Origin of the sequence: Serratia sp. NPDC087055 (assembly GCF_044900985.1) — a bacterium.
In the GTDB taxonomy this organism is placed as follows: Bacteria; Pseudomonadota; Gammaproteobacteria; order Enterobacterales; family Enterobacteriaceae; genus Serratia.
On sequence record NZ_JBJDOG010000003.1, the window covers coordinates 230,492 to 438,465 of the forward strand.

Sequence of the window (207,974 nt, forward strand, 5' to 3'; positions counted from 1 at the left end):
CGTGGATTGAAGAGCCAGGTTACTGGGGGATCCGCAACATCCTGCGGATGAACGACGTAAATATCTGCCCGCTAGAGGTTGATGAAGCCGGTATGGTACCGCCGGAAAAACCCACTGTGGCACCACGGCTCATCTTCGTTACGCCGTCGCACCAGTATCCGCTGGGATCCGTGATGAGCCTGGCGCGACGGCAACGGCTGTTGGCTCTCGCACGCAACGGCGGCAGTTGGATTGTGGAAGACGACTACGACAGCGAATTCCGTTTCTCCGGTCAGCCGATACCGGCACTGCAGGGGCTGGAGGCCGACGCGCCGGTAATCTACATCGGCACCTTCAGTAAAACGCTCTATCCAGCGCTGAGGTTGGGTTACGTGGTCTTGCCAAAGCCGCTGATGGCTGCGCTGAAAACGGCGCATGCCGAACTGTATCGTGGGGGCCACTTACTGATCCAAACCGCGTTGGCGCAATTTATTCAGGAAGGCCATTACACGGCGCATATCCGCCGTATGCGGCTACTTTACGCCCGGCGCCGAGCCTTTCTGACCGCGTTGATCGAACAGCATCTGGGTAAGCAAGCGCTGAGCGAATTTAACAACAACGCCGGGTTGCATCTGATCCTTAATCTGCCGGACGAGGCTGACGATGTGGCGATCGCCGCCGCTGCCAACGCACGCGGCGTGCTGGTGCGACCGCTTTCACGTTACTACATGCAGCCCAACCATCGTCGTGGCCTGCTGATGGGCTTCGCTTGCGTGCCGGAAGAACAAATGGCCGCCGCATTTACCCTGCTGTTGGAATGCATTCATCCCTGAAAAAAAAAGCGGCCGCCAAGGCCGCTCTGCAGATTCAACTGGCTTGTATCACCAGGCTTGAAGTTGCCACTCTCCCTCCTGCCACTGTAAACGATGAGTCAATTTCAGCGCCTGCAGAAAGTTTTCATCGTGAGACACCACCAGCATCGCGCCAGGGAAACCGGCCAGCGAGGCCTCGATCGCCAAAGACGACGCCAGATCCAGATGGTTAGTCGGCTCATCCAGCAACAGCAACTGCGCAGGCTCCCGCCGCCACAACATACAGGCAAGTGCCGCCTTTAATCGCTCGCCACCGCTCAGCGCGCCCATCGGCAGCAGCACATGATCGGCATTTAACTGCAGCTGTGCCAGTTGACTGCGTACCACGCCTTCATTAAGCGGTGAGTCCTGTAGCCCCAGGTGCTCAACCACGGATAAGGATAAATCGAGTTGTGAGAGACTTTGATCGAGATAACCCGTTGGCAGCGGGCAGTGACAACTGCCGGCTCTCGCCGCCAACTGGCCCAGGATCACTTTCAGCAACGTCGACTTCCCGCAGCCGTTTGGGCCTGTCAGTGCCACACGCATCGGGCCATCAATGCGTAAATTCAGCGGTGGCATAGTGATAAAAGGCAGTTCCACCTGTTCGAGCACCAGTACCTGTTTGCCCGCCGCCACGGCGCTGCCCGGCAGCGTGAGCATCACCGGGCTGTCCTCTTCCACCCGCTGGTAAGCGTCGCGCACTGCGACATCAAGAGCACTCTTTTGATCCTGATGCTGCTTGCGCAGCGTACCGAGGCTTTCTTTGGCCGCCGCCTTGTAGGCCACCCGCTCAAAAGACGCGATATTCAACGTATCGACGGTTTTAAGTGTCTGTGCAGAGCGTCGCTGGCTGATGTCGTGTTCTTTTTGCTGCCGTGCGCGGGTGCGGCGGCGTTCCTGCCGCGCATGCTCCAACCCGGCACGCGCCGCCTGCTGTTCCAAATCACGCTGTCGGCGATAGTCATGGTAGTTGCCGCCGTAACTGTGCAGAGCACCGGGCGTCAATTCAACGATGCGCTGCATACGCGCCAACAATTGCCGATCGTGGCTGGCCACCAGCAAACCACCGCGCCACTGTTCTAACTGTTGATGCAACCAATCACGCCCTGGGGCATCGAGATGGTTGGTCGGTTCGTCCAACAACAGGAAGTCCGCATCGCTCAACATCGCCCCGCACAATGCAGCACGCATGCGTTCGCCGCCGCTCAAATCATGTGCCGGTCGTTGTGGATCGAACGCTGGCAGCCCAGCGGCGGTAAAGGCGATCTGTAGACGATCGATCAGATCCCACTGCCCTTCAAGACGATCGATATCGTCCGCCAGTGGGCGTCCCTGCTCGATACGGGCCAGTGCGGCGAACGTCTCACCGTAACCCAGCAGTTGCGCTAGCGTGGTGTGCGATGAAATTTCTGGCTGCTGTGCCACATAGGCCAATGAGGCATGAGATTCAACATGCCCGCCGCCAGGTTGATCTAGCCCCGCGATCAGGCGCAGCAGCCGCGTTTTACCGACGCCGTTACGCCCAACCAGGCCGCAGTGTCGTTGATCAAACGTGAGATCCAATGGGCCGAACAGCGTTTCGCCGTCAGCAAACTGGCAGGTCAGTTGGTGTAAAACAAAATGGGGGGACTGCGCAAAATGAGCCATAAGCACTCCTGAATGAAATCAAAACATCCCCACAACGCACGAATATGTGCAGCGCAGGACAAGATATCAGCAGGTGTGTGTGTTCATTTTCGGTAATGGCTCCGCAGAGGGCAGGAATTTCAACGCGCAAATGCTAACCGATTTGCTGTTCACTATGCAAACAACAATAAAGATTCATGACATCTATCACATTCAGCGCAACACAGATTCCCAACGGCAGAGACAACGGCTAGATTTATCTCATCCGACCACTTAGCGTCGCAACATAATAATAACAACTAATCATGCCCAATCATTTGCAAGCGGTAACCCGTTTGAAAGAGGCAGGGGATGAACGATGGAGACTGCAATGAGCAACTACCCGCATCTGCTGGCACCGCTGGATCTCGGCTTCACGACCCTGAAAAACCGGGTGCTGATGGGATCAATGCACACCGGCCTGGAAGAACTGCCTAATGGCCCCGAGCGCATGGCAGCCTTTTATGCCGAACGTGCGGCGGCTGGCGTAGCGCTGATCGTCACTGGCGGTATTGCCCCCAATGAAAAAGGCGTGGTGTACCGCGGTGGTTCCACCCTCAGCCACCCGCAGCAAGTCGATCACCATCGCATCGTTACCGATGCCGTCCATCAGGCCGGTGGCAAAATTGCGCTACAGATCTTGCATGCCGGTCGCTACAGCTATCAACCACAGCCGGTAGCCCCTTCCGCATTGCAAGCGCCGATCAATCCCTTCGCCCCGACAGCGCTCAGCGAAGCGGAGATCGTGCAGACCATCGCCGACTTCGCCCAATGTGCCGCGCTGGCACGACAGGCCGGTTACGACGGCGTTGAAGTCATGGGTTCTGAAGGTTATCTGATCAATCAATTTCTGGTGTCGCGCACCAATCAACGCGATGACCAATGGGGCGGCAGTTTCAGCAACCGTATGCGTTTCGCCGTGGAGATCGTCCGCGCGGTACGCCAGGCGGTCGGCAACGACTTCATTCTGATTTACCGTCTCTCGATGCTCGATCTGGTGGAAGACGGCTCCAGCTGGCAGGAGATAGAGCAGTTGGCGCTGGCGGTTGAACAGGCAGGCGCGACCATTATCAACACCGGTATTGGCTGGCATGAGGCGCGTATTCCAACCATCGCCACCATGGTGCCACGCGCAGGTTTCAGTTGGGTGACCCGTAAGCTGATGGGGAAAGTACGCATCCCACTGATCACCACCAACCGCATCAACGATCCTGCGGTAGCAGAACAGGTATTGGCGGACGGCTGTGCAGACATGGTATCGATGGCCCGCCCGTTCCTGGCGGACGCTGCCTTTGTACAAAAAGCCGCAGAGGGGCGTGCCGACGAGATCAACACCTGTATTGGCTGCAATCAGGCTTGTCTCGACCAGATTTTTGAGGGCAAGCTCACCTCTTGCCTGGTTAATCCGCGCGCCTGCCGCGAAACCGAGATGCCGTTACTCCCGACAGAGAAACCAAAAAAACTGGCGGTCATCGGCGCAGGGCCTGCCGGGCTGGCATTTGCCACCACGGCTGCCAGCCGTGGCCACCGGGTGACGTTATTCGACGCTGCCGATCAGATTGGCGGTCAATTCAATATCGCCAAGCAAATTCCTGGCAAAGAGGAATTCCATGAAACCCTGCGCTACTTCCGCCGCCAACTGACGCTGCTTGAGGTGACGCTGAAACTGGGTACCTGGGTGACGGCAGCCGATCTGGCCGAATTTGACGAAGTGATCCTCGCCTGCGGCATCATACCGCGTACCCCGGACATCCCCGGTATCGATAGCGCCAAAGTACTGACCTATCTGGACGTGCTGCGCGACAAAAAACCGGTCGGCCAACGGGTCGCGATTATCGGTGCCGGCGGTATCGGCTTTGATACCGCCGAGTACCTCAGCCAGCACGGCGTGTCGAGCAGCCTCGATCAGGCTGAGTTTAATCGTGAATGGGGCATCGACGGTCAGCTTAGCCAACGCGGCGGGCTAGCAGCACAGGGGCCGATCGCCGCGCACGCGGCCCGACAAATTTATCTGCTGCAACGCAAGACCAGCAAAGTCGGTGAAGGCTTGGGGAAAACAACGGGCTGGATCCACCGCACCAGCCTGGCGATGCGCGGTGTAAAAATGCTCAACAGTGTGAATTATCAGCGTATTGATGATGAAGGGCTGCATATCTTGCGCGCCGAGCAGGAAAGCTGCTTGCCGGTAGACACGGTGATTATCTGCGCCGGGCAAGAGCCACGTCGCGAGTTGCAGCAACCGCTGTTGGAAATGGGGAAAAGGGTGCATTTGATTGGCGGAGCGGATGTTGCCGCCGAGCTGGATGCGCGCCGCGCTATCGATCAGGGCACGCGGCTGGCGATGGCACTGTAGTGACAATAAGGGGCGCATTCACTGCGCCCCTTGATCGACTCAGTAACGTGCGCCAGATTTCACCGCTTTCAAGATCACGAACTTCTTGTTTGAGGCTATCAAGGTGCAATTACCGAACAAGCGTTTCAGCTTCTGGTGATAATCCAGATGGCGATTACCGACAATGCGCAGCTCGCCGCCCACCTGCAGGCACCGCTTGGCGTCACAGAACATCTGCCAGGCCGTGTGATCGGTGATCGCATGCTGCTGGTGGAACGGTGGATTACACAGCACCGCACGCACACTTTCACGTTCAATCCCCGCCAGCGCGTTGTTCACTTCAAACTGACAACGATCCATATCCTGCGGCAGGTTATGCTCCACGTTGCGCTCACTGGAAGCCACCGCCATATAGGACTCATCAGCAAAGGTCACCTGTGCTTGCGGGTTCTGCATCAAGGCAGCCATGCCGATGATGCCGTTACCACAGCCGAGATCGATGATATGGCCTTCAAGGTCATGCGGCAGATGATCCAGGAACAAACGTGCACCAATATCCAGGTTGCTACGTGAGAACACGTTAGCGTGGTTGTGAATGATCCAATCCGTACCGTCCAGCACCCAATTGGTGGTTTCCGGCGTGGCTGGTGGCACGATGTCTGCAACTTCACAGAAGATTAACCGTGCTTTCTTCCAGGCCAGGCTAGTACGCGTCGGGCCAAGCACCTTTTCAAACAGCTGCATGGTCGAGGTGTGTACGTCACGTGCCTTGGCGCCAGCGATAATCACCGTGTCCGGCGCCACCACATTGCGCAACGCACGCAGTTGCTGTTCCAGCAAGGCCAGCGCCTTAGGAATACGGATCAATACCACCGCCGGTGATGCCGGCAGTTCGGCAAGGCTGTCCAACAGCGTAACCTGCTCTGGATCCAGTTCGTTGAGCTTCAGGTTATGGCGCGTTGCCAACTGGCTCATGTACGAATCGCTGATGCTGTATGGCTGATGACGGTGCAACGCACAGGCCAAAGTGCCAAAGTTGTCGTTGAAAATCAGCACCGGACGACCGTCGATGTTCACATTTTCAAGCTGTTGCAGCAGATATTCGTCCGCCGCTTCCCACGCCTGTAATTGGGTGGATTCTTCCTGTTGGGGATAACGTTCCAGCTCAAGTTGCTGTGTTCCCAGATCGAGTTGGCTCATTGCCCCTCCTGACTGATAAAATTTGGGCTGTTTATCCCCTAAAAACGTCCGGCAGTAAAATGTTTTTTCGGATAAATTGCCCTTTGCGGGATTTGCACGAAAAAACATCATACAATGGCCCGCTCAATTGAGGCCACAACGGGAAGATAATGTCCGAACTGACCTACCTGCAGGGCTACCCTGAACATCTGCAAAGCCAGGTGCAACAGTTGATCGACCAACAACGGTTGGGGGATGTGCTGTTGCAGCGCTATCCGCAGGTGCATGACTGCACCACCGACAAATCGCTTTATCAGTTTACCGTCGATCTGAAAAACCAATACCTGCGCAACGCCCAGCCACTGAGCAAAGTGGCCTATGACGGTAAAATCCAGGTGATGAAACACGCGCTTGGCATGCACACCGCCATTTCTCGCGTACAGGGCGGCAAGCTGAAGGCCAAAGCGGAAATTCGCGTGGCGACGGTATTCAAATTGGCACCGGAGCCGTTTCTACGCATGATCGTCGTGCATGAGCTGGCACACCTGAAAGAGAAGGACCATAACAAAGCTTTCTACAGCCTGTGCTGCCATATGGAACCCAATTACCATCAATTGGAGTTCGATACCCGGCTGTACCTGACTCACCTCTCCGTGTTTGGCGATCTGTATACCTGACGAGCCCCTGTGATACTCTGATTTCTAACGTCTGGGAACTGGAGATATCTATGATTCGCTTTGCTGTTGTTGGCACCAACTGGATTACGGAACGCTTTATCGACGCCGCACACGAAAGTGGCAAACTCACGCTGACCGCTGTCTATTCACGCAAGTTAGAACAGGCCCAGGCGTTTGGTGCCAACTACCACGTCAATGCGTTTTTCGATTCCCTTGAGGCAATGGCCCAGTCAGACGCGATAGATGCAGTTTACATCGCCAGCCCTAACGCCCTGCACTACTCGCAGGCACTGCTGTTCCTTAGCCATAAAAAGCACGTCATTTGCGAAAAGCCGATGGTATCCAACCTGCGCGAAGCCGAAAAGTTGGTGGCCTGCGCCCGCGAGAATCAGGTGGTGCTGTTCGAAGCCTTTAAAAGCGCTCACCTGCCGAATTTCTTGGCGTTACGGCAAGCGCTGCCCAAAATTGGTCGCCTGCGTAAAGCCTATATCAATTACTGCCAATACTCTTCACGCTATCCGCGCTATCTGGCAGGAGAGAACCCGAATACCTTCAATCCGCAGTTTTCCAACGGTTCGATCATGGACATTGGCTATTACTGTTTGGCCAGTGCCGTGGCGCTGTTCGGTGCGCCAAAGTCGGTCATTGCCAGCGCGTGTTTGCTGGACACCGGCGTTGATGCTCTCGGCACAGCTTGCCTCAACTACGGTGATTTCGACGTGACCATCTCTCATTCCAAAGTCAGCAATTCGGACATTCCAAGTGAGATCCAGGGTGAAGATGGCACGTTGGTGATTGAGAAAATCTCGGAGTGCCAGAACGTAGCGCTAACGCCCCGCGGGGGACATCGTCAGGATCTGACCCAGCCACAGCACATTAACACCATGCTGTATGAGGCACAGGTGTTCGCCGATTTGGTGGAGAAACGGCAGGTAGAGCACCCTGGGTTAGAAAATTCGTTGATTATCGCCAACTTGTTGACCGAAATTCGCCGCCAGACTGGCGTCGTGTTTCCTGCCGATGGAGAATGACATGAAGCCATTATTACTGATGCAAACCGGCGATGCCCCAGACATTATTCGCCGGGAGAAAGCCAATTTTGACGGCATGTTCCTGCAACAGGGAAACATTGACGCCGATCGTGTGCAGATCGTGCATCTTCCTGCAGGCGAACAACCTTTGCCCCCGCAAAACTATTCTGGCGTGGTGATTACCGGTTCACCGGCCATGGTCACTGAACAATTACCCTGGAGCGAGCAGGCTGCCGAGTGGCTACGCCAGGCGATGCACATTAAGCTGCCTATTTTTGGCGCCTGTTATGGCCACCAACTGCTGGCCTACGCGCTCGGCGGCGAAGTCGGCTACCACCCGCAAGGCATGGAGGTCGGTACGCTGGACATCGAACTGTTGCCCGCCGCCGCCAATGACCGGCGGATGGCAATGTTGCCACCGCGCTTCAAGGCGAACCTGATCCACTCCCAGAGCGTATTAACGCCCCCTGCCGGCGCCGTAGTGCTGGCACGTTCCCAGCAGGATGCTTATCAGATCCTGAGTTATGGCGATAACGTGCTGACGACTCAGTTCCACCCAGAGTTCAACGGCGCAGTGATGCACCAGTATCTGAGCTGGCTCGGCGAGCTGTACCCAGAACAACATGCGGAGTATCAGCTTAAGCAACAGCAGGTTAGCGATACGCCGTTCAGCCGGCTGCTGTTGCAAGGGTTTGTCGTCAGTTTGGGTGCGCAAAAAGCCTTGGCCGGGTAACGCAATAAACGTTGACCACTGACACATTTTGCATTACTTTCTGCCCTGCAAAGGGGAGTAACTTTTATACCTAATAGATTTCAAGGTGCGGCAAGGCGGCAACCGAAGGAATCCTCAGGAGCTTACTTAAGTAAGTGACTAGGGTGACAGAGGGAAGACAACGCAGCAGCGGCTTGAAAGATGAAGGGTATCTTGCCGGTCAATCGTCATTACGGTGCGTAAGCACCCGGTTACCGGGCAACCTGATGTCAGGGCGCACTTTCGGTGCACCTTCATCAACGTTGTAAGTGAGACCTTGCCGGAAGGCGAGGTTTGCTTGCAGCGTTCATAAGAGCGGCTAGCGTCTTCCGACGTTGGCCGTTTTTGTTTTTGAAGGATACCTCTGATGATGAATACCGTTGGCACACCTTGGTTATGGGGCAGCTTTGCCGCCATCATAGTTGTGATGCTCGCAATCGACTTACTGCTGCAAGGCCGCAAAGGCGCACACACCATGACGCTAAAGCAGGCCGCCAGTTGGTCGCTGGTGTGGGTCAGCCTGTCTCTGCTGTTCAACCTGGGTTTTTGGTACTACCTGAACCAGACCGCAGGGCGCGCTGTTGCCGATACTCAGGCGCTGGCCTTCCTCACCGGTTATCTGATCGAAAAAGCGTTGGCGGTTGATAACGTCTTCGTCTGGCTGATGCTGTTCAGCTACTTTGCCGTACCAGCCAACCTGCAGCGTCGGGTATTGATTTTCGGCGTACTGGGCGCGATTGTGCTGCGTACTATCATGATTTTTGCCGGTAGCTGGCTGGTAACCCAGTTCCAGTGGTTACTGTATTTGTTCGGCGCTTTCCTGCTGTTCACCGGTATCAAGATGGCGCTGGCGAAGGAAGACGATTCGGCGATTGGCGACAAACCCTTGGTGAAGTGGCTGCGCAGCCACCTGCGTATGACCGATAACCTGGAAGGTGAGCGTTTCTTCGTGCGCCGCAACGGCGTGTTGTTTGCGACACCGCTGGTATTGGTACTGATACTGGTGGAGCTGAGTGACGTGATCTTTGCCGTCGACAGCATCCCGGCAATCTTTGCCGTCACTACGGATCCGTTTATCGTTCTGACTTCTAACCTGTTCGCCATCATGGGGCTGCGTGCTATGTACTTCCTGCTGGCTAACGTGGCAGAACGTTTCTCTATGCTGAAGTACGGCCTGTCGATCATTTTGATGTTTATCGGCGTCAAAATGTTGATTATCGACTTCTTCCATATCCCGATCGGCGTTTCGCTCGGTGTCGTGGCCGGTATCCTGACGCTGACCCTGCTGATCAACGCCTGGGTTAACCGCCGTAACGACCGTTTGGCTAATAATAAAGCACCATAATCTGTTATCCGGGGCGCTAGTCGCCCCGTGATTGTTTGGCAATTCATCCCAAACGCCAAATGTTATTGCGATCACACAAATGTAATCAGAATGTTATCAAGAGTTGATCCGCCCTCAGAATTTCACCGCTGACCCTTTCCAACCCCATCCGTTTACTGAATACTGATTAAGCAAACACACTTGGTTACAGATTCAAATAAAGTTGTCCGGTGGCGTTCCCGCCGAGGTGACAAAGTCTGTACGCAACATCATCGGGAAAAGCATCATGCAAAAATTACTACAACGGATCGTACAGGGCAGCCTGGTTAAACAAATCATGATCGGCCTGGTGGCCGGCATCATTGTTGCGTTGGTCTCACCGGCAACGGCTTCAGCCGTTGGGCTGCTGGGCGCGCTGTTCGTCGGGGCATTAAAAGCGGTAGCGCCTGTGCTGGTGCTGGTATTGGTTATGGCGTCAATCGCCAACCATAAACACGGCCAGAAGACGAACATCCGTCCGATCCTGTTCCTTTATCTGTTGGGCACCTTCGCTGCCGCGCTGGTGGCGGTTGTCGTCAGCTTTATGTTCCCGTCCAATCTGGCGCTGGTGGCCGGTAATGCGGATATCAACCCGCCGGGCGGTATTATTGAAGTGCTAAAAGGCCTGTTACTGAGCGTGGTTGCCAACCCGTTCCAGGCACTGATTAGCGCCAACTATATCGGCATTCTGGCTTGGGCCGTGGGCCTGGGCCTGGCACTGCGCCACGCTTCCGAAACCACTAAATCGCTGATTAACGATCTGTCACACGCGGTAACCATGGTGGTGCGCGCGGTGATCCGTTGCGCACCGCTCGGCATCTTCGGTCTGGTGGCCTCGACGCTGGCGGACACCGGTTTCGGTGCGCTGTGGGGTTATGCCCAACTGCTGGTGGTGCTGATCGGCTGTATGTTGCTGGTAGCGCTGGTGCTGAACCCGCTGATCGTTTACTGGAAAATTCGCCGTAACCCTTATCCGCTGGTCTTTGCTTGCCTGCGTGAGAGTGGCGTGACCGCGTTCTTCACCCGCAGCTCAGCCGCCAATATTCCCGTGAATATGGAGCTGTGCAAAAAGCTGAATCTGAACGAAGACACCTACTCGGTTTCTATCCCGCTGGGCGCCACTATCAATATGGCCGGTGCGGCAATCACCATTACCGTGCTCACGCTGGCTGCGGTCCACACTCTGGGAATTCCCGTTGATATTCCGACTGCACTGCTGCTGAGCGTTGTCGCTGCCGTCTGTGCCTGTGGTGCTTCCGGCGTGGCCGGCGGTTCGCTGCTGCTGATTCCATTGGCCTGTAACATGTTCGGTATCCCGAACGATGTGGCCATGCAGGTCGTTGCTGTCGGCTTTATTATCGGTGTACTGCAAGACTCCGCCGAAACGGCACTGAACTCCTCTACCGACGTGCTGTTCACTGCTGCGGCCTGCCAGGCAGAAGACCAGCGTTTGGCGGATGAAGACCCACTGAGAGTGCGTTAATTCCTGATACGATTGTACAAGGCGCCCGTTATCGGGCGCTTTTTTTCGGCGCCAGCAAAGCAGATACCGCAGCTTTACAATGTCACCCCGCTTTTAAAAATCGCTAATTCACGAAAGTCATTCACTTCGTTACACGTCGCCTGACCATTGGCGATCGCCACGATGAGATCGACAAACGCCTCCAGTAGGCTGTCCATTGATGTCCCGTGGATCAACTTGCCGGCATCAAAGTCGATCCAGTGGGGCTTCTTCGCCGCCAGTTCGCTGTTAGTGGCCAACTTAACCGTAGGAACAAAGCCACCATAGGGCGTACCACGCCCGGTACTGAACAACACCATGTGACAGCCCGCCCCCGCCAACGCACTGGTCGCCACCGCATCATTGCCGGGGGCACTCAGCAAGTTTAAGCCAGGTTGCCGCAACCGCTCGCCATACTTGAGTACATCCACGACCTGACTCTGCCCCGCTTTCTGCGTGCAACCGAGGGACTTCTCCTCCAGCGTGGTGATACCACCCGCTTTGTTGCCCGGTGAGGGATTTTCATAAATGGGCTGATTATGAGCGATAAAATACTGTTTAAAATCGTTAACCATGCTGACGGTCTTTTCGAAGGTTGCCCGATCGCGGCACCGGCTCATCAAGATCCGCTCGGCACCAAACATCTCTGGTACTTCTGTCAGCACCGTTGTGCCACCGTTAGCGATCAGGTAATCGGAAAAACGGCCCAGCAACGGATTGGCAGTGATGCCTGATAAACCGTCCGAACCACCGCATTCCAGGCCAAACTTCAACTCACTCAGTTTACCTGGCTGCCGGCGATCATCGCGCATCACCTGATACAACGCATGTAGCTGCTCGAGGCCCGCTTCCACCTCGTCATCCTGTTGTTGGCACACCATAAAGCGCACCCGCGATTCATCGATTGCACCCAGCGTACTGCGAAAAACATCTACCTGATTGTTTTCACACCCGAGTCCAATCACCAACACCGCGCCCGCGTTTGGGTGTCGCACCATATTTTGCAGCATGGTTCGGGTATTGTCGTGATCCTGCCCCAGTTGCGAACAGCCAAACGGGTGGCTGAACAGATGCACGCCATCGATCCCCGCCGCATTTTGGGTTTCCTTTAAAAAACGCTGTTGGATCTGCCGGGCAATACCGTTAACACAGCCAACGGTCGGCACAATCCACAACTCGTTGCGGATCCCGACCTCTCCGCTGCTACGACGATAAAGATGTACCTTTCGGTCTGCTGACTGCGGGGGCAGTGATGGAAAAGCAGGTTGGTACTGATAACTGTCCAGATCGCTCAGATTGGTTTTGGCATTTTGTGAGTGGATATGCTCACCGGGTGCGATAGCGTCCAACGCATGCCCGATCGGCAAACCGTATTTGGTGATCGCCTCACCGGCCGCTATGGGTTTCAGCGCAAACTTGTGTCCGCGAACCACCGCTTGCGACAGCACAATGTCCTGAGCCTCTACACGCAGCGTTTCGCCTGCGGCCAGGTCACGCAGTGCCACCGCGACATTGTCCAGTGAATGAATTTTTACCGTGCTTTGCATAATCCCGCCTTGGGCAACCGCTATGCCAGTTCAATAGCAAAATAGTTTTTGGCATTGTCGAAGCAGATATTTCTCACCATCTGACCCAGCAGCGTGATGTCCGCCGGGGCTTCCCCCTCTTCCACCCAACGACCGATCATTTGGCACAGGATGCGACGGAAGTATTCATGGCGGGTATAAGACAAGAAACTGCGACTGTCGGTCAGCATGCCGACAAAACGGCTCAATAACCCCAGTTGCGCCAACTGTGTCATCTGCCGCTGCATACCGTCTTTCTGATCGTTGAACCACCAACCGGAACCAAACTGCATTTTGCCCGGCGTGCCTTCTCCCTGGAAGTTACCGACCATGGTGCCGATCACCTCGTTGTCGCGCGGATTGAGACAGTACAGGATCGTTTTCGGTAACCCACCTTGACGCGCCTGGGCGTCCAGCAAGCGTGAAAGCGGCTCTGCCAGCGGCCGATCGTTAATCGAGTCGAAGCCGATGTCCGGTCCCCGGCTTGCCAGCATGCGGCTGTTATTATTACGCAAAGCACCAATATGGTACTGCTGCACCCATTCACGACGTTGATATTCAGCCGCCAGGAACACCAGCACGGCGTTTTTAAACTGGGCGCTTTGCTCCGGTGTCGGCAGTTTGCCACTCAGACGTGCCGCTAAAATAGCGTCTAATGTTGCTTCGTCCGCTTCGCCATACACCACCACATCCAGCGCATGGTCAGCCACCTTGCAGCCGTGGGCAGCAAAGTGATCCATACGCTTTTTCAATGCGTCACACAGGGTACTGAAACGACCAATATTGATATCCGCTGCCGCTTCCAGCTTTTGCAGGTAATCATTGAAACCCGGCGCATCAATATTGAACGCCTTATCCGGTCGCCAGCTTGGCAATACTTTGATATCGAAACTGCCGTCGGCGGCAATGGCTTTGTGGTGGCGCAGATCGTCGATGGGATCATCTGTCGTGCCGACCATTTTCACGTTCATTTGCTGCATGATGCCACGCGCCCTGAAATCGTCCTGCGCCAGTAACGCATTACCGCGCTGCCAGATATCGTCCGCCGTCGTCGGGGAAAGTAACGTTCCTGTGATACCGAACGGGCGGCGCAGCTCCAGGTGTGTCCAGTGGTATAGCGGGTTACCGATGGTGTGAGGCACAGTGGCGGCCCAAGCGTCGAATTTCTCACGATCGCTGGCATCCCCAGTACACAACCGTTCCGCCACGCCGTTAGTGCGCATCGCGCGCCATTTGTAGTGATCGCCTTTTAGCCAGATCTCATACAAATTATTGAAACGGGTATTCTCGGCAATCTGTTCCGGGGGTAAATGACAGTGATAGTCAAAGATCGGCTGGTCCGCAGCATAATCATGATACAAACGCCGGGAGAATTCGGTATCTAACAGAAAATCTTCACTTAAAAACGTCGCCATATCTGGCTCCTCACCTTGCTTGTCGTTCTGCGACTCTGTTCAATGCGACAAAGTTATCACACCAATTTAACTGAGCGTCCAGCAAAATATCACTCTGCGTAGCGACTAGGCCCTCTTCAAAAGGCCATTAACCGGCATTTTTGCGGCAAAAAACGGCACAAATCGCATAATTATCCCGCAAACAGTATTGCCCAATTGAAAAACGGCTTTTGTGATATCACTCAACTTTTAAATCTGTATGACAAGTTATTGTCTCGCCACCCAGTCGTTCATGCGGCGGGAATACGTCGGTGACGGACAGGCCGGCGCAGAACAACGAAAAGGGATCACCCCCTACACGCTGCTGCCATCTCGGCACTGCCTATTGAAGACTGGGAGACATTTCGGATGCGTAAAATTAAAGGGTTACGCTGGTACATGATCGGCTTGGTGACCATCGGCACCGTGCTGGGTTACCTGACCCGCAACGCCATTGCCGTCGCAGCACCGACGCTGGAAGGCACCTTACATATCACCACGCAGCAGTACTCATACATCGTCGCGGCCTATTCCGCCTGCTATACCCTGATGCAGCCAGTGGCGGGATACGTACTGGACGTTTTAGGGACCAAAGTGGGATACGCCATGTTCGCTATCCTGTGGGCCCTGTTTTGCATGGGCACCGCGCTCGCCAACAGTTGGGGTGGACTAGCGCTGGCACGCGGCGCCGTGGGTATGGCGGAAGCAGCGATGATCCCCGCCGGGCTGAAAGCCAGCAGCGAATGGTTCCCAGCCAAAGAACGATCCATTGCTGTGGGTTATTTTAACGTAGGTTCGTCGATCGGCGGCATGCTCGCCCCGCCGTTAGTGGTCTGGGCCATCGTTGCGCACAGCTGGGAAATGGCGTTTATCATCACCGGTGTGCTAAGCCTGATCTGGGCCATCTGTTGGCTGATTTTCTACAAACACCCGAAGGATCAGAAGAAACTCAGCAATGAAGAGCGCCATTACATCCTCAATGGCCAGGAGGCTCAACACCAAACCGATAATGCCAAGAAAATGTCTGCCTGGCAGATTGTGCGCAACCGCCAGTTCTGGGGCATCGCGCTCCCGCGATTTTTGGCGGAGCCTGCCTGGGGTACATTCAATGCCTGGATCCCGCTATTCATGTTCAAAGCCTACGGTTTTAACCTGAAAGAGATCGCCATGTTTGCCTGGATGCCGATGCTGTTCGCCGATCTCGGCTGCATCGTTGGCGGATATCTGCCACCGTTTTTCCAAAAGCACTTTAAGGTGAACCTGATCGTGTCGCGCAAACTGGTGGTCACTCTGGGTGCGGTGCTCATGATTGGCCCCGGCATGATCGGTTTGTTCACGAGCCCTTATGCGGCTATCGCGCTGTTATGCGTCGGCGGTTTTGCTCATCAGGCACTGTCCGGTGCACTGATTACCCTGTCTTCTGACGTCTTTGGTCGCAACGAGGTCGCCACCGCCAATGGCCTGACCGGCATGGCTGCCTGGACCGCCAGCACGCTGTTTGCTCTGGTGGTCGGTGCATTGGCAGATACTCTGGGGTTCAGCCCATTGTTTGCAGCGCTGTCGGTATTCGATATTCTCGGCGCCATTGCTATCTGGACCCTCTTGCAAAATCGACCGGCAACCCCGCCGACAGAAGATGCCCTGCAACCGGAACCCGCACGCAGTTAATCCCGCCGCCCGGCCACCGCGCCGGGCGCTCCCTAGCCGTCACTGGTAGCTCCACCGGATAAGTGGTATAACAAATCTATGGTTATGCCCCCTCTCTACCCTAAGAGCATTCACTATGGAATTCACTGAAACCAGACGCCTGTACCAACAACTGGCCGCCGAGCTTAAGCAACGTATTGAAAGTGGCCGATACCCTGTGGGCGATAAACTGCCGGCCGAGCGTTACATTGCCGAAGAAATGAATGTCAGCCGTACCGTAGTGCGGGAGGCCATCATCATGCTGGAAGTGGAAGGCTACGTTGACGTACGCAAAGGCTCCGGGATCCACGTGATGTCCAACCAGCAGAAAAATCTGGTCGTGCCGGGCGACAGCATTGAGTTCGCCACCGCCGGCCCCTTTGAGCTTCTGCAGGCGCGCCAACTGATCGAAAGTAATATTGCGGAATTTGCGGCTACCCAAGTCACCAAGCAAGACATCGTTCAATTGATGGAGATTCAGGAGCAAGCCCGTAAGGAAGATCGCTTTCGTGATTCACAGTGGGATCTGAAATTCCACGTGCAGGTGGCGCTCGCTACCCAAAATACCGCCATGGCCACAATCGTAGAAAAAATGTGGGTGCAACGCGTCAATAACCCTTATTGGATCAAGCTGCATGAACACATCGACGATCGCTCAATTGCCAGTTGGTGTGACGATCACGATCAGATCCTTAAGGCGTTGATTCGCAAAGATCCCCATGCTGCCAAACTGGCCATGTGGCAACACCTGGAAAACACCAAGCAGATGCTGTTCAACGCCACCAGCGACGATTTCGAATATAACGCTGACCGCTATCTGTTCGCCGATAATCCGGTGGTGCATCTGGACAATGCAGCCGCAGAAAATAAATAGCCCAGGCAGTCAAAAATCGTCGGGTTATGTCAGGTATTGTAAAATCCGCTGAATCGATGCCTGAACCGCAGTTTGCCGTGTAGTATTTCACCGATGGCAACGTAGATTTCCCTGTTGCCAATCGTGCTATTTTGTTAGAGTTGAGCCACTTTTTTTACCCTCTGCTACGGGGCGGGACGCGAATAAATGCGCTGGTTGTTTGCCATGCTTATTGCTCTTTTCTGCTGGACCGGTTCGGTCTCCGGCCAAAAGCTATGCGCGACGACTCCCACAGCATTGAACAGTCAGCCATTGTTCGCTGATACAACGCTTTCCTCTTCTGACTTTGACTTGGTTTACCAGTCACCTGCAGAACTGCGGCGCAAACCGCCCGGCAAGGTGCCGCTCCTGTTGCCGCGGGTGCATTCTTACCCCGGTTCATTGACAGCCTCAGCCCAATGGCTGCCGGTCTATACTCAGACCACAACCTTAGGCTACCGCACTCGGCTCCCGCGCCAGACCTCACCTGCGCTAAACCGGCTTGCCCAGGTCAATTGGGCACTGCACGCCCCGCAGCGGCAGAACAGGCTGGGTGGCTGGAAAGAAAGTAATATGCTTTACCGTGGCACGCTGACTTACCACTCTTGACCGGTGTCGCACCGATTAGAACCCACTAAAAAGCAACGCCGTTTCATCGTTACCAGCAGTCAGGATCGCCCGCGCGCTCTTCGCCTACTTCCGATCCGCCGCTGAGACACAAACAAACAATGACGTTTTAGGAACACCGGATGGACATCATTAAAGAACTGTTACATGCCTTATGGCAGCAGGATTTTGAGACGCTGGCGAACCCTTCGCTCGTGTGGACCCTCTACGTCCTGCTGTTTATGATCCTGTTCCTGGAAAATGGCCTGCTGCCCGCGGCGTTTCTGCCGGGCGACAGCTTGCTGATCCTGGTTGGCGTGTTGATCGCCAAAGGCACCATGAATTTCCCGCTCACCATTTTTATCCTGACCGTCGCCGCCAGCCTGGGGTGCTGGGTCAGCTACATACAAGGTAAGTGGCTCGGCAATACGCGAACGGTGCAGGGCTGGCTATCGCATCTGCCGGCGCACTATCACCAACGCGCGCATCAATTGTTCCACCGTCACGGACTTTCCGCCCTGTTGGTTGGTCGTTTCCTGGCGTTTGTCCGTACCCTGCTGCCAACCATTGCCGGCCTCTCCGGTTTGAGCAATGCGCGTTTCCAGTTCTTTAACTGGATGAGTGGCCTGCTGTGGGTGGTGATCCTGACGTCTCTGGGCTTTGCGTTGGGCAAGACTCCTGTGTTTCGCAAATATGAAGACCAGTTAATGTTCTGCCTGATGCTGCTGCCGTTAGTGTTACTGGTTGTCGGGCTGGTCGGCTCGTTGATTGTGCTGTGGCGTAAGAAACGCTCAGACAGCCAAAATCAGGGGAAAGGGGCGTGATGACAAAGCGCCCGCGCTGGCAGTATGTTCTGCTGATTGCGCTCGCTTTGCTGGCGCTCGCCACGCTCTTGGTGCCTTGCATGGTGCGCACTGAAAGCGAACTTCGCATTCGTGCTGGCCAGCAAGGCCTTTCGCTGCCCGACGGTTTTTATGTTTATCAACGCTTGGATCAGCGTGGTATTCGCATCAAAAGCATTACCCCGGAGGGCGATGGTTTGGTGATTCGCTTGGACTCACCCGAACAACAATTGTTGGCACGTGAGGCACTGCAAACCATTCTGCCGCCGGGATACATTATCGCCCTGAGCGAATCCCCTGTTCCTACCCATTGGGTGCGTGAATTTGCGCGCGCCCCACTCAATCTGGGATAATACCCCTTCATATGAAGGGTTTTCCTTTCATATCGTCCGCAGCTCAATTAATCACCAATCAAGACTCAACTGTGGCGGATTCTTTGGGGTCTTCACGATTTATGGCTATGCTAAAGGTTAGCGTCAGTCAGCAGCGTAAGACTCCTGTCGCACTGCCTTTGTGGCAGTCTGGAACGGTGGATGTGTGCCAATGCATCCCATTAACAAGGAACTGATAGCATGAAATTACGCCAATCGATGTTACTGGCTCTCCCATTATTCGCCCTCCCTGCCCTGTCGTTTGCAGCAGAGGACGGCTGTGCCATCAAGGCACAAAATATTCAACAACAGATCGATTACGCTACCCAACACGGCAATACCCAGCGTGTTGCCGGTTTGAAGAAAGCGTTGAATGAGGTGCAAACCCATTGCACACCGGCCAGTCTGCAGGCCGATCGTCAGAAAAAAATTGACGAAAAACAACGCAAAGTGACTGAGCGTCAGCAAGAGCTGAAAGAAGCTCAGCAGACCGGCAATCTGGAAAAAGTCGCCAAGAAACAGAAAAAGCTGGCTGAAGCTCAAGCAGAGCTTAAGCAAGCCCAAGCGGAATAGTTTTTTTACACCAGCGGATTTATCGCTGAGAGCCGCGTCATACGGGATTTTCATTGCATATAAAATGGATGCTTAGTGATATCAGCTACCCATCCGCCCTTTGCTCCGGCGAAAAAATCCGCTATGTTGAAAGTCTGTCGAAGTTAACGTTAAGGAATAATCACATGGCACATGATTCAAATGCAGAGAACTTACGCGCTGAACTTAAATCCTTAGCCGATACGTTGGAAGAAGTGTTGAACTCTTCCACCGATAAGCCAAAAGCAGAACTGGAAAAACTGCGTTCCAAAGCAGAAGGCGCATTGAAAGATACCCGCGCACGCCTGAGCGATGCTGGCGACAAAATTGCCTCTCAGACCAAACAGATCGCAGGTCAGGCCGACGATTACGTGCGTGATAATCCGTGGACCGGCATCGGTATCGGCGCTGCCGTTGGCGTGGTGTTGGGCGTTCTGCTCGCGCGTCGTTAATTATGGCTGAACAACCACAAGGCCGCGAGGGCCCCGCTAAAGGGGTCCTGGACATCGGGCAGCGCATCATCACTATTCTGGTCGGTATGGTGGAAACACGCGTACGACTGGCCGTGGTCGAGCTGGAAGAGGAGAAAGCCAACCTTATTCAGTTATTGATCATGGCCGGTATGACGCTGTTGTTCACGGCATTTGGCCTGATGAGCCTACTGATCCTGATATTCTGGGCTATCGATCCGGTTTACCGCTTGATCGCATTAGGTACCACCACTGGCGTACTGTTGTTCCTGGCCATTGTCGGCACCATTTGGACGCTGGTCAAAGCGCGGCGCTCTACGCTGCTTGGCGCTTCGCGCAAACAATTGGAAATAGACCGTTCCCAGTTGGAGGGTGAACAATGAATCGCCGCCGCTATCTGGAATGGAGGAAAGAGAAGCTGATTAACAAGATCCAGCAGCAAAGGCTGGATCTTGCTGACAACAAAACTCTGTGGCTGGAAAAGACCGAACGTATCGATCGCGGCTGGCAAACCATTTTTGGCCTGCGTAAATATCTGGTGGTCGGTTCAAGTGTGATGGCACTGTACGGTGTACGCCATCCCAGCAAGCTGATTCGCTGGTCTCGTCGCGCCTTTGCCGCAATTAGCACTATCCGATTGATCCAGAAAACCTTTTCCTCGAAATAACCTGTCTCACTTTCTTCAAAACTTCCGTTGTTAAGCCCGCCTTTTCACAGAAACATCACGTTTCTGTCGGTGAAGGTTGGGCAACATTCTGATTACCCTCCATTTGTTAGCAGGCTAAAGATTCAGTTTTTTTGAAAAAATACGACAGTTTTACTTGCTAACAAAGCATCCGCTTCCCGATTAACATTCACTCCATCGATACGAAACGGGCAGGACAGGGTCAGATACCCGGCATACCACCCACTGACATGAAAACGCCAAGACTGGCAAACAAAAATTACTTTGGAGTAGATGATGAAAAAATTAGAAGATACAGGTTTGCTGGTTGCTCGTATTCTGATGCCAATCCTGTTTATCGTGGCAGGCTACGGCAAAATGGGTGATGCCTATGCCGGTACCCAACAGTATATGCAATCGATGGGCGTCCCTGGCTTCTTGCTGCCATTGACCATTCTGCTGGAGTTTGGCGGCGGTCTGGCAATTCTGTTCGGCTTCCTGACCCGTACAGTGGCACTGTTCACCGCCGGTTTTACCATCCTGACTGCGCTGTTGTTCCATACTAACTTTGCAGAAGGCGTAAACCAGCTGATGTTCATGAAAAACCTGACCATCGCCGGCGGCTTCATCGTCCTGGCCGTAGCAGGCCCAGGCGGTTTCAGCATCGACCGCATTCTGAACAAAAAGTGGTAAGATTTTAAGACCGATTCAGGGTCCGGCATGCCGGACCCTTCTGCTTTTTCACTCGGACACGAAGGAGATTCCCATGGGACAACTCGTCGATGGCGTTTGGCAAGACATCTGGTATGACACCTCATCTACCGGAGGCCGTTTCAAACGCTCAACCTCTCAGTTCCGCAATTGGGTGACCGCTGACGGTCAACCGGGCGAACACGGAGTCGGAGGTTTTAAAGCGGAGAAAGATCGTTATCACCTGTACGTTTCCCTCGCCTGCCCTTGGGCACACCGCACTCTGCTGATGCGCAAATTGAAAGGGCTCGAGCACATCATTCCCGTTTCCGTGGTGCATCCGCTGATGTTGCAAAACGGCTGGACCTTCGGCACCGACTTCCCGGAGGCGACAGGCGACAGCCTGTACCACTCGGATTTCCTCTACCAGCTTTACTTGCGCGCCGACAAACACTATACCGGCCGCGTGACGGTACCGGTGCTGTGGGATAAACAACAGCAAACCATCGTCAGTAACGAATCCGCCGATATCATCCGGATGTTCAACAGCGCATTTGATGGCGTAGGCGCACGTGCTGGCGATTACTACCCGGCAGAGCTACGCGGAAAAATCGATGAGTTAAACGGTTGGATTTACGATCAGGTCAATAACGGGGTGTACAAAGCGGGTTTCGCCACCAGCCAGGCAGCCTATGATGAAGCGGTAAACGGGGTATTTGATGGGCTCGCACGGTTGGAGCAAATCTTGGGGCAACAACGCTATCTGACCGGTGAACGCCTTACCGAGGCTGACCTGCGCCTGTGGACCACGCTAGTGCGTTTCGATCCGGTGTATGTCACCCACTTTAAATGCGACAAACACCGCATCAGCGATTATCTCAACCTCTATGGCTTCCTGCGGGACATTTATCAGATGCCCGGCATTGCCGAAACGGTCAGTTTGCCGCACATCCGTAATCATTATTACCGCAGTCACGCCACCATCAATCCGCACGGTATTATTTCCATCGGCCCGGCACAGGATTTGGACGAACCCCATGGTCGGGACACGCGTTTCGGCTAAAACCTTCCCCCTCGCCTTACCGCCGAGGGGGAATGAACTACTGTCGTTCCAACTGCGCAAACAGCCGCGGAATTTCGCGCAGGAACCAGGCTTTTGCCTCTCCCATGCTGTCACGCCGCCAGGCCATGATGATATCAGCCTCACGGCTGTATTCCGGCCCCACAACGCGCAGGCGCCCCTCTTCAATGTCCTTTTCGACCATCGGGTAAGGCATGGTCGCCACACCCAAGCCAGCCAGCAGGGCCAGACGCTTGTCTTCAATGGTGCTGACCGTCAGCCGCTGCTGTTTATCCAACAGTTGCACCGTCAATACCGGCCGTTCCCGGGCGGTATCCGCTACCGCAATACCGCGGTACTTCACTCGCGTCAATTCGGATAACGGCTCAGGCTCAAGGTGGATCGGGTGGTTCGGCGCGGCAACATATACGCTCATCACTTTGTACAGCTTACGGGTGTTGATTTCTGACGAGGCGCGGAAATGCATGTCCGGGGCGATAACGATATCGGCACGCCCCTGCTCCAGCCTTTCCCAGGCACCTGCCAGCACCTCGGTGAAAATTGACACCTGGGTATTCGCCTTTAGGGCTAATTTGTCGACCAGCGGAAATAACTTGCTCGGCGGCGACAGCGCTTCGCTGACGATCGTCAGATGGGTTTCCCAACCGCGCGCCAAGGCTTCGGCATCCGTAGTCAGCTTGTCTGCGGCTTCCAACAGTACCCGACCACGCTCCAGCAACATGCGCCCAACATTGGTGAACTTGGTACGGTGACCGGAACGGTCGAACAGCACCACGTCCAATTCTTCTTCCAATTTTTGCATGGTGTAGCTGAGTGCCGACGGCACGCGCCCCAGCTCATCAGCTGCCGCAGCGAAGCTACCACGTCGGTCGATCGCATCCATAACCCTTAACGCTTCTAGCGTTAACGCCCGATCTCTGGCCATCGAATCTCTCTGTCAGGAAATTTGAATATGCCGACCAGATTAACTGGCTAACAATCCGGCGTCCAGATGCTTACCATCTTAATATACCCAATAGGTTTCTGGCGGCAGCGAGACAGTGGTCGAGATAAGCCAACGCAGCAGCAACCAGAACGATGAAGGGAAGAATAAATTTAGAGAGCCGATTGCCATGATTACATGCAGAACAGCACAACAATGCGGGCAAGCTGACTTTGGTTGGCTGCAGGCTCGCTACACCTTTTCTTTTGGACATTATTTCGATCCCAAGCTGATGGGCTACGCCTCGCTACGGGTGCTGAATCAGGAGGTGCTGGCGCCAGGTGCGTCATTCCAGCCACGCACCTATCCCAATGTGGATATCCTGAATCTGATCTTGCAGGGGAAGGCCGAATACCGCGACAGCGACGGCAACACGGTGAATGCTCAGGCTGGTGAAGCCTTACTGTTGTCCACGCAGCCTGGTCTGAGTTACAGCGAGCAGAACATCAGCAACGATACGCCACTGACCCGTTTGCAACTCTGGCTGGACGCCTGCCCAGAGCGCAGCAACGAGCGTGTACAGCGCCTGATGCTGCCAGAGGCCGGTCTGACGCTGCTGGCTTCGCCTGATGGCGCACAGGGCAGTCTGCAACTGCGCCAACAAGTGTGGATCCATCATTTGGATTTACAACCCGGCGAGCAGCAGACACTGGCGCTGAACGGACCGCGTGCCTATTTGCAGTCGATCCACGGCACCATTGAAGCCCATGGTGAACGTCACGACGGCCAACGGCTAACCTGCGGTGATGGAGCGTTTATCCATGAGGAAAACCGACTGACTATCCGCGCTAAAACGCCACTGCGCGCACTGTTGATCGATTTGCCGGTGTGAATGATCTTCTGAATGGAAAAAACCCCGCGTAACTTGCGTTACGCGGGGTTTTCTTTATAGAGGGAGTTGACCGGTAAGCCGGGTTCTGTCGTGGACAGTCATTCCTCTAGGCCAGCAATCGCTCACTGGCTCAAGCAGCCTACCCGGGTTCAGTACGGGCCGTACCATGTGAACCCCTATTTGGCCTTGCTCCGGGTGGAGTTTACCGTGCCACGAACTGTTGCCAGTCGCGCGGTGCGCTCTTACCGCACCCTTTCACCCTTACCTGATCCCGCTTGCGCGGGCCATCGGCGGTTTGCTCTCTGTTGCACTAGTCGTAGGCTTGCGCCTCCCAGGCGTTACCTGGCACCCTGCCCTATGGAGCCCGGACTTTCCTCCCCTCCACCTGTCTCCCCCGAAAGGGACGGCAGTGAAGCGGCGACTGTCTGGTCAACTCCGGCGCGGATAGTAGCGTCGTGCTCACGGCAGGTCAACCGCTTTACTGTTCTTGTTGCTCTAACGCGTACTTATACAACGCATTTTTCTTCACGCCGTGGATTTCTGCCGCCAGCGCTGCCGCTTTTTTCAATGGCAGTTCTTTTTGCAGCAATGCCAGCGTACGTAGCGCCTCCAGCGGTAATGCATCTTCCTGCACCTTGTGGCCTTCTACGATAAGCACCATTTCGCCGCGGCGACGGACTTCATCTTCCTGCACCCAGGCCAGTAGCTCGCCAACCGGTGCGCCGGTGATCGATTCCCAGGTTTTGGTCAATTCACGCGCCAATACCACATAGCGTTGTGGCCCCCACACGGTCACCATGTCCTGCAAACTTTCCAACAACCGGTGAGTTGATTCGTAGAAAATCAACGTGCGCGGTTCCTCTGCCAGCGCCATCAGCGTATCCTTACGCCCCTTGGTTTTCGCCGGCAGGAACCCTTCGTAACAGAAACGGTCTGAAGCAAGGCCTGCGGCGCAGAGTGCGGTGGTTGCCGCGCAAGCTCCTGGCAAGGGGACGACCCGAATGCCGGCTTCACGACAACGGCGTACCAGGTGGTAGCCGGGATCGTTGATCAAGGGGGTACCTGCGTCGGAAACCAGCGCGATGCTCTGGCCTTCCTGCAATTTCGCCAGCAGTTGATCGGCTTTTTGCTGTTCGTTATGGTCGTGCAGCGCAAACAACCGCGCGCTAATCGCAAAGTGTTGCAGCAGCAACCCGGTATGGCGCGTGTCCTCGGCCGCAATCAGATCAACGCTTTTCAGTACCTCTAACGCACGATGGGTTATATCCCCTAAATTGCCGATTGGGGTGGGCACCACATACAGTGTTGATGCAGAAATGACTGATTGTTGGTGTTGATTCATTGTTTCATCCGAGTTGCCGATTTAATATTAAGCATCTTGAAAAAAACATCACTGGATACAGTATGCTTTCCTCAACATTCGTTCGTACCAAAGCAGGGCGTTCAAAGCCTGTCCGACTTACCGCAGTTATCGCGGCAGCTCTTTTCCTCGCAGGCTGCCCGAGTCAGGCCCCGCAGACGCCGCCCGCTAATATACAGGACGAAGCGAGCGCCAGTTCCGATTACTATCTGCAGCAGTTGCAGCAAAGCAGTAATGATAACAAGGCTGACTGGCAATTACTTGCTATTCGCGCGCTGTTACGCGAAGGGAAACTGCCGCAAGCCAGTGAACAACTGAACCAGCTGCCAAAAAACCTGAGCAACGTGCAGCAGACAGAACGCCAACTGCTGAGTGCTGAGCTCCAAGTGGCGAACAAAAGCTATGTCAGTGCCCGCAGTACATTAGGCCATCTGGATACCGGCTCGTTGTCAGCCAACCAGTTGGTGCGCTTCTATCAGGCGCAGATCGCCGCCAATCAGGGCAAACCTTCCCTGCCGCTCATCCGTGCTTATATTGCACAAGAGCCCTTGCTGACCGGCAAAGCACACCAAACTAACCTGGATCAAACCTGGCAGGCATTGTTGCAGCTGACACCCCAGGATATGAACAGCCTGGTGATCAACGCCAATGAGAATGTGCTGCAAGGCTGGCTTGATCTGTTGCGTGTTTATCAGGACAACAAACAGGATCCTGATCTACTGAAGGCAGGCATTAAAGACTGGCAAAACCGTTACCCGCAGAATCCGGCGGCAAAAACGTTGCCGACCCAATTAAACCAGGTGCTTAACTTTACCCAGGCGTCTACGTCAAAAATTGCGCTGCTGTTGCCGCTGAACGGCCAGGCTAAAGTGTTCGCCGACGCGATCCAAAAAGGTTTTGAAGCGGCGAAGAATGGCGTGACGTATTCGGCACCGGTGCAACAGCAGCAACAACCTGTCAGCGCCCCCGATCAGGCACCTGCCCCAACGGACCAAAACGCCAATGGTGCGGTAAGCACCTCTGCACCGTCAGCTGAAGCTGCTCCGGTCACCGCCGCACAACCGTCTACAGCGTCCACTGCGCCTATTACGCCGCCACAAGCCGCTAATGCACAGATTAAGGTCTATGACACCACCAGCCAGCCACTGGCCGCGTTGCTGACGCAGGCACAGCAGGATGGCGCAACCCTGGTGGTCGGTCCGCTGCTGAAAGAAAATGTCGATCAGCTGGCCAGCAGCACGACGACGTTGAACGTACTGGCGCTCAATCAGCCGGAAACACCGAAAGACAACCCAAATATTTGCTACTTCGCACTTTCACCGGAAGACGAAGCCCGTGATGCCGCACGCCACATCTGGGAACAGCAGAAACGGCAACCGCTGTTGCTGATCCCGCGCGGTGCCTTCGGCGATCGCGTTGCTAAAGCCTTTAATCAGGAGTGGCAGAAACTGGGTGGTCAGACCGTGTTGCAACAAAGCATCGGGTCACCGGGTGAATTGCGTCAGATGGTGAACAGCGGCGGCATTCGCATGTCCGGCACCCCCATCTCTGCGGCACCTGCGCCACAGGCGGTAACCATTGCCGGGCTGACCATTCCTGCACCGCCAAGCGACACGCCTGCAACCAGCGGTGGCGGCGTGGACGCGGTCTATATCGTAGCGACGCAGTCTCAGCTGACACTGATCAAACCGATGATCGACATGGCTACCACCTCGCGCAGTAAGCCGGCCATGTACGCCAGCTCACGCAGCTACCAGGCCGGTGCCGGCCCGGACTTCCGTCTGGAAATGGAAGGTCTGCAGTTCAGCGACATTCCGTTGTTGGCCGGTTCCAACCCGCAATTGTTGCAGCAGGCAAGCAGCCAGTTCCGTAGTGATTATTCGCTGGTACGTCTGTACGCCATGGGGATGGATGCCTGGACATTGTCCAACCACTTTGCTGAAATGCGCCAACTGCCTGGCTTCCAGGTCTCAGGCACGACGGGTGTGCTCACATCCTCACAGGGTTGTGTGATCAACCGAAAACTGCCTTGGCTGCAATACCGTCAGGGTATGGTCGTTCCGGTCTCTTGAGTCAACGCGCCACAGGGGCGGGCTATGAGTTACAAGCCCGCCATTATCTGGAACGCGCCGGGCTCACCTTCTTCGCCGCCAACGTGGCGGTGCGTGGCGGTGAGCTCGATCTTATCATGCGCGAGGGTAAAACCTGGGTGTTCGTAGAAGTCCGCTACCGCCGCAACGACACTTTTGGTGGTGCGGCAGCCAGCGTCACTTATCGTAAGCAACAACGGTTGTTGCATGCCGCCGCCGTTTGGTTGGCGGGGCGCGGAGCCAGTTTTGACACATCATCTTGCCGTTTTGATGTTTTGGCCATCACCGGTAGCCAGTTAGAATGGATACCCAACGCCTTCAATGCGGATTAAACATTATTTATACCCTATGGATTTCACGTTGCAGTTAGGCAACCTGCGCACTCATCCCAAGCGCTTACAAAGGGTGAGTGAATGCAGAGAACAACGCTACAGCTTGAAAAACGACGGGTATACCGGTGCCAAGTGGCCCTTTGACTGAGTGGATTAATACAACGTGCTGGATAGAATTAAAGCCTGTTTTACCGAAAGCATCCAAACCCAGATTGCGGCGGCGGAGGCTTTACCCGACGCCATTTCGCGAGCAGCGATGACGCTGGTCCAATCTTTACTTAACGGTAATAAAATTCTTTGTTGCGGTAATGGCACCTCGGCAGCCAACGCACAGCATTTCGCCGCCAGCATGATCAACCGCTTTGAAACCGAGCGCCCAAGCCTGCCGGCAATTGCTCTCAATGCCGATAACGTGGTGCTGACGGCGATCACTAACGATCGCCTGCACGATGAAGTTTATGCCAAGCAAGTCCGCGCGCTCGGCCATGCCGGCGACGTGTTGTTGGCAATTTCCACCCGCGGCAACAGCCGTGATATTGTAAAAGCAGTCGAAGCCGCAGTGACGCGTGATATGACCATTGTCGCGCTGACCGGTTACGACGGCGGTGAACTGGCCGGCTTGCTCGGTCAGCAGGATGTCGAAATCCGCATCCCCTCGCACCGCAGTGCACGCATTCAGGAAATGCATATGCTCACCGTAAATTGCCTATGCGACCTGATAGATAGTACGTTGTTTCCCCACCAGGACGATTAAGGAACTGAGATGAAGCTGAAAGCCACATTTGCAGTGCTGTCCAGCGCCCTGCTGTTACAAGGTTGTATTGCAGGCGTTGTCGTTGGCAGCGCCGCTGTTGCCACCAAAACCGCCACCGACCCACGTAGCGTGGGTACTCAGGTAGACGACGGCACGCTGGAAGCCCGGGTTGAGAACGCCCTAAGTAAAGATCAGCAGTTGAAAAAAGATGCCCGCGTCGTCGCAACGGCTTACCAGGGTAAAGTGTTATTGACGGGTCAGGCGCCAAGCACCGATCTGGCCGCACGCGCCAAACAAATCGCGATGGGTGTTGAAGGTACGACCGAAGTGTATAACGAGATCCGCCAAGGTACCCCGGTCAGCCTGAGCACGGCCTCTTCCGATACCTGGATCACCACCAAGGTACGTTCACAGCTGCTCACCAGCGATACGGTGAAGTCATCGAATGTGAAAGTCACCACAGAAAACGGTGAAGTGTTCCTGCTGGGCCTGGTGACACCACAAGAAGGGCAGTCAGCGGCACAAATCGCCAGCCAGGTGAGCGGTGTGAAACACGTCACCACGGCCTTTACTTCAGTGAAATAACCCGCGGCGCCGGATAAGGCACTTGCCTTCATCCGGCGCGTTAATCCAGATTATTCTCTTTCAAAAACGCGTCCCCGCCCAGTTGGCGCATCTGGCGCATAATCCATTGCTGCCGTTGTATCACGTAACCCGAAGGGGCATTCGCCTTGAAACGGTGCGGGTTCGGCAATACCGCTGCCAGCAATGCAGCCTCTGATGCGGTCAGCCGCTTGGCCGGTTTATTGAAGAAACGTTGTGATGCCTCCTCCACACCGAAAATACCGTCGCCGAACTCGACGATATTCAGGTACACCGTCAAGATACGCCGTTTGGTCCATACCAGCTCAATACCCGATGTCAGCCCGGCCTCAAGCCCTTTGCGCAACCAACTGCGGCCATCCCACAGAAACAGGTTCTTGGCAGTTTGCTGCGACAGCGTAGAGGCACCGCGGATGCGCGTCGGGCGTTTCTCGTTGTGGCTGAACGCCTTTTCTATCGCCGCCACGTCAAAACCCCAGTGGTCAGGGAATTTCTGATCTTCGGCTGCCATCACCGCCAGCGCCATCTGCGGGGAAATATCGTCCATCGACACCCAGTCGGAATGTGCCACGTAGCTAAAGTCCCCCCTCAACCAGGCCCCCACCTGCCGTTCCACCATGACGGAAGAAAAAGGCACTGGCAGAAAAGCAAAGGCGACAATCCCTAATAGCCACACCCCGACCAGGACAAGAAGTCCACGTTTCAGCCAAAACCCCAGCCGGGATAAAATCGATTTTCCCGCAGACTTTCTCATTCAGCCAAATCCAGCACCCGTGAAACCAGCTTATCAATCCCGCTGGCTGCTTCACCGATAGATTTCGCCAGCATATAGGCCGGTGTCGTTACCACTTTGTTTTCACTGTCCACCACGATGTCATCGACTGGGCAAATCACCGGTTCACCGCCCATGGCATCAATCACTTCACCCAGGTCTGGATCGTTGCCAATGGTCAGCCGCACTTGTTGATCCAGCAACTTTGGCAGCAACGCAGGGGCAATGCACATAAAACCGATTGGTTTATTTGCCTTATGCATTTGCTGCGTTAACTTAACCAAATCCTTATCAATCCAGCATCCCGCGCCTTCGCTTGCAAAACTGCTGAGGTTCTTCGCGGCACCAAATCCACCTGGGACGATCAGGGCGTCCAACTGACTGGCATCGGCGTGTGAAAGCGGACGGACCTCGCCTCGGGCAATGCGTGCTGACTCCACTAAAACATTGCGCTGCTCTGGTGCTTCATCGCCAGATAAGTGATTAATAACATGAAGTTGAGGTTTATCAGGCGCAAAGCACACTGCTTTCGCCCCCGCGCGGTCCAACGCCAACAGTGTCAGAACGGCTTCATGGATCTCCGTACCGTCATAAACCCCGCAGCCACTTAGCACTACACCCACGTTTTTCATCACCCTTCCTCCTGTCGATACTGTCAACTGGTTAGTGCTCGGAGTAGACAAACACTAATCTACATCACACATTTTAATGAATCTTCTAACAAGAGCGCTTACATTTGCTATGTTGTTGGCTGTATGATGTTTAGGAATTCTCTACAACCTGCTCGACCAGAACATGAAATCCAATACGCAGGTTCACAATTTCCCTGGTGTTGGCGCAATATTCGCGCACCCCGGCTTAGGTCGGGGTCATTTTTTTTCAGCGTTCGCTACCCATTCCCGCAGCACTTGCACATCGTTACGCCATTCCTGTTTCAGTTCATCAACCCAGTCCTGCACGTTATCCCACCATGCCGGCAGCGTTGGCGTTTGGATTTGCTGGGCAAGCTGTTGCAGATGACGTAAACCCACCGAACCTGCCGCACCTTTAATTTTATGCGCCTCTTCTGTGATGCCTTTCTGATCGCGCGCCGTCATATTGGAGTCCAGCACCGCCAGATAACCTGGCATCATCTGCTCAAACATCTCCAGGCTTTGATGAATCAACTGCGGCCCCACCAGGTCCATATACTGTTCCAGCACGGTGGTATCCAGTAACGACTCATTAATCTGCATCGTCTTTTGCTCCGTTTTCTTTGTGGTGTGAGAGGATTGGTGATCCCAGTAATGTTTAATGACTTTGGTCAACGCCGGTACCGACAATGGCTTACTCAGCACGTCGTCCATTCCTGCGTCGAGGTACTCTTTTTTGTCTTTCAGCACGTTGGCCGTCAACGCCACCAAGGGGGGTAGTGCCTGCCCGGCATAGCGCTCACGCAGTATCCGAGCGATATCCAGCCCGGTCATGTCCGGCAGTTGGATATCCAGTAACACCAGATCGAACTCGTCCGGATCAAACATCGCCAGCGCATCCTGGCCATTCATCGCGACTTCTACGCTGTTACCCAGTTTCTCCAGCACTGAACGTGCCACAATCACATTCAGTTCAATATCCTCCACCAGCAGGATATGCAGAGCCGGCAATGGCAGTGCTTCTTCGGCCGGTGTTTCGTTTTCCGCTTCCTGTACCCCTGGCGCCTTAATGGACAACGTGAAGCAAGAACCGTGCCCCTGTACGCTGCTGACGGTAATATCACCGCCCATGCTCTGCGCCAGCCGCTTGGAAACCGCCAGTCCAATGCCGGTACCGGTCGCCGGGCGACCGCCATGCTGATCCTTCACCTGATAATACATAGCGAAAATCTTGTCTTGTTCGTCCTGAGGAATCCCCATACCGGAGTCTTCAACCTCAAACACCAACCGATCCTGTTCCTCGCGCCGCACGCGCACCACGATCCGCCCTTGCGGGGTGAATTTGACCGCATTGCCGATCAGGTTCCACAAGATTTGCCGCAGGCGGGTACCGTCAGTGATGATTTGTTGCGGCAGCGGTTGCTGCGGCTCCATCACAAATTGCAGCCCTTTCGGTTGTGCCAGCAGGCCAGAGAGGTTTTCCAGGTCGGCGAGGAAACCGGTGAAATCTACCGGTTGGTTGTCGAGCTGCACTTTGCGCCGCTCAAGCTTGTCCATCTCGATAATGTCATTGAAGATATTGCCCAGCGTAATGGCACTGACATGGATGGTTTTGAGGTACTTCAGCTGTTCGTCGTTTAAATCGGTATCGAGCAGAATGCGGCTTAAGCCAACAATGCCATTAAGCGGCGTACGAAGCTCGTGGCTGATTGTTGAGATGAAGGTGGTCTTGTCCCTACTGGCGTTCTCCAGCGCGTCCTGGTAGCGCTTACGCTCGGTTATATCGCGGCCAAAGCCCATAAGCCCGTGACGTTTACCCACTCGGTCGTAAAACGGGACCTTACGCAATTCAAAACAGGCCTTGCGCCCGTCCGGATAAACCAGCCACTGTTCATAAGTCAGGGAGACGTTGTGACGGAATACTTTTTCGTCGGTTTCTATCACTTTCTCGGCAATTTCCTGGCCGTAAACATCAAACGGCGTTAGCCCAATCAGCTGTTTTTCGCTTTTGCCGGTCAACAGCTCCATTGCCCGGTTACAGCCGGAGAACTCTTTGTCTTCGTTGCGGTAATACACCAGGTCCGGTGAAGCATCGAGGAATGAACGTAACAGTGCCGACTGCTGGCCCAGTTCGATCTGCGCTAACTCACGCTGTTCCATCTCTTCGGTCAGCTTGTCCATCACCTGCTGGCGTTCTTCTTCTGCCTTGATACGGTCGGCGATTTCCTGATTCAGTTGGCTGATGTTGTCCTTAAGCTGTTGATTAAGCTCGAGGTCGCGGTGGCGCATTTCTTCCAGCTTATCAACCAGCCGCGCCAGACGCTGGCGTGACTCCTCAAGCTGTTCGACCACCACAGACAGAAAGTAAACCGCCCACGGCGTAATCAATAGACCGAAGAAAATTGAGCGCACCACGTCAATGCTTTCTACTTCGCCACGCAGCAGCATGGTCACCGCCATCTGCACCACCATCGCCAGCACCACCAATGCCGACGCCAGCAGCAGCGAAAAACGCACTAGCCCCAGTTTTACCATTAAATCAACGTAGTACTGGGCTAACACCCTGATTTGCTTCATAGCGGCTCCCATCAGACATAATCTTTTGAATCATACCGCAAATTTTTCCGCCGTGTCTGAGAGTCAAGTCCTGCTAACGGAAAATAGCGGCGTCTGGCGTGCAAAAGGCAGTTCATCGCCCTGCCGCAGTCCAAAACCACATTAATCAACCCGCTCATACTTAGGGATTAATCACTTGTAGCGAAAAGATTTTTTCTGTGACCCACCCCACACCTCAGCCGCTTGAGAGCGCCTTTCCGTTAATATATTAATGATGCACCGTGCATGCGCTTGCTTTCGCAGACACGGATAGCGAAGCCTTGAGGCTTGAAGTAAGGGAAAGGATTTCATCCCGCGGTTTACTTTCACCGGCAGCAGCGCTGTGGCCGGCCCCGGCAGGCTTCCTCATTTCCCTGATGTGAGGATTGACCATGTTAACCATCTATCGCACCACCCTGCTCGCCCTGTTTCTGACCGTTATTTTTCCCCTGAAGGCCGCAGCCGCCGTTACCGGCTATCTGAGTGCGGAACAGCGGCAAATCGCCCCGTTGTTGCCACCGCCCCCCTCAATGGATACGCCGCTGAACCGGGCGGATCTGCAGGCGGTGTTGGCCCTACAGGCTAGCCGCACCACGGAACAAATCGCCAAAGCCAAGCGGGATGATCATCTGGCGGACGCCGCATTTCCCTTCGCCCGCGATATCTTCGGCCCGACGTTCACCGCCGATCGTCATCCGATCACCGTGGCCCTGTTCCGCCGGGTCTATCAAGATTTTGAACAAAGCCTGATGCCCGCCAAAGCCTTCTATGGTCGCCCGCGCCCTTATGAGGCCGACAACCGCGTGAAGCCGCTGTTGCCGCCGCCAGAAGGCGACTCTTACCCCAGCGGACACGCGATGGACAGCTACCTGACGGCGATCCTGCTGGCGCAGATGGTGCCGGAAAAACGCAGCGCGCTGTTTGAACAGGCGGCGAGTAATGCGCAAAGCAGAGTGATTGCCGGCGTTCACTACCCGAGCGATTTGGAAGGCGGCAAATTGGCGGCGACGGCGCTCGCCGCTCGGCTGCTGGCGAACCCGCAGCTGCAGGCCGACTTGCAACGCGCACGATCAGAAGTTCGCGCCAGCCTGCAGTTATAGCGTCGGTGAATAACACAGGGCGGCGTCCAGCGCGCTGCCCTGCCCGCCGTGACGTTGCAAGTAGCCACCCACTGCCTGCATACCGTTCCAACGGTTTTCGCACCATAATGGTGCCAATAACGTCGGCCTGCGTGCGCTGGCAGAAATACGGTGATACACCACGTCTTTCGGCGTATGGCGGATCATCTCACCCGCACTGGTGGCATACTCATCAAGCGCTAACTCGGGCAGCCTGCCAGCTCGCCAGGCCCGCGCCAGCGTGCTCCCCGTAACAATATGCAGCGGATGCAGTTTGATGCCATCCACACCGCAGTCCACCACCTGTTCCAGTGAAGCCAAGTGGTCGGCGGCGCTTTCCCCAGGCAACCCGACGATCAGGTGACTGCACACCTTCAGCCCGCGCTCGCGTGCCAACCGGGCCGTATGTTGATAACAGGAGAAATCATGGCCTCGGTTGATGCGTTTTAGCGTTTTATCGTGCGCCGTCTGCAACCCAAGCTCCAACCAGACTTCGTAGCCCTGCTCGAGGTAACTCGCCAGCAAATCCAGTGCGGCGGGTGGCACACAGTCCGGGCGCGTGCCGACGCAGATACCCACCATATCCGCCTGTGCCAGCGCCTGTTGGTACATCTGCGCCAACAGGCTCACTTCTGCATAAGTACTGGTATAAGCCTGAAAATAGGCGAGGTAGCGCTTTGCGCGATTCACTCTGACGGCCTGCTGTGCCAGCTGTTCAGCTATGCTCTGTTGTTGCATCTGCTCATCGGCAAAAGAGGCAACATGACAAAAGGTGCAGCCACCGCGCCCCAGCGTGCCGTCGCGGTTAGGGCAACTAAAACCGCCGTGTAGCGTGAGTTTATGGATCTTTTCACCGTGTCGGCGCTGAAGATCGGCGCCAAACATATTGACTAATTGCGGCAACTGCATAATCTTGATTGTCTCTGTGCTCAAAGCCCGTGATGCTAATAAGAAACGGCTTTTCCCGCGATGACAGAGATCAACGCTTTCCCCGCAAGGCTTCACCAGGCATAACTATTCATTATAAATGCAAATAAAATCATCTTGGCTGAGATGAATTTTTCTTATTTGCACGCAACCGTTAACGCCAGTGTGACAAAGCGATGAAAAATAGTTTCAAACAACAAAAAATAATAAATTACTAGAATAAAACTCTGACATTCCCGCCCGCACTAGCATGGTGCAGAGATTCAGGCGTTGCACTATAGTGAGACAGCTCACATTTCTCTGGGACCTTGCGCGCCGTCACACAACCTCAAAAATTGAAATAAATCATTATATATCAAACTATTAAACACCATTAATTCAATAAAAAACCCCCTTAGGCCTATATTTGACCTGCGTATTCTTTCTCGCTAAGTTGGAAGTCCGCTGGAAGCTTTCTGGACGGGCAAACGTCTCGTCATATTTATGCAGTAATTTAAGACTCCCTCTTAAAACAAGTCATGTACCACTTGTGAGAACCGTCACGAGAGGCCATTAACGGAGGGCGGAAAAGCAGATCGGCGAATATCAAGCTTGCTGATTGGACTTCTGCCAACGTTGGGAAGCCCGCTCGTGAGTCGGTTGTGAGAGTCACGCAGAGCCTGGGGAGGTTCACTGATATGTTGTACGATAAATCCCAAGAGCGGGACAACTGTGGTTTCGGCCTGATCGCCCACATAGAAGGCGAACCTAGCCATAAGGTCGTGCGTACCGCGATTCACGCATTGGCCCGTATGCAGCACCGTGGCGCAATCCTTGCTGACGGCAAGACTGGCGACGGTTGCGGCCTGTTATTGCAAAAGCCCGACCGCTTTTTCCGCATGGTGGCGGAAGAGCGCGGCTGGCGTTTAGCCAAGAACTACGCCGTTGGCATGATGTTCCTCAGCCAGAATGAAGAGGAAGCCCGTGCCAGCCGCCGCATTGTCGAAGAAGAACTGCAAAATGAAACGCTGTCCGTTGTCGGCTGGCGTGAAGTGCCGACCAACCCGGACGTGCTGGGCGAGATTGCCCTCTCTTCTCTGCCGCGTATTGAGCAAATCTTTGTTAACGCCCCGGCTGGTTGGCGCCCGCGTGATATGGAACGTCGCCTGTTTATCGCGCGCCGCCGTATAGAGAAACGCGTTCAGGACGACAGTTTCTATGTGTGCAGCTTCTCGAATCTGGTTACGATCTATAAAGGCCTGTGCATGCCTGCTGATCTGCCACGCTTCTATCTTGATCTGGCGGATCTGCGTTTGGAATCGGCTATTTGCCTGTTCCACCAGCGTTTCTCCACCAACACCGTGCCGCGCTGGCCGCTGGCACAGCCGTTCCGCTACCTGGCGCACAACGGCGAGATCAACACCATCACCGGCAACCGCCAGTGGGCTCGCGCACGTACTTATAAATTCCAGACGCCGCTGATTCCGGACCTGCAAACGGCAGCGCCGTTCGTTAACGAAACCGGCTCCGATTCCAGCTCGCTGGATAACATGTTGGAGCTGCTGCTGGCAGGTGGTATGGATTTGATCCGCGCCATGCGTCTGCTGGTACCGCCTGCCTGGCAGAATAACCCGGACATGGATACCGATCTGCGTGCCTTCTTCGACTTCAACTCGATGCACATGGAACCGTGGGACGGCCCTGCCGGTATCGTGATGTCCGATGGTCGCTACGCTGCCTGTAACCTGGACCGTAACGGTCTGCGTCCGGCGCGCTACGTCATCACCAAAGACAAACTGATTACCTGCGCTTCGGAAGTCGGCATTTGGGATTACCAGCCAGATGAAGTGGTAGAGAAAGGCCGTGTTGGCCCAGGCGAACTGATGGTGATCGACACCCGCAGCGGTAAGATCCTGCATTCCGCCGAGACCGATGACGATCTGAAAAGCCGCCATCCGTATAAAGAATGGATGGAAAAGAACGTTAAGCGCCTGGTGCCGTTTGAAGACTTGCCGGCCGATCAGGTTGGCAGCCGTGAACTGGACGACTCGCAGCTTGAAACTTACCAGAAGCAGTTTGGCTACAGCAGCGAAGAGCTGGATCAGGTGATCCGCGTGCTGGGCGAGATTGGTCAGGAAGCCACCGGCTCAATGGGTGACGATACCCCGTTCGCCGTGCTCTCCAGCCGCCCGCGTATTATTTACGACTATTTCCGCCAGCAGTTCGCCCAGGTGACCAACCCGCCTATCGATCCACTGCGCGAAGCACATGTGATGTCGCTGGCGACCAGCATCGGCCGGGAAATGAACGTGTTCTGCGAGGCCGAAGGCCAGGCGCACCGTTTAAGTTTTAAATCGCCGATCCTGCTGTACTCCGATTTCAAACAGCTCACCACGCTGGAAGGCGAATACTATCGCGCCGACACGCTTGATCTGACCTTCGATCCGGCCGAGCAGGATCTGGAGCAGACCATCCGCGCCCTGTGCGACGAGGCGGAACGTAAAGTCCGTGACGGCGCCGTGCTGCTGGTGCTGTCCGACCGCGCTATTTCCACCAGCCGTTTGCCGGTGCCTGCGCCTATGGCCGTCGGTGCAATCCAGACCCGTTTGGTCGAAAAGAGCCTGCGCTGTGACGCCAACATTATCGTTGAAACCGCCAGCGCCCGCGATCCACACCATTTCGCCGTGCTGTTGGGCTTCGGCGCGACGGCCGTCTACCCCTATCTGGCCTACGAAACGTTGGCCAAGCTGGTAGATACCCAAGCGATCGATAAGAAATACCGTGATGTGATGCTGAACTACCGCAACGGCATCAACAAAGGCTTGTACAAGATCATGTCCAAAATGGGCATCTCGACTATCGCGTCTTATCGCTGCGCCAAGCTGTTCGAGGCTGTCGGCCTGCATCGCGATCTGTCCGATTTGTGCTTCCAGGGCGTGGTCAGCCGCATCGGTGGCGCCAGCTTCAGCGACATCCAACAGGATCTGCAAAACCTGTCCAAACGCGCATGGCTGAAACGCAAACCGCTAGAACAAGGCGGCCTGCTGAAGTTCGTTCACGACGGGGAGTACCATGCGTACAACCCAGACGTAGTGAGCACGTTGCAAACCGCGGTTCACAGTGGCAAATACAGCGACTATCAGACATATGCCAAGCTGGTGAACGAACGCCCGGTCGCTATGCTGCGCGATCTGTTGGCCATTACGCCGAAAGGCACGCCAATTCCGGTTGATCAGGTTGAGCCCGCCGAATCGTTGTTCAAACGCTTCGATACCGCAGCCATGTCCATCGGTGCTCTAAGCCCGGAAGCGCATGAATCACTGGCGATCGCGATGAACAGCCTCGGCGGTTTCTCCAACTCCGGTGAAGGCGGCGAAGACCCGGCACGTTACGGCACCAATAAGGTGTCACGCATCAAACAGGTAGCGTCAGGCCGCTTCGGTGTGACTCCGGCCTATCTGGTGAATGCCGATGTGATCCAAATTAAAGTCGCGCAAGGGGCCAAGCCGGGTGAAGGCGGCCAGTTGCCGGGGGATAAAGTAACCCCTTATATCGCCAAGCTGCGTTATTCAGTGCCGGGCGTGACCTTGATTTCGCCACCACCGCACCATGACATCTATTCGATCGAGGATTTGGCACAGCTGATCTTCGACCTGAAACAGGTCAACCCAAAGGCCATGATCTCGGTGAAACTGGTTTCTGAGCCGGGCGTGGGTACCATCGCGACCGGTGTGGCAAAAGCCTATGCCGATCTGATCACCATTGCCGGTTACGACGGCGGCACCGGTGCCAGCCCGTTATCCTCAGTGAAATACGCCGGCTGCCCGTGGGAACTGGGTCTGGTGGAAACCCAGCAGGCTCTGGTGGCTAACGGCCTGCGCCATAAAATCCGCCTGCAGGTGGACGGCGGCCTGAAAACCGGCGTGGACATCGTTAAAGCGGCGATCCTGGGTGCGGAAAGCTTCGGTTTCGGCACTGGCCCAATGGTGGCGCTGGGTTGTAAGTACCTGCGTATCTGTCACCTGAACAACTGCGCTACAGGCGTGGCGACTCAAGATGAAAAACTGCGCCGCGATCACTACCACGGCCTGCCGGAGCGTGTGACCAATTACTTCCAGTTTATCGCACGTGAAACCCGCGAGATCATGGCGCAATTGGGGGTCAGCCAACTGGTGGATCTGATTGGTCGTACCGATTTCCTGACCGAGCTGGACGGCATCTCTGCCAAGCAGAACAAACTGGATCTGTCGCCGTTGCTGAAAACCGCCACGCCACATCCGGGCAAAGCGCTATATTGCACCGAAAGCAGCAACCCGCCGTTCGACCAAGGGTTGATGAACAAAGATCTGCTGGCGCAGGCGGAACCGCATATTGAAGCAAAAAGCAGCAAAGCCTTCTACTTCGATATCCGCAACACCGATCGTTCCGTGGGCGCAACCCTGTCCGGGGCCATCGCCACCGTGCATGGTGACCAGGGCATGGCAGCCGATCCGATCAAGGCGTACTTCTCCGGTACCGCGGGCCAGAGCTTTGGCGTATGGAATGCTGGCGGCGTCGAACTGACACTGACCGGCGACGCCAACGACTATGTCGGCAAAGGCATGGCCGGCGGTCGTATCGCCGTACGTCCGCCGATCGGTTCTGCGTTCCGCAGCCACGAAGCCAGCATCATCGGCAATACCTGCCTGTACGGTGCTACCGGCGGCAAGCTGTTTGCAGCAGGCCGGGCGGGTGAACGCTTCGCCGTACGTAACTCTGGCGCCATCACCGTGGTAGAAGGCATCGGTGACAACGGTTGTGAATACATGACCGGCGGCATCGTCTGCGTCCTGGGCAAAACCGGCATCAACTTTGGTGCAGGTATGACCGGCGGCTTCGCCTACGTCATGGATGAAGACGGCGAATTCCGTAAGCGTGTGAACCCAGAGCTGGTGGAAGTGTTGGATGTCGACCAGTTGGCAATTCATGAAGAGCACTTGCGCGGGCTGATTACCGAGCACGTGCAGGCGACCGGTTCATCGCGTGCGGAAGAGATTCTGGCTAACTGGCCGGAATGGGCGCCGAAGTTCGCTCTGGTCAAGCCGAAGTCCAGTGATGTCAAAGCATTGTTGGGTCACCGTAGTCGTTCCGCAGCAGAGCTGCGGGTTCAGGCGCAGTAAGAGGTCATTAATGAGTCAGAATGTTTATCAATTTATCGACCTGCAGCGCGTTGATCCGCCCAAGAAGCCGCTCAAGATCCGTAAAATTGAGTTTGTAGAGATTTACGAGCCGTTTTCGGAAACTCAGGCGAAGGCGCAGGCGGACCGTTGTCTGTCCTGTGGTAACCCTTATTGCGAATGGAAATGCCCGGTTCACAACTACATTCCGAACTGGCTGAAACTGGCAAACGAAGGCCGCATCATGGAAGCTGCAGATCTGGCACACCAGACCAACAGCCTGCCGGAAGTATGCGGTCGTGTCTGCCCCCAGGATCGTCTGTGTGAGGGCTCCTGTACCCTGAACGATGAGTTCGGTGCGGTGACTATCGGTAACATCGAGCGCTATATCAGTGATAAAGCGATCGAAATGGGCTGGAAGCCGGACATGTCTCATGTGCTGCCAACCGGCAAGCGCGTGGCGATCATCGGTGCCGGCCCTGCCGGTCTGGCCTGTGCCGACGTCCTGACCCGCAACGGCGTGAAAGCGGTGGTTTACGATCGTCATCCCGAGATCGGCGGTCTACTGACCTTCGGTATTCCCGCCTTCAAGCTGGAAAAAGAAGTGATGGTGAAACGTCGCGGCATTTTCAGCGAGATGGGCATTGAGTTCCAACTCAATACTGAAGTGGGCAAAGACATCGCGATGGAGACGCTGCTCAGTGAGTTTGATGCCGTATTCCTCGGTGTCGGGACTTATCAGTCGATGCGTGGCGGCCTGGAAAACGAAGACGCGCCGGGTGTCTACGACGCACTGCCGTTCTTGATCGCCAACACCAAACAGCTGATGGGTTACCAAGCTGAACAACACGAACCGTATGTCAGCATGGAAGGCAAACGTGTGGTGGTGCTTGGCGGCGGCGATACCGCGATGGACTGTGTACGCACCTCTATCCGTCAGGGGGCAACCGACGTTATCTGTGCTTACCGCCGTGATGAAGCCAATATGCCGGGCTCCAAACGTGAAGTGAAAAACGCCCGTGAAGAAGGGGTCGATTTCAAATTCAACCTGCAACCATTGAGCATCGAACTGAATAGCGCAGGCCGCGTAGCCGGCGTGAAAATGGTTCGTACTCAGTTGGGTGCACCGGATGCCAATGGCCGCCAGGTTGCAGAGCAGGTACCGGGATCTGAGCACATCATCGATGCCGATGCGGTGGTCATGGCCTTTGGTTTCCGCCCGCACCAAATGAACTGGCTGGCAGCTCACGACGTTGAGCTCGACAAACAGGGGCGTATTGTCGCACCGGAAAGCACCGAGAATGCCTTCCAGACCAGCAACCCGAAAATCTTCGCCGGTGGTGATGCGGTACGCGGTTCGGACTTGGTCGTTACCGCGATTGCCGAAGGCCGTAAGGCTGCTGATGGCATCATGAACTACCTGGAAGTTTAATCCTCTCCCGCTTTACCGCTAAGGGCCCGCAGTTCAGACTGGCGGGCCCTTTGTTTTCACTTCGCTCCCCACACGCTTTGTAACAACCTTACCCGCAGCCCAGCGCCTGGCGCGCTATAGTATTCTATTAATATCACTCAGGGCGCAGTTGCGCCTGGTATCTTGATAAGGATAGCTAACCATGAAATTGCCCGTTCCCCTATTAGCCAGCGCTTTGCTGGTTGTCAGCTTCAACTCGCTGGCAATGTCATTAGATTCACAGGAGGTGGGGTACAACATTGAGGCGCGCGGCGCGGCATCGGTAGTCGCTCAGTTGGCGAAAGCAGGCCAACTGGCGGCGGTAGAAAACAGCATTAAACTGGGTGATGACAGTTGGATCGCATTGGCGCCCAAGCTGGCCAACGGCGGTAACGCCGCCTTTACCGCAGGCGTCAAATCCGCGCTGTCTTCTGCATTGGTCTACAACCCTGCGGCGGTATTGCATGCCCTCGACAAAGGCAATAATTTACCGATCAACGATATCTGTACCGCCCCCCCGGAAGTGCAAGGTGACACCGCCATCACCTCGTTTAAGCAGCGCGCGACTCACGCACTCACTACCGTGCGTATCGGCGATCTCAGCGCACCGCGTGACGCCTGCATTGCGTCACTGAAAAGCTGAAAACGCCCGATTTAGAGACAAAAAAAAGGTCGCCGAGGCGACCTTTAGTGTTCACTGCTACGGGATTATTTCACCACGCGCAATGCTGGGCGGCCACCACGTGGCGGCGGTGGCTCATCATCCGGATCGTGATCTTCACTCAGATCCGGGCGGTCGCCATCAATCACCGACATCAGGCTTTCCGATGGAATCGTCTCATTGTCCATGCCTTCAAACGTGCCTTCCGCTTCATAAGCGGCTTCAGGTTCGAACATGGTGCCTGCGCCGTTTTCACGCGCATAGATTGCCAGCACGGCAGCCATGGGTACCGAGACCTGACGTGGCACACCACCGAAACGCGCATTAAAGTGCACTTCTTCGTTGCCTAACTCCAGATTACCTACTGCACGCGGTGCGATATTCAGAACGATCTGACCATCACGCGCGAACTCCATAGGCACCAAAACGTCAGGACGCGTCACATCTACCACCAGGTGCGGTGTGAGCTGATTATCCAGCAACCACTCATAGAACGCCCGCAACAAGTACGGACGGCGTGGAGTCATCTGAGACATATCCATAATGCTTAGCCCCGAGTCTGCAGGCGCATTTCGCGCTCCGCTTCGGTCAGAGAGGCCAGGAAGGCGTCACGCTCGAATACACGGGTCATGTAACCTTTCAGCTCTTTGGAACCCGCGCCGATCAGATCGATGCCCAGCTGCGGCAAACGCCATAACAGCGGTGCCAGGTAGCAATCCACCAGGCTGAACTCTTCGCTCATGAAATACGGGGTCTGGCCAAAGATAGGGGCAATCGCCAGTAATTCTTCGCGCAGCTGGCGGCGAGCTGATTCAGCTTCCTGACCGTTGCTCTGCTCGATTTTGTACATCAGCGAATACCAGTTTTTCTCGATACGCAGCATCATCAGGCGGCTCTCACCACGGGCAACCGGATAAACCGGCATCAATGGTGGATGCGGGAAACGCTCATCAAGGTATTCCATGATGATACGGGATTCATACAAGGTCAGCTCGCGATCGACCAGCGTAGGCACCGTCTGGTACGGGTTGAGGTCAATCAGGTCCTGCGGCAGGTTATCCAACTCAACCTGCTCAATCTCAACGCTGACACCTTTCTCCGCCAGTACGATACGTACTTGATGGCTAAAAATGTCGGTCGGGCCAGAGAACAGCGTCATTACCGAACGTTTGTTGGCAGCGACAGCCATGAAAACCTCCAAGTTATCTAGAAAATACTGCGAATAGCCAACTTCCCTTCATTTTTCATACCACAACAGCGCGGATTTACCTGTCTCACCCCAATGACTTAGCACACTAAGTTCCAGGGACGAGTCCGGTTACCGCCTTGCTGCACCACGAAATATATCGGGTATACCAGGCTGCTATCCTGAATGATCTTGACCGCAGGCCAGCAACGCGCAGCTAAACCCGAGGTCTAAAAACCGGCCTTGGAAGTAAACTGATAACTGCTGCATGGCGAACAGGCGCAAAAGTGGGTGATAGTTTACCAGATTTTGCTTGTTTTGTGGGGGCTGTACGGCTAATTCGTATTGAATTGTCTGATATACCAAAGATTTTAGTAACGACAACTTGATTTTCAGGCATAAAAAAACCCGGTGAAGCACCGGGTTTTTTGCGTAAATTCCACTGCCAAGGCAGTAAAAAATTAACGCTTGGAGAACTGCGGACGACGACGTGCTTTACGCAGGCCGACTTTCTTACGTTCAACCTGACGGGCGTCACGAGTAACGAAGCCAGCTTTACGCAATTCTGCACGCAGAGTCTCGTCGTACTCCATCAGTGCACGGGTGATACCGTGACGGATAGCGCCAGCTTGACCAGAGATACCACCACCTTTAACGGTGATGTACAGGTCAAATTTACCAACCATGTCGGTCAGTTCCAACGGTTGACGAACTACCATGCGGGCAGTTTCGCGACCGAAGTACTGTTCCAGGCTGCGCTGGTTAATTACGATGTTACCACTGCCCGGCTTGATAAAAACGCGAGCGGCGGAGCTTTTGCGGCGACCAGTGCCGTAGTATTGATTTTCAGCCATTGCCTATAATCCCGATTAGATGTCAAGAACTTGCGGTTGCTGTGCCGCATGAGTGTGCTCGTTGCCCGCGTAAACTTTCAGTTTACGGAACATCGCACGACCCAACGGACCCTTTGGCAGCATGCCTTTAACCGCGATTTCAATCACGCGCTCAGGACTGCGGGCAATCATCTCTTCAAAGGTCGCTTGCTTGATACCACCGATGTGGCCAGTGTGGCGGTAATACACCTTGTCTGTACGCTTGTTGCCGGTTACAGCAACTTTTTCTGCGTTCAGAACGATGATGTAGTCACCGGTATCAACGTGCGGGGTGTATTCCGCTTTATGCTTGCCGCGCAGACGACGAGCCAGTTCAGTAGCGAGACGGCCTAAAGTTTTACCATCTGCATCAACAACGTACCAGTCGCGTTGAACGCTCTCTGGTTTAGCTGTAAAAGTTTTCATTAGAAAGCTTACCCAATAATTAGTTACACGTTGGTGAACACCCAAACGCTCGAAAACAGTTGAGGCTCACACGACCATACAAGTCCAGCAAACCTACCCCTTCGAATAGCCATTGCCGGCACTATAAAGTTTTTGGGAAAAAAAACTTTGTTGTAACGTGGGGTCGCAAGATTATAGAGAAGTCGCTCACAAAGATCGAACGCTTTTTGAATGGAAATACAATTTATCGCTAGCAGAGGAAAACCGGGGACTCCCATGACTGAATCCCCGCGAACCTTATGGCAGGTGCGGCAGTTTCAAATACTCCTCACTCTGCATCTCTTGCAGGCGCGACAAGCAACGTTGGTATTCAAACTTCAGCCGCTCGCCCTGGTAGATTTCAAACATCGAGGTTTCGGCGGAAATAACCAGCTTAACGTGCCGTTCGTAAAATTCGTCCACCAATGCCAGAAAACGACGCGCGGTATTTTCCTTCAGCGACCCCATCACCCGCACATTATACAGGATGACGCTGTGATACAGGCGCGATAATGCAATGTAGTCTAACTGGCTGCGCGCATCCTCACACAGGGTGTGGAAATCCACCGCCAGCACGCCATCTACTGCACGGATCGCTTGCAACGGCCGGTGATTGATCTGCAAGACCGGAGCAAACTCACCGTCTTTGCCCGCTAACTTCACAAACATCCGGTCCATGGTCTGCCGAGTCTGCTCATCAAGCGGCGTCAGGTAAAGATGCGCCTGTGTCAACGTGCGCAGGCGGTAGTCAATACCCGCATCGACGTTCATAACATCACAATATTCATTAATCAGATCTATTGCCGGCAGGAAGCGTGCACGCTGCAAGCCATTGCGATACAGATCGTTCGGCGGAATATTGGAGGTGGCCACCAGCGTGATACCACGGGCAAACAACGCCTGCAACAGCGTTGCCAGCAGCATGGCATCCGTGATGTCGGAGACAAAGAATTCGTCGAAACACAGCACATCGGTCTGCGCCTTGAAACCATCGGCAATAATTTCAAGCGGGTTTTCCTGCCCTTGCAGCTCCGTCAGCTCTTCGTGCACGCGCAGCATAAAGCGATGGAAATGCAGCCGCAGCTTGCGATCCCCCGGCAGGCTGTGGAAAAACATATCCATCAACCAGGTTTTGCCGCGCCCAACACCGCCCCACATATATAGACCCTGTACCGGACGCTGCTTTGCCACTTCGTTACTCTTGCCCAGCAAACGACTGAGCTTGCCTCGCAACCCACCGGTTGGCGCACTGACAGTGGGTGTCTGCTGCAGTGCCTGATAGATGTGATCCAGTTGAGTCACGGCCTGACGTTGAACCGTATCGGCCTGGTATTCCCCCGCGTCCAGCGCCTGCTGGTAGCGAGATAGCGGTGATTGTGCCTGCATCTGTTCGATGTTCCCTAAGAACGCTATCCCCTTCATCTTCAAGCTGCCGCAGCGTTACCTTCTTTCTTATCTCAACAGCTTAGAAAGCTAAACGTTGGAAATCCGCACGGTTGCTGCCTTGTCGTAGCTTGAAACCTATTGGGCATAATAAATTATTTAGCCAATTTTGGCGGCAAGTTGATGCTGCTTCGCACCGTTATCGCCACAAATACCTACTCCGGGCAATGCTGAAAAACCCTGTAAACATTAGGTAAAAGCTCATCAGGATTCCACTCGGACAAGGTTAACGGTTATAGTGGATATTATTAAGTGAAAAATCCCTGCGGAACAACGAAGTCAAAATAGGAGTCATCATGACCTGGGAGTATGCGCTGATTGGTTTGGTGGTCGGTATCGCCATTGGTGCGGTAGCGATGCGTTTTGGTAACCGTAAATTACGCCAACAACAAGTTTTGCAGAACGAGTTGGACAAAAGCAAAACCGAGCTGGAAGAATATCGTCAGGAGCTGGTCGGCCATTTTGCCCGCAGCGCTGAGCTGCTGGACAATATGGCACGTGACTATCGTCAGCTGTACCAACATATGGCGAAAAGCTCTAACAACCTGCTGCCAGACCTGCCGATGCAGGAAAACCCGTTCCGCTATCGCCTGACCGAAGCCGAAGCGGACAACGATCAGGCGCCGGTAGAAATGCCGCGTGACTACTCTGAAGGCGCATCTGGCCTGTTGCGTGGCGAACGTCCACGTCGCGACTAAACGCTTTTCTTGACCCGTGGGCCAACCCCACGGGTTTTTACCCTTCTCCTACTGCTTATCCCACTCTGAACTATCCTTAACGCTGGCGACAGAGTGAACTTTTCACGCAAATTCACGGTCTTACCCTTCACTATGGTATTGCTGCGGCTTTATCATCACTATTTCACCGGCAGGTATTGAGAGAGTTATTATCAATGAAGAAAAAGTCGTTAATTCTTAGTGCATTGGCAATGAGCATTGGCCTCACACTGACCTCCGTACCGGCAGCCACCGCGGCGATGCCCGTCGCCGTTCAGGGGCAGCCGCTGCCAAGCCTGGCGCCGATGCTGGAAAAAGTTTTGCCTGCAGTCGTCAGCGTGCATGTTGAAGGGACTCAGGTGCAGCGCCAACAAGTACCGGAGGAGTTTAAACGCTTCTTCGGCCCAGGCGGTCCTGGACAGCAACAAAGCTCACGTCCATTTGAAGGGCTAGGGTCTGGCGTCATTATCGATGCCGCCAAGGGCTATGTGCTGACCAACAACCACGTGATCAACAACGCCGACAAAATCAGCGTGCAGTTGAATGATGGCCGTGAAGTGGACGCCAAGCTGGTTGGTCGTGACGAACAGTCCGATATCGCCTTACTGCAACTGAGCGACGTGAAAAACCTGACTGCGATTAAAATAGCGGACTCAGATCAACTGCGGGTCGGCGATTTCGCTGTGGCCGTCGGTAACCCATTCGGCCTCGGCCAAACCGCCACTTCCGGTATTATTTCTGCGTTGGGTCGTAGCGGCCTGAACCTGGAAGGGCTGGAGAACTTCATCCAGACCGATGCCTCCATCAACCGTGGTAACTCAGGCGGCGCATTGGTTAACCTCAATGGCGAGCTGATCGGTATCAATACCGCCATTTTGGCACCCAGCGGCGGTAACGTCGGCATCGGCTTCGCCATTCCGAGCAACATGGCGCAAAACCTCAGCCAGCAGCTGATCGAGTTTGGTGAAGTGAAACGCGGCTTGCTGGGCATTAAAGGCAGTGAAATGACGGCCGATATGGCCAAAGCATTTAATACCGATGCCCAACGCGGTGCCTTCGTCAGTGAAGTGCTCCCGAAATCAGCCGCCGCCAAAGCGGGGATCAAAGCCGGCGACATTCTGGTTTCTGTTGACGGCAAACCGGTCAGCAGCTTCGCCGAGCTGCGTGCCAAAGTAGGGACTACCGCACCGGGTAAAACCATCAAGGTTGGATTGCTGCGTGACGGCAAGCCGCAGGAAGTTTCCGTTACGCTGGATAACAGCGAAAGTGCTTCCACCAATGCCGAAACGCTGTCACCGGCCTTGCAGGGTGTTTCACTCAGCAACAGTGCCCTTCCTGGCGGCGATAAGGGCGTGAAGATCGACCGGGTAGATAAAGGCTCTGCGGCCGCGCAGATTGGTCTACAAAAAGACGATGTGATCATTGGCGTCAACCGCCAGCGCATTGAGAACATCACGGCGCTGCGTAAGGTCCTCGAAGCCAAACCGCCGGTGATGGCGCTGAACATCGTACGTGGCGGTGAAACCCTTTATTTGCTGCTGCGTTAATCAGTAATTTGTTTAAAAACCGGGCTCAGTGACATACTGCGCCCGGTATTCTCATGTTATCCTCCGTGTATCTTTCATCTCACGTACTAAAACTCCATGTTTGCTAAGCTCTTGCGCTCCGTCGTTATTGGTCTAATCGTTGCCGGTTTGTTGCTGGTTGCTCTGCCTGCGCTACGTTCTTCCAATACTCTGTTCGCAGAAAAACATGACAATACCCGTGATGAAACGCCGGTTAGCTACAACAAGGCGGTACGCCGTGCCGCGCCTGCCGTAGTGAATATCTATAACCGTAATATGAGTGGCGCCGCCAGCGTGCTGTCGCTAGGTTCTGGCGTGATCATGAACGATCGCGGTTATATCCTGACGAATCGCCACGTGATTAAAGATGCACAGCAAATTACGGTAGTACTCCAGGATGGCCGCCGCTATGAAGCGCTGCTGGTCGGCTCTGACAGTCTGACCGATCTGGCGGTACTGAAAATAGACCCAGGCAATCTCCCGGTAATCCCATTTAATAACGCCCGCACGGCACACGTCGGTGACGTCGTCTTGGCGATCGGCAACCCTTATAATCTCGGTCAGACCGTTACCCAGGGGATCCTTAGCGCCACCGGGCGTATCAGTATGAGCACAACCGGCCGCCAGACCTTTTTGCAGACGGATGCTTCGATTAACCGTGGCAACTCAGGGGGGGCACTGGTCAACTCACTGGGTGAACTCATCGGTATAAACACGCTGACCTACGACAAAATCACCGACGGTGAAACCCCGGAAGGTTTAGGGTTCGCTATTCCTATCGAACTGGCGACCAAAATCATGGATAAACTGATCCGCGACGGTCGCGTCATCCGTGGCTATTTTGGTATTCAGGGTAAAGAGATTATTCCCCTGCGTTCGTCCAATTCTGGCATTGATCGCCTGCAGGGTATTATCGTGACAGAAATTACGCCGAACGGCCCCGCAGGCAATGCGGGTTTCCATATCAACGACGTCATTATCAATGTGGATAACAAGCCAGCAATCTCGGTGCTGGAAACCATGGACCAAGTGGCAGAAATCCGCCCAGGGACTGAGATTCCGGTAGTCGTGCTGCGAGAAGGAAAACGTATCACGCTGAAGATGACGGTCGGTGAGTTCCCGGAAGACAGCAATTAAAAAGGGCCCGGCAATGCCGAGCCCCCATACTGCATTTCCGCCGGAGGCAACACCCCGGCGTTTAACGAATTACTCGCCTTTCACGCGCTCGATATTGGCACCCAGCGCACGCAGCTTGTCTTCAATACGCTCATAACCACGGTCAATGTGATAGATACGATCGACAACGGTCACGCCGTCGGCGATGCAACCGGCCAACACCAGGCTAGCAGAAGCACGCAGATCGGTTGCCATCACTTGAGCGCCTGACAGTTGCTCAACGCCATGACAAATCACCGTGTTGCTCTCAATTTCTGCGTGTGCACCCATACGGATCAATTCAGGCACGTGCATGAAACGGTTTTCAAAGATGGTTTCGGTGATCACACCGGTTCCTTCCGCGACCAGGTTCAGCAAGCTGAACTGGGCCTGCATGTCGGTCGGAAAGCCCGGATGCGGCGCGGTACGCACGGTGACCGCTTTCGGACGTTTGCCATGCATGTCCAGGCTGATCCAGTCTTCACCCACTTCAATATCTGCACCGGCTTCACGCAGTTTGGCTAACACGGCATCCAATGTATCTGGACGGGTGTCGCGGCACAGCACTTTACCGCCAGAAACTGCCGCGGCAATCAGGAAGGTACCGGTCTCAATACGGTCAGGCAGAACGCGATAAACACCGCCACCCAGGCGCTCAACACCTTCGATGGTGATGCGGTCACTGCCCGCGCCGGTAATTTTCGCACCCAGCGTGTTGAGGAAGTTGGCAGTATCAACAATTTCCGGCTCACGTGCGGCGTTTTCAATCACGGTGGTGCCCGTCGCCAGAGTGGCTGCACTCATGATGGTCACGGTAGCGCCGACGCTCACCTTGTCCATCACGATGTGTGCGCCCTTCAGACGGCCATCGACGGAAGCTTTAACATAGCCTTCTTCCAGTTTGATCTCTGCACCTAGCTGTTCCAGGCCGGTGATATGCAGGTCAACCGGACGTGCACCGATCGCACAACCACCCGGCAGTGAAACCTGACCACGACCAAAACGAGCAACCAATGGCCCCAGCGCCCAAATGGAAGCGCGCATGGTTTTCACCAAATCGTACGGCGCACAAAATTCGTCCACGCCGCTGGCGTCAACAAACACGGAACCGTTGCGCTCAATCTTGGTGCCTAACTGGCTGAGTAGCTTAATGGTGGTATCGATGTCCTTCAGCTTCGGGACATTCTGCAGCTCGACCGGTTCTTCCGCTAACAGTGCGGCGAACAAGATCGGCAGGGCGGCGTTTTTAGCCCCGGAAATAGCAACTTCACCGCTGAGGCGGGTCCGGCCCTGCACACGAAATTTATCCATTTGACTACTCTCTATTATCTAAACTGACGCTGCCCGCCCTGCTGGGCAAACAGCCTTAAAATCCGTTGAGTTTGCGGTCTCGCTGCCACTCTTCAGGGGTGTATGCCTTGATCGACAAAGCATGAATACGGTTGTCCGCAATGTATTCCATCAGAGGCGCATAGACCGCCTGCTGTTTCTTAACGCGGCTCATAGCAGCAAATAACTCGCCGACCACGATCACCTGAAAATGGCTGCCGTCGCCGGTAACATGTGCTTCATCCAGTGCCAATGCTCGCATCAACACGTCTTTTATCTCGTTATTTTCCATAGTATCCAGTTCTGCATCAAAAGGATCATAATCAGCCTGACATCTTAGTGGAATACGACGTTTTCTTAAACTAAAGAAAAAGCCCCTGCATGACAGGGGCTTTTTGAAAGATAACCTTCTTTAGACAGCCTAAAATAGGGCTAACCAGCGGTATCGACAGGCATTATTGCTTGCAGGTTGTACAGCGCGATCAGCGTTTTCAAACGATCGCTGGCACCAGAAATTTTTAATTCCACACCACGCTGACGCTGCTGTTCGCGCAGATGCACCAGCAGTGCCAACCCGGAAGAGTCCACGCGCTGCAGTTGCGTAACGTCGAGGGCGGTTTTATCCGCCAGCAACGTTTCCCGCTGTTCCCACAGCGGCAACAGCGTTTCCCTATCCAGTTCACCGCGCAGGATCAGGGTTTGTTGTTGCGATTCGAAGCTAAGTGCTGCGGACATCAGTTTTTCTGATCCAGCGTGATTGGACGCTGCGCCGCTGCCTGCAGCTGTTTCGTCAGGCCATCAATACCTTGGGTACGTAACGTAGATGCCCACTCGTTCTGTTTAGTGGTGATCATGCTGACACCTTCGGCAATCATGTCATACGCCTGCCAATAACCGGTTTTGCTGTTTTTACGCCACTGGAAATCCAGACGCACCGGCGGACGACCACCTTGATCAATGATGGTTACGCGGATGGCCACGATATCGGCAGTGCCGAGCGGCTGTTCAGGTTCAATCTGATATGTCTGGCCGTGGTACATTGCCAGCGCCTGGCCGTAAGCTTGTTCCAGATAAGCCTGGAATGCGGTGAAGTAGGCTTCACGCTGTGCCGGTGTCGCTTCTTTGTAATAACGTCCCAGCACCAGTGCGCCAGCGTATTTGACCTGTACAAACGGCATCAACTCCTGGTGCACGACGCTACGCAGGTAGTTAGGGTCTTGCTTGATTTTTGGCTGCTCTGTTTTCAGACGGTTGAAGGTCTTTTGAGCCGCATCTTGCATCAGGCTGTAAGGATTGGTTTGATCGACCGCATTCGCCAGCGGCGCAACCACCAGCAGGGCAACCATAAGTAAACGTTTAAACATGCAGGCTTCCTCTCTTAATGAATGTGGGCAGCAGATTGCGGCGCAGCACCGGCAGCCGGCGCAGAAGCCGCGTCTCCCGCTTTATCTGCGTTATCCTGACCGCCGCTCTTATACAAGAACTGGCCGATCAAATCTTCCAGAACCATGGCTGATTTGGTGTCCTGAATAGTGCCGCCGTCTTTCAAAATGGCAGTCCCCATATCCGGATCTTCAAAACCGACGTTCAGCGCCAGATATTGCTCTCCCAGCAGGCCGGAAGTACGGATCGCCAATGAACTGGTATCCGGGATCTGGTCGAATTTATCCTGGATATCCAGGGCGACACGCGGTGTATATGTTTTTGGATCAAGGGAGATATCAGCCACACGCCCGATAACCACACCACCGATTTTCACCGGCGAACGTGCTTTCAAACCGCCGATGTTATCGAAGGTCGCGTAAATACGGTATGTCGGCTCGTTACCGATCGACTTAATGTTCGCCACTTGCAGGCACAAGAATACGATGGCGCACAGCGCAATCAGCATAAATGCCCCAACCCAGATTTCACTCTTCTTCGTTTGCATCGAATCAATTCCCAAACATCAGTGCTGTCAGCACGAAATCCAATCCCAACACCGCCAGTGACGAATGTACCACGGTACGGGTCGTTGCCCGGCTAATCCCTTCAGAGGTCGGTACCGCATCATACCCGTTGAAAATGGCAATCCAGGTCACGGTGATGGCAAATACCACGCTCTTTATCAGGCAGTTGAGTAAGTCTTTTTTCCACTCCACGGCGCCCTGCATTGCTGACCAGAAGAAGCCACTGTCAATGCCTTTCCAGTCTACGCCAACCACCGAACCGCCCCAGATGCCAATCGCGACAAAGATAAGCGTCAATAGCGGCATGCTGATCAATCCAGCCCAAAAGCGTGGTGCAACAATACGCCGTAACGGATCAACCGCCATCATTTCCAGGCTGGAGATTTGTTCGGTTGCCTTCATCAGGCCAATTTCGGCCGTCAACGCAGAACCGGCGCGGCCGGCAAACAGCAGTGCGGTCACCACGGGCCCCAACTCGCGCAACAATGACAGCGCCACCATCATGCCCAGACTGGCCTCGGCACTGTAGGTGGTGAGCACAATATAGCCCTGCAGCCCCAGCACCATGCCGATAAACAACCCGGAAACCATGATGATCAACAGTGACTGTACGCCAACGCTGTGCATCTGCTTGAGCAACAGCGGCCACTGTTTGCGCGGCTCAGGCCGCCCGACCAGCGCGCCCCACAGCATCAACCCTGCACGCCCAAAGCTGGCGCTGGTGTTGATGCCACGGCGTCCTAACGACGCTAACGCCTGTAATAACATCAGCTTATTTACTCCCTAAACCTAACAGCTCGGCCTGATAGTCGCCGGCCGGATAACGGAAGGGTACTGGCCCATCGGCAATACCATCCAGGAACTGGCGCACGCGCGCATCAGGATTGTTCTGTAATTCTTGCGCCGTGCCTTCGGCTATCACCCGATGATCGGCAACAATGTACGCGTAGTCGGCGATGCTCAGGACTTCTGGCACATCGTGCGAAACCACGATGCAGGTGATACCCAACGCGTGATTCAGCTCATCGATCAGCTTGACCAATACACCCATGGTGATCGGATCCTGGCCGACAAAAGGCTCATCGAACATGATCATTTCCGGATCGAGCGCGATAGCCCTCGCCAGTGCGGCACGCCTTGCCATACCGCCAGACAACTCATTGGGCATCAGGTCAGCTGCACCACGCAATCCAACCGCTTCCAGCTTCATCATCACCGTGCTGCGCAGGAGAGGTTCCGGTAAACGGCTATGTTCGCGTAGCGGGTAAGCCACGTTCTCAAACACCGTCAAATCGGTGAACAGCGCCCCTGACTGGAACAACATGCTCATTTTCTTGCGCGCATCATACAGTTGATGGCGGGACAACGCAGGAATGTTGTCGCCATCGAACCAAATCTCGCCACAGTCCGGCGTCAACTGACCGCCGATCAGACGCAAAAGCGTCGTTTTGCCAATGCCGGACGGCCCCATGATCGCCGTCACCTTGCCACGGGGAACCGTCAGGTTGATATCTTCGAATATCAGTCGATCGCCACGCGAGAAACTCATGTCACGAACTTCGACCAGGTTCTCTGCCTTCTGGTGCATGTTAATTGATCCTTTACGGCTCATTTTTGCTAAATCTACCCGTGATGTTAAAGCAACGGGCGCAATGCGTCTTATCTTTACAAAAACTTACCGGCATTGCGTTACCAATGGTGCGCTGAGGCCGAGCCGCTGACTCGACTCACCAATCTCACGTCTCGCGCCTTGCTGCGCACTCAAATTGCCACCAGCGCTGCTCACGCACAAGGAGAAGCACAGCCTAATTTTACTTTTACGCGCCACCCGGTCAAAATTGGCACCATAACGAAAAAAAACGAAAGTGTTCATATATTAGCCGGGAAAACCCGTTGCTGCGGCTTTAGCGTGCACAACGGAGGGCAAAGCAAGATAGCCGAATTACGGCTTTTAACCAACGAACCGGGATAATACCCAACAAAGGACCCTGCATGTTTCTCGCGATAGCGTTATTAATCGTTGGTTTATTTTTACTGGTGTATGGCGCAGACCGCTTAGTTTACGGTGCTGCAGTCATTTCTCGTTCACTTGGCGTGCCGCCGCTGATCATCGGCATGACCATCGTAGGTATCGGCACGTCCTTACCGGAGCTGTTCGTATCAACGACAGCAGCGCTGAACGGGCAAATAGATATGGCCGTTGGGAACGTATTAGGTTCCAATATTACAAATATTTTGCTGATACTGGGGGTCGCCGCGCTGATACACCCTCTGGCGGCACGTTCCGAAGTGTTGCGGCGCGAACTGCCGCTGATGTTGGCGGTCACAGTACTGTGCGGTTTCGTGTTGATGGATGGCACCTTGAGCCGGTTGGATGGCGTGGTGCTGTTGGCCGCCGCCGCGGTCTTTATTCTATTGATGTTAAAAATTGCCCGACTGGCGCAGCGTGAAGGCAATGACAGCCTGACCGTAGAGCAAATGGCCGAGCTGCCACAGGACAGCAGCAATACCGTCGCGGTGCTGTGGTTGGTGTTGGCGTTTATCATTCTGCCACTGTCTTCCAGAATGGTGGTCGATAACGCCACGGTGATTGCGCACTATTTCGGTATGAGTGAACTGGTTGTCGGTTTGACCATTATTGCTATTGGAACCAGCCTGCCTGAACTGGCTACCTCCATTGCCGGGGCACTAAAGGGTGAGGATGATATGGCGATTGGTAATATCATCGGCTCCAATATTTTCAATACCGTAATCGTACTGGGGGTTCCCGCCCTGCTGTCCCCGGGCAGCGTCGACGCTGCCGCCTTCCATCGCGATTACTGGGTGATGCTGGCAGTCAGCATTGTGCTGAGTGCCCTGTGCATTGGGCGGAAACATCGCATCGGCCATCTGGCGGGCGCTCTGTTATTATGTGGTTTTATTGCGTATCTTGCGGTGCTGTTCTTTAACCCTTTCAGTACTTTCGGCTAAACCGACGGGAATGAGTATGTCAAACATTCAGTTGCAACCGGGCTTTGATTTCCAGCAGGCAGGCAAAGAAGTGCTGCAGATTGAACGTGACGGGCTGGCTCAGCTCAGTCAATACATCAATGCAGACTTCACCCGCGCCTGCGAGCTGATTGCCGGTTGCAGTGGCAAAGTGGTCGTGATGGGCATGGGTAAATCCGGGCATATCGGCTGCAAAATTGCTGCAACCTTTGCCAGCACAGGCACACCTGCGTTCTTTGTTCATCCCGCCGAAGCCAGCCACGGCGACCTTGGAATGGTTACTACGCAAGATATCGTGCTCGCCATATCAAACTCGGGGGAGTCTAACGAAATCCAGGCGCTGATCCCGGTGTTGAAGCGCCAGCAAATCCCATTGATCTGCATGACCAACAACCCAGACAGCTCGATGGGCAAAGCGGCCGATATTCACCTGTGCATCAAGGTGCCACAGGAAGCCTGCCCGCTGGGTCTGGCTCCTACCACCAGCACCACGGCGACGCTGGTGATGGGTGACGCCTTGGCCGTCGCACTGCTGAAAGCCCGTGGTTTCACACCGGAAGATTTTGCCCTTTCGCACCCAGGCGGTGCTCTGGGCCGTCGTCTGTTGCTGCGTGTATGCGACATTATGCACAGCGGCGACGAAATTCCCCATGTCAGTGCCGACGCCTCTTTGCGCGACGCGCTGCTGGAAATCACCCGTAAAAATCTGGGCATGACGGTCATCTGTGACGATCTGATGAAGATCGCCGGTATCTTTACCGACGGTGACCTGCGCCGGATATTTGATATGGGCATTAACCTCAACGACGCCAGGATTGTCGATGTCATGACGCTGGGCGGCATCCGCGTACGCCCAAACCTGTTGGCCGTCGACGCGTTAAATCTGATGCAACAACGTCATATCACCGCGGTGCTGGTTGCCGATGGCGACCAATTGCTGGGTGTGGTACATATGCATGACATGCTGCGCGCCGGTGTCGTTTAATTATGGAAGAGAACTCAATGAGTCTGGTTGAAACCTGCTACGGGCCTGTAGAACAAGATGTCATGGCGCGTGCCGGGAAAATCCGCCTGCTGATTTGTGATGTCGATGGCGTGCTGTCAGACGGCCTGATTTTCATGGGCAACAATGGCGAAGAATTAAAAGCATTCAACGTCCGTGACGGTTACGGTATCCGCTGCCTGAAAACCTCAGATATCGAGGTGGCGATCATCACCGGTCGTTCCGCCAAGCTGCTGGAAGACCGGGCAAATACCCTCGGTATCACCCACCTTTATCAGGGGCAATCCGATAAGCTTTTGGCCTTCCGTGAACTGTTGGATACACTGTCGCTTACGGCAGATCAGGTCGCCTATATTGGTGACGATCTGATCGACTGGCCGGTGATGGCGCAAGTTGGCCTGGCCGTTGCGGTCGCAGATGCACATCCGTTGCTGCTGCCACGCGCCCACTACGTTACCCGCATTGCCGGCGGCCGCGGCGCGGTGCGCGAGCTGTGCGACATTATTCTTTTGGCTCAGAACAAGCTGGAGGACGCCAAAGGGCTGTCGATATGAGTAAAACCAAACTTTGGATCACCCTTTTGCTGGCGGTGATCGCATTGGCGCTGATTGGCTGGAACATGGCTGATTTCAATAATGACGCGGTCCCAGGGCCGGTGAACAGTCAGGACCCGACTTACCAGAGCCAGCACACGGTCACCATAGTGTACAATCCGACCGGCAAGCTGAGTTACAAGCTGGTAGCGGAAGATGTGAAGTATTATACCGCCGATGATTTAAGCTGGTTTACCCAGCCAGTGATGACGCTGTTTGATGAAAACGCGGTGGCTACCTGGTCAGTTCGCGCCGATCGCGCCAAACTGACTAAAGATCGGATGCTGTATCTTTACGGCCATGTCGAGGTGAATAGCCTGACCACCACCTCACAGCTGGAAAAAATTAAAACAGATAATGCTCAGGTGAACCTGGTGACCCAGGATGTGTCTTCGGATGACGAAGTGACACTCTACGGGACGAACTTCACCTCTAACGGCATGAAAATGCGTGGGAACCTGCGGACCAAAACCGCTGAGCTGATTGATAAGGTTAAGACCAACTATGAAATTCAGAACCAAAAAACAACGCCGTAATCTGTTGATCGGCAGCTTGATTTTGGCCGCCAGCGCCCCCGCTTGGGCGCTGAAGTCCGACTCCAATCAACCGGTGAGCATTGATTCACTGAAACAGTCACTGGATATGCAGAGCAACGTCAGCACCTTTACTGATAACGTGGTGATTAAGCAAGGCACCATCGATATCAAGGCGGACAAGGTCGTGGTGACTCGGCCGGGCGGCGATCAGAACAAAACCTACATTGAAGCCTTTGGTAACCCAGTGACTTTTTACCAGATGCAAGACAGTGGCAAGCCGGTGAAAGGCCATGCCCAAAAGGTCCGTTACGATGTCGCCTCGCAGTTAGTGACCCTGACCGGGAATGCCTATCTGGAACAGCTCGACAGCAACGTAAAAGGCGATCGCATCACCTACCTGGTGCAACAGCAGCAAATGCAGGCGTTTAGCGATAAAGGCAAACGCGTGACTACGGTTCTGGTACCGTCGCAGTTGCAAGACAAAAACGGGCAAAAGAAGAGTAACTAATCACTTATGGCTACACTCATCGCAGAAAACTTGGCGAAAGCCTACAAGGGCCGCAAAGTTGTTGAAGACGTCAGTCTGAACGTGAAATCCGGCGAAATCGTCGGCCTTCTGGGGCCGAACGGTGCCGGTAAGACCACCACCTTCTACATGGTGGTGGGTATCGTTCAACGTGATGCCGGGCGTATCGTGATTGACGAAGAAGACATCAGCCTGTTGCCACTGCATGCGCGCGCGCGTCGTGGTATCGGCTATCTACCGCAAGAAGCGTCAATCTTCCGCCGCCTGAGCGTGTATGACAACCTGATGGCCGTTCTTGAGATCCGTGATGACCTCAGCAGCGAACAGCGAGCAGACCGTGCGGTAGAGCTGATGGAAGAGTTCCATATCTCCCATCTGCGCGACAACCTGGGCCAGGCCTTGTCCGGTGGCGAACGCCGCCGCGTGGAGATCGCCCGAGCCCTGGCGGCCAACCCGAAATTCATCCTGCTGGATGAACCCTTCGCCGGGGTCGACCCCATCTCCGTTATCGACATTAAAAAGATTATCGAGCACTTGCGTGATAGCGGCCTGGGCGTGCTGATCACCGACCACAACGTGCGCGAAACGCTGGACGTATGTGAACGCGCCTACATTGTCAGCCAGGGCAAACTGATTGCTCACGGCACGCCGGATGCTATTCTGGCCGATGAGCAGGTGAAACGCGTTTATCTGGGCGAAGAATTCCGCCTCTGAGTACCAGCGCGCCCATTGGGCGACGGTTAACGGAAGTAAACAGAAGATTATGAAGCAAGGTTTGCAACTCAGGTTTAGCCAACAATTGGCTATGACCCCCCAACTCCAGCAGGCTATCCGCCTGTTGCAGTTGTCCACGCTTGAACTCCAGCAGGAGATACAGCTGGCATTAGAGAGCAACCCATTGCTTGAACAGACTGACCTGCACGAAGAAATCGAAACCAAAGAAACCCTCGAAACCGAAGGTTTGGACACCCGCGAAGCGCTAGAACAGAAAGACATGCCGGAAGAGCTGCCGTTGGACGCTACCTGGGATGAAATCTATACGGCGGGTACCCCCTCCGGTACCCGTACTGATTACAGCGATGATGAACTCCCGGTTTATCAAGGTGAAACCACCCAGACCCTGCAGGACTATCTGATGTGGCAGGTGGATCTCACACCGTTTTCCGATACGGATGCCGCCATCGCCACCTCAATCGTTGACGCTGTCGACGACACCGGTTATCTCACCGTGCCGCTGGAAGACATTCTGGAGAGCATCGGTGACGAAAATGTGACAATGGACGAAGTCGAAGCCGTATTGAAACGCGTACAGCGTTTTGATCCGGTTGGCGTTGCCGCGCGCGATCTGCGTGATTGCCTGTTGGTTCAGCTTTCCCAGTATGCCGAAGACACGCCCTATCTGGCTGAAGCACGCCTGATCATCAGTGAACACCTGGACTTGCTGGCCAACCACGACTTTCGCAGCCTAATGCGAACAACGCGCTCAAAAGAAGATACACTGAAAGAAGCGATGCAGCTGATTCAGTCACTCGATCCGCGTCCGGGCCAGTCGATCAATACCGGCGAGTCTGAGTACGTGATCCCAGACGTGCTGGTACGCAAAGTGCAAGATGTTTGGACGGTTGAGCTCAACAGTGACAGTATTCCACGGCTGAAGATCAACCAGCAATACGCCGCCATGGGCAACAGCGCGCGTAACGACAGCGACGGACAGTACATCCGCAGTAATCTGCAGGAAGCCAAATGGCTGATCAAAAGTCTGGAAAGCAGGAACGACACTTTACTGAAAGTCTCACGCTGCATTGTCGAGCAGCAACAGGCCTTCTTTGAGCAAGGTGCAGAATTTATGAAACCCATGGTACTGGCGGACATCGCTCAGGCCGTGGAGATGCATGAATCGACAATCTCACGCGTGACTACGCAAAAGTTTTTGCACAGTCCGCGCGGCATTTTCGAATTGAAATATTTCTTCTCAAGCCATGTGAATACCGACAGCGGAGGCGAGGCTTCCTCTACGGCGATCCGGGCAGTCGTGAAGAAAATGATCGCGGCGGAAAACCCCGCCAAACCGCTCAGCGACAGCAAGCTGGCCACCCTGCTCTCCGATCAGGGGATCATCGTGGCGCGGCGTACCGTCGCCAAGTACCGAGAGTCTTTGTCCATCCCGCCGTCCAACCAGCGTAAACAGTTGGTTTGACCTCTATTGAGAAGGAAGACACTATGCAGCTCAACATTACCGGACACCACATCGAAATCACCGAACCATTGCGTGAGTTCGTGAACACCAAGTTCGCTAAACTCGAACAGTATTTTGACCGCATAAATCAGGTGTATGTCGTTCTTAGTGTGGAAAAAGTGCAACAGATTGCGGAAGCAACGGTGCACGTGAATGGAGGCGAGTTGCACGCCACCTCGGAAGACGAGAACATGTATGCTGCAATTGATACCCTGATCGACAAACTGGCACGTCAATTGAACAAACATAAAGACAAACTGAAGCAACACTGACATTCTGGGCCGTTTCCGTCCGCGGATTCGGCTCAAACGTAGATTCGGCCATCGGCGCGTTACCTGTTTGTCTATGGGTACCGCGCCGATAAGCCAACAGGCGAAAAATCACCTCACAAGCCTGCTTGCTGGTGTGGTTTTAAGTGAAGATGAGATGAACAACGAAACAATGCAATTAAGCTCGGTCTTAAACATCGAGTGCACCAGAAGCGCCGTCCATTGCACTAGCAAGAAACGCGCTTTGGAAATTATCAGCGAACTGGCCGCCAAGCAGCTAAACCTGTCACCACAGGTGGTGTTTGACGCGGTTCTCACCCGCGAGCGTATGGGCAGCACCGGTATCGGCAACGGTATCGCCATTCCCCATGGCAAACTGGAAGAGGACACATTGCGGGCTGTTGGCGTGTTTATCCGTCTCGACCAACCTATCGCCTTTGATGCCATTGATAACCAGCCGGTCGATCTGCTATTCGCCTTACTGGTACCGGCAGATCAATGTAAAACCCATTTGCATACCCTGTCCCTGGTCGCCAAGCGCCTGGCCGACAAAACCGTATGCCGTCGCCTGCGTGCCGCGCAAAGTGACGAAGAGCTTTACCAAATCATCACCGAGTAACGCCCGGCTGGCGTGACTTCCAGCCCGGATAACGATACTGTTTAGCCATGATGGATTCCGGTTCAGGCCGGAATAATAAAGTTTCTAAAGGTGGCGATAGACGCCACTGAGATGCCAGGGGAGTTTCCACATGGTGCTGATGATTGTCAGCGGCCGTTCCGGTTCAGGGAAATCCGTCGCCTTGCGGGCGTTGGAAGACATGGGTTTTTACTGCGTTGATAACCTGCCCGTGGTACTGCTACCGCAGCTTGCCAATACGCTGGCGGAACGCAACAGCTCCGCAGCGGTAAGCATCGACGTACGTAACATGCCGGAATCGCCGGAAGTGTTTGAATATGCGATGACTCAGCTGCCTGACAGCTTCTCGCCGCAGTTGCTGTTCCTCGACGCCGATCGCAATACGCTGATTCGCCGCTACAGTGATACACGCCGTCTGCATCCGCTCTCTAGCAAGAACCTGTCACTGGAAAGCGCTATCGATGAAGAGAGTGATCTGCTCGAACCCCTGCGTTCCAGAGCCGACCTGATCATCGACACGTCAGAAATGTCAGTGCATGAGCTGGCCGAAATGCTGCGTACACGCCTGTTGGGCAAACGCGAGCGTGAGCTAACCATGGTGTTTGAATCCTTCGGCTTTAAACACGGTATCCCGATCGATGCCGATTACGTGTTCGACGTACGATTCTTGCCGAACCCACACTGGGATCCAAAACTGCGCCCAATGACCGGTTTGGATAAACCCGTTGCCTCATTCCTCGATCGCCACACTGAAGTGCACAACTTCATCTACCAGACGCGCAGTTATCTGGAACAGTGGCTGCCGATGCTGGAAACCAACAACCGCAGCTACCTGACGGTGGCCATTGGCTGTACCGGCGGTAAACACCGTTCAGTGTACGTGGCGGAACAATTGGCCGACTACTTCCGCTCGCGCGGCAAGAACGTGCAATCACGCCATCGTACGTTGGAAAAACGCAAACAATGACGGTCAAGCAAACGGTTGAAATCAAAAACAAACTTGGTATGCATGCACGCCCAGCGATGAAGCTGTTCGAGCTGGTGCAGAGTTTTGACGCCGAAGTGATGCTGCGTAACGACAGCGGCACAGAAGCCGAGGCCAGCAGCGTGATTGCGCTGCTGATGCTGGACTCCGCACAGGGGCGCCATATCGAAGTGGAAGCCACAGGCCCGGATGAAGTAAAAGCGTTGGCCGCCGTGATTGAGTTGATTAATTCCGGTTTTGACGAAGATTAAAGAGTAAGGTGCGCTGCATGATGCGCACCGATTTTACAACACCTCATTCCTGCAGCTAGATCCGGCTCAAACAGTCCAGCGCCACCGCCTTAAAGCTATCAAAATTGTCACTGCCCAGCAGGCGACTCATCGATCGTTCACGCACGAAGGTGACGAACAGATCATAGATCGCCATCGCTTCTTCGTAATCGCTTTTACTGATTGCCAGCAGGAAGATCACGTGAGCGATCTCACCTTCGCCCCAGACGATGCCCTGTGGTGCCAGCAGCGTCACCACCACGGTTTTTTTCGCCAGTAACCCGAGTGAGTGTGGCAGTGCGATACCTTCACCCAACATCGTGGAAACAATGGCTTCGCGCTCAACTACCGACGGATAAAAATCATCACCAACATAGCCTTCACGTTCAAGCTGACTACAGACTTGCTGGAACAATTGCGCCTGGGTCAGCGATTCGTTGACCACCATAAAGTGGTCGGCATCGAAGAACTTCTCCAGCATGTAGGGTTTGGTGCGATCCACCAGAACCAGTTTGCCAAGCTGCTCTAGCTGATATTCAGTCGGGAACGGTGACATCACAACCACAGGCTTGTTCTTTTCGCTGACCCGCGCGTTGGAAATAACAAAATCTTCGTCAATATGGTTGAGCACCTCGTAATCACGTAGCGAAACGATCCTCGTCATGACCAGTTGTGGGTACTTACGCGCAATCTGTGCCTGGATCATCCGCACCGTCGAGTTGCCGGTATCACAGACCAACATCACCTGCGGGTGCCGCTCATAGCCGATGTTGTAATGCCGTTCCAGCCCAACACCAATGTGCAGTACCAGATACCCAATTTCGTTCTCACTCAGGGTATAAGGCGTGTATTTCCCCCAGCTAGACACTGCCGCCAGCGTCACATCATAGGCCATCGGGTAATGCTGCTTGATATTCGCCAACAGTGGATTGGGGATATTAATCTGGTACTTCACCCGAGTGATCATGGTTTTGATATGGGTGAGCAGATCGGCTCGCAGCTGTTTATCACCCTGCAGATTGTAGTTATAGTGCGCGTTGATGTAGGACAGAATGTAATCCACCAGCGCTTCTTCATCGTCTGCGTTGATCTCGGTCGGCTGCACCTCTTGCACCCGCCGCGCAGCAATATTCACCCGCAGGTAAGCCTCTTCCGCCATCGACACGTCTTTCCCGCTGGCTTTGCGCAGCTCCCCTGCCAACCAGGTAGATACCTTGCGTACCGCGTCATCGCCATCCTCAACGTCAAAGTCCGGTAACGGGTAGCCGTCGGTAATGCGCCGCAACGCCACCGCACAGTAGAAGATAAGGTACTGCTCGCCCTCATCGGTCAAACGAATGGCGTATTGCGACAACAGCGGATGCAGCAGCCCGGCGAAAGTAGACACCTGTGGTTGCAGCAGGATCTCATTGTTGAGTAGCGGGTTCTCCGCGTCGGCCAGATGCAGTTGGAATAAAAGATCGGTCAGACAAGCACGGATCGCCATCTCAGAGCCAAACAGCTTCATACCGTAACGCGGTTTGGTTTCGATGGTTAACTGGTAGTGCGCCAAGCGCTCTCTCACCTCAGCCATGTCGTTTTGCAGCGTACCGCGGCTGACAAACCATTCATCGGCTAAATCTTCAAGCTTTAGAGAAAAAGCTGAGGTCAAAAAACGAATCAGCAGATAGTGCACGCGTTCCTGTGCACTACGCGGCGTCGCGTGCTTTTTGCGTTCTTGATGCTGCAAGGCGCTGAACAGCGCAGCGTCATCAACCTGTAAGTGGTAGCCCGCACCACGGCTATGTACAAAGTGGGCCCCGTATTTTTCCAGAATATCGTTCAGTGCGGTGATATCAGCACGTACGGTTCGGGTAGACACGGCGAAACGCTTCGCCAGCTCATCCTGTGGCAAAGTCTCAGACTGTAAAGCATCAAACAGATAGGCTAAACGCGGGTAGGGAAATCGCACCATTCTCTTTCCGTCAATGTAAGGTGCCCGCCTGGGGAGTCAGACGGGCAGCGGGTTACTTCGCGAGCGGCAAAAACACCATTTGCGATGGGCTGCCTACCGGCGTGTAGCCTTCAGCAAAGCTGAGTTTGCCACTGGCCTTATCCACGCTGAATCGGGTGACATTATCGCTGCGCTGGTTCATCGCATACAGATAGTGCCCGTCCGGGCTCAGCGTCAGTGACCGTGGGTAATCACCGCGCGTCCAGATCTCAGCCACCGAGTGCAGCTCGCCATCAGGCCCAACGCTGAATTGCCCAATGCTGTTGTGCAGCCGGTTAGCAACATAAAGATGTTTACCGTCCTCGCTCAGGACCAGGCCTGCAGCAAAGTTGGTGCCCTTATAATCAGCGGGCAGCGAAGACACAACATGCTGCTGTTTCAGAGTACCTTTTTGGTTATCAAAACGGTAGCTGGTCAGCGTCGAGGCTTCTTCGTTCACCAACAGCAACGTTTTGCCGTTCGGGTGAAACACAAAGTGACGTGGGCCTGCGCCGGCAGAAGATGCCGTGATCCACGGCGGATCGTTTGGCGTCAGTTGACCGCTGGCATCATCAAAGCGCCATTGATAGATACGATCCAGCCCCAGATCGGTTGAAAACACATATTTACCGCCAGGATCGCTGGCGATCATATGCGCATGCGGACCATTGTGATCGCTGATGGCGAAGCTACCTTCCACCGCCGCTTCTGGCTTGCCGGCGCCTGCCGGCCCTTGCTGTTGCTGCACTGAGCTGGCGTTGCCGAGCTTGCCATCACTCTGAATCGGGAATACCGCCACGGTACCACTGACGTAGTTCGCCACCAGCAGATGGCGACCGTTTGGCGTAGGAGAAAGGTAAACGGGCCCTGCCCCCTGTGAGTCAACCTGATTGAGCTGAGTCAGGCTACCGTCAGTTGGGTTGATACGGTAAGCAATAATGCCGCCATGCTTAGTGCCGTTAAAGTCTGCCACTTCGCTGGCAACATACAGCGTCTGCCCTTTGGCATCCACGGCGAGCTGTGCTGGGTTCGCCTGGCTGCTGACCAATGTCCTGGCGCTCAGCGCGCCGCTGGCCGGATCAACCTGCACCCGATAAACACCTTCACCATTGGGATTGTAAGTACCGATATAAGCAAAATGAGATGACGTGGATTTCATTGCATCCTCAGCGTGCAGCACCGGGCTGGCCATCGCCAGTAGCGCCAAGGTTAACGCGGTGCGTAGGGGTGGAGACTGCCAGTTTCGCATAGTTATCCTTATGAGAGATAGCGGCGCGGTGTGACCGCGCCTGTGGATACAGAACCTGTCGCCTCCCTGCCTTACGTCATCCGATATGCCCTGCTTACATGCAGCTGCAGCGTTGTTGGCTGCCGCTCCACGTAATTTGGGTAAGTGATTAACCCACCAGTTTTTTGGTCATCGCCAGCAAGGTTTTAACGTCCTGCGGGCGCGTGTTGCCTGTGGCCGCATCAATGATTGAGCTGTAGATATGCGGGATCACACGTTTCACGCCGGCAGCCAGTGCGATCTCGACGATCGGCTCGAAGTTTTCCAGATCGATACCGCCAGTCGGCTCCAGCATAAAGTCATGTTCAGCACAGGCCTGGGCCACATACTGATATTCTTCTTTGCATGCCAGCCCGCCCATCGGGAAATACTTGATCGAACTGCCACCCATGTCTTTTAACAGGGCAATCGCGGTTTCCACCGGTACAATACCGTCCGGCGCAGACGCACTCAGTGGACCGGTGGAGATCTTCACCCAGCCGACGCGGCCGGTCGGTGAAACCAGACCGTTCACCACGCTGTCGTGTTGCCCCAACAATGCGCGGCTGGCACCGACACCGGTAAACACCTGGTTTACGTGCTGCGGCTGCACCCGTTGAGAGATCAAACTCACCATCGTCGATTGTTTCGGATCGCCCGCGCCCAGCCCCACCGACAGCGCATTCTCGATTAATCGCGCATAACGCTGCATGTCAGCAACCGCGCTATCAACGTCCGGATAATTCTTGGACAGAACGCCCACCAGTACATGCCCTTCCGCCGCCGCATAAATGTCCTGCGCATTGTCTTTCGAGCCGGCCAATACGTTTAGGCACACACGGTCACGATAGTAGTTAGGTTGCAGCTTCATGCTTGTTTCTCCGTAAACAGATTTTTAATACAGGTGAAGACAGTCATCAGTTGTTGCTGGTCAACGCTGCGCACATCCACTTCAATCTTGCCTTCGTTTGCCTTATAACCACGGAAGTAGATAGCGATATCGCCAGTTTTCAGCGCCTGTACGATGTCGTAGGTCGAACGCCCGAGCACAGCCTCATCAAAGGTGATTTCCGCTCGTGCGATATCGCGACCGGCACTGTCCCAAACGGTTTTGGCACTGATACCGCTCAGGGTGTTCAGGCTGTCGATAAACGGCGTCATTCTTTCGACCATTTGCTGACCGGTAGTTTTCTCCAGCGTCAGGTAGCTTTCTATCGCCTGAGTCAGACCGAGAATGCCCTCTTTGCCGACCTTCATCGCTCGGCCGATGCCGCCGGATTGCAGCTTCACCCATTCAACGTACTGTTTCTTACCGATCACCAGACCGCTGGTTGGGCCTTCGATGGCTTTGGCGCCGCTGTAAATCACCAGATCGGCTCCCATTTGGGAGTAACACAGCAGATCTTCTTCCGCTGCGGCATCAACGATAAGCGGCAGGTTATGTTTGCGTGCCACCACAACCGCCTGCTCAACGGAAAGAATGCTTTTTTGCACACAGTGATGTGATTTGATGTAGAGAATGGCCGCGGTTTGCGGCGTGATGCAGGCTTCAAGCTGCTCAGCAGAGCATTCATTGGCGTAGCCCGCCTCCACGACTTTACCGCCGCCCAGCGCCACCATGGTGTCGACCGGCGCACCAAAGTTAACGTTATGGCCGCGCGGTAGCACAACCTCACGTGGGACGGTAATAGGTGCTGAGTGCAGGTTCACCAGCAGGTTGGCGTTGTCTTTGACGATCAGCGCCGCCACCGACTGGGCGATGCCCGCGGAAGCGCAGGAAACGATCACCGCAGCGTCAACATTCAGCAGGTTGGCGATGTAAGCACCGGTCTTGTCGACCAGATCCTTGATTTCGAAATAGTGATTCAGGCCATAGTCAACGGCGTCAACGACATCCTGGCGCGGCGTGGACACACCGAGCATAGTCATGCGGCCGGAAGTGTTAATTACCTGTTTTAAATTATATTTTTCATAGATTGAAGACATGAGCGGCTTTCCCTTCATCGGTTAATAGGATTTCCCCGGCCACCACCGCGGCCAGCGGAACCAGCAATTGTTGGCCCGTGGCCGATTGCCCGTCTGAATCGGCAAACACCTGTGGCTCTTGGCGGAGTTCAAACAGGGTGAAATCAGCGTCATAGCCCGGTTCCAGCCGCCCTTTGTGGGCCAGATGCAGCGCCGAGGCGGCGTTTTCCGTAACGCAGGCGATCACCTGCGGTAGGGACAGCCCGACGCTGAAGAATTTGGACATCACCATCGCCAGGCTATGTACCGGGCCGGCGATACGGTTGCGGCAGTAGATATCGGAGCTGATGGTGTGCGGCAAAATGCCAAGCGCAATCGCCTGCCTCGCCACATCAAAGCTAAAGCTGGCCGTACCGTGGCCGACGTCGAGCAACACGCCACGTTTCAACGCGCGCTGAATGGACTCTCGCAACGTACCAGCAGGCGTCAGAATACGGTTCGGCTTGCCGTTGTAGCAGTGGGTGATAATGTCTCCACGCGTCAACAAATCGGCTATTTCATCCAGATCCGGCGGGTTATTACCGATATGTACCATCAACGGTAATTGGTTATTTTCCTGTTGGATCTCTTTGGCAAGCACCAATGGCCGCGTGCCATTTTGACCGACGACGCTGCTGCTCATGCGCGCCTTTATGCCAATGATAAAACCCGGGTGCTTACCGATCGCCTGACTGACTTTTTGCTTATCGATATCGGCCAAATCGGCCAGTTCGTTTTGCCGTAACAAGCCGATGCGTGAAATATTCAGAAAGGCGAAAACGTTGGTTTTAGCATTGCGCGTCAGCGCATAGAACGCCTCGACATCATCGGTACCGGTACTACCAGCATCGATCACTGTCGTGACGCCGCAGGCTGTGCCAACCAGATCCGGTTCGTCATGGTAGATCGGAGAAGAAGGGTAACAATGGACATGAGAGTCGATCCAGCCGGCGCTCAAGCGACAGTTGCCCGCCAGATCCAGTAGCTGATGGCCACGGACGTCATCGGCTAACTGTCCAACCTCGGCAATCTTGCCGCCCTGAACCGCTATATCGACCAGCTGGTCATCCGCCAGTCTGGCACGTCTGATGACTAAGTCATACATACTGCATTACTCCTTTTCAAGCAGGGGAGCGGTGTGCCGCTCCCCGACAATCACACGGGTGATCAAGCGATGGCGACCGGGAAAATCGCCCCTAACAACATCGCGCCGAGGATCGCCCCGCCGGTGATTGGCTTGTTCCAGATATAGAACAACAGTGCGCCTAGCAGTGAACCTATGCCAATAGGAATAGAGGCCGTCATTGCAGACAGGATGATCAATGGCCCCAGGAAACGCCCAGAGGAGTTACCGGCCCCCATCATCACATCTGCCCCGTAGGTGGAGTTGCTCTGGTTGATGGTAAATTTACGCGCCAGGATGATCAGGTAGCCAATTGCCAAACCAATCACCAAACCGGTTATCAGCGACGCAGCAAAGTTGGCGACCGGGAAGATGATCCCCGCACCGAGTAACAGGGCCGGAACCCCCAACCCGACACCGGTTTGGATCGCACCACCGATGTCCAGGATCCCCACCAGCGAGCCTTCGATAATGCGCGCAAACAGGAAGCTGGCACCGAATGCCGCTACAGCACCATAAACACCGGTATCCATGCCGGCACGCAGCATGGAAACGAAGGCGACTTCGTTAAATGCGCCTATGCCATACAGGTAGTACATGTGCGTCCCGGCGAACACGCCGGAAGAGAGCAGGCCAACAAAAATCGGGAATGACCAGTCGGCATACCAGAAGCCTTTTTGGGTTTGTTCTTCCATTTTCCAGCTCCTTATTTACCGCTCAGGGTATTGTGAATGGCGTCAAGCCAGCCCGGTACACCAAGGCTGAAGGACTCGAGGACTTTCATGTCGAAGCCGCGGAAGAAGCCGCTAAGCACGAACAACAGCACAATTACCGCCATCATGATCTTGGTGATTTTGTTCCAGCCGCTTTCTTCGACCCCTTTACCGATCAGGATACCCAGCACCAGACCCGGTACGGCGTTACCCATGATCAACTGCGCCAGACCACCAAAGATGGTGCCCCAGAAACCGGAGCGACGCCCAGCGTCGATCGCCGCCAGCCAGAAGATCACCGGCATCACGGTATTCACCAGCAGGTTAGCGGCCGGCACCAACACTTTAATCGCCGTGACCTGCAGTGCAGCAGGCACTGCAGAGGCCGTGGTATTGAGGAATGCCACCACCAGCATGCCGATAATGCCGCAGGCGATAGCCATTTTTTTCGGGTCGTGCAGCGTTTGCGCCAGATTGCGGTTCTTGACCATCAGCGCAGCAGCCCCCCAGTGCGGGATGATGCGGTGGTCAACGTCCTGCGTGAAGGCCCCCGCCGCCACAGAAGACGCCCAGGCGTTGAAGAAGAAGCCCAGACCGAATGAGAAATGGGAAGCCGGGTCACCCTCACACGAGTTCAGCTCGCCCAGAGTACGGAAAGCGCCCATGCCCTGTGTTGTTGGTGCATGGAACATTCGTGCGGCGCCGGCCCCTACGCCAACCCCCACCAGTCCGCCGATAATAAGCGACTTAAATAAGATGATTAAAAACATCAGTATACCCTTTGATTTATGCTAACGTTTTTATTTCGTGACGAAGACAACTTTTTCTGTATTGATTATTGTCACGTTCACGGTTATTTCCAGAGTAACGGAATAATGCTTTCTTTCGCGCGGTAGAAAGAAGAATAGAAACTTTTCTTTTGTTATTTTCTCTTCCGCTTTTAATACGCTGACATCCTGCGGTTCAATACGCAGCAGAATATTACTGGTGGATTTTAATACCGCGCCCTGCACATTGGCCAAGGCGGAAGCAAAAGCTTTCGCTTTGCTGTCGCCTTTACCCTCCACCTTCACCGACGTTGTATATTGCTCTTTCATTACGGATTGCCGTGTTTTTTAACGTAGGCTTCAACCAGTTTTTGCCCCAGCTCTTCTTTATCCATAAAACCAAAACCTAGCACCGTGCACCCTTCATTGATTGCCGTCACGCCTTCATCAATGGAACGCATACCGTATTTGGCTTTGTAACCGTATTTCGTTTGCGCGGTAATCGCGCCGGCACCGCCACTGCCACAGAAAGAAATCCCCAGCTGTGCGCCTTCTGCTTTCATCACGTCGCCCAGCTTCATGTCTGCCGCTACGCCTGGGATAACAATGGCTTTTCCGCCTGCGTTTTCAATACCCTGACCTACTTTCTGGCCTTTGCCTAAACGATCGCCGATCACTACTGTAATTTGACCCATGGTATTTTCTCCTGATTAATGTAATTCGCTAATAGCTATTGGTTATTATCTTTTGCCACTTCAAAATGCACGGAAAGCAAATAAGCTTCTTCGATCGGCAGAGTGGTAAACTGATCGACCACTCTTTCAGCCATTTTCATTGACTCCGCTGAGATCTCATCAAACAGTGATTTATCAACTTCCGGTAGTGGCTCGCCGGTTATTGAACGCAACACCATAGCGCGAATATGCGACTCCAACATCTGTTGCTGTACCGCATTGGTATAAATACCGTCCTCATTCAGCATGGCGGTAATATCTGACAATACCTGTTCAGTTATCGCCCCGGCCATACTGACATCAGGCTGTTCATTATTTTCTCTCGCAGCAGATCCATCATTCACTTTTCAGTACCCCTAGATCCCAACATGATTCTGTCAATCTCACAGCGCATCACTTGAATAACCCGCCTTCTCTGATGCCTTTACCCTAACCCCGGGACGATTTTCTGTGTAGCGTGTTTTTTTCCAGTTGGAAGTGGAAATTCAGTGAGCATCAGGGATCCATTTCGCAAAATAAGGATTTATTAGATAATTCAATTAAATTACAAAAAGATAACGCCACAAGCTGTTTCCAGTTAGCCCAGCGGCGGTGAAAAGCTTCGTGATCGGGATCTCTTTCTTTTCCCCGCTTAACCGCCTACTATCGGTAAGACAATTCGACATCAACAACACCCCCGCTCCTCTGGCGCGGGGGTGTTGCTTTTGTGTTGTTTTTCCGAATTTATGGGCGCGTGACCCGACGCCTTTTGATTTGACTGGAGAGTGGAATGACCAAGCCAACCATTACTATTAATGAGCTGGATGCGGAACGCCTGGATGCGCTATTGGAACAACCGGCCTTTGCCAACACCGACGTCGCCGCCGCGCTGAACGTCGAACTGGATCGCGCCGAAATCCTGCCGCCGTCCCAGATCCCGGCCAACGTGGTGACCATGAACAGCCGCGTGCGTTTCCGCGATCTGCATACTGCAGAAGAACATGTGCGTACTCTGGTTTACCCGGCGTCGCTGAAAGATAGCCACGAGCAGCTTTCGGTGATGGCGCCCTTGGGCGCAGCACTGTTGGGTATGCATATCGGCAACCAGATTACCTGGCAGTTACCGAATGGCGAAGAAGCACGAATCGAAGTGCTGGAACTGTTGTACCAGCCAGAAGCGGCAGGTGAATACCACCGCTAAGCGGTTATCAGGGCGGTGACGATACCGCCCTTTCTGCGTTTATAGGCTGATGGCGATCAATACCAGGATCAACAACAGCACGTAAATTCTGGCATGCAGCCTGTCATTAACCTTCGGCAACCATTTTTTGGCGAACACAATTCCCATGATACCCGCCGCGACAAGCAACCCCAGAATGGTCAAATTGACATAGCCCAAATATTGGGGCCCAGCCATTTCCTTCCAGCCCAAACCGATATACATCAGTGCGCCAATGATGGCGACCGGGATCGACAGTGGATTGGCCGCGCTCACGCAATGTTTCATCTCGTAGCCATGCCGGCGTAATAAAGGCACCGTTAGTACGCTCCCTCCCACACCGAGCATAGTGGCAATCACCCCGATGAGTGGACCACCGACAAATAGCGTCACCTTAGACAAGGTTGCTCGGGTCGGTTTGACCAAAAACCCCTGCCTGAACAAACAGTCCGCAATCGTTACCAGCATATAAATCACAAACAGGAGCCTGACCACGCCGTCTTCCAACAGGCTTGAGGCGAAGGCCCCCAATGCAGCTCCAATAGCGATAAAGTAAATCAGCGGAACAATGGTTTCACGCAGCAGATTACCACTGCGCCAGTTGGTGAAGGTGGCGTAACCCGCGTTCAGGATCATCACCGCCGTTGAGGTTGCCACGGCAACATGCATCGCCTGACCCGACTGTTCGCCCGAAGAGGCAACCAGGTGATACACAAAAGGCACCACGACGAATCCGCCACCGAAGCCGAATAAAATGGTGGTAATGCCGGTAATAAAACCGGCACCAAGAATGATCAACATCTCAATCATGGCTATGCGCCCGAATGAAATCGTCGAAACCAGCAGCGAACTGACCAGCCAGCTCATGGAACTCATCGCCCACAAACAGCGACAGGTAATGGTGGCAAATGGCATCATGGTCGATCAGTTCAATCCCAAGCGCCTCCGCCTGCGCCAGAGCTGGCGCGTCAGGAAATCCCCAGTAACGGTAGTCGCCCTGTAGCTCAACGGCCACCGCTTCCCGCTCGCCCGCCTGCATCAACTGATGCGCCAAAAATGCCCCAGAACGGCACCCCAGCAGCAACATGTTTTCCAAAAATGAAAGGTCATAGCGCAGCTCAGCCGGCTGTCGGGCGATCACCGGACCGGCATCCCATTGCTCGTCCATTTCATGCAGCGTCAATGCACAATTTTTCTCGCCGTTGACCATCGCGCGGAACAGTGTCATGACACCGCGATAATGTGGCAAATCCCCTGGATGCAGATTCCACAGCAATTTACCGCGCTGGCTGAAGGCCCGCACATAATCTGCAGAGAATTTCTGATAACAACGTAACGAAATGACCGCATCCATATTGCCCAAACTGCTGATGAAGGTTGCATCATTAATGTCGGCAATACGGTGGGCCCTGACTGCTGCTCCGGCCAGGAAAATCTGCGGAGCCTGATAAGCACCCTGACAAATATCTGCATGTCGAGTGACGAACGGAAAGACAAAGTCATTCAATACCTGACGTTCATAGAGACCCAACTGCCGCACTGCCGGTTCTTGCAAACGGCCTGAGGCTTTCACCAGTGGAAAATAAACCGTAAAGGCACATTCCTTGTTTAAGGCGCTAATAACATCCTGGCATGCCAACCAAGAAAAAATATCGTTGCCAACAAATAGCGCTACGTTTTTCATACTGTCGCCTTCTTTGTATTAAATATGCTGTTATTAAAAACTATTTTGCTGATATCTCGGGTAATGGACTCCATTGCCGAGGTATAAAAAAGATCCCCTTTGGCTGGGGCGCCAAGAGAGTACAGGTTTTGTTCATTGCCCTGTTCATCCGGGACTTTTAACGTGATGGGATTACACTTCACACCACCGAATCTATTTTCCTGCACCAGTCCCCCCTGAAGAAGCGTGTCATTTAACCGGTTTGGCTTCATTTGATATGAAGGGGCAGTACAATTGAGTAAATATTGAGTATGTACCGTTGCATTGTGGCAGAAAACTTTGAACCCGTGATTATCCTTGTCGATATTTACCACACCGCCAAAGACCCGTAAGCGTTGACACTCTAATCCAGTAATAATTTTATAGGCATTCTTTAAGGGCATAGCGTGCCGATTACGCATCCAGGAAGAATTATAAAAACGCATAAATACTTGTCGGTTATTTTCATCCATTTTAACCCAGGCTTCACACACTGCCGGGTGGATCGCGGCCAGGTAGCTGCAGATATGCTCACGCGCAAAACGTGCCCGATCCAGGCTTTCGGCCAGGTCACGATAACAATCTCTGCCAGCCCCCATAGAGGACAATACCGTCAATCGTTCCGGCCCAGGGTAGTATTGTTCCAGCGCCGCATTAATCATGTGAACTAACTGATGCGCATCGATAGAGTTATTGTTGGCGACAAAACGGATCAATTGCTGCCTGAATCCTGGCGGCGGTGCACGCATCAGCGCGGGTTGAACACTGGGAAACAATCCGGATCGCGACAAAGCCGAGATATCGCTAGCCCCAACGCGCTCAATCAGTTCAATAATGGCATCGATCGCCGTTAGGCTGCAGCCAATCACGCCGATGGCTGAAACAGGGTTGATAGCGGGAAGATCTCGATTCGCCTGATAAGAAATCACGCCATCAATGGGATACAGGCTTTCCGCTTCATTATGCCCTGAGCACAGCACCAGCGCATTCATCTGCTCCGCAACACCATCCGCCGTGGTCAGCAAATATCCCGCAGGATGCGTGCCTATTTCCTCAACTTCTGCGGTAATGAAATTCAGGGTGACGTTACTGTCGGCAGCCATAAAGACCGACATGTCACGGATAAAATCGAGATACTCTTTATAAAGCCAACGCGGCGGGTAACGGTCTTTACTGTAGCGAGGAAAATGCATCGTGATCCAATCTGAAAAATGCGCACGATCAAAAATATCTGCCGACATGTTCTCCGGCGTCATATTTAAAATATGGCTATCGAAATCGCTGCTGTAAGCCATGCCACCGTTAAAACCTTGCTTGTCAAAAACCTTCAGAGAAAGATGTTTACTGCAATTATTAACTGACTTATTCTTAATAAAGTTGTAAACAAAGGAAATGCCAGCCGCCCCACCACCAATCACACCGATCTTACACATGAAATATCACCTTATAGTCACAGCATTAAAAGAAGAACTATTGCTTCAGGTGTGGAATAAAAAAGATAACTTATTCCTTATTAACTTCTTGTATTGTGCAGACGAGAGACCTCGCCCTGCCCCGGCGTTTAAAATAATAGGGTTCAATCAACAATAAAAATATCTCACTGCCAAGGCAGCGTTATTTCTCTTCCCTGATAGTAAAGTGATGGCGATTGGCTTGCTTTATATGAAGGGCCAACTATCATTGCATTTCGGTCAAAATACTCAACGATGGGGCTTATGCGCAACGTACGTATAGATGACCTCGATCACGTGTCCAGATCCGTGATCGCCATTGGCACCGATTATCCGTCAGGCCATCTGCTGCCCATGCACTGTCACCGTCGCGCCCAGCTCCTGTATGGCGCGACCGGTGTAATGCACGTGTTTACCCGTCAGGGGAATTGGATTGTGCCGCCGCAGCGCGCGGTATGGTTACCACCGCAGATGCCGCATGAGGTCAGAATGGTCGGTGTCACTACGCGGAGCCTATACATTGAGCCGACGGCTCTACTGCCCAATCAACCACAGGTTTGCCAAGTGGTTAGCGTGACGCCACTGATGCGCCAACTGTTGATGGCAGCCGTCGATATGCCTCTGGAATACGATCCACAAGGCCGGGATGGCGCGCTGGTCAGCCTGTTATTGCATGAACTTGCTCATCTGCAGGCCTTGCCGTTGCATATCCCGCTGCCCACGGACTCACGCTTGGGTGAACTGTGCCAACGTTTCCTGCAACAACCTGACGCCCATGACTCACCGCAGGAATGGGCCGCACGCCTGTACATGAGTATCCGCAGCTTCAGCCGTCTGTTTCGCGCTCAGACCGGCATGTCATTTTCGCAGTGGCGCCAGCGAGCCTGCGTGGTGTTGGCATTGGCCAGGCTGACCGAAGGCAGCAGCGTGACACAGGTCGCTCTGGACTTGGGTTATGAAAGCAGCGCGGCATTTGCAACGATGTTTCGACGCGTGCTGGGACAAGCGCCGTCCTGCTATCTGGCGTCAGAACGGCGCGAAAAGGCTTAGCGGAATTTCTTGTGATTGGCGTCGCGGGTTTGCTTGAAGCCCTGAGCGACTTGCTTGGCTTCAGCCAATTTGCCTTGATTAGCCAGCGCCAGCGATTGATCGATCTGGTCGATCAACGTGTCCAGGCCATGATGGAAATCTTTTATTTCCGGGCTATTGGCCGCTTTATCTTCCAGTTTAGGTGGCTTACTTTGCTTCGCATCCACTGCAGCAGCACGCATATTCTGCAAGCTTTGCTTCATGGTGTCCGTGGAGTCGGTGCTCAGCACCGTTTTGTAATTGCCTGCGATGGTATCCATATCGTCGGCCAGATCGGCTGCGACGGCCAGTGAACTGGCACCCAGCAGCGTCAATGCCATAAGCGCTTTCAGTTTGTTCGACATGCTTGCTCACCTTCCAGTTGTACCAAAAAATAATTGGAGTTGCATCAAGGCGGCAAGAACGTGAATCCTCAGAAACTTACTCAAGTAAGTGACTGGGGTGAACGCTCGCAGCCAACACAGATGCGGCTTCAAGTATGACGGGTATATTGTTTTATTTGACCCAGCCTAACCATAGGCAAGGGAGTCGAAAACTGAAACAGAAGATTTGTAAGCAAGGTTAAAAGGGGGAAAGGGGAGTGATACGGCTGGCAACCGGAGCGGCCAGCCGTGGCAGAGATTACTGACCGGCGATTTTCATGTCCGGCAACAACACGGAACCGCACTGGATGTTGCTGCGGGTTTCGATATCGCTGCCCACGCTGACGATGTTACGCAACATATCCTTCAGGTTGCCCGCAATGGTGATCTCGCTGACCGGATATTGGATCTCGCCGTTTTCCACCCAGAACCCCGCAGCACCGCGCGAATAGTCGCCGGTAATACCGCTGACACCCTGGCCCATCAGTTCGGTCACCACCAGACCGGTACCCAACTGCTTCAACATGCCGGCAAAGTCATCGCCCTGCCCCTTGATTCGCCAGTTGTGGATACCGCCCGCATGGCCGGTGCTGTGCATACCAAGCTTACGTGCCGAATAGCTGGTCATCAGCCAGGTTTGCAGCACGCCATCTTTGACAATGTCGCGGCGTTGGGTACGGACCCCCTCGCTGTCGAACGGCGTGGAGGCCAGCCCTTTCAGCAGATGCGGGTGCTCTTCGATGGTCAGCCAGTCCGGCAGGATTTGCTTACCCAGAGAATCCAACAGATACGTGGATTTACGGTAAACGCTGCTCCCACTGATGGCGCCGACCAAATGCCCGAACAACCCTGTTGCCACTTCAGAAGCAAACAAAACCGGGGCGGTCATGGTCGACAGCTTACGCGGTGCCAAGCGCGACAGCGTACGGCGGGCACATTCCTGACCGACCCATTCAGGGCTTTCCAGATCGCCCATCGCGCGGCCAATGGTGTAGGCGTAATCACGCTCCATGTCACCATTGTGTTCCGCAATCACGCAGCTCGACAGTGAATGCCGGCTGGAACAGTAACTTTGCAACATGCCGTGGCTGTTGCCGAAGACCTTGATACCGTAGTGGCTGTTAAAACTGCCCCCTTCGGTATTGGTAATACGTTTGTCTGCTGCCAGTGACGCCTGCTCTGCTCGTGCAGCCAGCTCGATACCGCGCTCGGCGTCCAGCTCTTCCGGGTGGAACAGGTCCAGATCCGGTGCGTCAAACGCCAGCAGGTCTTTTTCTGCCGGGCCAGCGTTAGGATCTACCGAGGTATAACGGGCAATATCCAGTGCCGCCTGCACGGTACGGGCAATCGCATCCGGGCTGAGATCGGTAGAAGACGCACTGCCTTTACGCTGCTGGTGATAAACGGTAATGCCCAACGCGCCATCGCTGTTGAACTCAACGTTCTCCACCTCTCCAAAGCGGGTGCTGACGCTGATACCGGTAGATTTGGTCACGGCAACTTCTGCCGCATCGGAGCCGGCGCGTGCCAGTTCCAAAGCCTGTGAAACGGCCTGTTCCAGCGCCTTGCGCTGTTCTGCAACTTGAGTGACTACTTTCATCAATCTGCCATACTTAATCAGAAAATCGTTGAGAAAAGTGCCGTGGCGGCGTGGTTGCGCGTGGAGTCACGCGCAAAAATCATGTGATTTATACTTTTGAGTCTAACAGGAACCGCGCGGAATTTCGCATAAAGCCGGCAACCTGTTAGGATTAGCCTCTTTTTAACGGAGCCTACTATGAACAAACAGCCTGAAGACTGGCTCGACGATGTCCCGGAGAACATTGACGAGGAAGATGACGAGATTATCTGGGTCAGTAAAAGTGAAATTAAACGTGATGCCGAAGCGCTGAAAGACCTGGGTGTAGAACTGGTCGAACTGGGTAAAAATGCGCTGGACCGCATCCCACTGGACGAAGATTTACGCACGGCGATTGAACTGGCGCAGAAGATCAAGAAAGAAGGCCGCCGCCGTCAGCTGCAACTGATTGGCAAGATGCTGCGTGCCCGCGATGTAGAGCCAATCCAGACCGCGCTCGACAAGCTGAAGAACCGCCATAACCAGCAGGTTTCGCTGTTCCATAAGCTGGAAGTACTGCGCGACCGCCTGGTAGAAGAAGGCGATGATGCGATCCCACCTATCCTGGCGCTGTATCCAGAGGCCGATCGCCAACAGTTGCGTTCACTGGTGCGTAACGCGCAGAAAGAGAAAGCCGCTAACAAGCCGCCGAAAGCTTACCGTCAAATATTCCAGTACCTGCGCGATTTGGCCGAGACAGCCGAATGATCGCCGCCGTCACCACGGGATGAACCCAGTTCATCCCCGGTGATGTGCAGGTTCACCGCTGCTTTCACGAATATTGAAACGCAAACTGCCTTCCAGTTCTTCTTCCGCTTCTTCAAACAGCAGGATAATCGCGCCAAAACGACGTTTGCTGCGGGCATTGAGATGGGTAAATTCAATCTCGACCGGCAAGCTGATGTCTGCGGTTACCACGTCCCAGAGCGCATCCAGATTGGCGCCAAACGCCTCATCCAGCGCAAACTTATCTGCAAAGTCGCGGTAGAACGCCGGTAAATCGTTAATCTGATTAAAATCGAACTCTACTTTTGCCATCAAGCTCACTCCACCCGAATGAAGTTTTTATAATGGTCACGCGTGACAAAAATCAGGCCGTCGCTGGAATACAGTAAGCGATCGGCACCGCGCCGGCCGCATTGATAATTGATATCCGCTTCGCGCCATACCCGGCTGCGGGCGGTAGGCAGTTGCCCTTCACGGTTTGAGAAACGGTCGCCACCAATGGCTTTACCCGGCAACACCGAACACAAATTCCCGTTGCGTGCATCCCACCCCTGTTCCCGCGCCTGCTTCTTGGTGATGTAATAGTCCGGTAACCGCTGATGCTGCTGCAGATAACTCACTACCCTTTTCTGCTGCGTCAGCTGGTCAATACTCTGACCTTCGGCCACCGCCGGCACGTTGGCAATCACCCGATCGGTGCCGCGCAGTGCATTAAAACCGGCCAACACAACGGCGATGACTATCGCCACGAGGATCCGCTTATTCATTGCTGTCCCTGAATTATGGCAGACAGGGGTGCATCAGCACCCATGCTAGTTGGATTTATAGATGAAAAGGATGAAACAGAGATGACTGGCATATAACGTTTTCGCTTCAGGGGAAACCGCGCCGAACCACTTGCATCACCCATCCATGCTAATCATGCCATTTTGCAGCGCGTCTGGCACTCAGTGCAACTCCGAAACAGGCTCTTCTTTGGCAAGTATAGCCCCCGCAGGGGCATTTGGCGTGTCAGTCGATCAACGCATGGCGATAGCGATGCAGCATGTCAGCCAGACGTTTTACTGGCCCAGTGACGCTAAGTGGTGCCTGATAATCCACCAGCTTTTGCTGATAGTCATTCATTTCGCCCAATAACCGATCGTAATAGTACGCACGCTTCACATCGTTTTTAGCCGAAACGACATGGTCGGCGGTATTGCGGATCTGCTTATGGAATGCTGAAAGCTCCTCGCTGGCTGGGATCTCCGCTCGCTGCATACGCTGGTGAGCGATGATCAGGTTGAGCGCCAGACGGTACTTCGCGATATCGTTCGGGAACATCATCAGCAGTTGATTGAGTTGTTGGTACAGTGCCGGCAGATGGTTTTGTCGACGACGCGACGCCTTGGTGGTCAACGCCGATACCGCACTGCTGACAAACTGGTTCAGCAACGTACGCCCCGTACGTTCACGTGAGTTATCCCGAATCAGTAACAGCACCATCAGCCCCACGCAGCTGCCGAGGAACTGACCGAGCGCCCCGTCGAGGAACTGCGTCACGTTGAACTCCATCGGATTGCTCAGCACCAGTATGTTGATGGTCCCGGCTAACAGGCCGAGCGATCCCAGCCGCCGTTTCTGCACTTCGATACCGATGAAGAAGGCCAACAGGCCCAGGCTGAGACACAGCAGTAAAATACTTTGCTGGGTCGCGGGCAGGATCACCATAAAGAACAGTGAACCAACCGGGATCGCCGCCAGCATACCCAGTACAAAGTCCATCGCCACCATACGCGGCGCGGGAGTACGCATTGCCAATGAAGTGATCACCGCGATGATCACCATAAAACCACTGCCGGACGTCCAGCCAGTCCATAGCCACAATAAGCTACCAAACGCCGTTGCCACAAAGGTGCGCAGGCCGTTAATCATCGCGTGGTGTCTTTCCGCCGAGGTGGGTTTGACCACAACCTCACTGCTTAACACCCCTTCCTCCACCACACTAATGCTGCTGTTGGTGTGTACACCTTTGGCCAGCAGCAGATAGCGGGTGGCTGCGCCAACCCAACTGGTGATGGTCACTAAAGTCTCGTCGGTACGGTTGGTCGTCAGCACCTGCCGTAGCAACTTCATGCGTTTATGGATTTCCTGCGGCGTTTCCGCCGGTACCATCAATAACTCGCGGATGTTCTCTTTCAGCGCATCCGGGTGGTTCAGCAGGATTAAATAGGTCTCACACGCCTGGGTGATCAGCGTCAGCGACAAGGTATGCAGCGCCAGAACGCGGCGGTTCACTTTCTGCCAGCGTGATGACTCCATCATCAAATTGCTGCGCATACCGTTCAGCGCCGTGGTGCTTTTCACCAGGTTGCTCCAGGCGCGGTCAATGTCTTCTTTCTCGCCGTTGCTAATACACATCTGCATCAATCGGTACTGATCCACCAACAGTTGATCCACCGCGCGATCGATGTCCTGCTTGATTGAACGCGGTGAAAACAGCAGATCCGCCAGTACAGCGCTGACGATCCCCAGCACGATCTCGCTACAGCGCTCAATGGCAAACTGCGGCGCTTCTAACAGATGGGATTCACTGCTGGCGACGGTCACAATGATGATCAACGCCGTGTAGCCCGCCAACCCCCAGGCATAGGAGTTTTCGACTTTAATCAGCGAAGACAGCCAGGTACAGAAACCAGCCCAGATACAGCACAGCAATAGCATCACCACCGGCGCACGCGCTGTCGTGACGATAATCACCAGGCCGACAAAGCAACCGATGAAGGTACCGATAATGCGCAGCCAACCGCGATGACGAATCGCGCCGGAGAAGGGTTCGCCGCCCGCCGCAAAGGCCGGGCCGGCAGCCACGATGGCGGCCGTCATCGCCGACCAGCGTGGGGTTTCCAGGTTGAGATGGAAACCGACAAACAGCGCAAACACAATCGCAAAGCTGAGCTTGAAGGCAAATCTCAGCCGGATAAAGGTTGGGTTATTCATTAACCGAACTCACGCAGCCGATGCATCAAACGCACAAAAGGCGAGCCGCTATCGACAGCGCGATCGTTCTTACCGGTGATCACCACCGTGGCGGTGGTCCCAGCCGGATAAGGATGTAACTGGTCTTTGTCGTCCAACAGAATTTTCACCGGTACGCGCTGCGCCAGACGCACCCATTCAAGGTTGCTGTCGATCGACGCCAAGCCTTTGCTGTTCATAGTGCTGCTGCTGTTGTTGACGGCAGCGGCCACGCTATCGACAGTACCATGCATAATCCGGTTACTGCCCAACGGAGTGATTTCTGCACGGTCGCCTTTATTCAGGCCATTGAGCTTGGTTTCTTCCAGATAGGCCAGAATGTAGAAACTGTTTTTCTTCACCAACGCCACAGCAACCGAGCCACGTGTAATGTATTCGCCTGCGTGTACGTTCAGGTTAGTGATCCAACCGTCAGCCGGTGCACGTACCGTGGTACGTTCCAGATCCAACTGCGCCAGTTCGCGTGTCGCGACGGCCTTGGCTAACTGATGCTCGACCGTCTGCAGTACGTTATTCGCCTGGTCTATCTCTTCTTGCGACATCGCCTGCACACCTAAACGTACGCGGCGGCCAGCCTCACGTCTTTTTTCCGCTGCCAACGTCTGGTAATAGGCAACATCGGCGCTGGCTTGCGCCAATGCCTGCTGATAACGCGGCTGATCGATCACCAACAGCACCTGCCCTTTCTTCACCAGTTGGTTATCTACCAAAGGCACGTCGGTGAGCAGACCGCTGACATCTGGGGCTATCGCGACCACGTCAGCAGTAAACTTGGCGTCTCGCGTCCAGGGGGACTCGGTGTAGAACACCCACGCTTTGAAGATGGCGATTATCCCCAGCAGGACCAGGATCAGTGTGATCGCGATTCGGGCTATTTTTATTGAAAAATTTTTCACAGCGACCTCAAACGAAAAGACATGAAATCAGATAGAACAAACAGCAATACAGCGCGGTATTAAACAACGCTGGATGCCAGACAAAATCGTAAATCCCGGTGGGCTGCAGCAACCGGCGCAGCAAAAAAAACAGCGCCAGCGAAACCAGCAACTCAAAAAAGACCGGGGGAAACGACAGTCCGAAAATGACCATAACCGGAAGCAAACTCATCAATTTTTCCTTATTACTCACTGCACCGGGCATTAACCTTTATACCCGTCATCTTTCAAGTTGCAGCGTTGTTACCTGCACGCTATCACCCCAGTGACTTACTAAAGTAAGTGCCTGAGGATGAGCAAGTTGGGCGCCTGGCTGCAACTTGAAAGCTATAGGGTATATTCCCATTCACATTCTCTTTACATTTTAGCGTGCGCGCACCACAAATTCCGGCCCAGACAGGTCAGGAACCTGAAAAAAGAGTAAACTCTGGAACGTACATCCGCGATAGGAATTGCGAGGATACCTGAGGGTTCGGCCCCAATGACGCTGCCGATCACACTCACGCGTTGGTAAGGTCTTTCCACCCGACTACGTTATATTAGCTTGCTTACTATCAACTCATCAACAATCTGTGATCTAAATCACTTTTAAGCCAGAGTGAATAATGGAAAGACTAAAACGGATGTCAGTATTCGCCAAAGTGGTTGAATGCGGGTCGTTTACGGCGGCTGCACGTCAGCTTGATATGAGCGTTTCATCTATCAGCCAGACCGTCTCCAAACTGGAAAATGAGCTACAGGTTAAGCTGCTTAATCGCAGCACGCGCAGTATTGGCCTGACGGAAGCCGGAAAAATTTACTATCAGGGGTGTCGTCGCATGTTGCTGGAAGTCAGCGAAGTGCACGAACAGCTGTACGCCTTTAACAATACGCCGACCGGCACGCTACGAATTGGCAGCTCATCCACCATGGCGCAAAACGTGTTGGCTACCATGACCGCCGATATGCTGAAAGAGTATCCCGGTCTGACCGTGAACTTGGTGACCGGCATTCCGGCACCGGATTTGATCGCTGATGGATTGGACGTGGTGATTCGCACGGGTGCGCTGCAGGACTCTAGCTTGTTTTCCAAACGACTGGGTTCAATGCCAATGGTGGTGTGTGCCGCCAAAAGCTATCTCAGCCAGTACGGTACACCACAAAAACCGAGCGATATGGTCAATTTTTCCTGGTTGGAATACAGCGTGCGGCCGGATAGTGAATTCGAACTGATCGCACCGGAAGGCATCAGTACACGTATTGCACCGCAGGGGCGTTTCGTCACCAACGATTCACAGACCATGATCCGCTGGTTAAAAGCCGGGGCAGGCATTGCCTATGCACCGCTGATGTGGGTGATCGAAGAGATCAAACGCGGCGAGATCGAGATCCTTTTCAAAAGTTATCATTCGGATCCTCGCCCGGTGTACGCCGTGTACACCGAGAAAGATAAGCTGCCGCTCAAAGTACAGGTGTGCATCAACTACCTGACCGACTACTTTAAGCGCGTGGGTGAGGTCTATCAGGGTTATCGTTGAGCAGAACACGACGAGCCCAGGCACCCAGTACCAGTAATACCAGCATGCCCAGACCCCAGATTAACCAGACGGCATATCCCGCCCAGGTGAGCAGGCGCGGGAAAGAACCTGCCAACCCGCTCGCCAGCTGCTGCAACAAGGGCAACCCGGTATCCAACAGCGTCTGCGGTACCAGGCTGAGCAAACCGGTAAACGGTGGCGTTAACTGGGCCGCCCCGCTCTGCGCCAGCCCCGTCAGTGCAGGCAGCCAGCCCAAGATACCGGAAGCCCCCCACGCCAACAGCGTCCATAACGCCATGGCAACCAACAGCACTATGGCACTCCCTCCGCGTTTCGTCATGGCTGCCCTCCGCTAGCCGCCTTGCCACATTGCTGGCAAAAACGGCTGCCTGCCGGCAGAGGTGCGGAACACCCGCTGCATTGTGCTGCGGGCGTTTCAAAAGGCTGCCCGCAACGGTGGCAATAGCGCGCACCGGGCTTGTTAGGCGCCTGACATTGCAGGCATTGCGGCCCCTGATCGCCATACTGATTATAACGGTTGCCATGATGCCCACGCCCATGGCCAGAACCTTGATGACCGCCACCGAAACCGCCTTGCCCCAAGAGCCTTTTCAACATGCTCATCACGCTTATCCTCTCTGCGTTACGCCAGGTTTCACCTTAAACCCTGGAGTAAACTCCAGGGTAAAGAGCAATGAAGGCGGATTTACGTTTAATTACATCACTGAATCAGCAACGCTTTGATGTAGTTAACAAAAAGCATTATCGGTCATTACCTGGCCTGCCGTCGGTGCGCTATGCTGCGGGAACCTCTCCCTGCATCAGGAATAAAAATGAAAAAAATCATACTGGACTGCGATCCGGGGCATGACGATGCGATCGCCATGCTGCTGGCCTGGGGTAACCCGCAGATTGATCTGTTGGCTGTGACCACCGTGGTAGGTAATCAAACACTGGATAAGGTCACCCGTAATGCGCTGGCCGTCGCGCGCATCGCTAATATCACCGGTGTCCCCTTTGCCGCCGGCTGTCCGCGCCCGCTAGTGCGCCAGATCGAAGTCGCACCCGATATCCATGGCGAGTCCGGCCTGGATGGCCCCGTGTTGCCATTGCCAACATTGGCACTGGAACCCTGCCATGCAGTCGATCTGATCATCAATACCATCATGGCCCACCCGCCAGGCAGTGTGACGCTTGTCCCGACCGGCGGTCTGACCAATATCGCCATGGCGGTGCGTAAAGAACCCCGTATTGCGGAACGTGTTAAAGAAGTGGTGTTGATGGGCGGTGGCTACCACGTGGGCAACTGGAGCGCGGTGGCAGAATTTAATATCAAGATTGATCCGGAAGCCGCGCACATCGTGTTCAATGAAAAATGGCCGCTGACGATGGTTGGGCTGGATCTGACCCACCAGGCGCTTGCCACGCCGGAGGTGTGCGCACGCATCGCCGCCATCCACACAGGGCCAGCCAGGTTTGTTGGCGAGCTGCTCGAGTTCTTTGGCGAGATGTATCAACAAGCGCAGGGCTTTAGCGCCCCACCGGTACACGATCCTTGCGCGGTGGCCTATGTCATCGATCCTGAAGTCATGACGGTGCGTAAAGTGCCGGTAGATATTGAGTTAACCGGTACCCTGACGCTGGGTATGACGGTGGCCGACTTCCGCGCCCCGCCGCCGCCTGATTGCCATACTCAGGTAGCCGTGACGCTGGATCAGGAAAAATTCTGGGATTTGGTGGTGGACGCATTGGAAAGGATTGGGGAAGTGAAGGTTTAAACCAGGGCTTAAATACAACGCGAGCCGCAAAACGAAAGCTGACAGGGGCCGTAAATCGGCCCCTGGAAAAAAAATTACGCGGTACCACCAACGGTCAGGGTATCCAGCTTCAGGGTCGGTTGACCGACGCCCACTGGCAGGCTTTGCCCTTCTTTGCCGCAAACGCCCACGCCTTTATCCAGCGCCAGATCGTTGCCGACCATCGATATCTGCTGCATCGCCTCAATCCCTGAGCCAATCAACGTCGCCCCCTTCACCGGTTTGGTAATGCGGCCTTTTTCGATCAAATAGGCCTCGGTGGTGGAGAAAACAAATTTGCCGGAGGTGATATCTACCTGACCGCCGCCAAAGTTAGGCGCATACAGGCCGTATTCAACGCTGGCGATGATCTCTTCCGGCGTGGACTTGCCCGCCAACATATAGGTGTTGGTCATGCGCGGCATTGGCAGATGCGCGTAAGACTCACGACGACCGTTGCCCGTCGGCGCAACGCCCATCAGGCGAGCGTTAAGTTTGTCCTGCATGTAGCCTTTCAGGATGCCGTTCTCGATCAGCACGTTGTACTGGCCCGGCACGCCTTCGTCATCGATCGCCAGAGAACCTCGGCGACCTTGCAGGGTACCATCATCCACTACCGTACAAAGTTCAGAAGCCACCAACTGCCCCATCTGACCGCTGAACACCGACGTACCGCGGCGGTTGAAGTCACCTTCCAGGCCGTGACCTACCGCTTCATGCAGCAACACGCCCGGCCAGCCAGCACCCAGCACCACCGGCATATTGCCGGCTGGCGCCGCTACGGCAGAAAGGTTAATCAACGCCATGCGCACCGCCTCTTTGGCGTAAGCATCAGCGCGGACTTCGCCCTCGGCCATCTCCAGGAAATAGTCGTAACCGAAACGGCCGCCGCCGCCACTGGAACCGCGTTCACGCTTACCGTCTTCTTCCACCAGCACGCTGACAGATAAACGGACTAATGGGCGAACATCCGCCGCCAGCGTCCCGTCGGTTGCCGCAACCAGGATCTGCTCATACACGCCGGTAATGCTGGCGCTCACTTCCTGTACCCGTTTGTCGGTAGCACGGGCGACCTTGTCGACGCGATGCAGCAGGGCAATTTTCTCTTCACGCGGCAGGCTTTGCAGCGGATCGAGCAGTGGATACAGGACGTTATGGCTGATTTCGCCCAAGGTATGCACCTTGCCGTTACCTGCGTCACGTACGATGCTGCGCGCTGCCTGAGCGCTTTGCTGTAATGCGTTCAGGGTAATTTGATCGGCATAGGCAAAGCCGGTTTTCTCGCCGCTGACGGCGCGTACCCCGACCCCTTGATCAATATTGTAAGAGCCATCCTTGATAATGCCGTCTTCAATTACCCAGGCTTCGTGGTAGCTGGACTGGAAATAGAGGTCGGCATAGTCGAGGCGGCGTTCGGCCAGTTGCCCCAAGACGGAAAACAGGTCCTGGTGGCTCAGCTTATTGGCAGCAAGTAACTGCTCACTGACAAACGTCAGGCTCATAATTTTTTTACTCTTTAATGGAGGAGTTTTTTTCAAACGGCGCGGTTAGCGACGTCTGGAATCTGTTGTGTTGCAATACCGGCATCTGTTCGCGAATGGTTTTGAGCCCGGTAATGTCGACCCGCACCTTCAATGCCGATACGGCATCCGGGTTTTCGGCCAGCACTTTGCCCCAACCGTCTACGGCCATCGAGTGGCCCCAGGTGCGACGCGTCGGCCCATGGCTGCCAACCTGTGCCGGTGCCAGGATCACACACTGGTTTTCAATCGCTCTTGCGCGCAGCAGGATTTCCCAATGCGCTTCGCCCGTCACGCGGGTAAAGGCAGCAGGAACCGAAATCAGTTCAGCGCCCTGGGCTCGCAACGCCTGATACAGTTCAGGGAAGCGCAAATCGTAGCATATGGTCATCCCTAAACGCCCGACCGGGGTATCGACGACCGTTAGCTGTTGGCCATGTTGGTAAGTGTCTGATTCCCGATAGTGACCATGAGTATCCTTGATGTCCACGTCAAACATATGCAGTTTGTCGTAACGAGCACGAATTTCACCCTGGTCATCAAACAACAGGCTGCTGGTAGTGATAAACGCGGGGTTCTCGCGGCTGATCAACGGCATGGAACCGACCAGCAACCAGACGCCATAACGCCGCGCCATCTCGCGCACCGCATTCTGCAACGGCCCGTCACCCTGATGCTCTGCATGCTCACGATAAGCGGCAGAGTTGGCGAACAACAACGCGTTCTCTGGCGTCATGACCAGCTTCACCCCGGCATTGAGTTGCTTAATCTGCTGTTCAATCTGGGCCAGGTTGTCACGTACCTTATCGCCACTGCACAACTGTAACAACGCAACGTTAGCATTTCTCATGGCGCCTTATCCTCCTTTGGCTTACGCAGAACCTCGTTGATCTTCGGCTGATCCAGATCGCCGCTGATATGGTAGCGAATCAATGAAATCTTGCTCCACAGCGGCCCCAGCACCTGAGATGCGGCAAAAACCGCCGCACCGACAATCGGGTTAATTACGAAAGCCGTAGCGACGCCAACGGTGGCCGAAATGGCCGGCGCGACTACCGCTTCCATATCAATCCGTCGGCGTGCCAGATCAATCTGCCCACTCATGGCGATATCCGCCGCCAGTCCGTCAACCAACAGGTTATCGGTATGCATTATGCCATCTTTCAGCCATGCCGTGCTGCGGATGGAATCAAAGTAGAAGCCTTTACCAAAGGTATCACTGAAATCGAACTGTAGCTTACGTAGCAAGGCATCGAAGCTCACCAAACGCAAGAGTTGCCCAGCGCGTCCACCGCCCATACTCTCGATCTCACCCTTGCCCATGTTGACCTTCAACGCACCACTGAGCGTATTCATCTGTGGCTTCCACGGCTGCCCATGCCAATACAGATCAAAATCGATGTCATAAGGCGAGCCTTTCAGTGGGGTAGTTATCCCAAAGAAAGAGGTGGTTTCGTCAATCTTGCCGCCCAGCAATTTGCCTTTCAATGAGCTGCGCTCTTCCTGCGCATTTTGCTTCCACAGGCCGCTGGCGGTCATACGCCCTTTACCGGTATCGATCAAACCATGCGTAAGCAGGAGAGTATCGCCCTGATTGGCCAGATCCGCCTCGACCTTGCCAAGATTTTGCCCCATGACCCAGCACGACTTGCAGCGCAACATCAGCGAAGGCCAGTCCCGGAAAGACACTTTATCCACCGTCGCCAATGGGTTCGTTGCCGCAGTCGAAGTGCCCTTTGCAGCATCAAACTGCGGATTGTAATAGAGATAATTTATGTCAGCGCGCCATGGCCCGCGTTCAGTTACCCGCAGGCTACCATCAACTTCATCGCTCTTGGCGCTGATCAGCGTCCCCCCCAGCTGTTTCTCGGCAGAAAGCGTCAGCTTGTGCCAAGCCTGACCCCCCAACAGCAATTGTGGTGTTTTCAGCGCCACGGTGGTCGGGAAGTTGAAACCGCCTACCTGGCCTGAACTGCCACCCTGTTTCAGGGCCGGAGCCATTAACCCCAACCATTTCTCACCGTCCAACGCCGGTAAGTTAAGCGTCAGCGATTTTCCCGCGGGCAGTGGCGGAGTTCCGCTGCCTGCTGTTTGCCATGCGGCACGTGCCAACGTCACCTGCTTTTTGGCAAAGGTCCACTCGCTATTAAAATGGTTCTGTTTACCCGCGCTGCCGGTCAGCATGAATCCATTCAAGCCGCCTTTCACTTTTACGCTCAATGGTAATGGCTCACCCGCCGGTTTATCCAACGGAGAAGGTAAGTGACTACTTACTTTTTTAAGGTCCGCCTCTACACCAATGTCATAGCTGGCCGCCCCCTGATGAGGCAAGACGATAGCAACCTGGCCCTTCCAGGGCGCGCTGCCACTCAGCGTGTCGGCCACTTCCTTTGGAATGCCTGGGAATTTACCCGGCTGCCAGTCGGCATTCAGACCCACATTGACCTTGTAGTCGCTTTTACCTTCCTGTGTGTTGAAGTTTACTGCAACCGGCTGCCCGAACCAGTTGGCGGACAAAGTATCACTGCTCAGGTTACCGTTATCAAAACGGAACTTGCCGCTGACCTTTTGCAGTTCACTCTCGATCGGCTTGACCAACAGTGAGTTGTTGTTCAGCGCAACCTCTCCTGTGGCACGGACCAGCTCGCCGTTCAAGGGAATATCAAGATGTAAGCGCCCACTGACATTGCCGCCAATTTGCAGCTCATCCAGCGCGGCACCCAGTGAATCATGCAGTGGTGTCTGTTTGAAATAGTTATGGATCTCCGCACCCTGGCCCGCCACATCGGCATCAACGAACAGGCGTTCTTTCAGATAATCCGGAATAATTGCGGTGACATTCTTACCGTCGACGTTGCCCAACTTAGTCTGCGGCGCATTCATCCACAACCCTTCGTTGGCAAAGTCGAGATCGATAGCCAGATCGGTCAGCGCCGGCCAATCCGGCTGGAACTGGAAGGTTGAATGGCGTAGCGGGACAAACACCTCAAACTGGCCTTCGTTTTTGCGGTACGGGAAATGCTGTGGATCGCCGTTGTAGATCAAGGTGGCGTTATCCACCTGCCCACCCTGGATGGCACCACTGAGGTAATCGACCAAATGCTTGCCCATCAAGGGTTCAGGGAAGTAACGCCAAGCGTCTGCGCCGTCATACAAACGGATACCGGCCAGAATATTCAGCCACGGGTCCCCTTTCGCCGGCTGCTGATAGCGGAAATCACCTTTTACCCACAGTGATTTGGCTTTCACATTCAAATCCTTGCTCGCCAGCGTCCAACCCTGGTCATTGTACTGCCAGGTCAGCGCCCCCGTGGCGCTGCTCACTTCCAATGGCGCACGGAACATATCACCGTACGGCAAGGTACTGTCGGTGAGACCAAGCTGCAGGCGGCCATTTTCTACGCCACCGCTCAGGGCGCCGGAAAAGTGGTTCACCCCTGGCAGCAATTTCCAGTGCTGCCAACTGACATCCTGCCAGCGGGCCTGGAAACGTGTTTTTTCCGGCTGCTTCAGCGGGATATCTAACGCCAGCGCGTTTAGCTTGCCTTGTGGTTGCAGGTCATTCCAGCGTTCCAGCACGTCCGGACTCAGGAAAGAGAAAGTCGGCAGCAGCGCCGCCAGCCGTTCTAGCTGAATATTAGTGGCACGTACCCGCAGTTCTTCAGTCTGCCCCGGCCCCATAAACTCGGTGTTTTCCGGGAGCCACAACGTGGAAAGCCGGCCCTGCGGCCAAGCCTGGCCGTCTGTGGCCAAATTAAGCTGTGGCGCATCCACCTGCCAGCCCGTGCCCTGGCGGCTGAGCGTTAATGCCAGGTTGTCCACGTCCAATCGGTGTTGCTGATCGCCCACGCTCCAATTGGCCGCGCCTTGCTTCAGCAATGCATTACCGCCGGCGATTTCGCCGTTCTGGATCTGTAGCCAGGCAGCCAGGCTAAAGTCGGCGCTTTCCAGACCGGTATTGGCACGCAACCAGCGAGTAAACCAAGGCTTCATGTCGATATTATCGGCCTGCATATAGACCGTGCCGGTATTCAATAACCCCTGATTGTCACGCAGGTCCATACGTAACTGCACCACGCCGTGCTGTCCGTTCAGCGTCGACAGGCTGATCTGCCCTTCGGCACGGTGGCGATCGCGGCTATTAAGCCAGGTAAGCTGCGGGACTTCGAATTCGGCACGGGCACCGGCGGGCGTCAGGAATGAGAGACGGCTGTCACGTAGGTCGAAATGATCTAATTGATGCAGCAGCAGATCGGTAATCTTCCCCGGTTCGATGGTGCTACCCTGATGCTCGTCCCCCCCCAGTGTGGTGTTCAGATCAAACTGGAGTTGGTAAAAGGTGAGATCGCGAAATTGCCAGCGCCAATGCAGCAATGACTGCCACACGTCTAGCGCCAGCGTAACACGTTCAATATGCAGGTTACTTTTAGGCAACGTGGCCCGCACGTTGCGCATTTCAAGCTGTGGGCCGAAGGTTTCCCAGCTCCCCTGCATGAAATCGACCTGCACAGGCACACCGGAAAGGCTTTCGACCTTTGCCAGTATTTGAGGGCGGTAGTTGTTCAGCTCAGGCAGTGCCAAACGTAATCCGCTGATCAGCAACGCCACGACGACAATCAGACTGGCGCCTGTAGCTAACAAAATCCCAGGCAGTCGCCTCACGCAGTTCTCCTTGCTTCCGCTGCCTGGCAACGGGAATATCTATGCACAGTGGGGCTCAGCATGCTGAGCCCCACCGATGCCGGACCTTGGCTACCCACAGGCGGACTACATCATGACAACGTCAAACTGTTCCTGACTGTACAAGGGTTCGATTTGTACCTTCACCTGCTTGCCGACAAAAATTTCTACTTCCGCCAACGCATGAGACTCTTCGCTTTTCAGCGCTTCCCCCACCGCCGCGGACGCGTATACCAGGAAACGATCGGAATCATAAGCATGGTGCACACGCACAATTTCGCGCAAAATTTCGTAGCACACGGTTTCCACTGTTTTCAATGTGCCGCGTCCATGACAAGTAGGACAATCATGACACAGCACATGTTCAATGCTTTCACGCGTACGTTTACGCGTCATTTCAACTAAGCCTAGCTGAGAGAAGCCGTTAATCGTGGTTTTTACCCGATCTTTACTCAGCGCCAGCTCCAGCGAGTGTAGTACCCGACGCCGGTGTTCGTCATTGTTCATGTCAATGAAGTCAATGATGATTATACCGCCCAAATTGCGCAGCCGCAGTTGGCGGGCAATAGCTTGCGTCGCTTCGATATTGGTATTGAAGATGGTTTCGTCGAGGTTACGATGGCCGACAAAAGCGCCGGTGTTGATATCCACGGTGGTCATCGCCTCGGTCTGATCGATAATCAGATAACCGCCGGACTTCAGTTCCACCTTGCGCTCTAACGCGCGCTGTATCTCATTTTCGACATCGTACAAATCAAAGATGGGCTGGCTACCGGTATACAGTTCCAGCTTGGCAGTGATATCCGGGATGTACTCACCGGTAAACTCCACCAACAGATCGTGAGTCAGACGGGAGTCCACGCGGATCCGATCCAGCGCTGCACCCGCGAAATCACGCAGAATGCGCTGCGCCAGCGCCAATTCACCATACAGTTTGTATTTGGTCTGGTTGCGTTTTTTACGCTCCATCACCTTGGTCCACAGGCGTTTAAGGAAGGCGGCATCCTGCGCCAGCTCTTCTTCACCGATGCCTTCCGCCGCGGTGCGGATGATAAAACCACCCAGCTCATCGCAATAGCCGGCAACGGCTTTCTTCAAACGCTCGCGCTCGGCTTCGCTTTCTATACGTTGGGAAACACCAACGTGCGCCGCACCCGGCATAAACACCAGGTAACGCGAAGGCAAGGTAATGTCGGTAGTCAGGCGTGCGCCTTTAGTGCCCAGCGGATCTTTCACTACCTGCACCATCAGATCCTGCCCCTGGCGCACCAGCTCAGCAATATCCCGCACGTGGAAATTCTTCTGCTCATCACCAGCCACACATTCGGTGTGTGGCATGATATCGGAGGCGTGCAGGAAGGCCGCTTTGTCCAGGCCGATATCGACGAATGCTGCCTGCATGCCTGGCAACACGCGACTTACGCGCCCTTTATAAATATTGCCGACGATGCCACGCTTGGATTCGCGCTCGATGTGGATCTCTTGCAGGATGCCGCCATCAATATAGGCAACCCGCGTTTCAGACGGTGTGATATTAACCAGTAGCTCAGCTGTCATGCCCTCTCCTCAGAACCGGTCGATAATGGCAGCACCCATCAACCGGTTCTTACATCACGTAATGCGACAAAATTACTGAGCAGCTCATGTGTTTCGACTAACGGCAAGCCCATCACTGCGTGATAACTGCCGGTTATCGTTCTGACGAAACAACCACCCTTTCCTTGAATTCCGTAGGCGCCCGCTTTATCCATCGGTTCGCCCGTTGCAATATAGTCGCAAATATCCTGCTGTGACAGGTTGCGGAATGTCACGTCTGTCACCACTAGCTGGCACAGAACATCATGGCAATCGGCGACGGCCACTGCGGTCATCACCTGATGCTGTTTACCCGACAGCGCCGCCAGCATTTCTGCCGCATGCGCTTCGTCGCGTGGTTTTTCCAACACCCGGCCATTGAGCACGACAATGGTATCGGCCCCCAGTACCGGCCAATCTTTCTGCGCCATGGCCACGCCCGCTTTGGCCTTGTCCTGCGCCAAACGGCGCACATAGGCTTCGGCGGCTTCCCCTTCACGCCGCTGTTCTTCTGTGTCCGTTAAGATGACTTCAAACGGAACCCCTAGAAGGGTCAGTAATTCACGTCGACGGGGAGAACCAGAGGCCAGATAAAGCGAAGTCATTGATATACCCTTACTGTACGGCGAACTGACGGCGAATTTTGCGCATCAGCAGGAATAACCACGGCCACAGGATGCCGTTTACCACACTACTCCAGAACACCTCTGGGCGGAAAGAGACGTTGATCACTAAGAACTCGGCCCAGAACACCACGACGTCCATCGCCAGTGACAACAGCACGACGATCAACGCCTGTTGCCAGAGCGCCATATTGCGGAACAGTTGGAATTTGAATGCCACCAGATAGGCAATGATCCCCAACGCCAGTGCGCGAACGCCCAACGTGGAACCGAGGATCAGATCCATAATCAAGCCCAGCACAAAACCGGTACCGACATTAACCCGGTGTGGCAGCGCCATCACCCAGTAGATCAGGATCAAGGCCAGCCAGGACGGTCGGAACATATAGATCTGTTCCGGCCACGGCATGATTTGCAGCACCAGTGCCACCAGAAATGACAGCCAGATTATCCAGCGCCCGTTGCTGCGATAGCGGTTCATTGCGCAGCTCCCGTGGCGGGTGCCGCGGTTGGCACAGCCGTGCCGGTGGCCGCTGCCGGCTGCGGCAACTGTGGCCCCACGGCATCTGGCGGCGGCAGAACCTGCGGCATCATCTGCATCAGGCGCTCATTGGCAACGCGATGTACTTCGTCCGGAGGCAACGGCATATCACCGTTGCGGTCAGCGCCCCATAACAACAGCAGATAGCGCAAACGTTGCAGGCCAGCCGTTGGTCGCGCTTGAATCACGGTATAGGCGCGCTGGTTATCCACTTTGACCGAGGACACAACGGCCACCGGGTAGCCTTCAGGGAAGCGTCCACCCAGACCCGATGTGACCAGCACATCACCCACGCGGATATCCGTATTGTTCGGCAGATGCTCAAGCTGTAAATCGTCTGCACACCCACTGCCTGCCGCGATCACCCGGATATCGTTACGCAATACCTGGATTGGCAGCGCGTGTGAAGCATCGCAGATGAGCAATACGCGACTGGTCACCTTCGCCACCGCGACGACTTGGCCAACAACACCTTTATCGCTGATGACAGGTTGGCCTTCATAAACGCCATTGTCCGAACCTTTGTCGATCACCACCTGATCGCTGTAAGGATCGGAGCCGGTCGAGATCACCTGGGTGACCATTTTATGCTCGTCCTGGCGCAACGGTGAGCCTAATAACTCACGCAAGCGGGCGTTTTCCTGCTTGAATTGACCAAGAAGAAGAATATCGCTGTTTTTCAGCAGCAGTTCCTGCCGCAGAGCCCGGTTTTCAAGCTCCAGCTGTTGGCGGGTAGCCAGCGTTTCTGAAACGCTGTCCAAAACTTTACGTGGCCCATTGGCCAGAAAATAGAAAGGGCTAACGGCCGTGTCCATGTAGTTACGTATTTTCACGAACGTACCGAGACGGCTATCGGCAACGATCAGGCAAATCGCCGCAATCACTGCCAAAAAAAGTCGTAGTTGCAGAGAAGGACCCCTGCTAAAAATCGGCTTCATAAATTATGCGTGTTCCTCGACAACAGAAAGAGGAACCGTACCTGATTTTCGCTTTGCGCAGTCATCCGATACGATTCCTCCTTCCTGGGGCTGACTATTCTTCGCTGAACAAATCGCCGCCATGCATGTCGATCATTTCCAACGCCTTGCCGCCGCCGCGGGCTACGCAGGTCAGCGGATCTTCTGCTACGACTACCGGAATACCGGTTTCTTCCATCAGCAGGCGATCCAGGTTGCGCAACAGTGCGCCACCGCCGGTCAACACCATGCCACGTTCGGAAATGTCGGAAGCCAACTCCGGCGGACACTGTTCCAGCGCCACCATCACCGCACTGACGATACCGGTCAACGGCTCTTGCAGCGCTTCAAGGATTTCATTGGAATTCAGGGTAAAGCCGCGTGGCACGCCCTCAGCCAGGTTACGGCCGCGAACTTCGATTTCATGCACTTCATCGCCTGGATAAGCAGAACCGATGCCGTGTTTGATACGTTCGGCAGTGGCTTCACCAATCAGTGAGCCATAGTTACGACGCACATAATTAATGATGGCTTCGTCGAAACGGTCACCACCGATACGCACGGAAGAGGAGTAGACCACACCATTTAGTGAGATCACGGCCACTTCAGTGGTACCGCCACCGATATCAACCACCATCGAACCCGTCGCTTCAGAAACCGGCAGACCTGCACCGATTGCCGCAGCCATAGGTTCTTCAATCAGAAACACTTCACGTGCCCCCGCCCCTTGAGCGGATTCACGGATGGCACGGCGTTCAACCTGAGTTGCGCCGACCGGCACACACACCAGCACGCGCGGACTTGGCCGCATGAAGCTGTTGCTGTGGACCTGTTTGATGAAATGCTGCAGCATTTTTTCTGTCACGAAGAAATCGGCGATAACGCCGTCTTTCATCGGACGAATAGCCGCGATATTGCCGGGTGTACGTCCCAGCATCTGTTTAGCCTCATGACCCACGGCCGCAACGCTCTTGGGTGAACCGGCACGATCCTGGCGAATGGCAACCACCGACGGTTCGTTCAGTACAATGCCTTGCCCTTTAACATAAATCAGGGTATTGGCGGTACCCAAGTCGATGGACAAGTCGTTGGAAAACATGCCACGAAATTTCTTAAACATAACTAAAGGATAATCCTGCAAGCTGGGGGCGGAAAATAAAATCCGCCTACTTTACCAACCACACGAAGCAGCGACAAGGCGCAAAAACGTTCTACTTCGGTGAAAAATAGTCTGTATTGTTTCTGCTCGAATGCACGGAAATTGGATGAGGCCTGAATTCCCTGAACAAAGGCTCAGTTTACCACCCTGTCAGCGCACGAAACGGCGTAACACAGCTCATAAAATCTAACATATTCCCTGATTGCCGCTGGTGGTAAGCACCTACCAACGCTCAACAGAAAAGGACTGACAAGAGCCTATATCAAATAGGCGTCATTGTCGCAGGCAGTTTGGGGAAAATCCCAAAATGACAGATAAAATAGCCCAGATGAATTGGCGCTCATTCTACGTCAATTTTTGCCAGGCTTTCAGGTTAAACTCGATAACGGCGTGAATATTTTTTACGCCCGACGTCTATTGGCTCTGGAGGCGCGAAAAAGTCGCCCTGCCCACCGAGAATCCCGCGTTCTTTCAGCGTTTGCCATTCATTGCGCGTCCGCACACTTGCAGCAAAAACCTGGGTACTGGTGCCTTCACAAGCGCCGGTCAGGCTCTGAACGAACAGCTGATTTTCATCACGCTTATCAATACTCCGCACCAGACCCGCGTGAAGCTTAACCAGCTCCACCGGTAAGGACTTGATATAAGAGGTACTGACTACGGTTAACCCCGCTTGAGAGACCACCAAACGGCACCCCAATCCTGAAAGCAATCTCAGCACAGGGCGCAAACGGTCGATATGTTGACACACATCTGCCTCTGCAAGTTCAATCAGAATTCGCCGACGATGACTTTTTTCACACTGTAGCAGGCTATCACGCAGCCAGCGCTGGAAAGTGCGCTGCAATAATGAATCAACACACAGCGTAAATGCCAACGACTCTTCAGGCCACAATGCCAACAAAGGCAGAATGCGGCTAATAAGCTGACGATCGTAGCTTTCCGCCAACCCCAACTGCTGCACTAATGGCATATATTCAGATGGCAGTAGTTCCTGCGTCCCGTCATAAATCCGACTCATGATCTCACGATGATGGACTTCCCCTTCCACCGTCACCGCCGGTTTCTGATATAACCGTGGGCCTCCCTTCGCAAGCACTTGCTCCAACAACGTTCGCCACTTGACGCTACCGCGGCCTTTTTCAGGCACCTGGCTGTCGTAAACATACCACCCGTTTTCCCCCTGCAACGTGGCATGGCGCGTTGCCTGTTCTGCGAAATCAATCACCTGCTCGGTGGTTTGCCCGCTGCGGTATGCCACGATGCCAATGTGTAAAAACGCTTCGCGATCGATGAGTGCCGTTGAAGGCAAGGCGTCAATTGCGTGAACCAGCTGCGAAGCAATACCGTCCGCTTCTTTCAATGTGCGGTGCGGCAAGAGAACGGTAAAATCGCTGTGGAAATAGCGTGCCAGCAGCGCCGCCGGATAGCGCATCACAAAGGTCGACAACAGGTTAACCAGTGAATACATCAGTTCCTGCACCACGGTGTTACCGTGGATTTCCCGCAGCGTATCGAAATCCGGTAATCGCACCATCATAACAATGCCGTGCGAGCCGGCCTCTTCCAACTGAGTGGTGAGCTGGTTATCGAAGAAGAGTCGGTTGTTTAGCCCGGTTTTGGCATCCTGAGCGGCAAAGGCACGGATCAGCGTATCGACCCGGCTGCGCTCCTCGCGAGCCTCCGCCAGATCCGCCAACAGGCGATCGAGAGCGCCGCTAACGTTCGCAGGCCATTCACGCACGTCACCTTGCATCACGCTTTCACGTTCGCCATTCAAAATGCGGCGCGCACGGCGCTCAAGCCGATCCTCGCCATCGGCCTGTTCCCGTAACCAGCGCAGGCTGAACAGCAGGATCATCACCATCACGACGATGGACAACGTCACAGCGGCGGTGGATTGCAAGGAACGCACGTCGCTGGCGAAAGGATCAACATAAGTAATCGTCAGTGAGGCGCCAGGGTGCTGTAGCAGCGGCTGGGCGACTTGCCGATAACCGCTAAGAGACTCCCAGGGCGCTTTGACCGTCGGTAATTTATAAGAGAGAAGATTACTGCTACTGGTATCTATGCTGACCGCCACAATACCGAGCGGCCGCATCACCAAAGGCAGCCATTGTTTCTGCTCTTCGGGGGATTCACGCAGCATCGCCTGATCGAGCGAGGTCATCAGTGAGTCGAAACGACGCTCCAGACGATCTTGTGTGACGTAGAAGAAACTGTATGAACAGCCCATCAGCATCAAAAACATCGCCAGAGCAACAAGCAGGGTGATCAATGCAGAGAGTTTGGTGGTGAATCGCATCCCTGTGCCTTGTCCGTTATGGTTACGTGAATTTTCACCTTTGGAAGTATAAAGGCCCCGAATCCTCTCAAATGAATCCAACACAATACCTTGATATTTTAATGAGTCACTGGCTCAACCCAAGGGTATCCACCAACCGATCTTGCCGCTCAAGCTATCAAGCATCGCCAACGATGAAAACCTTCAATCATTATTTTTTGTCCTTTATCAGGACATAAATTTCTTATTATGCATATAGTCATTGAAATCTGATTCAGCCATCTTTGGCAAAAATGCAAACGAGAGGAAGAGTGACATGCGCGCACTGTTATTGGAACAACAAGACGATCAAACTCTAGCTCACGTCAAGGATATCGGTAGCGATCAGTTGCCCGACGGCGACGTGACGGTGAACGTCAACTGGTCCAGCCTTAACTATAAAGATGCATTGGCGATCACAGGTAAAGGCAAGATCGTACGTAATTTCCCGATGGTGCCCGGCATCGATTTCGCCGGTACCGTCCATCATAGCCGCGACGATCGCTTTAAAGAAGGCCAAAGCGTGGTGCTTACTGGTTGGGGTGTGGGCGAAAATCATTGGGGCGGCCTGGCGGAACAAGCGCGGGTCTCCGGCGAATGGTTGGTACCACTTCCACACGGGTTAGATGAACGTAAAGCCATGATCCTCGGGACCGCCGGTTTTACCGCCATGCTGTGCGTGATGGCACTGGAAGAAGGCGGCGTGCACCCCGATGATGGCAATATTTTAGTTACCGGTGCCAGTGGCGGCGTAGGCAGTACGGCGATCGCCATTCTTGCGGCACTGGGCTATCACGTCACGGCAATCAGCGGCCGTGAAAGCAATACCGAATATTTAAAAGCGCTCGGCGCCAAAGAAGTGCTATCGCGCAGTGGCTATCTCGAAGCCCCGCGCCCACTTGAGAAACAGCTGTGGGCAGGTGCCGTAGATACCGTGGGTGACACACTGCTAGCGCGCGTGTTGGCGCAAATGAACTATAACGGTACCGTCGCGGCCTGCGGTTTAGCCGGTGGCTATCACCTGCCAACTACGGTTATGCCATTTATTCTGCGCAACGTACGCCTGCAAGGCGTGGACTCGGTACACACGCCGCTGCATCGCCGTCAAACCGCCTGGGAGCGCCTGGCGGGTATCCTGCCGGACAGCTTCTATCAACAAGCTACCCAAGAAATCACGTTGGAACAGGCTCCGGCTACCGCTGCCGCGCTGCTGGAGAACAAAGTCACCGGTCGTACCCTGGTGAAAATCCGCTAATCCCAACGCCCCTCCGGCAACGGGGGGGCATATCCCGCCTGCGAAATTTCATATTTTCCCTCCGCTTCTCGCATATGGCCTGCTTTCACGCCATGCTTATATCCTAAGACGCGGAGAAAATGTCATGAGTAAACAACGAAAATTGACCGAGGCCGATGTCACACCCGAGAGCGTGTTTCATCAGCGCCGCAAAGTGTTGCAGGCATTAGGCATCACCGCCGCTTCACTGGCGTTGCCCACCCCTGCACGGGCTGATTTGCTGTCATGGTTCAAAGGCCACGATCGGCCCAAGGCACCACCGGGCAAACCGCTGACGTTCACCAAGCCTGCGGCCTGGCAATCCCAGCTGGCACTGACGCCGGAAGACAAAGTTTCCGGCTACAACAATTTCTACGAGTTCGGTCTCGATAAGGCCGATCCGGCCGCCAACGCAGGCGGACTGAAGACCGAAGGCTGGAAAGTGCGCATCGACGGCGAAGTGGCTAAGCCCATCACGCTCGACATCGACGATTTAATGAAGCGTTTTCCATTGGAACAGCGTATCTACCGTATGCGCTGCGTGGAAGCCTGGTCGATGGTCGTGCCCTGGATTGGCTTTGAGTTGGGGAAGCTGATCACGCTCGCAGAGCCAAACAGCAATGCACGTTATGTCGCCTTCCAAACGCTGTACGACCCGGAGCAGATGCCGGGCCAGAAAGACCGGTTTATCGGCGGTGGCCTGAAGTATCCCTATGTAGAAGGCTTGCGTCTTGATGAGGCGATGAATCCACTGGCATTGCTGACTGTCGGTGTGTACGGCAAGACACTACCGCCGCAAAACGGTGCGCCACTGCGGCTTATTACCCCGTGGAAATACGGTTTTAAAGGTATTAAGTCGATTGTGCACATCCGTCTGGTACGCGATCAACCGCCGACGACCTGGAATGAGTCTGCGCCAAATGAATACGGTTTCTACGCCAATGTGAATCCGCATGTCGATCACCCGCGCTGGTCTCAGGCCACCGAGCGATTTATCGGCTCCGGCGGTATTTTGGACGTTAAACGCCAGCCGACGCTCCTGTTTAATGGCTATGCCGAACAGGTCGCATCGTTGTATCGCGGTCTCGACCTGCGGGAGAATTTCTAAGTGCGTTTGACCCCAACTCACATCACATGGATCAAGGTCGGCATTTATCTGGCGGCATTTCTACCTTTCCTCTGGCTGGTGCTGTCGGTAGACCAAGGTTGGTTCAGCGCCGATCCTGCCAAAGATATTCAGCATTTTACCGGCAGAATGACGCTAAAATTGCTGCTGGCAACCTTGGCTATCGCTCCGTTGGCACGCTACGCTCGCCAACCCTTGCTGATACGCTGCCGTCGTTTGGTCGGGCTGTGGTGTTTTGCCTGGGGCACACTGCATCTGATAAGCTATTCGACGCTTGAACTGGGGTTAAGCAATATCGGCCTGCTGGGGCGCGAACTTGTCACCCGTCCGTATTTGACACTCGGCATTATCAGTTGGTTGATCCTACTGGCGCTGGCCGCGACCTCAACGCTGTGGGCTATGCGCAAACTGGGCGCCAAATGGCAGACATTGCATAATTTGGTGTATCTGGTCGCGATCCTGGCTCCGATTCACTACCTGTGGTCGGTAAAAACCTTCTCGCCACAGCCCTTTATTTACGCCCTGCTGGCGGTGTTATTACTGGCACTGCGATACAAGAAATTCCGCAATTGGTGGCGTTAACAGGCGGAACTTTTCTGTGTTCTACCCCTCATAATGCGATAACGCCACCGTCAGTTTGCTGATTTAGGGTTGAATATCTTCGCTGATACGACCAGTATTTAGCTGCGAATTGCTACGATATCGTTATAATGCCCGACCTTGTTCCTGTTCTCAGGGTGAATTTTCCCCTTAACAGGTGACAAATCGGTGACGTCGGGTTATTTTCTACGATGATGGTTTTATTGCCGGAGATACCAGCACAATGGCGGATAAGTTTCACATTTTGCTTCTGAACGGCCCCAATCTGAATCTGCTGGGGACGCGTGAGCCGGAGAAGTACGGCAGCACGACGTTAACAGAGATTGTTAACGGATTGGAAAACCAGGCATCCACACTGGATATTACCCTGAGCCATCTGCAGTCTAACGCCGAACATGCGCTGATCGACCGCATACATGAAGCGCGCGGCAACACAGATTTTATTCTGATTAACCCTGCCGCGTTCACGCATACCAGCGTGGCGCTGCGTGATGCATTGCTGGCGGTGCAGATCCCGTTTATCGAGATCCACTTGTCCAACGTGCACGCCCGAGAACCTTTCCGCCATCACTCTTACCTCTCCGATATTGCGGTGGGTGTGATTTGCGGCCTCGGCGCGGATGGCTACACATTTGCTTTACAGGCAGCGGTTAACCGTCTGTCGAAAACCCACTAATTGCTACGCAAAAAGAGTACGGAATCACACTCATGGATATTCGTAAAATCAAGAAACTGATCGAACTGGTTGAAGAATCAGGCATTTCTGAACTGGAAATCTCTGAAGGCGAAGAGTCAGTTCGCATCAGCCGCGCCGCACCGGCGCAGGCTTACCCAATGATGCCACAGGCATACGCAATGCCGGCACAGCCGCAGCCAGCACTGGCTACTGCCGTTGCCAGCGCACCAACCGAAACGCCTGCAGCACCAGCGGCCATGAGTGGCCACGTCGTCCGTTCCCCAATGGTGGGTACTTTCTACCGCACGCCAAGCCCGGATGCGAAAGCCTTCATCGAAGTCGGCCAGAAAGTGAACGCCGGCGACACGCTGTGCATCGTTGAAGCGATGAAAATGATGAACCAGATCGAAGCGGACAAATCCGGCGTAGTGAAAGCTATTCTGGTAGAGAACGGCCAACCGGTAGAATTTGACGAGCCACTGGTCGTCATCGAATAACGAGGCGAACATGCTTGATAAAATTGTTATCGCCAACCGTGGCGAGATCGCACTTCGTATCCTGCGTGCTTGTAAAGAGTTGGGCATCAAAACTGTTGCCGTACACTCCACAGCCGATCGCGATCTGAAACACGTACTGCTGGCTGACGAGACTGTATGTATCGGTCCTGCGCCATCAGTTAAAAGCTATCTGAATATCCCGGCTATCATCTCTGCGGCAGAAATCACCGGCGCAGTGGCGATCCACCCAGGGTATGGCTTTTTGTCTGAAAACGCCGACTTCGCCGAGCAAATCGAGCGTTCTGGCTTTATCTTCATTGGCCCGAAAGCCGAAACTATCCGCCTGATGGGCGACAAGGTTTCTGCTATCAACGCCATGAAGAAAGCCGGTGTACCTTGTGTGCCTGGCTCCGATGGCCCGCTGACCGACGACATGGACAAAAACCGTGCCTTCGCTAAGCGCATCGGCTATCCGGTCATCATCAAGGCATCCGGCGGCGGCGGCGGCCGCGGCATGCGCGTTGTGCGCAGCGACAAAGACCTCGAGCAATCCATCACCATGACCAAAGCGGAAGCCAAAGCGGCTTTCAATAACGACATGGTTTACATGGAAAAATACCTGGAAAACCCACGCCATATCGAAATTCAGATTTTGGCAGACGGTCAGGGTAATGCCATCTATCTGGCCGAGCGCGACTGCTCCATGCAGCGTCGCCACCAGAAAGTGGTTGAAGAGGCTCCGGCACCGGGCATCACCAGCGAAATGCGTCGTTATATCGGCGAGCGTTGTTCGAAGGCCTGTGTGGAAATCGGTTACCGCGGCGCGGGTACTTTCGAGTTCCTGTATGAAAACGGCGAGTTCTATTTCATCGAAATGAACACCCGTATTCAGGTTGAACACCCGGTTACTGAAATGATCACCGGTGTGGATCTGATCAAAGAGCAGCTGCGTATCGCTGCCGGTCAGCCACTGTCGATCAAACAGGACGAAGTGAAGGTTCACGGCCACGCGGTGGAATGCCGTATCAACGCCGAAGACCCGAACACCTTCCTGCCAAGCCCAGGCAAGATCACCCGTTTCCATGCACCAGGTGGTTTCGGCGTGCGTTGGGAATCTCATATTTACGCCGGTTATACCGTACCGCCGTACTATGATTCCATGATCGGCAAACTGATCACGTTCGGTGAAAACCGTGACGTGGCGATTGCCCGCATGAAGAACGCCCTGGCTGAGCTGATCATCGATGGCATCAAAACCAACGTTGAGCTGCAGCAAAAGATCATGAGCGACGAAAACTTCCAGCACGGTGGCACTAACATCCACTATCTGGAGAAGAAGCTGGGTCTGCAGGAAACCTAAGGCAGGCTATTCGCATCGCCTGACAGAAGGCCGGTTAATTGCCGGCCTTTTTCTTTTTTACTCCGGGCGAGGTAACGGCTTGGCAAAATCCGGCCTTGCCGTAGAATTCCCTACCTTTGATAAATCCATCACCGTAAACCTATGGGAGACACTGGTGGAAACTCGCTTTATTCAAGCTCACCGCGAGGCGCGCTGGGCCCTCGGCCTGACGCTGCTTTATCTGTTGGCCTGGTCGCTGGCCGCCTATCTGCCGGACAGCGAATCCGGTATTACCGGCCTGCCACACTGGTTCGAAATGGCCTGCCTGCTGGTGCCGTTGTTGTTTATCGGCCTGTGCTGGCTGATGGTCCGCGGCCTATTCCGCGATATCTCGCTGGAGGACGGTGATGCAAACTGAAGTCATTCTGCCGCTGGTCGCCTATCTGGCGCTGGTGTTCGGGCTGTCAGTTTATGCCTACAGCCGACGCCAAACGGGCAATTTCCTCAGTGAGTACTTCCTTGGCAGCCGCTCAATGGGTGGCTTTGTGCTGGCCATGACGCTGACGGCGACCTATATCAGCGCCAGTTCGTTTATCGGTGGCCCTGGTGCTGCCTATAAATATGGATTGGGCTGGGTGCTACTGGCGATGATCCAACTACCGGCCGTATGGTTATCACTCGGTGTGCTTGGCAAGAAGTTTGCCATTCTGGCGCGGCGCTACAACGCAATCACCCTCAACGACATGCTATACGGCCGTTACCAAAGCCGACTGCTGGTCTGGCTGGCCAGCCTGAGCCTCTTGGTGGCGTTCCTGGGTGCCATGACGGTGCAGTTTATTGGCGGCGCACGTTTGCTGGAAACCGCTGCCGGTATCCCTTACGACACCGGCCTGCTGATCTTTGGCCTCAGCATCGCGCTATACACCGCCTTCGGCGGTTTCCGCGCCAGCGTGCTAAACGACGCCATGCAAGGATTGGTGATGTTGATCGGCACCGTGCTGTTGCTGGTTGCGGTGATCCACGCCGCGGGTGGCCTGCACAGCGCCGTAGATAAACTGCAACAAATTGATCCTGCACTGGTGTCACCGCAAGGCGGTGAACAGATCCTTAGCCTGCCGTTTATGGCCTCGTTCTGGATCCTGGTGTGCTTTGGTGTGATTGGCCTGCCGCATACTGCGGTGCGCTGCATTTCGTATAAAGACAGCAAAGCGGTACACCGCGGCATCATCCTCGGTACCATGGTGGTGGCGGTGCTGATGTTCGGCATGCACCTGGCCGGTGCGCTGGGCCGTGCAGTGCTGCCGGATCTGAAAATCCCGGATCAGGTAATCCCTACGCTGATGATCACCGTGTTGCCGCCGTATGCTGCCGGTATCTTCCTGGCCGCGCCGATGGCGGCAATCATGTCGACCATTAACGCTCAACTGCTGCAATCTTCCGCCACTATTATTAAAGATCTCTATCTTGGCGTGCGTCCTCAGCAAATGCAGAACGAGCGTTTGATCAAGCGCTTCTCCAGCCTGACCACGCTGGTGCTTGGCCTGCTGGTGCTGCTGGCGGCCTGGCGGCCACCGGAAATGATCATCTGGCTGAATCTGCTGGCGTTTGGCGGCCTGGAGGCCGTCTTCCTGTGGCCGCTGGTATTGGGCCTGTACTGGGAACGCGCTAACGCGCAGGGCGCCCTTAGCTCAATGGTGACAGGTGCGGTATGCTATACGCTATTGGCCAGCTTCAAGCTGCAGTTGGCGGGGCTCCATCCTATCGTGCCTTCACTGCTGCTGGGCTTGCTGGCGTTTTATATCGGTAACGTCGTCGGCGAAAAACGCCGAGTGGCGTCATCATTACCCTCTTAAAGAGAATTGTTATGCCTTGGATCCAACTCAAACTGAATACTACCGGCAGCCAGGCAGAAGACCTGAGCGATGCACTGGTTGAAAGCGGTGCGGTATCGGTGACCTTTCAGGACACCCACGACAACCCGGTGTTCGAACCGCTGCCAGGCGAGACCTTGCTGTGGGGCGATACCGATGTGATCGGGCTGTACGATGCTGAAACCGACATGACCGACGTGGTGGCAATGCTGGAACAGCATCCATTGCTGGGTGCCGGCTTCCGCCACAAGATCGAACAACTGGAAGACAAGGACTGGGAACGTGAGTGGATGGATAACTTCCACCCAATGCGCTTCGGCGAGCGTCTGTGGATTTGCCCAAGCTGGCGTGATGTGCCCGATCCTAACGCGGTCAACGTGATGCTGGACCCAGGTCTGGCGTTCGGTACCGGCACCCACCCAACCACCGCGCTGTGTCTGCAATGGCTGGACGGCCTCGATCTGGCCGGTAAAACCATCATCGACTTCGGCTGTGGTTCAGGCATCCTGGCGATTGCTGCCCTGAAGCTCGGTGCAGCACGCGCTATCGGCATCGATATCGATCCCCAAGCCATTCAGGCCAGTCGTGATAACGCACAGCGTAACGGCGTTTCAGAGCGTCTGGAGCTGTATCTGCCAAAAGACCAACCTGCAGACTTGCTGGCTGACGTGGTCGTCGCAAACATCCTGGCTGGCCCATTACGCGAGTTGGCGCCGCTGATCGGTTGCCTGCCAAAGTCGGGCGGCTATCTGGGGCTGTCAGGCGTATTGGCCACGCAGGCAAGCAGCGTGGCGCAAGCCTATGAAGACAAATTCACTCTCGATCCGGTCGCGGAACGTGAAGAATGGTGTCGTATCACGGGCCAGCGTAAGTAATCAGAAAGAGTACTCTGATAAAAAACCACCGGTAACTTAGAGCGTTACGGTGGTTTTTTTATTCTGTCTTATCACGCAATGGCGATGTCCTTATGCGCCAGTGTCACCTGAAACGACAGACTCTTCGCCAGAATGTCCCCCCAGCAATCTCAGCATAATTAGGTCAATTCTCAACGGAATCGCCTGATAGATGCCGTATATTGCGGCCTATCTCTGGCTGAATCGAGACTCATTACAGATAAAATTCTGTTGTATGGGGAATATTTTGCCGCATACAAATTAAGCACTTTTCGTCAACTCATTGTTAAATATATATAATATTTTTATGAATCCTGACAAAGCGCATTTTGATTGCCGAATAACGGCCAATTGGTCAAAGTTTGGCCTTTCATCTCAACGCAAAAATGCGTAATATACGCGCCCTTGCGGACACAGTATGGTTACTCTTTGTCTATGCGCATTGGACACCACCAGCTTACAAATTGCCTGATTGCGGCCCCGATGGCCGGCATTACAGATCGCCCATTTAGAACCCTATGTCATGCAATGGGTGCTGGGATGGCTGTATCCGAAATGCTCTCCTCCAATCCGGAGGTGTGGCGGACGGATAAGTCGCGTCTGCGTATGGTACATAGCGATGAACCCGGGATCCGTTCCGTGCAGATTGCCGGATGCGACCCAGATGATATGGCTGCCGCTGCACGTATTAACGTGGCCAGCGGTGCGCAGATCATCGACATCAATATGGGATGCCCGGCCAAAAAAGTGAACCGGAAGCTTGCAGGGTCTGCATTGCTGCAGTACCCGGATCTGGTTAAACAGATCCTCCACGCAGTGGTTAATGCTGTGGATGTGCCGGTTACGCTTAAGATTCGCACCGGCTGGGCGCCAGAACACCGTAACTGTGTAGAGATTGCCCAACTGGCCGAAGATTGTGGTATACAAGCCCTGACTATTCATGGCCGAACCCGTGCCTGCCTGTTCAACGGCAACGCGGAGTACGACAGCATTCGGGCAGTTAAGCAGAGTGTTTCCATTCCGATTATCGCGAATGGAGACATTACTGACCCGCATAAAGCCAGAGCAGTGCTCGACTACACTGGGGCTGATGCCCTGATGATAGGCCGCGCTGCTCAGGGGAGACCCTGGATCTTCCGGGAAATCCAGCATTATCTGGACACTGGGGAACTGCTGCCCCCTCTGCCGCTTGGCGAGGTTAAGCGTTTGTTGATAGGGCATATTCGGGAATTGCACGGCTTTTATGGCCAAGGCAAGGGATTCCGAATTGCTCGTAAGCACGTATCCTGGTATCTCCAGGAGCACGCCCCGAATGACCAGTTTCGGCGCACATTCAACGCCATAGAGGATGCCAGCGAACAGCTGGAGGCGTTGGAGGCATATTTCGAAAATCTTGCGTAACAAAAAAGAGCTGACAGAACTATGTTCGAACAACGCGTAAATTCTGACGTACTGACCGTTTCTACCGTGAACTCACAGGATCAAGTGACTCAAAAGCCTCTGCGTGACTCGGTTAAACAAGCACTGAAGAACTATTTTGCTCAACTGAATGGTCAAGACGTTAATGACCTGTATGAGCTGGTATTGGCTGAAGTTGAACAGCCACTGTTGGACATGGTGATGCAATACACCCGTGGCAACCAGACCCGTGCCGCCCTGATGATGGGCATCAACCGTGGTACGCTGCGTAAGAAATTGAAAAAATACGGCATGAACTGATACTAGTCAGTTAGCATGTTGAAAAGGCGCAACCTCGCAAGAGGCGGCGCCTTTTTCTTATTCGGCGTTATATCAATCGTCTGTCAATACGAATGAGAATATTCGTATGCCACTCTACCTTTAGAGCTCGTATTCTGTGATAGAATACACATTCCTAGAGCCGCCTTCGCTGGCCTACAGCCATCCTTCCGAAGCCTGATAGCAGCGCGAACCGCCCTTCGAGTGTAAAGATTTAGTCAATTATGGAATCTGGCTAAACGATAGTGATGTCTGGGTGTCTGAGTGGTTGTATCGCAAGTGAGTGGATCCTTATGCGTTACAGGTTGCTGCCCCCTTAATGCATAAATGAGTTTATATGAAGCGTCCGCAAAAATTCAAATTGGCCTTGCTGCACCCGCGCTACTGGTTTACCTGGTTCGGTTTGGCTTGCCTGTTCCTGCTGGTTCAACTCCCCTACCCACTGCTGCATAAACTGGGTGTGTGGATGGGGCGCACCTCGATGCGGTTCCTTAAACGTCGGGTTTCCATTACCCGCCGTAACCTGGAACTGTGTTTCCCAGACATGGAAGAAGCGCAACGCGAGCGCAAAGTGGTCGGCAACTTCGAATCCCTCGGTATGGGCCTGCTGGAAACGGGCATGGCTTGGTTCTGGTCAGATAAACGCGTCAAACGCTGGTTCAACGTTTCCGGTATTAATCACCTGAAAATCGCACAGCAGAATCAGCGTGGCGTTCTCGTCATTGGCGTGCACTTTATGTCACTGGAGCTAGGCGGCCGTGCCATGGGGCTCTGCCAGCCAATGATGGCAATGTACCGCCCACACAACAATAAAGCGATGGAGTGGGCGCAAACCAAAGGCCGCATGCGTTCCAATAAAGCCATGCTCGATCGCAAAGATCTGCGCGGCATGGTTCAGGCTCTCAAACGCGGCGAAGCCGTGTGGTTCGCTCCGGACCAAGATTACGGCCCACGTGGCAGCGTGTTCGCTCCGCTGTTTGCTGTCGATCAAGCCGCCACCACCAGCGGTACCTTTATGCTGGCACGCATGGCCAAACCCGCGCTGGTGCCGGTCGTCTTGATTCGCCGTGAGAAAGGCCGGGGTTATGATTTATTGATCCAACCGGCACTGGAGAATTACCCTATTGGCGATGAGATCGCCGCAGCGGCATACATGAATAAAGTGGTGGAGCAAGAGATTATGCGCGCACCAGAACAGTATATGTGGCTGCACCGCCGCTTCAAAACCCGTCCAGCCGGTGCCCCGTCGCTCTACTGAGCCAACACTCGATTTCCCAAGCCCGGCAAACGCCGGGCTTTTTTGTGCGCAGCGTTTGAAAACCTGAAGATTGACACTCAGCTTTACTGTAATCTCCTTTTTTACCCGCACAGGAAAAGGAAATGATGAAAGCTCAAGTTCGCATTGCTCTAGTCGGTGATTACCTGCCTCAGGCTGTCTCTCACCAAGCCATCCCGATTGCTCTTCAACTCACTGCTGCACACCTTGACGTCGATATTCAATCCCGCTGGCTACCTACAGAGACCATTACCGATACCTCAGTGCTGCAAGATTTTGATGCAATCTGGGTAGTGCCTGGTAGCCCATATAATCATGATGACGGCGCCTTCATGGCAATCCGCTATGCGCGTGAGCAAAACATCCCCTTCCTGGGCTCCTGTGGCGGATTCCAGTATGCCATTGTGGAATACGCCCGTAACGTCATGGGTTGGCACGATGCTGGCCATGCAGAAACTGACAGTGGCGGTCGATTGGTCATCGCGCCTCTGAGCTGTTCGTTGGTCGAAAAGAGCGGCACTATTATTTTCCAACCGGGTACGCTGGCTGCCCGCACTTATGGCAAGCTTGAAACGCACGAAGGCTATCACTGCAATTTTGGTGTTAATCCCGAGTTTGTCGCCGATTTACAGCAACATCCTCTCATTATCAGCGGCCACGACAGCGAAGGTGATGTGCGATCGGTAGAGCTGCCAGGGCACCGCTTTTACGCTGCCACTTTGTTCCAGTCCGAACGGGCCGCATTACGTAACGAACTGTCCCCGCTGGTCGTGGCATTGATCAAAACCGCAGCCAACGTTTAATCAACAAAGATTGAGATATCAGGGGCCATGCCATCATGGCCCCATTAATAATGGCACTTTCTCAGACCAGCAGTAAATTGACTTATTATAAAAACATATTGTTCATTCCAATTTAATTTAATTGTCATTTTTATGCCCCCCGTTAAATGCACAGACATGAAAAACTCATCAATAATTAAATAAGTGGATAAAACTCTTATTTATTACCAAATAATATATCATTAGCAACTCTGATGCTTAAAGTGATTGGAAGATCTATCGACGACATCCTGGCAGTGTTCAAATAGGTAACCTGGTACGCACGTTCACTTTTCACTGCCGAAAAACTCGAGATAAAATCGACATCAGCCATCGATACATTGCAGAATAAACCTCCCCCACCGCCAATGCTTAAGTGAAAATAAAACAATTAAAAACAACCAATTAAACAAAATAACGCAAGCTAGCCATCATTTCAAATCGGCATTATCCAGTTAAAAAACAATTTTTAATTCCCATTAATAACATGACTAATTATTAATAACGGAATAAGAAATATGTAAACAATTAAATGAATTATATGTGCATACTTAATTATTTATTCAGACAATTAAAAATGTTTAATGTAAAATTGGGCGGATTTAATATCACCTCTTATAATGTTCGAGTACTTACCGACTACGCATCTATTTAAGTCGATTCTTTCCTGTATTTTGGAGGTGGTTCCGTGTCCGCTTATTCTCTCACGACGGTACAACAGGCCGTATGGTTAGATCAGACCTTAAACCCTGATATTCCACTGTATAATGTAGGGTGCCTCTGGCGCGTGGATAAAGAGATTTCTTTCCCACTGTTTAAAGAAGCTATCCAGTATATTCAACAGCAGCATGACGCGTTACAAACCGCGCTGAAGGAAACACCACAAGGCGTCATTCAACGCCCACTCAGTCAAAAATCCATTGAACTTCACTACAACGATTTTTCGCACCAGGAAGATGCAGCCAGTCAGGCCCAGAACCATCTGCGAGAAATATTTATCCAACCTTATCAACTCTATGAAGACCTGCTATGGCGTTGTCATTTGACCAAAATAGATGATTCAACAACGCTATGGTTATTGGCGTCTCATCACCTGATTGCGGATGGCACGTCGATCTCGTTATTAAGCCGAATGATTATGGATCGGTATAAGCAGCTAAAACTGGGGCAGAAGAGTGAAATAAGCCACTCACGCTACAGCGATTTCGTGGTTAGCGATCTTGCCTACCTTCAGTCATCACGCTATCAGCGCGATCGGGATTGGTGGCTCGAACGCTTTGCAGCAGCCCCGCCATCCGTATTGGAACGTCGCCCCAATTACACCGAGCAACAAACCTATCCCAGCAGCCAAATCATCAAGCGTTTACCGCGAGAACGCTTCTTGCAGTTGGAGCGCTATGCCGCTCATCACGGTGGCTCGGCAATGCACTTCATGGTGGCTCTGCTTGCCAGTTGGTTCGCGCGCATTTGGCAGGTCGATAATGTCACCATCGGTGTGCCGGTGCATAACCGCAGCACCAGCGATCATAAACAGACGCTGGGCATGTTCTCCTCCATGATCCCGCTTAATATCAACGTGGACGTGCAAGAGCCCTTTTCCCATCTGTTACAGCATATTGGCAGCGAGCTGCGTAAATGCTACCGCCATCAGCGGTTTCCTATCGCCGAACTTAACCGCCAACTGAATTTGCACCAACAGGGAAGACGCCAGCTATTTGACATCAGCTTTTCGTTGGAAGTCTTCCCGACAGACATTGAGCTGGAGGGGAGTCAGTTTAAAGTTGAGAACATGCATCATGGCTATGAACAATTGCCATTGGGCATCTACCTACGTCACTACCACCCAGGCGATGATCCTGTACTGGAGTTTAATCTCAATCAGGCTTGGTTTAGTCATGAAGACGGTGAGCGCATTGCCAATCGCGTCGTGCAAATACTCGATACCTTGTTAGACGGCGATGCTAATCTGCCCTTGGGGCAACTGCCGCTGTTACTGCCTGCTGAACAGCAGCATATTTTTCACGAATGGAATAATACGCAGCAATCCTGGGCCATGCCGCAGGGTATTCACCAATTTCTAGAACAACAGGTATTACGTACACCAAACGCGCCTGCGCTGAGCTATGAGCAGCAGCAGATAAGCTATTTGCAGTTGAACCAGCAGGCAAACCAGTTGGCCAGTTTTCTACGCCAGCAAGGGACGCAGCCTGATGACCGCATCGCCGTTTGCGTCAATCGCAGCCCTGAAATGGTGACAGCGCTGTATGCCATTTTGAAGTCTGGCGCAGCTTATGTCCCTATTGATCCCGATTATCCGCAAGACCGTTTGCGTCATATGCTGCAGGATTGCGGTGCAAAATACATCCTGATCGACCCGGCGGGCGAACAGGCATTGAATCCCATCTGCGATGTCGCTATTCCACGGCTGCACCTGCAACATGATAGCCATCTGTGGCAACAAGAACCCAAGGACAATCTTGCACCGCCAGGGTCTGAGCCACAGCGCAGCCTGGCGTATGTGATCTATACCTCAGGTTCGACCGGGAAACCCAAGGGCGTCATGAATGAACACCGCGGAGTTATCAACCGCCTGCTCTGGATGCAGCACGCCTATCCGCTGACGCACGACGATGTGGTATTGCAAAAAACACCGTTCAGTTTTGACGTCTCCGTCTGGGAGTTCTTCTGGCCGCTCATGGTCGGCGCACAGTTAGCCATTGCCAAACCTGGCGGCCATCAAGACCCCGACTACCTCAGTAGCTGTATCGCACAACACCGCGTAACCACACTGCATTTTGTCCCCTCAATGCTGCAATTGTTTCTGCGTCACGGCGAAATGGCGCAGTGTGATTCCTTGCGCCGTATCATGTGCAGTGGCGAGGCATTGCCACTTGCCACCGTGCACCGCTGCCTGCAACAGTTACCCCAGGCGGAATTGCACAATCTCTACGGACCAACGGAAGCCGCCGTGGATGTATCCAGCTGGCAATGCCACCCCAATGACGAACGGGCATTGGTGCCTATTGGCAAACCGATCGCCAACACGCAACTCCATATTCTGGATGCTCAGTTACAACCCCTTCCGCCTGGTGTTGCTGGCGAATTACATATCGGGGGTATTCAGGTTGCACGCGGTTACCTGAATCGGCCAGAGCTAAACGCCGAACGTTTTATTGCCGATCCTTTCAGCGCTGATCCTCAGGCTCGTCTGTATAAGACGGGTGACCTTGCCCGCTGGTTGCCGGATGGCAACATTGAATACCTGGGCAGAAATGACTTTCAGGTCAAGATCCATGGGGTGCGCATTGAACTGGGTGAAATAGAGCAGCAACTACGCCAATGCGAAGGCGTTGAGGACGCCGCAATACTGGCGAGAGAAGATGGGCATGGAGGAAAACGTCTGGTGGCTTATGTCGTCGCTTCGGATGAGGGCTCGCACTCAGCACAATGGCGCCTTCAGTTACAGCAACACTTGCCCGATTACATGGTGCCTTCCACCTTTGTCAGGCTCAAGGCTCTGCCACTGTCACCCAACGGTAAGTTAGATCGCAAAGCCTTGCCGGCCCCCGCACCGCTCACACAGGTTTCGTTGCAATATGAAGCCCCTAAAACCGCATTAGAACAACAGCTTGCCGCATTGTGGTCGGAATTGCTCGGCGTCACGCAGATTGGTCTGGACGATGATTTCTTTGAACTCGGTGGCCATTCGCTGCATGCCATTCAACTTCTGGTCAAACTGAAGCGCTGTGGGTATCCGGTGGTGATAAAAACCCTGTTTGCTCACCCAACGTTGCGCGCGCAAGCTCGCGCATTGACGGCAGAAACAGTCTCTGATACCACCGCCCCGATTTCTGCTGCGCCTCTGCAGCAGCTGCTTGCGCGGCTAAATCAAACCAACTTTAACTTTAAACAGGTGATGCGCCTTAATCGGACCATTGCCGCCGACGATATCTGGATGGTTCATCCTGCGGTAACCGGGTGCGATATTTACCATGATTTGGCGATCTCGCTCGAGGGGGCTTTCAACGTCTTGGGGATCAACAATCACAATTTGTTTATCCACCCGCATATCACCTCATTGCACGAATTGGCATCCCATTACCTTGGCCATATGAAGCTGTCACCTACCCGCCCCGTGCGCCTATTAGGGTGGTCACTTGGGGGGCTGATTGCTCTGGAAATGGCCGCGCAGCTTGAAAGCCGAGGCTTCCGTGACATCCAGGTATTTTTGCTGGATACCTTCTATCAAACGGCCTTCCAGATCCGCAGCGAGCCAGGGTTGCTGGCGGCTATGCTGGCCATGCTGGGCATTGAGGGTGACGCTGCCGCCAGAGCATTGCGTGCGGAGCCGACCGAGCTATCCCTGAATAAGGAGACGCTCAGCGCCCCCTTACAGCACGCACGCATCACGCTTTTCAAGGCAACGGAAGACGTGAACTTGAGTATGACCGACCAGGGAGATGGGCAGGAACTTTTGGCGATTGCGGACAACGGACTGTCTTCGATTAGTCACCATTTGCACATACAGCCACTGGCCTGTAACCATCATTCCATTATTTTCAGCCATGACGAAATCGGCCGCGTGTTACGTGAGTCCACACGCTCTCCCGCTATACCGACCGACATTCGTTGAACCTAACCAACAGCCTGCGGCGCATCTTGCGCCGCAGGTTTACCACATCCATTGTCCAATCAAGGGGGCGGCAATAACCGTAATAATCCCCGCTAACATCATCACCAGACTGGATACAACCCCCTCTTCTTGCCCCATTTCATACGCCTTTGCCGTGCCTGCACCGTGCGAGGATGCTCCTAACCCAGCCCCCTTCGCAAGGCGACTGCGCACCGCCAGCCGCAAAAACAGGATGTCGCCCACCGCCATGCCAAACACCCCGGTGATCACAACAAACAGGGCTACCAGATCCGGTTGCCCCCCCATTTGCTTGGCAGCCTCCAGCGCAAACGGCGTGGTGATCGAACGCACAGCCAGACTGCGCTGAACCTCTTCCGGCAGCGTCAACAAACGCGCAAGCCATACCGAGCTGTAAACCGCAACCAACACCGCCGTCAGTACCCCAGCACTGAGCGACAACCAGTGACGGCGGATAATATGCACGTTCTCGTACACCGGTACCGCAAAGGCGATAGTGGCGGGGCCTAATAACCACAGCAGCCAGTGCGTTTCGCCAATGTAATCCTGATATGAGGTATGGGTCACCACCAGCAACAACACCAGGATCATTGGCGTCAGGACCAGCGGCATCAACAACAGAGTACGGCGGCGGCGATAAAGCCTTTTATTGGCGAAATACAATACCAATGTCGCCAAAAAACAGAGAACACTGAGGATAAAATCATTCATCGTGCTGCTTCCGGCGACGTAACCAAATCTCCAGACGGTAGACACGATCAACCACCAATCCGGTCGCCCCCAGCGTCAACATGGTGCTGATCGCAATCACCAAAAAAATCTTCCAGCCTTCCACCATCAATAATTGGGCATAGTTGACTACGGCGACCACTGCCGGTACGAAGAACAGCAGCATCTCAGCCAGCAACCAGCGAGAACCAGCCTTAACCCAGTTCAACGGCAAAATGCGCAGCAGGATCAACGCCAACATCATCAACATGCCGACAATATTGGCAGGCAGCGGCAGATGAAACTGTTGCACGAGCCGATCGGCGATCAGAAATAGCCCCGAATACAACGCAACCTGGATCGGCACCTGTAGTCGATTCAATACGCTGGGGGCAGCATGGCGTAACGCCAGTAACATGGAAACCAACCTCAAACAAAAATTCACGGTTTACAGTATACGCAGCCAGGAAACCTGGCCTGAAATGAATTAAAATCATTAATATCATGCCATCAGGGAATAGTTTCCCGCCGGTATTGCCCCTGAGGAGAACCCAACGTGGATGTCCGCACTCTGCGCTACTTCGTGGAAGTCGTGCGCCAGCAAAGCTTTACCCGCGCAGCGGAAAAGCTGTTCGTCACACAACCAACCATCAGCAAAATGCTACGTAATCTGGAAGAGGAACTGGAGTGCACGTTGCTGATCCGTGAGGGGCGTAAACTGCATCTGACCGACAGCGGCCAGGCGGTATACCAGCGTGGGCTGGCAATCCTCGATGAATTTCGCCAGTTGGAGGCGGAGCTGGAAGACATCAGCTCCGTCAAAAAAGGCGTGCTGAGACTGGGTATCCCGCCGATGGTTGGTCGGCAGATCGCCGATTTGATCCGCCAGTTCCGCCAAACCTATCCCGGCATTGAGCTGAAAATTTCCGAGTTGGGTGGGTTATCGGTTGAGCAAGCCGTGATGTCGGGCGAGCTGGATTTGGCAATGACCATATTGCCGGTTGATACGGAACAGCCGCTGACGTTCTTGCCGCTCCTCGACCATCCGATGTGTGTCGTCACACCGCGCACCCCACACTGGCTTAATCGCACCAGTATTAATATCACCGAATTGGCCGAATGGCCGATCCTGATTTATAACGAAGACTTTTCACTGTACAAAATGTTGATGAAGGCTTTCCGTCAGGCGGGTTTTGAGCCACAAATTGCCGTGCGCAGCGGGCAGTGGGATTTCTTGGCTTCAATGGTTCAGGCCGGAGTCGGTATCGCCACCTTACCGGAGCCGGTTTGTCAGTGGCTGGATAAGGAAAACCTGATCTGGCTGCCCCTGGAGCCGCGTATGGAATGGAAGGTAGGATTGATCTGGCGTCAAGGCAATTACCTGTCGCACAGCGCCCAGGCGTGGATCGCCTGCTGCCGCGACTACTGGCCACCCACCAAGTAAAAAGGGCCGCTTCCGCGGCCCGTTGGCGATTACCCTTCGCGCTCGATCAACAGCGCTTCCAGCAGGTCGAGATCGTGCAGCAGTTTTTGCAGCGTCTCATTGCTGATTTTCTGCGTGGCACGCAGATGATACAACTCACCCCGCTCCGCACGCAGCGCCGTCAGGCGGAAGCGTCGTTCGAGGTTTTCCAGCATCAGCGCATTTTCGATATCGTCTTTGGTGGTGATACGCCGCCGCAGCGTTCCCACCACGCGCGAGCTAATCTCTTTCAACACCTGAGGATCAATGTTTTCTTCGGTATCAACGGCCAACCGTTCTTCCATTTTGTTGATACTTTCGATCGCCACTTCAGCCGCCATAGCAATCGCCATCCGTTCTTCACTCTTGCTGACGCTCTTGTCTGCCACCTGCACCCCGCGCAATAACAGCGGTAGCGCCATGACGCCGGCAATCAGCGAAAGCAAGATTACCCCGGCGGCAATAAACACAAGCTGGTAACGTGCCGGGAAGGCCGTACCATCACTCAACAGCAAGGGAATCGACAGCACACCGGCTAACGTAATCGCCCCACGCACTCCGGCGAAGGATGCAACCCAGAGTTCACGGGTACTGAAATCACCAAACTGCAACGGCCGTTTTTTCATAAAGCGGCGGCTGGCGTTTTTCATCAACCATAGCCAGGTGAAACGCAGCACCAGCAACGCGGTGTAGATAATGGCCACATCGGCAAACAGGTACCAGGTCTGAATGGTCGGATCCAGCTCTGCCTGCAAGATAGAGGTTTCCAGGATCCCCGGCAGTTGCAGGCCCAACATGATGAAGACCATGCCGTTAAACACAAACTCCAGCATCGCCCAAACGCTGTTGGCCCGCAGGCGCATCGCCAGCGGGGCGTTGCGGATCACGCCAGACTGGCTGATGGTCATCCCCGCAGCAACGGCGGCCAAGATGCCAGAAACGCCGATGTGTTCGGCAATCAAATACGAGGCGAAGGGTAATAACAGCAGGAACACGATTTGCGTCGCCGGGTCATCCCCACTCCAGCGGCTCATCACACGCAACGATTTACTGTAGAGCCAAGTGACGGCGACCCCAGCCAATAGGCCGCCAATCGCCACTTTGAGGAATTCGAGCGTCGCGCCCCCGACGGTAAACACCATGGTCCCCATCGCCACTGCAATCGCAAATTTGAGTGACACCAGGCCGGACGCATCATTCATCAGCGCCTCGCCTTCCAGCACGCCCATGATCGGCTTCGGTATCCGCCCTTTACCAACAATACCGGACAGCGCCACGGCATCGGTGGGTGACAATACGGCAGCCAGCGCAAACGCCGCCACCAGCGGGATACCCGGTACCATGGCGTAAATCAGGTAACCGACACCAACCACAGTAATCAACACCAGCACCAGCGCCAGGCCCAGGATTTCGCGTCCGTGGTGCAGGAATTCTCGCGTGGGGGTTTTCCAACCATCAGCAAACAGCAAGGGTGGAATAAACAATACCAGGAACAATTCAGGGTCGAAATCGACGTGTAACCCGAAATGCGGCCAGGCCAGCAGGGCCCCGATACCGATTTGCATTAACGGCAGTGGTACCTGGAACGGCAACATGCGCGTCACCACCCCTGACAGGGAGACCACCAAAATTAAAATGAGGATTGTAAAAAAGATTTCCATGCTTTCCTTAGACTCTAGGGTTCAGACTGCATCTCTGAGTATGCCCCGATAGTAGATCACTTTTTTTACAGCGGTTAAAGCTTGTTGTGCCTTTCAAATTGCAGCACAGACAGAAGGAGACTTATCTGAAGCGGAGATAAAACATCCCCCGCCGAATCGACGGGGGAAACGACAATACGATTAAATCGCCCAGCCACCGGCATAGAATGCCACCAGGGCCACCGCGATCACGACAGTGCCAATATTCAGTCGGCGCCATTCGCCCGAGAAAATACGACCGATGACCAATGCGCTAAAGCCCAACATGATGCCGGTAACGATGTTACAGGTCAGTACGATAAATACCGCACACAGAAGGCCTGACATGGCATCAACAAAGTCGTTGAAGTCCAGTTTGGTCACGTTGCTCAACATCAGCAGGCCGACATACATCAGCGCAGGTGCGGTAGCATAAATCGGTACCAGATAAGACAACGGCGACAAGAACAAGATCAGCAGGAACAACAGGCCGACTACGGTCGCCGTCAGGCCGGTTTTGCCCCCCGCCGCAGTACCCGCAGCAGATTCGATATACACTGCCGCCGGGGCTGCACCTACCAAACCGGAAAAAATGCTGCTCAGGGAATCCGACGTCAATGCTTTGCCGCCGTTGATGATTTGCCCGTCTTTATCCAACAGGTTAGCCTGACCAGCCACCGCACGAATGGTCCCGGTCGCATCAAACACCGCGGTCATCACCAATGCCAACACGCTTGGCAATACCACAGGCTGCAATGCCCCCATGATATCAAGACTGAAGATCAATGATTTGCCGTTAGCATCCGTCAGGCTAGGCATCGCGAACAAGCCCTGATATTTCACCGCCGGGTCAAACAGCAGACCAATGATCGAAATGACAATGATCACCAGCAGAATGCCACCGGGCACTCGCAGCTTTTCCAAGCCAAAAATCACCGCCAGCCCGAGCAAGGTCATCACAACCGGGAAGGACGTAAATGCGCCCAGCGCCACAGGCAAACCGTCCAGCGGGTTCTTCACCACCAGGCCCACACCGTTCGCGGCGATCAACAACAGGAACAGGCCAATGCCAATTCCGGTACCATGCGCCACGCCCATCGGCAGATTACGCAGGATCCAGGCACGAATACCGGTTACCGAGATAATGGTAAAGAGTACGCCCATCAGGAATACCGCGCCCAGCGCCACTGGAATGCTGATGTGTTGCCCCAGCACCAGGCTGAAGGCGGTAAACGCGGTCAGTGAAATCGCACAACCGATAGCCATTGGCAAATTCGCCCACAGCCCCATCAGTAACGATCCAAGACCGGCGACCAAACAGGTCGCGACAAACACCGCCGTTGGCGGGAAACCCGCCTTGCCGAGCATGCTCGGTACGACGATCACCGAATAAACCATCGCCAGGAAGGTGGTTAACCCCGCCACCACTTCCTGACGTACGGTGCTGCCACGCGCAGAAATATTAAAATAACCATCAAGCCCGCCTTTTGGTTTAACGGCGTTGTTCGCTTGAGAATTCGACATGTTGCTGTCCCCTGTGTTTCATTGCCAGCCCGTTTCAAAAGGCTTGTTGTTCCGCCCACGCATGTTTATTACGGTATCGTTTCCGTCACGTTCGCGTCCTTGCCCTTTACGCATGCTGCCAACCGGCATCACATATAAGGCAAACGTTTAACTCCCATTGCGTGAAACGGGTGATTTATGGTGGTTTATTCAAGGCAAACGATTATCCAGCCTTCTACACCCTCTGATCAACCAAAGATCGCGGCAATTCATGCAAAAAGCCTGGGGAACTATCATTATCGAAAATACGGTTTTTGTCCCATAGGTAAATCCGATGGGAATGCCCCCCAAAAATGGGGGGCCGAAACAGCTACTGCGCCCGCGCTGCATTTTCATCCATGTACATCAGTTCCCAGATATGCCCGTCAAGATCCTGGAAACCATGCCCATACATAAAGCCGTAATCTTGCGGTTGGTTATAAGTATTACCGCCGGCGGCGATCGCCTTACGCACCACATCGTCTACCGCTGCCCGATTAGGCTGCGACAAACATATCAGCACCTCAGTCGCCTTCCTGGCATCGCTAACCGGATTCGGGGTGAACATTTTGAATTTTTCGTGGGTAAGCAGCATCACATAAATGCTGTCGCTGACCACCATGCAGGCGGCGGTGTCATCGGTAAACTGTTGATTAAAGCCGAAGCCCAGCTGGGTGAAAAAAGCAACAGATGCGGGCAGATCGCCCACCGGCAGGTTAACAAAAATTTGCGTAGCCATGGGCTACCTCCGATGAAGAGTGACCTCATCGAGTATAGCCCATCGTCTTAACTCAGCAGGTCATAAGGTCCCCCCTGATCCAGAGCGCGCTGATAGGCTGGACGTGAATGAATACGCTGCAGATAACCACGCAATTTCGGGCAAGCGTCCAGTGCGCCGCGCGCCGCCATCGCTTCCAGCGGGAAGCTCATCTGGATATCCGCCGCGCTGAACTCATTACCGACAAACCAGGTATTTTTGCTCAGGTGTTGTTCCAGATAGTCGCAATGCGGCGCGATCTGTTTGTCCAGGTACTCACGCTGCACGCCTTTGCCAATCGCCCCCGCGACGGGCCTGAGCAGCCAGGGTATGGGTGGCTGACCCAAGCGGCTGAACACCAATTTCATCACCAGTAATGGCATTAGCGAACCTTCGGCATAATGCAGCCAGTATCGGTACTGCTGACGGGCATGGTAATCGGTGGGAATAAACTGCCCCTGCGCATCGTAGGCTTCCTGCAGGTATTCAATAATGGCACCGGATTCCGCCAGCGTCAGATCGCCATCGACAATCACCGGCGACTTGCCCAACGGATGGATCTTCTTCAAGGCTGGCGGCGCCAACATAGTCTGTGGATCACGCTCATAGCGCTGTACCTGATAGGGCACATCCAACTCTTCCAAAAACCACAGAATACGCTGCGAACGCGAGTTGTTCAGATGGTGAACAATGATCATGAGGACGCTCCTATCCGTTGCCACACCAATTCGCCGATCTGCACGCCGTTGCCAAGCTGCAGCGGTACCGTACGCAGTTGGAGACGATCGCCGGAGAAATGATAAAAGCGCTCCTGCCGGCTACCGATCCAATTGGGGAACGAGCTGCCTTCAACCTGATGCACTACCCGCTGGTCGCTCTCATCCACCTGATAGCGACCAAAATAACAAATCATATTGATAAAGGCGGCGTGGGTTTCCTGGTCGGTGCCCTGCGCCAGATCGTCGGCGACAAAGCATGGCCGGGTAGCGCTATATAGCTGCGCCGCCATGGTGCCATTGGGCTCGTAGTTAATGCGACCCAGCACCTGCTCGCCCAGCGGGTGATTGACCCTGCCGTCCTCCCCTTTGAAGACAGAAGACACCAATGACCAGCTGCCAATAAACGCGTTGACTGACATGCCATTTACTCCTCTAAGGTTCCTGCTTACTCAAAGGGTAGTGGCGATTTTTCCGGTACGCCAGCGCAAGCCGCGCCGCTCAGAAATAAGTCAATTTATTTGATAGAGATTATCAAAACTCTCCGATTTTCTATTCAGCCGCGTCAGCCTATTATCTAACACATCGAGAGACGACAACCTCTCAACCCTAAAATACCCTGAGGAATGAATCATGAAAAACATCAAAATTTTTGCTACTGCTCTACTGCTGACTACCGCTTCTTTCGCTAGCGTTGCCGCTGACCAACTGACCAGTCAACCTGCTGCCGACGCCCAGAAAATCGGTGTCGTATCCGTTAGCGGTGCCTCTAACCTGAGTGCATTGGAAAGCGAATTGGCTAGCAAAGCTGCAGCGTCAGGCGCCAGCTCTTATCGCATCATTGCTGCCGGCGGCCAGAACAAACTTTACGGTACCGCAGAGATTTTCAACTGATCGTCAGACAGTTAACTGACGGAAGAAAGAAGCCCCGAAAGGGGCTTTTCTCGTTTCTAGCGGGCGTCAAAACGGGCGGCCAGCTTCTGCTGTCGGAATTGTTCGGTAATGTAATCGACGAACACTCGGGTTTTGGTTGGCAAGAACTTGGTGGTAGGGAAGTACAGGCACAGGCTACCGCGGTCGACATACCAACCTGGCAACACCCGCATCAAGCGGCCACTTTCCAGAAAGGGCAAGGCATTTGGCATACTGATGAGTGCAATACCCAGCCCCATTTCCGCCGCCCGGGCCGCCGCTTCTGGCTCATTCACCGTCATTTTTATTGCCATAGCCGGTACCCGTTGCTCGTTATCTGCATTTCGCAACGGCAAGTTGCGGATTCGCCCTGTTTGCGGCGAACGGATAAAAATACCCGCATGTTCCGCTAACTGCTCTGGCTGCTGAAGTCTCGGGTGCCGCTGCAGATACTCGGCAGAAGCGACCAGTACGCCGTGTGCGGGCGCCAGTTCACGGGCGATCATCCCCTGTGGCAGCTCGATGCCCCCGCCCATTGCCACATCGAAATGCTCACCGATCAGGTCCACCTGACGATTATCAAAATGCCAGTCTGGAACAATCGACGGATAACGGGCGAGAAAGTCCGGCAACATTGGCAGCACAAAATGCAGACCAAAGGCGGTGCCCATACTGACCTTCAACGTCCCAACGGCGACCCCACCACTGCTGCTCACCCCTTTCAATGCACATTGGATCGACAGTAAACCGCTGCGAACGTCCTGCAAAAAACGCTCACCCTCTTCGGTCAGGGTCAATTTGCGTGTATTACGCTGAAACAGCCGCACGCCCACCAGCGTTTCCAGTTTGGTAACGTTCTTCCCCACCGCGGCAGAGCTGATACCCAGCTTGCGGCCAGCAGCGGAAAAACTGCCACTCTCTGCACTGCTGACAAAACATTCCAGATGACCAAGCATGGTTTTCCCGCTGATTTCAAACCTATGGTTTACTCTGATTATAGCTCTTTTGGGCTAGTTACCGATCCGCGCTTCTCCGATACTGAACCGGTAGATTCTTTAACCTCATCCCCACTTTGGAGAAACATCATGTCCGCAACTCTCTCTTTGAAAGGCAAAGTCGCATTCGTTCAGGGCGGTTCACGTGGCATTGGTGCCGCCATTGCCAAACGTCTGGCGCGCGAAGGCGCCGCCGTCGCATTAACCTACGTAGCCTCTGCTGATAAAGCCGATGCGGTGGTCAATGACATCATTTCCGCCGGAGGCAAAGCCCTGGCCATCAAGGCTGATAGCGCCGACGCTGCCGCACTGCAACAAGCGGTACGCCAGGCCGTAAATAGCTTCGGCAATCTGGATATTCTGGTGAATAACGCCGGCGTGCTGGCGATGGGCAGCACCGAAGAACTGCCGCTGGAAGATCTTGATCGCACTCTGGCAGTTAACGTACGCAGCGTGTTTGTCGCCAGCCAGGAAGCCGCCCGCCATATGAATGACGGCGGCCGCATCATCAATATTGGCAGCACCAATGCTGAACGTATGCCTTTTGCCGGCGGCGCAGTCTATGCCATGAGCAAATCTGCGCTGGTCGGCCTGACCAAAGGTATGGCACGCGATCTCGGCCCGCGCGGTATCACCGTCAATAACGTTCAGCCCGGCCCTGTGGATACTGATATGAACCCGGCCAGCGGGGATTTCGCCGAGCAGTTGAAAGCGATGATGGCGATCAGCCGTTATGGTAAAGATGAAGAGATCGCCAGTTTCGTCGCTTACCTCGCCGGCCCTGAAGCGGGATATATCACCGGCGCCAGCCTGAGCATTGACGGCGGCTTCTCGGCTTAATCTTTCTCAGAAAAGCAAAAAGCCCCTTTCGGGGCTTTTTTATTGGCTTCAGACGGCCTGATATCAGAAAGGTTATAACCACCTCTTATACATCAAAAATATAATAAACCATTATTTATTAAATGGTTAATAATTATCATGATGCTTTTCGTAGAATTTATCGTAAAAAATCCGTCAACTAAGCACGCCAAACTTTACTTTTCTCTTCTTCAGTCGTTGATGGTCCGCATCGAGCGAGGAGTGGACGTTGACTATTCTGTTCAACGTCACCAGATTCAGCCCCTAACATTCAGGTCTTCGCGCGTTGGGCCTTGAAAGTCGATGCTACTTATATGGCAACTACGAGGTTGAGCCAGCACAAAACGAATCGTTTCCCAGACCGATCGCCCATTCATCAGACGCTCCCCCTATCGACAATTGTCTCTAACCCAGTAAGTTCGAAATCCGGTGGGTATAGCCCTGTAACACGTATGTTTTCTTCGAACAACTGCTGGGACAGTTTAGTTGTAAACCCGCTAAACCCATGTTTGCTTGAGAAAAAAGCAGGATGTGCAATTGAATCCGTAAAATTCGGAATCCTACATGGCCTAGTGGGGGCGAAACTGAAAAATGCGACATCTATAACAACTCATTGTTATAACTAAATTTTAGTCATATTTCGTTTGAGACACTTAATTGTCCGAAAATGGTGTACGAATGGGATGATGCGTCCGAAAGTCATTTTGCTTAGTTTCGGACGGTATCATTATGGCTGTCCGATACCGTCCGGTTGCGGACAGAGCTAAAATGTTGCAAATCGCAGCTTAGCTCCCATTGGGCCAATAAGCAGTTCATTGATTGCATCGTACCGGGACTGATCAGGCTGACGACCTATACTTCCCTTCCTTGCTCTAGCTATTCCTTGTTTCTGCTGTTCCCACCGCTGCTCATAGTTTGGACTTCAGACACCTTGTTTCTCACCCTGATAAAGTCTGCAAGAAAGACTCAATAAACCACTGATGCGACAACCTGATTTACGGCGGGAGATTTTGATCTCAATGTCAGGTGATATGAGTTGCTACTGTTCTATCAAAACAAAACCAATAACTGTCACCATAATAATGTCCTAAGGACATTATTATGGTGACAGCACCTTATTGTCAAGCTTAATTTTTTAGCCATCTCAATTCAGTAAGTTATCTACAACCATGCTCAAAAATTTATTGACAATTCACAATTGCCAATGTATAAGTCCTAAGGACTTATACATTGGCATATACATCATGATAAAAACAATTTCTTTACGCGAAGCCATGAGGCTGACGCTGTTAAACCATCATCCTAAACCTGTCATCGCCCTCCATGAGTTCAATGCTTATCTTTATGCGTTGTACCGTGACAAAACATTTGAAGGTAGCAGGATTGGGAAAATACAGTCACCCGAGCCAGATTCCCGTGTGCTTACAGATAATCTGGCGAGTATCATCGAGCAGGGCATCCTCTCACCTGTTATTTCAGGTTACGTTTGGCAGCTGAGTAACCGGGATGCGGCTACCGCGCAGCAGATCGTCTGCAACCTTACTCCGTGGTCACATCTTGCCTATCTTTCAGCAATGGAATGGCATGGGATCACTGACCGTATTCCTCATGTCCTTCACCTTATTCAGGCTCCACTGAGTACGGCCAGAAATCAGCAGCTGACGCAACTGAAGGAAAAGTTTCCCGATCTGCAGAACGAACAACCTTTGATGGTTCGCGGATTCACTTCGCACGAAAAAATTGACGGTAAGGAGTTACATCAGCATACCCGTAGAAATTACCGACTCAGGGCTGATCTCCATGCTTCCGGAGGAATACGAGTTACCACTATTGGGGAGACCTTTCTCGATATGCTTCGTGAGCCAGATATGTGTGGCGGATATGCACACGTACAGGACATTTTTCAGGAATATGCGGCAGAACATTTACCAGTGATTGTCAAAACCGTGGATAAAACAGGAACCAGTATCGATAAGGCACGAACCGGTTATGTACTGGAAGAGATATGCAGCTTGTCGCACCGGACTATTGATAGCTGGAAGGCTGGCGTACAGCGTGGAGGAAGTAGAAAGTTGGTAGCGTCAAATCCTTACAAAAATGAATATTCCGAGGTATGGTGTATCTCAATTAACAACTGACTTTATTAAGTACTATGGAATATTCAATTGAAGACTGGATAGCTGCTGCGCCCAGGGATCGTGTAACGTTTCGTCAAGCAGTACATATCGTGCTACAAGCCATTGCCTCAAGTGAATATCTGAAACCTCGTATGATCATGAAAGGCGGTATGCTGTTAGGCCTACGCTATCAGAGTTCGAGGTTTACTGAAGACATCGATTTTTCGACCAGCATGCGTTATGCCGATATTGATGAAGCTCAATTTCGTCAAGAACTGGAAGAAGCCTTGCAGATTGCTTCTGACGAACTGCCTTACCAAGTAATCTGCGGCGTGCAGAAACTTGCAATACAGCCAAAGGATGTCGAAAACGCCACATTCCCCTCTTTTAAACTAACAATCGGATATGCACGCCGCACTCATGAAGCCGAAATGAACCGTTTCAAAAACGGACAATCACCTAATACGGTCAAGATTGACTATAGCTTCAATGAGAACAGCCACGCAGTTGATCACATCACGCTGACAGACGAGGAAGAAATCCAGGCCTACAGTTTTACAGATCTGGTTGCCGAGAAAATCCGTTCTGTCATCCAGCAGGTTGAGCGTAACCGCGCACGCCGACAGGACGTTTATGATCTCAATCTGCTTCTGAAAACCGTTACCCCGGATGAAAAAGAAAAACTTACCATTTTGACCACTTTACTGGATAAATCAGTAGGTCGTCTTCCTGCTGGCACTGTGAATCCGGACACGTTAAACAATCCTGACATTCGGGAACGGTCGTCGAGAGAATATGAGCTTCTTATAGATGAAATAGAGGGAGAGCTCCCGGATTTCAACCAGGCTTACGATCGACTGCGTACGTTTTATGCTTCACTACCGTGGGATATGGTCTCCGGGTGGCAGAATGTTCAGCACTGATTTTTTCTACTGTAATCAAGGATCACGGGAAGAGCAGCTTGATCGTTATATTGCTGTTGAAACAGGCCGTTGCAGGGTTTTTATGCTTGCAGATGGTTATTCCAGCTGTTCAGCAAAACCACACTATGTAGACTGGCTGACAGAACAGCTTTCACTGCTGAAGGATTCCGGGATTGACTGTGATGATATCTGCGATGAGATCGTCCGGTTATTGCAGCAAACTGACTGCTATCCGGGTAAAGCCAGCCTGGCCTTTGTCGTATCGGATGCGGCGAATTATCGATATACCACACTGGGAGATACGCGAATTTACTGGCCTGCAGAAAATCTCCGTACGGAAGATCACTCTATTGCACAACTTACGGTAGAAAGCGGGCGTTGTATCGCAGAAAAAATTCGCTTCCACCCCTATCGTAATAAACTCACACGGCATGCTGGCCAAGGATTAAAATATTTGCCTGACTGGGAAAGTAAACCTGTGAGCAATAATGAATGCATCCTTGTCTGCTCGGATGGCTTCTGGAGCCAGCTGGACGATAAGGATATCTTCAGGATTACAGACAATGCTGGTCTAACACGCCTGCTCGATCAAGTTATGACTACACCGCTGGCAGATAATCTTTCCGTTGCGCTTTTACGGTCAGCCCCAGCCCTGTAGCAGCTGCAGCGCATCCTGTGTATCGAGTGAGAAACGGGCCTGCTGATGCTAATGTATACGGACATTAGCACAGCACGCTGAACGGGAAAAAATTAACTATTCCTGCGTTTCCACCTTACCCGATGTCTTCCCATTGCCACATTGTTTAAGTTTAACAGCGTTGCTGATCGTCACCCTGCTACAACCAAGAACCCTCTGTACTTGGCTCCAGGAGCTGCCGCTCGCGATTAACCGGTTTATGGCATCATAGCGGTGTAAGTATCCCCTTAAAATAGTCCGTTCACTTTTAGAGCTCTTCCGACATTTGCTCTCCCCTGATCTCCCCCTGAAAACAATGCCAGTCTAAACTGAAGTATCCGGTCTTTCTTTCATCTCACTGAGAGGCATATCAACCATGAAAAAGACCCGTTATACCGAAGAACAGATAGCCTTTGCCCTTAAACAGACAGAAACCGGCACTCGGGTGGAGGAAGTGTGTAGATAGATGGGGATTTCTGAGGCTACTTTTTACAATTGGAAGAAGAAGTTTGGCGGCATGGGCGTGACGGAATTGCATCGGCCGCTACGGTAAAGATGAAGAGATCGCCAGTTTCGTCGCTTACCTCGCCGGCCCTGAAGCGGGATATATCACCGGCGCCAGCCTGAGCATTGACGGCGGCTTCTCGGCTTAATCTTTCTCAGAAAAGCAAAAAGCCCCTTTCGGGGCTTTTTTATTGGCTTCAGGCAACGGATATCAGAAAGGAATATCGTCGTCGAAGTCCATTGGTGGTTCGTTGCTGCTGGCAGCCGGTGCATTGTTCTGCGCTGGACGAGCTTGCTGACCACCGCTGAACTGGTTGCCACCCTGTGGCTGCTGAGGTTGGCCCCAACCGCCCTGGCCACCGGAAGCCTGGCCGCCGCCTGCTGGAGCACCGCCGCCTTGACGGCCGCCCAGCATCTGCATGGTGCCACCAACGTTAACCACAACTTCGGTGGTGTATTTTTCTACGCCAGCCTGATCGGTCCATTTACGGGTCTGCAGAGCGCCCTCGATGTACACCTGGGAACCTTTACGCAGATATTCGCCCGCCACTTCAGCCAGCTTGCCGAACAACACAACACGGTGCCACTCGGTCTTTTCTTTCTGCTCGCCAGTTGCCTTGTCACGCCAGCTTTCGGAGGTTGCCAGGGTAATGTTGGCCACTGCACCGCCATTCGGCATGTAACGGACTTCCGGGTCTTGGCCCAGATTCCCGACCAGAATTACTTTGTTTACGCCTCTGCTGGCCATGAGAACTCTCCTGATGATTGATTTTTACACAGTATAAACGAGTAAGTTTAACACGCTCAGCCTGAAACGACACCCGTGTTGATTACTGCGTCTTGTATTCCAGAATTGTCCTTTCGATCGACTTGCTTGCATTCATGTACTGGATATTCATTCAGGTTTTTTTGTGTCATAATTATGCGTTTCGTACTGGCTGTGCCGGTTTTTTGCGCGTTCGATCACAAAACAACCTGTAAATAACCCAGACAGGCGCGGTGTATCATCAAGACGGGAAGTGTAAATGGATAATATCGAAGTTCGTGGTGCTCGAACCCATAATCTCAAAAACATCAACCTGATTATCCCGCGTGACAAGCTGATCGTCGTCACCGGCTTGTCCGGTTCAGGCAAGTCCTCGCTGGCCTTTGATACTCTGTATGCTGAAGGGCAGCGTCGCTATGTAGAATCGCTCTCCGCCTATGCACGCCAGTTCCTTTCGCTGATGGAAAAACCGGACGTCGACCACATTGAAGGTCTGTCACCGGCGATCTCCATCGAGCAGAAATCGACCTCGCATAACCCACGATCCACGGTCGGTACCATCACCGAGATCCACGATTATCTGCGCCTGTTGTTTGCCCGCGTCGGCGAACCACGCTGTCCGGAACACCATGTACCGCTGGCGGCGCAAACTGTCAGCCAAATGGTGGACAACGTACTCAACCAGCCGGAAGGCAAACGCCTGATGCTGCTGGCGCCGGTCGTGAAAGACCGCAAGGGCGAGCACACCAAAACGTTGGAAAACCTGGCGAGCCAGGGCTACATCCGTGCCCGTATCGACGGTGAGGTGTGCGATCTGTCCGATCCGCCTAAGCTGGAATTACAGAAGAAACACACCATCGAAGTGGTCGTTGATCGCTTTAAAGTGCGTGACGATCTGTCTCAGCGTTTGGCAGAGTCGTTCGAGACGGCGCTGGAGCTGTCCGGCGGTACCGCAGTGGTCGCCGATATGGACGACGAGAAAGCGGATGAGCTGCTGTTCTCCGCCAACTTTGCCTGCCCAATCTGCGGTTACAGCATGCGCGAACTGGAACCCCGTCTGTTCTCGTTCAACAACCCAGCCGGTGCCTGTCCGACCTGTGATGGTCTGGGTGTACAGCAGTTCTTCGACCCGGAACGCGTGGTGCAAAACCCCGAGCTTTCGTTGGCCGGTGGCGCAATCCGCGGCTGGGATCGCCGTAATTTCTATTACTTCCAGATGTTGCGCTCATTGGCAGAACATTACGCGTTCGACGTTGAAGCCCCCTTCAACAGCCTGGACGCCAACGTGCAAAAAGCAGTACTCAGCGGTTCCGGCAAAGAATCGATCGAATTCAAATACATTAACGATCGCGGTGATACCACCGTGCGCCGCCATCCGTTCGAAGGCGTACTGCACAACATGGAACGCCGCTATAAAGAGACCGAGTCGAGCGCAGTGCGTGAAGAGCTGGCGAAGTTCATCAGCAACCGTCCTTGCGCCTCCTGCCACGGCACCCGTTTACGCGAAGAAGCACGTAACGTGTTCGTTGAAGACACGACGCTGCCGGAAATCTCCGATCTCAGCATCGGTCACGCGATGACGTTCTTCCAGAACATGAAGCTCAGCGGCCAACGTGCCCAAATCGCTGAGAAAGTCCTGAAAGAAATTGGCGACCGCCTGAAGTTCCTGGTGAATGTCGGCCTGAATTACCTGTCGCTGTCACGCTCGGCAGAAACATTGTCCGGTGGCGAAGCACAGCGTATCCGTCTGGCCAGCCAGATTGGTGCTGGCCTGGTGGGCGTAATGTACGTACTGGATGAACCCTCGATTGGCCTGCACCAGCGCGACAATGAACGCCTGTTGGAAACCCTGATCCACCTGCGTAACCTCGGCAATACGGTGATCGTGGTAGAACACGATGAAGACGCCATCCGCGCCGCGGATCACGTGATCGATATCGGCCCCGGAGCCGGTGTTCACGGTGGCCAGGTCGTGGCGGAAGGCACCGTCGAGGACATCATGGCACAGCCGGAATCACTGACTGGCCAGTTCCTCAGTGGCAAACGTGAGATTGCCATTCCGGAACAACGCGTCCCCGCCGATCCAACCAAGGTGCTGAAGCTGAGCGGCGCACGGGGTAACAACCTGAAAGACGTGACGTTGACACTGCCGGTGGGACTGTTTACCTGCATTACCGGGGTTTCTGGCTCCGGCAAATCAACGCTGATCAACGACACGCTGTTCCCGATCGCTCAGCGCCAACTCAACGGCGCCACCATTGCCGAACCGGCTCCCTTCCGTGACGTCAACGGTCTGGAGCATTTCGACAAGGTTATCGATATCGATCAAAGCCCGATCGGCCGTACGCCACGTTCCAACCCGGCAACCTACACCGGTATCTTTACCCCGGTACGTGAACTGTTCGCCGGCGTGCCGGAATCACGCAGCCGCGGCTACAACCCTGGCCGTTTCAGCTTTAACGTTAAGGGTGGCCGTTGCGAAGCCTGCCAGGGCGACGGTGTGATCAAGGTCGAAATGCACTTCCTGCCGGATATTTATGTGCCGTGCGACCAGTGCAAAGGCAAACGCTATAACCGTGAAACGCTGGAAGTGAAGTACAAAGGCAAAAGCATCCACGAAGTGCTGGAGATGACCATCGAAGAAGCGCGCGATTTCTTCGATGCCGTACCGGCATTGGCGCGTAAGCTGCAAACCTTGATGGAAGTCGGCCTGTCGTATATTCGTCTTGGTCAGTCAGCGACCACGTTGTCCGGCGGTGAGGCACAGCGCGTCAAACTGGCGCGTGAACTGTCCAAACGCGGCACCGGCCAAACGCTGTATATTCTGGATGAACCTACAACCGGTTTACACTTCGCCGATATTCAGCAACTGCTGGCGGTGCTGCATCAATTGCGCGATCAGGGCAATACCATCGTGGTCATTGAACACAACCTGGACGTGATTAAAACCGCGGACTGGATTGTCGACCTGGGGCCGGAAGGCGGCAGCGGCGGCGGTGAAATCCTGGTTGCCGGTACACCAGAAACCGTGGCCAACTGCGAAGCGTCGCATACCGCGCGTTTCCTCAAGCCATTACTGAAGAAGAAGTAACCCTGCCCGGCGGGCCGTTCCTGTGACGGCCCGCGCTATTACCTGTTTCGGTAAAATTGAACAGAAACAGGCAAGATTTAGACATTTTCAGGCATTTCCCTCCTCGCTCACCGCTTTTATCATCAACGTTCCCTCTGTGGCCCCTTGATATACTCAGGCCGCGTCTCACCGGCATCCGCTGCCGGAAACTGTTCTCCCACTCATTGATGACTGGAGTTACCATGAACATTACGCATGCCTATGCCGCGCACGACGCCAAGTCAGCGCTAGTTCCTTTTGATTACACACCGCGCACCCTGCGCGACCACGATGTGCAAATCAACGTTCTGTTCTGTGGCGTCTGCCATTCTGATTTGCATCAGGCCCGCAACGAATGGAGCAATACGCTTTTCCCGGTAGTGCCCGGCCACGAAATCGTAGGTCGAGTGAGCGCCGTAGGCAGCCACGTTTCACGTTATAAGATCGGCGACTTGGTTGGCGTTGGCTGTATGGTGGATTCCTGCCGCAGTTGTCCGAGCTGTGACGAAGGGCTGGAGCAATACTGTGAGAACGGCTTTACCGGCACCTATAACGGACAGGATCGACAAACCGGCGCCACCACCTACGGCGGCTACTCAACCGATATGGTGGTAGATCAGGACTTCGTGCTGCGCGTACCGGAAAACCTCGATCCTGCCGGAGTGGCCCCGTTGCTGTGTGCGGGTATCACCACCTATTCCCCACTGCGCCAATGGGGCGCCGGGCCGGGTAAAAAGGTGGGGATCGTTGGCCTCGGCGGGCTGGGGCATATGGGCGTCAAATTGGCCCGGGCGATGGGGGCGCATGTGGTGTTGTTCACCACTTCCACATCTAAAGTCGAGGACGCCAAACGCCTTGGCGCGCATGAAGTGGTGATCTCACGCAATCCGGACGAGATGGCCCAACACACCAACAGCTTCGACTTTATACTCAATACGGTCGCAGCCCAGCACGATCTGAACCCGTTCCTTAACCTGCTGCGCCGCGACGGTACCCTGACGCTGGTCGGCGCACCAGAACACGACCATCCGTCACCGCAGGTGTTCAATTTGATCATGAAGCGCCGCCGTATCGCCGGTTCGCTGATCGGCGGCATTGCGGAGACTCAGGAAATGCTGGATTTTTGCGGCCAACATGGCATTACCTCGGATATTGAGCTGATCCCGATGCAGCAAATCAACCAGGCCTTCGAGCGGATGCTGAAAAGCGACGTGAAATACCGTTTCGTGGTGGACATCAATTCACTGCGCGGCTAAGCACTTCGGGCGCCCACTGTGGCGCCCGATTTTTCCTACAGTTGTTTAATGATTCGCGCCGGGTTGCCACCGACCACGCAGTTGGCTGGCACATCTTTAGTCACCACCGCACCGGAAGCCACCACCACGTTATCCCCCAGCGTAACGCCCGGATTTATCACTGCCCGACCACCGATCCACACGTTATCACCAATATGCACCGGTTTGCCAAACTCTGCCCCGCCGATACGGGTTTCTGCGTCCAATGGATGGGTAGCGGTGTAAATATGGACGCCCGGTGCCAACATGCAGTTATCACCGATATGCACTTCGCACACGTCAAGGATCACGCAATCAAAATTAGCGTAGAAGTTTTTGCCCAGATAAATGTTGTAGCCGTAATCACAGCGAAACGTCGGTTCGAGGGTTCCGCCCTGATATTGACCCAGAAGCTCCACCAACCATTGCTTACGCAATGCCCCCTCATCCGGAGATGAGTGGTTATAATGGTGTACCAACTGGCGCGCGCGCTTGCGCTCGCTGCGGAGTAACTCGTCACCAGCGTCATACAATTCACCCGCAATCATCTTGCGTTTTTCTTCACTCATGGCCATGTCATGACATCCTTTCGTCTTTCGGCTTATTGATTAATGAAGCCTAGTCGTTTCAATCAAACATTAAAAAGGGAACGTTCCCATAATCAAGCTGACTTCACAATTTGGAAGATTAACTGAAGGAAGGGTGAAGATCGTAAAAGGCAGGTCTGTACCTGCCCCTTAAGATTCAAGCGCGCAGTTCTTGGCGTACGTGCTCAGGTAATCCCTGCAACACCAACTGATACGAGCTGTCGATCAAGCTATAGAACTGAGAGTTCGGCAGGTTGCCGTCGAGAAACACGGTATTCCAGTGTGCCTTGTTCAACCGCTCGCAGGCCACGATCTCTGGATGGTGTTCCCGCAAGCTCTCCGCCAGCTCCGGGCTGGACTTTACCGCCAGTGCCGGCCGCCCCTGCACCTCGCACACCATGGCAAACATCACGTCACCAACCTTGATCTGACTTGCCTGCCACTGGTTCTGGTCGCTCTGTTCCGCGCCCGGCTTCGCCATGCAGTATTCCAGCAGTGCTGTGTTATTCATTGGGTTATTCCCCCTGTAAAGTGGCCACAACCCGGCGTGAACCGCCGTGGATGCGGTGCTCCCCCAGCCAAATTCCTTGCCATGTGCCCAGCATCAGTCGCCCGTGACCGACAGGCAGCGTCAAGGACGTGCCCAACAGAGAGGATTTGATGTGCGCCGGCATATCGTCCGGCCCTTCATAGTCATGTTGGTAGGGTGCGTTCTCTGGCACCTGACGCAGGAAATGCTGCTCCATATCGGCTCGCACCGTAGGATCACAGTTCTCGTTCAGCGTCAGCGAAGCCGAGGTATGCTGCAACAACAGATGCAGCAGGCCAGTTTGCAGGCGGTGTAAGTGGGTTAGCTGGTCGGTAATTTCTTCAGTAACCAGATGAAAACCACGCGCTTTTGCGCTGAGGATTAGCGTTTGCTGATGCCACATAAGTGAGCGCCCCTCAATCAGTATATTCTCTCTCCAGTTTGCGGCAACTCCGGCGACAAACCGACAACAAAAAAGGGAGCGATATCGCTATCGCTCCCTTCGCATGACGATGAACGTCAGTTCACCCTAACAGCAATCACTGCACCGCGGCAAACGCCTCGGCCACCTGATGCACGTTGTTATGGTTCAAGCCAGCCATACAAACACGGCCGCTGTGGATCAGATACACACCAAACTCTTCACGCAGGCGATCAACCTGTGCCGCGCTGAACCCGGTGTAGCTGAACATACCGCGCTGTTCCAGCAGGTAATCGAAGTTACGCTGCGGTAGAGCAACTTTCAGCGCTTCCACCAGCGTTTTGCGCATCTCAAGGATACGGTTACGCATAGTCTCGACTTCTGCCAGCCACTGGGCTTTCAGTTGCGTATCGTTCAGCACCTTTGCCACCACCTGCGCACCGAAGTTCGGTGGGCTGGAGTAGTTGCGGCGAACCGTCGCTTTCAACTGACCCAGCACGCGCCCGGCAGCTTCTTCGCTTTCGCAGACCACTGACAGGCCGCCGACACGTTCACCGTACAGCGAGAAAATTTTCGAGAACGAATTGCTCACCAGGCACGGCAAGCCCGCGGCAGCAAGGGTGCGAATGGCATAAGCGTCTTCGGTAATCCCGCCGCCAAAGCCCTGGTAGGCGATATCGAGGAACGGGATCAATTCACGTTCGGCGATCACCTTAACCACGTCATCCCACTGGGCGTTTGTCAGATCAGAGCCCGTCGGGTTATGGCAGCATGGGTGCAACAGGGCAATGCTGTGTTTTGGCAGTTGTTTCAACGCGCTGAGCATTGCGTCAAATTTCACACCCAGGCTTTCGTTGTCAAAGTACGGATAGGTGTTCACCTTGAAACCGGCACCGCCAAAGATGGCAATGTGGTTTTCCCAGGTCGGATCGCTGACCCATACCTGCGAATCCGGAAAGTAGCTTTTCAGGAAGTCGGCACCGACCTTCAGCGCACCAGAACCGCCAACGGTCTGAATGGTGGCAACGCGTCCCTGCTGCAACATCGGGTGCTCAGCACCAAACAGCAGGTGTTGAACCGCAGTACGATAAGGGTGCAGGCCTTCCATCGGCAGATAGACCGACGCCCCCTGATCCACCGCGTTCAACTGCGTTTCAGCTGCGGCAACTGCTTTCATCTGCGGGATAATGCCCTGCTCGTCATAGTAAAGGCCGATACTCAGGTTAACCTTGTGCGAACGGGGATCTTTTTTGAATTTTTCCATCAGCGACAGGATCGGGTCACCTGCATAGGCATCAACGTTCTGAAACACGGGGTTGTTCTCCTGGATTATTAGGGTTTGGGGGCACAGCATTAGGCTCTAATATAGACGGAAAACGGCATTCGGTCTGAGCTTTATCTCGCAACGGGCAACAAACCGTTTTCCTTGATACGGTTGAGCACGACCGCCGTTTTGATATGCGCCACACTTTTATGCCGCGACAGCGTCTGACTGATGAAATCGTCCAGCGCCGGCAGATCCGCCACGGCCACTTTCAGCAGGTAGTCAGCGTCGCCTGTGGTTTTATAAGCGTCAAGAATGGCGTCCACTTCTTCCAGCATCTGGTGGAAACTGTCAATTTGCTCCTGCCCATGCTGAGTCAGGCTTACTTCAATCAGCCCTACAAGCCCCAGCCCGACGGCCTCTGGCGCCAAACGCGCGTGATAACCGCGGATCAGCTGTGCCTGCTCCAGGCTGATGCGCCGCCGTGAGCACTGGGAAGCAGACAGCCCAACCAATTCGCTCAGTTCCTGATTGGTCAGACGGCCATTGGTCTGTAACAGCGTCAGGATTTTCATATCAAAATCGTCAATGTTGTACATAGCCACCTGTAAACTGTGTTAATAAATGTTGACGTTACAGCCTATCAGTTTTTTGACTGTGGATACCCTCCCCCCGCCGAGGTTGTGAAGCGCACAGCAGCAATGCCGAACGTTTCCACCAACTCATGGCATAAAAAGTGGGTAACTCGCGCAAGTCAGCAACAATTAACGGCTAAATTGCGCATAAAACCACGAATGTATAAAAAGGACGCCGATGAAAAAGCTATTCCCTCTCGCACTGCTGGTTGCCGCCGGGAGCGCCAGCGCCCAATCGCACCTGGATAAAGTCATTCAGCAGGGCACGCTGGAAGTGTGCACGACTGGCGATTACAAGCCCTATACCTTCCTGAAAGAAGACGGCAGCTATGAAGGTATTGATATCACCATGGCGGAATCGCTGGCCAAGAGCCTGGGAGCCAAAGTGAAATGGGTGAAAACCAGTTGGAAAACCCTGACGCCTGATTTTGTCGCCGGTAAATGCGATATCGCTATGGGTGGGATCTCTGTCACGCTGCAGCGACAGAGGCAGGTGTTCTTTGCCGATAAGCTCGATACCGATGGCAAGATCCCGTTGGTGCGCTGCACCGACGTGAAAAAATACCGCACCATAGACCAGATCAACAAGCCGTCAGTGCGCCTGCTGGAACCGGCTGGCGGTACCAACGAAGCCTTCGTGCACACCTATCTGCCCAAGGCCAAGCTGACATTGACCCATGATAACGTGGGCATTTTCCAACAGTTAGTCGACAAGAAAGCCGATGTGATGATCACTGACGCTTCCGAAGCGTTATATCAGCAAAAGCGTTATCCGAAACTATGTGCGGTAAATCCGAACAAACCGATGCAGTACGGCGAGAAGGCCTACATGCTGCCGCGTGATGATTTGAGTTGGAAACTGTATGTGGACCAGTGGCTGCACCTGGCCAAAGCGACCGGTGAGTATCAGAGCATTATCGATCAGTGGTTGGCGGTAAAGAAGTAACGCGCAAGTGATCGGGGCCAGCACATTGTCGCTGGCCCCCTCGGGAGGCTATTCGCCGATATATTCCATCGCCACGCGCTGCGTCAGCTTGGTGATCAGTTCGTAAGCGCTGATGCCGGTGCAGGCCGCAATGCGTTCAACCGGCAACGCATGACCCCACAGCACCACTTCATCGCCCACCTTATCTGTCGCATCAGGGCCCAGGTCCACCGACATCATGTCCATCGACACACGGCCCACGATTGGCACTTCACGGCCATTAAGCCACACGGGAGTGCCGGAAGGTGCGCTGCGCGGATAACCGTCACCATAGCCCATCGCGACCACGCCCAAACGGGTATCGCCCTCACTCACCCAGGTACCACCGTAGCCGACAGATTCACCGGCCTTGTGCTCGCGCACGGCAATCAGGTTAGATTTGAGCGTCATGGCCGGCTGCAGATCAAACTGACAGCCGTTGGAACCGTCCATCGGCGAAACGCCGTAAAGAATGATCCCCGGACGGACCCATTCGTTGTGCGCGTCCGGCCACAGCAGCGTACCACCGGAAGCCGCGATCGAACGCTGCCCCGGTTTGCCACGGGCAAAGTTCTCAAAACACTGCATTTGCTTGAGCGTCGTGTCGGATTCGGGTTCATCGGCACGGCTGAAGTGGCTCATGATATTGACGGGCTGCACGACGTTGCGGCAGGCACTCAAACGTTGATAGAAGGCCTCAGCCTGCTCCGGGCGTACGCCCAGGCGATGCATGCCGGTGTCCAGCTTCATCCACACGGGCACCGGACGTGATAACGTGGCCTGCTCCAGCGCTTCAAGCTGCTCGATACTGTGCACTGCGGTTTCGATGTTGTTGGCTACCAACACGGGCAAATCTTCGGCGGAGAAGAAGCCTTCCAGCATCAAGATTGGTTTGACGATGCCACCGGAGCGCAACATTAGCGCTTCGCCAATGCGCGCCACGCCGTAGCAGTCGGCATCTTGCAGGGTGTGCGCTGTTTCCAGCAGGCCATGTCCATAAGCGTTTGCTTTCACAACGGCAATCAGGCGACTTTGCGGCGCCTGGCGGCGCACCTGTTGCAGATTATGTCGCAGAGCGCGGCGGTCGATTACAGCGGTTGCCGCTTTCATTTCAGTTCCTTAGCTGATTATTCGTCATCATATTGTGGCCCCGCGTAGTTATCGAAACGCGACCACTGGCCGTTAAAGGTAAGGCGCACGGTACCGATAGGGCCGTTACGCTGCTTACCCAGAATAATTTCAGCAATCCCTTTCAGATCGCTGTTCTCGTGATAAACCTCATCACGGTAGATGAACATAATCAGGTCGGCATCCTGCTCGATGGAACCAGACTCACGCAGGTCTGAGTTGACCGGACGCTTGTCGGCACGCTGCTCCAGGCTTCGGTTCAGCTGCGACAGCGCCACCACCGGCACTTGCAGCTCTTTCGCCAATGCCTTCAACGAGCGGGAAATTTCGGCGATCTCCAGGGTACGGTTATCGGACAGGGCCGGCACGCGCATCAGCTGAAGGTAGTCGATCATGATCAGGCTAAGGCCGTCATGCTCACGGAAAATACGGCGCGCGCGCGAACGCACTTCGGTTGGCGTTAAACCGGAGGAGTCATCAATGTACATATTGCGCTTCTCCAGCAAGATACCCATAGTGCTGGAAATACGCGCCCAATCCTCGTCATCAAGCTGACCGGTACGGATACGCGTTTGGTCAACGCGTGACAGTGACGCCAGCATACGCATCATGATCTGGTTGCCTGGCATCTCGAGACTGAAGATCAGCACCGGTTTTTCCTGCGTCATCGCAGCGTGTTCGCACAAGTTCATGGCGAAAGTGGTTTTACCCATCGAAGGACGAGCGGCAACGATGATCAGATCCGACTTTTGCAAACCGGCGGTTTTCTTGTTGAGATCCTGATAGCCGGTGTCCACACCGGTAACGCCATCATGCGGCTGCTGATACAACTGCTCGATGCGCGCAACGGTATCCTCCAGGATGCGTTCGATACCTTTCGGGCCTTCATCTTTGCTGGCACGGTTTTCCGCAATTTGGAATACGCGTGATTCAGCCAGATCGAGCAGGTCTTCACTGCTGCGCCCTTGCGGATCATAACCGGCGTCGGCGATCTCATTCGCCACCGAGATCATCTCACGCACTACCGCACGTTCACGTACGATATCGGCATAAGCGCCAATGTTGGCAGCACTTGGGGTATTTTTCGATAACTCGGCCAAATAGGCGAAACCACCGACAGAATCCAGCTCGCCCCGCTGTTCCAGCGATTCGGACAGCGTGATCAAATCGATCGGCCGGCTCATTTCCAGCAGGCGCTGCATCTCGGTAAAGATCAGACGGTGCGGGCGACTGAAGAAGTCGTTGGCAACAACACGTTCTGCCACGTTGTCCCAGCGTTCGTTATCCAGCATCAAACCGCCCAACACGGACTGTTCCGCCTCCAGCGAATGTGGCGGCATCTTCAGCCCTTCCATCTGGCGATCTCGTGGACGATCTCTGGCCTCGTCCGCGTTTGTTTTGTTGGTTGGTTTTTTTCCTGCCATGAAGCGTATTCTTTATCCGGTTGCGAATGGAGAATCCTGACGCGAGAGTATACGTGATTTTTATCTGTGATTCCTGCGGCATAACCGATGCAAAAAAGGTATCAATCTGCGCAAGGGCAAACTGGATCACCGATACTAAAACGCGTAGGGTGAAATTAGACACCCACACGAGGTAATGAAATGGCAAAGCGCATTCAATTCTCCGCCACCGGCGGCCCGGAAGTGTTGCAATACGTTGATTTTACACCCGTAGATCCAACTGCCGGCGAGGTGCAGATCGAGAACAAAGCGATCGGCATCAACTATATCGACACTTACGTGCGCAGCGGGTTGTACCCGCCAGCCACCCTGCCCAGCGGATTGGGCACCGAAGCCGCCGGCGTCGTCACTAAGGTCGGTGCGGGTGTCACGGCACTGAAGCCCGGCGACCGGGTGGTTTACGCCCAGTCGTCACTCGGTGCCTACAGCGAAGTCCACAACGTTGCGGCTGAAAAAGTGGCGATATTGCCGCACAACTTAAGCTTTGAGCAGGGCGCAGCCGCTTTCCTTAAAGGGCTGACGGTACACTATCTCTTGCGTCAAACTCATGAAGTTCAACCAGGTGAAATATTCCTGTTCCATGCCGCCGCTGGCGGTGTTGGGCTGATTGCCTGCCAATGGGCCAAAGCGCTTGGGGCAAAATTGATTGGCAGCGTAGGCTCCGATGAAAAAGCAGAGTTGGCGAAACACGCCGGCGCTTGGGCAACCATCAATTACCATAAGGAAGACATCGCCGCGCGCGTGGCTGAGCTGACACAGGGCGAAAAAGTCGGCGTGGTGTATGACTCCGTTGGGCAAAGTACCTGGCAGACCTCGCTCAATAGTCTGAAGCGACGCGGGTTGATGGTCAGCTTCGGCAATGCCTCCGGCCCGGTTACCGGTGTCGATTTGGCGCTGCTGAACCAAAAAGGCTCGCTGTATGTCACCCGCCCTTCCCTAAACGGCTACATTACCAACCGTGCTGAACTGCAGTTTGCCAGTAATGAACTGTTTTCACTGATCGGCAGCGGAGCCATCAAGGTCGACGTGAAGGAAGAGCAGAAGTTTGCGTTGGCCGACGCACAGCGCGCGCATCAGGTGTTGGAAAGCCGCAGCACCAGCGGTTCAAGCCTGCTGATTCCCGGGCGCTGAGATCGTCCAATGTGCCGTTATGACCAATAGAAAGGGCTCCGTAAGGAGCCCTTTCTATTACTGCGTTTGTAGGGGTAGAGCAGAGTCCGCCAGAGACAGGGGTTGCTTGAGCAACACGCATATTTGGTATTACTGCCTCTTGCGGTGATGAAATAGGTCGCATCGCTGCATCGACAAACATCCTAACAGCCCGGAAACGCAAAAAACATGGCTAATGCGGCGCGTTAGCATTTAAAGCACCAACCTGTGACCGCTGCCACATTCAGAGCAGGTCTGTTGCGTATATTTCAGCGTGACCGACTGATTATTCGACAAAAAGTCAGTAACGCCGGATTTGTGGTTTCTGCATCGAACGGTATATCCACACGCCCACAACAGCCAAAATCAGCCACGGTAACAGTTTAATCACCATCGCAAACAGGCCACCAATCAACATAAACGCCGCAGCAACCAGCAACGCGGCGAACACGCCCAACAACGAAATCCCGGTCACCATCAACATGACGATAAAACCGATAAGAAAGAAGAGTTCCAACATGATTTTGCTCCTTCGCAAAACGAGGTATCTGCTGAGGTATTACAAAAAGCATGCCAGAAACGTGAGAAAACTAAGTGATTGAAATTAAAAAAAAAGGCATGTCGCAGCGTGCAACATGCCTGGTCAAAAACACTAATTTTTAGTCAGATTTTTATACCGTTTCCGCTATCTCGGTGCGCGGCAGGCGCACTAAATTCAGCGCCTGTTCAACCACACGCGCATCGGCCCCCGGCTTATGCGCATTTTCGCTCAGGTGGCGGCGCCACTGACGTGCACCTGGGACCCCTTGGAACAAACCAAGGATATGGCGGGTGATGTGGCCCAAATAGGTACCATTTGCTAGCTCGCGCTCGATGTACGGATACAGCGACTCGATAATCGCTATGCTGTCCATAACGTCGGTCTTACGGCCAAACAGTTCACTGTCAACGCGCGCCAGAATGCCCGGGTTCTGATAGGCTTCGCGCCCCATCATTACGCCATCCAAATGCAGCAGGTGTTGTTTTGCTTCTTCCAACGTTTTCACCCCACCGTTGATGGCCAGGGTCAGCGTGGGGAAATCACGTTTTAACTGATACACACGTGGATAGTCCAACGGTGGCACTTCGCGGTTCTCTTTCGGGCTCAGGCCTGACAGCCAGGCTTTGCGCGCATGTATCGTGAACATGTCGCACTCGCCGCGCCCGGCAACGGTGCCGATAAAATCACACAAAAATGCATAGCTGTCCTGATCGTCAATGCCAATACGGGTTTTCACCGTCACAGGAATCGACACCACGTCGCGCATCGCTTTGATGCAATCGGCAACCAGCGTTGCCTGCCCCATCAGACAGGCACCGAACATGCCATTCTGTACCCGATCGGATGGGCAACCGACATTGAGGTTAATTTCGTCATAACCGCGCTGCTCAGCCAGTTTGGCACAGTGCGCTAACGCAGCCGGATCACTACCGCCTAATTGTAGCGCTACCGGGTGTTCCTCTTCGCTGTAAGCCAGGTAGTCACCCTTACCGTGGATAATCGCCCCGGTAGTCACCATCTCGGTGTACAGCAGCGTTTCCTTGGTCAACAGGCGGTGAAAGTAACGGCAATGACGATCGGTCCAGTCGAGCATCGGCGCGATGGAGAAACGATTGGCGGCGTATTTTGAGGCGTTATTGTCTGTCGTCATGCTGGGCTACTGGCTACCTGATTCTGTCTGGGATTCAACGAACGGCGTGCTGCCGCAAACGGCTATTATACCGACAATCGGCGGCATTGGGAAAACTGACGCGCCTTAAGATTAAAAAACAACCGGAAAAAATGAATAAACGGGCGCTTTCAGGTGTTATCTCAGCAAGGGTGCAGCTCCGCGCCCTCTCCCGATGAGGAAACGACCATGAACAATTTCGTTAAACGCCTGCTGCTCCCCGTCATTGCCAGTTCTCTGTTGGTTTCCGGTGCCGCGCTGGCAATGGGAGGAGATGGCAGCGGCCAGACTACGCCAACCTGCCCGAAGGGCCAGATATACGATACAAAAACCAAGACCTGCACGGTGGATAAAAGCAGCATGATCAACGACAACGATCGGGCTAACTATGCTTATGCACTGGCAAAAAGTGGTCGCTACCAAGAAGCTCTCGACGTGCTTAACACGCTGAAGGATCCCAATACCGCCGTAGCCTTGAATTACCGAGGTTATGCCACCCGCAAGCTTGGCCGCACCGACGAAGGGATCAGCTACTATTTAAAATCAGTAGCACTCGATCCGAAATACCCAAAAGTCCGCGAATACTTGGGTGAAGCCTATATGGTGAAAGGGCGCCAAGACTTGGCAAAAGAGCAACTGAAGGTGATTCAGTCACTGTGCGGTACCGGTTGTGAAGAGTACAAAGATCTGGCGGCTGCCATCGATCACCATCCAGAGTCATGATGTAACAGAGCCCGGAGGCGAACATCAGCACAGATGCGATTCGCAACGAAATCGGCCAGTATCTTTCCCGCCTGTGGCGCTATGGCCTGGTGCTTTCCCACCGGCGGGATATTGCCGATGACTTGGTGCAAGCCACCTGCGTACGCGCCCTCGAGCGCGCCGCGCAGTTTGCTGTCGGCACGCGTATGGATCGCTGGTTATTTGCAATCCTTCACTCCATTTGGCTTAACGAGATCCGCGCTCAACATATCCGCCAGGGACAAGGTTTTGTCGACGTCGACGAACTGGCCGGTGCGGAAAACAGCGAGCAGCCTATCTGGGCCAATGAAGTGATGCAGCGGGTCAACCAACTGCCGGAGGCACAGCGCAATACGCTGTTTTTGGTGTACGTCGAAGAGCTTTCTTACCGTGAGGCCGCTGAAGTGTTAGGTGTACCCATTGGTACCATAATGAGTCGCCTGGCGGCAGCGCGACTGAGGTTGGCGAACGACAGCATGCTGCAAACCCGCTCACCGCAGGCAAAAGGAGGACAATCATGAGCTCAACCTATGCTGCGGATGAACTACTGGTCGCCTATCTGGATAATCAGTTAGACCCACAACAACGCCTGCAACTGGAGCAACGCTTGGCTGGAGAACCTGCGTTGGCTGAGCGTTTGACGTTGCTGGCGCGCAGTAACCTGCCCTTTAAGCAAGCATTCGCCCCTTTGCTTGATGAGGCCCCAGTGCAACAGTTAAGTGAGGCATGGCCACTCACCGTCGCTACCCCGCAAACGGGCATCAGCCGTCGCGGTCTCATCGCTGCGGCCGTCGGCTTCTTGGCGCTCGGGATCGCAGGCGATCGCGTCTATCTGCAGTTTAATCAGCCAGAGGACAACTGGCGTGGCTTGGTCGCCCAATATATGGCGCTGTACACGCCGGAAACGCTGGCAGGTGCCGACGAATCGGCCACGCAGATTGTCGCTCAATTACAACAAACCGGCGATCGACTGGGTATTAGCCTTCCGGCACAAAAACTGGTGTTGAAGGGTGCCGAACTGAAAAACGCCCGCGTGTTGGCCTACGACGATCGACGCATCGCGCAATTGACCTGGCTGGATACGCAATATGGCGCACTGGCACTATGCATTATCCAGCAGACGGGCCAACAACAACCGGCCGAAAGCGAACGCCGCCAAGGCATGAACGTCGTCTATTGGGCCGATGGCAACCATGCCTTTATGCTGATTGGCCATAATCCAACGGGTGAAATGACCGCGTTAGCAGCCCACTTGCAACACGCTTTATCAACCTGACCCCCTTGCGCCCTCCCGCCCACTGATGGGTAAGTTGTGAATAGCGTCACATTTCTGGCGCGCAACACGCGGTCAACCGGGCAATTAACGCGCCATATCAGAGGAAAAGGGGCCGACTCTCGGCGATTTGGCTGAACCATGTTAAAATCGGCTTTTTTACGTACCGGGAAATTTGCCATGAACTCAAACACCCAGGAAAAGCTGCTGGCGCAGGCTGAACAACTCTGTCAGCAACGCAATGTGCGACTGACACCGCAGCGGCTGGAAGTGTTACGCCTGATGGCACAACAGCCCGGTGCCATCAGCGCTTATGACCTGCTCGATTTACTGCGCGTTGCCGAACCCCAGGCCAAACCGCCAACGGTTTACCGCGCGCTGGACTTCCTGTTGGAACAAGGCTTCATTCACCGGGTCGAGTCAGCCAACAGCTACGTGCTGTGTCATCACTTCGAACAACCTATGCACACTTCCGCGCTGTTTATCTGTGATCGTTGCGGTCAGGTGACAGAGCGCACAACTGAAGGGGTTGAAGATACGCTGCAAAAACTGGCCAAAGAGTCGGGGTTTGTCCTGCGTCACAGCGTAGTGGAAGCACACGGCCTGTGCGCCGCTTGCGTTGAGGTAGAAGCTTGCGACAGCAAACATGATTGCGGCGAACACGACCATAGCATTGCCATCAAGAAGAAATAGACAGGGTTAGCAGGCACCTCCTTGTGTCTGCAGGCCTGGCACCAAGGGGAAGGCGCCAGACTTTCGGCCGCATCCGCTGCGGCCCATCGCGCTACCAGCGATATTTGTTATGATCTTCCCAAGACTTCACTTCTTTCTCGGCCGCCTCTTTCTGGTAGCCGTAGCGCTCCTGGATTTTACCGACAAGCTGCTCGCGTTTCCCTTCGATGACCGTCAGGTCGTCATCGGTCAGCTTGCCCCATTTTTCTTTCACTTTCCCTTTAAACTGCTTCCAGTTACCGTCGGCTTGATCTTTGTTCATAGTATCTCCGTTAACCTGTGGTGAGTCAGTTTTAACTACTGCTGGCTGAGGATGCGCCCCGTTTATATTGCCAGCCACACGATTAATTATAGATGCAGATAGCGACAAACAAATAAAAACCAGAATTAAAATCCATTTTTAAATTGAAAATAAGAAAAAAACGCCAACAAACAACTTACTACACGACTTGGCTAACCGACGAGAATATGTAACAAAATACAAACAAACACATAATTAAAATTTATGTATTTGCAAGAAAGGCTATCGTCATTGTGCTGCTGAAAACCAGCTGCCACGCAGCCTGTGACGGTGCCAAATCCACCCAAGCGCGATGCCGCGCAGCGCAAGAAAGACCGCCAGCGCCAACCACAATCCATGATTGCCCAAGACAGGCACGGTCAGCAGCGTCAAACCGTAACCCGCAGCCGCCACGGCCATGCTGTTACGCATTTCTGCACCGCGAGTCGCACCAATGAACATGCCATCCAGCAAATAGCACCACACCCCAACCAGCGGTAGCACCACCTGCCAAGGTAAATAGTCATTCGCCATCGCACGCAGTTCTGGCAACGAGGTCAACGCCGCAATGATTTGCTGCCCGGCAAAGGCATAAACCACACCAAAGGCTAGCGCCACTAAACAGGCCTGCCGGCAAGCCGCGCGCCACACCTTACGCAATTGACTGTCATCTCTGGCACCATAAGCATGACCAGAATGCGCTTCTACCGCATAGGCAAAACCATCCAGTGCATAGGCGGTAAAGGTCAGCAAATTCATCAGTACCGCGTTTACTGCCACTACGTCACCGCCAAGCCTGGCGCCGAAGATAGTCAAGGATGCAAAGCACAATTGCAGCAACAATGAACGCAACATGATATCGCGGTTCAACGCAAGCAAACGCCGCAGATTACCGCGCCAGGCATGGCGCAACATCGGAACAGAAATACCGCGTATGCGCATCACTCGCCAGGACAGCCATAAACCCAGCAGCAGCGTAGCGTACTCAGAGACGGCGGTCGCCGTCGCGGCACCTTGCACATTCCAGCCCAGCCCCATGACCAACCAGATATCCAGAACGATATTCAACACATTACCGACTATCAGCAGAATGACCGGCGCCCGCACGTATTGCACGCCAAGCAACCAACCCAAGATCACCATATTTGCCAGCGCTGCCGGTGCGCTCAGCCAACGGATCTCAAGGAACAATCGTGCTTGCTTCAGCACCGCATCGTCACCGCCAACAATCTGCAGCGCCAGATCGATCAACGGATGGCGCAGCAACACGATAACGACGCCGGCCAATACTGCCAGCAACAGCGGCTGCATAAAGGCACGTGCCAATCCCTGTGGGTTTTGTGCGCCCAGCGCCTGTGCCGTCAAACCGGTGGTACTCATGCGCAAAAACAGCAACAACATAAACAGGAAGCTGGTCGCCATCGCCCCGACCGCCACGCCCCCCAAATAAACAGAGCTGTCGAGGTGACCTATCACTGCGGTATCGACCAACCCAAGCAGTGGCACGGTGATATTGGAAAAGATCATCGGTAGCGCGAGGCGCCACAAGGCTTTATCGGTATCGCTGGTGAAGGCGGAAAGCAGGCGCATAGTGGAATGTTCCCGTGTATACCCGTCATCTTTCAAGTTGCAGCGTTGTTATCTGCACTCGCTCTCCCCAGTTACTTACCTGAGTAAGCGCCTGGGGATGAGCGAGTTGGCCGCCTAGCTGCAACTTGAAAGCTATAGGGTATATAGTGAATCAGATATGACATCGCCCCAGAACTGGGGCGACTTAAATCAGAGGACGATGTGTAGGCGTGAGGATTAAACCCAGTCGCCATTGCGGATCACACCGACCGCCAGGCCTTCAATGGTGAAATTCTGCTGGCGCAGATCAACCACAATCGGTTGGAACTCGCTGTTTTCCGGCAATAACTCAACAACATTTCCGTGTTTTTTCAGACGCTTAACTGTAACCTCGTCTTCAATACGCGCCACAACGACCTGGCCGTTACGCACGTCCTGAGTTTTATGTACCGCCAGCAGATCGCCGTCGAGAATACCGATATCACGCATCGACATACCGTTGACCCGCAGCAAGAAATCCGCACTTGGCTTGAACAAGGAAGGATCCACTTTGTAGTGCCCTTCGATATGCTGCTGCGCCAACAGTGGCTCACCGGCGGCAACACGGCCGATCAACGGTAAACCTTCTTCATCTTCCATCAGCAAACGAATGCCGCGCGATGCACCAGAGACGATCTCGATGACGCCTTTACGCGCCAATGCTTTCAGGTGTTCTTCTGCAGCATTTGGCGAGCGGAACCCCAGACGCATGGCGATTTCGGCGCGCGTTGGCGGCATGCCAGTGGACGAAATATGATCGCGAATCAGATCATAGACCTCTTGCTGTCTGGTAGTTAGTGCTTTCATTCCGCCCCCTGTTTGTTTATACAGTCTTGCTGTGAGTATATACAGGTAAGTGCGGCTTGGGAACCGAAGAATGAATAAAAATCAGGGATTAGCGACCCACGTCGCAACAGGGCCACCCCATTCAGGCAAAGTGTTGCCAGAGCACCGAGCCCCAGACAAACAACGCCAAAATAATCGCCAGTGAAACTGCTGCCGACCCCATATCCTTGGACCGGCCCGAAAGCTCATGATGTTCAGTGCCAACCCGATCGACAATCGCTTCTATCGCGCTGTTGAGCATCTCGACGATCATCACCAGCAGCACCGATCCGATCAATAAAATGCGCGCTATCGCACCCACGTCCAGCCAAATCGCCAGTATGATAGCCAGCACGGTGGCGACCAGTTCTTGGCGGAACGCCGCTTCATGCTGCCAGGCAGCGGAAAAGCCTTTATAAGAGTAGCCGGCGGCTTTAATAATACGGGTCAGGCCGGTTGCTTGGTTTGCCATGTTTTTTAGTGCCTTTCACAGAGGTAAGTCATAATTAAAGAGTCTAGGCCAGGAAATGCTTCCGGCTCTCGGTTTTCCAACACCACAGATCTGCTACCCGGTTTCTGGTATGCTTGCGACGCATTGCTAACAAGAGGCTTCACGTTGTTATGTCAGGTTGGCGTAAAATTTATTATAAACTATTGAATTTACCACTTAAATTGTTGGTAAGAAGTAAGGTTATCCCTTCAGATCCGGTCACGGAGTTAGGGTTGGATCCCTCACGGCCGATTTTGTATGTTTTACCTTATAATTCCAAGGCGGATTTACTGACGCTGCGCACCCAGTGCCTGGCGCAGGATCTGCCCGATCCTCTCAATCCGCTGGAGATAGACGGCACCGTGCTGCCTAGCCACGTGTTTATTCACGACGGCCCGCGCGTGTTCCGCTACTACACACCGAAAGAAGAATCAGTAAAACTGTTTCACGACTATCTGGATCTGCACCGCAGTAATCCGGATCTCGATATTCAGATGCTGCCTGTTTCGGTGATGTTTGGTCGCTCCCCAGGCCGCGAAGGCCACGGCACGCCACATCTACGTCTGCTCAATGGCGTACAGAAGTTCTTCGCCGTGTTGTGGCTCGGCCGCGACAGCTTTGTGCGTTTCTCCAACACCGTCTCACTGCGTCGCATGGCGACTGAACACGGCACGGACAAAACCATCGCACAAAAACTGGCGCGCGTGGCGCGAATGCACTTCTCGCGTCAGCGTCTGGCTGCCGTTGGCCCAAGTCTGCCGGCCCGTCAGGACCTGTTCAACAAACTGCTGGCGTCCAAAGCGATCGAAAAAGCGGTCGAAGACGAAGCACGCAGCAAGAAAATTTCCCATGAGAAAGCCCAGCAGAACGCCATTGCACTGATGGAAGAGATCGCCGCCGACTTCTCATATGAAACGGTGCGCCTTTCTGACCGCGTGTTGAGCTGGACCTGGAACCGGCTGTATCAAGGCATCAACGTCACCAACGCTGAACGCGTGCGCCAGTTAGCGCAAGATGGTCATGAGATCGTCTATGTGCCCTGCCACCGCAGCCATATGGACTACCTGTTGCTTTCTTATGTGCTGTACCACCAAGGCTTGGTGCCGCCGCACATTGCCGCCGGTATTAACCTTAACTTCTGGCCGGCTGGCCCCATCTTCCGCCGCCTGGGCGCCTTCTTTATCCGCCGGACGTTCAAAGGCAACAAGCTGTATTCGACGGTGTTCCGCGAATACCTCGGCGAACTCTTTAGCCGCGGTTACTCCGTGGAGTATTTTGTCGAAGGTGGCCGTTCTCGTACCGGACGCCTGCTGGAACCGAAGACCGGCACCCTGTCGATGACCATTCAGGCGATGCTGCGTGGTGGTTCTCGCCCGATCACACTGGTACCGATCTACATCGGTTACGAGCACGTGATGGAGGTGGGCACCTACGCTAAAGAGTTGCGTGGCGCGACCAAAGAAAAAGAGAGCCTGCTGCAGATGCTGCGTGGTCTGCGCAAGCTGCGTAATCTCGGCCAGGGTTATGTCAACTTCGGTGATCCACTGCCGTTGACCACTTACCTGAACCAGAATGTGCCCCAGTGGCGCGACGCGATTGATCCGATCGAATCCCAGCGTCCAAGCTGGTTAACGCCGACGGTCAACGATCTGGCTGCCAAGATCATGGTGCGTATCAACAATGCCGCCGCGGCTAACGCCATGAACCTGTGTTCTACGGCGCTACTGGCTTCACGCCAGCGCTCGCTGACCCGCGAGCAGCTGTTAGAACAGCTGGAATGCTATCTGCAACTGATGCGCAACGTGCCTTATGCCAGCGATGTCACCGTACCGACCCAGACGCCGGATGAGCTGCTGGATCACGCGCTGAACATGAATAAGTTTGAGGTCGAGAAGGATAATATCGGCGATATCATCATTCTGCCGCGCGAGCAGGCAGTGCTGATGACCTATTACCGCAATAATATCCATCATCTGCTGGTATTGCCTTCACTGATCGCCACCATCGTGATGCATCACCGCCGGGTTTCTCGCACCGAACTGCTGCGCCAGATCGGGTTGATTTACCCCATGCTGAAGGCGGAGTTGTTCTTGCACAACGACAAAGAACAACTGGCGGAAGTGCTGCGCCCGCTCATCGACGAAATGATCCGTCAGCAACTGATCTGCGATAAGGGTGACGCTCTGGTACTGAATCCAGCACGCATCCGGCCATTGCAATTGCTGGCAGCCGGTATCCGTGAAACGCTGCAACGCTATGCCATCACCATGTCTATCCTCAGTGCGAATCCAAGCATTAATCGCGGAGCACTGGAGAAAGAGAGTCGGATTATGGCCCAGCGTTTGTCAGTGCTGCACGGCATCAACGCACCGGAGTTCTTCGACAAAGCGGTATTCTCAACCCTGGTCGCAACGCTGCGCGAAGAAGGCTATATCAACGATATTGGCGATGCCGTACGTGAGCACACCATGGAGGTGTATAGCATGCTGAGCGATTTGATCACCCCAGAAATCAAATTGACCATTGAGAGTGTCAGCATGCCAGCGGAAACCAACGCACCGTCGGTTGCGCTCGAAGAAGCAGAAGAAAAAGACGAGTAATCCGTTGATACGGAAACGAAAAAGGCACCCAAGGGTGCCTTTTTTATTACCAGTAGCCCGTTAAGCCTGCCAATAACTCAGCGCGATACCGATAAACAGTACCAGCCCGACGTAGTTATTATCCAGGAACGCCTTGAAGCAGGCCTCGCGTTCGCGACCGGCAATCTGCTTTTGCTGATGGATAAATAGGGCACCCGCCAGCAACAGCGACCAATAAAACGCGCCGCTCAACTGCGCCAGGTACCCCACCCACACCAGCAGTAGCAAGGTGGCAAACTGCAGCAATCCGATGATCAGCTTGTCGTAGCGACCAAACAAAATGGCGGTGGATTTCACGCCAATCTTCAGGTCATCGTCACGATCGACCATGGCATACATTGTATCGTAAGCCACCGTCCAGCAAATATTGGCCAACAGCAATAGCCAACAGCTCAGCGGCAATGATTCGCTCACCGCAGCATAGGCCATTGGGATGCCCCAGCCAAAGGCGATACCCAACACAAACTGCGGCAGATGCGTGACCCGTTTCATAAACGGATAGGCCCATGCCAGCGCGAGCGCCGCCAGCGACAGCCAGATGCTCATCGCATTCAACGTCAGCACCAGCCCAAAGGAGATCAGCACCAGCACCACAAACAGCACTTTGGCCTCTTTCTCGCTTACCCTGCCACTCGGCATCGGTCGCCCGGCGGTACGCTTCACGTGGCCATCGACTGCCCGATCGGCGTAGTCGTTCACCACGCAACCGGCGGCACGCATCAGGAATACCCCAACCACAAACACCAACAGGATAGACAGCGATGGCACACCCTGCCCCGCCAGCCATAGTGCCCACAGCGTCGGCCACAGCAACAACAAAGTGCCAATCGGTTTATCGATGCGCATCAGATGGCTATAAGCCCGCCACTTGCTTTGAATCACGCTTCCCTCCAAGGTATTGTCTCTCCTCATCATTCTGGGTCCGTACTCTCTGCCGTATACAGTGGCGAAGCAGGCAAAAATAGTTCAGTCAGCAACAGCGGTTTGCCCGCCAGCCGCAGGCGGGAACGACGCGCCCACAGGTTCTCTTGCCGGCCAATGTGAATATAATCGCGAGTCAGCTCATTGCTGCTGAACAGATAACGCCCCAGTGGCAGCGTGCCCAAATCCACCAGCGCCAAGTCCGGGCCAGTAAGCGTTTCCTGCGGGATCACCGTTCGCCCCAGCAACCAAGGTTGGTTGTCGCCCAGTAACACGATTTCACGTAGCCAGTAGCGCGGGCTGTCCGGCAAGTGTTCAGCCTCGTCACCCAACTGATCGCGGGTGACAAAACATTCGCGCTGCGGTTCAACGTGCACACGCCCACAGTGACGCTCAAAACGGCGAGTCATGGACCCTAACTCCATCAACCAGTCGCTAACGGCAGCGGGCACGGGAGGATGTTGCGCAGATAACCACGTTAGCGACGGCAGGATGGAATCCCTATTGCCAGACATTGTTCTACTCCATGCCTGACGCCACGCGTGACGGCGGCGACAGGCCATACAAACTGTTAACAGATGCCCATTGTAACGCAGAAATCCAAAAGCGGCAGGCTGATTCGTGATGTAACACACCGCAAAATCACCACCGAAAAAGCACCGCAATGTCATCTTTCTGCCATCTGTTTTCTTTACCTTCGTTCACCGGAGCGATGGGTATTCTGTGATCGTCAGCAAACTTTCACCTCTGCAGCATTGTTTTATCTACGCGCGTAGATACCCTTGCATCGCAGCGTTGAATCGCCATCAGTCCAACACTTTGTCAGCAAACCTTCTTGCCGACACCAGGGAAACCATCTTTACCGCGATCACGCGATCAAGGCGTGGCGCAGACTAAAAGAGGATATCAATGCCATGAGCGAAACAACGCTTGCAACCCCACAGGCCGCCAGTGAGACGCTGGCGGCCGACGAACGTTTGGGTACCAAAGAGGGGCGCGGTCAATTCTGGCGCGCCACGTTCTCCTGTTGGCTCGGCACCGCCATGGAGTATGTCGATTTTGCCCTGTATGGTCTGGCGGCCGGCATGGTGTTCGGCGACGTGTTCTTCCCCGAAGCCACCCCAATGGTCGCATTATTGGCAAGCTTCGCTACCTATTCCGTCGGGTTTATCGCCCGGCCTATCGGCGCGTTAGTGTTCGGCTGGATTGGCGATCGCAAAGGCCGTCGAGTGGTGTTGCTCACCACGGTCGCGCTGATGGGTGTTTCCACCACGCTGATCGGGCTGATCCCCTCCTACGCACAAATTGGCGTCTGGGCACCCACTTGTCTGGTGATCCTGCGTTTTGCTCAGGGCTTCGGTGCGGGGGCCGAGCTTTCCGGTGGCGCGGTGATGCTGGCAGAATACGCACCGGCCAAGCGCCGTGGTCTGGTCGCTTCAATCATTGCCGTCGGCTCCAATAGCGGCACGTTACTGGCCTCGCTGGTGTGGCTGTTGGTGTTGCAACTGGACAAAGCGGATTTGATCGCCTGGGGCTGGCGCATTCCGTTCCTCGCCAGCATCTTGATTGCCGGGGGAGCGTTGTACCTGCGCCGTCACGTGCGTGAAACCCCCGTATTTGAACGCGAGTTGCAGCAAAATCGTCAGCGGATGCTGGATAACACCCCTGTCGCACCGGATAACCGCAGCTACCTGCAACGCACCAAAGCCTTCTGGATCATGCTCGGCCTGCGCATTGGCGAAAACGGCCCGTCCTATATGTGCCAGGGGTTTATCGTGGGTTACGTCGCCAAGGTGCTGATGGTGGATAAGTCAGTGCCGGCACTGGCGGTAATGATTGCTTCACTGTGCGGTTTCCTAGTTATCCCGCTTGCCGGTTGGCTGTCTGACCGTTTCGGTCGCCGCGTCACCTACCGTTGGTTCTGCCTGTTGCTGGTGCTCTATGCTTTCCCGGCATTTTGGTTGCTCGACAGCCGCGAACCGGCGATAGTGATTTCAGTGATTGTGGTCGGTATGTGTATTGCGTCACTCGGTATTTTTGGCGTGCAGGCCGCCTACGGCGTGGAACTGTTCGGTGTCAAAAACCGCTATTCAAAAATGGCGTTCGCCAAGGAACTGGGTTCGATCCTGTCCGGCGGCACCGCACCGCTGATTGCTACCGCGCTGCTGGCGGGTTTCGGTCACTGGTGGCCTGTTGCCTGCTATTTTGTTGTAATGGCGGGCATTGGCTTAATCACCACCTTCTTTGCACCGGAAACCCGCGGCCGCGATCTTAACCTGCCGCAGGACGCAGTGTAATCAGGGCGCACAGGAACCCAACTTGGATAATCAATCCGCGCGGCGTATCACCCGCGCCGACGTCGCCCGCGTTGCGGGCACCTCGGTCGCGGTCGTCAGTTACGTGATCAACAACGGTCCGCGTCCGGTAGCGGAAGCCACCCGTTTGCGGGTACTGGCGGCCATCGAACAAACCGGTTACCGGCCGAACGACATTGCCCGCGCGCTGGCTTCCGGTAATACCCTGACCTACGGTTTAGTGGTGCCTGACATCTCCAACCCGTTTTTCGCCACGCTGGCACGGGCGCTGCAACGCGAGGCATTCAGCCACGGACGCGTGCTGCTGTTGGGTGACGCAGGCGACGACCGGCAGCGCGAACAGGATCTGATTAATCATCTGCTGCGCCGTCAGGTTGATGGGTTGCTCTACACCAGTGTCGATCGCCACCCATGGTTTGATCTGATCCGTGCCTCCGGCACGCCTTGTGTGATGATTGACACTATCGACAGCCATGCAGGCATTTGCGCCATACGCGTCGATGAGCGCGATGCCGCCTGCCAGGCGACACGACATCTGTTACAACACGGCTACCGGGAAATTGGCATTTTCATTGGCCCATTGAGCATGCTTAACGCCCAGGATCGCCTAAACGGCTGGCGTGATGCCTTGGCCGAGGCGGGCATTACCCCGTGTGAGGAATGGATTTTTGAAACCCCCTACACGCGTCAGGGCGGCTATCAGGCCTGCCAGAAAATGCTGCAAGCCCCCCGACCACGGGCCATCTTCACCTCCAACGAACAGCAAGCGCTCGGCTGCCTGTCGGCGTTGGCGGAACATCAGCTGCGCGTGCCGGACGATCTGGCTATCATCTGCTTTAACGGCACCCAGCAATCCGAATTCAGCATTCCGCCCCTCAGCGCGGTCGAACAGCCAATCGATGCCATGGCGAAACGGGCAATCGCCATGCTGGCTGCCGGGGCCGCACAACCGGAGCTGCATGAATTCGCCTTCCAGCTGCATATCCGCCGATCGTGCGGCTGCTAGTTTATTGATTTAGGTAACTGCTATGCGTTTGATTATTGATTGCGATCCCGGCAACGGCATCCCCGGTGCCAACGTGGATGACGGACTGGCTCTGGCATTGGCACTGGCAGCCACGCCGCGACTCTCGCTGGAGTTGATCAGCATTGTGGCGGGCAACACGCCACGCGACGTCGGCTTCGCGGTGGCACACCATCTGTTGCAACAAACCGGCTATCAGGTCCCCGTCGTAGCTGGCGCCGCCTGTGCCTTGAATGAGCCGCCAGAACCCTGGCGTGCTCATCTGGATCGTGCGATTACCGATCCAGATTTAGCCCATCTGTGGCGAGAAACGCCTTATCCGCGCGCCACAACGACAACCACACCGAATGCCGCCGTCGCCATCGGCGAGCTTATCTGCAATAACCCCGGTGAAATCACCCTGGCAGCGATCGGCCCGCTCACCAATGTCGCGCATGCTTTGCAGCTGTATCCTCAAATGGCCCAGGCCGTGAAGGAAATCGTGATTATGGGCGGGGTTTTCAATGTGGAAGGCTATATCAAGGACACCAATTTTGGATTGGATCCTGAAGCCGCGCGACAGGTACTGACGAGCGGTGCCAACATCACACTGGCCCCCTTAGACGTCACGACACAGACGATGTTGACTCAGGCAGATCTGGCGCGCATGACTCAACCAGATACACCACTGTGTCGCTATCTGCGGACGACGACCCAGCCCTGGATCGACTATTCCCGCCATACGCGCCATCTACCGGGCTGCTGGATTCATGATGCGCTGGTGATTGCCTGGCTGTTGGAGCCGGCACTGGTGACGACGGAAGAATATTTTGTGGATGTCGCGCTGGAAGGCGCCATGACACGTGGCAGTTCGCGACGTTGGCGGCCAGACAGTTTGCGCCTGACCGTCGGCATGCCGCAGCCCACGGGCAAACCCGTACGGGTGATGCAACAGGTCGATAATTCCCGTCTGCTGGCGCTGATCGACCAAACGCTGGCCCGCGAATGAAAAAAGGTGCGCCGAGGCGCACCAATCATTGAGCCAGCATCGGCAGCGTCGGGTACTACCCCTTGCCTTTCACGCTGCTAATAAACGTTTTACGTGCTGTGGTGGAACCCAGTTTTTCCGCCTCATTCATCAGCTTCAGCGCTTTATCAATGTCTCCCGCCTTCACGGCCTGTTTGATGCCATTGTTAAAGTAGGTTTCTGTGTCATTCAACATCGGTTCCGCCGGCTTGGTTGGCGCCGGAGCCGGTGCTGCGGCAACTGCAGCAGTAGATCCCACCACCACTGGCGTCGCCGTCGGTGCCGGTTGCAGCATGCCGATCATAATATTGCCGCTGCCCTGTTCTGCGGTGACCTTCAGTTTGATGGTGCCGCCGGTGCTGTGGCTGGCAATAGGATCGGGAATATCCGGCACTGCATTACCCACACCTTGCGCATAGGCTTTCGCCGGGTTGGTCAGTTGCGTGGTTTTTGCCAGATCCTGACGGGTGGTGTACACCAGCAGGTAGATTTGTTTCTGCCCCAGCGCCGGGGTCAGTTTCAGCGTGCCTTCGAGGCGATCCGACGACATCGCGCCGGGCGGCTGATAAGGGAAGTAGCTGCTCGGGTAATACGCCGCCGGGCGCAGGTGCTCATCGAGTACCAGTACGCTTGGTGCATAAATTGCGTTGTTCTTGCTGATGCTGCTCAGCGTAACTTCCAGCGAGCCACGATCGGCTGGCAGCGTATAGGCGGCGATGGCGCCCTGAATATCGCCCTGATTGATTTGCGGGCTGACATTATCCAGTTTCACATCCTGGCTAACCGGTGGTACCAGCGGTTGCCAAGGCAGGCTTTGCAACGTACTGGTGCTAATGGCTGGTGCGACGGAGACATTGGCCGGCGTATCGGCATTGGCCGCCAATGGCGCACCAAGGGTAAGCGCCAGTGACAAGCAGAGTGACAGCAGATTCTTTTTCATTGTTATACCCCATTGTATCCGACGTGCCTCAGGCAAGAGAGTCAGTGTCGGCGAATACAGGTTGGGGAGAGCACGTGGCTCTCCCCGTTATCACATTACCACCAGATTTCCATCTGAGCGCCGAAGGTGACTTCATCGTCATTACCACGGCTGAAAGTGTGCATGCTGGTGTCGTTATAAGCGGTGCCTGAGGTGTAACCGGCGCCGGAGTCGCTGTTAGCGTAGCCCCATTTCTCATCCCACTTGGCGTAGGTAGCAAATACGCGGATAGCCGGACGTGACCAGATGCTGTTGCCTGCCTGCCACTGTTGCGCCAGGGTGACTTTGTATTGGCCGTTGCGATCGCCGGTACGCTGGGATTTGACGTTGTCGTAACCCGCTTCCAACAAGGTGCTCATGATAGGCGTCCACTTGTACATTGGACGCACGCCCACGGTGTACCACGTGGTGCCGTTGTTATTGTCGCGATCGATATCCTGGAACATAGCGACATACATCATTGCCCATTTATCGTTGAAGTCGATAGCACCGTGATCCAGCACGCGGATCATCTTGCCATTGTTGTCGATAGTGGCGCCTTGGCTACGGCCATTGTTCTGTGAGGTCATTGAATCGGTGGCATATTGCAGCACAAACTTGTTATAGCCACTCAGAATGCTTTGGGTATGTTCAGCGGTGAACATCCAACCGTCTTTGCTGGCGCCGTCCGCCAGACGGAAGTTGTCCTGCGCGTTGGCGCGGCCATAATCCACACCCAACTCCAGGGTGCCGCCTGGGTTCAGCTCCAGGCCAGCCAAACGCACGTCAAAGGTGTCGTTGACCGTTGGGCGCTGCTTCCATTCATTATCCAGATAGCCGTAAGAACCACCGGATTCAGAGTTACGGGTAACGGCCGCAGACAGCTTACCGAAGCCCAGATCGATATTTTCCAGACCGGCACCCGGGCCAGAGATATCCCAGTAGTAGAAGTCAATCATGTGAACATCATGACGCTGATAGAAGCGCTTACCGGCCCACATGGTGGAGCCCGGCAGCCAGTCAATCAGGTTTTTACCCTGCACATTCACTTCACGGAAGCCGGGTGTAACGTCTTCCCAGTCAGACCGTTGTGAAACGGAATAGGCCAGATTAGTATCGAAATAGAAGCTTTTATCGCCTTCTTTCCACACTTCCTGACCCAGCTTCAATTCGGCGTAGGTTTCACATTCGTTACCGAGACGGTATTTACTGTCGGCACCGGTGGCTTTGAAGCATTGCTGCTCACCACCGCTACCGGTCCAGCCGATACCAGAACGAGCGTAACCTTTAAAATCGACGGCCATCGCCTGGGTTGTGAGAACACCAGCGGCGATTGCCAGTGCCAGAGGAAGCTTGCGCAAGGTAGTCATCATTATTCTCCTGTTATACAGACTGTGATGCTTTAAACGCCCGGCTCCTGGTGCAGCCGTTTACATGCCGTACCGTCTTCACGGAACAGATGGCAGCGGTGAGGCGGCAGGCCTATAGCGAATGTTGCACCTTCTTCTACCAGCACCACGTCGTTCTGGCGGTAAACCAGGTTTTGACGAATTGCCGGGATTTGGATGTGGATTTGCGTCTCGTTACCGAGTTGCTCCACCACCTGTACGTCGCCCGTCAGGCGAACTTCAGAGGCATCGCCAGGCAACAGATGCTCTGGACGAATACCTAATGACATGTTCGAACCGGCCTGAACCTCTGTACCTTCTACGGGTAACCACACCAGTTGGCGGTTAGGCAGTTCGACCTGGACTTGTTGCGGTTCCACAGCGGTCACTTTGACCGGCAGGAAATTCATTTTCGGCGATCCAATGAAGCCGGCGACAAAGCGGTTTGCCGGGTAGTGATACAGCTCCAGCGGCTTGCCGACCTGGGCGACACGCCCGGCGTCCAGTACCACGATTTTGTCGGCCAGCGTCATCGCTTCGACCTGATCGTGCGTGACGTAAATCATGGTGCGCTGCAGACGCTTGTGGAGACGGGAAATCTCAATGCGCATTTGCACTCGCAGTGCGGCGTCGAGGTTCGACAGCGGTTCGTCGAGCAGGAACACATCCGGTTCCGCCACTAACGTACGGCCAATCGCCACCCGCTGACGTTGCCCACCGGACAACGCTTTAGGCCGTCGATCGAGCAAATGGGCCAATTGCAGCACTTCTGAAACCTGATTAACCCGCTGGTTGATTTCCGCTTTCTTGGCACCCGCCAGTTTTAGACCAAACGACATGTTGTCGGCCACGGACAGGTGTGGATACAGCGCGTAGGACTGGAAGACCATACCGATACCGCGCTCAGACGGCGGCACCTCATTCATGCGTTTATCGCCGATCATCAGGTCACCGGAGGTGATGTCCTCCAGCCCCGCGATCATGCGCAGCAGCGTCGATTTGCCGCAGCCCGATGGCCCGACAAACACCACAAATTCGCCGTCATTGATGGTCAGATTGACGTCTTTGGAAATCACGGCCTCGCCGAAGGCCTTATAAACGCTGCGCAATGTGACACTAGCCATGCGTTACTCCCCTGCTTTCGCAGCTAACATTTCGTGTGAAAATGGCGGACGCAAAACCCGCCAAAACCCATTGATGACCCTCTTGCTGCGCACCGTGCTGCCATGCCAGTGGCAAGGTCGCCTCAGACGGTGCGGCCGCCTGAGTATAAGGCTGCAGGTTAATCAGCGCTTCAAGGCATTGATCCTGATGGGTAATAAGTAAACGCACTACGCCATTACGTTGGCTTACGATGCTCAGTTCACCCTGTTGGATAACCGGCAACCGGCGCAATGCCAGCAGGGACTGGCAGTAACGTAAGGTGGATTGGTTGTCATACTGTTGGCGGCTGATGGCCAGCGCGCGGTGTTCGATCGCCACCTGTTGGTACCAGTGGATTTCGCCAGAGGTCACCTGTTCGGGCGCTTCATGCCATGGCATCGGCGTTTGCGCACCCAGAGGATCCTGCAGCCCGGCCGCGTGCGGCAGTCCCAACTCTTCGCCTTGATACAGGCAAATAGGCGCGGGCAACATCGCCAGCAGCGTCAAAAAAGCATCGGCGGAGCGCAAGTTGCCCTGCCCCCAGTGACTGACCACGCGAGGTTGGTCAGCGTCACCGGTACTCCACAGGCTATCTGCCAAGGTGACGCGGCGAGCATTCAATACCTCAACCAGCTTTTCCACGCTGAAAGGCACGACCTCTAACGCCAATGGGCTAAGGAGATACTGCTGATGCGCAGCAGCGGCACGACGAATATGGTTTGGCCCGTCGCAATACCACAGCGTCAGCCCTTGGGTTGCGACAGCGGCTGCATCTTGTGTCGCCAACGCTTGCGGCAGTACCAAACCGTCAATTGACAACGTGCTCAAGTACGGCAACGCCGCAATCATGCCGTGAGCGTCGCCCACACCGTCCCCGTTTCCATCACGGAAACTGACCGGATGGATCCGGTACAGGGTTGGCTGAGTGGCGGTAGGCATTGGCGACATAAATCCGGTTCCCTGCTTCACGTGGCGATAAAAATCAATGTGGCCGATAGTGCGGTAAACCCCACAAAGGGTAATCATCCGTAACAGAATTTTTCATGGGGGAGGAGATGGGAGGATGAGAGAACGACCGCAACGATGAGAAGTTCAACGCTTGAGACAAATCTGTGATCTACCTGGCAAAAATCGTCCCCCTATTTTGTGTCTGACACCACAGAATAAGGAGCAACGTTAACTGGATCACACTATGCAAGCGTGGGGCGTAGAGGGGGGGAGGATGAGAATGTGCCGCTTTGTGACCCACTATTACCGCGAAACCTCTCTCCTTGATTTACGTGCCCACAAAAAAGAAGGATTGGATTATGACTCGCAGCTTTACCACCGCCCGTACGCTGGTACTTTCGGCTCTGACCACGTTGGTGCTCTCTTCTTCCGCCTTCGCTAAGATCGAGGAAGGGAAACTGGTTATCTGGATCAACGGCGATAAAGGCTATAACGGCCTGGCCGAAGTCGGCAAAAAGTTTGAGAAAGACACCGGTATCAAAGTCACCATCGAACATCCGGACAAGCTGGAAGAGAAATACCCGCAGGTTGCGGCGACCGGCGACGGCCCGGACATCATCTTCTGGGCTCATGACCGTTTTGGTGGTTACGCGCAGTCTGGCCTGCTGGCCGAGATCCACCCGTCCAAAGCTTTCCAGGACAAATTGTTCCCGTTCACCTGGGATGCCGTGCGTTATGACGGCAAGCTGATCGGTTACCCGATCGCCGTTGAAGCCTTGTCACTGATTTACAACAAAGACCTGATCAAGCAAGCCCCTAAAACCTGGGAAGAAATTCCGGCACTGGACAAAGAACTCCGTGCCAAAGGTAAAAGCGCCATCATGTGGAACCTGCAAGAACCCTACTTCACCTGGCCAATTATTGCCGCCGACGGCGGTTACGCCTTCAAATATGAGAATGGCAAGTACAACATCAAGGACGTAGGCGTCGCCAATGCCGGTTCTCAGGCTGGCCTGCAGTTCATCGTCGATTTGGTGAAAAACAAACACATCAACGCCGATACCGATTACTCGATTGCTGAAGCCGCATTCAATAAAGGCCAGACAGCCATGACCATCAATGGCCCTTGGGCATGGTCAAACATCGAGCAAAGCAAAATCAACTACGGCGTAACCTTGCTGCCGACCTTTAAAGGCAAACCATCCAAACCTTTCGTCGGCGTACTGACCGCCGGGATTAACGCCGCTAGCCCGAACAAAGAGCTGGCCACCGAATTCCTGGAGAACTACCTGCTGACCAACGAAGGCCTGGCTGACGTCAACAAGGACAAGCCGTTGGGCGCAGTGGCGCTGAAGTCTTACCAGGAACAACTGGCGAAAGATCCTAAGATTGCCGCCACCATGGAGAACTCCCAAAACGGCGAGATCATGCCTAACATCCCGCAGATGAGCGCCTTCTGGTATACCGAACGCAGTGCGGTGATCAACGCCGTCAGCGGTCGCCAGACGGTGAAAGCCGCGTTGGATGACGTACAGACCCGTATCACCAAGTAACACACAACGTTGTGCGGGATTAACATCCCCGAAGTAATTGGAGTGACACCGCGACGGCAAGTACGCACATCCCGGCAGCACAGAGAGTTATCTGACCGGGGTGAGCGGACGCCGCCAACACAGGTGCCGCTTCAAGTATGAGGGGTGTAGTGTCCCGCTGTTGCTTCACAGAAAGGAACACCCTATGCAATTAGCTCACGCCGGGTCGCCTGCGCGCAAAAAGTCGAAGTGGTGGCAGAGTGACATCCTGAAATGGCTGGTCATCGGCCTGTTCAGTCTGGTGACCTGCTATCTGATTGTGTTGATGTATGCACAGGGTGAATACCTGTTTGCCATTCTGACGCTCATATTAGTCAGCGCCGGGCTGTATGTTTTTGCCAATCGCCGCGCTTACGCCTGGCGCTATGTCTATCCTGGTATCGCCGGAATGGGGCTGTTTGTCCTGTTTCCGCTAATTTGTACCATCGCCATCGCCTTCACCAACTACAGCAGTACCAACCAGCTCACCTTTGAACGAGCTCAGTCGGTACTGATGCAGCGCCAGTTCCAAACCGGCAAAACCTTTACCTTCGGGCTTTATCCGGTGGAAAATCAACGTTGGCGCCTGCAGTTAACCCACCCGGACAGCGACCAACGGCTTATTTCCGATCCCTTCAGCTTTGATACCAATGCACCGCAAACGCTGAAACTGACGGAGGAAAGTGCAGAACCGGCGGGCGAACGCGCCACGCTGCGGGTGATCACGCAAAACCGCCAAGCGTTAAGCCAACTGGTCGCGTTACTGCCGGACGGCGGCGAATTGCGCATGAGTTCCCTGCGCCAATTTTCCGGCACCTCCCCGCTTTATGCGCTGGATAAGGGCAGCAATACGCTGACCGACCAACAAACCCATATTCAATACCGACCGAACCCGGACATTGGCTTCTATCAAGCCATAAATGCTGACGGAAACTGGGCCAAGGAGACGCTCAGCCCAGGGTACACCGTCACCATCGGCTGGAAAAACTTCCTGCGCGTCCTACAGGACGAAGGCATCAAGAAACCCTTCGTGTCGATCTTTATCTGGACCATCGTGTTCTCGGTGATGACCGTAATCCTCACTGTTGCTGTAGGCATGGTTTTGGCCTGTGTGGTGCAGTGGGAGGCGCTGAAAGGCAAAGCGGTGTATCGCGTGATGCTGATACTGCCCTACGCGGTGCCGTCGTTTATTTCGATACTGATTTTCAAGGGGTTGTTTAACCAAAGCTTTGGTGAGATCAACATGATGCTCAGCCATCTGTTTGGTATTAAACCGGCCTGGTTCAGTGACCCCATCACGGCCAAAAGCATGATTTTGATCGTCAATACCTGGTTGGGCTATCCCTACATGATGATCCTGTGTATGGGGCTGCTGAAGGCGATTCCAGACGATTTGTACGAGGCTTCGGCAATGGACGGCGCGACCCCGATGCAGAACTTTTTCCGTATCACGTTGCCTCTGCTGATCAAACCGCTGACCCCACTGATGATCGCCAGCTTTGCCTTCAACTTTAATAACTTTGTCTTGATTCAACTGTTGACCAACGGCGGGCCTGACATGATTGGTACCACCACACCGGCCGGCTATACCGACCTGTTGGTCAGCTATACCTACCGTATCGCCTTCGAAGGCGGCGGCGGGCAGGACTTCGGGCTGGCAGCCGCCATTGCCACACTGATCTTCCTGCTGGTGGGCGCCCTGGCGATCCTGAATCTTAAAGCCAGCAAGATGAACTTCGACTAGGGAGAAAAATAATGGCCATGGTCCAACCCAAATCCCAGCGCTTGCGCCTGTGGATGACCCATACTCTGATGCTGTGTTTTATCGCCCTGATCATGTTCCCGCTACTGATGGTGGTCACTATCTCGCTGCGCTCCGGCAACTTCGCCACCGGCAGCCTGATACCGGAACAGATTTCATGGGACCACTGGCGGTTGGCGCTCGGCATGAGCGTGACCCACGCCGACGGCAGCGTCACCCCGCCACCGTTCCCGGTCCTGCTGTGGTTGTGGAATTCGATCAAGATCGCAGTGATCACCGCCATCGGCATCGTCACGCTGTCCACTACCTGCGCCTACGCGTTTGCCCGCATGCGTTTTCGCGGCAAGAGTACACTGCTGAAAAGCATGCTGATTTTCCAGATGTTCCCGGCGGTACTGTCATTGGTGGCGTTGTATGCCCTGTTCGATCGTCTGGGCCAATACATCCCGTTTATCGGTCTGAACACCCACGGTGGGGTGATCTTCGCCTATATGGGCGGCATTGCGCTGCACGTCTGGACCATCAAGGGCTATTTCGAAACTATCGACAACTCGCTGGAAGAAGCGGCGGCACTGGACGGTGCCAGTCCGTGGCAGGCCTTCCGCCTGGTGCTGTTACCGCTGTCGGTACCGATTCTGGCGGTGGTGTTTATTCTGTCGTTTATCGCTGCGATCACCGAAGTACCGGTCGCCTCGCTGCTGCTGCGTGACGTCAACAGCTACACGCTGGCGGTGGGCATGCAGCAATATCTCAACCCGCAAAACTATTTGTGGGGCGACTTTGCCGCTGCGGCGGTACTGTCGGCCATCCCGATTACCGCCGTATTCCTGCTGGCACAGCGCTGGTTGGTGGGAGGCCTGACGGCCGGTGGGGTGAAAGGTTAAGTTTGTGCCGCTGCAATACGTTTGATGTACTTCAGTTTTTTCCGATCAATACCTGTGTCTTCGGCGGCCCCAACGGGCCGCCATTTTTATGGAACCGCCAAAATAATGGGCGTTGCAACAAGGCAGCAAGCGGATAAATCCCCAGGAGATTACTCTGATAGGTGACGGGGGTACACACCGGTAGCTAACGCTGCTGCTTCAAGTATGAAGAATATTTATTCGCGCTTTAAGCGGTCGGTATTGGCCAGATACAGCGTCACCACCAGCAACAATATCGCGGCGGAATAAATTAACGTATCTATTGGGTTTTCATGATCCACAATGATCAGCCGGATGATGGCAGTGATGCCGATATAAATAAAGTAGCGTAACGGGAAGTGATAGCCCGACTCAAAATACTTCACAATCAAGGCGATAAATTCAAAGTAAAGGAAGTAAATCACAATCCCTTCAATCAGCAGATAGGACGTCGATTCCTCGTTGTTTACAAACAAAACCTTCGCCAAATGAATGGTTTCTTTCACCAGAAAGACGATCAGGATCGCCGCCAGCAGCAGCAGCCCAACGTTCAGCACCCGTTGCAGCCCTTTGGCCACCATTACGGAGCGGGAGGTTTTTGCCATAATTGTTCCCCATAAATACCATTAAAATTATCCGCGGATCCTAACATAGGCATTATCTTAAAAATTAATATCTCTTCAGAATCATAAAAAAATAAATACTATTCAATTAGTTAAAAGAAAATGTTTCATAGGGATATATTTGTAGCAAATTGAAATGTCCACTATCATGGGTCATAGAACTTTACATAAAACAAACAACTTGAATTAACAAGGGAATATTTATGCGCGCTAAACTTAATGGACTGGTCGCGGCGGGCCTGTTTACCTGTGCATTGACCGGTCACGCCGCCGGCTTGGTCACTCCTGATAACGATCTGCGTAACGACCTGGCCTGGTTGTCCGACCGTGGTGTCATTAACGTTAGCTTGTCCACTTGGCCGCTGAGCCAGGAAGAGATCAGCTCGGTTATCTCGCAAGCCAAACCGGTTACCAATACCGAGAAAAATGTCATCGACCGTGTTCAACGCCGGGTTGATGCCCTCAAGGCCAATATTCGTGTCAGTGGTTACGCCTCGACCGACAAACCCGGCACGCCACAGGGCTTTGGTCAAAACGAATATGCCGATGACCGCCTGACTATTGGCGCGGGTGCCAACGGTGAGTTCTGGGACGTACGCGTTCAAGGCTCTGTCGAAGGCGACCAACGCGTCAGTGACGGTTCCAAATTTAACCTGAACGGCTCCTACGGCGCAGTGAAAATCTGGAACCAGTGGTTGTCCTTCGGTGAAGTGTCCCAGTGGTGGGGCCCAGGTTATGACGGCAGCTTGATCCGTTCAGACGCAGCCCGTCCCGTCGCCGGTTTCATGCTGCAACGCGCCGACCAATCGCCGTTTGAAACCCCTTGGCTGTCCTGGATTGGCCGTTGGCAGTACCAGATTACCGCCGGCCAGCTGTCACAGTACTCTTCCGTACCCGATACCAAGTTGATTGGTGGTCGCTTTACCATGATGCCGACCAACTTCCTTGAGTTGGGCGCTTCGCGCATCATGCAATGGGGTGGCAGCGGTCGACCACAGTCCTTTAGCTCTTTCTGGGATGCTTTTACTGGCAAGGACAACGATGACTCAGGCCAAGGCAACGATCCCGGTAACCAGCTTGCGGGCTTTGACTTCAAGCTGAAAATGCAACCGCTGATTGGCCTGCCTGTCAGCCTGTACGGTCAGTTAGTCGGTGAAGATGAAGCAGGCTTCCTGCCTTCACAAAATACCTACCTGCTGGGCTTGGAAGGCCACCCGGAATGGGGCACGACCACCATCAACTGGTCCATCGAAGGGGCTGATACCCGCTCCGACATGAGCCGTAAAAACTATGTATACACCCACTACACCTATAAAGGCGGCTACTACCAGCAAGGTTACCCACTGGGCCATGCAATGGGCGGTGACGGCCAAATGCTGTCAGGCCGGGTAGAGCTGGTACTGGACGACAGCCAACGCTGGAGTACCCGTCTGGTGTACGCCAAGGTGAACCCGAACAGCCAGTCAATTAACCAGGCATTCCCGAAATCTGACACGCTGAAAGGCATTCAGCTCGGCTGGGGCTATACCTTGCCCTCCGAGGTCAAGTTTGATACCAGCCTGTGGTACACCAATAGCCATGCCAGCACCGCCGATGACGTAGGTGCAGGTATCAGTTTCGAAGTACCCATCAATCTGTAATCCTTCAGACGTAAAAAAAACCCGCCGCGGCGGGTTTTTTATTGGCATCAATTCAAATGGTGTTTAACGCCATGCTTTGAAGCGGTTGATCAGCGCATTGGTTGAGCTGTCATGGCTGCTTACCGCTTCGTCACCTGCCAGTTCTGGCAAAATGCGGTTTGCCAATTGTTTGCCCAGCTCAACACCCCACTGGTCGAAGGTGAAGATGTTCAGGATCGCGCCCTGGGTGAAGATCTTGTGCTCATACAGCGCAATCAGGCTCCCCAGGCTGAACGGCGTGATTTCACGCAGCAGGATGGAGTTGGTTGGGCGGTTGCCTTCAAACACCTTGAACGGTGCAACGTGTTTAACCTCTTCCGGCGTTTTGCCTTGGGCCGCGAACTCTTCTTCTACCACGTCCAGCGATTTACCAAACGCCAGGGCTTCGGTCTGTGCGAAGAAATTCGACAGCAGTTTGGCGTGGTGGTCGCTCAGCGGGTTGTGGCTGATGGCCGGCGCGATAAAGTCGCAAGGCACCAGTTTTGTCCCCTGATGAATCAGCTGATAAAACGCATGTTGGCCATTGGTGCCTGGCTCGCCCCAGATGATAGGACCGGTCTGGTAATCCACTGGGTTGCCATTACGATCGACATATTTACCGTTAGACTCCATATTGCCCTGCTGGAAATAAGCAGAAAAACGGTGCATGTACTGGTCATACGGCAGAATGGCTTCGGTTTCTGCACCGAAGAAATTGTTGTACCAGATACCAATCAGCGCCAGCAGCACCGGCAGGTTTTTCTCTGCCGGGGTTTGTGCAAAGTGTTTGTCCATCGCATGCGCGCCGCTCAGCAGCTGTTCGAAGTTCTCGTAACCCACTGACAGTGCAATCGACAGACCAATTGCCGACCACAGGGAATAACGGCCACCGACCCAGTCCCAGAATTCGAACATGTTGGCAGTATCGATACCGAACTCACCGACGGCCTTGCCGTTGGTGGACAGCGCCGCGAAATGCTTCGCCACGTGTTTTTGATCGCCCGCAGTGCTCAGGAACCAGTCGCGCGCGCTGTGGGCGTTGGTCATGGTTTCTTGCGTGGTGAAGGTTTTGGATGCCACCAGGAACAGCGTCGTTTCCGGATTCAGCGCCTTGAGCGTTTCGGCGATATGAGTCCCGTCAACGTTAGAAACAAAGTGCATATTCAGGTGGTTTTTGTACGGGCGCAGTGCCTCGGTCACCATATAAGGGCCGAGATCAGAACCACCGATACCGATGTTCACCACGTCGGTAATGGCTTTGCCGGTGTAACCTTTCCAGTCACCGCCAATCACGCGGTCGCAGAACTGTTTCATTTTAGCCAGCACCGCGTTCACTTCCGGCATCACATCTTTGCCGTCAACGATAATCGGGCTGTTGCTACGGTTGCGCAAGGCAACATGCAGCACCGCACGGTCTTCGGTGCGGTTAATTTTCTCACCGGCAAACATGGACGCGATCGCACTTTGCAGATCGGTCTCTTTCGCCAGTGCCTGCAGCTTCTCCAGGGTTTCCGCGGTCATGCGGTTTTTAGAGTAATCCACCAGCATCTGATCGTCGAAGGTAGCGGAAAACTTGGAGAAACGCTCACTGTCCTGAGCAAACAGATCGCCGATCTGTACGTCTTTCATCTGTTCAAAATGTTGCTGCAGGGCTTGCCAAGCAGCGGTTTGACTAGGATTGATATTTTTCATAGCAACACTCTTAGGCTTGAGAATAAATGTGACGTGGTTGTCCGATTGTAGCCTGTTCGACTGTGATTATGATCTCTTTTCTTGCGATAGGTGCTAACTGTTAAACCCAGCCGCATCGTTTCAGCTCTTCCCCTATACTTTTGGATAATAGCCTGTTATCAGGGTTACTTAACTGTCACTAAACTGTGGCAGATTATCACCACGTCATTGACGTAATTAGGCTAAGGATGCGCGGCCAACCAGGCTGTAGTTTGAAAGACGAAGGACATGATTATGGAATTATCTGCCCCATTGATGTTGGTGGTTATTGGATTGAGCTCGCTGCTGGCGCAGTGGGTCGCCTGGGTGTTGCGCCTGCCGGCTATTTTGCCACTGTTGGTATTTGGCATTGTGTTAGGCCCCGTGGTCCATCTGGTTCAACCGGATGCATTGTTCGGCGATCTTCTGTTCCCGCTGGTGTCGCTGTCGGTCGCCATTATTCTGTTTGAAGGCGCGCTGACGCTACGCGTCGAGGAGATACGCGGTCTCGGCGGCGTGGTGCGCAATTTGGTCACCATCGGTATGCTGATGACCTTCCTGGTGATCGGCGTAGCCTGCTGGTGGCTGCTCGACTTTCCGCCGGAGCTGGCGGCGCTGATCGGCGCAGTCACCGTCGTCACCGGTCCAACCGTCATTGCCCCGCTGATGCGCGTCGTGCGGCCAAATGCCAATATCAATCAGGTGCTGCGCTGGGAAGGCATCGTGATCGACCCGGTCGGCGCCATCTTTACGCTGCTGGTGTTTGAATTTATCGTGCTGAAGCAGCATTCGGAATCCTATACCCACCTGTTCTACACGCTGGGCATTACCGCCGCTGTCGGCATGGTCGCTGGCGCATTGTTCGGTTACCTGTTGGGCCTTGCACTCCGCCGTGTTTGGCTGCCACGCTACCTGCAAAACCTTGCAGTATTGGCCATTATGCTTACCGCTTTTGGCGTGTCTAACGCCATCGCTGACGAATCCGGTCTGCTGACCGTTACGGTGATGGGCATCTGGCTGGCCAATATGCGCGATGTGGATACCAGTGACATATTGGCCTTCAAAGAAGAACTGTCGGCAATCCTGATTTCGGCGCTGTTTATCATTTTGGCCGCGCGGCTTGATATCCAGGCACTGTGGAATATGGGCTGGCCGCTGCTGGGTCTGCTTCTGGTGGTGCAGTTTATCGCGCGCCCACTGTGTATTGCGGTATCAACCTGGCGCTCGTCCTTGCACTGGCGCGATCGTCTTCTGCTGTGCTGGATCGCCCCACGCGGCATCGTCGCCGCAGCGGTAAGTTCATTGTTCGCCCTGACATTGCAACGCAGCGGCTACCCCGGCGCCGATCGTCTGGTCACGGTGGTGTTCGCCGTTATCATTGGTACCGTGGTGTTGCAAAGCCTGACCAGCGGCATGATGGCGCGCTGGTTGCGGGTACAGCAACAAAAACCCCGTGGGGTGCTGATCGTCGGAGCCAATAGCGTGGCACGCATGCTGGCGCAGGCGCTGATGAAAATGAATATCCCGGTCATTGTCACCGACAGTAGCTGGGAATATTACCGCCAGGCACGAATGGACGGCATTCCCGCGTATTATGGACATGCTTACTCCGAACACGCCGAAAACTTCCTTGATCTCAGCGATACCGCGCAGGTGTTGGCACTGTCGCCCAACCGCCATCAGAATGCACTGGCGGTCTATCACTTCGGCCATATTTTTGGCGACGGGCAGGTGTTTGCTATCCGCTCCGGCGCCCCGCTGAAAGGCCGCGGCAACAGTGGCGAAAGCTCACGCTTCCGTCGGCATGAAGTTTTGTTTAACCAAGAGGCCACTTACGGCCGGTTAAGCAGTCTGATCGCCCAGGGTGCCACCATCAAGGCCACCAAGCTGAACGAGAACTTTGGCTGGTTGGAATATCTTGAAAAACATCAGGGTGTTATTCCGTTATTCAGTCAGCGGGAAGACGGCACGTTGCAGCCGATAGGCACCGGTTTCGTCCCGGCGATACCCTGTACGCTGATTGCGCTGGTACAAGATGAAAATCCCTCAACGTCTGGACGTTGACAGCAGCGCGATTACCGGCTATTCCTAACAGCCTACTTGCACATCCCGTGTGCAAGCCAGAAGAGGTGCGTCGCCCAGGTAGAGTGTCAGAGGAGCCGTTCTCCAATGACGACGCTTGAGGGGGAGCGACGCCGAGGTAAGGTGATGCGCGGCATTCATCATATCGGCTACAGGGGCTGAATCCCCTGAGTTGTCACCAGGGATTGTCCGTAAGGGCAGTCAGCAAGGTGGGGCGCTTCTGGGTGTATCGTAGCGTTAACCTCTACGCCTGCCCCCTGTTTATCGCTCCTCCCTTGTGCCAAGGCTACGAAAAAAGCGCTCTCTGAATAGAGCCACCCTGACACGAGGTTTTTACATGAACCAAGCAGCACCCCAGAATTCCACCGTTGTCGCCAAATTCGGCGGCACCAGCGTTGCTGATTATGAAGCCATGAATCGCAGCGCCGACGTCGTGCTATCCAATCCGGCCGTGCGTCTGGTGGTCTTGTCCGCGTCCGCGGGCGTCACCAATCTGTTGGTGGCTCTGGCCGAAGGCAGTGATGCCGACAAGCGCAACTATCAGCTCGATGAAATTCGCCGAATTCAATACGCCATTCTTGATCGCCTCGACAATCCGGACGTGATCCGCGATGAAATCGACCGCATGCTGGAGAACATCGCCATGCTGTCTGAGGCCGCGGCGCTGGCGACCTCAACGGCACTGACCGACGAACTGGTCAGCCACGGCGAATTAATGTCTACCCTGCTCTTCGTTGAGATCCTTCGCGCTCGCAACGTACAGGCGGAATGGTTTGACGTCCGTAAAGTCATGCACACCGATGACCATTTCGGGCGTGCCACACCGGATAGCGCAGCGCTGAGTCAATTAGCCCAAACGTTACTCAAGCCACGCCTGCAGGAAGCTTTAGTGGTTACTCAAGGCTTTATCGGCAGTGAGCCCAAAGGCCGCACAACGACGCTGGGCCGTGGCGGCAGCGATTACACTGCAGCACTGTTGGGTGAAGCGCTGAGCGTCAGTCGCGTGGATATCTGGACCGACGTACCGGGCATCTACACCACCGATCCACGCGTAGTACCCGCAGCGAAGCGTATTGATAAAATCGGTTTCGAAGAAGCGGCAGAAATGGCGACCTTTGGTGCAAAAGTTTTGCACCCAGCCACCCTATTGCCTGCGGTACGCAGCGATATCCCCGTGTTTGTCGGCTCGAGTAAAGACCCTTCCGCCGGGGGTACCCTGGTGTGCAACACCACCGAGAACCCACCGCTCTTTCGTGCATTGGCGCTGCGCCGTAAACAAACCCTGCTGACGCTGCACAGCCTTAACATGCTGCACGCACGCGGCTTTCTGGCCGAAGTGTTCAACATTCTGGCACGCCACAATATCTCGGTAGACTTGATTACCACTTCCGAAGTCAGCGTCGCGCTGACCATGGATACAACGGGTTCAACCTCCACGGGCGGCAGCCTGTTAACGACCTCACTGCTGACAGAGCTATCGTCGCTGTGCCGGGTGGAAGTGGAAGAGAATCTGGCTCTGGTGGCGTTGATCGGCAATAAGCTTTCCCAGGCTTGCGGCGTGGGTAAAGAGGTGTTCGGCGTGCTCGACCCGTTCAATATCCGCATGATTTGCTACGGTGCCAGCAGCTATAACCTGTGCTTCCTGGTGCCGGGTAACGACGCTGAGCAAGTCGTACGCACCCTGCATCACAATCTGTTCGAATAATTTTAATAATATCTGCGCCAATAGGCGTATATCGTCGTAGCCAGTTTGGGTTCGGCCAGCGCACGGGAACCGGAACGTACACAAAGTACGTAAGGATTCCGAGCACTGCCCGGACTCAAAATGGCAAGTAAGATAGCCTATTGAAGGAAAAGCGCATTCATGCTGGCAAAATTTACCCGATTATTCCCCCTGTGGGCGGTGCTGCTCGCCGTCGCGGCCTACTTCACACCCACCACCTTTACCGGGATCGGCCCCTACGTCAGCCCATTGCTGATGCTGATCATGTTCGCCATGGGCGTCACGCTGCGGCTGGATGACTTTAAGCGCGTATTATCTCGTCCTGGTCCCGTGGCGGCGGGGATCTTCCTGCATTACCTGATCATGCCGCTGGCGGCCTGGTTACTGGCAATGCTGTTTCATATGCCACCGGATCTTTCCGCCGGCATGGTGCTGGTCGGCAGCGTCGCCAGCGGGACCGCCTCCAACGTGATGATCTATCTTGCAAAAGGTGATGTGGCGCTGTCCGTGACCATCTCGGCGGTTTCCACGCTGGTAGGCGTATTCGCCACGCCACTGCTGACCCGTCTGTATGTCGATACCGAGATCAGCGTCGACGTCATGGGGATGCTGCTCAGTATTCTGCAGATCGTGGTGATCCCTATCGGTCTGGGGTTGATCGTCCATCACACCTTTACCAAAACAGTCAAACGCATTGAGCCGATCCTGCCTGCGCTTTCTATGATCTGCATTTTGGCCATCATCAGCGCTGTGGTGGCCGGTAGCCAGAGCCACATTGCTTCGGTTGGGCTGGTCGTGATCATCGCGGTGATCCTGCATAACGCGATCGGGTTACTGAGCGGTTATTGGGGCGGTAAGCTATTCGGCTTTGATGAGTCCACCTGCCGTACACTGGCGATTGAGGTGGGTATGCAAAACTCCGGGTTGGCTGCCACGCTGGGCAAAATCTACTTCTCACCGCTGGCTGCACTGCCGGGAGCTCTGTTCTCTGTGTGGCATAACCTGTCCGGTTCGCTGTTGGCAGGTTACTGGTCCGGTCGGCCGATCAACAAAAAATAACTTCACGTCGGGACGCAGTTCAATGACTGCGTCCATCTTCCTACGAAATTTCGTATTTCCACTGGTCGGATTGTCAGAATTATCCCCATCCTCTATTATCGCACCGATAAATAAAAATTCAGATTCTTCTTAATGCTGCCGATAACCGTTTATAACGACGGGAACGGTAAATAACGATTAATTTACTTTTTTAATTACCTCCTTATGAGTAATAAACACAGATTTATAAAAATAAAAAACAAGCAGACTAATTATTATTTAGAAATATAAAAACCCACATTCTTATTTGCCACAAGCAAAAAAGAACCCCGCAATGTGATCGTCACTCGCTGTCTCGGGCTGGACGCTGGCCGTCCGTTTATTGACCTCATGGATTGAGCAGGCCGCTCTGCGGCTTCTCATAATGGATTACAATGATAAAAAAAACCGCTGCTTTGGCGCTGCTGTTCAGTACCGCACTCCCTGCCGCTTCCCTGCCGGAAATGGAACATTTCTCGCCGATGGGTGAATCACGCCGTGCCCTGCAAGACAGTACGCGTGAGGTGAATCAACAGATAGAACAACTACGCTACCAACAGCTTAAACAGCAGCAATTACTGGCAGAGCCAGAGCCTGCTGTCCCCGCGCTGCCGCGATCGGCCCAATGTTTGCCAATCGGTGGAGTGTACCTGCAGGGTATTACCTTGCTGTCAGAGAAAGATTTGGCAGCGTTGACCGCATTACCACAGCGTTGTATCAGCAGTAATGACATCAACCTGCTGACGCGTGAATTAACCCGTTTATACCTTGATAAAGGCTATATCACTGCCCGCGTACAATTTATTCGTCCCAATGCTGAGGGAGAATTAGGGCTACGGGTCACAGAAGGATTCATCGAGAAAATAGAAGGCAGCGATCGCTGGGTCAATAGCCAATTATTATTCCCTGGATTGGAAGGGCAACCCCTGAAATTAACCCAGCTTGATCAGGGATTGGATCAAGCCAATCGTTTGCAATCGAACAAAACCCGATTGGATATATTACCGGGCAGCCAAACCGGTGGATCAATTATTCGGTTGCACAACCAACATACCAAGCCCTGGCTGTTGTCTGCCACACTGGACAATTATGGTCAAAAAAATACCGGTCAGTGGTTAGCCCGTAGTACGGCAACGCTAGACAGCCCGTTCGGCCTGTCCGACTTCGTCAGCCTTAACGTTGCCGGTACGCTGAAAGATCCGTCGCAGCGTTATAATCGCGCCTATACCCTGCTCTATTCCCTGCCTTACGGTGCTTTTACCTTCAGCGGCTTTGCCAGCTATTCACAATACCTGAATCGCCAACAGCTGGTGTTCAACAGCTATAAACTGCATGGCCAGACCCAACAATATGGCCTGCGCAGCGATTATGTGTTCTACCGCGATCGCGATCAGATTAACGCGCTGAGCGGCCAACTGACCCATAAGCGTATTGCCAACTATTTTGACACCGCCCGTATCAACCTCGGTAGTCCGACGCTCAGTCTGTTTGAACTCGGGGTCAACCACCTGCAAATCCTACCCAGCGGCCTGATCAGCGCCAACCTTAGCGTAGAGCAAGGATTGCCTTGGTTTGGCGCAGATCGTCCCAACGGCGCCAATCAGCCCGATGCCCAATTCACCAAAGCCAAGCTGTTCGCCAATCTCACTCAACGTTTCACGTTGGCAGGCTCCCATTATCAACTGAGTCACCTGCTATACGGACAATACAGCCGCGATCGTTTACCCGGTGTGGAATGGCTCAGCCTGACAGATCGTAGCGCAGTCCGTGGCTTCAGCCGCAGCACGCTGTCCGGTGATAACGGCTGGTATCTGCAAAATACCCTGTCTCGTCACTTCAACCTGGGTCAAAGCACGCTTACCCCACGTATCGGCGGCGACGTCGGCCGGGTGCTCCCCCGTGACAATCGGCCTTCGGGCTGGCAAAGCAGCGCCGGATTGAGCGCCGGTGCCACCCTGCGTTATCAGCGAGCAACGCTCGACGTCGAAGCCAGCCGTGGTTGGTTATTGTCCAGCCACGCAATGCCTGACGATCCCATCCAGGTGCTGGCACGTTTTTCGTACACATTTTAATCAGTAGTTTTGCAGTAACACAGTGATATATGGAGATACATGGATGAAAAATAATAATTTCAGGCTTTCAGCGGCAGGTAAGTTGGCCGCCTCACTGGCGATCATTTTCGCCTCACTCGGTACCGCATATGCCGGTGAGATCGTTGCGGCCAACGGCGCTAACGGTCCGGGTGTTTCCACCGCGGGTAACGGCGCGCAGGTGGTCAATATTGTGACGCCCAACGATCACGGGCTGTCGCACAACCAATATCAGGATTTCAACGTCAACCAACCCGGCGCAGTGCTGAATAACTCGCTCGACGCCGGATTGTCTCAACTGGCGGGCCAATTGGGTGCCAACCCCAACCTGAATAACCAAGCGGCTAGCGTGATCCTTAATGAAGTGATCAGCCGCAACCCGTCGCTGTTACACGGTCAGCAAGAAATCTTTGGCATGGCAGCCGACTATGTGTTGGCCAACCCGAATGGGATCAGCTGCAGTGGTTGCGGCTTCATCAATACCAGCCGTTCCTCACTGGTGGTGGGTAATCCGCTGGTGGAAAACGGCATGCTGCAGGGTTACAGCACGCTGGCTAATCGCAATACCCTGAGTCTGGACGGCAAACTGAACGCCGGCGGCGTACTGGATTTGATCGCCCCACGCATCGACAGTCGCGGCGAGGTCATCGTCACCCCGGCATTCGATAAAAAAAGCGGAAAAAGGGTGTCCGATATCAACGCCATTAGCGGACATAACCGCGTATCGCGCGATGCGCAGGTGCTCAGCAGCACACAACCGGTCAGCGCGCTGGACAGCTACTATCTTGGCAGTATGCAAGCCGGACGTATCAACATCATCAACACGGCAGCCGGCAGCGGCGTGAAGCTGGCTGGCAAGCTGCAAGGTGACGACGAGATCCGGGTTAAAGCCGACAACATCCGCGCAGAAAGCCAGATTCGTGACGTGAGCAGTAACCGCAACAGCGGAGAGAACTACCAAAACTACCGGGGCGGCATCTACATCAATGACCGCAGCACGGGCCAACAACTGACCCGTACTGAACTCAAAGGCAAAAACATCAGCCTGGTGGCCAATAACAACAACCACCTGACCGCGACCGACATTCGCGGCGAAGAGATCAAGCTGCAAGGTGCCAGCCTGACGCTTGACGGTCAGCAATTAAAGCAGACTCAGGGCCACACCAACGATCAATGGTTCTACTCCTGGCAGTACGATGTCACCCGTGAAAATGAGCAGCATCAACAAGCGGGCAGCAGCATCAACGCCAGCAAGAATGCCACGCTGAGCGCCACCACACAGGATGTAAAGCTGCTTGGCGCCAGTGTTACGGCGGGTGACGCGCTAAACATCGAAGCCAAGCGCGATGTACAGCTCAGCGGGTTGATCGAACGGGATAAAACCAGCGAACGGGGGTATCAACGTAACCATACCTCCAGCCTGCGCACCGGCAGTTGGAGCAACAGCAACGAAACCGAAAACCTGAAGGCCAGCGACTTGCAGGCCGGTGGCGACCTGACGCTGACGGCCGGCAACACGTTGGGGACGCAGGGTGCCAAAGTACACGCGGGGCGCAACCTGACGGCGAACGCCAACGAACGCATCACCATAGGTGTACAAAAAACCGCCAACGCGAAGGCCGTTCGCGACAATAAAACCTCATGGGGTGGTATCGGTGGCGGCAGTGATCAAGACAACAGCAACCGCCACGAAGTCAACAACGCCTCCGAACTGACCGCCGACGGTACTCTGCGACTGAACGGTCACCAGGGCGTAACCATTACCGGCAGTAAAGTGCGAGGCAAACAAGGCGGCTTTGTCGAAGCCACCGCTGGCGGCCTGCGGATCGATAACGCCCTCAGCACCACCGTTGACAAGGTTGATGCCCGCACCGGCACGGCCTTCAACATTACCAGCAGCTCGCAGAAGTCCAATAATAGCCACCAAAAATCCACCGCCAGTGAACTGGTTTCCGATACCAACCTGCAATTGGTCAGCAAACGGGACACCGATGTGGTAGGCAGCAAGGTGACCAGCACCGGTAAGCTGGATATCAACGCTGGCGGCAATATCAACGTCAGTAGCGGGGAGCAGCAGCAACGCATCGATGAACAAAAAACCGCGCTCGCCATCAACGGCTATGCCAACGAGAAAAGCGATAAGCAATACCGCGCCGGTTTCCGCATCGAACATACCAGCGACAGTGAAAAAACGACCCGCAGCGAGCAACAGAGCTCGACGTTGAGCGGCGGCAGCGTAGCGCTGAAAGCGGACAAAGACGTCATCTTCAGCGGATCTAAACTGGTGACCACACAAGACGATGCCAGCATCAGCGGCAACAATGTCGCCTTCCTCGCAGCCGAAAACAAAACCACCAGCGATACCGAGCACACCAAAATCGGCGGCGGGTTTTACTACACCGGCGGCATCGACAAAGTCGGTTCTGGTATTGAAGGCGGTTACGAGAACAGCAAAACGCACGCCCAAAGCAGCAAAGCCGTGGTTTCTGGCAGCGACATTGCGGGCAATCTGACGATTAATGCCAAAGACAAACTGACCCAGCAAGGCGCTCAACACCAGGTTGGCGGTAAGTATCATGAAAATGCCAACAGTGTTGACCATCTGGCCGCCGTCAACAGCGAAAGCAGCAACACCCGCAAAACCGACGTCGGCGTAGACATCGGCGCCAACGTGGATTACAGCGCTGTCACCCGCCCGGTTGAACGTGCCGTCGGGAAAGTCGCCAAATTGGACGCTAACGGCGTGATTAACGATATTGGCACCATCGGCGCGCCGAATGTCGGACTGGATATTGGTGCCAATGGCGGCAGCAGCGAGAAGCGTAGCAGCAGCTCGCAGGCCGTGGTCAACAGCATCACCGCCGGGGAAATTGATGTCAAAACCACCGGTAAGCTGCAGGACAACGGAACGAAATACCAGGCGACCCAAGGCGGCGTGACGCTTGCGGCAGACAGCCACCACAGCGAAGCGGCGCAAAACAGCCAGCAGGAAAGCAGCAGCGAAACCCGCGGTAGCGCAGGCGTACGCGTTTATACCACCACCGGCAGCGATCTGACCGTCGATGCCAAAGGTGAAGGGGGTAACAAGCACAGCGAAAGTAACGGCAGCCAAGCAGTCACCGGCAGCATCACCGCGGCTAACGGCATCGACGTTAAGGTCAAGCAGGACGCGGTGTATCAGGGCACCTCGCTGGATGCCGGTAAGGGAAAAGCCAAGGTAAAAGCGGAGGGTGGCGACATCCGTTTTGAGCAAGCCACCGATCGCAGCCATGAAAGCCACAGCGGCTTTAATGTCAAAGTATCAGCCAAAGGCGGCTCCACGCCGGAAACCAAAAACGTCGGTGTTGGGCTTGGCGGTAGTCACAGCAAAGGGGAAAGCGACAGCAGCAGCGCGCAAGTCAGCAACATCACCGGCAAACAGGGGGTAGAACTGGATGCCGGCCGCAGTCTGACGCTGCAGGGCAGCGATGTCGCCAGCCAGGGGGATATCTCGTTGAAGGCAGGCAAGCAGGTCGCCCTGCAAGCGGCCGAATCGCAGCAGACGCGTAAGGACGACACCCTCTCCGGCAATATCGATATTGGCGGCAACAGCACCGATAGCGACAAAAAGAGCGCGGGCGGTATTTCCCTCGGCGGCGCATTTGACATTGCCAAAGTGGATGAGTCCTCTACGACTCAGCAAGGTGGCAAGATCGCCAGCGGCGGCGCAGTGAACATTACTGCCAACGGCAATGACGAGCGTGCAGTGCATCTGCAAGGTACCGAGGTCAAAGGTAGCCACGTTGAGCTGAACGCCAAAAACGGCGGCGTGGTGCTGGAATCGGCACAAAACCAGGAACAGAAAAATAACTGGAATCTGGGGCTGAAGGCTAACGCCAAAGGCGGTCAATCGTTCAACAAAGACACAAACGGCAAGATTGATACCACCAGCGGCAGCGACACCCATACTCTGGGAGCCGGAGTGAAAGTCGGCGTGGATAAGCTACAAAAAACCACCCAGGGCAACAGCCTAATCAATGCCGGAGAAGTCACGCTCAATAGTGGTAAAGATACCACCTTAGCCGGCGCTCAGATCAATGCTGAAAGTGTACAGGGCAACATTGGCGGCGATCTGCACGTCGAGAGCCGCAAAGACAGTGAAAGCAGCGTGAAGGTCAATGTCGATGTCGGTCTGAACCACACCAACGATCCGGCCAGCAGCATCACATCCAAACTGTCAAAAGTGGGCACGCCACATTATGCCGGTAAGGTGAAGGAGAAGCTGGAGGGCGGCATCAACAAGGTCGCAGACGCTACCACCGACAAGTACAACAGCGTGGCTCGTCGTCTCGATCCGAAGCAGGACACTACCGGTGCCGTCAGCTTCAGCAAGGCCGACGGCGGTAAGGTTACGCTGCCGGAAAACCTGGTGGGTGAAAAAGAGAAGGCACCGCTATGGGATCGCGGCGCTCGCTTCCTCGGCAACAAATCCAAGGAGAGCCTGACCGGTCCCGCCGGGCTGCAAGGCCAATTCAAGGTGAACGCCGATGTCGTCAACAACGATGCCGTTGGCGTGAAATCTGCCATCACCGGGAAAAATGGCGTAGCGCTGAACGTACAGGGTACGACCCATTTGACCGGTGGTGAAATCCGCAGCCAACAAGGCGAGGTAACACTGGGTAACGGTAAGCTGGAACAGCAGGATGTGAAAGGCAATCGCTATCAGGGTGGTGGGCACCTTGATGCCGCGGCGTCTGCTGGCGGGCTGCTGGGGATCGCGGGTAAAAGCGTGGTGAACCTGGAAACGCCGGTCGGCGGCTACGGCAATAGCCAAGCTGCCGACGCTAAGGCTGGCGTCTTTTCAGGTAAGTAAGTTGCGGTAAATAGCTGGCGTCATGCCCCCGGCTAAACCGGGGGCATTTTTTACAGCGTGCTCGGCGTATCCTCCCACTCACGCTCATCATCCTTTTCATCCTGATCCAGCACGTTATAGGCCACCGCACAGAACAGCGAGTTCAGGCGTTTCATATCTCCCAGCAGCCCAAGATGCAGCGAACTGGTTTCGATGCTCTGTACGTTTTGTTGGTGCAGACGGTCAACGTGTGCATGCGCATAGCGGCGGTCCAAAATGCGGAAACGATGCTTGGAACGGCGCAACCGCTTGGCGCTGGTAACGTCACCCGACAGGAACACCGACAGGCCGAGCCGTAGATTGGCAATCAGCCGCTCATGCAATGCGTCCAATTCCGCCAAGCCTTCCGTTGAGAACGCACGCCGCGCCGCGTGCGATTTCGCCCCCACATCACCGGCCATGCGTTCGATAATGTCGCCCGCTTGCTCCAGATTAAGCGCCATTTCGATGATTTCAGCCCAGCGGCGGGAATCTTCTTCGCCCAAATCCTCCTTCTGAATCTGCGCCAAATACAGCTTGATCGCGGTATACAGCACATCGACATCGTCGTCGAGCCGCCGCACCTCCTTATCCTGTCCTTGCTTACCGTGCAGCACTTCGCGCTGCAAAATCATCATGTGTTCCACCACGTCACCCATGCGCAACGTTTCTCGCGCCGCATTGGCCAACGCCAACGTCGGCGTGTCCAGCGCACTGGCATCAAGGTGTCGCGGCCGCAATCGCGGATCGTCAGCAGCCACGTCCGCGATTAACGTTTCGCACAGACGCGCCATCGGCCCAGCCAACGGGATTAACACCAGGCAACGGATCAGGTTATAAAAGACGTGAAAATAGATCACCAACTCTTCGTTCTCTCCGGGCAGGCGGGTCATGATATCGGCCAGATAAGAGACAAAGGGCAGGACCAGCACGCAGCCGATCAGCTTGAACAGCAGGCTGCCAAGCGCGACCCGACGCCCTGCAGCATTCTGGCCACTGGTATTGATCACCGCCAGTAGGCCGCTACCAAGATTGGCACCGATCACCAGGCACAGAGCGACCTTCAGCGAGATCACGCCTGACGCCGTCAGCGTCGCTGTCAGCAATACCGCAGCCAGGCTGGAATAGCTGACAATGGCGAATAAGGCACCGGTCAGGGCATCCAGCATCACATCACCGGTCAGTGATGAAAACAGCACCTTCACGCCCGCTGCCTGGGTGATAGGGGTGGCAGCGGCGACGATCAGCTCCAGCGCCAGGACAATCAGCCCGAGACCAATGCACACCCGGCCCATTTGACCTACTCGGGTTTGCTTGCGGCTAAGAAACAGGAACACGCCGACCAGGATCAGCAGCGGTGACAACCAGGAAAGATCGAAAGTCAGTATTCGCGCCATCAGCGCAGTACCGACGTCAGCGCCGAGCATGATAACCAATGCCGGCGTGAGCCCCACCAGTCCCTGTGCGACAAACGACGTGACCAGCAGTGCGGTGGCATTGCTACTTTGTACCAACGCGGTTACGCCAATGCCGGAGACGAACGCCAGCGGTTTTCTCTCCACGCTGTCGCTCAACACCCGGCGCAAATTAGCGCCATAAACCCGCATGATCCCGGTGCGCACGATGTGAGTGCCCCACACCAACAGCGCCACAGAGGAAAGCAGGTGAAGAAGGGTCAACACGGAAAATACGCTCCATTAACGCCGGCAGGAAAGATCAAATCCATACCCTGTGAATTTCGGGCTGCAGGACGGCGGCAAACGGGTGAATCCCCAGGAGCTTACTCAAGTAAGTGGCTGGGGGTGAAACCCTGCGGCCAACACATCTGCTGCGTGAAAAGCGACGGGTATAGCAAGCTATCCTGCCTGCCAGGCGTGCATAGGGCAGGACAGCGGCAACAGGCTGCAGACCGCTATTGGAGGGTTAACGCAACGGCAGGAATTACCCTGGAGTTATCATTGAATGCCGCAGCGATGTCATGCAACTTCCCGTAATGTAACAGTTTCTAAGTGTAGCCCAATTTCGCTGCCGTCAGCATGCAAATCAGCGACTGAACGGTTAAGCACGTCCACCAGCAGCTCAACACCACGCACCTGCACGCGATAACGTACTACATTGCCCAGCAGGCTGTGGTTCAGGATTACCGCAGCAATTCCCTGCCCTACCGGGAGTATGCCAATGGACTCCGGGCGAACAGCCACCTTACCGTGGTATGCGCTGCCGGTCAAAACAGACGCCTGTTCAGCACTTAACACATTGTAATTGCCGATGAATCCGGCGGCGAAGACATCGGCCGGCTGGGTATACAGGGTTTCCGCATCGCCGCTTTGCACAATTTGCCCTTTGTTCATCAGCACAATGCGATCCGACAGCGTTAACGCCTCCTCCTGATCGTGGGTGACGAAGATCGCCGTCAGGTTCAGTTCGCGCTGGATCCGGCGGATCTGTTCACGCAGATGTTTGCGGATCCTGGCATCCAGCGCCGAGAGTGGCTCATCGAGCAACAACAACCGCGGGCGCGTCACCAGCGAGCGCGCCAGTGCCACCCTTTGGCACTGGCCACCGGAAAGCTGATGTGGATAACGCTTGGCCAGCTCGGTCAACTCCACCAACGCCAGGACTTCCTGCACCCGCTGTTGGATCTGCGCACCGCCCAATTTTTGCATCTTCAGGCCAAACGCCACATTGCCTTCAACAGTCATGTTCGGAAACAACGCATAGCTTTGGAACACCATGCCAATACCGCGTTTTTGCGGCGGCACCGGCACCAGATCCTGACCTTGCAGCACTATCTGTCCGCTATCGACTGACGTCAGCCCCGCCAGGCAGCGCAGTAGCGTGGATTTGCCGCAGCCGCTCGGCCCGAGCAGGGTGACAAATTCCCCTTCCTCAGCGGTGAAGTCGATATCTTGAAACACCTGGGTTTGGCCGTAGTGTTTGTTAAGTCGGGTGACGTTGAGATAAGCCATGCGGTTAACCCTTAGTTTTATTCAGTAAATTCGCCAACCAGGTAACAATCAGCACCACGGCGAAATAAGAAATGACCAGTGCGCTGGTAAAATGGCCGCTGCCGTTACGCATGTTATAGAGGTAGACCTGCAGCGTTTCATATTGGCTACCCACCAGCAGGTTGGCGAAAACAAATTCGCCAATCAGGAAAGAGAACGACAGCAAAACGGCAATCATGCCGCCCTTGCGCAGATTAGGCAGCACCACCAACAGTGCGGCTTGCCAGGTGCTGGCACCTAGCAGATGTGCAGCATCCATCAGATCCCGTAGGTTAATCGCCTGCATGTTGTTGCTGATAGCACGGTAAATAAACGGCAGCGCAATGGCGAAGTAGCAACCGATCAGGATCCACGGCGTTCCGAGCAACGGCAGCGGATCGGTGGCAAACAGTTGCATCAACCCCACCGCGGACACCACCGGCGGGACAGCGAACGGCAGCAGAATCAGCACGTTCATCACGGCATCCAATTTTGGGAAGTAGTAAGCAATAACAAACATCATCGGCAATATCACTGCCACCGCCAGCACCAGGGTGCCGAAACAAATCAATAGCGAATGCCACAACGCCAGCAAGAAGCGCGGATCGCTCCATAGCGCGACCAGCCATTTCAGGGTCAAACCGTCCGGCAGGATGGTGGCGCCCCATTGGGTAGCCAGTGCGTAAATCAGCGTCGCCGCCAGCGGCAACAGCAGGATCAGCAGCAGTAAGCTGCTCACCACGCGGTGATAACCGGTTTCAAAACGGGACATGTCGGCCCTCCAGAACGTTATGAGCGTGCATTGAGGTAGCTCCGACGTAATAGCCATTGGTGAATCAAGGTGATGAACGCCATCATCGCCACCAACAGCATCGCCAGCGCACTGGCCAGATTAGGATCAAGGGAAATATCCCCCGCGACCAATGCCGAAATACGGATCGGAATCACGTTGAAATTACCGGTGGTCAGCGCGTATACCGTGGCATAAGCGCCCAGCGCATTCGCCAGCAGAATGACAAAGGTGCCCATCAACGCCGGTGCCAGCACGGGCAGGCCAATATGTCGCCAATAGCGCCACGGGCTGGCCCCCAGCAACGACGCTGATTCACGCCAGTCTTCGCGCAATGCGTCGAATGCCGGGTACAGCAGCAGCACGCCCAACGGGATCTGGAAGTAGGTGTAAAGCACGATAAGCCCGGTTTTGGAGTAAAGGTTAAACCCCTCCATCAAACCGTATTTACGGAGTAACAACGTCAGGCAGCCATTTAGCCCCAGCAGAATGACAAAGGCGAACGCCAGCGGCACGCCCGCAAAGTTGCAGGTCATGTTAGTGAACGACATCACGAAGTCATGAAATCGGGTCTGGCCCAGCTGGCGCAGTGAGTAACTGCCAACTAATGCAATCAGCAGTCCGTAAACGCTCGACCAGAGGGAAATCTCCAGCGAGAACTGAAACGCCTGCAAATAGAACGGCGAGGTCAGCACATCAACATAGTTGCCCAGCCCCCAGCCACTGCTCTGGCTGAAAAAACTGTTGACCGCAATCCATACCAGCGGTGCGATTTGGAACGCGCCGAACAACAGGATGAACGGCAGCAAGCACAGCGCGGCAATCCACTTAGCTTTCATGTTATTCGCCCTTATACCAACAACGCACGGCAACGCGGCTTGTCGTGTGTCACTTGCAGCACCTCACACAGCGTGCCACACAGGTCGGTTTGCTGCGGGTTGGCATCGTTCTGGCTGAATGCACTGCCAAAGACAAACAGCGGCACCTGGCGCTCTTCGGGCAAAACACCGCCGTGGCTGCGGTCATCATTCATGCCGTGATCGGCGGTGATCATCACCTGATAATCGTCGGCTAACCAGCCTGCCAAATAGCGCGACAGCACGCCGTCGGCATTGCGGGCCGAATTGCGGTATTGCGGTGAAGACAGACCAAAGCGATGGCCTGCGTCGTCGATGTTCATCGGGTGAATCAGCAAAAAGTCGGGTTGATGGCGGAGGCGTAAGCTTTCGGCGTCATCAAACAGATGGGAATCCGGGTAGCGATCGTCATAATAAAAATGGCCGTGCTGGATCGGTAATTCAGCATCGTCGGTATGGCGATCGCGCGCGGCGTCGAACGGGGTACGGTTATATAACTCACTGAACCAATGGTAGGCGGCCGCAGCGGTCGTCAGGCCAGCAGCACGCGCATAGTGGAACACGCTTTGCTGGTGCGACAAACGCGACACCTGGTTATGCACGACACCGCTCTCCACCGGCGGCACGCCGGTGAGGATGCATTCATACAGCGGTCGGGAGAGCGAGGGTAACTCGCTCTCCACTTGATACAACCGTCCACGTCCTGCCGCACATTCGGCCTGCAGATAACCCATAGCGTCATGCGCCACCTGGTAGTTCAGACCGTCCAACAGCACGAGGATCGTTTTCATGATGGCTTAACTCACTGCTGCATAAACATAATGACATTTTCCTGCCACTGACGCGGCAGCGTTTTCGCGCTTTGTTCCCAGGCAGCCGGATCGGCGATTGGGTGAGCGTTTTTATACTGTTCGGCTGGCAGCAGCTTGGCTTTTACATCGTCAGGCAGCGTCAGATGCTCCGCACGGATTGGTCGGGCATAACCACGCGCCAAGTTGATCTGGCCTGCATCAGAGAAAATGTATTCACGCGCCAGCTTGGCGGCGTTCGGGTGCTTGGCGTACTTGTTGATGATGGTGGTGTAGCCGGAAGTGATGGAGCCGTCAGACGGGATCAGCACTTCAAAACGGGTCTTGTCGATCTGATCGCGGTAATTCAGACCGTTAAAGTCCCATACCACGCCAACCTGCACTTCACCTTTTTCCAGCGAGGCGATCACGGGGTTAGTCAGGCTCAAACGCCCTGCCTTGGCCAGCTTGCCGAAAAATTCCAGGCCCGGCTTCAGGTTCTTCTCATTACCGCCCATGGCATAGGTAGCCGCCAGCACGCCGCTAGCCGCCTGCGAGGCAGTGCCGACATCACCGATAGTGACCTGATAAGTGCCCTTCAGCAGATCGGCCCAACTGTGCGGGATCTCTTTTACTTGTTGTTTGTTGATAATAAAGGCGATGGTGCCCGTGTAGGCCAGCGCCCAGTGGCCATCTTTGTCCTTCGCCCAGGCCGGTACCTGATCCCAGGTGGAGGGTTTGTACGGCTGCGTCACCCCTTTCTGGACCGCAATCGGACCGAATGCCGCGCCCACATCACCAATATCCGCAGTGGCGTTGCCCTTCTCTGCATCGAACTTGGCGATTTCCTGCGCTGAACTCATGTCGGTATCGACATGCTTCAGGCCATATTTGCTCAACAAGTCTTGCCAGGTGCCTTTCCAGTTTGCCCAGCTGTCCGGCATGCCGACACTGCTAACTTCACCTTCTTTCTTGGCTGCCTGCTCCAACGCCGCCAGATCGGTATCTGCGGCCCAGCTCATCTGGCTGGTCAGTACAATGGCACTGCTTAACACAGAAGCGCACAAACGTTTCATAACTGATGCTCCGGGTGGTAGTGTGTAGAGGCGCTGGACTAGTCCAGCAAGAACCAAGCCAATCTAACGGACGAATGTGATAATTATATGTCAGTCTAAAAAAGCAGCATTTTTATCGCATCTAGCGCGTCCCGGAGCCTGTCGTTGGTCTACCTTTAGCGGGGCATACCCTATGAACGTCAAGTTGCGGCCAGGCGCCCAGATCACTCGTCCCCAGGCGCTTACTTTAGTCAGTCAATGGGGTAAGCGACGCTGCAGCTTGAAAGTCGACGGGTATAAACGCACTGAAATGGGGCATCTGTGGCATGAGTGAAGGAACAACAACCGTGGCAGCCATTTGCCAGACACTGGCTGCCCGTATCGCCGAGGGGGAATTCAACGCCGGTGGCAAGCTGCCTTCTGAGCGCACCCTGAGCGAACAGTTCTCCACCACCCGCATCACCTTGCAGGAAGCGCTCGGCCAGTTGGAGGCTCAGGGTGTCATTTACCGTCAGGTCAGGCGCGGCTGGTTTATCTCGCCGCCCCGGCTGGTGTATAACCCCTTACAGCGCAGTCATTTTCATGCCATGGCGCAGCAACAGGGGCGTGATGCCCATACAGAGGTTATCGACACCGCCACCGTGCCGCTGTGCGCTGCCTTGAGTCAAAAGCTCACTTTGCCGGCTGGCACCAAGGTTTACCGTATTCGTCGGCTACGCTATATCGACGGCCGCGCGGTGTTGTACTGCGAGCATTACCTTAATCCCGCCTACTTTGCCGGTATTTTGGACGAAGACTTAACCCAGTCGCTCACAGGGCTGTATGCCGAGCGCTATGGGATTCGTTATGGGCGAGTCCGTTTCGATATGCTGCCGACACTGCTGCCACAGGAAGCGGCAGAAATGCTCAAAGTGACCTACGGCAGCCCGGCGCTGTTTATTACCCGGGTTAACCGCGATCAGCACGACCGGGTGATTGATTGTGATTTGGAGTATTGGCGTTACGACGCGCTGCACATTGACGTGGAAGCGCAATGACAGGGGCGCGAACCGCCCCCCCAAAGAGAAGATGAATCAGTCGGCGTCGTAGCCAAGGTTAGGCGCTAACCAGCGTTCAACCTCACTGACGCTCATGCCTTTACGCGTCGCGTAATCCTCTACCTGATCGCGTTGGATCTGCGCCACCGCAAAATACTTGCTCTGCGGATGACTGAAATACCAACCAGACACGGCTGCCCCTGGCCACATGGCGAAAGATTCGGTCAGCACCATACCGGTATGGCGGTTAACGTCCAGCAAGCGCCAAATTTCCGCTTTTTCGGTGTGCTCCGGACAGGCCGGATAACCCGGCGCCGGACGGATACCCTGATAATTTTCGCGGATCAGCTCTTCATTGCTCAGGTTTTCTTCGGTAGCAAAACCCCAGTGCAGCTTACGCACCTGTTCATGCAGGTATTCAGCAAACGCCTCCGCCAGGCGATCCGACAATGCTTTCACCATGATTTTGTTGTAATCATCGTGTTGTGCATCATAGGCCGCCGCCAGCTCATCTTCCTCCAGCCCCCCCGTCACGGCAAAAGCACCGAAGTAATCAGCCTTACCGCTGCTTTTCGGCGCGACAAAGTCTGCCAGGCAGTAGTTCGGGAAATCGGTTTTCTCCGTTTGCTGGCGCAGATGGCGGCTGACCACCAGCACCTCTTCGCGATTTTCGTCGCGATACACTTCAACGTCGTCACCAACCCGGTTCGCCGGGAACAGCCCGTACACACCGCGCGGGTTGAGGCTGCCATTAGCGGCCAGCATATCCAGCATCTGGTTGGCGTCGGCGAACAGCCGTTTGGCCTCTTCGCCCACCACGTCATCTTCCAAAATCCGCGGATATTTACCCGCCAGCGACCAGGTCATAAAGAACGGTGTCCAGTCGATGTACTGGCGCAGCGTCTCGATACTGGCTTCGACCGGGTAGACGCCCAACTGCTTCGGTACTGGCGGCTGATAGTTTTCCCAGTCCAACACCATGGCGTTATCGCGCGCTTTCTGCAGATCAACCGGCGGAGTGCGCGGTTTTTTACGTGCGTGCTGAATGCGCACGGTTTCATATTCTTTACGGGTTCGCGCCACAAAATCGTCGCGCTGTGTGTCGGAAAGCAATGCCGACACCACGCCCACGGTACGGGATGCGTTCTGCACGTAAGTCGTCGAGCCGCTGTAGTTCTGCTCGATCTTGACGGCGGTATGCGCCTTGGAGGTCGTCGCACCGCCGATCAGCAACGGCAGAGTGAAGCCCTGACGCTCCATTTCTTTCGCCACGTTGACCATCTCGTCCAACGACGGCGTGATCAACCCGGATAAGCCGATGATGTCCACGTTCTGCTCACGCGCAGTCTTCAGGATTTTCTCCGTCGGCACCATCACGCCCAGATCGACAATTTCGTAGTTGTTGCACTGCAGCACCACACCAACGATGTTTTTACCGATGTCGTGCACGTCGCCCTTCACCGTCGCCAGCAGGATTTTGCCCGCCGTAGAGCCTTTCTGCTTGCTGGCCTCAATGTAGGGTTCCAGATAGGCCACCGCCTGTTTCATTACGCGAGCGGACTTCACCACCTGCGGCAGGAACATTTTGCCTTCGCCGAACAGATCGCCAACCACGTTCATGCCCGCCATCAGCGGCCCTTCGATCACTTCGATCGGACGATCCGCCCGCTGCCGGGCTTCTTCGGTATCCAGCTCGATAAACTCGGTGATACCTTTCACCAGCGAGTATTCCAGCCGTTTTTCTACTGCCCAACCGCGCCATTCCGCCTGCTGCACCGCCACGTCGTTGTCTTTGCTGCCGCGGTATTTTTCCGCCAGTTCCAGCAAGCGCTCGGTCCCGTCGTCGCGGCGGTTGAGGATCACATCTTCTACCGCATCACGCAGCTCGGCAGTCAGATCATCGTAGATCGCCAGTTGTCCTGCGTTAACAATCCCCATGTCCATACCATTGCGGATCGCGTGGTACAGGAATACCGCGTGGATCGCTTCACGCACCGGATCGTTGCCGCGGAATGAAAACGACACGTTGGACACGCCGCCGGAAATCATCGCATGCGGCAGGTGAGTTTTGATGTCGGCGCACGCTTCGATAAAGTCGACGGCATAGTTGTTATGCTCTTCGATACCGGTAGCGACGGCAAAAATGTTCGGGTCAAAAATAATGTCTTCCGGCGGGAAACCAACACGCTCGGTCAAAATCTTATAGGCACGGCGACAAATCTCGAATTTGCGCTCACGCGTATCGGCCTGACCCACTTCGTCAAACGCCATCACCACGACGGCAGCACCATAACGGCGTACCAGTTTAGCATGGTGAATAAAGGCCTCTTCGCCCTCTTTCATCGAGATAGAGTTAACGATACCTTTGCCCTGGATGCACTTCAGGCCCTTTTCGATCACTGACCATTTGGAGGAGTCGATCATGATCGGCACCCTGGCAATGTCCGGCTCGCCAGCGATCAGGTTAAGGAAACGCACCATAGCCGCTTCGGCGTCGAGCATCCCCTCATCCATGTTGATATCGATAATCTGAGCGCCGCTTTCCACCTGCTGACGGGCAACGGCCAGCGCTTCACTGTATTTTTCTTCTTTGATCAATCGCTTGAAGCGCGCTGAACCGGTGACGTTGGTACGCTCACCGACGTTGACGAACAACGTTTTGGCGTCGATGTTCAAGGGTTCGAGACCCGCCAGACGGCAAGCTACCGGGATCTCTGGCAGTTGGCGCGGCGGCACGCCCGCCACGGCCTTGACCATGGCGGCGATGTGCTCCGGCGTGGTCCCGCAGCAGCCGCCGATAATATTCAGGAAGCCGGCCTGCGCCCACTCGCCGACCTGTTTCGCCATCTCTTGCGCGTCCAGATCGTATTCACCGAACGCATTAGGTAAACCGGCGTTGGGGTGCGCAGTGACGTAGCTTTCCGAGATACGCGACAGTTCGGCAACGTATTGACGCAGTTCGTCCGGGCCCAACGCGCAGTTCAGACCAAAGCTCAGCGGCTTGACGTGACGCATCGAGTTATAGAAGGCTTCGGTAGTCTGCCCGGACAGGGTACGGCCGGAGGCATCGGTGATGGTGCCGGAAATCATGATCGGCAGCGAGACACCCAAGGCTTCGAATTCGGTTTCCACCGCAAAGGCGGCAGCCTTGGCGTTCAGGGTATCGAAGATGGTTTCGATCATAATCAGATCGACGCCGCCTTCCACCAGCGCACGGGTCGATTCGCGGTAGGCGTCCACCAGTTCATCGAAAGAAACATTACGGAACGCCGGATCGTTAACGTTCGGAGAAATAGAGGCAGTGCGGTTGGTCGGGCCCAGTACCCCGGCCACATAGCGCGGTTGCTCTGGCGTACGCGCAGTCCACTCATTAGCACAGGCACGTGCCAGGCAGGCGGCCTGATAGTTAATCTCGGCGGACAGCGACTCCATATGGTAGTCGGCCATCGCGATAGAAGTGGAGTTGAAGGTATTGGTTTCGAGAATGTCGGCCCCGGCTTCCAGGTAGCCGTAGTGAATGGCGGTGATCACGTCGGGCTTGGTCAACACCAGCAGGTCATTATTGCCTTTCAGATCGCTCTGCCAGTCGGCAAAACGCTCACCGCGAAAGTCGCTCTCTTCCAGACGATAGCTCTGGATCATGGTGCCCATGCCGCCGTCCAACACTAAAATGCGCTGCGCTAACTGCTGGCGCAGTTGTTCTACTCGATTAGTCACCCATGATCCCCTTTATCTTTCAGGCCACACTCTTTCACCGACACTCAAATGTTGCATACCCTATGGATTTCAAGTTGCGGCTTGAAAGACGACGGGTATCGACCATCCTAGCACAGCTTGTAGGGGCAAAGTGGCGCACGGCAATTGAGAGTTTTTCAGGTTGGCGGGTAACAGATCCGATGAGCAGATTGACGACTTGCAATTCATACGCAAAAAACGAAAATGAATTCCATCATACGGAAAAAGGAATGTGGATTATGGTCACCCCTGCTCCCGCCAAGCGTGGCAAAAAGCCCCGTGCTGCATCCCCGAGCGCCAGTGCGGCAACCGGCCAGGTGCAGTCGTTAACCCGTGGCCTGAAGTTATTGGAATACATTGCTGAAGCTCAGGGCAACGTCGCGTTGACCGATCTGGCTCAACAAGCCGGGTTACCCAACTCTACGACCCATCGGTTGCTCACCACCATGCAACAGCAAGGATTTGTACGGCAGGTCGGTGATTTAGGCCTGTGGACCCTCGGTTCTCATGCCTTTGTCGTTGGCAGCAGCTTCTTGCAGAGCCGCAATCTCTTGGCCATGGTACACCCAACGCTACGCCGCCTGATGGAAGAGTCCGGCGAAACCGTCAACCTGGCCGTGCTGGATACCAGTGAGTACCAGGCGATTATTATCGATCAGGTTCAATGCACCGCGCTGATGCGTATGTCCGCGCCAATCGGCGGAAAACTGCCGATGCACGCTTCCGGTGCCGGCAAAGCCTTTCTTTCTACCCTGCCGGATGAGCAGGTCACCCAACTGCTGCATAAGAAAGGTATGCAAACCTATACTCAGCACACCCTGACACCGCACAACCTGAAGGAAGGGTTGGCGCAAATCCGCAAACAAGGCTTTTCGTTTGACGACGAAGAACATGCACTCGGCCTGCGTTGCGTGGCGGCCTGCATCTTCGATGAACATCGCGAGGCCTTTGCCGCTATCTCTATTTCCGGTCCGGTGTCACGCATCACCGACAACCGGGTGATCGAGCTGGGCGCATTGGTGATCCACGCAGCAAAAGAAATCAGCCTGGAGTATGGTGGCGTACGTTAAGCGTAACTCCCGGCACTGGGCGCAAACTCTGCGCCCATGATTTTCTCGTTGTTGTCAGCATGTAAAACGCTGCCCCGATCCTGTTTCTCTCGCCCAGTAAAAACTTGAAGCCGATCACAGTTAACGATCCTGCCTGTTAAAGGCGATTGCAACTGGCGAAACTTCCTCCGACAATGTTACCGATAACATGTTACCGGTAACAACAAGCGTGCGGTAACGCCACGTGTCGTTTTGGAGCTAAGCCATGACCAATAATCAAAACCGTATTTACGTCATTATGGGCGTTTCCGGCAGCGGTAAGTCCGCCGTGGCCGCCGCCGCCGCCCGCCAGCTGTCTGCCGGGTTCCTCGACGGTGATTTTCTGCACCCCCGCAGCAACATCCTAAAAATGGCCGCTGGCGAACCACTCAACGATGACGACCGTGCCCCCTGGCTGGCCGCACTCAACGACGCCGCTTTCGCCATGCAACGCACGAATAATGTTTCGGTTATCGTCTGTTCAGCGCTGAAAAAACACTACCGCGATCGCCTGCGCGCCGGTAATGGCAATTTGTCGTTCATCTACTTGCACGGTGATTTCCCGATTATCGAAGCCCGTCTGGCGGCCCGTAATGGCCACTTCTTTAAACCACAGATGCTGGTGACACAGTTTGCCGCGCTGGAACAGCCGGGGGCCGACGAGAGCGACGTCATGTCCGTCGACATCAACCAACCCCTGGAAGGCGTTATCGCCGATACCCTGAAGCACATTCAGAGCTTCCTGCCACAGGACGTCTGCGCGTGAATACTGTAACGCTGGTCGGTACTGCAGTCGGCTCGGTTCTTTTACTGCTGTTTTTGGTGATGAAGGCGCGCATGCACGCCTTCGTCGCGTTAATGCTGGTGTCTATTGCCGCAGGTATTTTCTCCGGCATGCCGCTGGACCGCATCGCCGATACCATGCAGAAAGGTATGGGCGATACGCTGGGCTTCCTGGCTATTGTCGTCGCGTTGGGCGCGATGTTCGGTAAGATACTGCATGAAGTCGGTGCGCTCGATCAAATTGCGGCACATTTGCTGAAACGTTTCGGCCAAAGTAAAGCCCATTACGCACTCGGCATTGCCGGATTGATCTGTGCCCTGCCGCTGTTTTTTGACGTAGCCGTGGTGCTACTGATCGGCATCGTGTTTGCCGTAGCGCGCCGCACCGACGGCAACATCGTTAAGCTGGCCATTCCCCTGTTTGCCGGCGTCGCCGCCGCCGCGTCATTCTTGCTGCCGGGGCCGGTACCGATGCTGCTGGCCTCACAAATGAAGGCCGACTTCGGCTGGATGATTGCCATCGGCCTGGTCGCCGCAGTCCTCGGCATGCTGATTGCAGGCCCATTATACGGCAGCTTTATCAGCCGTTACGTTAACTGGTCAATGCCGAAGGATGAAAACGAGCCGACGCTGAACACCGCCAACTTGCCGTCATTTGGCCTTAGTCTGGCGTTGGTTCTCTGCCCACTGGTGTTGGTCGGTATGAAGACCATTGGTGCCCGTCTGGTAACGCCAGGCTCACAGTTACAACAGTGGCTGGAGTTTATTGGCCACCCGTTTACGGCCATTTTGATCGCCTGCCTGATTGTGATTTACGGCCTGGCAAAACCGCGCGGCATGACCAACGAACAAACGCTGGCCATCTGCTCTGCGGCGGTGCAGCCTGCCGGGATTATCCTGCTGATGACGGGCGCTGGTGGCGTCTTCAAACAAATTTTGGTGGATTCCGGCGTTGGCCCTGCCTTGGGTGACGCCATGATCGGCACCGGCTTGCCGATCGCCGTGGCCGCTTTCGCGCTGTCCGCCATGGTACGCGTCATTCAAGGATCTGCCACCGTAGCCTGTTTGACCACTGTCGGCCTGGTGCTACCGGTAACCAGCCAATTGGGCCTCGGCGGCGGGCAACTGGCCGCGTTGGCTATCTGTATTGCCGGCGGGTCCATCGTACTCAGCCACGTCAACGATGCCGGTTTCTGGTTGTTCGGTAAATTTACCGGCGCCAATGAGCTGCAAACGCTGAAAACCTGGACGGTAATGGAAACCATTCTGGGTAGCGTGGGTGGCATCATCGGCATGATTGCTTTCACGCTGTTTTAAATACCCACAACATCGCCCCCGGCCTTTGCACACCAGGGCTGCAATTCCACACCGGGGGCACCGCCACAGGCGGCATATATAACAATAGCCATGTGAGGAAGGTATGATCAATCCAATCCTGTCCCGTGTCACACAACGCATTATCGACCGTTCTAAACAGAGCCGCACCGCCTACCTGGCACGCATTGATGCAGCTCGCTCACACACCGTACACCGCGCACAACTGGCCTGCGGCAACCTGGCGCACGGCTTCGCTGCCTGCCAACCGGATGACAAAACCTCGCTGAAAAATATGGTGCGCAGCGATATCGCCATCATCACCGCCTATAACGATATGCTGTCCGCCCACCAGCCTTACGAAAACTATCCGCAACGGCTAAAGCAGGCATTGCATGCGGTAGGCGCGGTTGGTCAGGTGGCCGGTGGTGTTCCGGCAATGTGCGACGGTGTGACCCAGGGTCAGGATGGTATGGAGCTGTCGCTGATGAGCCGTGACGTGATCGCCATGTCCTCCGCCATCGGCCTGTCACACAATATGTTCGACGGCGCGTTGTTCCTCGGTATTTGCGACAAAATCGTGCCAGGCTTGGTGATGTCTGCCCTGTCCTTTGGTCATTTACCGTCGCTGTTTGTGCCAGCCGGCCCGATGAGCAGCGGCTTGCCGAACAAAGAGAAAGTGCGCGTACGCCAACTTTACGCCGAAGGCAAAGCCGATCGCCTGGCGTTGCTGGAGGCCGAGGCAGCGTCTTATCATGGCATCGGCACCTGTACCTTCTACGGCACCGCCAATACTAACCAAATGGTCATGGAAGTGATGGGTCTGCACCTGCCAGGAGCCTCCTTTGTTCACCCGGATACGCCACTGCGCAATGCACTCACCGATGCCGCTGCGCGTCAGGTGACCCGCCTGACCGAAACCGCAGGCAACTACCTGCCAATTGGCCAACTGGTGGATGAAAAAGTGGTGGTGAACGGCATTATTGCGCTACTGGCCACCGGCGGCTCTACCAACCTGACCATGCATATGGTGGCGATGGCTCGCGCAGCCGGAATTATCATTAACTGGGATGACTTCTCCGAGTTGTCAGACGCCGTGCCGCTGCTGTGCCGCATCTATCCGAATGGCCCGGCGGACATCAACCAATTCCAAGCCGCAGGCGGCGTCGCACTGGTGGTGCGCGAGCTGCTTAAGCACGGCCTGCTGCACGAGGACGTACACACCGTTGCCGGCTTTGGTCTACAGCGTTACACCCAAGAACCGTGGCTGGATAACGGCCAGTTGGCCTGGCGTGAAGGCGTGGATCATTCACTCGATACCCAAGTGATCGCCAGCATCGCCGAGCCTTTTGAACACCACGGCGGCACCAAGGTATTGGCCGGCAACCTTGGCCGAGCCGTCATGAAAACCTCGGCGGTCCCGGCAGACAACCAGATTATCGAAGCGCCGGCAGTCGTCTTTGAAAGCCAACATGACATCGTACCGGCGTTTGAAGCTGGCAAGTTGGATCGCGATTGCGTGGTGGTTGTCCGCTTCCAGGGGCCACAGGCCAATGGTATGCCCGAGTTGCACAAACTTATGCCGCCGCTTGGCGTGCTGATGGACCGCGGATTTAAAGTCGCGCTGGTCACCGATGGCCGCCTGTCCGGCGCTTCCGGCAAAGTCCCTTCTGCCATCCACGTGACCCCGGAAGCTTACACCGGCGGCATGCTCGCCAAGGTGCAAAACGGCGACGTGATCCGCGTGAACGGCCGCACCGGCGAATTGGCATTATTGGTCGATGCCGACATTTTGGCTAAGCGCGCCCCTTATCAGCCTGACCTAAGTGCGGAACATATCGGCTGTGGCCGTGAACTGTTCGGTGCCTTACGCAGCCAGCTTTCCGGTGCTGAACAAGGCGCCTGCTGCATTAAATTTTAACCCGTCGCATGGCCGTGTAGCCCAACGGCGGCGGTCAAACTGGAGAAAACCGTTAATGAACAATTGGAAAACAAGCGCAGAGCAGATCCTGATGTCAGGCCCAGTGGTACCGGTGATTGTCATCAACAAACTGGAGCACGCGGTGCCGTTGGCAAAAGCCCTGGTTGCCGGTGGCGTACGTGTATTGGAAGTGACGCTGCGCACCGCTTGCGCGATGGATGCGATTCGCGCCATTGCCAAAGAAGTACCAGACGCAATTATCGGGGCCGGTACCGTCATTAACGCGCAGCAGCTGCAGGAAGTGACCGACGCTGGCGCGCAGTTTGCCATCAGCCCGGGACTGACCGCCGATTTGCTGAAGGCAGCTACCGCGGGTTCGATCCCGTTAATTCCCGGCATCTGCACCGTCTCGGAACTGATGTTGGGCATGGACCACGGCCTGCGTGAGTTTAAATTCTTCCCGGCAGAAGCCAACGGGGGCGTAAAAGCACTGCAGGCGATCGGCGGCCCATTCCCACAGGTGCGCTTCTGTCCAACCGGCGGCATTTCACCGAGTAACTACCGTGACTACCTGGCGCTGAAAAGCGTGCTGTGCATCGGCGGTTCCTGGCTGGTGCCGGCAGATGCCTTAGAAAAAGGCGACTACGCACGCATCACCGAATTGGCACGTGCCGCCGTTGCAGGTGCGAAAGCCTAATCGTATCGGGCGCGGTATACCAACCGCGCCCTTAGGCCGTTGCCGATGTCGCGGGCAACGCCACACCGCTGCGTTGGCTGAAACGTCGTTTTTTGCGGTAAGCAAAGACGTCTTCCACATGGCCATCGCGAATACGTTGCTGTAGCCCGCGCCAATAGTTGGCCTCAAACAGATCGCTGTGCATCTCTTCAAACACCTGCCGGATACGGCGGTCGCCACACAGGAAATGCCTGAACTCCTCTGGAAACACATCATTCGGCGACACGCTATACCATGGCTCGTTAGCCAGCTCATCTTCTGGGTAACGCGGCGGCGGTATATCGCGGAAATTCACCTCGGTCATATAGCAAATCTCATCATAGTCATAGAACACCACCCGTCCGTGTCGGGTCACGCCGAAGTTCTTGAACAGCATATCGCCGGGAAAAATATTGGCGGCGGCCAATTGCTTGATCGCATTACCGTATTCTTCAATTGCGTCGCGCATCTGTTGCTCATTGGCCTGCTCAAGATACAAATTCAGCGGCGTCATGCGTCGTTCCATGTACAGGTGTTTGATCACGATGCGATCGCCCAGATCCTCCAGCTTGTCCGGCACTTCTCGTTGTAATTCGGCCAAGAGCTCCGGACTGAGACGCGCCTTGTCGACGATAAAATTTTCGTATTCCTGGGTATCGGCCATGCGCCCGACACGGTCGTGCTCTTTTACCAACTGATAGCAGGCCATGACCTGTGCCTGCGTGACCTCTTTTTGCGGCGCGAACTCGTCTTTGATCACCTTGAACACCCGATCAAACGACGGCAGGGTAAACACCAGCATCACCATACCTTTGACCCCAGGGGCAATAATGAACTGCTCTTGAGAACCCGCCATAAACGTCAGGTATTCGCGGTAACATTCTGTTTTTCCGTGTTTCTGGCAGCCGATGGCCATATACAGCTCGGCGGTCGTCTTACTCGGCAAGATCTCGCGCAACCATTCGACCATGGCGGCTGGAAGGGGGGCGTACACCATGAAATACGACCGGGCAAAACCAAACACGATGCTGGCTTCCGCCTTGCTGGTCAGGCAGGTATCGATAAACAATGCGCCGGAATCACTGTGATGAATCGGCAGCAGGAAAGGATAGACCCTGTCTGCCACACGCAGCTTCCCGACCAGCCACGCCGCCTTGTTACGATAAAACAACTCATTGGCAATCTGGAACGTTGCACCAGCCAATTGCTGTGCACTGAAGTTCTGCTGCAACGCGAGCGTAATGTAATCAATATCGCGCGATACGTTTTCCCACGGCAGTCGCAAAGGCAAATCGGTCAGCAGGGTATATAACATCTCCGACAGATCGCCATTGGCGGTGAAATCCCGTGAGAGCGGGCGCGGGATATCACGAAAGCGCCCTTCCGGCTGAGAACTGAACACAAACAGCTTTTCCGGCGTCAGATCTCGGTGCCTGAATAAACGGCAGTAGACTGAATTGAAGAAGCTTTCGGCAATCTCAAAGCGCGGGTACTCCGGCAGCAGATCGATATATACCGCTTTCACCCGACTCGGGAAATCCGCGTCAAAATACTTTTGCCCGGTGATGCATTTCAACTGCTCCACCACCAGACCCACATGATGGTCATACAGGTGGATACGCTTTTTCATCGCCAGCTGCACCGCCGGCCAATCAGCCCGTTCAAAACGCTGCTGCGCACCGGCAGTCACTTCCAGGAAGCGGCCATATTGTGCATCAAAGCCCTGTAGGATCGTCTGTGCGATCAACAGCTCCAGTTTTGCCGCCATCCTTACCTCCCGCCAGGAAACAGAGCCTGCATAAGCAGGCTCTGGGGTACCTATTATCAGCGTGACTGCATCAGAACTGCTGCTCTTCCGTCGAACCGGTCAATGCCGTTACCGAAGAAGCTCCGCCCTGAATAATGGTGGTCACCTTGTCGAAGTAACCGGTGCCCACTTCCTGTTGGTGTGAAGCAAAGGTATAACCGCGAGCCACGGCATCGAACTCCGGCTGCTGGACTTTCTCGACGTAGTGCTTCATGCCCTCGCCCTGTGCATAAGCGTGTGCCAGGTCAAACATGTTGAACCACATGCTGTGGATGCCCGCCAGCGTGATGAATTGGTACTTGTAGCCCATCGCCGACAGCTCCTGCTGGAAACGGGCGATAGTCTGATCGTCCAGATTCTTTTTCCAGTTGAATGACGGTGAACAGTTGTACGCCAACAGCTTTCCTGGGAATTTGGCATGAATTGCATCGGCAAAACGCTTGGCTGCCTCCAAATCCGGGGTCGAGGTTTCGCACCACACCAGATCAGCGTAGGGGCAGTACGCCAGACCACGGCTGATCGCTTGCTCAATGCCTGCATGGGTGCGGAAGAAGCCTTCGGCGGTGCGTTCGCCGGACACGAACTCGCTGTCGTAAGGATCGCAGTCGGAGGTCAGCAAATCTGCGGCATCCGCATCAGTACGTGCGATGACCAGCGTCGGTACGCCGAGTACGTCTGCCGCCAAACGGGCAGCAACCAGTTTTTGGATCGCTTCCTGGGTTGGCACCAGCACTTTGCCGCCCATATGACCGCACTTCTTCACCGCGGCCAGTTGATCTTCAAAGTGAACCCCGGCAGCACCGGCTTCAATCATTGCTTTCATCAATTCAAAAGCATTCAGCACGCCACCAAAACCGGCTTCGGCATCGGCAACAATCGGCAGGAAATAGTCGGTGTAACCTTTGCTGCCCGGCTCAATTTTATTAGCCCACTGGATCTGATCCGCGCGGCGGAAGGTATTGTTGATCCGCTCAACCACTGCCGGAACAGAATCAACAGGATAGAGCGATTGGTCCGGGTACATTGCAGACGCGGTATTGGCATCCGCCGCCACCTGCCAGCCAGACAGGTAGATTGCCTCAATACCCGCCTTGGCCTGTTGCAGCGCCTGGCCGCCCGTCAACGCGCCCAGGCTGTTGACATAACCCTTGCGTGATTTACCGTGCAGTAGCTCCCACAGCTTGGCGGCACCGTTTTGCGCCAGTGTACAAGCCGGGTTAACCGAACCACGCAGATTAATGACATCTTCTGCACTGTACGGACGGGTGATACCTTCCCAGCGGGCCGATTTCCATTCCTGTTCCAATTGTTGAATCTGTTGAGCACGAGAGGTAGACATAATTTTATCCTTTTCAATAATGTAGGGTTAATGGTCAGGAACAGATTTAGGCCAGGAGCTCATAGCCAGGTAACGTCAGGAAATCGATCAGCTCATCCGAAATCGTGATTGTCTCCATCAGGCGTGCGGCCTCGGTAAAACGCCCATGGCTAAAACGTTGCTCACCGAGTTCTTCTTGGATAACGAGAACTTCTTCGGCCAGCATCTGACGGAACAGTGCTTTAGTGACTAATTGCCCATTGCTGAGAGATTTTTCATGATGGATCCACTGCCAGATTGAGGTACGGGAAATTTCCGCCGTTGCCGCATCCTCCATCAGGCCGTAAATCGGTACGCAGCCATTGCCAGAGATCCAAGCTTCGATGTATTGCACCGCCACGCGGATATTGGCGCGCATGCCCGCTTCGGTTCGTTCACCCTCACAGGGTTCCAGCAACTGTGCAGCACTGATCGGCGCATCATTTTCACGCAGCACTTCCAATTGGTTACGGCGTTCGCCGAGCACCCGGCTGAACACGTCCATAACGGTATCTGCCAGCCCTGGATGCGCTACCCAGGTGCCATCATGGCCGTTATTGGCCTCCAGCTCTTTATCCGCCCGTACCTTATTCAACACCCAGGCATTCTTCTCGGCGTCTTTACTTGGGATAAACGCCGCCATGCCGCCCATCGCGAAAGCACCGCGCTTGTGGCAAGTCTTGATCAGCAACCGGGAATAGGCGCTGAGGAATGATTTGTCCATAGTGACCGACTGACGATCCGGCAATACCCGGTCAGCATGATTTTTCAACGTTTTGATATAGCTGAAGATGTAATCCCAGCGGCCACAGTTCAGCCCAACAATATGATCTCGCAGGTGATACAGGATCTCGTCCATTTGGAACACCGCGGGCAAGGTTTCGATCAGCACCGTCGCCTTAATGGTGCCACGCGGCAGATCAAAACGATCTTCGGTAAAGCTGAAGACCTCACTCCACCAAGCCGCTTCCTGCCAAGACTGGGTTTTTGGCAGATAGAAATAAGGGCCGCTGCCTTTGGCCAGCAATTGACGATAGTTGTGAAAGAAATACAGCGCGAAGTCGAACAGGCCACCGGGGATGGCTTCCCCCTGCCACAGCACATGTTTTTCCGGCAGGTGTAAACCACGCACTCGGGCAATCAAGACCGCAGGGTTAGGCTTCAGCTGATAAATTTTTCCAGCGTCGTTGGTATAAGAGATGGTGCCGTTCACCGCGTCATGAAGATTGATTTGGCCGTCGATCACTTTGTCCCAGCTTGGCGCCAGTGAGTCTTCAAAGTCCGCCATAAATACCTTCACATTGGCATTCAGGGCGTTGATTACCATCTTGCGTTCAACCGGACCGGTGATCTCGACCCGACGGTCGCGCAGATCCTCGGGTATACCGCGGATCTTCCACTCGCCATTACGAATGGAATCAGTTTCCGAAATGAAACTAGGGAGTTCGCCTTGATCGATCTTTTGTTGCCAGCAGGCGCGCGCAGCCAAAAGCTTGTTGCGCTGTGGAGTAAACTTACTCACCAGTTCCGCCAGGAATTCGACCGCGTCATCCGTCAACACCTGCCGCTCAGCAGCGCCAAAACCCTGCGTAAACGTTAACTCCGTGCCTACTATCTGTTGCGTCATTGTCTTGCTCCTTCCCATCATTACGCACCGTTGCTGTAAGCCAAGACGGCGCATCTTCATCAGAAATCAGTACGGATCAGGACGAATAAAAGGATCCTCAACTGGTCAGATGTCTTCTTTCTGGATCTAAGAATACTCAACTATAAATAAAAATCAAAAACGATTTCCATTTTATTATTAAATATTTTATTAACCTTTAATTATCAATCGGTTAATAAAAACAACAACAATACTGAGTAAGGAAACCGGTTCCATTAATGTAGAAAGACAGGGTTAATTGCTTGTTATAGAATGGTTTTTTCTGGAATTGGGAGGATATAAAGGAAGATTTTTTGGGTAGGCATGACGTCGGCGGCCTCGATTCAGCCGCCGATAAGGAAGAAGTGTTACTCGAGGGTCGGGTTCATATGACGCAGATCGTACGGGGTGATCTGGTAAACATAGTAGTTGAGCCAGTTAGTGAACAACAGGTGTCCATGGCTGCGCCAAGAGGCTTTTGGTGTGAGTTCGGGGTTGTCGTCGGGGAAGTAATTCAGTGGCACAACAGGATCAAGACCGGCTTCGTTATCACGACAATACTCGCCAGCCAGCGTTAAAGCATCATATTCCGGATGACCGGTTACAAATGCCAGTCGTTTATCCTTGCTGGCAAATAAGTAAGCCCCGGTTTGCTCCGACTCTGCCAAGATATCCAGATCCGTGTACTGACGAATAATTTCCGTCGGGAAATCCGCATAGCGTGAATGCGGTGCCAGGAAGGTGTCATCAAAGCCACGGGTCAGCAGCGCATGTTGTTGCAGTGTTTGATGCTGATAAACACCAGAGAGCTTTACCTCTCTCGTCATCTTCGGGATACCGTACAGAATATTCAATGCGGCCTGGACGGCCCAACACACGAACAATGTGGACGTCACGTGGTTCTTTGCCCAATCGATAACCCGTTCAATCTGGGGCCAATAGGCCACGTCACAAAAATCAACCAGTCCTAACGGGGCCCCCGTCACTATCAGACCATCAAAGTTCTCATCCTGAATGTCTTCAAAATCACAGTAAAAATTGTTCAGATGCTCGGCAGGCGTGTTCTTCGATTCACGGCTGTCGACACGTAACAACTGAATGTCAATTTGCAGCGAAGAGTTGGAAAGCAGGCGTAAAAACTGATTTTCCGTCTCGATTTTCTTTGGCATCAGGTTAAGGATCAGCACTTTCAACGGCCTGATTTCCTGGTTTTTTGCCCGTGAGGATGTCATTACAAAGACATTCTCATTGCGCAAGAAACTAACTGCAGGTAACTCATCAGGAACACGAATCGGCATTGCTTAATCCTCACACATCCGTTTAAACGTTTAGACTTCTAGATGCCCGAAGATAACGCTTTTTTAGCACAAAGTCGAGTATTCAACGGGAAGGTGAAAATGTTTCATTGCATGGGAAGAGGCGGGGGAAACTTACATTTTTGGTTGATACAAAGCAAAAAGGCCATCCTTGCGGATGGCCTTTTTGCTTAATTGATGCTTGGCAGTGTCCTACTCTCGCATGGGGAGACCCCACACTACCATCGGCGCTACGGCGTTTCACTTCTGAGTTCGGCATGGGGTCAGGTGGGACCAC

At 54.4% G+C, this 207,974-nt stretch carries 187 protein-coding genes, 1 rRNA gene, 1 other RNA gene, 3 pseudogenes and 1 riboswitch (1 of these 193 cut by a window edge); of the genes and pseudogenes, 95 read left to right on the forward strand and 97 right to left on the reverse strand.

What is annotated here, in order from left to right:
- Positions 1-812: the 3' portion of a PLP-dependent aminotransferase family protein gene (locus ACI2J2_RS17240; RefSeq protein ID WP_404760510.1), read on the forward strand. Its footprint begins 655 nt before the window's first position; only the last 812 of its 1,467 coding nucleotides appear in the window; its start codon lies off the left edge, out of view; the stop codon is at positions 810-812.
- A 48-nt stretch (positions 813-860) separates the two neighbouring features.
- Here ACI2J2_RS17240 and ACI2J2_RS17245 read toward each other — a convergent pair whose 3' ends face one another.
- Positions 861-2,480, reverse strand: coding sequence for an ABC-F family ATP-binding cassette domain-containing protein (locus ACI2J2_RS17245; protein WP_209637223.1), 1,620 nt, complete (start codon positions 2,478-2,480; stop codon positions 861-863).
- Positions 2,481-2,829: 349 nt separating this feature from the next.
- On the opposite strand from ACI2J2_RS17245, the gene ACI2J2_RS17250 reads away from it, so the two are divergent.
- Entirely contained in the window at positions 2,830-4,851 is a 2,022-nt protein-coding gene (locus tag ACI2J2_RS17250) for an FAD-dependent oxidoreductase (RefSeq protein WP_404760511.1), read from the forward strand.
- A gap of 39 nt (positions 4,852-4,890) precedes the next feature.
- Here ACI2J2_RS17250 and rlmG read toward each other — a convergent pair whose 3' ends face one another.
- Entirely contained in the window at positions 4,891-6,030 is a 1,140-nt protein-coding gene (gene rlmG, locus ACI2J2_RS17255; RefSeq protein WP_404760512.1) for a 23S rRNA (guanine(1835)-N(2))-methyltransferase RlmG, read from the reverse strand.
- Positions 6,031-6,179: 149 nt separating this feature from the next.
- Between rlmG and ACI2J2_RS17260 the strand changes: the two genes are divergently transcribed.
- The 5 genes from ACI2J2_RS17260 to sstT all read left to right on the forward strand — a co-directional run bounded on the left by ACI2J2_RS17260 (position 6,180) and on the right by sstT (position 11,314).
- Complete coding sequence (locus tag ACI2J2_RS17260; RefSeq protein ID WP_265555915.1) at positions 6,180-6,686, forward strand: M48 family metallopeptidase; 507 nt, start codon at positions 6,180-6,182, stop codon at positions 6,684-6,686.
- 50 nt (positions 6,687-6,736) lie between these two features.
- On the forward strand, positions 6,737-7,717 hold the full coding sequence (locus ACI2J2_RS17265) for a Gfo/Idh/MocA family protein (protein ID WP_404760513.1): 981 nt from the start codon (positions 6,737-6,739) through the stop codon (positions 7,715-7,717).
- A gap of 1 nt (position 7,718) precedes the next feature.
- The gene (locus ACI2J2_RS17270; protein WP_404760514.1) at positions 7,719-8,450 is read left to right on the forward strand and encodes a glutamine amidotransferase; all 732 of its coding nucleotides are present in this window, start codon (positions 7,719-7,721) and stop codon (positions 8,448-8,450) included.
- Between the two features lie 385 nt (positions 8,451-8,835).
- The gene (locus ACI2J2_RS17275; protein ID WP_280921279.1) at positions 8,836-9,813 is read left to right on the forward strand and encodes a TerC family protein; all 978 of its coding nucleotides are present in this window, start codon (positions 8,836-8,838) and stop codon (positions 9,811-9,813) included.
- A 265-nt stretch (positions 9,814-10,078) separates the two neighbouring features.
- Complete coding sequence (gene sstT, locus ACI2J2_RS17280; RefSeq protein WP_209637206.1) at positions 10,079-11,314, forward strand: serine/threonine transporter SstT; 1,236 nt, start codon at positions 10,079-10,081, stop codon at positions 11,312-11,314.
- Positions 11,315-11,388: 74 nt separating this feature from the next.
- Here the strand turns inward: sstT and ACI2J2_RS17285 are convergent, their stop codons facing one another.
- Together ACI2J2_RS17285 and uxaC are read right to left on the reverse strand one after the other, a co-directional pair.
- Positions 11,389-12,879, reverse strand: coding sequence for a UxaA family hydrolase (locus tag ACI2J2_RS17285; protein WP_404760515.1), 1,491 nt, complete (start codon positions 12,877-12,879; stop codon positions 11,389-11,391).
- Positions 12,880-12,899: 20 nt separating this feature from the next.
- A complete protein-coding gene (gene uxaC / locus ACI2J2_RS17290; RefSeq protein ID WP_404760516.1) occupies positions 12,900-14,312 on the reverse strand; it encodes a glucuronate isomerase in 1,413 nt (470 codons plus the stop codon).
- A 387-nt stretch (positions 14,313-14,699) separates the two neighbouring features.
- Between uxaC and ACI2J2_RS17295 the strand changes: the two genes are divergently transcribed.
- The 11 genes from ACI2J2_RS17295 to ACI2J2_RS17345 all read left to right on the forward strand — a co-directional run bounded on the left by ACI2J2_RS17295 (position 14,700) and on the right by ACI2J2_RS17345 (position 22,205).
- A complete protein-coding gene (locus ACI2J2_RS17295; RefSeq protein WP_209637201.1) occupies positions 14,700-15,998 on the forward strand; it encodes an MFS transporter in 1,299 nt (432 codons plus the stop codon).
- A gap of 115 nt (positions 15,999-16,113) precedes the next feature.
- Positions 16,114-16,890: a transcriptional regulator ExuR gene (gene exuR, locus ACI2J2_RS17300; RefSeq protein WP_265555910.1), complete on the forward strand. Its 777-nt coding sequence runs from the start codon at positions 16,114-16,116 to the stop codon at positions 16,888-16,890.
- Between the two features lie 186 nt (positions 16,891-17,076).
- Positions 17,077-17,517 carry a hypothetical protein gene (locus tag ACI2J2_RS17305; RefSeq protein ID WP_404760517.1) on the forward strand — a complete coding sequence of 147 codons (441 nt, stop codon included), beginning with the start codon at positions 17,077-17,079 and terminating at the stop codon, positions 17,515-17,517.
- Positions 17,518-17,657: 140 nt separating this feature from the next.
- Positions 17,658-18,338, forward strand: coding sequence for a DedA family protein (locus ACI2J2_RS17310; RefSeq protein WP_037416416.1), 681 nt, complete (start codon positions 17,658-17,660; stop codon positions 18,336-18,338).
- Complete coding sequence (gene mzrA / locus ACI2J2_RS17315; RefSeq protein ID WP_061807841.1) at positions 18,338-18,709, forward strand: EnvZ/OmpR regulon moderator MzrA; 372 nt, start codon at positions 18,338-18,340, stop codon at positions 18,707-18,709. The genes ACI2J2_RS17310 and mzrA overlap by 1 nt, the downstream gene beginning before the upstream one ends.
- Positions 18,710-18,928: 219 nt before the next feature.
- Positions 18,929-19,300: a DUF1090 domain-containing protein gene (locus ACI2J2_RS17320; RefSeq protein ID WP_209637195.1), complete on the forward strand. Its 372-nt coding sequence runs from the start codon at positions 18,929-18,931 to the stop codon at positions 19,298-19,300.
- A 164-nt stretch (positions 19,301-19,464) separates the two neighbouring features.
- Complete coding sequence (locus tag ACI2J2_RS17325; RefSeq protein ID WP_037416411.1) at positions 19,465-19,770, forward strand: YqjD family protein; 306 nt, start codon at positions 19,465-19,467, stop codon at positions 19,768-19,770.
- Positions 19,771-19,772: 2 nt separating this feature from the next.
- Complete coding sequence (locus tag ACI2J2_RS17330) at positions 19,773-20,171, forward strand: phage holin family protein (protein ID WP_061807840.1); 399 nt, start codon at positions 19,773-19,775, stop codon at positions 20,169-20,171.
- The gene (locus ACI2J2_RS17335) at positions 20,168-20,455 is read left to right on the forward strand and encodes a YqjK-like family protein (protein ID WP_209637192.1); all 288 of its coding nucleotides are present in this window, start codon (positions 20,168-20,170) and stop codon (positions 20,453-20,455) included. The genes ACI2J2_RS17330 and ACI2J2_RS17335 overlap by 4 nt, the downstream gene beginning before the upstream one ends.
- Positions 20,456-20,749: 294 nt before the next feature.
- Positions 20,750-21,145: a DoxX family protein gene (locus ACI2J2_RS17340; protein WP_099062123.1), complete on the forward strand. Its 396-nt coding sequence runs from the start codon at positions 20,750-20,752 to the stop codon at positions 21,143-21,145.
- A 73-nt stretch (positions 21,146-21,218) separates the two neighbouring features.
- Positions 21,219-22,205 carry a glutathione S-transferase family protein gene (locus ACI2J2_RS17345; RefSeq protein ID WP_209637190.1) on the forward strand — a complete coding sequence of 329 codons (987 nt, stop codon included), beginning with the start codon at positions 21,219-21,221 and terminating at the stop codon, positions 22,203-22,205.
- Positions 22,206-22,242: 37 nt separating this feature from the next.
- Here ACI2J2_RS17345 and ACI2J2_RS17350 read toward each other — a convergent pair whose 3' ends face one another.
- Positions 22,243-23,148 carry a LysR family transcriptional regulator gene (locus tag ACI2J2_RS17350; protein WP_037416398.1) on the reverse strand — a complete coding sequence of 302 codons (906 nt, stop codon included), beginning with the start codon at positions 23,146-23,148 and terminating at the stop codon, positions 22,243-22,245.
- A 187-nt stretch (positions 23,149-23,335) separates the two neighbouring features.
- Here ACI2J2_RS17350 and ACI2J2_RS17355 point away from each other — a divergent pair, with 187 nt between their 5' ends.
- Positions 23,336-24,037 carry a pirin family protein gene (locus ACI2J2_RS17355; protein WP_209637188.1) on the forward strand — a complete coding sequence of 234 codons (702 nt, stop codon included), beginning with the start codon at positions 23,336-23,338 and terminating at the stop codon, positions 24,035-24,037.
- A gap of 58 nt (positions 24,038-24,095) precedes the next feature.
- On the opposite strand, the gene rnpB is transcribed toward ACI2J2_RS17355, so the two are convergent.
- Together rnpB and rsmI are read right to left on the reverse strand one after the other, a co-directional pair.
- Positions 24,096-24,474, reverse strand: an RNA gene (gene rnpB / locus ACI2J2_RS17360) — RNase P RNA component class A.
- A gap of 41 nt (positions 24,475-24,515) precedes the next feature.
- Positions 24,516-25,379, reverse strand: a complete 864-nt coding sequence (rsmI, locus tag ACI2J2_RS17365; RefSeq protein ID WP_037416395.1) for a 16S rRNA (cytidine(1402)-2'-O)-methyltransferase — start codon at positions 25,377-25,379, stop codon at positions 24,516-24,518.
- A gap of 62 nt (positions 25,380-25,441) precedes the next feature.
- On the opposite strand from rsmI, the gene ACI2J2_RS17370 reads away from it, so the two are divergent.
- From ACI2J2_RS17370 to dolP, 4 genes are all read left to right on the forward strand, one after another.
- Entirely contained in the window at positions 25,442-27,469 is a 2,028-nt protein-coding gene (locus tag ACI2J2_RS17370; protein ID WP_404760518.1) for a penicillin-binding protein activator, read from the forward strand.
- Entirely contained in the window at positions 27,466-27,819 is a 354-nt protein-coding gene (locus ACI2J2_RS17375) for a YraN family protein (RefSeq protein WP_209637183.1), read from the forward strand. The genes ACI2J2_RS17370 and ACI2J2_RS17375 overlap by 4 nt, the downstream gene beginning before the upstream one ends.
- 163 nt (positions 27,820-27,982) lie before the next feature.
- Positions 27,983-28,573 carry a DnaA initiator-associating protein DiaA gene (gene diaA, locus ACI2J2_RS17380; protein ID WP_037416387.1) on the forward strand — a complete coding sequence of 197 codons (591 nt, stop codon included), beginning with the start codon at positions 27,983-27,985 and terminating at the stop codon, positions 28,571-28,573.
- 9 nt (positions 28,574-28,582) lie between these two features.
- Positions 28,583-29,158 (forward strand): division/outer membrane stress-associated lipid-binding lipoprotein, encoded by a 576-nt coding sequence (dolP, locus tag ACI2J2_RS17385; RefSeq protein ID WP_037416385.1) that lies wholly within the window; start codon positions 28,583-28,585, stop codon positions 29,156-29,158.
- 40 nt (positions 29,159-29,198) lie between these two features.
- Here dolP and mtgA read toward each other — a convergent pair whose 3' ends face one another.
- The 3 genes from mtgA to arcB all read right to left on the reverse strand — a co-directional run bounded on the left by mtgA (position 29,199) and on the right by arcB (position 33,157).
- Positions 29,199-29,930: a monofunctional biosynthetic peptidoglycan transglycosylase gene (gene mtgA / locus ACI2J2_RS17390; protein ID WP_209637181.1), complete on the reverse strand. Its 732-nt coding sequence runs from the start codon at positions 29,928-29,930 to the stop codon at positions 29,199-29,201.
- Entirely contained in the window at positions 29,927-30,580 is a 654-nt protein-coding gene (gene elbB, locus ACI2J2_RS17395) for an isoprenoid biosynthesis glyoxalase ElbB (RefSeq protein WP_404760519.1), read from the reverse strand. Before elbB ends, mtgA begins: the two co-directional genes overlap by 4 nt.
- Positions 30,581-30,817: 237 nt before the next feature.
- On the reverse strand, positions 30,818-33,157 hold the full coding sequence (gene arcB, locus ACI2J2_RS17400; RefSeq protein ID WP_209637177.1) for an aerobic respiration two-component sensor histidine kinase ArcB: 2,340 nt from the start codon (positions 33,155-33,157) through the stop codon (positions 30,818-30,820).
- 410 nt (positions 33,158-33,567) lie between these two features.
- On the opposite strand from arcB, the gene ACI2J2_RS17405 reads away from it, so the two are divergent.
- Positions 33,568-34,275 carry a phosphatase PAP2 family protein gene (locus ACI2J2_RS17405; RefSeq protein WP_404760520.1) on the forward strand — a complete coding sequence of 236 codons (708 nt, stop codon included), beginning with the start codon at positions 33,568-33,570 and terminating at the stop codon, positions 34,273-34,275.
- Here ACI2J2_RS17405 and ACI2J2_RS17410 read toward each other — a convergent pair.
- Positions 34,270-35,202: a TIGR01212 family radical SAM protein gene (locus ACI2J2_RS17410; RefSeq protein WP_404760569.1), complete on the reverse strand. Its 933-nt coding sequence runs from the start codon at positions 35,200-35,202 to the stop codon at positions 34,270-34,272. The two genes, ACI2J2_RS17405 and ACI2J2_RS17410, sit on opposite strands and share 6 nt — an antisense overlap.
- A 695-nt stretch (positions 35,203-35,897) precedes the next feature.
- Between ACI2J2_RS17410 and gltB the strand changes: the two genes are divergently transcribed.
- From gltB to ACI2J2_RS17425, 3 genes are all read left to right on the forward strand, one after another.
- Positions 35,898-40,358, forward strand: coding sequence for a glutamate synthase large subunit (gltB, locus tag ACI2J2_RS17415; protein WP_209637173.1), 4,461 nt, complete (start codon positions 35,898-35,900; stop codon positions 40,356-40,358).
- A gap of 10 nt (positions 40,359-40,368) precedes the next feature.
- Entirely contained in the window at positions 40,369-41,787 is a 1,419-nt protein-coding gene (locus ACI2J2_RS17420) for a glutamate synthase small subunit (protein WP_265555903.1), read from the forward strand.
- Between the two features lie 181 nt (positions 41,788-41,968).
- Positions 41,969-42,448 (forward strand): hypothetical protein, encoded by a 480-nt coding sequence (locus ACI2J2_RS17425; protein WP_209637168.1) that lies wholly within the window; start codon positions 41,969-41,971, stop codon positions 42,446-42,448.
- 65 nt (positions 42,449-42,513) lie between these two features.
- On the opposite strand, the gene sspB is transcribed toward ACI2J2_RS17425, so the two are convergent.
- The 5 genes from sspB to zapE all read right to left on the reverse strand — a co-directional run bounded on the left by sspB (position 42,514) and on the right by zapE (position 46,354).
- A complete protein-coding gene (sspB, locus tag ACI2J2_RS17430; RefSeq protein ID WP_209637166.1) occupies positions 42,514-43,008 on the reverse strand; it encodes a ClpXP protease specificity-enhancing factor in 495 nt (164 codons plus the stop codon).
- A 5-nt stretch (positions 43,009-43,013) separates the two neighbouring features.
- A complete protein-coding gene (gene sspA, locus ACI2J2_RS17435; RefSeq protein ID WP_037416363.1) occupies positions 43,014-43,655 on the reverse strand; it encodes a stringent starvation protein SspA in 642 nt (213 codons plus the stop codon).
- Between the two features lie 458 nt (positions 43,656-44,113).
- Positions 44,114-44,506 carry a 30S ribosomal protein S9 gene (rpsI, locus tag ACI2J2_RS17440; protein WP_020831838.1) on the reverse strand — a complete coding sequence of 131 codons (393 nt, stop codon included), beginning with the start codon at positions 44,504-44,506 and terminating at the stop codon, positions 44,114-44,116.
- 15 nt (positions 44,507-44,521) lie between these two features.
- Positions 44,522-44,950: a 50S ribosomal protein L13 gene (gene rplM / locus ACI2J2_RS17445; protein ID WP_209637165.1), complete on the reverse strand. Its 429-nt coding sequence runs from the start codon at positions 44,948-44,950 to the stop codon at positions 44,522-44,524.
- A gap of 276 nt (positions 44,951-45,226) precedes the next feature.
- Complete coding sequence (zapE, locus tag ACI2J2_RS17450; RefSeq protein WP_404760570.1) at positions 45,227-46,354, reverse strand: cell division protein ZapE; 1,128 nt, start codon at positions 46,352-46,354, stop codon at positions 45,227-45,229.
- A 353-nt stretch (positions 46,355-46,707) separates the two neighbouring features.
- On the opposite strand from zapE, the gene zapG reads away from it, so the two are divergent.
- From zapG to degS, 3 genes are all read left to right on the forward strand, one after another.
- The gene (gene zapG, locus ACI2J2_RS17455) at positions 46,708-47,109 is read left to right on the forward strand and encodes a Z-ring associated protein ZapG (protein WP_006317094.1); all 402 of its coding nucleotides are present in this window, start codon (positions 46,708-46,710) and stop codon (positions 47,107-47,109) included.
- A gap of 194 nt (positions 47,110-47,303) precedes the next feature.
- Positions 47,304-48,674 carry a serine endoprotease DegQ gene (gene degQ / locus ACI2J2_RS17460; protein ID WP_209637164.1) on the forward strand — a complete coding sequence of 457 codons (1,371 nt, stop codon included), beginning with the start codon at positions 47,304-47,306 and terminating at the stop codon, positions 48,672-48,674.
- A gap of 96 nt (positions 48,675-48,770) precedes the next feature.
- Complete coding sequence (gene degS / locus ACI2J2_RS17465; protein WP_404760521.1) at positions 48,771-49,829, forward strand: outer membrane-stress sensor serine endopeptidase DegS; 1,059 nt, start codon at positions 48,771-48,773, stop codon at positions 49,827-49,829.
- A 69-nt stretch (positions 49,830-49,898) separates the two neighbouring features.
- Here degS and murA read toward each other — a convergent pair whose 3' ends face one another.
- The 7 genes from murA to mlaF all read right to left on the reverse strand — a co-directional run bounded on the left by murA (position 49,899) and on the right by mlaF (position 54,713).
- Positions 49,899-51,158, reverse strand: a complete 1,260-nt coding sequence (murA, locus tag ACI2J2_RS17470) for a UDP-N-acetylglucosamine 1-carboxyvinyltransferase (protein WP_209637162.1) — start codon at positions 51,156-51,158, stop codon at positions 49,899-49,901.
- A gap of 55 nt (positions 51,159-51,213) precedes the next feature.
- The gene (gene ibaG, locus ACI2J2_RS17475) at positions 51,214-51,468 is read right to left on the reverse strand and encodes a BolA family iron metabolism protein IbaG (RefSeq protein WP_017894138.1); all 255 of its coding nucleotides are present in this window, start codon (positions 51,466-51,468) and stop codon (positions 51,214-51,216) included.
- 140 nt (positions 51,469-51,608) lie between these two features.
- The gene (gene mlaB, locus ACI2J2_RS17480) at positions 51,609-51,911 is read right to left on the reverse strand and encodes a lipid asymmetry maintenance protein MlaB (protein ID WP_265555902.1); all 303 of its coding nucleotides are present in this window, start codon (positions 51,909-51,911) and stop codon (positions 51,609-51,611) included.
- The gene (gene mlaC, locus ACI2J2_RS17485) at positions 51,911-52,540 is read right to left on the reverse strand and encodes a phospholipid-binding protein MlaC (protein WP_209637159.1); all 630 of its coding nucleotides are present in this window, start codon (positions 52,538-52,540) and stop codon (positions 51,911-51,913) included. The genes mlaB and mlaC overlap by 1 nt, the downstream gene beginning before the upstream one ends.
- A 14-nt stretch (positions 52,541-52,554) precedes the next feature.
- On the reverse strand, positions 52,555-53,106 hold the full coding sequence (mlaD, locus tag ACI2J2_RS17490) for an outer membrane lipid asymmetry maintenance protein MlaD (RefSeq protein ID WP_209637157.1): 552 nt from the start codon (positions 53,104-53,106) through the stop codon (positions 52,555-52,557).
- Positions 53,107-53,110: 4 nt separating this feature from the next.
- Complete coding sequence (gene mlaE / locus ACI2J2_RS17495) at positions 53,111-53,893, reverse strand: lipid asymmetry maintenance ABC transporter permease subunit MlaE (RefSeq protein ID WP_037416339.1); 783 nt, start codon at positions 53,891-53,893, stop codon at positions 53,111-53,113.
- 4 nt (positions 53,894-53,897) lie between these two features.
- Positions 53,898-54,713, reverse strand: coding sequence for a phospholipid ABC transporter ATP-binding protein MlaF (gene mlaF / locus ACI2J2_RS17500; protein ID WP_037416336.1), 816 nt, complete (start codon positions 54,711-54,713; stop codon positions 53,898-53,900).
- A 404-nt stretch (positions 54,714-55,117) separates the two neighbouring features.
- On the opposite strand from mlaF, the gene ACI2J2_RS17505 reads away from it, so the two are divergent.
- From ACI2J2_RS17505 to npr, 11 genes are all read left to right on the forward strand, one after another.
- On the forward strand, positions 55,118-56,095 hold the full coding sequence (locus ACI2J2_RS17505) for a calcium/sodium antiporter (protein WP_265555901.1): 978 nt from the start codon (positions 55,118-55,120) through the stop codon (positions 56,093-56,095).
- Between the two features lie 16 nt (positions 56,096-56,111).
- The gene (gene kdsD / locus ACI2J2_RS17510; protein WP_209637147.1) at positions 56,112-57,098 is read left to right on the forward strand and encodes an arabinose-5-phosphate isomerase KdsD; all 987 of its coding nucleotides are present in this window, start codon (positions 56,112-56,114) and stop codon (positions 57,096-57,098) included.
- Positions 57,099-57,115: 17 nt separating this feature from the next.
- Entirely contained in the window at positions 57,116-57,670 is a 555-nt protein-coding gene (gene kdsC, locus ACI2J2_RS17515) for a 3-deoxy-manno-octulosonate-8-phosphatase KdsC (RefSeq protein ID WP_209637145.1), read from the forward strand.
- Positions 57,667-58,245, forward strand: coding sequence for an LPS export ABC transporter periplasmic protein LptC (gene lptC / locus ACI2J2_RS17520; RefSeq protein WP_209637143.1), 579 nt, complete (start codon positions 57,667-57,669; stop codon positions 58,243-58,245). Before kdsC ends, lptC begins: the two co-directional genes overlap by 4 nt.
- Positions 58,214-58,753, forward strand: a complete 540-nt coding sequence (gene lptA / locus ACI2J2_RS17525; protein ID WP_006317105.1) for a lipopolysaccharide ABC transporter substrate-binding protein LptA — start codon at positions 58,214-58,216, stop codon at positions 58,751-58,753. The genes lptC and lptA overlap by 32 nt, the downstream gene beginning before the upstream one ends.
- Before the next feature lie 6 nt (positions 58,754-58,759).
- Entirely contained in the window at positions 58,760-59,485 is a 726-nt protein-coding gene (gene lptB / locus ACI2J2_RS17530) for an LPS export ABC transporter ATP-binding protein (RefSeq protein ID WP_037416315.1), read from the forward strand.
- A gap of 49 nt (positions 59,486-59,534) precedes the next feature.
- Positions 59,535-60,968 carry an RNA polymerase factor sigma-54 gene (gene rpoN, locus ACI2J2_RS17535; protein WP_209637141.1) on the forward strand — a complete coding sequence of 478 codons (1,434 nt, stop codon included), beginning with the start codon at positions 59,535-59,537 and terminating at the stop codon, positions 60,966-60,968.
- Positions 60,969-60,991: 23 nt separating this feature from the next.
- Positions 60,992-61,279: a ribosome hibernation promoting factor gene (gene hpf / locus ACI2J2_RS17540; RefSeq protein WP_004948547.1), complete on the forward strand. Its 288-nt coding sequence runs from the start codon at positions 60,992-60,994 to the stop codon at positions 61,277-61,279.
- Positions 61,280-61,433: 154 nt separating this feature from the next.
- The gene (ptsN, locus tag ACI2J2_RS17545) at positions 61,434-61,895 is read left to right on the forward strand and encodes a PTS IIA-like nitrogen regulatory protein PtsN (protein ID WP_172479792.1); all 462 of its coding nucleotides are present in this window, start codon (positions 61,434-61,436) and stop codon (positions 61,893-61,895) included.
- Between the two features lie 130 nt (positions 61,896-62,025).
- A complete protein-coding gene (gene rapZ, locus ACI2J2_RS17550) occupies positions 62,026-62,880 on the forward strand; it encodes an RNase adapter RapZ (RefSeq protein WP_012147065.1) in 855 nt (284 codons plus the stop codon).
- The gene (gene npr / locus ACI2J2_RS17555) at positions 62,877-63,149 is read left to right on the forward strand and encodes a PTS phosphocarrier protein NPr (protein WP_020831874.1); all 273 of its coding nucleotides are present in this window, start codon (positions 62,877-62,879) and stop codon (positions 63,147-63,149) included. Before rapZ ends, npr begins: the two co-directional genes overlap by 4 nt.
- Before the next feature lie 55 nt (positions 63,150-63,204).
- Here the strand turns inward: npr and ACI2J2_RS17560 are convergent, their stop codons facing one another.
- The 10 genes from ACI2J2_RS17560 to ACI2J2_RS17605 all read right to left on the reverse strand — a co-directional run bounded on the left by ACI2J2_RS17560 (position 63,205) and on the right by ACI2J2_RS17605 (position 72,091).
- Complete coding sequence (locus ACI2J2_RS17560; RefSeq protein WP_265555900.1) at positions 63,205-65,121, reverse strand: transcription antiterminator; 1,917 nt, start codon at positions 65,119-65,121, stop codon at positions 63,205-63,207.
- Between the two features lie 52 nt (positions 65,122-65,173).
- Positions 65,174-66,388, reverse strand: a complete 1,215-nt coding sequence (locus ACI2J2_RS17565) for a lactonase family protein (protein WP_404760522.1) — start codon at positions 66,386-66,388, stop codon at positions 65,174-65,176.
- 148 nt (positions 66,389-66,536) lie between these two features.
- Entirely contained in the window at positions 66,537-67,277 is a 741-nt protein-coding gene (locus tag ACI2J2_RS17570; protein ID WP_209637135.1) for a 2-dehydro-3-deoxy-phosphogluconate aldolase, read from the reverse strand.
- Positions 67,274-68,392, reverse strand: coding sequence for a DgaE family pyridoxal phosphate-dependent ammonia lyase (locus tag ACI2J2_RS17575; protein WP_209637132.1), 1,119 nt, complete (start codon positions 68,390-68,392; stop codon positions 67,274-67,276). Before ACI2J2_RS17575 ends, ACI2J2_RS17570 begins: the two co-directional genes overlap by 4 nt.
- On the reverse strand, positions 68,376-69,515 hold the full coding sequence (locus ACI2J2_RS17580) for an amidohydrolase/deacetylase family metallohydrolase (RefSeq protein ID WP_404760523.1): 1,140 nt from the start codon (positions 69,513-69,515) through the stop codon (positions 68,376-68,378). The genes ACI2J2_RS17575 and ACI2J2_RS17580 overlap by 17 nt, the downstream gene beginning before the upstream one ends.
- 62 nt (positions 69,516-69,577) lie before the next feature.
- A complete protein-coding gene (locus ACI2J2_RS17585) occupies positions 69,578-70,228 on the reverse strand; it encodes a DUF4310 family protein (protein WP_037416299.1) in 651 nt (216 codons plus the stop codon).
- Positions 70,229-70,239: 11 nt separating this feature from the next.
- A complete protein-coding gene (locus ACI2J2_RS17590; RefSeq protein ID WP_012147073.1) occupies positions 70,240-71,016 on the reverse strand; it encodes a DUF4311 domain-containing protein in 777 nt (258 codons plus the stop codon).
- A 30-nt stretch (positions 71,017-71,046) separates the two neighbouring features.
- A complete protein-coding gene (locus ACI2J2_RS17595; RefSeq protein WP_209637127.1) occupies positions 71,047-71,343 on the reverse strand; it encodes a DUF4312 family protein in 297 nt (98 codons plus the stop codon).
- Positions 71,343-71,708 carry an SFCGS family glycine-rich protein gene (locus ACI2J2_RS17600; RefSeq protein WP_209637125.1) on the reverse strand — a complete coding sequence of 122 codons (366 nt, stop codon included), beginning with the start codon at positions 71,706-71,708 and terminating at the stop codon, positions 71,343-71,345. Before ACI2J2_RS17600 ends, ACI2J2_RS17595 begins: the two co-directional genes overlap by 1 nt.
- Positions 71,709-71,743: 35 nt before the next feature.
- Complete coding sequence (locus tag ACI2J2_RS17605) at positions 71,744-72,091, reverse strand: glycine dehydrogenase (RefSeq protein ID WP_404760524.1); 348 nt, start codon at positions 72,089-72,091, stop codon at positions 71,744-71,746.
- 425 nt (positions 72,092-72,516) lie between these two features.
- Here ACI2J2_RS17605 and rnk point away from each other — a divergent pair, with 425 nt between their 5' ends.
- Positions 72,517-72,927 carry a nucleoside diphosphate kinase regulator gene (gene rnk / locus ACI2J2_RS17610; protein WP_209637123.1) on the forward strand — a complete coding sequence of 137 codons (411 nt, stop codon included), beginning with the start codon at positions 72,517-72,519 and terminating at the stop codon, positions 72,925-72,927.
- A 39-nt stretch (positions 72,928-72,966) separates the two neighbouring features.
- Here the strand turns inward: rnk and ACI2J2_RS17615 are convergent, their stop codons facing one another.
- Genes ACI2J2_RS17615 through ACI2J2_RS17625 form a run of 3 tightly spaced genes read right to left on the reverse strand, consistent with a single transcriptional unit; the run spans position 72,967 to position 76,080 of the window.
- Positions 72,967-73,755, reverse strand: a complete 789-nt coding sequence (locus ACI2J2_RS17615) for a sulfite exporter TauE/SafE family protein (RefSeq protein ID WP_404760525.1) — start codon at positions 73,753-73,755, stop codon at positions 72,967-72,969.
- On the reverse strand, positions 73,748-74,629 hold the full coding sequence (locus tag ACI2J2_RS17620) for a formyltransferase family protein (protein ID WP_265555892.1): 882 nt from the start codon (positions 74,627-74,629) through the stop codon (positions 73,748-73,750). The genes ACI2J2_RS17615 and ACI2J2_RS17620 overlap by 8 nt, the downstream gene beginning before the upstream one ends.
- On the reverse strand, positions 74,626-76,080 hold the full coding sequence (locus ACI2J2_RS17625; protein ID WP_209637117.1) for an FAD/NAD(P)-binding protein: 1,455 nt from the start codon (positions 76,078-76,080) through the stop codon (positions 74,626-74,628). The genes ACI2J2_RS17620 and ACI2J2_RS17625 overlap by 4 nt, the downstream gene beginning before the upstream one ends.
- Positions 76,081-76,362: 282 nt before the next feature.
- Between ACI2J2_RS17625 and ACI2J2_RS17630 the strand changes: the two genes are divergently transcribed.
- Positions 76,363-77,148 carry a helix-turn-helix domain-containing protein gene (locus tag ACI2J2_RS17630; RefSeq protein WP_265555890.1) on the forward strand — a complete coding sequence of 262 codons (786 nt, stop codon included), beginning with the start codon at positions 76,363-76,365 and terminating at the stop codon, positions 77,146-77,148.
- Here the strand turns inward: ACI2J2_RS17630 and cybC are convergent.
- The gene (cybC, locus tag ACI2J2_RS17635) at positions 77,145-77,531 is read right to left on the reverse strand and encodes a cytochrome b562 (RefSeq protein WP_404760526.1); all 387 of its coding nucleotides are present in this window, start codon (positions 77,529-77,531) and stop codon (positions 77,145-77,147) included. The genes ACI2J2_RS17630 and cybC overlap by 4 nt on opposite strands.
- A 277-nt stretch (positions 77,532-77,808) precedes the next feature.
- The gene (pmbA, locus tag ACI2J2_RS17640) at positions 77,809-79,149 is read right to left on the reverse strand and encodes a metalloprotease PmbA (RefSeq protein WP_404760527.1); all 1,341 of its coding nucleotides are present in this window, start codon (positions 79,147-79,149) and stop codon (positions 77,809-77,811) included.
- Positions 79,150-79,326: 177 nt separating this feature from the next.
- Here pmbA and yjgA point away from each other — a divergent pair, with 177 nt between their 5' ends.
- Positions 79,327-79,875 carry a ribosome biogenesis factor YjgA gene (gene yjgA, locus ACI2J2_RS17645; RefSeq protein ID WP_209637109.1) on the forward strand — a complete coding sequence of 183 codons (549 nt, stop codon included), beginning with the start codon at positions 79,327-79,329 and terminating at the stop codon, positions 79,873-79,875.
- A gap of 30 nt (positions 79,876-79,905) precedes the next feature.
- On the opposite strand, the gene ACI2J2_RS17650 is transcribed toward yjgA, so the two are convergent.
- The 5 genes from ACI2J2_RS17650 to aaeX form a co-directional block, all read right to left on the reverse strand.
- Positions 79,906-80,205, reverse strand: coding sequence for a barstar family protein (locus tag ACI2J2_RS17650; RefSeq protein WP_209637107.1), 300 nt, complete (start codon positions 80,203-80,205; stop codon positions 79,906-79,908).
- A 5-nt stretch (positions 80,206-80,210) separates the two neighbouring features.
- Positions 80,211-80,660 carry a ribonuclease gene (locus ACI2J2_RS17655; RefSeq protein ID WP_209637105.1) on the reverse strand — a complete coding sequence of 150 codons (450 nt, stop codon included), beginning with the start codon at positions 80,658-80,660 and terminating at the stop codon, positions 80,211-80,213.
- 244 nt (positions 80,661-80,904) lie between these two features.
- Positions 80,905-82,872 carry a p-hydroxybenzoic acid efflux pump subunit AaeB gene (gene aaeB, locus ACI2J2_RS17660; protein WP_209637103.1) on the reverse strand — a complete coding sequence of 656 codons (1,968 nt, stop codon included), beginning with the start codon at positions 82,870-82,872 and terminating at the stop codon, positions 80,905-80,907.
- Positions 82,872-83,807 (reverse strand): p-hydroxybenzoic acid efflux pump subunit AaeA, encoded by a 936-nt coding sequence (aaeA, locus tag ACI2J2_RS17665; protein ID WP_209637101.1) that lies wholly within the window; start codon positions 83,805-83,807, stop codon positions 82,872-82,874. Before aaeA ends, aaeB begins: the two co-directional genes overlap by 1 nt.
- Before the next feature lie 7 nt (positions 83,808-83,814).
- The gene (gene aaeX / locus ACI2J2_RS17670) at positions 83,815-84,018 is read right to left on the reverse strand and encodes a p-hydroxybenzoic acid efflux pump operon protein AaeX (RefSeq protein ID WP_004936952.1); all 204 of its coding nucleotides are present in this window, start codon (positions 84,016-84,018) and stop codon (positions 83,815-83,817) included.
- A gap of 433 nt (positions 84,019-84,451) precedes the next feature.
- Here aaeX and aaeR point away from each other — a divergent pair, with 433 nt between their 5' ends.
- Entirely contained in the window at positions 84,452-85,363 is a 912-nt protein-coding gene (gene aaeR / locus ACI2J2_RS17675; protein ID WP_037416253.1) for an HTH-type transcriptional activator AaeR, read from the forward strand.
- Here aaeR and ACI2J2_RS17680 read toward each other — a convergent pair.
- Entirely contained in the window at positions 85,326-85,703 is a 378-nt protein-coding gene (locus ACI2J2_RS17680) for a hypothetical protein (protein WP_404760528.1), read from the reverse strand. The genes aaeR and ACI2J2_RS17680 overlap by 38 nt on opposite strands.
- Complete coding sequence (locus tag ACI2J2_RS17685; protein WP_404760529.1) at positions 85,700-85,987, reverse strand: zinc ribbon domain-containing protein; 288 nt, start codon at positions 85,985-85,987, stop codon at positions 85,700-85,702. The genes ACI2J2_RS17680 and ACI2J2_RS17685 overlap by 4 nt, the downstream gene beginning before the upstream one ends.
- A gap of 209 nt (positions 85,988-86,196) precedes the next feature.
- On the opposite strand from ACI2J2_RS17685, the gene ACI2J2_RS17690 reads away from it, so the two are divergent.
- Positions 86,197-87,141, forward strand: coding sequence for a nucleoside hydrolase (locus ACI2J2_RS17690; protein WP_404760530.1), 945 nt, complete (start codon positions 86,197-86,199; stop codon positions 87,139-87,141).
- Positions 87,142-87,215: 74 nt separating this feature from the next.
- Here the strand turns inward: ACI2J2_RS17690 and tldD are convergent, their stop codons facing one another.
- The 9 genes from tldD to csrD form a co-directional block, all read right to left on the reverse strand.
- Entirely contained in the window at positions 87,216-88,661 is a 1,446-nt protein-coding gene (gene tldD, locus ACI2J2_RS17695) for a metalloprotease TldD (protein WP_404760531.1), read from the reverse strand.
- Positions 88,662-88,668: 7 nt separating this feature from the next.
- Positions 88,669-89,529 (reverse strand): deaminated glutathione amidase, encoded by an 861-nt coding sequence (nit1, locus tag ACI2J2_RS17700; RefSeq protein WP_209637090.1) that lies wholly within the window; start codon positions 89,527-89,529, stop codon positions 88,669-88,671.
- Positions 89,526-93,341, reverse strand: coding sequence for an AsmA2 domain-containing protein YhdP (gene yhdP, locus ACI2J2_RS17705; protein ID WP_404760532.1), 3,816 nt, complete (start codon positions 93,339-93,341; stop codon positions 89,526-89,528). The genes nit1 and yhdP overlap by 4 nt, the downstream gene beginning before the upstream one ends.
- 105 nt (positions 93,342-93,446) lie before the next feature.
- Complete coding sequence (gene rng / locus ACI2J2_RS17710; RefSeq protein WP_209637080.1) at positions 93,447-94,916, reverse strand: ribonuclease G; 1,470 nt, start codon at positions 94,914-94,916, stop codon at positions 93,447-93,449.
- Between the two features lie 38 nt (positions 94,917-94,954).
- Positions 94,955-95,539 carry a nucleoside triphosphate pyrophosphatase gene (locus ACI2J2_RS17715; RefSeq protein ID WP_209637078.1) on the reverse strand — a complete coding sequence of 195 codons (585 nt, stop codon included), beginning with the start codon at positions 95,537-95,539 and terminating at the stop codon, positions 94,955-94,957.
- Positions 95,540-95,549: 10 nt separating this feature from the next.
- Positions 95,550-96,038: a rod shape-determining protein MreD gene (gene mreD, locus ACI2J2_RS17720; protein WP_012147104.1), complete on the reverse strand. Its 489-nt coding sequence runs from the start codon at positions 96,036-96,038 to the stop codon at positions 95,550-95,552.
- On the reverse strand, positions 96,035-97,036 hold the full coding sequence (gene mreC, locus ACI2J2_RS17725) for a rod shape-determining protein MreC (protein ID WP_265555880.1): 1,002 nt from the start codon (positions 97,034-97,036) through the stop codon (positions 96,035-96,037). Before mreC ends, mreD begins: the two co-directional genes overlap by 4 nt.
- 94 nt (positions 97,037-97,130) lie before the next feature.
- A complete protein-coding gene (gene mreB, locus ACI2J2_RS17730; RefSeq protein ID WP_012147106.1) occupies positions 97,131-98,174 on the reverse strand; it encodes a rod shape-determining protein MreB in 1,044 nt (347 codons plus the stop codon).
- 412 nt (positions 98,175-98,586) lie between these two features.
- Positions 98,587-100,518 carry an RNase E specificity factor CsrD gene (gene csrD / locus ACI2J2_RS17735; RefSeq protein WP_209637074.1) on the reverse strand — a complete coding sequence of 644 codons (1,932 nt, stop codon included), beginning with the start codon at positions 100,516-100,518 and terminating at the stop codon, positions 98,587-98,589.
- A 295-nt stretch (positions 100,519-100,813) separates the two neighbouring features.
- On the opposite strand from csrD, the gene ACI2J2_RS17740 reads away from it, so the two are divergent.
- The 14 genes from ACI2J2_RS17740 (at position 100,814) to ACI2J2_RS17805 (ending at position 117,278) form a co-directional block, all read left to right on the forward strand.
- Complete coding sequence (locus ACI2J2_RS17740) at positions 100,814-101,791, forward strand: MDR family oxidoreductase (protein ID WP_209637072.1); 978 nt, start codon at positions 100,814-100,816, stop codon at positions 101,789-101,791.
- A gap of 124 nt (positions 101,792-101,915) precedes the next feature.
- Positions 101,916-102,917, forward strand: a complete 1,002-nt coding sequence (gene msrP / locus ACI2J2_RS17745; RefSeq protein ID WP_209637070.1) for a protein-methionine-sulfoxide reductase catalytic subunit MsrP — start codon at positions 101,916-101,918, stop codon at positions 102,915-102,917.
- The gene (msrQ, locus tag ACI2J2_RS17750; RefSeq protein ID WP_209637068.1) at positions 102,918-103,517 is read left to right on the forward strand and encodes a protein-methionine-sulfoxide reductase heme-binding subunit MsrQ; all 600 of its coding nucleotides are present in this window, start codon (positions 102,918-102,920) and stop codon (positions 103,515-103,517) included.
- Positions 103,518-103,758: 241 nt separating this feature from the next.
- Complete coding sequence (gene aroQ, locus ACI2J2_RS17755) at positions 103,759-104,211, forward strand: type II 3-dehydroquinate dehydratase (RefSeq protein ID WP_265555877.1); 453 nt, start codon at positions 103,759-103,761, stop codon at positions 104,209-104,211.
- A gap of 32 nt (positions 104,212-104,243) precedes the next feature.
- Positions 104,244-104,708: an acetyl-CoA carboxylase biotin carboxyl carrier protein gene (gene accB, locus ACI2J2_RS17760; protein ID WP_404760533.1), complete on the forward strand. Its 465-nt coding sequence runs from the start codon at positions 104,244-104,246 to the stop codon at positions 104,706-104,708.
- A gap of 10 nt (positions 104,709-104,718) precedes the next feature.
- Positions 104,719-106,068 carry an acetyl-CoA carboxylase biotin carboxylase subunit gene (gene accC, locus ACI2J2_RS17765; protein WP_037416206.1) on the forward strand — a complete coding sequence of 450 codons (1,350 nt, stop codon included), beginning with the start codon at positions 104,719-104,721 and terminating at the stop codon, positions 106,066-106,068.
- Positions 106,069-106,222: 154 nt separating this feature from the next.
- A complete protein-coding gene (locus tag ACI2J2_RS17770; RefSeq protein WP_209637623.1) occupies positions 106,223-106,465 on the forward strand; it encodes a YhdT family protein in 243 nt (80 codons plus the stop codon).
- Positions 106,455-107,900 (forward strand): sodium/pantothenate symporter, encoded by a 1,446-nt coding sequence (panF, locus tag ACI2J2_RS17775; protein WP_209637064.1) that lies wholly within the window; start codon positions 106,455-106,457, stop codon positions 107,898-107,900. Before ACI2J2_RS17770 ends, panF begins: the two co-directional genes overlap by 11 nt.
- A gap of 11 nt (positions 107,901-107,911) precedes the next feature.
- Positions 107,912-108,793 carry a 50S ribosomal protein L11 methyltransferase gene (gene prmA / locus ACI2J2_RS17780; RefSeq protein WP_209637062.1) on the forward strand — a complete coding sequence of 294 codons (882 nt, stop codon included), beginning with the start codon at positions 107,912-107,914 and terminating at the stop codon, positions 108,791-108,793.
- A gap of 453 nt (positions 108,794-109,246) precedes the next feature.
- Positions 109,247-110,212, forward strand: a complete 966-nt coding sequence (dusB, locus tag ACI2J2_RS17785; RefSeq protein WP_037416196.1) for a tRNA dihydrouridine synthase DusB — start codon at positions 109,247-109,249, stop codon at positions 110,210-110,212.
- A gap of 21 nt (positions 110,213-110,233) precedes the next feature.
- The gene (gene fis, locus ACI2J2_RS17790) at positions 110,234-110,530 is read left to right on the forward strand and encodes a DNA-binding transcriptional regulator Fis (RefSeq protein WP_000462905.1); all 297 of its coding nucleotides are present in this window, start codon (positions 110,234-110,236) and stop codon (positions 110,528-110,530) included.
- Positions 110,531-110,885: 355 nt separating this feature from the next.
- Positions 110,886-111,806, forward strand: coding sequence for a kdo(2)-lipid IV(A) palmitoleoyltransferase (gene lpxP, locus ACI2J2_RS17795; protein WP_209637060.1), 921 nt, complete (start codon positions 110,886-110,888; stop codon positions 111,804-111,806).
- Between the two features lie 125 nt (positions 111,807-111,931).
- Positions 111,932-112,627 carry a CTP synthase gene (locus tag ACI2J2_RS17800; protein WP_209637621.1) on the forward strand — a complete coding sequence of 232 codons (696 nt, stop codon included), beginning with the start codon at positions 111,932-111,934 and terminating at the stop codon, positions 112,625-112,627.
- Between the two features lie 706 nt (positions 112,628-113,333).
- The gene (locus tag ACI2J2_RS17805; protein WP_404760534.1) at positions 113,334-117,278 is read left to right on the forward strand and encodes an amino acid adenylation domain-containing protein; all 3,945 of its coding nucleotides are present in this window, start codon (positions 113,334-113,336) and stop codon (positions 117,276-117,278) included.
- Positions 117,279-117,317: 39 nt separating this feature from the next.
- Here the strand turns inward: ACI2J2_RS17805 and ACI2J2_RS17810 are convergent, their stop codons facing one another.
- The gene (locus ACI2J2_RS17810) at positions 117,318-118,007 is read right to left on the reverse strand and encodes an LrgB family protein (protein WP_404760535.1); all 690 of its coding nucleotides are present in this window, start codon (positions 118,005-118,007) and stop codon (positions 117,318-117,320) included.
- Complete coding sequence (locus ACI2J2_RS17815; RefSeq protein ID WP_404760536.1) at positions 118,000-118,422, reverse strand: CidA/LrgA family protein; 423 nt, start codon at positions 118,420-118,422, stop codon at positions 118,000-118,002. The genes ACI2J2_RS17810 and ACI2J2_RS17815 overlap by 8 nt, the downstream gene beginning before the upstream one ends.
- 138 nt (positions 118,423-118,560) lie before the next feature.
- Between ACI2J2_RS17815 and ACI2J2_RS17820 the strand changes: the two genes are divergently transcribed.
- Complete coding sequence (locus tag ACI2J2_RS17820) at positions 118,561-119,448, forward strand: LysR family transcriptional regulator (protein ID WP_265556951.1); 888 nt, start codon at positions 118,561-118,563, stop codon at positions 119,446-119,448.
- A gap of 29 nt (positions 119,449-119,477) precedes the next feature.
- Here ACI2J2_RS17820 and ACI2J2_RS17825 read toward each other — a convergent pair whose 3' ends face one another.
- The 5 genes from ACI2J2_RS17825 to ACI2J2_RS17845 all read right to left on the reverse strand — a co-directional run bounded on the left by ACI2J2_RS17825 (position 119,478) and on the right by ACI2J2_RS17845 (position 124,582).
- Positions 119,478-121,127, reverse strand: a complete 1,650-nt coding sequence (locus ACI2J2_RS17825; protein ID WP_404760537.1) for a Na+/H+ antiporter — start codon at positions 121,125-121,127, stop codon at positions 119,478-119,480.
- A gap of 180 nt (positions 121,128-121,307) precedes the next feature.
- A complete protein-coding gene (locus ACI2J2_RS17830; protein ID WP_209637047.1) occupies positions 121,308-122,669 on the reverse strand; it encodes an NCS2 family permease in 1,362 nt (453 codons plus the stop codon).
- A 349-nt stretch (positions 122,670-123,018) separates the two neighbouring features.
- Positions 123,019-123,426: a VOC family protein gene (locus ACI2J2_RS17835; protein WP_209637045.1), complete on the reverse strand. Its 408-nt coding sequence runs from the start codon at positions 123,424-123,426 to the stop codon at positions 123,019-123,021.
- 47 nt (positions 123,427-123,473) lie between these two features.
- Complete coding sequence (locus tag ACI2J2_RS17840) at positions 123,474-124,142, reverse strand: glutathione S-transferase family protein (RefSeq protein ID WP_265556950.1); 669 nt, start codon at positions 124,140-124,142, stop codon at positions 123,474-123,476.
- Complete coding sequence (locus tag ACI2J2_RS17845; RefSeq protein ID WP_209637041.1) at positions 124,139-124,582, reverse strand: lipocalin-like domain-containing protein; 444 nt, start codon at positions 124,580-124,582, stop codon at positions 124,139-124,141. Before ACI2J2_RS17845 ends, ACI2J2_RS17840 begins: the two co-directional genes overlap by 4 nt.
- A gap of 211 nt (positions 124,583-124,793) precedes the next feature.
- On the opposite strand from ACI2J2_RS17845, the gene ACI2J2_RS17850 reads away from it, so the two are divergent.
- Complete coding sequence (locus tag ACI2J2_RS17850) at positions 124,794-125,054, forward strand: YdgH/BhsA/McbA-like domain containing protein (protein ID WP_209637039.1); 261 nt, start codon at positions 124,794-124,796, stop codon at positions 125,052-125,054.
- Positions 125,055-125,110: 56 nt separating this feature from the next.
- On the opposite strand, the gene ACI2J2_RS17855 is transcribed toward ACI2J2_RS17850, so the two are convergent.
- Entirely contained in the window at positions 125,111-126,028 is a 918-nt protein-coding gene (locus tag ACI2J2_RS17855) for a LysR family transcriptional regulator (RefSeq protein ID WP_404760538.1), read from the reverse strand.
- Between the two features lie 129 nt (positions 126,029-126,157).
- On the opposite strand from ACI2J2_RS17855, the gene ACI2J2_RS17860 reads away from it, so the two are divergent.
- Positions 126,158-126,907 (forward strand): 3-oxoacyl-ACP reductase family protein, encoded by a 750-nt coding sequence (locus tag ACI2J2_RS17860; RefSeq protein WP_404760539.1) that lies wholly within the window; start codon positions 126,158-126,160, stop codon positions 126,905-126,907.
- A gap of 275 nt (positions 126,908-127,182) precedes the next feature.
- On the opposite strand, the pseudogene ACI2J2_RS17865 reads toward ACI2J2_RS17860, so the two are convergent.
- Positions 127,183-127,379, reverse strand: a pseudogene (locus ACI2J2_RS17865) (hypothetical protein).
- Positions 127,380-128,169: 790 nt separating this feature from the next.
- On the opposite strand from ACI2J2_RS17865, the gene ACI2J2_RS17870 reads away from it, so the two are divergent.
- From ACI2J2_RS17870 to ACI2J2_RS17890, 5 genes and pseudogenes are all read left to right on the forward strand, one after another.
- Entirely contained in the window at positions 128,170-129,063 is an 894-nt protein-coding gene (locus ACI2J2_RS17870) for a hypothetical protein (RefSeq protein ID WP_404760540.1), read from the forward strand.
- A gap of 14 nt (positions 129,064-129,077) precedes the next feature.
- The gene (locus ACI2J2_RS17875; protein ID WP_404760541.1) at positions 129,078-129,965 is read left to right on the forward strand and encodes a nucleotidyl transferase AbiEii/AbiGii toxin family protein; all 888 of its coding nucleotides are present in this window, start codon (positions 129,078-129,080) and stop codon (positions 129,963-129,965) included.
- The gene (locus ACI2J2_RS17880; RefSeq protein WP_404760542.1) at positions 129,952-130,623 is read left to right on the forward strand and encodes a PP2C family protein-serine/threonine phosphatase; all 672 of its coding nucleotides are present in this window, start codon (positions 129,952-129,954) and stop codon (positions 130,621-130,623) included. Before ACI2J2_RS17875 ends, ACI2J2_RS17880 begins: the two co-directional genes overlap by 14 nt.
- Before the next feature lie 394 nt (positions 130,624-131,017).
- Positions 131,018-131,182 (forward strand): annotated as a pseudogene (locus tag ACI2J2_RS17885) (transposase); the annotation flags it as partial.
- Positions 131,178-131,294, forward strand: a pseudogene (locus tag ACI2J2_RS17890) (SDR family oxidoreductase); the annotation flags it as partial. The pseudogenes ACI2J2_RS17885 and ACI2J2_RS17890, both read left to right, overlap by 5 nt.
- 62 nt (positions 131,295-131,356) lie before the next feature.
- Here ACI2J2_RS17890 and ssb1 read toward each other — a convergent pair.
- Entirely contained in the window at positions 131,357-131,893 is a 537-nt protein-coding gene (gene ssb1, locus ACI2J2_RS17895; protein WP_020837150.1) for a single-stranded DNA-binding protein SSB1, read from the reverse strand.
- Between the two features lie 277 nt (positions 131,894-132,170).
- On the opposite strand from ssb1, the gene uvrA reads away from it, so the two are divergent.
- Positions 132,171-135,002 (forward strand): excinuclease ABC subunit UvrA, encoded by a 2,832-nt coding sequence (uvrA, locus tag ACI2J2_RS17900; protein WP_209637033.1) that lies wholly within the window; start codon positions 132,171-132,173, stop codon positions 135,000-135,002.
- Positions 135,003-135,223: 221 nt separating this feature from the next.
- The gene (locus tag ACI2J2_RS17905) at positions 135,224-136,276 is read left to right on the forward strand and encodes an NAD(P)-dependent alcohol dehydrogenase (RefSeq protein WP_209637031.1); all 1,053 of its coding nucleotides are present in this window, start codon (positions 135,224-135,226) and stop codon (positions 136,274-136,276) included.
- 35 nt (positions 136,277-136,311) lie between these two features.
- Here ACI2J2_RS17905 and maa read toward each other — a convergent pair whose 3' ends face one another.
- From maa to ACI2J2_RS17930, 5 genes are all read right to left on the reverse strand, one after another.
- Positions 136,312-136,869 (reverse strand): maltose O-acetyltransferase, encoded by a 558-nt coding sequence (gene maa / locus ACI2J2_RS17910; RefSeq protein ID WP_404760543.1) that lies wholly within the window; start codon positions 136,867-136,869, stop codon positions 136,312-136,314.
- 169 nt (positions 136,870-137,038) lie between these two features.
- Positions 137,039-137,392, reverse strand: a complete 354-nt coding sequence (locus ACI2J2_RS17915) for an MmcQ/YjbR family DNA-binding protein (RefSeq protein WP_209637029.1) — start codon at positions 137,390-137,392, stop codon at positions 137,039-137,041.
- Positions 137,393-137,396: 4 nt separating this feature from the next.
- Entirely contained in the window at positions 137,397-137,813 is a 417-nt protein-coding gene (locus ACI2J2_RS17920) for a secondary thiamine-phosphate synthase enzyme YjbQ (protein WP_017894193.1), read from the reverse strand.
- A gap of 136 nt (positions 137,814-137,949) precedes the next feature.
- Positions 137,950-139,143, reverse strand: coding sequence for an amino acid aminotransferase (locus ACI2J2_RS17925; protein WP_209637027.1), 1,194 nt, complete (start codon positions 139,141-139,143; stop codon positions 137,950-137,952).
- Between the two features lie 83 nt (positions 139,144-139,226).
- Complete coding sequence (locus ACI2J2_RS17930; protein ID WP_209637025.1) at positions 139,227-139,694, reverse strand: Lrp/AsnC family transcriptional regulator; 468 nt, start codon at positions 139,692-139,694, stop codon at positions 139,227-139,229.
- A 214-nt stretch (positions 139,695-139,908) separates the two neighbouring features.
- Here ACI2J2_RS17930 and ACI2J2_RS17935 point away from each other — a divergent pair, with 214 nt between their 5' ends.
- Positions 139,909-140,676, forward strand: coding sequence for a transporter substrate-binding domain-containing protein (locus ACI2J2_RS17935; protein WP_404760544.1), 768 nt, complete (start codon positions 139,909-139,911; stop codon positions 140,674-140,676).
- A gap of 48 nt (positions 140,677-140,724) precedes the next feature.
- Here the strand turns inward: ACI2J2_RS17935 and alr are convergent, their stop codons facing one another.
- Both alr and dnaB read right to left on the reverse strand, forming a co-directional pair.
- A complete protein-coding gene (alr, locus tag ACI2J2_RS17940; RefSeq protein WP_209637021.1) occupies positions 140,725-141,804 on the reverse strand; it encodes an alanine racemase in 1,080 nt (359 codons plus the stop codon).
- Between the two features lie 17 nt (positions 141,805-141,821).
- Positions 141,822-143,246, reverse strand: a complete 1,425-nt coding sequence (gene dnaB / locus ACI2J2_RS17945; protein WP_209637019.1) for a replicative DNA helicase — start codon at positions 143,244-143,246, stop codon at positions 141,822-141,824.
- 180 nt (positions 143,247-143,426) lie between these two features.
- Between dnaB and ACI2J2_RS17950 the strand changes: the two genes are divergently transcribed.
- Positions 143,427-144,416, forward strand: coding sequence for a quinone oxidoreductase (locus tag ACI2J2_RS17950; RefSeq protein WP_209637016.1), 990 nt, complete (start codon positions 143,427-143,429; stop codon positions 144,414-144,416).
- Between the two features lie 319 nt (positions 144,417-144,735).
- Here ACI2J2_RS17950 and pspG read toward each other — a convergent pair whose 3' ends face one another.
- Both pspG and dusA read right to left on the reverse strand, forming a co-directional pair.
- On the reverse strand, positions 144,736-144,954 hold the full coding sequence (gene pspG / locus ACI2J2_RS17955) for an envelope stress response protein PspG (RefSeq protein ID WP_265556943.1): 219 nt from the start codon (positions 144,952-144,954) through the stop codon (positions 144,736-144,738).
- A gap of 151 nt (positions 144,955-145,105) precedes the next feature.
- Positions 145,106-146,125 carry a tRNA dihydrouridine(20/20a) synthase DusA gene (dusA, locus tag ACI2J2_RS17960; RefSeq protein WP_209637014.1) on the reverse strand — a complete coding sequence of 340 codons (1,020 nt, stop codon included), beginning with the start codon at positions 146,123-146,125 and terminating at the stop codon, positions 145,106-145,108.
- 207 nt (positions 146,126-146,332) lie between these two features.
- Here dusA and ACI2J2_RS17965 point away from each other — a divergent pair, with 207 nt between their 5' ends.
- The 4 genes from ACI2J2_RS17965 (at position 146,333) to zur (ending at position 148,850) form a co-directional block, all read left to right on the forward strand.
- Entirely contained in the window at positions 146,333-146,866 is a 534-nt protein-coding gene (locus ACI2J2_RS17965) for a tetratricopeptide repeat protein (protein WP_404760545.1), read from the forward strand.
- 89 nt (positions 146,867-146,955) lie between these two features.
- Positions 146,956-147,405, forward strand: coding sequence for an RNA polymerase sigma factor (locus tag ACI2J2_RS17970; RefSeq protein WP_265556941.1), 450 nt, complete (start codon positions 146,956-146,958; stop codon positions 147,403-147,405).
- Positions 147,402-148,160 carry an anti-sigma factor family protein gene (locus ACI2J2_RS17975; protein ID WP_404760546.1) on the forward strand — a complete coding sequence of 253 codons (759 nt, stop codon included), beginning with the start codon at positions 147,402-147,404 and terminating at the stop codon, positions 148,158-148,160. Before ACI2J2_RS17970 ends, ACI2J2_RS17975 begins: the two co-directional genes overlap by 4 nt.
- A 177-nt stretch (positions 148,161-148,337) precedes the next feature.
- Positions 148,338-148,850, forward strand: a complete 513-nt coding sequence (gene zur / locus ACI2J2_RS17980; RefSeq protein WP_209637008.1) for a zinc uptake transcriptional repressor Zur — start codon at positions 148,338-148,340, stop codon at positions 148,848-148,850.
- A 91-nt stretch (positions 148,851-148,941) separates the two neighbouring features.
- Here the strand turns inward: zur and ACI2J2_RS17985 are convergent, their stop codons facing one another.
- The 4 genes from ACI2J2_RS17985 to ACI2J2_RS18000 all read right to left on the reverse strand — a co-directional run bounded on the left by ACI2J2_RS17985 (position 148,942) and on the right by ACI2J2_RS18000 (position 152,074).
- On the reverse strand, positions 148,942-149,151 hold the full coding sequence (locus ACI2J2_RS17985) for a CsbD family protein (RefSeq protein ID WP_017894203.1): 210 nt from the start codon (positions 149,149-149,151) through the stop codon (positions 148,942-148,944).
- A gap of 267 nt (positions 149,152-149,418) precedes the next feature.
- On the reverse strand, positions 149,419-150,759 hold the full coding sequence (gene dinF, locus ACI2J2_RS17990) for an MATE family efflux transporter DinF (RefSeq protein ID WP_404760547.1): 1,341 nt from the start codon (positions 150,757-150,759) through the stop codon (positions 149,419-149,421).
- Positions 150,760-150,975: 216 nt separating this feature from the next.
- Positions 150,976-151,584, reverse strand: a complete 609-nt coding sequence (gene lexA, locus ACI2J2_RS17995) for a transcriptional repressor LexA (protein WP_037416119.1) — start codon at positions 151,582-151,584, stop codon at positions 150,976-150,978.
- A gap of 121 nt (positions 151,585-151,705) precedes the next feature.
- The gene (locus ACI2J2_RS18000; RefSeq protein WP_061807784.1) at positions 151,706-152,074 is read right to left on the reverse strand and encodes a diacylglycerol kinase; all 369 of its coding nucleotides are present in this window, start codon (positions 152,072-152,074) and stop codon (positions 151,706-151,708) included.
- 149 nt (positions 152,075-152,223) lie between these two features.
- Here ACI2J2_RS18000 and plsB point away from each other — a divergent pair, with 149 nt between their 5' ends.
- On the forward strand, positions 152,224-154,692 hold the full coding sequence (plsB, locus tag ACI2J2_RS18005; protein WP_209637004.1) for a glycerol-3-phosphate 1-O-acyltransferase PlsB: 2,469 nt from the start codon (positions 152,224-152,226) through the stop codon (positions 154,690-154,692).
- 60 nt (positions 154,693-154,752) lie between these two features.
- Here the strand turns inward: plsB and ubiA are convergent, their stop codons facing one another.
- On the reverse strand, positions 154,753-155,646 hold the full coding sequence (gene ubiA, locus ACI2J2_RS18010; RefSeq protein ID WP_404760548.1) for a 4-hydroxybenzoate octaprenyltransferase: 894 nt from the start codon (positions 155,644-155,646) through the stop codon (positions 154,753-154,755).
- On the reverse strand, positions 155,643-156,167 hold the full coding sequence (gene ubiC / locus ACI2J2_RS18015) for a chorismate lyase (RefSeq protein WP_209637000.1): 525 nt from the start codon (positions 156,165-156,167) through the stop codon (positions 155,643-155,645). Before ubiC ends, ubiA begins: the two co-directional genes overlap by 4 nt.
- Before the next feature lie 399 nt (positions 156,168-156,566).
- Between ubiC and ACI2J2_RS18020 the strand changes: the two genes are divergently transcribed.
- The 3 genes from ACI2J2_RS18020 to ACI2J2_RS18030 are packed head-to-tail and all read left to right on the forward strand — an operon-like array spanning position 156,567 to position 159,979.
- A complete protein-coding gene (locus ACI2J2_RS18020) occupies positions 156,567-157,949 on the forward strand; it encodes an MFS transporter (RefSeq protein WP_404760549.1) in 1,383 nt (460 codons plus the stop codon).
- Between the two features lie 22 nt (positions 157,950-157,971).
- The gene (locus tag ACI2J2_RS18025) at positions 157,972-158,973 is read left to right on the forward strand and encodes a LacI family DNA-binding transcriptional regulator (RefSeq protein WP_404760550.1); all 1,002 of its coding nucleotides are present in this window, start codon (positions 157,972-157,974) and stop codon (positions 158,971-158,973) included.
- 22 nt (positions 158,974-158,995) lie between these two features.
- Entirely contained in the window at positions 158,996-159,979 is a 984-nt protein-coding gene (locus ACI2J2_RS18030) for a nucleoside hydrolase (RefSeq protein WP_404760551.1), read from the forward strand.
- A gap of 55 nt (positions 159,980-160,034) precedes the next feature.
- Here the strand turns inward: ACI2J2_RS18030 and malM are convergent, their stop codons facing one another.
- From malM to ACI2J2_RS18050, 4 genes are all read right to left on the reverse strand, one after another.
- Positions 160,035-160,937, reverse strand: coding sequence for a maltose operon protein MalM (gene malM, locus ACI2J2_RS18035; protein WP_209636991.1), 903 nt, complete (start codon positions 160,935-160,937; stop codon positions 160,035-160,037).
- Between the two features lie 95 nt (positions 160,938-161,032).
- Positions 161,033-162,328, reverse strand: a complete 1,296-nt coding sequence (locus ACI2J2_RS18040) for a maltoporin (RefSeq protein WP_209636989.1) — start codon at positions 162,326-162,328, stop codon at positions 161,033-161,035.
- A gap of 29 nt (positions 162,329-162,357) precedes the next feature.
- Positions 162,358-163,467: a maltose/maltodextrin ABC transporter ATP-binding protein MalK gene (gene malK, locus ACI2J2_RS18045; RefSeq protein ID WP_209636987.1), complete on the reverse strand. Its 1,110-nt coding sequence runs from the start codon at positions 163,465-163,467 to the stop codon at positions 162,358-162,360.
- Positions 163,460-164,434 carry an alpha-amylase family glycosyl hydrolase gene (locus ACI2J2_RS18050; protein ID WP_245209954.1) on the reverse strand — a complete coding sequence of 325 codons (975 nt, stop codon included), beginning with the start codon at positions 164,432-164,434 and terminating at the stop codon, positions 163,460-163,462. The genes malK and ACI2J2_RS18050 overlap by 8 nt, the downstream gene beginning before the upstream one ends.
- A gap of 359 nt (positions 164,435-164,793) precedes the next feature.
- Between ACI2J2_RS18050 and malE the strand changes: the two genes are divergently transcribed.
- The 3 genes from malE to malG all read left to right on the forward strand — a co-directional run bounded on the left by malE (position 164,794) and on the right by malG (position 168,651).
- A complete protein-coding gene (malE, locus tag ACI2J2_RS18055) occupies positions 164,794-165,987 on the forward strand; it encodes a maltose/maltodextrin ABC transporter substrate-binding protein MalE (RefSeq protein ID WP_404760552.1) in 1,194 nt (397 codons plus the stop codon).
- A 184-nt stretch (positions 165,988-166,171) separates the two neighbouring features.
- A complete protein-coding gene (gene malF / locus ACI2J2_RS18060) occupies positions 166,172-167,749 on the forward strand; it encodes a maltose ABC transporter permease MalF (RefSeq protein WP_209636985.1) in 1,578 nt (525 codons plus the stop codon).
- Between the two features lie 11 nt (positions 167,750-167,760).
- Positions 167,761-168,651 carry a maltose ABC transporter permease MalG gene (gene malG / locus ACI2J2_RS18065; RefSeq protein WP_004948829.1) on the forward strand — a complete coding sequence of 297 codons (891 nt, stop codon included), beginning with the start codon at positions 167,761-167,763 and terminating at the stop codon, positions 168,649-168,651.
- Positions 168,652-168,866: 215 nt separating this feature from the next.
- Here the strand turns inward: malG and psiE are convergent, their stop codons facing one another.
- Positions 168,867-169,274, reverse strand: a complete 408-nt coding sequence (gene psiE, locus ACI2J2_RS18070) for a phosphate-starvation-inducible protein PsiE (RefSeq protein ID WP_020837183.1) — start codon at positions 169,272-169,274, stop codon at positions 168,867-168,869.
- A gap of 221 nt (positions 169,275-169,495) precedes the next feature.
- Here psiE and ACI2J2_RS18075 point away from each other — a divergent pair, with 221 nt between their 5' ends.
- Entirely contained in the window at positions 169,496-170,932 is a 1,437-nt protein-coding gene (locus ACI2J2_RS18075; RefSeq protein WP_404760553.1) for a capsule assembly Wzi family protein, read from the forward strand.
- A 63-nt stretch (positions 170,933-170,995) separates the two neighbouring features.
- Here ACI2J2_RS18075 and pgi read toward each other — a convergent pair whose 3' ends face one another.
- Positions 170,996-172,642 (reverse strand): glucose-6-phosphate isomerase, encoded by a 1,647-nt coding sequence (pgi, locus tag ACI2J2_RS18080; RefSeq protein WP_404760554.1) that lies wholly within the window; start codon positions 172,640-172,642, stop codon positions 170,996-170,998.
- A 273-nt stretch (positions 172,643-172,915) separates the two neighbouring features.
- Between pgi and ACI2J2_RS18085 the strand changes: the two genes are divergently transcribed.
- The 5 genes from ACI2J2_RS18085 (at position 172,916) to ACI2J2_RS18105 (ending at position 184,484) form a co-directional block, all read left to right on the forward strand.
- Positions 172,916-174,724 (forward strand): sodium:proton antiporter, encoded by a 1,809-nt coding sequence (locus ACI2J2_RS18085; protein ID WP_209636978.1) that lies wholly within the window; start codon positions 172,916-172,918, stop codon positions 174,722-174,724.
- Between the two features lie 52 nt (positions 174,725-174,776).
- A riboswitch (Lysine riboswitch) is annotated at positions 174,777-174,970 on the forward strand.
- Positions 174,971-175,079: 109 nt separating this feature from the next.
- A complete protein-coding gene (gene lysC / locus ACI2J2_RS18090) occupies positions 175,080-176,447 on the forward strand; it encodes a lysine-sensitive aspartokinase 3 (RefSeq protein WP_265556933.1) in 1,368 nt (455 codons plus the stop codon).
- Between the two features lie 159 nt (positions 176,448-176,606).
- Positions 176,607-177,524 carry a ketopantoate/pantoate/pantothenate transporter PanS gene (gene panS, locus ACI2J2_RS18095; protein ID WP_037416073.1) on the forward strand — a complete coding sequence of 306 codons (918 nt, stop codon included), beginning with the start codon at positions 176,607-176,609 and terminating at the stop codon, positions 177,522-177,524.
- A 413-nt stretch (positions 177,525-177,937) separates the two neighbouring features.
- Entirely contained in the window at positions 177,938-179,614 is a 1,677-nt protein-coding gene (locus ACI2J2_RS18100) for a ShlB/FhaC/HecB family hemolysin secretion/activation protein (RefSeq protein WP_404760555.1), read from the forward strand.
- A gap of 43 nt (positions 179,615-179,657) precedes the next feature.
- A complete protein-coding gene (locus ACI2J2_RS18105) occupies positions 179,658-184,484 on the forward strand; it encodes a hemagglutinin repeat-containing protein (RefSeq protein ID WP_404760556.1) in 4,827 nt (1,608 codons plus the stop codon).
- A 50-nt stretch (positions 184,485-184,534) separates the two neighbouring features.
- On the opposite strand, the gene ACI2J2_RS18110 is transcribed toward ACI2J2_RS18105, so the two are convergent.
- The 6 genes from ACI2J2_RS18110 to ACI2J2_RS18135 form a co-directional block, all read right to left on the reverse strand.
- A complete protein-coding gene (locus ACI2J2_RS18110; RefSeq protein ID WP_209636970.1) occupies positions 184,535-186,184 on the reverse strand; it encodes a Na/Pi cotransporter family protein in 1,650 nt (549 codons plus the stop codon).
- 294 nt (positions 186,185-186,478) lie between these two features.
- Positions 186,479-187,471, reverse strand: coding sequence for an ABC transporter ATP-binding protein (locus ACI2J2_RS18115; RefSeq protein WP_404760557.1), 993 nt, complete (start codon positions 187,469-187,471; stop codon positions 186,479-186,481).
- Between the two features lie 4 nt (positions 187,472-187,475).
- Positions 187,476-188,261 (reverse strand): ABC transporter permease, encoded by a 786-nt coding sequence (locus tag ACI2J2_RS18120; RefSeq protein ID WP_209636966.1) that lies wholly within the window; start codon positions 188,259-188,261, stop codon positions 187,476-187,478.
- Between the two features lie 17 nt (positions 188,262-188,278).
- Positions 188,279-189,118, reverse strand: coding sequence for an ABC transporter permease (locus ACI2J2_RS18125; protein ID WP_404760558.1), 840 nt, complete (start codon positions 189,116-189,118; stop codon positions 188,279-188,281).
- Between the two features lie 11 nt (positions 189,119-189,129).
- Positions 189,130-189,927 carry an alkaline phosphatase family protein gene (locus tag ACI2J2_RS18130; RefSeq protein WP_209636962.1) on the reverse strand — a complete coding sequence of 266 codons (798 nt, stop codon included), beginning with the start codon at positions 189,925-189,927 and terminating at the stop codon, positions 189,130-189,132.
- 11 nt (positions 189,928-189,938) lie between these two features.
- Positions 189,939-191,000 carry an ABC transporter substrate-binding protein gene (locus tag ACI2J2_RS18135; protein WP_404760559.1) on the reverse strand — a complete coding sequence of 354 codons (1,062 nt, stop codon included), beginning with the start codon at positions 190,998-191,000 and terminating at the stop codon, positions 189,939-189,941.
- Positions 191,001-191,305: 305 nt separating this feature from the next.
- Here ACI2J2_RS18135 and ACI2J2_RS18140 point away from each other — a divergent pair, with 305 nt between their 5' ends.
- Positions 191,306-192,016, forward strand: coding sequence for a UTRA domain-containing protein (locus tag ACI2J2_RS18140; RefSeq protein WP_404760560.1), 711 nt, complete (start codon positions 191,306-191,308; stop codon positions 192,014-192,016).
- A 36-nt stretch (positions 192,017-192,052) separates the two neighbouring features.
- On the opposite strand, the gene metH is transcribed toward ACI2J2_RS18140, so the two are convergent.
- Complete coding sequence (gene metH / locus ACI2J2_RS18145; protein ID WP_404760561.1) at positions 192,053-195,733, reverse strand: methionine synthase; 3,681 nt, start codon at positions 195,731-195,733, stop codon at positions 192,053-192,055.
- Positions 195,734-195,990: 257 nt separating this feature from the next.
- On the opposite strand from metH, the gene iclR reads away from it, so the two are divergent.
- The 5 genes from iclR (at position 195,991) to ACI2J2_RS18170 (ending at position 201,554) form a co-directional block, all read left to right on the forward strand.
- Positions 195,991-196,821, forward strand: a complete 831-nt coding sequence (gene iclR, locus ACI2J2_RS18150; protein WP_209636954.1) for a glyoxylate bypass operon transcriptional repressor IclR — start codon at positions 195,991-195,993, stop codon at positions 196,819-196,821.
- A gap of 244 nt (positions 196,822-197,065) precedes the next feature.
- A complete protein-coding gene (gntK, locus tag ACI2J2_RS18155; RefSeq protein ID WP_404760562.1) occupies positions 197,066-197,605 on the forward strand; it encodes a gluconokinase in 540 nt (179 codons plus the stop codon).
- The gene (gene gntU, locus ACI2J2_RS18160) at positions 197,602-198,939 is read left to right on the forward strand and encodes a gluconate transporter (protein WP_265556926.1); all 1,338 of its coding nucleotides are present in this window, start codon (positions 197,602-197,604) and stop codon (positions 198,937-198,939) included. Before gntK ends, gntU begins: the two co-directional genes overlap by 4 nt.
- 103 nt (positions 198,940-199,042) lie before the next feature.
- On the forward strand, positions 199,043-200,857 hold the full coding sequence (gene edd, locus ACI2J2_RS18165; protein ID WP_404760563.1) for a phosphogluconate dehydratase: 1,815 nt from the start codon (positions 199,043-199,045) through the stop codon (positions 200,855-200,857).
- A 55-nt stretch (positions 200,858-200,912) separates the two neighbouring features.
- Positions 200,913-201,554 (forward strand): bifunctional 4-hydroxy-2-oxoglutarate aldolase/2-dehydro-3-deoxy-phosphogluconate aldolase, encoded by a 642-nt coding sequence (locus ACI2J2_RS18170; RefSeq protein WP_209636947.1) that lies wholly within the window; start codon positions 200,913-200,915, stop codon positions 201,552-201,554.
- Positions 201,555-201,585: 31 nt separating this feature from the next.
- Here the strand turns inward: ACI2J2_RS18170 and aceK are convergent, their stop codons facing one another.
- The 5 genes from aceK to rrf form a co-directional block, all read right to left on the reverse strand.
- Positions 201,586-203,340, reverse strand: a complete 1,755-nt coding sequence (aceK, locus tag ACI2J2_RS18175) for a bifunctional isocitrate dehydrogenase kinase/phosphatase (protein WP_209636945.1) — start codon at positions 203,338-203,340, stop codon at positions 201,586-201,588.
- A gap of 70 nt (positions 203,341-203,410) precedes the next feature.
- Positions 203,411-204,718, reverse strand: a complete 1,308-nt coding sequence (gene aceA, locus ACI2J2_RS18180; protein ID WP_209636943.1) for an isocitrate lyase — start codon at positions 204,716-204,718, stop codon at positions 203,411-203,413.
- A gap of 46 nt (positions 204,719-204,764) precedes the next feature.
- Positions 204,765-206,363, reverse strand: coding sequence for a malate synthase A (gene aceB, locus ACI2J2_RS18185; RefSeq protein ID WP_404760564.1), 1,599 nt, complete (start codon positions 206,361-206,363; stop codon positions 204,765-204,767).
- A gap of 386 nt (positions 206,364-206,749) precedes the next feature.
- Positions 206,750-207,679, reverse strand: coding sequence for a homoserine O-succinyltransferase (gene metA / locus ACI2J2_RS18190; protein ID WP_209636939.1), 930 nt, complete (start codon positions 207,677-207,679; stop codon positions 206,750-206,752).
- A gap of 197 nt (positions 207,680-207,876) precedes the next feature.
- Positions 207,877-207,974, reverse strand: a 5S ribosomal RNA gene (gene rrf / locus ACI2J2_RS18195); the annotation flags it as partial.

Bases quoted from the DNA above. Each gene is read 5' to 3' on its own strand.
- ACI2J2_RS17245 (WP_209637223.1), bottom strand. From the start codon at position 2,480: ATGGCTCATTTTGCGCAGTCCCCCCATTTTGTTTTACACCAACTGACC.
- ACI2J2_RS17250 (WP_404760511.1), top strand. From the start codon at position 2,830: ATGAGCAACTACCCGCATCTGCTGGCACCGCTGGATCTCGGCTTCACG.
- rlmG (WP_404760512.1), bottom strand. From the start codon at position 6,030: ATGAGCCAACTCGATCTGGGAACACAGCAACTTGAGCTGGAACGTTAT.
- ACI2J2_RS17260 (WP_265555915.1), top strand. From the start codon at position 6,180: ATGTCCGAACTGACCTACCTGCAGGGCTACCCTGAACATCTGCAAAGC.
- ACI2J2_RS17265 (WP_404760513.1), top strand. From the start codon at position 6,737: ATGATTCGCTTTGCTGTTGTTGGCACCAACTGGATTACGGAACGCTTT.
- ACI2J2_RS17270 (WP_404760514.1), top strand. From the start codon at position 7,719: ATGAAGCCATTATTACTGATGCAAACCGGCGATGCCCCAGACATTATT.
- ACI2J2_RS17275 (WP_280921279.1), top strand. From the start codon at position 8,836: ATGATGAATACCGTTGGCACACCTTGGTTATGGGGCAGCTTTGCCGCC.
- sstT (WP_209637206.1), top strand. From the start codon at position 10,079: ATGCAAAAATTACTACAACGGATCGTACAGGGCAGCCTGGTTAAACAA.
- ACI2J2_RS17285 (WP_404760515.1), bottom strand. From the start codon at position 12,879: ATGCAAAGCACGGTAAAAATTCATTCACTGGACAATGTCGCGGTGGCA.
- uxaC (WP_404760516.1), bottom strand. From the start codon at position 14,312: ATGGCGACGTTTTTAAGTGAAGATTTTCTGTTAGATACCGAATTCTCC.
- ACI2J2_RS17295 (WP_209637201.1), top strand. From the start codon at position 14,700: ATGCGTAAAATTAAAGGGTTACGCTGGTACATGATCGGCTTGGTGACC.
- exuR (WP_265555910.1), top strand. From the start codon at position 16,114: ATGGAATTCACTGAAACCAGACGCCTGTACCAACAACTGGCCGCCGAG.
- ACI2J2_RS17305 (WP_404760517.1), top strand. From the start codon at position 17,077: ATGCGCTGGTTGTTTGCCATGCTTATTGCTCTTTTCTGCTGGACCGGT.
- ACI2J2_RS17310 (WP_037416416.1), top strand. From the start codon at position 17,658: ATGGACATCATTAAAGAACTGTTACATGCCTTATGGCAGCAGGATTTT.
- mzrA (WP_061807841.1), top strand. From the start codon at position 18,338: ATGACAAAGCGCCCGCGCTGGCAGTATGTTCTGCTGATTGCGCTCGCT.
- ACI2J2_RS17320 (WP_209637195.1), top strand. From the start codon at position 18,929: ATGAAATTACGCCAATCGATGTTACTGGCTCTCCCATTATTCGCCCTC.
- ACI2J2_RS17325 (WP_037416411.1), top strand. From the start codon at position 19,465: ATGGCACATGATTCAAATGCAGAGAACTTACGCGCTGAACTTAAATCC.
- ACI2J2_RS17330 (WP_061807840.1), top strand. From the start codon at position 19,773: ATGGCTGAACAACCACAAGGCCGCGAGGGCCCCGCTAAAGGGGTCCTG.
- ACI2J2_RS17335 (WP_209637192.1), top strand. From the start codon at position 20,168: ATGAATCGCCGCCGCTATCTGGAATGGAGGAAAGAGAAGCTGATTAAC.
- ACI2J2_RS17340 (WP_099062123.1), top strand. From the start codon at position 20,750: ATGAAAAAATTAGAAGATACAGGTTTGCTGGTTGCTCGTATTCTGATG.
- ACI2J2_RS17345 (WP_209637190.1), top strand. From the start codon at position 21,219: ATGGGACAACTCGTCGATGGCGTTTGGCAAGACATCTGGTATGACACC.
- ACI2J2_RS17350 (WP_037416398.1), bottom strand. From the start codon at position 23,148: ATGGCCAGAGATCGGGCGTTAACGCTAGAAGCGTTAAGGGTTATGGAT.
- ACI2J2_RS17355 (WP_209637188.1), top strand. From the start codon at position 23,336: ATGATTACATGCAGAACAGCACAACAATGCGGGCAAGCTGACTTTGGT.
- rsmI (WP_037416395.1), bottom strand. From the start codon at position 25,379: ATGAATCAACACCAACAATCAGTCATTTCTGCATCAACACTGTATGTG.
- ACI2J2_RS17370 (WP_404760518.1), top strand. From the start codon at position 25,442: ATGCTTTCCTCAACATTCGTTCGTACCAAAGCAGGGCGTTCAAAGCCT.
- dolP (WP_037416385.1), top strand. From the start codon at position 28,583: ATGAAGCTGAAAGCCACATTTGCAGTGCTGTCCAGCGCCCTGCTGTTA.
- mtgA (WP_209637181.1), bottom strand. From the start codon at position 29,930: ATGAGAAAGTCTGCGGGAAAATCGATTTTATCCCGGCTGGGGTTTTGG.
- elbB (WP_404760519.1), bottom strand. From the start codon at position 30,580: ATGAAAAACGTGGGTGTAGTGCTAAGTGGCTGCGGGGTTTATGACGGT.
- arcB (WP_209637177.1), bottom strand. From the start codon at position 33,157: ATGAAGCAAATCAGGGTGTTAGCCCAGTACTACGTTGATTTAATGGTA.
- ACI2J2_RS17405 (WP_404760520.1), top strand. From the start codon at position 33,568: ATGTTAACCATCTATCGCACCACCCTGCTCGCCCTGTTTCTGACCGTT.
- ACI2J2_RS17410 (WP_404760569.1), bottom strand. From the start codon at position 35,202: ATGCAGTTGCCGCAATTAGTCAATATGTTTGGCGCCGATCTTCAGCGC.
- gltB (WP_209637173.1), top strand. From the start codon at position 35,898: ATGTTGTACGATAAATCCCAAGAGCGGGACAACTGTGGTTTCGGCCTG.
- ACI2J2_RS17420 (WP_265555903.1), top strand. From the start codon at position 40,369: ATGAGTCAGAATGTTTATCAATTTATCGACCTGCAGCGCGTTGATCCG.
- ACI2J2_RS17425 (WP_209637168.1), top strand. From the start codon at position 41,969: ATGAAATTGCCCGTTCCCCTATTAGCCAGCGCTTTGCTGGTTGTCAGC.
- sspB (WP_209637166.1), bottom strand. From the start codon at position 43,008: ATGGATATGTCTCAGATGACTCCACGCCGTCCGTACTTGTTGCGGGCG.
- sspA (WP_037416363.1), bottom strand. From the start codon at position 43,655: ATGGCTGTCGCTGCCAACAAACGTTCGGTAATGACGCTGTTCTCTGGC.
- rpsI (WP_020831838.1), bottom strand. From the start codon at position 44,506: ATGGCTGAAAATCAATACTACGGCACTGGTCGCCGCAAAAGCTCCGCC.
- rplM (WP_209637165.1), bottom strand. From the start codon at position 44,950: ATGAAAACTTTTACAGCTAAACCAGAGAGCGTTCAACGCGACTGGTAC.
- zapE (WP_404760570.1), bottom strand. From the start codon at position 46,354: ATGCAGGCACAATCACCGCTATCTCGCTACCAGCAGGCGCTGGACGCG.
- zapG (WP_006317094.1), top strand. From the start codon at position 46,708: ATGACCTGGGAGTATGCGCTGATTGGTTTGGTGGTCGGTATCGCCATT.
- degQ (WP_209637164.1), top strand. From the start codon at position 47,304: ATGAAGAAAAAGTCGTTAATTCTTAGTGCATTGGCAATGAGCATTGGC.
- degS (WP_404760521.1), top strand. From the start codon at position 48,771: ATGTTTGCTAAGCTCTTGCGCTCCGTCGTTATTGGTCTAATCGTTGCC.
- murA (WP_209637162.1), bottom strand. From the start codon at position 51,158: ATGGATAAATTTCGTGTGCAGGGCCGGACCCGCCTCAGCGGTGAAGTT.
- ibaG (WP_017894138.1), bottom strand. From the start codon at position 51,468: ATGGAAAATAACGAGATAAAAGACGTGTTGATGCGAGCATTGGCACTG.
- mlaB (WP_265555902.1), bottom strand. From the start codon at position 51,911: ATGTCCGCAGCACTTAGCTTCGAATCGCAACAACAAACCCTGATCCTG.
- mlaC (WP_209637159.1), bottom strand. From the start codon at position 52,540: ATGTTTAAACGTTTACTTATGGTTGCCCTGCTGGTGGTTGCGCCGCTG.
- mlaD (WP_209637157.1), bottom strand. From the start codon at position 53,106: ATGCAAACGAAGAAGAGTGAAATCTGGGTTGGGGCATTTATGCTGATT.
- mlaE (WP_037416339.1), bottom strand. From the start codon at position 53,893: ATGTTATTACAGGCGTTAGCGTCGTTAGGACGCCGTGGCATCAACACC.
- mlaF (WP_037416336.1), bottom strand. From the start codon at position 54,713: ATGCACCAGAAGGCAGAGAACCTGGTCGAAGTTCGTGACATGAGTTTC.
- ACI2J2_RS17505 (WP_265555901.1), top strand. From the start codon at position 55,118: ATGTTTCTCGCGATAGCGTTATTAATCGTTGGTTTATTTTTACTGGTG.
- kdsD (WP_209637147.1), top strand. From the start codon at position 56,112: ATGTCAAACATTCAGTTGCAACCGGGCTTTGATTTCCAGCAGGCAGGC.
- kdsC (WP_209637145.1), top strand. From the start codon at position 57,116: ATGAGTCTGGTTGAAACCTGCTACGGGCCTGTAGAACAAGATGTCATG.
- lptC (WP_209637143.1), top strand. From the start codon at position 57,667: ATGAGTAAAACCAAACTTTGGATCACCCTTTTGCTGGCGGTGATCGCA.
- lptA (WP_006317105.1), top strand. From the start codon at position 58,214: ATGAAATTCAGAACCAAAAAACAACGCCGTAATCTGTTGATCGGCAGC.
- lptB (WP_037416315.1), top strand. From the start codon at position 58,760: ATGGCTACACTCATCGCAGAAAACTTGGCGAAAGCCTACAAGGGCCGC.
- rpoN (WP_209637141.1), top strand. From the start codon at position 59,535: ATGAAGCAAGGTTTGCAACTCAGGTTTAGCCAACAATTGGCTATGACC.
- hpf (WP_004948547.1), top strand. From the start codon at position 60,992: ATGCAGCTCAACATTACCGGACACCACATCGAAATCACCGAACCATTG.
- ptsN (WP_172479792.1), top strand. From the start codon at position 61,434: ATGAACAACGAAACAATGCAATTAAGCTCGGTCTTAAACATCGAGTGC.
- rapZ (WP_012147065.1), top strand. From the start codon at position 62,026: ATGGTGCTGATGATTGTCAGCGGCCGTTCCGGTTCAGGGAAATCCGTC.
- npr (WP_020831874.1), top strand. From the start codon at position 62,877: ATGACGGTCAAGCAAACGGTTGAAATCAAAAACAAACTTGGTATGCAT.
- ACI2J2_RS17560 (WP_265555900.1), bottom strand. From the start codon at position 65,121: ATGGTGCGATTTCCCTACCCGCGTTTAGCCTATCTGTTTGATGCTTTA.
- ACI2J2_RS17565 (WP_404760522.1), bottom strand. From the start codon at position 66,388: ATGCGAAACTGGCAGTCTCCACCCCTACGCACCGCGTTAACCTTGGCG.
- ACI2J2_RS17570 (WP_209637135.1), bottom strand. From the start codon at position 67,277: ATGAAGCTGCAACCTAACTACTATCGTGACCGTGTGTGCCTAAACGTA.
- ACI2J2_RS17575 (WP_209637132.1), bottom strand. From the start codon at position 68,392: ATGTCTTCAATCTATGAAAAATATAATTTAAAACAGGTAATTAACACT.
- ACI2J2_RS17580 (WP_404760523.1), bottom strand. From the start codon at position 69,515: ATGTATGACTTAGTCATCAGACGTGCCAGACTGGCGGATGACCAGCTG.
- ACI2J2_RS17585 (WP_037416299.1), bottom strand. From the start codon at position 70,228: ATGGAAGAACAAACCCAAAAAGGCTTCTGGTATGCCGACTGGTCATTC.
- ACI2J2_RS17590 (WP_012147073.1), bottom strand. From the start codon at position 71,016: ATGTTTTTAATCATCTTATTTAAGTCGCTTATTATCGGCGGACTGGTG.
- ACI2J2_RS17595 (WP_209637127.1), bottom strand. From the start codon at position 71,343: ATGAAAGAGCAATATACAACGTCGGTGAAGGTGGAGGGTAAAGGCGAC.
- ACI2J2_RS17600 (WP_209637125.1), bottom strand. From the start codon at position 71,708: ATGGGTCAAATTACAGTAGTGATCGGCGATCGTTTAGGCAAAGGCCAG.
- rnk (WP_209637123.1), top strand. From the start codon at position 72,517: ATGACCAAGCCAACCATTACTATTAATGAGCTGGATGCGGAACGCCTG.
- ACI2J2_RS17615 (WP_404760525.1), bottom strand. From the start codon at position 73,755: ATGATTGAGATGTTGATCATTCTTGGTGCCGGTTTTATTACCGGCATT.
- ACI2J2_RS17620 (WP_265555892.1), bottom strand. From the start codon at position 74,629: ATGAAAAACGTAGCGCTATTTGTTGGCAACGATATTTTTTCTTGGTTG.
- ACI2J2_RS17625 (WP_209637117.1), bottom strand. From the start codon at position 76,080: ATGTGTAAGATCGGTGTGATTGGTGGTGGGGCGGCTGGCATTTCCTTT.
- ACI2J2_RS17630 (WP_265555890.1), top strand. From the start codon at position 76,363: ATGCGCAACGTACGTATAGATGACCTCGATCACGTGTCCAGATCCGTG.
- cybC (WP_404760526.1), bottom strand. From the start codon at position 77,531: ATGTCGAACAAACTGAAAGCGCTTATGGCATTGACGCTGCTGGGTGCC.
- pmbA (WP_404760527.1), bottom strand. From the start codon at position 79,149: ATGAAAGTAGTCACTCAAGTTGCAGAACAGCGCAAGGCGCTGGAACAG.
- yjgA (WP_209637109.1), top strand. From the start codon at position 79,327: ATGAACAAACAGCCTGAAGACTGGCTCGACGATGTCCCGGAGAACATT.
- ACI2J2_RS17650 (WP_209637107.1), bottom strand. From the start codon at position 80,205: ATGGCAAAAGTAGAGTTCGATTTTAATCAGATTAACGATTTACCGGCG.
- ACI2J2_RS17655 (WP_209637105.1), bottom strand. From the start codon at position 80,660: ATGAATAAGCGGATCCTCGTGGCGATAGTCATCGCCGTTGTGTTGGCC.
- aaeB (WP_209637103.1), bottom strand. From the start codon at position 82,872: ATGAATAACCCAACCTTTATCCGGCTGAGATTTGCCTTCAAGCTCAGC.
- aaeX (WP_004936952.1), bottom strand. From the start codon at position 84,018: ATGAGTTTGCTTCCGGTTATGGTCATTTTCGGACTGTCGTTTCCCCCG.
- aaeR (WP_037416253.1), top strand. From the start codon at position 84,452: ATGGAAAGACTAAAACGGATGTCAGTATTCGCCAAAGTGGTTGAATGC.
- ACI2J2_RS17680 (WP_404760528.1), bottom strand. From the start codon at position 85,703: ATGACGAAACGCGGAGGGAGTGCCATAGTGCTGTTGGTTGCCATGGCG.
- ACI2J2_RS17685 (WP_404760529.1), bottom strand. From the start codon at position 85,987: ATGAGCATGTTGAAAAGGCTCTTGGGGCAAGGCGGTTTCGGTGGCGGT.
- ACI2J2_RS17690 (WP_404760530.1), top strand. From the start codon at position 86,197: ATGAAAAAAATCATACTGGACTGCGATCCGGGGCATGACGATGCGATC.
- tldD (WP_404760531.1), bottom strand. From the start codon at position 88,661: ATGAGCCTGACGTTTGTCAGTGAGCAGTTACTTGCTGCCAATAAGCTG.
- nit1 (WP_209637090.1), bottom strand. From the start codon at position 89,529: ATGAGAAATGCTAACGTTGCGTTGTTACAGTTGTGCAGTGGCGATAAG.
- rng (WP_209637080.1), bottom strand. From the start codon at position 94,916: ATGACAGCTGAGCTACTGGTTAATATCACACCGTCTGAAACGCGGGTT.
- ACI2J2_RS17715 (WP_209637078.1), bottom strand. From the start codon at position 95,539: ATGACTTCGCTTTATCTGGCCTCTGGTTCTCCCCGTCGACGTGAATTA.
- mreD (WP_012147104.1), bottom strand. From the start codon at position 96,038: ATGAACCGCTATCGCAGCAACGGGCGCTGGATAATCTGGCTGTCATTT.
- mreC (WP_265555880.1), bottom strand. From the start codon at position 97,036: ATGAAGCCGATTTTTAGCAGGGGTCCTTCTCTGCAACTACGACTTTTT.
- mreB (WP_012147106.1), bottom strand. From the start codon at position 98,174: ATGTTTAAGAAATTTCGTGGCATGTTTTCCAACGACTTGTCCATCGAC.
- csrD (WP_209637074.1), bottom strand. From the start codon at position 100,518: ATGCGATTCACCACCAAACTCTCTGCATTGATCACCCTGCTTGTTGCT.
- ACI2J2_RS17740 (WP_209637072.1), top strand. From the start codon at position 100,814: ATGCGCGCACTGTTATTGGAACAACAAGACGATCAAACTCTAGCTCAC.
- msrP (WP_209637070.1), top strand. From the start codon at position 101,916: ATGAGTAAACAACGAAAATTGACCGAGGCCGATGTCACACCCGAGAGC.
- aroQ (WP_265555877.1), top strand. From the start codon at position 103,759: ATGGCGGATAAGTTTCACATTTTGCTTCTGAACGGCCCCAATCTGAAT.
- accB (WP_404760533.1), top strand. From the start codon at position 104,244: ATGGATATTCGTAAAATCAAGAAACTGATCGAACTGGTTGAAGAATCA.
- accC (WP_037416206.1), top strand. From the start codon at position 104,719: ATGCTTGATAAAATTGTTATCGCCAACCGTGGCGAGATCGCACTTCGT.
- panF (WP_209637064.1), top strand. From the start codon at position 106,455: ATGCAAACTGAAGTCATTCTGCCGCTGGTCGCCTATCTGGCGCTGGTG.
- prmA (WP_209637062.1), top strand. From the start codon at position 107,912: ATGCCTTGGATCCAACTCAAACTGAATACTACCGGCAGCCAGGCAGAA.
- dusB (WP_037416196.1), top strand. From the start codon at position 109,247: ATGCGCATTGGACACCACCAGCTTACAAATTGCCTGATTGCGGCCCCG.
- fis (WP_000462905.1), top strand. From the start codon at position 110,234: ATGTTCGAACAACGCGTAAATTCTGACGTACTGACCGTTTCTACCGTG.
- lpxP (WP_209637060.1), top strand. From the start codon at position 110,886: ATGAAGCGTCCGCAAAAATTCAAATTGGCCTTGCTGCACCCGCGCTAC.
- ACI2J2_RS17800 (WP_209637621.1), top strand. From the start codon at position 111,932: ATGAAAGCTCAAGTTCGCATTGCTCTAGTCGGTGATTACCTGCCTCAG.
- ACI2J2_RS17810 (WP_404760535.1), bottom strand. From the start codon at position 118,007: ATGAATGATTTTATCCTCAGTGTTCTCTGTTTTTTGGCGACATTGGTA.
- ACI2J2_RS17815 (WP_404760536.1), bottom strand. From the start codon at position 118,422: ATGTTACTGGCGTTACGCCATGCTGCCCCCAGCGTATTGAATCGACTA.
- ACI2J2_RS17825 (WP_404760537.1), bottom strand. From the start codon at position 121,127: ATGGAAATCTTTTTTACAATCCTCATTTTAATTTTGGTGGTCTCCCTG.
- ACI2J2_RS17830 (WP_209637047.1), bottom strand. From the start codon at position 122,669: ATGTCGAATTCTCAAGCGAACAACGCCGTTAAACCAAAAGGCGGGCTT.
- ACI2J2_RS17835 (WP_209637045.1), bottom strand. From the start codon at position 123,426: ATGGCTACGCAAATTTTTGTTAACCTGCCGGTGGGCGATCTGCCCGCA.
- ACI2J2_RS17840 (WP_265556950.1), bottom strand. From the start codon at position 124,142: ATGATCATTGTTCACCATCTGAACAACTCGCGTTCGCAGCGTATTCTG.
- ACI2J2_RS17845 (WP_209637041.1), bottom strand. From the start codon at position 124,582: ATGTCAGTCAACGCGTTTATTGGCAGCTGGTCATTGGTGTCTTCTGTC.
- ACI2J2_RS17850 (WP_209637039.1), top strand. From the start codon at position 124,794: ATGAAAAACATCAAAATTTTTGCTACTGCTCTACTGCTGACTACCGCT.
- ACI2J2_RS17855 (WP_404760538.1), bottom strand. From the start codon at position 126,028: ATGCTTGGTCATCTGGAATGTTTTGTCAGCAGTGCAGAGAGTGGCAGT.
- ACI2J2_RS17860 (WP_404760539.1), top strand. From the start codon at position 126,158: ATGTCCGCAACTCTCTCTTTGAAAGGCAAAGTCGCATTCGTTCAGGGC.
- ACI2J2_RS17870 (WP_404760540.1), top strand. From the start codon at position 128,170: ATGATAAAAACAATTTCTTTACGCGAAGCCATGAGGCTGACGCTGTTA.
- ACI2J2_RS17875 (WP_404760541.1), top strand. From the start codon at position 129,078: ATGGAATATTCAATTGAAGACTGGATAGCTGCTGCGCCCAGGGATCGT.
- ACI2J2_RS17880 (WP_404760542.1), top strand. From the start codon at position 129,952: ATGTTCAGCACTGATTTTTTCTACTGTAATCAAGGATCACGGGAAGAG.
- ssb1 (WP_020837150.1), bottom strand. From the start codon at position 131,893: ATGGCCAGCAGAGGCGTAAACAAAGTAATTCTGGTCGGGAATCTGGGC.
- uvrA (WP_209637033.1), top strand. From the start codon at position 132,171: ATGGATAATATCGAAGTTCGTGGTGCTCGAACCCATAATCTCAAAAAC.
- ACI2J2_RS17905 (WP_209637031.1), top strand. From the start codon at position 135,224: ATGAACATTACGCATGCCTATGCCGCGCACGACGCCAAGTCAGCGCTA.
- maa (WP_404760543.1), bottom strand. From the start codon at position 136,869: ATGGCCATGAGTGAAGAAAAACGCAAGATGATTGCGGGTGAATTGTAT.
- ACI2J2_RS17915 (WP_209637029.1), bottom strand. From the start codon at position 137,392: ATGAATAACACAGCACTGCTGGAATACTGCATGGCGAAGCCGGGCGCG.
- ACI2J2_RS17920 (WP_017894193.1), bottom strand. From the start codon at position 137,813: ATGTGGCATCAGCAAACGCTAATCCTCAGCGCAAAAGCGCGTGGTTTT.
- ACI2J2_RS17930 (WP_209637025.1), bottom strand. From the start codon at position 139,694: ATGTACAACATTGACGATTTTGATATGAAAATCCTGACGCTGTTACAG.
- ACI2J2_RS17935 (WP_404760544.1), top strand. From the start codon at position 139,909: ATGAAAAAGCTATTCCCTCTCGCACTGCTGGTTGCCGCCGGGAGCGCC.
- alr (WP_209637021.1), bottom strand. From the start codon at position 141,804: ATGAAAGCGGCAACCGCTGTAATCGACCGCCGCGCTCTGCGACATAAT.
- dnaB (WP_209637019.1), bottom strand. From the start codon at position 143,246: ATGGCAGGAAAAAAACCAACCAACAAAACAAACGCGGACGAGGCCAGA.
- ACI2J2_RS17950 (WP_209637016.1), top strand. From the start codon at position 143,427: ATGGCAAAGCGCATTCAATTCTCCGCCACCGGCGGCCCGGAAGTGTTG.
- pspG (WP_265556943.1), bottom strand. From the start codon at position 144,954: ATGTTGGAACTCTTCTTTCTTATCGGTTTTATCGTCATGTTGATGGTG.
- dusA (WP_209637014.1), bottom strand. From the start codon at position 146,125: ATGACGACAGACAATAACGCCTCAAAATACGCCGCCAATCGTTTCTCC.
- ACI2J2_RS17965 (WP_404760545.1), top strand. From the start codon at position 146,333: ATGAACAATTTCGTTAAACGCCTGCTGCTCCCCGTCATTGCCAGTTCT.
- ACI2J2_RS17975 (WP_404760546.1), top strand. From the start codon at position 147,402: ATGAGCTCAACCTATGCTGCGGATGAACTACTGGTCGCCTATCTGGAT.
- zur (WP_209637008.1), top strand. From the start codon at position 148,338: ATGAACTCAAACACCCAGGAAAAGCTGCTGGCGCAGGCTGAACAACTC.
- ACI2J2_RS17985 (WP_017894203.1), bottom strand. From the start codon at position 149,151: ATGAACAAAGATCAAGCCGACGGTAACTGGAAGCAGTTTAAAGGGAAA.
- dinF (WP_404760547.1), bottom strand. From the start codon at position 150,759: ATGCGCCTGCTTTCCGCCTTCACCAGCGATACCGATAAAGCCTTGTGG.
- lexA (WP_037416119.1), bottom strand. From the start codon at position 151,584: ATGAAAGCACTAACTACCAGACAGCAAGAGGTCTATGATCTGATTCGC.
- ACI2J2_RS18000 (WP_061807784.1), bottom strand. From the start codon at position 152,074: ATGGCAAACCAAGCAACCGGCCTGACCCGTATTATTAAAGCCGCCGGC.
- plsB (WP_209637004.1), top strand. From the start codon at position 152,224: ATGTCAGGTTGGCGTAAAATTTATTATAAACTATTGAATTTACCACTT.
- ubiA (WP_404760548.1), bottom strand. From the start codon at position 155,646: ATGATGAGGAGAGACAATACCTTGGAGGGAAGCGTGATTCAAAGCAAG.
- ubiC (WP_209637000.1), bottom strand. From the start codon at position 156,167: ATGTCTGGCAATAGGGATTCCATCCTGCCGTCGCTAACGTGGTTATCT.
- ACI2J2_RS18020 (WP_404760549.1), top strand. From the start codon at position 156,567: ATGAGCGAAACAACGCTTGCAACCCCACAGGCCGCCAGTGAGACGCTG.
- ACI2J2_RS18030 (WP_404760551.1), top strand. From the start codon at position 158,996: ATGCGTTTGATTATTGATTGCGATCCCGGCAACGGCATCCCCGGTGCC.
- malM (WP_209636991.1), bottom strand. From the start codon at position 160,937: ATGAAAAAGAATCTGCTGTCACTCTGCTTGTCACTGGCGCTTACCCTT.
- ACI2J2_RS18040 (WP_209636989.1), bottom strand. From the start codon at position 162,328: ATGATGACTACCTTGCGCAAGCTTCCTCTGGCACTGGCAATCGCCGCT.
- malK (WP_209636987.1), bottom strand. From the start codon at position 163,467: ATGGCTAGTGTCACATTGCGCAGCGTTTATAAGGCCTTCGGCGAGGCC.
- ACI2J2_RS18050 (WP_245209954.1), bottom strand. From the start codon at position 164,434: ATGTCGCCAATGCCTACCGCCACTCAGCCAACCCTGTACCGGATCCAT.
- malE (WP_404760552.1), top strand. From the start codon at position 164,794: ATGACTCGCAGCTTTACCACCGCCCGTACGCTGGTACTTTCGGCTCTG.
- malF (WP_209636985.1), top strand. From the start codon at position 166,172: ATGCAATTAGCTCACGCCGGGTCGCCTGCGCGCAAAAAGTCGAAGTGG.
- malG (WP_004948829.1), top strand. From the start codon at position 167,761: ATGGCCATGGTCCAACCCAAATCCCAGCGCTTGCGCCTGTGGATGACC.
- psiE (WP_020837183.1), bottom strand. From the start codon at position 169,274: ATGGCAAAAACCTCCCGCTCCGTAATGGTGGCCAAAGGGCTGCAACGG.
- ACI2J2_RS18075 (WP_404760553.1), top strand. From the start codon at position 169,496: ATGCGCGCTAAACTTAATGGACTGGTCGCGGCGGGCCTGTTTACCTGT.
- pgi (WP_404760554.1), bottom strand. From the start codon at position 172,642: ATGAAAAATATCAATCCTAGTCAAACCGCTGCTTGGCAAGCCCTGCAG.
- ACI2J2_RS18085 (WP_209636978.1), top strand. From the start codon at position 172,916: ATGGAATTATCTGCCCCATTGATGTTGGTGGTTATTGGATTGAGCTCG.
- lysC (WP_265556933.1), top strand. From the start codon at position 175,080: ATGAACCAAGCAGCACCCCAGAATTCCACCGTTGTCGCCAAATTCGGC.
- panS (WP_037416073.1), top strand. From the start codon at position 176,607: ATGCTGGCAAAATTTACCCGATTATTCCCCCTGTGGGCGGTGCTGCTC.
- ACI2J2_RS18100 (WP_404760555.1), top strand. From the start codon at position 177,938: ATGATAAAAAAAACCGCTGCTTTGGCGCTGCTGTTCAGTACCGCACTC.
- ACI2J2_RS18105 (WP_404760556.1), top strand. From the start codon at position 179,658: ATGAAAAATAATAATTTCAGGCTTTCAGCGGCAGGTAAGTTGGCCGCC.
- ACI2J2_RS18115 (WP_404760557.1), bottom strand. From the start codon at position 187,471: ATGGCTTATCTCAACGTCACCCGACTTAACAAACACTACGGCCAAACC.
- ACI2J2_RS18120 (WP_209636966.1), bottom strand. From the start codon at position 188,261: ATGTCCCGTTTTGAAACCGGTTATCACCGCGTGGTGAGCAGCTTACTG.
- ACI2J2_RS18125 (WP_404760558.1), bottom strand. From the start codon at position 189,118: ATGAAAGCTAAGTGGATTGCCGCGCTGTGCTTGCTGCCGTTCATCCTG.
- ACI2J2_RS18130 (WP_209636962.1), bottom strand. From the start codon at position 189,927: ATGAAAACGATCCTCGTGCTGTTGGACGGTCTGAACTACCAGGTGGCG.
- ACI2J2_RS18135 (WP_404760559.1), bottom strand. From the start codon at position 191,000: ATGAAACGTTTGTGCGCTTCTGTGTTAAGCAGTGCCATTGTACTGACC.
- ACI2J2_RS18140 (WP_404760560.1), top strand. From the start codon at position 191,306: ATGAGTGAAGGAACAACAACCGTGGCAGCCATTTGCCAGACACTGGCT.
- iclR (WP_209636954.1), top strand. From the start codon at position 195,991: ATGGTCACCCCTGCTCCCGCCAAGCGTGGCAAAAAGCCCCGTGCTGCA.
- gntK (WP_404760562.1), top strand. From the start codon at position 197,066: ATGACCAATAATCAAAACCGTATTTACGTCATTATGGGCGTTTCCGGC.
- edd (WP_404760563.1), top strand. From the start codon at position 199,043: ATGATCAATCCAATCCTGTCCCGTGTCACACAACGCATTATCGACCGT.
- ACI2J2_RS18170 (WP_209636947.1), top strand. From the start codon at position 200,913: ATGAACAATTGGAAAACAAGCGCAGAGCAGATCCTGATGTCAGGCCCA.
- aceK (WP_209636945.1), bottom strand. From the start codon at position 203,340: ATGGCGGCAAAACTGGAGCTGTTGATCGCACAGACGATCCTACAGGGC.
- aceA (WP_209636943.1), bottom strand. From the start codon at position 204,718: ATGTCTACCTCTCGTGCTCAACAGATTCAACAATTGGAACAGGAATGG.
- aceB (WP_404760564.1), bottom strand. From the start codon at position 206,363: ATGACGCAACAGATAGTAGGCACGGAGTTAACGTTTACGCAGGGTTTT.
- metA (WP_209636939.1), bottom strand. From the start codon at position 207,679: ATGCCGATTCGTGTTCCTGATGAGTTACCTGCAGTTAGTTTCTTGCGC.